A 220,158-nucleotide genomic window follows, 5' to 3' on the forward strand; every position below is an offset into this window, starting at 1 on the left:
GCCCTGGTCGAGGTGTTTCAGGCACTGGATGCCGATGCAGTCATGGTGGTCGAGGCCCCCAATTCAGGGCGCACCCAAAGCACAGTTAAGGCGCTTGAACATTTCGCCGAACGGGCTGGCGTGCGGGCGCGGACTGTGTTGATGGGCTTTGCCAATGACACCCAGCAGGAAATCGCGCTGATGTACGATCCGGACGTACTGAGCGTGCGCCATGATCCCTTGCAAACCACCGATGCGCCGCAGTTCGATGACGTGTTCAAGATCGACCTGGATATTGATGCCAAGCTGGACCATGTGAAGTTCTCCAAACCGCCACTAGAGCTGGCCATGACCACCAAGTCCGGGCGTGAACTTCGCCTGATTGGTGCACATCTTAAATCCAAGGCCCCACACGGTGCCCGCAATGACGCTGCGGTGATCCGGCTGTCGATTGCCAATCGGCGCAAGCAGTTGGCGCAGGCGATCTGGTTACGTCGACGGATAGAGCAACACCTTCAGCAGGGCCAGGATCTCATCGTGATGGGTGATCTGAACGATGGGCCGGGCCTGGATGAATACGAACGTCTGTTTGGCCGCTCTTCAGTCGAGATTGTAATGGGGACCGAATTGCTGGATCCAAATGCGCGGCAAGCATTTCAGCCTCGGACAACGGCCATGCCCAGCACGTCGCGGTTTTATAACGCGCAGACCAAACGTTATTTCCGCGCCTTGTTGGACTATGTGATGATATCACCCGGGCTGACAGGCCTGTCGCCAAATTGGCGGATCTGGCACCCGTTTGAAGACGCAGAAATTTACGAAAATATAGAACTGCGCGAGGCACTACTGGCGGCCTCGGACCATTTTCCAGTGTGTCTGGATATTGATTTGTCTTAAATTTCTAGTCCACAGGACCTATATCGATCTCATGAAACAGTTATTGCCCCTCACGTTTGTCACTTTTACCGCCATGCCCGCTATTGCTCAGGACACCGGCGAAGATCCCAGCCTGATGGAACAGGGGTTTGAGCTGTTCTTTGAAGGTCTGCGCGAGGAAATGGCGCCGGCACTGGATGATTTTCAGGCCATGGCCGAGCTGGTTGGGCCAGCCATGCAAGAGTTCCTGGCTGAAATGGGGCCTGCGCTGGCCGATATCGCCAGCCAGGTTGAGGATTGGAGTGTTTACGAGATGCCCGAGATCCTGCCCAACGGTGACATCATCATCCGCCGCAAACCCGCAGATGAAACTGAGGCGCAGCCCGAAGAGAGTGGCACCACCGACCTCTGATCAGTCTCGGAACTCAACGGTGGTTTCCGCCTTGAGCGATCGCGCCAGTGATTTGAACCGCGCCTCGGCGACCTCGCCGTAAAGCGGGGCAACGGATGCAGGCAGGCGTAGGCGCAGGTGCTTTTTGCGCGGTTGCCACTTCAGACTGCCTATGTCGCCATCTTTTGACACCATCAACATGGCCCCAAACCGCATCGCTTTGCCCAGAATCTCAGCTTCTTTTTTGCCGTTTTCGTCCAGCAATTCATACAGGTTTTCAAAGGCGGTGCCTTGGCGCTTGTTGCGGTAACGATGCAACAGCGCCAACCCCAGGAACACCCGCTCTGAATGCTTCAGCCCTCCCAGATTGGCGCGGGTGGCGTTGTCAAAACAGACCTCGGCCCGGTAGTCGGGATGCGCGCGCCAGCTGACATCATGCAGCAGGCAGGCGGCCTTGAGCAGGCGCTTGGTGGCGTCTGGGTTAGATTTGAACAGCGGCAAAACAAAATGATACAGCGTTTTGCCAAAGCCAGGCATGCGGGCATCCTTGGCCTCGGCAAAGCGGCAGGATTCCACCAGCGGATCCCGTTTGCGCAGACGTTGCGGCATTTGCTCATACAACATGCCCTCGCGGATACCATAGCTCGAGATCGCAATGTCTTTGGGTTTGAAGGTTCGTACCAGCCGGGCCAGCACATCAACAGCATAGGGCACCAGTGACATCCGAGCCGTGGACAGGCCGCAGGCGGTGCGGATCTCTTCGATGTCGTTGCTCTCGATGTATTTGATGGTGTCACGCACACTTTGCGCGGTCATCCGATATTCATGCAGCACCTTCAGTGGATAGCCACGCCGCTCCATGTCGACACGGGCAATGGCCCGCCAACTACCACCGACCAGGAACAGTCGGTCCTTTTGTGGGCCCATCTCATCCTTTAGCTGGGCGATGACTTCTTTGATATGCGCTTTGCGGCCCTTACGTCCGCCAGGGATATCCCGCAGTTTCAGCGGCCCGAGAGACGAGGTGACACGTTTGCCAACCCGGCCGTCTTGCAGCTCAGCCAGCTCCATTGAAGAGCCACCAATGTCGCAGATCAACCCATATGAGCCGGGCCATCCCAGCAACACACCCTGCGCCGAAAGGCGCGCCTCTTCACGGCCATCAATCACCCAGATTTTTAGCCCGGTTTCATTCAGAACTTCGGCACAGAAGTCCGGCCCGTCGCTGGCGTCGCGCACAGCAGCTGTGGCCACCACACTCAGCGGAGGTAGCCCCATGCCCTTGGCCAGATGTTGAAACCGCTTCAGTGCTGACAAGGCGCGCAGGCGTCCCTTGGGGTGCAGCTTGCCGGTTTCCGACAGGCCAGCGCCCAGGGCACACATGATTTTTTCGTTGTAGAAATAGGCCGGGCTGCGGGCTGCGCCGTCAAATACCACCATCCGGACCGAGTTTGACCCGACATCCACCACGCCAACCCGCGACAGCGCACGGGCTCCGGGATCTTCAAACAGCGGGCGCTCAAAGGGCCCCCACTCGGCAGCAGCAGGATCCGGTTTCACGTTCATGATCTTCCCCAGGTCGTCTTGGCGGTAGGATGTAAGATCAGCAGGCGCTGGTCAATCATCCTTTGGATCCGTTTCTAGGCTCATTTCATATTGATTTTGTGACAACAGTCGGATCGCCAGCGGCCGCGACAGGGTATGGCCCTCGGCCAACGAGATTTCATCCATCTGTTTAACAATCTGCGCTGCGGCTTCGAAGGAGCGATCCATATGGGCCACCAGATAGGGGATGACATCTGGCTTGGGCATAATTTGTCGATCATTGAACAGTTTTGCCAACACCACGGTGAGCAACGCATCGTCAGGTGCCTCAAGCGCCACATGGGTCGCTGCCTGCACCCGGCTTTGCAGGTCGAGCAGGGACAGGCCCCAGAGGTTTGGGGCTGCTCCACCGGTCAGCATCAGCGCATGACCATTGGCTAACACCATGTTGTGCAGGTGAAACAGGGCGTTCTGTTGATCAGGGCGGCGGGCAATCTCGGGGACGTCTTCGACGGCTATTGAGCCTTGCGCTAGCTCTGGCACCATGTCCTCGGTTAGGTCCTTGGCATTAATAATGCGCGCACCGGACTGGCTGGCCCAAACATGCACCAGGTGGGTTTTGCCCGCGCCGCGCGGGCCGCTTAGCACTAGCTTACCGCTAGGCCAGGTAAAGCTGCTGTCGAGCATCGCCACCGCCATAGCGTTTGAGGGGGCAACAAAGAAATCATCCCGTCCCAGCGCCGGTTTAGCGGGGAGATCAAAGCTTAGCTGTTTGGGCATGTTACTCGGCGTCCTGGTGGTCTTGGCCTTGGTATAGTCGGCTTTCCAGATACTGCTCGGTAAAGAAACGTGCAACCACACCTAGGGCTGCGGCCATGGGAACTGCTACCAACATGCCGACAAACCCGAATAGGGACCCAAAAACAGACAGCGCCAACAGCAGCCAAACCGGGTGCAAACCAACCGAATTGCCCACCAGTTTGGGCGTCAGCACGTTGCCTTCGATCACCTGACCAATGGCAAAGATGACCGCAACCGCGCCAATGGAATACCAATCCCCCCAGAACTGAAACAGCGCCAACCCGATGGCCAGTGCGCCGCCAATCAGCGCGCCCAGATAGGGGATGAATGTGACCAGGCCCGCAATGAAACCAACGGCCAGGCCAAAGTTCAGCCCCACCAGCATCAAGGAGACAGCGTAATAAGTGCCCAGGATCAAACAGACCGTGCCCATGCCGCGAATAAACGAGGCCAGCACCGCGTCGATCTCACCCGCCAACCGGCTGATGGTTTTTGCGTGATCGCGGGGCAGCAGCTCGCCAATACGTGCGGTCATCCGGTCCCAGTCTAACAGCAGGTATATCGACACCACCGGCACAATAACGATCAAGATCACCACGTTGAGAAGCGACACGGCCGAGCCAAGCACGGTTTCCAGCACCCCAACCCAATGGCTCTTGAGCGAGTCGAACAGGGTGGTAATAGTCTGGTGCATCTGGCTTTTCTCGTCAAACAGTGACGGGAACTTCTCAAAAGCAAAGGCGCGGGCATCCCGGAACAACTCAGGCAGCACCTGCACCAGTTCGATCAATTGAAAGATCAGCGTTGGCACCACCACCAACAGCAGCACCAGAAATACCACCACCGACCCCACCGTGATCACCGCCGTGGCTCCCGCGCGGCTTAGCCCCAACCGCTCAAGCCGGTCGGCAATGGGATCAATCAGATAGGCCACCGCGCCGCCCAATACAAAAGGCAGCAACACATCACCCAGCGCCCACAGCACAACTGCAAAGACAAGGGCCGCAATGCCCCAGTAACTCATCTGCTTTTTTGCCGGTAATGCCATGATGCAGCCTCATCTTGAGCGAACTATTTGTTTAAAACCAGTTTTTGTTGATGCAACAGCCGCATGCACCCTTGTCGTGTTGCCGGATTCCAGAAGAATAATCAACCAATCTTACGCAGATTAGTTGGTGGCAGCCGTGCGAAAAGGCGGAAATCTAGGAAATCGCGATTTCTATCATTTTCAGAAGTATATTAGCTTTCCTTTTAGTGTGTCCTTTACATTCAGGTTCCCTGAGTAAGGCTTGCACAACTGACCTCATCGAGAAGAAGGTCTCGGTTCCAGTTGCTCCGTTCTCCATGGCGGAAATCAGTTCTGAACCGAAGTTTTGAAGTTCGGTTCCTGCAAGTATTCGAGCAAGTTCCCGAGCTTCCTCATAATGGTTGAATTTTTCCGCCAAAAACTGATCGCTTTCACTAACAATGAGGTTGGGAATTCACTGACAGAACATGATATACAATGGCGGTCCAATCCCATCAACCAGCAGACGCAACCGATAAACGGAAAGGCGTTTCTTGGTTGCGCTAATGCTTCCGCCGTAATGATGCCGATTCAGCTTATGCCAGATGTCTTCGCCGCTAATTCACCGAGTTGTGCCATTTAAATGGGGTAAGGGTAATGCTTGATTGCCTGTGACGCAGCTATGGCTTAGAGGGTTTCGGAACCCTATCTGAGATTGAGACCGTCATGCGCCTGTCCCGCTATTTTCTGCCTGTTCTGAAAGAGACCCCATCCGAGGCCCAGATTGTCAGCCACCGGCTGATGCTGCGCGCCGGGATGATCAAGCAATCCTCGGCTGGGATTTATTCCTGGTTGCCGCTGGGCTTCAAGGTTCTGAAAAAGATCGAAACCATCGTGCATGACGAACAGATGCGCGCCGGTCACGTGCCAATGCTGATGCCAACTATTCAGTCGGCTGACCTGTGGAAAGAGTCCGGCCGGTATGATGACTATGGCAAGGAAATGCTGCGTATCAGTGACCGCCATGGCCGTGATATGCTCTATGGTCCCACCAACGAAGAGCTGATCACCGATATCTTCCGTGGCCACGTCAACAGCTACAAAGACCTGCCGCTGACGCTGTACCACATCCAGTGGAAATTCCGCGACGAGGTCCGTCCGCGTTTCGGCGTGATGCGTGGCCGTGAATTCTACATGAAAGATGGCTATAATTTCGACCTCACCAAAGAGGACGCGCTGCACGCCTATAACCGTCACCTAGTCAGCTACCTGCGGTCCTACGAACGTATGGGTTTGCAGGCGATACCGATGCGCGCTGACGGTGGCCCAATTGGCGGCGACTACACCCACGAATTCCTGGTGCTGGCCGATACCGGTGAATCCGAGGTCTTCTATGACAGCGACGTCACCGATCTGAGCTTTGGTGACCGTGACATCGACTATGACAGTGTCGAGCAGTGTCATGGGGTGCTGGAAGAGTTCACAACCAAATACGCCCGCACAGACGAAACCCATGATGAGGCGTTGTTCAACGAGGTTCCAGAAGAGCGCCGCCGCACTGCGCGGGGTATCGAGGTTGGCCAGATCTTCTATTTCGGTACCAAGTATTCCGAATCTATGGGCGCCACAGTGCAGGGGCCGGATGGCAGACCAACTCCGGTCCACATGGGCTCACACGGGATCGGCGTGTCGCGTCTGCTGGGTGCGATCATCGAGGCCAGCCACGACGACAAGGGTATTATCTGGCCCGAAGGCGTCACCCCATTCCACTGTGGTATCGTCAACCTGAAACAGGGCGACGACGAGGCCGATGCGGCCTGTAACCAGATCTATGCAGCAATGACCGCCGCGGGTCTGGAACCCCTGTATGACGACCGCAAAGAACGCGCGGGCGGCAAGTTTGCCACCATGGATCTGATCGGTCTGCCATGGCGCATCACCGTTGGCCCACGTGGCCTGAAAAATGGTGTGGTCGAACTCACCTCGCGCCGCACTGGCGAAAGCGTTGAGCTAAGCCCGGAAGAGGCCGTGAAGAAAGTCGTCGAGATCTACGCGCCGCACATGACCAGCCGCGGGTTTTAAGGCTTGGGATAATCTGAATTGAGAGAAGGGTAGATCGCAAGATCTGCCCTCTTTTATTCGCGTGGTGCAACGCCCATTGTCGACAGACACTGCGGAATTGGATCTTTCCGTTTGGATTGATTTCATCGGAGGGATGCATAGATAGGTGTTTGAAATAATAGGATTTGAATATGTTTTTGAAGAAAGCGCTTAGCGGGAATCTCCCGACAAAGTTACTTAGAATCGCATCTGTTGGTCTGACCTTGGGGTTGAGCTGTGCGGCGATCACCGCAGAGGCAAAGGATTCAAGGATCGTCATTGGGACCGGCGGTAAGGCCGGTGTCTACTACCGGGCAGGTGAAGCCCTGTGTGGCTTCGTCAACAGCGCGCCATCAGATATCAACTGCAAAGCAAAAAACACGATGGGTGCTCAAGAAAACTTCCCTAAAATCAGACAGGGGAAGTTCGATTTCATAGTCGCCAGATCAGATTGGGCTAAGGATGCATTGAACGGTGCTGCTGAGTTTGCTGCAGTGGGACCGGACAAAAACCTCAGGTCGGTGTTTGCACTTTACGGCGAGCCGGTCATTGTCGTCGCCAGACAAGATGCAGGGGTAACAAGCCCTGGGAGTTGGGCAGGCAAGCGGATTGAACCGGGGTGGGTGAGCCGCAGTTTGTTCGAAACACTTCTAAAAATGCACAACGTTCCCAAGGCTGAATTCCCCACCGGCAGATCGGTCAAATCTGGGCACTGGGGTAAGGCTCTGTGTGGGGGGCAGATTGACGCCTTGGTCCTCATCGGTGCCAGCCCGTCCGGTTTGGTTCAGAAGATCTCCAAAGGCTGTAGTGTTACGTTGGTGAGCATGAGTGGGAAACGCGTTGACAAGCTGGTAAAAGGCGCCAGAGAACTGAGCCATACAACCATTCCCGGTGGCATCTACGATGGCGTGGGAGCATCAACTGAGTCTTTTGGTTATAATGCCACGGTTTTGTCCAGCGCAGATGTGCCTGAACAGGTTGTCTATGAATTTGTCAAAGCGACATTCCAGAACGTAGATGAAATGCGCAATCAGAACCCAGTTTGGTATGATCTGCAGCCTTCGAGAATGATCCGCGATGGCCTAGTCGCACCGCTACATCCCGGCGCGATCAGGTACTACCGCGAGAGAGGCTGGCTCAACTAACCCGCCGCCGGAGCTGCGGGGAAGGGTCTTATCCCGTCCGGTGAAAACTCTTCCTGTAATCCGCCGGAGACACATCCAAAAAACTGCGAAAGTGATAGCGTAGCCTGTCGGCGCTGTCGAAACCCACGGTCTGACTGATCACGTCAACGGACTGGGTTGTGGTTTCCAGTAACTGAGAGGCCCGTGTCACGCGTTCACGTGCGAGCCATTGCATGGCGGGCAGGCCCACATGGTTCTGAAACTGGCGTTGAAAGGTGCGCGGTGACATGCCCGCCAACTGCGCCATGCTGGAAATGCGGTGCGGGTCCGCCAGAGTATTGCGGACCTGATCCATCATGTCAGACAGGCGGTGCGGAGCTCCAGATTTGGCGACAGGTTGTTCTATGAATTGCGCCTGTCCGCCGTGGCGGTGCCCGTGCATCACCAAACGTCGGGCCACTGAATTGGCAATCTCGGCCCCGTAATGGTTGCGTACAATATGCACCGAAGCGTCAATCCCGGCTGAGCTTCCAGCTGATGTGATGATGTTGCCTTCGTCTACGTATAGCTCGTTGGGGCGTAGGGTGACATCGGGGTATTTCCGCGCAAAATCATCAATATAGCGCCAGTGAGTGGTGGCGCTGTGCCCATTCAGCACGCCTGCCGCTGCCAGCACATAGATGCCTGAGCATATTGAAAACAGCGTTGCACCACGGGCATGGGCCTGTTGGATCAACTTACATGTCTCTACCGGAACAGGCGCATCCTTGCCACGCCATCCCGGCACCACAACAATGTCTGCCTGAGCCAGATCCTGCTGGCCTCCGGTGGCCTGAACGATCAATCCACCCGCCGCTGCGCTGTGTTTGCCCTCGGTTTGTACGGATGAAAACTGAAATAGCTCACCAGTCAACTCGGGACGGCTCAGACCAAACACCTCGGCGACAATGCCGTATTCAAATGTACATAACCCATCATAGATCAGCGCCACAACACGGGGGGGCGTAAGAGAGGTCCGGTCTGAGATTGGCGCTTTTTGCACGGGGTTTGGCATGATCTGATGTGGCATTATTTCACCGTATCGTCGAATTACGTCATATCATTAGAAGGATACCAAACATGGTTCAAGACCCAGATCTCTTTGCCGCCGTACAGACCTATTTTGACGGGCTGTACTACTGTGACCCGGACCGGCTGAACGCGGTGTTTCACGAAAAGTCGAGCCTGTTTGATGCAGAGAGTGGTGAGATTTTTGCCGAGCCGATTGCTCTGTTTATTCGGGACGTAGGATTGAACGAGCCAAACTCTCCGTCGAATTTGGGTCAATCGCCGGAAAGTGAGATCCTGTTGGTGGACTGGCTGTCGCCGAAATGCGCCACGGTCAAAATCCGCATCCGCGCCCGTGAGAAGATCTATCAGGACCATCTTGGCCTTGTAAAAGGTTCGGACGGCTGGAAAATTGTGTCCAAGATCTGGTTTTTGGAACGCACTATTGGGTGAGGATAATTTACGATCTAGGCCCGGATAGGCAGAACTGTCCGGGCCAGCTTTTGGGGGGAAGTTTACGCCACTGACACACGCCGGATCGGCAGCGATTGCAGCACGGCAAAGGTGAGCTCTAGCGCTAAGAAGATGCCGACCAGCGGGCTGGCACCGTTCAGCAGAGCGTTGACCATCCAGGCCGAAAACAGCCAACGGCCCACCGCGTCCCAGCGGGCCAATTGTGGATCATTCAGTTTCAATCGCAGCACCGACCACAGAATGACGATAGTGCCAAAGAAGTTGCCAAACACAATGGCATAGGGGCTGAGATCGGGCAGGGGGCTAAGACCTGAAATGGCATGGGCGCTCCCCATCATCTGCCACATCATCGCCAGCGTCAGTGGCGTAGCATAGGGCCAGGTGATCAGCAGGTCATACCAGGCTGAAATTCGATACAGGCGGTGAAATTGGGATTGGGAGAGCATTCGTCACTTCCTTGTTGATCTGCGAATGCGGATGCTTGTAAACCTTGGACTTAAGTCCAGGGTCAAGGAGAAATGTCATGCGGATTGGAGATTTGGCAAAACGCTGCAAGGTAAGCTGTGACACGCTGCGCATGTATGAAAAACAGGGGCTGATCCGGGCTGACCGCTGGCCCAATGGCTATCGAGACTTTCCCGAGGGCACCGAGGATGTGGTGAACCTGATCCGTCAGGGGCAGAGCATGGGGTTTTCACTGGCCGAGATTGGCGCGCTGATGCGGGATATGCAGGGCGCGATGAGCGGCGAACAGGTGGCCGAGATGTTGCAGGGCAAGCTGGATGAGATTGACGCTCGCATCGCTGCTATGCAGGACCTGCGCAATATGGTGGCCGACCGTTTGACCCAGGCCTGTCCATTGGGTTGGGGGTTTACCGCGCAAGACAGTTCGGCGGCCTAAACGTCCCAATCTGCAAGAGCTGAGCTGGGAAAAATCAATCGCCCACCGGAGGGACAGTCACTGTCTGCTCCTGCAAGTAACCTGGTAGCCGTTTATACGATTTAGCATCAAAGGGATCGAATTCTTCCCAGAATGTTGGCTCATGAAATTCAAGGTTCAAAAGGAAGGTATCAAGACAGGACTTGAGTGAAATGTCCTGTCCCATTGATGCTCTGTACACAATGACCTGAAAATTCCCCGTTTCACTTTCAGGATCAAACCTTGGTTGGCAGATGCTGTTTGCAACGACTTGCCGATAGTCGGCTACCAACATCGACAAGTCCTGCTCAATTTTTTGTTGCTCAGAAATGACCCTGACGAGATCTACTGACAGATCTTGGGGAAGAGGAGTGCAGCCACCAGCAAAAGCCTGATCTTCGGTCATAAAAAATACCGTCGGCCGATCCTGTTCAAATGTATGGCTATAGAGCTGGGGTCTAAATATGGTAAAAGCAGTTCCTTTGTCTGTTTCTTTTGGTGTTTGATTGATTTGGCTTATGAATGTTCTGTGATGGCGTTTTAGAATTTCGTCAAATAGCCCAGTGGCAAAGGGATCGATTTCATCTGAGCAGATAACAATCTGACTACTCGATGAAATTTTCACGTCGACAGTGAAGCGAGGTTCCGCAAAGGAAATCTTAGGGAGGACAAGCAGGCTGGCCCCTAAGATCAGGATGTGACGAAACAATTTCATTTATGGCATTCGCGCTCAAATTTGTGTTGCTGAGACCTAGCGCGGGTGATCTGGCTTGTCTACGTCACTGACAGAGGGAGGAAATCCGCCTGATTGCAACGCCTTGCCTTGACCCCACCGTTGCAACCCCTCATTTTGGCGGAAAATTTTCGGGCAGGAGCCAAAATGGCCAGCACACCACCACCCTTTGCACGTTTCGAATGGATGATTGCCTGGCGCTATTTACGCGCCCGCCGCGCCGATGGCGGTGTGTCGGTGATGACCTGGATCAGCCTGATCGGCATCACTCTGGCCGTTTTTGCGCTGGTGGCCACATTGGCGGTGCGCGAAGGGCTGCGGTCGGACATTGTGCAGACCATGCTGGGGGCCAATGCCCATGCGGAAATCCACTATCGTCGCGATTTTACGGCTGAAATTCCGGTGGATCATCTGATCCGCGACTATGACGAGTTGGTACAGCGGCTGAGCGAAATGCCCGGTGTGACGCTGGCCTCGCCGCTGATCCGCGGACAAGTGATGGGCAGTTATCGTGGCCGTAATGTGCCGGTGGATGTTTTTGGCATCGGAGCAGAGGACCTGCAGAACTACCCCAAAATTGCCGTCTCGGACGAGGCCATCGGTGATCTGGCTGACTTTGAGAAAGGTGCCGCCATCGGTGCGATGATGGCGCGTCAACTGGGGGTGACGGTGGGGGACAAGATCAAGCTGATCTCGCCCAATGGCGTCAAAACTGCCATGGGGACCTCACCCCGGGTCAAAGCCTATGAGGTGGTCTATATCTTTTCCTCCGGCCAAGGTTTTGTAGACCAAAGCCGCCTTTACCTGCCACTGGCTGAGGCACAGAGTTTCTTTAACCGCGAGGGCGCGGTGGATCAGGTGGATCTGCGGCTGGATCGCCCGCAAGAGGTGCGACAGATGGTGCTGCCCTTGCTGCGCAACAGCAATGAGCGCGCCTATGTCAGCACTTGGGAAGACCGCGCGGGCGGCATGATCCAGGCGCTGAAAATGCAGGACAATGCGATCTTTATCGTGCTGTCGATCCTGGTGTTGATTGCGGCGCTGAACATCGTGTCGGGCTTGATCATGCTGGTGAAAAACAAGGGCCGCGATATTGGCATCCTGCGTACCATGGGGCTAAGCCAGGGATCGGTGTTGCGGGTGTTTTTCCTGTGCGGGGCTTCGGTTGGCACCATGGGCACGCTGTTTGGCGTGATCCTGGGCGTGGTCTTTGCCGCCAATATCGACAGTGTCTATGGCTTTGTCGATTGGGTCACCGGCAGCGGTGTGCGCGATCTGGAGGCCAACGGCTTCTTCTTCCCCTCGGCGGTTGTGACCACCGGCGACGTCGTCGCCTCGGCCCTGATGAGCATGGGGCTGAGCTGGTTTATCACCTATTTCCCGGCGCGCCGTGCGGCCCGGATGAACCCGGTTGAGGCGCTGCGCTATGAGTAAGATGATGCTGGAACTGAACGGGATTGTGAAATCCTATAACCGGGGTAAGCCGGGGCAGGTGGATGTGCTGCGTGGCGCTGAACTGCAACTGAAAGCAGGCGAGGTGGTGGCACTAGTGGCGCCCTCGGGGGCGGGCAAATCCACCCTGCTGCATATCGCCGGGCTGCTGGATACCCCAAACGAGGGCACAGTGCAGCTGGGTGGAGCTGAGCTGACCGGCAAAAGCGACCGCCGCCGCACCGTGACCCGCCGCCGGGATGTGGGGTTTATCTACCAGTTCCACCACTTGCTGCCGGAATTTACCGCTGCCGAAAACATCATATTGCCGCAGCTGGCCAATGGGATTGGCGAGAGGGCAGCGATGGCACGGGCGATGGACCTGCTCACTCGGGTTGGTCTGGAGGCCCGTGCCGGGCATCGTCCCGCGGCGTTGTCAGGGGGCGAGCAGCAACGTGTCGCGTTCTGTCGGGCGATGGCGAACAGCCCCAAGGTGTTGTTGGCAGATGAGCCGACCGGCAACCTGGACCCGGGAACATCGGACCAGGTGTTTGGCGCGCTGATGGAGCTGGTGGCAGGCAATGGTATGTCAGCGTTGATTGCTACACATAATCTGGAGTTGGCGGCCCGGATGGACCGGATGGTGAAGCTGGAAAATGGGGTGTTGGTGACGGTTTGAGATCACCCGCCATTTGCGGATAAGTATTTTCAATGAAAGAATTTACGGATGTTTCGGATCCGAGAATACAGCCATTTGAGACCTGCCAATATCTGTTGACCGAGCAGATTGATAAAGTGGTAGGCCAGTATGTGGAAATTAGTGTTACGACTGCTGGGGTGGGCGATAAGACTTTTAACGTCGGGCCAATCGAGGATGTCAAAGCGATCGAGGCGACACCCGAAAGTGACATCGCAATCTTTGGGTTTGCAAATTATGTTGCCTATGCAGTCACGGCTGAGACCTTTGTTCAAAACAACGACGACGAAGTGTTTGTTGGCAATCGGATACGCATTTACAGTAAGTCCCACTTTTTGGATTTTGTGCGGCGGTCGACATGGGCAAGCGCCGCGTATCCCGGCCCGTTGGTTCATTATCAGATCAATACATTAGACCATTCAATAGATGTTGTTACGAGCCAGCCGCCAGAGCTGAAGATCAAGCAGGGGGCAGCCTAAGCGGGCCTTTTTGTTTAGATTACGCAATGCGTCAGGATCGAATGTTGAAGCAAGGACAATGGGGTGGAGATAAACTGACGTTCGCCACCAATGAACCAATGCAGCAGGTCACCCAGCTAGGGTGTTTCGTCCCCTCCATGCAGGCGCATGTAGAGGCCTGCGGCAAGCGGTAGGTCCCAATCGTCATGTGGTATGTTGCACCACTCGACTTGGTCCGACCATCCATCACCAGTCCAACGCGCAAACAAGAAACGTACAAATTCGGGTTGAAAGGTCTCCCCAGATAAGCGTTCTCTTAGTTCTGGGGGAATTTTGTCCAGCGCTGCGTCTATCTCGGCGTCTGGTGCAACTTCGAAGTCGGTCAGATGCCACGCACTATGCCGCACAAGCCACGGGCCCATATCATCCGTCCACTGATAGGTGTTTTTGGTTAGGGGGCTCATATAGTCGCACCGCACCATCGCGTCGCAGACCTGTTTCAAAGCTGGGGTGCTGGGGCTAATGATATCGCTATGTCGATACAGGTCTTCGACATAAGAAGCATGGCAAGCTACGGCATCCAGAAAGAGGTCCAGCCCCTTGCGGCCAAAATTAACAGGCAACTCCAGACCGTCGAAAGACCTTTTCACCACCCGCCAATAGTCGTCCTCGGGCGTGAGAATCCCCACAGTTTCAAGCGCATCACACCCCATTTCAAAATTGGTCTGGGCTTGATCACATAACAGATCAGGAGAGGGCGTATCGTGACCAAGCCGCGAGATCATTTCATGTGCGAGCCAGGGAATGATGGCTAGGGATAGCTCCCTTTCGCTTTCGGTAAGTGGCTGGCTCATCTAAATATGTTATCCCGTGGGTTGTATGATGACTTGGTTATTGCACCAATCTCAATACTCTGTCGAGGTGATCAGGTAATCGGTGGACTGGAGATGATCCCAAGTACACTTGCGGGATGACTTGTTGTGACGGATTGAATAGCCGTTACTGGTTAAAGTGAAAAAGAAAGGGACATCATGCTGTCTGGCGTTTGCATCGGCACCAATGACATCGAGGCGGCACAAGTGTTCTATGACGCGGTTCTGGCCACAATCGGCATGCGCTGCGTGTTGTCTGAGCCGCGCGAGCGGGGCTATGCGGGGGCGGATGGGCGGATCAGCCTGTTTGTTTTGCTGCCCTTTGATGGTGAACCCGCGACATGTGGCAATGGCACGCAAGTGATGTTTTATGCGCCGGATGCGGCCTCAGTCCGGGCCTTTCATGCGGCAGCGCTCGACTGTGGTGGTACGGATGAGGGCGCGCCTGGGCCACGGGCATATCACCCCGACTACTACGGTGCCTATGTGCGGGATCTGGATGGCAACAAGCTAAATGTTTCGGTGAGCTTAGAGGGCGACACCAGCGATTGAATGTGCGGATTTGGGTTCAGCTGGTTTGGGTTGTCCTCCCCCTCAATTGAACCGTGTCTATTGTCATAGCTCAATTTTCCAGGGTGCGAATTGCGCTACGATGTCGGCAAGAGAGATGTCGATAGAGGCTTTGCCATGAGTTCTGACCGTATCATTGCCGCTGATAATCAGGTGCAGGCGGCACCGACGCTGAAACGGGCGCTGACACTGCCTTTGCTGACCCTGTACGGATTGGGCGTCACCGTGGGGGCTGGCATCTATGTGCTGATCGGCGCGACGGTGGCACAGGCCGGGCCGCTGGCCTGGGTGGCCTTTTTATTGTCGGCCTTTGTGGTCAGTTTTACCGCCTTTTCCTATGCCGAGCTGGCGACACGGTTTCCGGTCAGCGCAGGCGAGGCGGCTTATGTCGAGGCGGGGTTCAAACGGCCTGAGATTGCGACGCTGGTGGGGGTGTTGGTGGCCTGTTCGGGTATGGTTTCGGCGGCTGCGATCTCGGTTGGGGCGTCGGGTTATCTGGGGGGATTGACGGGGCTGCCGTCCCCTACGCTGATTGTTGCCATTGTGACAGCCATGGGCTTGCTGGCTTGGTGGGGGATCACCCAGTCTGTGACGGCTGCGGCGGTGGTTACAGTAATTGAAATTCTGGGTCTTGTGTTTGTCATCGTCTGGGGGCTTGGCGTGGCTGAGAAACAGGGAGCTACGGCGGCGGAGCTGCTGCCGAGCCTTGAGACTGGCAACTGGGGCGGCGTCATCGGGGCCTCGCTGTTGGCCTTCTTTGCCTTCATCGGATTCGAGGACATGGTGAATGTCGCCGAGGAGGTTGAGGAACCACGCCGGGTTATTCCGCGGGCGATCCTGATCACGCTGGTGGTGGCCACAGCGCTGTATGTAGCGACCTGTATCGCAGTTCTGGTTGCAGTCCCGACTGACGTGCTGGCGGGATCATCCGCGCCGCTGACACTGGTTTTTGCCAATGCACCCAAGATGATACAGGTGGGCTTTGCAGCCGTTGCCATTGTTGCCACCGTTAATGGTGTGTTGATCCAGATGATCATGTCGTCACGGGTGCTTTATGGGATGGCGGACCGTGGGCAGTTCCCAGCTGCATTTGCCCATCTGACCGCCAAAACCCGCACCCCCAGTGTGGCAACCGGATTTGTGACCGTCTGCATCCTGAGCCTTGCGTTGTTTTTTCCAATCGAGCGGCTGGCAGAATGGACATCGCAGATTGTGCTGGGGGTATTTGTCTGCGTGAACCTGGCACTGATCATGCTGAAGCGGCGATCTGACGTCGCGGGTGATCATTTCACAGTGCCTGTTTTGGTACCGTATTGTGGAGTGATCTTTAGCCTTGTTTTACTGGCAACGCGTTAGCTGTGGCGATTGCCCTGAGGGCGGCATATTACCCGCCGGGATGCGCCGATATTCCGAGGGTAAAGGCTAGATATCGAGATCGGCACTGAAGCGTAGACAGTACAGGCACTGCGTGACAGGATTGGGGAATTCTGGATGCAGGTGCTTTCTGGCCTGACCCAAGCTCGATTTTATTTTGGTATTTCTTATGAACATTGAAATTTCGCCCATCACCAAGTCCCACATCGAAGGGTTTCATGCCTGTGTTGACGTGGTTGCGAAAGAGCGAAAATACCTCGCTACTACCGAGGCACCTTCGCTGGATTGTGTTCGTGCGTTTGTTGAAAACAACATTGTCGAGAACAAGCCGCATTTTGTGGCCATGGATGGAAGCCGTGTGGTGGGGTGGAGTGATATCATCCGCAAGGAAAGACCGATCAGTCGCCACGTTGGAGTTTTGGGGATGGGGCTGCTGCCGGACTATCGCTCAAAGGGGGTCGGGCGCAGGCTGTTGCACACTGTGATCCAAGAGGCCGTTCCGGCAAGAGATGATCAGAATAGAACTGCTGGTTCATGCCACGAACACAGTGGCGATTGGGCTGTACGAAAAAATGGGTTTCCAGCTGGAGGGCACGATGAAGGATGATATTTTCATCGACGGCCAGTTTGACAGCACCCATTGCATGGCGCTGTTTGCGGATAGGTTTGAGCAACACACAAAGGCTTAGCTCTCATGTGATTGATAGCATTTGTGTGATCTGATCTTTTGCAAAAGGCAGTACATCTGAGTGCAGTCGATCCAGACGGTTCACAGTCAGGCTGTTTTGGTAAAGGTTGCTGACGTCGTGATCGATGCCAATACCGGCGACAGAAAACCCCGGCGTGTTCTGCACATCTTGAATGACGGATTCGAGGTGGTTCCACAGGTAGCGTGGCCCGTTTTCATTGAGCGTTGAATCATCAACCGGTACCCCATCCGAAAGCATCAGAATTAGGTTCCTATCAGCATCAAGATGTTTAAGACGCTCGGATGCCCAGAATAGAGCCTCTCCGTCGATGTTCTCTTTCAAAACATCCTGTCTCAGCAGGTTATAAATGGCATGGGGCGCACCCGGGGATGTGGCCTGTGCTGCCCGGTATTCAATATGCAAGATATCATTGAGACGGCCCGGGTTTCGGGGGCGGCCCGCGTTCAACCACCGTCGCCTGGATGTCCCGCCCTGCCATTCAGCTGTGGTGAACCCCAAAATTTCATAGCGAACTCCAAGCCGCCCTAGAAAATCAGCCAGCAATTCAACCAACAGGCAGGCAAGGATTGCGCGTTGGCCTTTGAGAGACCCCGAGTGATCAACGACAATTGAAACGGCGGTTTTGGATGGGACAAAACTGTTGTTTTGGAGGGCGCTGTCTACAAGTTTCATGCCGTCGAATGATGCTTGGGTCCTGATCGCTCCCACTGCATTTTCATAGTTCCGAATTTGCTCGTCCCAGACTTTTCTATCTTCTGGCGGCAAAGACCGAGCAAGGGCATCTCCGGAAATTTCGATGTCATTTGCCGTGGTGTAAATTTTGTAGTCCGTGACTGGGTCCGGAGTGTTCCATGGCCATTTCATATAATGTACTCCGCGAAAATTGGGCTTGGGTTTAAATCTACGGTTTCTTGGGTGCCGTTGGGGCCAAATATGCCGAACTGGTTGGTGTTGAACTTTAGGCCAATTGGGTAATCCAGACCCCCACCGCCATCACTGATACCCCTGCAGCACGGGTTAGGGTCAGCGGGCTGACCTGGGCTCCGAACAGGCCAAAGTGATCAATCGCGGCGGCGCTAAACAATTGGCCAAGCAGCACAAAGAACACCGCGTTGCCGACGCCGAAATGTGGCGCAACATGGGTGATGGACAGCACGTAGAATGCAACCAGCAGCCCAGCCAGCAGCAGGTGCTTGGGCGCGCTGGTGACCTGCATCAGGGTATGCGGGCCAAGCAGGAAATAGGTCAAGAGTGCAGCAGTGAAAGCAACCGCAAAGAGCACCACGCCTGCGGCCATTGGCGAGCCGATGTATTGCCCTAGCCCCGCGTTAAGTGCGGCTAGAACCGGGATGCCGACACCTGCGGCAAGCATGATCAGGGCGTAGTGGGTCATTGTGCTCTCCGGCTTTTGGTGGTGGATTTCTGCGACAGGGGGCGGAAATGTGCAAGTGGTGTCAGCCGCTAATCACAGATCCCGCGCACTTGGAGGCCGTCCCAGGGCAGATACAGATCATCTTCGCGGCTTTGCGGCAGATCTGTCACCGGCATCACCGCACCGATCATGTCATGCAGGCGGCGGGTGCGTTGCGCTTTGGGGGCAAGTGCGCGGCAACAGACATATTCCTCGACAATTGAGCCCTGCTGTTCGTAGCCAAAACTGAGAAAATCAGCGTCCGACTGCAGGTCAAACAAATAAGGGTCAGTACGATTGCCATGTTCGGCAGCGGCGCGCAGGGGGTGGTACCCTGTGGTCTTGCGGTTTTGCCATTGCCAGACATGGGTCAGCTCGTGGGCGAGCAACATGGCCTCGACCAGATAGAGCTGCCCTGGGTAGTCCGGCGTGAAATCCTCGGCGTACCACTCTTTGGTGAAAAAGATTTTGTTGAAAACCGCCAAGGCGGCGGGGGAGGCGGTGACGATTTCGTCTTTGACTGGTGGCAGGATGCGTTCACGGCAGGCCAGGCGCGGGCGGGGTTGACGGCGAAAGGTGACCGATCCCACCGGGGCGCCGCGCACCAGGCGCACGCGGTCCATGTTCAGGGTGTCGCCGTGGATTTGGGCAGCAAAGGCCCGCTCGCTTTCGGTCAGGGGGCGCCCACAGGAGGCGACGAATATCAGGATCAGAAAAGCGCGCAGGATCATAAGGCTAGGTTAGCCGGGCTTGGCCGAGTGTGACAACCGATACTGCGCGGCAATGGTGAAAATATATCCACCAGGCGCATCAGCAGCTAAAGGCCAGCACCCGGCTGATTTCGGTCAAGCCGCGGCCAGATTGATCCATCCAGCTGTTAAACGCGCCCTGAACCGCGCGCATAGCGGTTTTAGTGGTGGCGGGTTTGTCGATCACCCCTTCGGAAATCAGCCTTGCGGTGACATCGCGTGACAGGATAAAGGCATCGCGCCCGGCAAAGCGCATGGCATATTGCCCGGTCATTGCCCCCAACCGGCTGCCGCGTTTCTTGAGCATCTCCAGTAGACCGATGTAATCGTCCGAGGGCCAGTCACCCAGCACCTGACCCACACCGCCCTCATCGCGCAGTTCCAGCAGGAATGCGGCGTTATCGCGCACTGTTGCAATCTTGGTGCCATTGCGGACGATGGATGTGTCGCCCAGCAGGGCGTCGAATTTCTCGTCATCCATAAAAGCGCAGCGGCCGACGTCGAATCCGTTGAATGCGGTTTCAAATCCGTCCCATTTGGCCTCGATCACCTTCCAGTTAAATCCAGCCTGAAAGATGCATTTGGTCATCACTGCCAGCCAGCGGTCCTCGGACAGGGCGGTGATGTTGGGGGTGGGCTTGATCAGCTTGGCCTCAAGCGCGTCGGCGCCGCCGTGGCGGTCGGCGGAAATGGCGTAGATATCGTCAAATGTGCGCATGGAGGCCCCCTGATTTTGCAACAGCTTAGCGGGCTGGCCGGTAGAGCTCTACCAGGGATTTGCCCAAACGAAAGGGTGCTGCAAAGCTGAGCAGGCAGAGGGCGAGGATCTGAAGGATCAGGATTGGCGCGTTGTCCTGCAGTACCTCCCATTCGCGTTTTAGCTGGGTGACATGGATGATCAGCTCGTCATAGGCGCGGGCTAGGATCAGGAAATCGCCAGCAATGGCGGGGACTTTGCGGCGCATATTGTCTACGGCGGTTTGGGTGGTGTCATCCAGCGCGGTGAAAACCAGAAATGCAGTGGGATCAAAGGCATCCGCCTTGGCGCTCATCTCTTTCATATCGTCCATCGAACTGCGCTGACCCAGCAGAAATCCTAGGCTGCGCAGTGGTGCGACCTCATCCGTCACGGCCAGAAACAGCGGTAGGTCGGCGTTGCTGGCGGTGGAGGCAGAGAGGAATTCGATCTTGTCGCACAGGGCGGCGATGTCGGCGTCATAGGCCGGATCACAGAACCGCAGGCGGAACCGTGCGGCGTCGCGGTCAAAGGCGGCGGTGGCGGCATAGGCGATGTCGATCTGGCGTTCCAGCCGCGAGCTGTCAGCGGCATAGATACCGGTGATCACCGCCACCAGCGCACCAAAGCCACCCAGCACCACCCAGACCAGATCTGCCAGTTTCCAGGCGCGATGGCCTGCAGGATGGCGGAACAGGAACAGGGTGCCCAGCCCGCCAAGCGCAAAGCAGAGCAGGATCAGCAGCAGTTGGTTGTCGGCAATGAACATCATAAAGGGCCCCGCGTTTGCTTGGTGTCAGCCTAGGGACAGGCGGGGCAGCGGGGCAAGCGGGCTCACGGGGTTGTCAGGTCATCGTGTTTTGGTGTTGGGCCTTAGGTAAAGAGGGCGGTACCGCCTGGGGCGGAGGATCGGGGCCGGTTGCCCCATTGCAGGGACGGCTGGCCATATGCGCCATGGGTCCCCCTGCACCTGGTTGGTGGTGGTCTGAGGGGGCCGAGGTCTCCTGGGTATTGGTCCGGATGCCAAACCGGGCCGGTGTCGCGACGGGAGGGTTATGGCATCACCGGGTTAAGATAGCCCAAGCAGGGCGTACGCTGGGTGCGCAACACCCCACTTTTGCCAATTTGGCGGCAACCTGCTTTGATGGCACTGTTTCTGTGTATGAGGTGATTTATGGGTTTGTTTGATTGGTTGACCGGAACAAAAAAGCCAGCCGACGGGGTGGCGGCGGCCTCTGCTGAGGATGTGCGGGCGGCTATATTGGCGGTGAACCGCGACACGGCGCCGTTTAGTGTGGCGGACTGCACAGATGGCAGTTGTGACATTGTAGCCGAGTGGAAGATTGTGGATACCAAATGGGTTGAGGTGTTTGCCAAGGCGGGATTGGAGCGGGCGGCGCAGATCAAGATGCGGCTGGACGTGGACAAGTGCGAGGTGCGGGCGGTGGATCAGGATTACACCATCAGCTGGCGTGCCGGGGTGCCGGAGCTGTCGTTTTCAGCCTCAGCCTTTCGCGGACAAAAGAAAGAGGTCTCATTCGGCCGCGCCTATGGGTTCACCGAGGAGCTGCGGCCCGGTGAGATCTACAACTATCACTTTGACAGCAAAGAGATGAAGGCGCCGCTGCAAGAGGCGGTGACCACATATGGTTGGGTCTGGCGCGGGGTGGCGTTTGGAAAGTTGTAGAGTTCGAACTGGTCCGCGCAGCGGCAAACAATCTGGGAGATTGTTTGAAGTGAGAACGGGCGGAGCCCCAGAAACCGGGCGGCGTAAATAAAATTCCAGATTTTCCGGGCATTCTCCTTTGGGGACGTAAGGCATAGCCTCACGGCCCGCGCCTGACCTTCCCCCCGGGAAGGCGCATTCGCACCTCCCCAAGGTCAGGCGTGGGCCTTATGTTGAGTGTGAACAAAAGGGGTTTTTTATCTGAAAAAAATGGTTCCCGTACTGGCCTTTTCCTGGCTGCCCTTTTAGTTGTTTAGGGAGGGGTACTAACAACAAAAAGCAGATCATGGACAATACAACTTTTATTATTGGGGCCGGAGCTAGTGTGGATTTTGGGATGCCTACTGGTGACCAATTGATTTCGGTCATTTCCGAACTTTGCCTTGGTGTGGACGCCGACAGTGGTATATTTGAATTTAGTGAATTTGATGAAGTAGTTCGAGAACTTCGCCATGCGTCTGAGATTTCTATCCAAAACCGGGACGCCGGCCTGTTTTATGACGACGAACCTGTAGATGATCATCTCTTTAAGATCGGGAGTTCTCTGTGGTTGTCAAAAAGCATTGATAACTTCCTAAGGGAGCAGAATGACGAAAGGTTAATCAAAATTGGAAAGAGGGCTATTGTTGCTTCAATTTTATATTATGAACGCAATCAATTAGCTGCAAAGGGGCAAGGTGATGAAGCTGGGGGAGTTCGAAATAATCCGCTGTATAGTCCTGAAAGCTCAAGGAGACGAAGCCTCAATTTTTCCGCTTTGAGAGAAACTTGGTTGGTCCCATTTTTCCGGTGCCTACGCGGTCAAATCGAGGTAGGGGAGTTGGAAGAAAGATTGTCTCGTACCAATTTGATAATCTTCAACTACGATCGTTGTGTAGAGCATTTTCTTTTTCACGCGTTTAGTGCTTTTGACGATCTTGGACACTCTGAAGCGGCAAAACTGCTGTCGAGAATGAATATTATCCATCCATATGGTAAGATCGGCGATCTTCCGTGGGAGGTTGAGACGGATCTAAACGTTGATTTTGGTGGTATAGAAAACTTAGAAAAAGCCCTTAGGAAGGCGGATCGTATTCGTACTTTCATGGAAAGCCGTGATGCAGAGGTGGAGTTCAGAATACAAGAAGCAGTGAAGCGCTCAAAATCACTAGTTTTCTTGGGCTTTGGGTTTGCTCAACAAAATATGGAACTCATAGGAGCTAACCAAAACTTGGGGGCTGATTACAATTTCAGACGGCAAGTTTTCGCAACTGGCTACGGCCTGAGTGCATATCAGTCTGAAAAAGCAAAGCGTAATTTAGCACCACTGCTTAACGGGGACTTACGACCGGAGTTGAGATCTTCCAACGCCGATCCGAATAGGGTCAAACTCCTAAAAGGAACTTGTAGTGATTTGTTCAGCGAATACGAAAGCGAATTTTTCCTCTAAACATCCAACTCCTCCACAAACCGCGCGTTCTCCTGAATATATTGGAACCGCAGCTCGGGCTTTTTGCCCATCAGCTGCTCGACCAAATCACCGGTCTCACCGGGTTCATCCTCGTCAATGGTGATGCGGATCAGTTTGCGGGTGGTGGGATCCATGGTGGTCTCTTTCAAGTCCTTGGCATCCATTTCACCAAGACCCTTGAAGCGGGAGACATCGATCTTGCCCTTGCCGCCCAGGCCTTTTTCCAGCCATTCGTCGCGTTCAGCCTCGTCCAGGCAATAAACCCGGCGCGCGCCCTGGGTCAGGCGGAACAGCGGGGGGCAGGCCAGGTACAAATGACCGCCGTCGATCAGCGGGCGCATCTGGGTAAAGAAGAAGGTCATCAACAGCGCGGCGATGTGGGCACCGTCGACATCCGCATCGGTCATAATGATGATCTTGTCATAGCGCAGATCGTCGGGGTTGAACTTGGTTCCCAGCCCGACGCCCAAGGCCTCGCACAGATCGCGAATTTCGGCGTTGGTGCCGAGTTTGGATGACGCCGCGCCCAGCACGTTGAGGATCTTACCCTTCAGTGGCAATAGCGCCTGATTTTTCCGGTTGCGGGCACCTTTGCCCGAGCCACCCGCCGAGTCCCCCTCGACGATGAACAGTTCGGTGCCAGCACGGTTTTTGGCGGTACAGTCGGTCAGCTTGCCGGGGAGGCGAAGTTTCTTGGTGGCTGACTTACGCTGGGTCTCTTTTTCTTGGCGGCGACGCAGGCGTTCCTCGGCCCGCAGCACCAGGAAATCAAGGATGGCGCCGGCGGATTTGGTATCCGAGGCCAGCCAGTTGTCGAAGTGGTCGCGGACTGAGTTTTCCACCATCTTGTTGGCGGCCTCGGTCGACAGGCGGTCCTTGGTCTGGCCCACGAATGCAGGGTCAGCGATGAAACAGGAAATCAGCGCACAGCCGCCCGCCATCAGGTCGTCGCGGTTGATCTGGCTGGCCTTCTTGTTGCCGACCAGTTCGCCGTAGGCCTTGATGCCCTTGAGGATCGCGGCCCAGAAGCCGGTGACATGGGTGCCGCCCTCGGGCGTGGGGACGGTGTTACAGTAGGACTGGGTGAAACCGTCACGCGACGGGGTCCAGTTGATCGCCCATTCGACGTATCCCGCCTCGCCAAATTTCTCGCGGAACTCGACCTTGCCTGCAAAGGGCTCGTCGGCATAGATCGAGGATTTTCCCAGCACCTCGGTCAGGTAGTCTTTGAGACCGCCGGGGAAGTGGAATGTGGCCTCGGTTGCGGTTTCACCGTCGTCGATGGCGGATTTCCAGCGGATTTCAACGCCCGAGTAGAGATAGGCCTTGGAACGGACCAGAGTGAACAGGCGCTTGGGCTTGAAGCGGTGGTGGCCAAAGATCTGCTCATCCGCGTGGAAGGTGACAAAGGTGCCGCGTTTGTTGGGGGCAGCGCCGACTTTTTCCACCGGTCCCTGTGGGATCCCGCGTGAAAACCGCTGTTCGAACAGCTCTTTGTTCTTGGCCACCTGCACCACCAGGCTATCAGACAGAGCGTTCACCACAGACGAACCCACGCCGTGCAGACCACCGGATGTCTGGTACGCCTTGCCCGAGAATTTACCACCGGCGTGAAGGGTACACAGGATCACCTCAAGCGCGGATTTGTCCGGGAACTTGGGGTGTGGGTCGATTGGGATACCACGGCCGTTGTCGGTGATGGTGACTGAGTAGTCCGCGTTTAGGATGACTTCGATGCGGTTGGCATGGCCGGCCACCGCTTCGTCCATCGAGTTGTCGAGGATTTCTGCCACCAGGTGGTGCAACGCGCGCTCATCGGTGCCGCCGATATACATGCCCGGTCTTTGGCGAACGGGTTCCAGTCCCTCCAGGACCTCGATCGAGGACGCATCATAGGTTTCCGTTTCGGAAGGGGAGAGGAGATCGTTGGCCATGTGGGGAGCTGCTCATTGGTCGTGGTGGTTGCGGGCAGTATGGCAGGTGTCGCTGTTCGGGGGAAGGGGCAGACTAGGTGTTGTGGATAAGTGGGGAGAAGGGGGCAGAGTTGGATGGATTGGGCTTTGGTCCTATCGGATGTGAAATTTGGCTGTACATGTGGCGGCGGCAGCGATGATCATCGGTAGCAGACCCAGCAGAAGGAAGAATGGTGTGACACAGAGCGATTTGAGCAAGGACACATTGGACCCTCTAAACTGGGACGATTTCAGGGCTGAGGCACGGCAGATGCTGGAGGCCTCGATAGATCAGTTGCAACAGGTGGCTGAGCGCCCCTGGCAAGAGGTGCCGGAGGATGTGAAGGCGGGCTATGCGGTGCAAGCAGAGGGCAGCGATGCCGGGGCTTTGGTTGAGCGGATCACCAAGGAGGTGCTGCCCTATCACGGAGGCAATATTCACCCGCGGTTCTGGGGCTGGGTGCAGGGCACGGGGCTGGCATCGGATCTGATTGCGGGCATGGCGGGGGCAGTGATCAACGCCAACACTGGCGGGCGTGATCATGGGGCCAATTACATGGAACGCGCGGTGATTGACTGGACGCGCCAAAAGATGGGGATGCCCGAGGGCAGCAGTGGGGTGCTGGTGGCCGGGACCTCACAGGCGACAGTGATAGCCTTTCAGGCGGCGCGGGTGCGGGTGCTGCCTGATGTGCGCAAGTCCGGGCAAGGGACGGCGCGGTTAACGGCTTATGCTGGCGAAGGTATTCACAATGCCAGCCGCAAGGCTTTGGAGCTGATGGGGGTCGGGTTTGAGAACCTGCGGCTGGTGCCTTTGGTTGACGGCCAAATGGATCTGGCGGCACTGCGGCAGCAAATCGTGCTCGACCGGGCTGCGGGAGCAAAGCCGTTTTTATTGGTGGGCATGGCTGGCTCGGTTGATCTGGGCACCTATGATGACCTGAACGGGTTGGCGGATGTGGCGGCGGATGAGGATCTGTGGCTGCATGTGGACGGGGCATTTGGCGCCTGGACGCGGATTGCCGAGGCACCTTGGCGAGGCCTGAGCGATGGCATTGGCCGGGCTGACAGTATTGCGCTGGATTTCCACAAGTGGATGTATGTGGGCTATGACTGCGGGCTGGTGCTGATCGCGGATGAAGCCGCGCACCGGGCAGCCTTTGCGGCGCGGCCCAGCTATCTGGAGGCGGCTGAAAGTGGGCTGGCCGGCGGCGATCCTTGGTTCTGTGACTATGGCATCGACTTATCGCGGGGCAATCGGGCGCTGAAAGTTTGGACCGCGTTGGAGATGTATGGCGAGGCGGCGCTGGGGGCAGCGATCTCTGATAACTGCCGCTTGGCGGCGCTGATGGCCCGGGAGGTGAAGGCACAGCCTAAGATGCGGCTGGTTGCGCCGGTGGTGTCCAATGTTTGTGTCTTTACAGCCCGAGAGGATTTATCGAGCGAGGCGCAGTCGGTGTTGAATTCGGAGATCGCGCAACGGCTGCAGGCAAGCGGCGAGGCGGTGTTGTCCACCACGCGGGTGAATGGAGTGGTGGTGCTGCGGGCTGCGATTACCAATCATCGCAGCCGCGACAGCGATGTGAAGGCGGCAATTGAGGCGGTGATGCGCTTGGCCACAGAACTTGGCGGTTGAACGCGCTACATCTGGGGGCTTTGCCCCCAGACCCCCAGGAAATTTTTAGCCAGATGAAGCAGGCGGGGCCAATTCGCCGCCTCGCACATAGGCGCGTTGGTAGGCGGGGCGGGCTTGGATGGCAGACACAAAACGGGTGAGGGCTGGATATTTTTGTGCGCCACCCAGGCCGATGGCAATTTCGGCTGGGAAGCTGAGCAGGATGTCGACGGCAGAAAGTTGATCCAGCACAAAATGTCCCGACGGGCGCAGTTGGTCGTTCATGTAAGAGAAATGGGCGTCGAGCTGTTGCTGGATGCGGGGGTGTAGTGGTGCACCAGCTTCGCCGAGACTGCCGACATAAAGGTTCAGCAGTATGGGCGCCATCGCCGATCCTTCGGCAAAATGCATCAGCTGGGTGTGGTGGATGAACTCGGGCATTGGACGCAGCGGGATCATCTGCGGCGCAAATCGGGTGCAGATCAGTTCAACAATAGCACCGGATTCAGCGATGGTATGGCCGTCCATTTCGACAACTGGGGATTTGCCCAGAGGATGGATTTTGCGTAGCTCGGGCGGTGCCAGATGGGTGCGGGGATCGCGTTCGTAGTGGATCACCTGATAATCCAGTTCCAACTCTTCGAATAGCCACAGGATCCGGTGGGAGCGGGATCGGTTGAGGTGGTGGACAGTGATCATGCGACGTGGTCCTGCGTTGCTGACCAGTCTACGATAATATGGGCGATCTCGGCGGGATATTCGTGGCAGAGCCAGTGGGAGGCTTTGGGGAGATTTGCACGGGTCAGGTTTGGCGCAAGATGTTCCAGATCATGCGTGGCCTCGGGCAACAAAGCGGTGTCCTGTTCGCCCCAGATCAGAAGATGGGGCTGCAGCACCATGAAGTTCTCAATAGGTAGGTCTGGAACATCAATGGGTTGACCGGGACGGGCCACCTGTATTTGCGAGGCGCGGTACCAGTTGAGCATGGCGGTCAGGCGACCGGGGCGAGACCATTCAGATTTGTAAGCGGCCTGTGTATCGGTGTCGAACCAGGTGGTCGCCGGTTTTTCTGAGAACATTGAGATCAATTTCCCAAAGTCATTCTCGGCCAGTTTTGCGTCGCTGCTGGGCTGGCGCAGCCAGTTGATATATTGCGAGGCGGCAGACTGAGCGCCCCCCGCTGCAAGCGCGCGTTGGAAGGGGATCGGATGAACGCCGTTGGCGATGACCAACCGCTTGACCAGGTTGGGATGTGAGATCGCCAGACCATAGGCAATAGCCGCGCCCCAGTCATGACCCAGAACTGTAACGGGGTGATCCAGCTGCTGGATCAGTGCGGCCATATCGCCAATAAGGGTGGTGGATGAATAGTGCTCAACCCCGTCCGGGCACCAGCTTTGGCCATAGCCGCGTTGGTCGGGGGCAATGCAGTGAAAATGGTGGGACAGATGCGTTGCCAGATCCTCCCATGCACCGCTGTATTCGGGGAAGCCATGTAGCATCAGCAATGGTGGCAGCGCGCGGTCGCCCCAGCGTCTGAGATAGAACGGCTGCCCTTGTAAGGAAACAAACTCATCTGTCATGGGTTGCCCGCTAAGATGTCGGACAGCAAAGCGTGCAGTGGGAGTAGCTGGGCAAAGGCGTTGTTGACGGTAGTCAGGGGCTGCGCCCACTGGGGGGCTGGCAGGTCAGTCCAAACTGACAGGGACTTGCGTCGCAGCAGCGGGGCTTGTGGGTTGTCCTTGGCATATGGGGAGGGGACGCGTTTTAGCTCGGGCTCTTCTGGGGTGAACGACTCTTGGCCCAATTTATCCAGGACAGTAGCTGCCGTTTGACCCTCACTGCCGCTGACGGCGTCGCGCCACTGTAACAGCTGGTTTTTGTCAAACCCCATAAGACCGCCGCCAACCCGGCAGTAGGTCGGAGAGATGCCAAGAAAGAACCCGGTTTTAACCTCTGCCTCGAGCTGCCAAAGCATATGCAGGTGGGTGTGATAGGGTGTTTTGTCCTTGGAGAACCGCACATCGCGGTGGGGGCGGAACAGTTTTGTAGTGACCCGTTGGCCAGAGGATTTTGTCAGATCTGCTGCGACCTGATCCAAAAACAGTTGCGCCGGAGACTTGAGCTGAGCGTCGTAGCGCGTTTTGTGGTCGGTAAACCAGTCACGCGTGTTGTTGGCAGCCAGCTCTGCAAGAAAGGCGCGGGCTTCAGGGATAAGCTCAGCAAAGGGATCGGTCATCAATGGCTCCAACGGGTAATATGTGCAGCCTAGCACAGGTTGGTCTCAGCCCAAGAGGGATAGTTTGTCTTGCCCCGGATGATAGCTCTGCTAAGGCTTGGTTATGAATAGTAAGTCCCCCTCATATTCGCCGATGACCCATTCCGGTCATGTCCGTGCCATTGCCACCCTAGGCCTGCCGTTGATTGGAGGTCACGTGGCGCAATTTGCCATTGGGTTGACCGATACAGCCATGCTGGGCTGGTACGGTGTTGATGCGCTTGCAGCGGTGACGATTGCCTCGACTTATTTCTTTGTATTGTTCCTGTTTGGCGCGGGCTTTGGTTTTGCGGTGATGCCGATGGTGGCAGCCGCTGCTGGCGCGGGCGAGGATCGCCAGATTCGACGCTGTACCCGCATGGGGCTGTGGCTGTCACTGGCCTATGGCGTGATTGCCCTGCCAGCCTTGGTCTATGCCCGCCCCATTTTGGATTTACTGGGGCAGGAGCCCAAGATTGCTGAGATGGCAGCAAGTTACCTGCAGGTGGCAGGTTGGGGTATTTTCCCTGCGCTGTTGGTGATGGTGTTGAAATCCTATTTGGCGGCATTGGAACGGACACAGATTGTGTTGTGGGTGACGTTGGGTGCAGCAGTGATGAATGCGCTGGTCAATTATGTGCTGATCTTTGGCAACTGGGGCGCGCCAGAGCTGGGTGTGCGGGGGGCGGCGATTGCCTCGTTCAGCACTCAGGTAGTGTCGTTTGTGGCGATCATCATCTATGCGCTGAAAGTTCTGCCCGAGCACGAGATCCTGAAAAACTTTTGGCGTCCTGACTGGGAGATGCTGCGCGAAGTGTTCCGGCTTGGCATTCCCATTGGATTGACCACCTTAAGCGAGGTGAGCCTGTTTGCCGCCTCGGCGACGATGATGGGTTGGCTGGGAGCTGTGGCACTGGCGGCCCATGGTATTGCCGTGTCGCTTGCGGGGTTGACGTTCATGGTACATTTGGGGTTGAGCAATGCCGCAACGATCCGGGCAGGCAACGCCTATGGACGTGGTGACCGGGATCATATGGCGCGTGGCGGTAAGGTAGTGACAGTGTTGTCGCTGGTGATGTCGGTGGTTGCCACGATATTGTTTGTGACCATGCCCGAGACTTTGATGTCACTGTTTATGGCGGGCGATGAACCGCAGAAACCCGAAATCCTGGCGGTTGGGGTTGTGCTGATGGCCATGGCGGCGCTGTTCCAACTGGTGGACGGGGTGCAGGCCATCGCGCTGGGCCTGTTGCGCGGCGTGCAGGATACCACGATGCCTATGATCATTGGCATGTTCAGCTATTGGGTAGTTGGGATCTCATCGTCATATGTTCTAGGGTTCGTGCTCGGCTATGGTGGCGTTGGAGTCTGGGCTGGGTTGGTCTTGGGATTGGGGTTCGCCGCGGTGCTGCTGACGTGGAGATTCTGGTTTGGGGTGATCAACAAGGTGGGCACTAAACCTTAACTGCATTCTAGAGCAATGGCGCCAGCAGGTTGGTGGCGTCACTCTGTCCCGCCAAAATCTGTGTTGAAACAAGTTGTGATGGCATGCCGAGTAGGTCGCCAAAATCCTGACTGTAGAGCAGGGGCTGCTTCAACGCTTTGCACTGGCCCTCGATCCGGGCGGCGGTGTTGACGGCTTGACCCATCACGGTGAAGTCAATCCGGGTTTGAGAGCCAATGTTGCCGTATAAAACCTGGCCAAAATGCAGGCCGATGCCAAAATCGACCTCGAGCGGTGGTTTGATTTGATTGGCCTGATAGAATGCATCCTGTGCGGCTGTCAGGGCACTGTGGCAGACGGATGTTGCCTGGGCACTGTCTTCAACGGCGAATACCGCCAGAACACCATCGCCGAGCAGTTTCAGAATCTCGCCGCCCTGTTCGGTGACGCTTTGGTCGATGACCTCGTAGTATCGGTTGGCCAGTCGTAGAGCCTCGGTTGCGCCATGGCGGGCGTTAATGCCGGTCCAGTCGCGGATGTCACTGACCAGAATGGCGGCCTCGATCATCTCGATGTCACCTCGTGTGATTTGCCCGTCCAACACCCGGCGGCCTGTGCGTTTGCCTAAATAGGCCTCGGTCACGGCACCGGCGATCGTGCGCAGGCTGATCACTTCGGCGATGGGGGCCAGCACGGCTGCAATTTTGGTGAAGCCGTCGATATCCTGGTTGGAAAACCCTGAAGGATGTTTGGAGACAAAGACCAGAATAAGGGCGCGGCCATCGGAAAATTCGGCAGGCAGGCCAAAGTAGTCAGTGGCACCACGTTCTTTCAATTCGTGCAGGACACCGTGGTCCTCAGAACCGAGTAGGGTGATCAGGGATTTGCGATAGGAGCGCCGGTTTTGCGAGATATAGGCCATCGGGCTGCCAACATAAGCAGCGCTGCGTTCCAGCCCATGCGGCGAAGAAATGGTTTCAGCCAGGCCGCTGTCGCGCTCCCAGATCGAAGAGATAGCTGTGGTCAAAGGATGCAGAGTGCGCATGGAGAGACGCAACCGCCAGAGGGGCGCACCGGCGTTATGAAGCTGCTCACCCAGCTGCTGAACCACGGTATCCAAATCCCGCAACATACGGCCCTTGGACAAAAGCCATTGAATGATTTGGTCGGGTTGCCAAGTTCGGAATGCAGAGGAGACAGATGTGGTCATTCTGCAAGGCTAGCTCAGGTTGTGGTTGATTTCAAAGGCTACGCGTGGGCGCTGTTATTGCTGTATGGATTGCATCCAGACGATCAGGTCTCCCACGGGACGGTTGGTTAGCATGGGTTGGCCTGTGGGCAGTTTCATTGCCACCACGTCATCCTCGAACAACCAGCCAAACACCGGCATGTCGCTTCCGTGGCTCACCAGCGGGTCGCGGCCATCAATGCGCGAGGCGACCCGTTCCAGCGGAAACTCACCGCCATGGCGCTGGGACAGTGTGGTGAGGTCAGCGGGGGGAACCAACAGAACCGGGGCCATGGGGCCGCTTCCTTTGGCGTCTTGTCCGTGGCAGCCAGCACAGAAATGTTGGAACAGATTTGCGCCTGTTTCGGCATCTTGGGCCGAGCAGACGGACGCAGAAATGGACAGCAAAGTTGCAAAAACCAGACGCATGGAAAATCTCCGAACCAACTAGAACACACGTAAAGACTAACAGGGAGGAGATAGTGCGTCCTTGATGCAAGTCAGGGTTTTAAGCCGGTTCCTTGGTTAGGTTCCGTCAGCCTGTTGATTTGCCAAGCGGTTCTGAGGAATTGATCTTGAAAGTGAGGGGGAGTAGGCGCGCAACTACCGCTAGCCGTTGCCCTTCATCAGCCGATCCGCTTTTTTGCGCACTAGCACCGTGCGTAGATCGTGCATGGCCAGCAGCAGGTCATCGGTGACCATCTCCAGCTGTTCCGGGCTGGCCTTGGACTGGACCCAGTGGGCGGTGGTGTTGAGGTAGTCCACGGCGCGGTGGATGTCGTCGATGTCGCGTGCGGCTAGCAGGGCCATGCGGTCGGCCATCCAGGTCTTGATCTCGGTTAGATCTTGATCCGATAGGGTGCGGCCGCCGTGGGGTTTGATCTCGCCGTTGCGAATGTTCACAACGGCAATCTGATCCATTTCGATGCGGCGCTGACGGTTTTCGGTGTCGACGCGGTACACAAAGGCCCCGTTGTCGCGCACGCGAAAATAGTAATCGGGTAATTCAGCGCTCATGTGTTCTGTGTGCCTTCCATGACTCGCCATAGGCTACCATCTGGATCCACAAGCGCAAACATGCGTGGTGCATCTCCACCCAGCTCAAACGGTGTGGTCATGCGCGGGACATTACCCTGTTCGCTGGGCAGGTTGAGGGCCGTCCATTCACCATGCAGGATATCAATGTCCGGAAGGCGCATGCTGGCTGAGAAATAGCTTTCCTCTGGGTTCAGATCGGGATGGGGAAAGAACTCGATTATCATGCTGTCACGTGACAGGATCATCCAGCCATCACCGCGGTAAACCGTGGCAAAGCCAAGATCGTGGTAGAACGTCTCGGTCTTGTCGAAATCTCGGCTCGGCAGGTTGGCCGTGATCTTTCCCTGTTCCGTCATACTTATGTCAACTCCGCACAGAAGCGCTGGATGCGCGTGCAGGCTTCGGTCAAAGCCTCGTCCGAGGTAGCGTAGCTGACCCGGAAGTTTGGCGAAAGACCAAAGGCTGCGCCAAAGACTACAGCCACATCTGCCTCGTCCAGCAGGGCGTTGGCAAAGGCCTCGTCATTTTCGATCACGGTGCCTTTGGGGGTGGTTTTGCCGATCAGCCCAGCGATCGAGGGGTAAACGTAAAAGGCGCCTTCGGGTGTTGGGACTGTCATGCCGTCGATTTTGGACAGCATCTTGATCACCAGATCACGGCGGCGCACGAACTTTTCGTTATTCGGGGGCAGGAACTCTTGGGTGCCGTTCAGCGCCTCGACCGCAGCCCATTGGCTGATGGTGCAGGGGTTCGAGGTCGACTGAGACTGAACTTTGCGCATGGCGGCGATCAGTTCCACCGGGCCAGCGGCGTAACCGATGCGCCAACCGGTCATGGCATAGGCTTTGGAGACGCCATTACAGGTCAGGGTGCGCTCATACAGGCCAGGCTCGATCTGGGCTGGTGTGCAGAACTCAAAGCCGTCATAGGCCAAGTGTTCATACATGTCGTCGCTCATCACCCAGACATGGGGGTGGCGCATCAGCACATCGGTCAGCGCCTTAAGCTCGTCCCGGCTGTAGCCCGCGCCAGTTGGGTTTGAGGGCGAGTTGAAGATGAACCACTTGGTGTTTGGCGTGATTGCGGCCTCTAGCTGTTCGGCGGTCAGTTTGAAGTTGTTTTCCAGCGTGGCCTCAACCGCAACCGGGGTACCACCAGCCAGTAGCACCATATCGGGATAGCTGACCCAATAGGGGGCGGGGATGATCACCTCGTCACTTTCGTTCAGGGTGGCCATCAGGGCGTTGTACAAGGTTTGCTTGCCGCCGGTGCCAACCGAGATTTGGGCTGGGGTATAGTCCAACCCGTTGTCGCGGCTCATCTTGGCGCAGATGGCTTTCTTGAGCTCGGGGATACCATCGGGGGCGGTGTATTTCGTTTTGCCCGCTGCGATGGCTGCAACTGCCGCGTCCTTGATATTCTGAGGGGTGTCAAAGTCAGGCTCGCCCGCGCTGAGACCAATCACATTGCGACCGGCGGCTTTCAGCTCAGCTGCTTTGGCGGTCATAGCAATGGTTGGTGATGGTTTGACGCGAGAAAGGGTTTTGGACAAGAACGGCATTGGGGCCTCGATTTGAATGTTGCGCCGGACTGTCATAGGGTGCGGCCAATGGTCGATCAAGCGTTTACGGTCGCCCTGGCACAGGAGATCAGACATGAGCGATATGGACTATGATTGGTACGGCCCCGATGCCGCAACCTTTGGCGATCGGGTGGCCGGGGCACGTGAGGTTGCCGGGATGACGCAGGCACATCTGGCACGCCGGTTGGGGATCAAAAAGGCCACGTTGTTGGGCTGGGAACAGGATCTGTCTGAGCCGCGCGCCAACAAACTATCGATGTTGTCCGGAGTGCTGAATGTCTCGATGACCTGGTTGATTACCGGCGAAGGTGAAGGCATGAGCCAGCCCGTGGACGACCTTATGGTTTCCGGAGACTTTACCGAGATCCTGAGCGAGTTGCGGGAAGTCCGCGCCGAGATGAAGGCCAATATGGATCGCACGGCACGATTGGAAAAGAAACTGCGGCTGGTGCTGGAACGCGGAGTAGAGGTGTGAGCGAGACCTATGAACACCGTCTGAAACGGATGCAGATGCGTTCGATGCGACGGGGAATCAAAGAGATGGATATCATCCTGTCAGCCTATGCTCAGACCAATCTTGCTAGCATGGATTCGGCCCAGTTGGACCTCTATGATCAGTTGCTGGAAGAGAATGATCAGGACCTGTATCAATGGGTCACTGGGCAGGCAATGGCGCCAGAGCCCTTAAAAATATTGGTGAACGAGATATCGCAAACTTTTCAAAAATAACACTAAAACGACTTAACTGATTCTTCGGAAATTTTCGTCAAACTCTGTCTCAGTTATTCGAGTCGGAGAAACGAATGAGTATGGAAATGCCAATTGGCCAGCAGGACCAAAAAGGGTTCATGACTGGTTATCTCGAAGCACTGGCGCTGGTCGAACGCCTGCACCGGTTGCTGTTGGATGTAATCAAGGACGAGTTCGAGCGTGTCGGCGTGTTGGAAATCAACGCTGTTCAGGCGCTGTTGCTGTTCAACATCGGTGACAACGAAGTAACTGCGGGCGAATTGAAAAGCCGCGGCTACTATCAGGGTAGCAACGTCAGCTACAATCTGAAGAAGCTTGTTGAGATGGGCTTTATGCACCATCAGCGCTGTGAGATTGACCGCCGTTCGGTGCGTGTCCGTCTGACCCAGAGCGGCCGTGAAGTGCGTGACATCGTAACCTCGCTGTTCTCGCGTCATGCGGAAGGCCTGGAAGGCAAGGGTGTGATCGGTCTGGACGGGATCGAAGATATCACCAACTCGCTGAAGCGTGTTGAGCGTTACTGGAGCGATCAGATTCGCTACATTTACTAAACACTCCGTTGGGGGCCGTAGTTCCCATTGGAGTAACCGATGCTTTAAGCAACCGGTGACTAAAACAAAGCGGGCTTTACTGGCCCGGGCCAAGCACCACAGGCTTGCCTCTCAGAACGAGACGGACACGCAGGTGGATACGGTTGCAGAAGTAACCGAGACATGGCTTAACAGTTCCCAGATATTCAGGTGGTGGTGCATCTCTTTGACTGCTCAAAGAGACGCACCACACTGACTTCTGGTGTTGGAACCTTACCAGTGACCAGAGTTTTCCATGCTTGCCCAAGGTTCTGCCGGGGCAAGGCGTTCGCCGTTTTGTAGTAGCTCTATCGAAATATTGTCGGGCGAGCGGACAAAGGCCATGTGACCGTCGCGGGGCGGGCGATTGATCTTCACGCCATTGGCCTGAAGATGCGCACAGGTCGCATAAATATCATCAACTCCGTAAGCCAAGTGGCCAAAATGACGGCCGTCGCTGGGCAGTCCTTCGTCCCCATCCCAGTTATAGGTCAGCTCGATCGGGCATTCCTCTTGTCCTGGCGCAGCCATGAAGATCAGTGAAAAACGGCCCCCCTCGCTGTCGTGGCGGCGGGTTTCTTTGAGCCCGAGCAGTTCAAAGAACGCAATGGATTTTTCCAGGTCTTTGACGCGAATCATAGTGTGCAGATAGGTGAGTGGCATTACGGTCTCCATTTGGTTTTTGCGCGAGCTTACTGCAGCGGGTGAAACACGCCAGAGGCAATGCAGGCCCTGGGCGAATTTTGACGCAATGTGAGATTGGCGAGATGTGACAGCTTGTAGCTTGGCGGCGGCGAGTGCAGACGTTATGACCAAGGCAAGGAATGCATGCTGGAGGGCCGCACCGTGAAGCAATACCATGATGCCTTGAGACAAATTTTGGACGAGGGCGAGCCGTCGGGTGATCGCACCGGCACCGGAACACTGTCTAGTTTTGGTATGCAAACACGGTATTCACTGGCGGATGGGTTTCCATTGATCACGACCAAGAAACTGCATCTGAAATCGATCATCCATGAACTGTTGTGGTTCCTGTCGGGCGATACCAATATCGGCTATCTCAAGGATAATGGGGTGCGGATCTGGGACGAATGGGCGGATGAAAACGGTGATCTGGGGCCGGTCTATGGCTACCAGTGGCGCCAATTCCCCAAGCTAGAGCTGGTTGAGGGCACCACTGGGGATGAGCCGCTGTATCGCGCTGGCAGCGTAGATCAGATTTCGGAACTGGTTGAAAATATTCGCAAGTCTCCGGATAGCCGTCGGCTGATTGTGACCGCATGGAACCCAGCGGATGTGCCGGATATGGCGCTGCCGCCGTGTCACAGCCTGTGGCAGGTGCGGGTGCTGAACGGCAAGATGCACCTGCAACTGTATCAGCGCTCGGCCGATATGTTCCTGGGCGTGCCGTTCAACATCGCGTCCTATTCACTGCTGCTGCTGATGTTGGCGCATGTCACTGGCCACGAGGCCGGGGATTTTGTGCATACTCTGGGCGACGCCCATATTTATAGCAACCATTTGGATCAGGTGCAGTTGCAATTGTCTCGCACCCCAAAACCTTTGCCAAAGGTGCAGATCAAACGGCAGGTCAGCTCGATCTTTGATTTCAAATTCGATGATTTTGAGGTTCTGGACTACGATCCAGACCCTATCATTCGCGCACCAGTGGCGGTTTAAACTATGATTACATTGATTGTTGGCCGAGACCGGAACGGAGCTATTGGCAAGGGAAACACTATTCCCTGGCATGCGCCCGAGGATTTGAAGGCGTTTCAGCGCGAAACTTTGGGTGGGGCGCTGATCATGGGGCGCAATACTTGGGACAGCCTACCGGTAAAGCCGTTGAAAAACCGTTTGAATTTGGTGGTGTCGTCGAACCCTAAAGCGGCGGATATCGTTTGCCCGTCGCTAGACGCCGCGATCAATGAAGCAAAAGCGCAGGGCTACCAGAGGATCTATGGGATTGGCGGTTTTGGCATCTACCGCGATATGTTGAAAGTGGCGGATCGTTTGCTGATCACTGAGATTGATCTGGCTGTCGAAGACGCCGATACGTTCTTCCCAGAGTTTGACGAGACGGATTGGAAAATCGTCAACAGGACAGAGCTAAGGTCTGAAGCGCCTGCATGTGTGATGGTTGAACATCTTCGCCGTGTAGACTGAAAAATCAGAGTAATACAGTCGCCCGAGCATAGGTTGTACTGCGCCCGGAGCGGATCTAGGCGCAGTAGAGTTTATTACAGGGAGGTTAGTTCGCCCGCCATTTGGCGTCCGTCTCGTCCTTCTTGGAGCTCGTAGCCGACTTTTTGATTGTCGCTCAGCCCAGTCATTCCTGATCGTTCTACAGCCGAGATGTGTACAAACACGTCTTTGCCGCCCTCATCGGGCTCAATGAACCCAAAGCCTTTAGTTGTATTAAACCACTTCACGGTACCGCTTGGCATGCCCCGTGTCTCCTTCTACCTTGCACTTCACTTTGAGTAATTTCAAAGTGGTCTCAATTCGCAAGCTGCCTGAGAATTGTTTCGCGCCTAAGCAACCAAACCCGTTTTCGGGCAACCATTGAACCGACACCAACTTTTGCATGGCTGCAAAAAAAATCAAGTAAAACAAGCGACTCAACTAAAAATTGTGCTTCTAGATGTATCTAAAAGGAAAAAGTGTTGAAATTATATGGCCTGAAAAACTGTGACACCTGCCGTAAGGCTTTGAAGTTGATTGATAAAGCTGAACTGGTGGATGTTCGGGGCGATGGCGTGCCCAAAGCCGTGTTAGAGCAAGCACTGGGGCAATTTGGCGACAGTTTGCTAAATACACGCTCTACAACTTGGCGAAATCTACCAGAGGGAGAACGATCAACGCCGCCGTTGGAGTTATTACAAGCTCATCCGGCGCTGATGAAGCGCCCATTGATCGAGTGTGACGGTGAGCTGTACCTGGGCTGGACAAAAGAGACCCAAGCTGCCCTTGGCGTTTGCTGATTGCTTCCTTATCTGGAGTAGGGACTTACACGGAGACGTCTGATGCGGAATGCAGCCTTGGTGCTGGGGATTATCGCCGGCTTGTTTGGCATGATTGTTGGCTTTTTTGGATATGGCTATTCAACTGCGGTCGAGCAGTTTGGTGAGATCGAGGGGATTGCCGAGCAGGTCCAGAACGTGAACCAGCTGCGGGTTCTAGCTGTGCTGTCACCAATGCTGGCCATCGCGGGCGGGGCAATGGCGAACGCGCGCGCCTTGTGGGGCGGTATCTTACTGCTTGGGTCCGCGGCCGGGATGTATGTGGGCTTTGGCTTTAACGTCTTTACGCTGTTTCCAATCTGCTTTGCCGGGCTGGCAGGCGTGCTGGCGATTGCGGCTGGTAAACCGGACGAGCCCAAAGCGCATTTCTAGGAATGCTGGGAACCAACCGGCGGCTTTCTGGCATACGCAAAACTTGGCAGCTGATTTGGCTGCCTTGTTTGATGAACCGAAACCCTTCGCAGTACTCAATGGCATACCCTCACTTGCGTGGTTGGCACCTGAAGACACATAAAAAAGGGCGCCAGAAGGCGCCCTGATACTTAATACAGCACAGTTTATTAGTCCACCGTCGCACCGATGCCACGTCGTATAATGGCATCTAATGAAATGGCTCCGGCGCCTTTGAAGACCAGGACCACAAGCAGGAAGCTCCACATTAGGCGCTGGTCGACAAGGCCGATGCTGGTGTCGAACAGACTGCCAAGTTTGACCCCATGGCCCATGACATCGACAATAGTTTGAACCCAGATAAAACCGATGGTGCCAAGGGCGGCCAGACGGGTGAACAGGCCCAGGATGATCAAAGCGGGGAGAACATATTCGGCTAGGGTTCCGGCAAAGATCACCAAACGTTGAAGGATGTTGAGCTGGGTAACATCATACAGAACCGCTTCGGCTGCCTTGGGAAAGATTTGTCCAAAGGCGCCTGCTGAGGGGGAAAAGATTGATCCGTCAATCTTTAGCCCGGCCGAATTCCAGTAGTAGAACAGCAAAACCGCGGCAAAGACCAATCTGGCCAGGGTGGGGACCAGCAAGCCTGACATCCTGTCGAGCCTGCCAGCGATTGAATTGTATGTGTAGATAAGCGCATGCATCGCCTTATCCTTTCGAACTTAGATTGCTAATGGCACCGCCTTGCAGCAGCAGTGAAAGGGTCGCCCCAAGGTCAAACTCGGGTGTTGTTGCCAGCGTGGTCTCATGGGCTTGGCCGATGGTTTTGCCCTGCATCTGGGCTGATATCCAGTCAGCGCCTCCGGGTGGCAGCGGATGTGGGGTGGGGTCGAACTCAGGTCGGGTGATCAATACGTCCTGTGCCACGGCTTGGGGTTTTGGAGCACCTTCTTGTGTGTTGAACCGCCAGATGTCGAAGATTGGCCAGGGGGATGGGATCAGCTGAACAGAAGGGACCAGTTTAACCTGTGTCTGCATCAGGGCTTCAGGAGCGATTTGCGCCAGCTTGTCCGGGGTAATCGGCGCGGCATCTGCCGCGTGGTAAGAACGGCGCAGGGCGAGCTCTAGCCGGGCGACATCGGGTAGGTAGCCTAGGTGGCTGAGCTGCTCCATATCGGCCAGAAACGCGGGGAAATGTTCGCCGTAGAACATCATCAGTGGCGAGGATGGCGGATGGGCGCTCAGGTAGAGGCCGGATAGTCCGTCCATGTTCTCTTTGCCCAGCAGCTTGGCAATCACCGGAAAGGCGCTGTGCATGGCCTCAGTCAGCGAGACCGAGATGTTGTTGCGGTAGACGTCGAACCGGCGACCAGCTGGGCGGCTGTGGCCATCAAACAGGCCATCGGGCACGGGTTGCGCAGCGTCCATCATGGCGCGGGTGAATGTGGTCTGGCTCATGCGGGGATCTTTTGCAGGGCTGTATCAGCGCGGGTGGCCTCAGCTGCTAGAATTGGCCATTCGGGGACATCGTTGTCCCATTCGATCAGCACAGGCTTGGGGCCTGACCGATCCAGCGTATGGTCCAGCAGCGCCCAGACCGGATCGGCTACCTCGCGCCCATGGCTATCGATCAGTAGCGGCGCGCCGTGGTCATCGTGATCATGGTCGTGGCCGCCAAGGTGGATTTCACCCACCTGATCCAGCGGGAAGGCATCGATATAGCCTTGCGGCGAAAAGTCGAGATTGGTGGCCGAGACAAAGACATTGTTGACGTCCAGCAACAACCCACAGCCGGTGCGGCGGGTGATTTCGGCTAGAAACTCAGGCTCGGACCAGGTGCTTTCTCCAAAAGCCAGATAGCTGGACGGGTTTTCCAGCAGGATGCGGCGGCGGATGGTTTCTTGCAATTGGTCGATGTGATCGCACACCCGGGTCAAGGTTGCGTCGGTATAGGGCAGGGGCAGCAGGTCATTGTAGAAATGACTGTCGTGGGTCGACCAGGCTAAATGTTCGGAGAAACTGGCTGGGTTCAGCCAATCAACCAGGTGTTTGAGCCGGGCCAGATGATCAGGGTCCAGTACAGCTTCACCACCGATACTAAGGCCGACGCCATGAACCGAAATTGGAAACTGCTCGGACAGACGGCGCAGTTGCGCCAGGGGTCGTCCACCATCCCCCATGTAATTCTCGGCATGGATTTCCAGCCAGCCGATCACACCGGGATCTTGGATGATCTGCGCAAAATGCTGCGGCTTATAACCCACACCTGCCGCAGCGGGGAGTTCGCTCTGGGAGAGGGGGCTGTCCAGCATGTCGGCTTTCGTGTGGTCTGTGGCTGAGTGGGCGTGGCAGAGGTTGCGGGGAAAAAAACTCATCCCCCGCAGAAAACAGTTTAGGCTGGCAGATCGCGATCCAGAGCTTCCAGAGAGCCTTTGCGATCGGTGCCGTCTGCCATTTTTGGCAGATCCATGCCTTCGCAGGTGCCCGCATCGACCAATGTCCACGCGTTGCCTTGGTAATCGGTGACAGAGGTGCCGGCGCAGGTGGTGCCGGGGCCTGCGGCACAGTCGTTTTGACCGGCTAGCGAGACGCCATAGCATTTCTCTTTGGACTGAGCGGCAACTGGTGTTGTGGCAGCAGCAGAAACAGCGGCGGCAACGGCGCTTGCGACGACCAGAGATTTAGCAGTATTCGACATTGGGAAGTCCTTTGTGTTGTTCATTCGGGTCGGTTTGATGTGACAAGAAAAACCTAGCCGAGGGTTTGATCAGTTTGAATACACGAGCTTGTGTGTCACGTCCGCGTCAGATTGTGTGACATAGCTGATGATCAGAAATGGTTTATTTTTAAGGGTTTGAGTGTTTTTAAATAAAACCGGCCCCACGTTGGGGGCCGGAAAAAGGTCTGGATTTCTGCAAATGTTACAGAAGATCAGGGGCTGTAGCTTCCAGCGCAAGAAGCTTTGTAACATTTTCGAGGCTGTCTACGCTGCTTTGCTTTTGACCCAGACGACGGATCGAAACGGTGCGCTCTTCGACTTCGCGTGCGCCAATGGCGAGGATAACCGGCACCTTGCCAACCGAGTGCTCGCGGACCTTATAGTTGATCTTCTCGTTACGGATGTCGGCCTCGGCACGGACGCCAACAGCTTTCAACGCCGCAACAACTTCGTGCACGTAGTCGTCAGCATCCGAGATGATCGAGGCAACCACGACCTGACGCGGTGCCAGCCAGAACGGCAATTTGCCAGCGTGGCTTTCGATCAGGATGCCAATGAAACGCTCAAACGAGCCCAGACAGGCGCGGTGCAGCATGTAGGGACGGTGCTTGGATCCGTCTTCACCGATATAGTTGGCGTCCAGACGTTCAGGCAGGTTGGGGTCGACTTGGAAGGTGCCACACTGCCAGACACGGCCAATGGCGTCGGTCAGTTTGAAGTCCAGCTTTGGTCCGTAGAACGCGCCTTCACCTTCGTCCAGCGTATAGGCGTGGCCAGTCTTCTTGATCGCGTTTTCCAGCGCGTTCTCGACGTGATCCCAGCTTTCCTCGGTGCCAACCCGTTTTTCAGGACGGGTGGCAAACATGATCTCGAACTTTTCAAAGCCGAGATCCTTATAGACCGAGGACAGGAAGTCGATGAACTTGGCACATTCTGCTTCAATCTGATCTTCTGTGCAGAAGATGTGGGCGTCATCCTGAGTGAAACCACGCACCCGCATGATGCCGTGCAGCGCGCCAGATGGTTCATAGCGGTTGCACGAGCCAAATTCGGCCATGCGCAGGGGCAGATCCCGGTATGATTTCAGGCCTTGATTATAAACCTGTACGTGGCAGGGGCAGTTCATGGGCTTCAGCGCGTTGATCGACTTTTCGCGTGCATGCTCCTCGTCCACTTCGACGATGAACATGTGCTCTTGGTATTTATCCCAGTGACCGGATGCTTCCCAAAGTTTGCGATCTACTACCTGTGGGGTATTCACCTCGACATAGCCATCGGCGCGCTGTTTGCGGCGCATGTAGTCTTGGAGCAGGGTGTAGATGGTCCAGCCGTTGGGGTGCCAGAAGATCTGACCGGGGGCCTCTTCCTGCATGTGGAACAGGTTCATCTCTTTGCCAAGCTTGCGGTGGTCGCGCTTGGCGGCTTCTTCCAGCATGTGCAGGTGAGCCTTGAGCTTTTCCTTGCCGGTGAAGGCCACGCCGTAAATCCGCTGCAACATGGCGCGGTCGCTGTCGCCGCGCCAATAGGCACCCGCGATGGACATCAGCTTGAAGCTGTCGCCTGGTACTTGACCTGTGTGCTGCAGGTGCGGGCCTCGGCACAGATCCTGCCAGTCACCATGCCAGTACATACGCAGCGGTTCATCGCCGGGGATGCTGTCGATCAGCTCAACCTTATAGGGCTCGTTGTTGTCGGTGTAATGCTGGATCGCCTTTTCACGCTCCCAGACCTCGGTGGTCACGGGCTCGCGCTTGTTGATGATTTCCTTCATCTTCTTTTCGATCACACCCAGATCTTCTGGGGTGAACGGCTCGGCGCGATCAAAGTCATAATACCAGCCGTTGTCGATGACGGGGCCGATGGTGACCTTGGTGTCAGGCCAGATTTCCTGAACGGCGCGGGCCATTATGTGTGCGAGATCGTGGCGAATCAGTTCGTTGGCCTGTTCCTCGTCCTTGAGGGTGTGCAGGGCGATGGTGCCGTCAGCTGTGATCGGCCATTGCAGATCCCAATGCTGATCATTGTAGGTCGCTGAGATGGATTTCTTTGCCAGCGATTTGGAAATGCTTGCGGCGACCTCGGCGGCGGTTACGCCTGCATCGTAAGATCGTGCATTACCATCGGGAAAGGTGAGAGAGACTTGGGCCATGTATCGGCACTCCTCGTCAGTTTGGCGCCCACTGAACGCCCGGTTGCGGGTATATGTGTTTGGCTGATTTGGCAGGCTGTGGCGCAGCTGTCAAGCGTTGAGGGGCGAGGGACTAGCCCCTTGCGCTGTTCTAGGTATTTCCAACAAGAAGAAGGGTTAAGGCTTTGGTACATTCTGACGGATAGCCGCGCTGAACCCTGTGGTCAGACCATGGGCCTGAGCGGCGGTGTTGATGTGCGAACGGTCGCGCAGGTCCTGCATGGTCAGGCGGCTGTCGAGCACACCCCGGTCATAGGCGTATTCAGGCAGATAACCGTTGGCGACCACGCGCCAGTCCAGCGGGACCTCGTCGACAATGGTGCGGATCATGGTAAGCACAACGGTGGTGCAATTGGTCATCAGCGAGTTGTACCAATGGGGATTGGCCGCCAGCCGGTTAGAGGCCTGAACATATTGCAGCAGCAGGGCACGGGCCTTTTCCGGGGTGGTGTTGATGCGGTAGAGCTGGACATCTTCGCCGCGCACATTGCTGCGGGTGCCAACTACGTCGCGCTCATCTGCCGCGACAATCACCAGAGTGTTGGATTTGAACAGGTCAGCAATGGGAGAGAAGCCCCCGCCTACTTGGCGGCGGACCTCGACCGACCAGGCGATTGGGTCGGCATCTGCAAAGTCAAAGCTGACGATCATATGGGCCATTTGTGGGCCTGCCCAATAGGACATGAACAGATCGACCCCTTGCAGGTTGGCAAGATCGTAGCTGCGGGTTTCCCAGTTCTCCGTGGCCTCGGTTTTTGTGTGCCAGTCAAAGTTGCGCACATTGGTCAGGGTTAGCTGGTCGCCGTTGAGCTCTCCGGTGACTTGGCGTGCGACGTCGGGGGCCCAGTTTGCCTCGGACGGGGGCGTGATGGTGGACCACCAGAAGATGACGCTGGCCAAGGCCAGACAATAGGTGGCCAGAGCGCGTAGGCGGCGGGGGCGGAACTGGGCGATAATCACAGCGAGGCCAAACAGGGCAAATCCCCCTGCAAAAACCGCGCGGATCGGGGTGCCAAAGGGGAGGCGATACCACATGGCGAGGGAGGCCCATGTGGTGACTAGGGCCAGCGCCAAAATTGCGATGGCGAACAGAATGATCTTAAAGAATTTTGACACGAAATACCTCGGGCTTTTTGTGACCTTATGGACCAGAACGGGCCCCATGCAAACTGTTTAGGGGGCAATCACCAATTGCAGGGCCGTGCCGGGCGTGTCACATCTTGGGCAAAAGCAGGAGAGTGGACATGGGTGCGGTTACATTTCTAGACAGCCCTGAGGGGCGCCGGATTGCCTATCATCGCAGCGAAGGCACAGGCCCCTGGATTGTATTTCTGGGTGGTTTGAAATCGGATATGGAGGGCACCAAGGCGGTGCATCTGGAAGCCTGGGCCAAAGCGCAGGGACGCGCGTTTTTGCGGTTTGACTATTCGGGACACGGCGAAAGCTCGGGCCAGTTTACCGAGGGCTGCATTGGCGATTGGCATCAGGACACGGTGGCCGCGATTTCCGAGCTGACCGAGGGTCGGATTGTTCCGGTTGGCTCGTCCATGGGGGGCTGGCAGGCGCTGTTGCTGGCCAAGGCGATGCCCGAGCGGGTGCATGGACTGGTGACCATCGCCGCAGCGCCTGATTTTACCGAGGATGGCTATTGGGCCAATTTCACCCCGATGCAGAAACTGGAGCTGGAGAAGGTGGGCCATGTGGAGCTGCCCAGCGATTACATGGAACCCTATATCATCACCAAGCGGATGATCGAGGATGGCCGGGAGCAACTGGTGCTGCGTGATCCGCTAAATCTGCCATTCCCGGTGCGCTGTTTGCAAGGAACGGCGGATACTGCTGTAAGTACTGAAACTGCGCTGCGGCTGATGGATCATGCGACCTGTGACGACATGCGGCTGAACCTGGTCAAGGATGCGGATCACCGGTTCTCGGACGGGCCCTGCCTACAAATGATTGAAGACGCTGTTGAGGACGTGCTGGGAGAGGTCTGATGCGGTGGATTGGTTGGCTGCTGGGACGCGTACTAATGGTTTTGGCGGTTTTGGCCGCTGTGTTGTGGGCGTTTGGTCCTTATGAACCTGTTGACCTAAAAGCCTCGTTTGAGCCGCGTCGGTTTGGCGAAGGCGTACAGGTTTATTTCGAAAGCGTTGAAAGCAATGTCGCGGACCTGAAACCGGGCACCGAGAAGCGGGTGATCTGGCAGGAGGGGTACAAGGAGCAGCGTACGCCCTATTCTGTGCTGTATGTGCACGGGTTTTCCGCGAGTTCCGAGGAAATTCGCCCGGTGCCTGACCGGGTGGCAGATGCACTGGGGGCCAATCTGGTGTTTGCTCGTCTGCGCGGGCACGGGCGGACAGGTGAAGCCATGGTAGAGGCCACGGTGAATGACTGGATGATGGATCTGGCCGAGGGATTGGCGGCAGCACGGCAGGTTGGCGAACAGGTGGTGGTGATTGCCTCGTCAACCGGGGCGACACTGGCGACGGCAGCGGCATTGGACCCGGAATTGTCGAGCGATATCGCTGCGATGATCTTTGTGTCGCCAAATTATGGGCTCAAAACCGCAATGGCACCTTTGCTGACCTGGCCTGCAGCGCGGTATTGGCTGCCACCACTGGCTGGGCGGCAATTGTCGCTTCCTGCGCGGAGCGAAGATCACGCCAGATTTTGGACACGGTCCTATCCCTCAGTTGCGGTTCTACCTATGGCGGCGCTGGTTGACAGGGTGGTGAAAATGGATGTAGGTCAGATAAAAGTTCCTGCTTTGTTCTATTTTGCCGACACGGACAAGATCGTACGTTCAGATCTGACTGACCAAGTTGCGCAGAACTGGGGCGGGGCGGGTGACGTATACAAGGTAACACCGGGCGAAGATGATGATCCAAATGCACATGTCTCTACCGGAGATATTCTGTCGCCGGGACAAACGGATAAAACGATCCAGGTTTTTCTGAGCTGGTTGAAAGACAAAGGAATTGAATGATGGAGCAACGGATTAGCCTGATCACGCTTGGGGTTTCCGATATGGAGGCGGCGGCCTCTTTTTATGAGACACTGGGCTGGAAGCGGGTGGAAAGTCAGGAAGGGATCATCGCCTTTGATATCATCGGCCAGACCCTGGGACTGTACCCGTTGCAAGCCCTTGCAGATGACATTGGTCTGCCGGTTTCGGAACTGGGCCAGGGCGCTGTGACCTTGGGGTATAACACGCGCAGCAAAGAAGAGGTCGATGATGTGTTGGCGCGGGCCAAGGCCGCCGGTGCCGAAATCCTGAAACCAGCGGCAGATGTGTTCTGGGGGGGATACCACGGCTATTTCCAGGCACCGGACGGATCGGTGTGGGAAGTTGCCCACAATCCGTTCTCGCCACTGGATGACAACGGCGCGTTCCGCTGGAACGGCTACTAAAATGCGCCGCCCGGGCAGCATGTGGAGCCTGGAAACCCTAGGCCGCGTGCGCCTGTCGAAACATTTCTATATGCGCGAGTTTCTGTATTCAGAGATCGCCAATTTTCACCAGCTCCAGAACATCCCCGATGATCCGGAGTTGGCGATTGAGACCGGCAGCGCCTTTTGCCGCGCGCTGCTGGACCCGCTGCAGGACACCTTTGGCCGTGTGGCAGTGCGGTCGGGCTATCGGTCGCGGGCGGTGAATGAATTTGGCAACCAAAACCAGCTGAACTGCGCGCGCAATGACAATCCGCTGGAATGTCACATCTGGGACTGGGCAACTGGTGATGCACAGGTGGCAGGGGCGTCGATTGTGATCCCGTGGTTCGCAGATCAGTATGATCAAGGGCGGGACTGGCGTGACCTGGCTTGGTGGCTGCACGATCATCTGGACTACTCCGAGATCTGGTTCTTTCCCAAGCTTTGTGCGTTCAATCTGGTGTGGCGCCCCAAGCCCATGCGCCGGATCGACAGCTATATCGCCCCACGTGGGCGGTTGTTGTTTGCCGGACAAGAACCTAGCGAGACATTGCCGCAACGGCAGGAGCGCTATGCGGACTTTCCAAAATTCCAAGGTTTGTTCGGGGCTTAAGTGACTTTCTCTGGCGTGACGCTAGAGCCAGTGTTAAGCTGCGCGCAGAAACGACCTTGGGGCGGGTAAGATGGAACAGGTTGGGCAGATTTCGCAGGATCCTTTGGTGCTGCTGCCAGGAATGATGTGTGACGCACGGATCTTCCAACCGCAAATTATGGCCTTGTCCGCACATGTGCCTGTAACCGTTGCCCCATTGATCGGAGGCGAGCGGATCGAAGACATCGCCGTCCACCTGCTACGTCAGTTGCCTCAGAGATTTGTTTTGGCGGGGCTGTCGATGGGCGGTATCGTGGCGATGGAGATCCTACGGCGTGCCCCGGAACGGGTTAGCAAACTCTGCCTGATCAGTACTAGTCCGCTAGCCGATACACCCGCCCAGGCTGCAACCCGCGAGCCACTGATCATCAACGCCCGTACGGGGCGGTTGGAAGATGTGCTGCGCAAATCAATGCTGCCTGAATACCTGGCGCCTGGGCCGCAGCGTATTGAGATCCTCAATTATGTGCAGCAGATGGGGATCGAGTTGGGGCAGGCGCTGTTTGTGAATCAGACACGGGCCTTGCAGCGGCGGCGGGACCAGCAGGGGACGCTGAGAAAATGCGCCGTGCCAACGCTGATCCTCTGTGGTGAGTATGACCAGCTGACACCAGTAAAGAGGCATGAATTTTTAGCGGAACTGATCCCCACAGCGACGTTGGAAGTGATCACGGCTGCCGGGCATTTGCCTACGTTAGAGCGGCCGGATGTGGTGAATCGGGTGCTGAAGGATTGGTTGGCGGTGTAGTCGTGCCTGAGGCCGAATTGCAAAGCGCCAGTAAGAGAAGAGCACGACAAAGGTTAGGGCGTTGGTTAGGCCGCTGACCTTTTAGGTAGGTTTCGAATCTAATGAGGCGCGGTGGTGGACTTTTGACAAGTCGAACGCCTCGTTCATACAGGTTAATTAATATTTAAAGTTGGACAGCCCTCATGTGTGCGTTTGGTGAGACAGCATGTGGGTAATCAGTCTGAACTAGGAAGCGAATGCGTTTTAACGAGTGGTGAGTTGGGTACTAGTATGAAGAGAACACGGGAAAAATCCAAAGTTGGGTCGGATCCAACCAACATCGCCAAAATACGGAAGGCTGAACCCGAGCTGGGGTTCATTCTGCTGAATGTGGCTATAATTTTCTGTCCTCCGATTGTTTCAATCCTGATGCTGATCAACGGATAACAAGATTTGGTCTAGATGAGACCTGCCAGTGGCCTAAAACTTGTTTCAGGGGCTTAAATCGGCCCCCACGGCACGATCGGTTTCTGCCAAAATTGGTTTCAACTGGACCAGTCTGAATTTGAATCGAGAAATGTCGTGTTTGCATTTGCCAAGGCCAGCGCAACTGGATGTGGTGAACCGGGCGTTGTTTGATTAGTTGGCGGGCTAGGGAAGCGGTTATGTGTCGGGTTTCCAATCCGGTTGCGTTGCAAAGGCCATGACGTTCTGCTCAAGTTGATCCCAGTGCTGCTTGTCACGCTCAAAAATCACAACCTGGATATTCAGTTCACTGGCATCGTCCATCGTGCCAAGTGAGAGTGTTAAATGATCTGGTGTTCGCGAGTTTGTGCCAAAGATTGGGCTGTTGCAATTTGTGCAGGAGGCTTTGGTAACTTCAGAGCCCTTGCTTGATTGATAGGCATAATTGCTCATTTCGCCATGCAAGATGACTTTATCCATGGGGAACATGGCGCCAATCGTATGGCCTGTGCCACTTAGTCTGCGACATTCTTCACAGTGACATTGAGCGACGATGATCGGCTCGCAATTCGCCTCGTAGGTGACTAATCCACAAAGGCATTTACCGGTATAATGATGTTTCATGGCCGGGAGGATATGGAGGTTGCGAATTGACGCAACTCACAACTCGGTGACATCGAGTATTGGCTGATAGGGTGCGAAGGCTTAGTAATATTTGGCCCGTTCTTCCTTGGAAGGGATCGTTGCCTCGGCCACCGGTTTGCCGGTTTCCACATCAAAGAACGGCGTTTCGCGCCAGCGGCCTGACATGCGGCTGGTGGCCATGCGGCTGATGATGCCAAGCGCCATGCCCGCAGCGCCCTTGGTTTTGGCGGGCTTGCCATGTTGGGGGATAAAGGCTTTGGCCTTGATCTTACCCAAAGCAGCCTTGTCTGCGAACATATTGGCGCACAGGCCTGCAAAGGGCAGGGTGGGTTTGGCCAGGGTATTGGCAAACGGCGTGCCGCAGCAGCCCGCATACCAGCGCAGGGTGCCTTTGGGGCTGAAGCGCATCAGCGCCAAGTGTTCGGTGCCCTTGGTTATAGTGATGGTATCAGGCGACAGTTGGAACAGGTCTACCGGCTCTGGGGCTGGGTCAGGTTGGCCATGATACAGCTCGTTGGCGCGGCAGTCAGGGCAATAGCAGACCACGCGGGTGCCGGATTTGACGCCATGGGCCGAGACATGGCCCTGAAACTCACCGCAGTTGCAGGCAAAACTCTGTTCACTTGCGGCCATGATCAGGCCGCCGCGTTTTTGTTGGCCGGTTTGCGCTTGGTCTTGGCTTTTGCCTTGGGCTTGGCGCTGCGGCTGTTGGCATCCATGAAGTCAATGACCAATGGGCGGATGTTGTTGCGCCAGCTGCGGCCTGCAAAAATGCCGTAGTGGCCCGCGCCGGGCTCGACATGGCTGGCCTTGCGGCTGTCATCCAGGCCGGTGCATAGGTCAAGTGCCGCGATACACTGGCCGGGGGCCGAGATGTCATCATTGGCACCTTCGACGGTTTTGACTGCAACATCGGTGATTTTGCTGAAATCAACCTTGTGGCCGTCGATGGTAAAATCGTTGCGGGCAATCTCGCGGGTCTTGAAGATACGTTCGACTGTCGACAAGTAAAACTCAGCCGTCATGTCCATCACCGCCAAGTATTCGTCATAGAAGCGGTTGTGGCTGTCGTGGTCCGAGCTTTCCCCCTGCGCGGCGCGCTGGATCTGGTCGGTAAAGGCCTTGGTGTGGCGCTCGCCATTCATGGAGATGAACGAAGAAAGCTGCAGCAGGCCGGGATATACCATGCGGCCAACGCCGGGATATTTGAAACCAACTTGCTGGATCATGGTTTCTTCGAGTTGGCCCATAGTTACACGGGCGCCAAAGTCGGTGACCTCGGTTGGGGCGGCGTCGGGATCGACTGGGCCGCCGATCAGGGTCAGGGAACTTGGTTGTGCAGCTGGGTCAAGTTCGGCCAGATAGGCGGTGGCCGCCAGGGCTAGTGGAACGGGTTGGCACACGGCGACAACATGGGTGTCAGGACCCATTTCGCGCATGAAATCGACGAGGTACAGGCTGTAGTCTTCGATGTCGAATTTACCAGCCGAGACCGGAATGTCGCGGGCATTGTGCCAGTCGGTGATATAGACTTCGCAATTGACCAGCAGGCTTTTGACGGTAGAGCGCAGCAGAGTGGCGTAGTGGCCGGACATTGGCGCCACCAGCAGAACTTTGCGGGGTTGTTCCTCGCGGCCCGAAACCTTGAAATGGATCAGATCGCCAAAGGGGCGCTCGATCACGGTGTCAATCTCAACCAAATGGTCTTTACCATCTTCGCAGGTAAAGGTGCGGATGCCCCAGTCGGGTTTCACGGCCATACGCTGGAAGGTACGCTCGGTGACTTCACCCCAGGCGGCCATCCAGTTCAGCGCGGGATTGGGTATCGCAGAGAACATCGGGTAGGATGCCATCGCTCTTGCGGTTGCGCCCAGCCACTGGTTGGTGTTGCGGGCGGTTTCCATCAAGTCGTATGTCATCATATAGCGCATGCTCGAGTCCCTCAGATTTTGTCCGATTTTTATGGTGGAGCAATATCTACCCATCGGACTTTTGGTCGCTTTGCCCTAACATGGGGACGACGTTATTCTGCATAGCAGAAAATTAAGGGGAATTCCTTAAAATGACAACTAGTGACGATTTTGGTTCCATTTGCGATCCGGAACATATTGAAAGACTTCAGAAAAATATGAATCATGTCGAGCAGCTTTCTAAGCGGTTGCTTGACGTTATGGCTAATAAAAAGTCGCATAACGAGGCATTGGATGGTCCGAATCAGGATCTCTTTGCGCGCGCAGCAACGGCATATTGGGCCGGGGTCGTGCAAAATCCGGCCAAACTGCTCGAACAACAGGTTGAATTCTGGGGCAAATCGGTGATGAATTTTGCTGAGGCGCAACAGATGCTCACAAATGAGGCATCTGACAAAGGGGCGCGGCCTGCCTCGACCGACCGGCGGTTTTCCAACCCTTTGTGGCAGAACAACCCTTATTTTAGTTTCGTCAAGCAACAGTACCAAACCAACGCCGAAGCCATCCGACAATCGGTAGCCGAGGTTGGTGATCTGGAAGGCACTGACAAACAGCGGCTCAGCTATTTCGCCGATCAGATCGTTGACATGATGGCACCGACCAACTTTTTGGCGACCAACCCGGATGCACTGGAAAAGGCGGTTGAGACCGAAGGGCAATCGCTGATTGATGGGCTGGAAAACCTGGTTGAGGATCTGGAGGCCAATAACGGCGAGTTAGTGGTTAAACTGGCGGACGAAAGGGCCTTTGAACTGGGGGAGAATATTGCCACCAGTGAGGGTGAAGTTGTCTATCGCAACCGGATGATGGAGCTGATCCAGTACAGCCCCAAGACTGACACTGTGTTTGATACGCCGATTGTGCTGTTCCCGCCCTGGATCAATAAGTTCTACATTCTGGACCTGAAGGCGCAGAACAGCCTGATCAAATGGGTGGTCGAGCAGGGGTACACCTTGTTTGTGGTGTCTTGGATCAACCCGGACGAAAGCTATGCCGAGGTCGGCATGGAGGACTACATTCAGGATGGGTTCCTGACTGTGATTGAGAAGGCCAAGGAGATCTGCAAGGTTAAGCAGGTGAACGCTGTGGGCTATTGTATCGCTGGCACCACGCTGAGCCTGACCCTATCGTTACTGAAACAACGTGGCGATAAATCGGTGAAGTCGGCCACTTTCTTTACAGCGTTGACGGATTTTGCTGAGCAGGGGGAGTTCACACCTTTCCTGCAAAACGACTTTATCGACGGGATCGAGGAAGAGGTGAACGAGGTTGGTATGTTGCGGTCCTACATCATGGCGCGCACCTTCTCGTTCCTGCGGTCCAACGACTTGATCTATGCCCCAGCTATTCGCAGCTACATGATGGGGCAGACTCCACCTGCGTTTGATCTGCTGTACTGGAACGGAGATGGGGCCAACCTGCCAGCCAAGATGGCGGTGCAATATCTGCGGGGCCTATGTCAGCGAAATGAGTTTGCCGGTGACGGGTTTGAGCTGATGGGCCACACCCTGCGTCTGAGTGAGGTGGATGTGCCCTTGATGGCCATCACCTGCGAGACGGATCATATTGCCGCCTGGAAAGACTGTTATCGCGGCGTTCAGCAGATGGGCTCGCGTAGCAAGAGTTTTATTGTGTCTGAATCCGGCCATATCGCTGGCATCGTCAATCCGCCAAGCAAAAAGAAATATGGCCACTATACCAATGATGATCTGAAGCAGGATGCAGACGGTTGGTTGCAAGGGGCCAAGTTCAACGACGGCTCGTGGTGGCCGCGTTGGCAGGCCTGGCTGAAAAAGCGGTCGGGCAAGCAGGTCGAGGCGCGACAACCGGGTGATTCTGAGCATCCACCGCTGTCACCGGCCCCTGGTACCTATGTAAAGCTAAGCGCAAGGCGCTGAAAATGCTGGAAAGTTGAAAATATTCTGCAGTGCAGCAAGAAATATCTTGAAATGCTGCGTTGCAGAAAGCATATTCTCACTATGCCAAGCAGCCGGGATGGTCCCGACGGCGGCATGATGAGGATTTGGAACTATGGCTTTGAACCAAGACTTTACCGCCGTCATGAAAGACATGATGGGTGCATTTCCTGTGGACACCACTGCTATGGAAGACGCAGTTAAGAACACTGCCGCTTTGAACGAAAAGCTGTCGAACGTTGCTCTGGACGCGGCTGAGAAATCCGCTGAAGTTTCCAGCAAGTGGACCAAAGAAACTCTGGCCAAGCTGGGCGGTATGTCCAAAGCTCAGGCTGATCCGGCTGACTACGCCAAAGCTGTCACTGATTTCGCCAGTGCCTCGGCTGAAGTTGCTGCTGAAAACATGGCTGCTTTTGCCGAAATCGCCAAGAAGGTCCAGATGGACACTGTTGAGCTGATGATGGCTGCTGGCAAAGAAATCAGCGAAGAGACAGCGACTGCAGTTAAGAAGGCCACTGATGATGTGACTTCGGCAGCCAAAAAAGCTGCAAAGAAATAAGATAGTCCACAAGCGACACCTGCTCCTCCCTCTAGGTGTTCTTGTGTTGACGGGCAGGTCGAAAGACCTGCCCTTTGTCGTTTCGGGTGCTTAGAACTGGGCGTTCTGAAATTGGGTATGGCGAGGCTGCCAACCACAGGCGCTGCGAATTTTATCGGCGCTCATCTGTTGGTCTAATGTCGGCCCCTCGGCCCAATCCCCGTGCTTGGCAACCACGTGTTTCAGGTTTCTCACCAGGTATCCTTCTTGATGGCTATGGCGCTGGGTGATTTCGGAGATGATGTCAGACACTGAAATCCCATGTTGTGCTGCGACATTGAAGCTACCGGTCAGGTCAGTGTTTTCCATCAGCAAGCGATAGGCCACGGCCAGATCATCGCGATGCACCAGTGGCCAGCGGGTAGTGATACTGCCCCAAACCTCGATCGGGTCACCGGCTTGTGCCTGTTGGATAAAGCGTGTGAACACACCGCCTTCTTGGTGGTAAACCATAGCAGGGTGGAGAATTGCGGGTGAGATTTGTGGCGCATCAAACAAGGTGTCACCATTTTCCGTCATCCAGGCAAAAGAGGAAATGGGGCGCAGAGGCCGGGTTTCGCAGGCAACCCGGTTGCCGGTTTCTCCGTAGAGCCAGCAACCGCCGGTATAGAGCAGCCGCAAAGGTGTGTGCCGTCGTGCGGCCTGTCGCAGTATCGCATCCATCGCATGGCTATCGACCTGGGCCATGTCGTCGTCAAACGTGGTTGCCAATTGGATCAAACCGTCAATTTCGGTCACCAGCTTGGCCCAGACTTCTGGGTGCCGCAGATCACCGCGGTGGGGCGTTGCCCCCAATTGTTTCAGCTTGTCGTCTGACCTTGTTGAGCGGCTAAGGCCGATTACGTCGTGCCCATGTTGGACCAATTCCTGTGTAACGGCTGTGCCTATCGAGCCAGTTCCGCCCAAGATAAGAATTTTCATGTGTTGCCCCATGTGTTGTTCTCTGGGGTAACTCTCTAAAAGCTCAAGCCCACTTTAGGTCAAGAAGAAAAAGTCGCCGGTGTCGTTAAAGGACCGGAACAATTTGTTTAGCGGGACCTACAGTGCTTTCTTTTTGTGCTGCGCTCGCATAGGCTTTGCTGCAATGCATCATATGCCGGGAGTATCGACATGGCGGAACAGGAAAAACCCTTGCTGATCAAGCGGTATGCCAGTCGTCGACTGTATAACACCGAGACCAGCGACTATGTCACACTGGAAGATATCGCTGGCTTTATTCGTGCGGGGCGCGAGGTTCAGATTATTGATCTGAAGTCGGGTGATGACCTGACCCGGCAATACCTGCTGCAAATCATTGCAGAACACGAAAGCCGGGGAGAGAATGTGCTGCCGGTGGATGTGCTGAACGATCTGGTACGTAGTTATATGGTGCCGGGTGGTGGGATGATGCCGCAGTTCCTGCAAAGCTCGTTTGAAATGTTGCGCGACAGTCAATCGCAGATGGCCGAAACGATGACGGCGATGAACCCAATGGCGCAAATACCCGGCTTTGAAGCGCTTAAAGCTCAGCAAGAGGCGTTCTTGAAGGCCATGACTGGCGGTATGGCAGGCGCAATGGGAAATGGTTGGGCTGGAGGATCTCGTGAAAGTTCCAAGCCTGAGAGCGATAGCGGCGAAGACCTGGATGATATCAAAAAGCAATTGGCAGAACTGCAGGACAAGCTTTCAAAACTGAAATAGCCCCCGCGCTGGTGGTGCGCGCAAGCACGCACTCTACACAGGCTGACAGGTGGCCTTAAACAAAACCCCGGAAAACTCCGGGGTTTTGTTGTGTTAGGCTGCGGCCCGGCCTTTTACTTCGGCGGCGGATTCGAGCAGAACATCGGCGATGACATCCAGCTCATCACGTGTCAGCCTGACTGGAAGGCGCACATCGCAGGCCTTCATCAGCATTGCGCGGGTTTGTGGCAGTTCTGGCAAGTCTTTGATGAACTGCCAATTCCAGAAGGCGCGTGCATTATCGTCGGACAGACCAAAAATCTGCACCTTGAGGCCGCGCGCTTCGGTTGCTGTGGCAAAAGACTTGATCTCTTGGGCAGACATATCAACCAGATTGAACTGGATGGAGTCCGGGGCGCGTTGTTCTGGTGGCAACGCGGTGGGGACGTGCAGAACAGGGGAACTGTTCAAGCGTTCGGCGACGTAGTCATGGTTGGCGCGCCCGTCCCGTACCCGGCGCATCAGCTCGGGAAGTTGCGGGCGGATGACCGCAGCCGACAGGTTGCTTAGCCGCAAGTTATACAGGGGCAGCTGGTTCTGCCATTTGACAAAAGCCTGCGCCAGATCGTCGGAGTTGTCGCCACGGGGGCCCTTGTGCTTTTGCCAATTGTGTTCGTAGGCGCCCGACATGACTACAGCACGGGCGACGAGTTCGGCGTCGTCGGTGATCAGGATCCCTCCTTCGCCAGCGTTGATCATCTTATACGACTGGAACGAGAAGCAGCCGATACGGCCAATGGTGCCGATGTTGCGATCATTCCAGGTTGTTCCCAGCGAATGCGCTGCGTCTTCGACCACCGGGATATCCCGGGCATCACAAAGCGCCATGATGGCATCCATGTCCGAGGTGTGACCGCGCATATGGCTGATGATCACAGCCTTGATATCCTGATCCAGCTTGGCCTCGAAGTCGGCCAGATTGATCCGGTAATTGTCGCCGACTTCACACAGAACGGGCACACATTCGGCATGTACCACCGATGAGGGCACCGCAGCAAAGGTAAAGCCGGGGATCATAACGCGGGAGTCGCGGGGCAAATCGAGGGCTTTGAGCGACAGGAACAAAGCGGCGGAACAGGAGGATACAGCCAGGGCATATTTGCATCCCAACAGCTCGGCAAACTCCTGTTCGAGCAGCGCAACTGGGGCGTCTTGTGGCGCGGTATAGCGGAACAAGTCACCGGATAACATCAATGCATCAATGGCTTCGCGCGCTGCTGCAGGGATGGATTCGGCTTGATGTACGTTGGGGAGGGTCCGCATATTTCAAATTCCTGAATTTAACCTTTGGAAAAGGTAAAACAAAGGGCGGGGCGTGCCAAGAGGAATCCGTACTTCACGCCGAAGATTTGGCAAGAAACTACTGATCTGTTGCAAGGATAACGAGTTTACAGGCCCAGGCGGTCGCGCATGGCGTACCATGTCATGGCCAAGACCAAGAGCGGTGAGCGCATGCCTGGCCCGCCGGGGAAGGAGGGGGCCGGAACGCGTGACATGGCGTCGAATCCTTCGCTTTGCCCTTGGATCGCCAAAGCCATCAGCTGGCCCGCATGGGTGGCCGTTCCAACGCCATGCCCGGAATAGCCCGAAGCCGACAACACATTTGGGCCAAGACGGGCCAGATAGGGCATTCGCTTCATGGTAATGCCAAGTGTGCCGCCCCAAGTATAATCCACCTTTACGTCACGCAGGTGTGGGAAAATCTGGCTCATGGGTTTGCGTACAACGGCGTCGATGTTGCTTGGGAACTTGTAGCCATAGCTTTCGCCGCCACCAAACAGCAGCCGTTTGTCAGCGCTGAGTCGGAAGTAATTGACGACAAACTTGCTGTCGGCCACCGCAACATCACGAGTTAGAACCTTGGCGGCGTCATCTCCCAGTGGTTCGGTTGCGGCGATGAAGTTGTTGATCGGCATGACCTTTGCGGCCACTTGACCATTCAATCCGCCAAGGTAGCCGTTGCAGGCCAGGACCAGGTGATCGGCGGTGACGCTGCCTGCGCCGGTGTTGACTTTGACCTGCGCGCCCGGCTCTAACTGAAGAACTTCGCTTTGCTCATGAAGAGCGGCGCCTGCGGCCGCCGCTGCCTTTGCCAGCCCAAGTGCATAGTTCAGCGGATGCAGATGCGCTGCGCCCATATCCAAAAAACCGCCCTGATAATCGGGCGAGGGGCACATCTCATGACAGGACTGCTTGTCCAGTATTTCAAGCTCGTCATAGCCATAACGGTCCTGCAGATGCGCGCCGTATTCATGTAGATGCGCCACGTCGCTCTTGCTGGAGCCGGTCCAGGCGACGCCGGGTTTCAGGTCGCAATCAATGTCGTGGCGCTTGATCAGATCCTTGACCAGATCCTTGGCATCTTCGCCCAGCTGCCACAGTTTTGCAGCCTCTGGATCTCCCATCAATGCCTCAAGACCATCTTGGTCCAGACGTTGACCACTGCCTAGTTGGCCTCCATTACGACCAGAAGCTCCAAAGCCAACGCGATGGGCTTCGAGCAGGACCACGCTCAATCCGGCCTCAGCCAGATGCAGCGCGGCCGAAAGGCCGGTGTAGCCACCACCAATGATACAGACATCGGCGCGCGCGTCGCCGTTTAAGGGGGCAAAAGGCTTTAGCGTATTTGCTGTCGCGGCATACCAGCTATTGGGATACTGGCCCTTGCGATCATTGCTGTGCAGCAGGTTCAAACCCATAGTGTGCCCCCGTGTGGTCGGGCCCGACCCGTTGGTCAGGCTCCAGATGTTTCTTTTTGCTTCAAATACTCAATTCGCAACCGCCGAACCTGGCCAGCGGTTGCGAATCTGCCTCAGACATTCAGCAGCAGATGTTCGCGTTCCCAAGGTGAGATGACCTGCAGGAACTCGTCATACTCGGCACGCTTCACGATGGAATAGACACGGGCAAAATCTTCACCCAGCACCTTATGAAGCGCCTCTGCACTGTCGAAAAGCTCCAGCGCCTCACCCATGACCTGAGGGATGTCTTCGTCGGCGGCATAGGCGTCGCCTTTGAACTCGGCACTTGGGCTGCGGTGTTCGGTCATGCCAAGATATCCGCAGGCCAGCGAGGCTGCAATGCCAAGGTATGGATTGCAATCCATGCCTGCCAGACGGTTTTCAACACGACGGGCCGAGGGACCAGACAGCGGCACACGAATACCTGTGGTCCGGTTGTCTTTGGCCCAACTCAGATTGATCGGCGCAGCTTGGTCTTTGACGTAGCGACGGTAGGAGTTCACATAGGGTGCCAGCACAGCGATTGCTGCGGGTAGGTGGGTTTGCAGACCTCCAATGAAGTGATGAAAGGCGTCGGTTTCCTCGCCATTCGGGCCGGAGAAAATGTTATCACCCGTAGCTGTATCGATGATCGAGTGGTGCACATGCATGGAGGAGCCAGGTTCGTTGGCGATCGGCTTAGCCATGAAGGTGGCATAGCAGTCGTGGCGCAGAGCGGCCTCGCGAATCAGGCGTTTGAAGTAGAACACTTCGTCGGCAAGTTTGATCGGATCGCCGTGGACCAGGTTGATTTCCAGCTGACCGGCGCCGCCTTCCTGGGTGATGCCATCAATTTCGAACCCCTGCGCCTCGGCAAAGTCATAGATGTCGTCGATCACCGGGCCAAACTCATCCACGGCCGTCATCGAATAGGCCTGACGGGCGGCGGCGGGGCGGCCCGAGCGGCCCATCATTGGTTTGATTTCTTGTAGCGGGTCGGTGTTGCGGGCCACCAGATAGAATTCCATTTCCGGCGCCACAACAGGCTTCCAGCCTTTGGCCGTATAGAGATCAACCACTCGTTTCAGCACATTGCGGGGTGAAAATGGGATTGGCTCGCCAGCGCTGTTAAAAGCGTCATGGATCACCTGAAGAGTCCAATCGCCGGTCCAGGGCGCAGCTGTGGCTGTGCTCATGTCCGGGCGCAGCACCATGTCCTTTTCGATGAAGCCATCTTCGCCTGCGGCCTCACCCCAACCACCAGTGATGGTCTGGTAGAACACGCTGTCGGGCAGGTGAAAATAGTCTTGCCGGGCGAACTTAGAGGCAGGAACCGCTTTGCCGCGGGCGATGCCGGGCAGGTCAGAGACGATGCATTCAACTTCGTCCAGGCGACGGCCATCCAGATAGGCCTTGGCAGCTTCGGGCAGGGTGGATTTCCAATCGGACATTAAGCCCTCTCTTTCTTCAAGAATGACGCCATGAAACTGGCGATTTCGTCGCTGTCGTTAGGCACTTCCAGTTTGGTCTGGGCCTTGTCCAGAATTGGGTCAGGCACCACACCGCGACCGCGTTTTTCGATCAAGCCGCCGACAAAGTCAGATTTGAATTCGGGGTGGGGCTGCACGGTCCAGATGGTGTCACCGTAGGCAAGGATGCCATTCGGACAGAAGTCGTTACCTGCCAGAACGCGGGCGTCCTTGGGCAGTTGCGTCACCTGATCCTGATGCCAAGCGTTCATCGACAGAGAGCGACCGTCTTGATTGTATTCAACCCGGCCAATTGCCCAGCCACCCTCGTATTTCTCGACCTTGCCGCCCAGAGCCTGTGCGATGATCTGATGGCCGAAGCAGATACCAAGCGTGGGCAGCCCCTTGGCGTGGATGTCGCGGATCAGCTCTTCGAGCGGGGGGATCCAGTCGTGATCTTCGTAGACCCCAAACCGGGATCCGGTGATCAGCCAGCCGTCGGCAGCGTCAGCACTTTCGGGAAAGACCCCGTCCAGCACCGCGTAAGTCTCAAATTCAAATCCGTGGCCATCCAGCAGGGTGCGAAACATCTGGTCGTAGTCACCCGAGGTTTCGATCAGCGCATCAGGGGCGCGGCCGGTTTGAAGTATTCCGATTCTCATGTGTCACCTAAATTTGATCAAATTCAGCCTAGCGGAGGCCGAACGGTCGGACAAGGGGGCTCAGACTGCTTCCAGCAAGGACAACCAGTGCGTCTCTTTAGGGCGCTCTGCAAAGAGGCGCATCTCTTGCCGTTTGGTCATCACCAGATTGCGGATTGTCATGTCTGGCAGGATCCGCGCGATCAGCGGATCGGTTTCAAAGGTATCAATGGCGGCGCCCCAGCTGTCTGCCAGCTGTGGCAGATCTGCGATCTCATACGCATTTCCCGTGATCGGGGCCGGGGGCATCATTTGATCTTCGATACCCACAAGGGCTGCGCCTAGAACAGTTGCGAGCATCAAATAGGGGTTGATGTCGCCACCGGCCACCCGGTGTTCGATACGTCGCGACACAGGGGGGCCACCGGGGATGCGAATAGCCGCTGTGCGGTTCTCATAGCCCCAGGCGGCGCTGGTGGGTGCATGGGCCCCTGGCACCAACCGTTCGTAGGAATTGCCATGCGGCGCAAAGATCAATGTGCTGGCAGGCATAGCTGCGAGACATCCGGCGACGGCATGTTTCAGCAGGTCAGACCCGGTGTCGCTGCCATCGTCAAAGACGTTGTTTCCATCGCTATCTACCACCGAGAAATGGACGTGCATTCCATTACCGGCTTCCTCGGCATAAGGCTTGGCCATGAACGTTGCAGCCAGCCCATGCTTGCGTGCGATGCCTTTGACCATGGCTTTGAATAACCAAGCATCATCCGCCGCACGCAGGGCATCCTGGTGGTTCAGGTTGATTTCGAACTGGCCCAAGCCACCTTCAGAAATGGCGGTTTGGGCGGGGATGCCCATAGCCTCGCACGCGTTGTAGAGGTCGGTGAAAAAGTCATCAAAGGCATCTAATTCGGCCAGAGATATTGTGGCGTGGCTGTCAAGCGCACGTCCTGTCACAGGGTTCTTAGGAGGGCAGGGCTGGTCACCGTTGGCATCAACCAGGTTGAATTCCATTTCGGTGGCTGCAATGACGGTCCAGCCGCGGTTGGAGTATTTTTCCAATACGGTTTCAAGCGCATGGCGAGGGTCACCCAAGAATGGTTTCCCATCATCATAGTGCAGGGTCATCGGCACCAGTGCTGAGGCATTGGCTAACCAGGGCATGGCAACAGGGCCGCGATCGGTTGGCAGCAAAACGCCATCTGCATCACCGGATTCAAACACCAGTGGGCTATCGTCGATATCGCTGCCCCAGAGATCTAGGTTCAGGGCGGACAGCGGCAAGCGTGCGCCACCCTTGTCGAACTTTGCGGCCATTGTGGAGGGCATGCGCTTGCCCCGCATCTGACCGTTCAGGTCGCAAGCGGCAATGCGAATGGTGCTGAGGCTAGACAGATCCATAGTGGGCTCCCTTAGTGATTAAGAGAGGTGTAGCGCAGGACTTTGCCCGCGCCAAGATAATTTGATCAAAAGTTTCAGTTGAAGGGGCTGCGTAAACAAAAATGGCTCCCGAAGGAGCCATTTGAACGAAAACCAATACGGTGATTAGCGCATGATATTTGGCTTGAACTTGATTTTTGCTCGCCGTGCCTGGGGCAAATGCCGGTTCAGGCGTTTGTTCACTATTCCAAACAGCGAGATGATCAACAGCGTCAGCATGATGAAGTAGAACGCCAGGATCGGGTAGGGGATAAACGGGTTGAACGTTTTATCCGCAAAGTAGCTGGCATAGTACAGCGCATCGCCTTTTTGACGCCAGGCCGGAAAGCCCGAGAAATAGACCAGCGTGGTGGCATGGAACAGGAAGATTGCCTCGTTTGTATAGGCAGGCCAGGCGAGGCGAAGCATGGTGGGCCAGACAATCCGTTTGAACCGGGGCCAGCCGGACAGGCCGTAGGCATCGGCAGCTTCTACGTCACCCTTGGGGATCGACTGAAGCGCGCCGTAGAAGATCTCGCCAGTATAGGCGGCGGTGTTCAGGAACAGCACGATCAAAGCACCCAGCCAGGCTGAGGTGAACGGATCAAAGATCGGTGAAACACCCTTGAGGCTAAGAAACAGGAAGTAGGCAAAGAAGAACTGGATGAACAGTGGCGAACCACGGAACAGGAAGATGAACCATTCAGCCGGTTTGCGGTATCTGGCGTGGCTAGAGTTCTTGGCCACGGCGAGTGCAGTTGCAAAAAAGAACCCGGTGACGACGGCCAGAACACCAAAGTAAACATTCCAGATCATGCCGGAACCGATCAGGGTGAACTGTTCACACAGGGTGAAATCACTGCGCGGCAGCAAACGTTCGCCGTAGCCAAGCGAACGGAATGCATAGTCTTGTACAGTCTGAAAGCAGCTCATGACGCTTTCCTTTGTGCTTCGCCACCCAGGGTGGCCTGCCCGTGAGAAAGTCGTGTCATTAGTTTCTCCAGGAAAACTTCGGAGACTTTGGTAAAGGCAAGATAGAAGACCAGAAGCGCCAGGAAGTACCACATGCGCCAGTCACCATGGGGATAGGCGGTGAATTTGGCGGTCTTAGATCCACCCATTTCGCGGGCCCAATAAACAATGTCTTCGACGCCCAACAAGAACAACAGCGGCGTGGCCTTAATCAGAACCATCCAAAGGTTCGACAAGCCGGGTAGGGCATAGACCCACATCTGCGGCACCAGAATGCGCCAAAACGTTTGGCGATGTGTCATGCCATATGCTTCGGCGGTTTCGATCTGGGCGTGGGGAACCGCGCGCATCGCCCCGTATAAAACATTGGCGGCAAAGGCGCCAAAAACGATGGCAAAGGTTATGACCGCGAGGGAAAAGCCATAGACCTCGTGCATCCACTGGGGAGAAGATCCCAATGGCATCTTGGCTATGTCGCAGACGACAAAGTCGCTGCCCTGGCGAATGGGTTCAGCCCAGTCTGGGCATTTTGCCTTGTGCAGCAGCCATTCAATGCCCTGGTCCAATGCAATGACAAAGAACATGAAGAAGGCGATGTCAGGTACACCACGGACGATGGCGATATATCCTTTGCCCAGCCAGCTAAGCGGAGCAAACCGTGCGCGAGCTGCCATGGCGCCACCAAAGCCAAAGGCCATTGCGGTGGGGGCCGTGATGGCCAAGAGCAACAAAACTGTCCCAAACGAGACATAGAAGGACATGTGCTTACCTGTGGTCAGGTAGCAGCTTAGCCACTTGATGCCCTCAAGGACGGCAGGATCAGAGCAATAGGAGAAGATGGTGAGCCTCGAATTCTAGAGCCGTTCAGGATCGCAACGGGAATAGTAAGGAGAGGGAGCAAAGCCCCCTCTCACAGGTCTTGATGTTAGATCAGGGCGATCAGAATTGGCCCTCGATCTCCCATTTTGCCAGCAGCTCGTTCAGCGAACCGTCTTCTTTCATCGAAGCGATCGCTGCGTCGAACTTACCGCGCAGTTCAGCATCGGACTTGCGGAACGCCATGCCGATGCCGCCACCCAGCAGGATGTCTTCGATCAGCATCAGATCGGTTTCTGCAACGATTGGGTTCAGGTAGTCTTTGTCAGACAGAACCGCGTCCGCTTCGCCTGATTTAACAGCAGCGATGGTTTCATCCGGTGTTGGGAATTCAACCAGAGTCGCACCTGATTCAGCAACGTGAGCCGACTGGATGGTCGAAGCCTGAGCTGCAATCACCGCTGTCTTCAGGTCAACGTCAGCAGACATTGCAGCGAAGGAAGATGGCGACGGCTGAGTGTAGCCCTGGGTGAAGTCAACAACTTCAGCGCGCTCAGCAGTGATCGACATGCCAGCGATGATGGCATCGTAGTTGCCCGAGGTCAGGTTAGGGATGATCGAATCCCAGTCGTTGGTGACCCACTCACAAGTCTGGCCAGCGCGTTTGCACAGCTCGTCGCCCAACTCGCGCTCAAAACCGTCAACTTCGCCTGAATCGTTCAGGAAGTTGTATGGAGGGTAGGCGCCTTCGGTGCCCAGGCGAACAGTGTCGGCCATTGCAAAGCTGGCGGTCAGTGCCAGAGCGGCGGTGCCCAAAAACAAGGATTTCATTGGATTACTCCCATTAAGGTTGGTTATTGATTATTGTTCTTATCAGTGACGTGTGGCGGACAAAAAGCCACGCAACCGTTCGGATCGGGTATTGCCGAACAATTCGTCCGGGCTGCCCTCTTCTTCGATCAGACCTTTGTGCAAGAACACAATATGGTCAGACACATCAGCGGCAAGCTTCATGTCGTGGGTCACGATCAGCATGGTGCGGCCTTCGGCTGCAAGGTCCTTGATCACTTTGACCACTTCCTGTTCCAGCTCTGGGTCCAAAGCCGAAGTAGGTTCGTCAAACAGCAGGGCTTCGGGTTCCATGCACAGGGCACGGGCAATGGCTGCGCGTTGCTGCTGGCCTCCAGAAAGCTGAGCGGGGTAGACGTCGCATTTGTCGCCAATACCCACTTTTTCCAAATACTTGCGCGCTGAGGCTTCGGCTTCGTCGCGGTCGCGCCCAAGAACGGTCACTGGGGCTTCCATTACGTTTTGCAGGATCGACATATGCGCCCACAGATTGAACTGTTGGAACACCATGCTGAGATTGGTGCGGATGCGAAGTATTTGTTTTGCATCTGACGGGCGGCGGTTCAGCCCATTTCCACCCCAGGAAATCGGCTCACCTTTGAACAGGATCTCGCCCTGTTGGCTGTCTTCCAAAAGATTGCAGCAACGCAATAAAGTAGATTTTCCCGAGCCCGAAGAGCCGATGAGGGAAACAACGTCGCCGCGTTTAGCAGTTATATCGACCCCTTTGATGACCTCAAGTTCACCATAAGATTTGTGTAAATCGCGGATTTGCAGAACAGGTGTTTCGTCGGTCAAGGGTCTTAGTATCCGCTTGTTGTGAAGTTAAAGACAGTATTGGACCTAAAAATGGCACTAATGCAATGTGCAAAACGGGTAATGCGTCGAGTTAGGTGGCGATTTGACCATAATATGCGTCGGAACGGAAGTGGGGGCTTCTTGGCTGCTGGTTTGGAAAACCACGATAAGTCACCGTCCGATTTATGATTTTATTCAGGATGCAGTTGCCGGTTGAAACTTGGCTGTACGAAGTCGTCGGAAAGGGCAGTTTTGTGATCAGGATTCTGGGGCACGCAAGCACTTCAAAATCCCAAGATCCAGATGCCTCGTCAGTTGAGAGCGCTTCGACCCTGCCGAACCATCAGGGTGGGTCCCAAAGGTGTTGGCACTGCCAGATATTCCGCAGGGGGAATTTCCATCATGCCTGTTAACTGCAGAGTTGCGCGATCACTGTCAGTTAGGTTTGCCACTGCCGAGGTTAGAGCCCCAAACAGCGACTGCCTATCCTTGTCAATTGACGTGATAAAGGGGAGGGCCGGAGTGGGACTGGTACGCGTGATCTCGGTGAGTTCTGATGAGAAATCATCGTAACGCTGAATCATTGCCCAGGTTACTGCGTCCAAAGAGGCAAAATCGGCGCGTCCTTCGGCAACGGCAAGAGCTGAGTTTTGGTGGCTGCCGGTTTCAACAAGTTCGCCAGGCATAAGCCGCTGCTCGCGCATGTGCATCACAGGGGCCGCCCAGCCTGACTGGGACAGCGCCTCGTTATAGGCAAAGCGCTGGCCATCAAATGCGGCCAGAGAGTCGCCTTCGCGGTTTTTGTGGGCGAGGATGACGCTGTTGTAATGCCCCGGAGGGCAGTCAGGCAGGCCGTAGTCGGGGGTTCCGACCAACTGAACATGACTGTAGAGCCGGGTTCGATAGGGCATACCGCAGGTCTGGGCGAGCAGCAGATCGGGTGATCTCCAGATGTCCCAGACATCTGCATCGCGTGACAGGTGATCGGGGCCTTGCCCCAGCTCCGTTCGGATTGCTTGCCAGAATGCATCGTTTGCCGCTGCGGTTTCAGGGCGGTCATACATTCCGAGATAAGCAATCACTGGGCTTTCTCCATCCGGCGCCGGGCCAAGGCGCTGTCCACATCACTAACGCCTAGCAGGTTGGCGGACAGACGCAAAATAGCATCTTCGCCTTCATCACGGTGGCCATCAGCCAGCACCACTTGCCACAGTGATTCGATCACGCCGATACGGTCTTCGTATGCGACCGCCTCTTTGATGGCGCGGGTAAAGCGAACCGTGTCTGGGGCCTCGGCCTCCATTGCCTCGGCCTGTTCGCGCAAAATGATCGCTTCGCCCATATCCAGACCGTAACGGGCTGAAATAATGCGATCAATGCGGTCCTGCTCGACGTCTGCATAGTTATGATCTGACCGTGCAATGCGAACCAGCAGCGCAGTCAGCGCAAGGCGCGCATCCTGAGGATCCAGCGCTGAAGGGGCCGGCTGTAGTAGTTTGTTCAGGAGGTCTTTGAACATTAGTTTTCCTCGGACTGAGTTGCGAGTTTGGCCTTGGCCTTGGTGCGGGCCGCTTGACTGTCGGCGTAAGACAGGCCCATTTCGCTGCGGATTTCTTCGATGATGCTGACTTCGCCGGGGTGTTCGCGGCCATCGGCCAGCACTACTTCCCAAAGGGCGTCCATTGCAGCCAAACGTTCGTCAATTCCTGTGGTTTCACGGATCAGGCGGCCAAAAGTATCGCTTTCGGGTGCTGCAGCCTGGAGCTTTTCGCAAGTAGCCCGCACTTTGGCGGCTTCGATTGCGTTGTGCTGGTAGAGCCGCGCAAGGGTGCGATCGATCAGGCTGATCTCTTCGAGCTGATATTCACGATCCGATTGCGCCACCCGCACCAACAGGGCTCCCAGGGCTAGTTCGGCATCTGGATCAGGTAGTTTGGTCTGGCCCTGCGGGCGAATGGCTTGAAATAGTTTTTTCAAAAGTGGCATGAAACTCTCCGGAACGAGTATCTTGTCAGTATGGGGTTACCCATCATAACCCTCAATGATCTCCATGTCGCCAGTTGAGACCGGATCGCGCAGAGATTTGGCATCTTGGTAGGAAACAGAGTCGTAACAGGCTTTGGCCGTTGCAAAATCTTTGAATTCGATGACCACAGTACGGGCGCGTGTTTGGCCTTCACGCACTTCTTTGTGTCCACCCCGGACAAGAAATTTCGCACCATATTCGGCAAAAGGCGCTGCATTTGCAGCGACGTAGTCCTTATAGCGGTCCATGTCATCCACATCGACATGGGCAACCCAATATCCCTTTGGCATCTGTCTCTCCCTAATTCTGGAGTGCAGGCTGGAGTAAAACTGTTCTTATATCAATGAGATGCTGGAACAATTTTTCCCCCTGTTACGATTGGCAAGGAGTGGTGCGTGCAAGCACACACCCTACACAGATAGGACTGGACCGGGTTTGGTGCAGCTAAAAGCAAAAACGCCCACCAAAGGGCGGGCGTTTTAATAACAAATCGGCGTGGGATCAGCCGATTTCAGACAGACGTGCCAGCGCCTCTTTGATCTTGGCTTCTTCCTCTTCGCGCAACTCCAGGTTAGCGCGGGTTTCGGCGACCACTTCGGCTGGGGCCGAATCCGCAAACTTGGGGTTTTTCAACCGGCCACGCAGGCCACCGAGCTCTTTCATCAACTTGCCAAGGTTCTTTTCCTGGCGGGCTTTTTCGGCTGCGACATCAATGATCTCGGCCAGTGGCAGCGCGAAGGACGCGCCGGGGGCACCGATGGAAATACAGCCCTTGGGCAGGGTGTCGGCCGCCTCAAGGCTTTCAATGCGAGCAAAGCGTTTGATCAGCTCGCCGTTGCGATCCCAATAAGCCTGACCAGCGGCGTCAATCTCGGTCACCAGCATCGGAACTTTGGCACCGGCGGGTACGTTTAGCTGTGCACGGGCTGAGCGGATGTTGTCGATTACTGCGATCACCCAGTTCATCTCGCGCTCGGCATCAGCGTCCACCAGATCGGCTGCCGAGTAGGTTGGCCATGTGCCATGTGCCAACATCTGCGAAGCGTCGCCAGCCTCGTAGCCACGGCCCTGGGTGACGTTCCAGATTTCCTCGGTCACAAATGGCATGATCGGGTGCATCAGGATCAGCGCCTGATCCACGGCCCAGGCATACACCGCCTGAGTTTCGTCCTTGGCGGGTTGATCGTCGGCAAAGAAGATCGGCTTGGTGAATTCTAGATAGCGCGCACAGAAGCTGTTCCAGAAGAAGGAATAAAGCGCATTGGCGGCGTCGTTAAAGCGATAGGCCTCAAACGCGCCATCCACCTCTTCACGCAGTTTGGCGATTTCACCAATGATCCAGCGGTTCAGGGGCAGGGTGGCTTTGGGTGGCTCGGCCCCACGCTCGGCACTGAAGGCATCAATCTGGCTGTCACCGTAAGAGGACGCTTGCCAGATCTTGGTGACAAAGTTGCGATAACCCTCGATCCGTTTCATGTCGAGCTTGAGCACACCGCCAAGGCTGGCCATGGCCGCATTGGTGAACCGCAGCGCGTCGGCGCCGTATTCATCAATGATTTCCAGAGGGTCAACAACGTTGCCGGTGGATTTCGACATCTTCTTGCCCTTGGCATCGCGCACAAGGCCATGCAGGTAGACTGTGTCGAACGGGATTTTTTCCGCAACTGGACGGTCCGACAGAACCGCCATTTGCATCATCATCATTCGCGCAACCCAGAAGAACAGGATGTCCTGACCGGTGACCAGGGTCGAGGTTGGGAAGTATTTTTGCAGCTCTTCGGTGTCTTCGGGCCAGCCGAGGGTGCCGATGGGCCAGAGGCCGGAGGAGAACCATGTGTCCAGCACGTCGGGGTCGCGGTCTAGCAATACCTTTTTGTTTGCCAAGAATTCGTCTGCAATTTCTTGATCGGTATATTCACCAGAATCTGTAACTGGTTCAAATCCTGTACCATTGTAGTACTTACCAGCGAGGGCAAGGGCTTCTTCAACAGAAGCAGCACAGAATGCCTTCATTTTGCCGTAAGTGATTCCTTCTTCATCGTCTGTAAGCGCTGGTCCATACCAAACCGGGATTTGGTGGCCCCACCACAGTTGGCGCGAGATGCACCAGGGCTCGATATTTTCCAGCCAGTGATAATAGACCTTTTCACCGCTTTCCGGCAGGATCTTTACATCGCCATTCTTCACCGCATCCAGCGCCGGGCCGACGATTTTGTCGGTCTCAACAAACCACTGGTCGGTTAGCATCGGCTCAATCACCACTTTGGAGCGATCGCCAAAGGGCTGCATGATCGGCTTGTTCTCGACATAAGGCACGGTTTCCGAAACCTCGGTCTCGTTGCCGTCCTCGTCCTTGACCGTCTTGGTGACGGTCTGCATCACGGCCAGACCTTCGGCGGTGATGTCGGCCACCACACGTTTGCGGGCCTCAAACCGGTCCAGGCCACGGTATTCCTCGGGCACCAGATTCATCGCGGCGATGGAGGCCTCGGTGAACTCAGCCTCACCATTGGCGATGGCCTGCGCGGTGGCGGCCTCGTCAACATAAGGCGCACCATCGGCGCGCATATTGGCCTTGGTGTCCATCAGGTTGTACATCGGAATGCCGCCGCGCTTGGCAACCTGATAGTCGTTGAAGTCATGCGCGCCGGTGATTTTCACCGCGCCCGAGCCAAAGTCTTTGTCCGGGTACTCATCGGTGATGATCGGGATCAGACGGCGCTGCGCCTTGGGGCCAACCGGAATTTCGCAGAGCATGCCTACGATGGGCGCATACCGCTCGTCCGACGGGTGTACCGCAACCGCGCCATCGCCCAGCATGGTTTCCGGGCGGGTGGTGGCGATGGAAATGTAATCGCGCTCTTCTTCGAGCACGACATTTCCGTCCTCGTCTTTTTCGACGTAGGTGTAGGTTGCGCCACCTGCCAGCGGGTATTTGAAGTGCCACATGTGGCCGGCAACTTCGATGTTTTCGACCTCAAGATCAGAAATCGCGGTTTCAAAGTGCGGGTCCCAGTTAACCAGCCGCTTGCCGCGATAGATCAGGCCCTTGTTGTACATGTCCACAAAGACCTTGATCACGGCATCATGGAAGTTGGGCGAGTTTTCGTGACCTGTGCGGGTATCACCCTGAGCGCCGGACATGGTGAATGCAGTGCGGTCAAAGTCGCACGACGCACCAAGGCGCTTCAGCTGCTCAACAATAGTGCCACCGGATTTCTCTTTCCATTCCCAGATCTTTTTCAGGAACTCTTCGCGGCCCAGTTCTGCGCGCGACGGCTGTTGGGTGCGGGCCAGTTCACGCTCGACAACCATCTGGGTGGCGATGCCTGCGTGGTCAGTGCCCGGCTGCCACAAGGTGTCAAACCCCTGCATGCGCTTCCAGCGGATCAGGATGTCCTGCAGGGTGTTGTTGAACGCATGGCCCATGTGCAGCACGCCGGTCACGTTGGGCGGTGGGATCATGATCGAATAGGAAGAGGCGCCGGGCTTGGCATTTGCCCCTGCCTTGAAACAGCCTGCTTCATCCCAGGCCTTGTACAGCCGGTCTTCGGCTTCGGCCGCGTTGAATGTCTTTTCCATCGCCATTGCGTTTGTCCTGCGTCGGTATCCTTGGTTGTGTCCCACTTACCCAATAGGCGCGCCAAGGGGAAGGGAGAAGGACATCGCTGGACCAACGGCAGTGAGAATGGACGAAACAGTTGTTCAGGTGCGGTCCAGCTTGGTGGCCAGGTGGATCAGGCTTTCAGAGGACTTCACGCCGCGCGCCTCGCCGATACTATCGATGGTTTCATCCAGCTCGGTTGTGGTTTGCGCGACCACTTGGGCGAGCAGATCAAACCGACCCGAGGTGGTATGGACCACCTGGACACCGGGCAGGATGCGCAACCGGGCGAGGACTTCGGGGCCGGAGCGAGGTTCGATTGAGATCAAGACCGTGGCCTGTAGTGGGGGGCGATCAGAAAGAGAGGCGCGCAGTGTGTAACCAGAAATGACGCCTGTGGTTTCAAGCCTGTCGATCCGGGCCTGTACAGTGGTGCGTGCCAGCCCAAGCAGGCGGGCCAGTTCGGCCACCGGTCTGCGTGCGTTCTCGCGCAGCAAATTCATCAGTTTTTGGTCGGTTTCGTCAGGTTGCATGGTCGCCTCGTCGATGTGACGTAAGTTTTGGTCAAAATAGTCGGAGTGTCGGGATATTTCGACGGGTCATTTTCCGAAACTGGGGAAAAACTACGAGGTGTATTCGAAATGCAGCAAATTTCTCCGCTTTGGCATGATCCTGAAACACATTTGGCGCGCCGTCAGCCGGATCATCCTGTGCTGTATTTCTCGCCTCGGGTTCTGCACCAGACCGCAGCGCGGTTTCAGTCCGGGTTTCCTGGCTTGGTAACCTATGCGGTTAAGGCCAATCCCCATCCTGCCGTGTTGTCTAATCTGGTGGCAGCTGGGATTGGTGCGTTTGATGTGGCGTCGCCTGCCGAGATGGCAGCGGTGCGTGCTGCTAGCCAAACCGCGGCTATGCATTACAACAATCCTGTTCGCTCGATTGAGGAAATCAAGGCCGGTATTGAGCATGGCATTGATAGCTGGTCGATCGACGAAATGAGCGAGCTGGAAAAACTGGCTGACGTTCCGCGTGACTGCGAAATTGCAGTGCGGTTTGCCATGCCGGTGGAAGGGGCGGCTTATGATTTTGGCAGCAAGTTTGGTGCCGAGCCGGAGCAAGCAATCGAGTTGCTGAAACGTGTCGCCGAAGAAGGCTGGACGCCGTCACTGTGTTTCCACCCCGGTACGCAATGCGAAGATGCAAATGCCTGGGTTGCTTACATCGCTGAGGCTGGTCGGATTTGTCAGGCCGCAGGTGTCAAGATTGACCGATTGAATGTAGGCGGTGGCTTTGCAGCAAATCGCGATGGTATTGCCCCCGACTTGGAGCATACGTTTTATGCAATTGCCGATGCTGTCGAGGCTGCGTTTGGCAAAGATCTGCCAACATTGATCTGCGAACCGGGGCGGGCAATGGTGTCCGAGGCCTTTACCCTGGCTGCACGGATCAAAGGGATCCGCGATGGAGGTGAGTTGGTGTTCCTGAATGACGGCATTTATGGCGGGCTCGTTGATATTCGTGATATGGGGCTGCCTGGGCGTGTTTTTGTTGTGGCTGGTGACGGCTCACATCGTACCGCTGCTGCGAAGCCGCGTGTGGTGTTTGGACCCACATGTGACAGCCTTGATCGCCTGCCCGATGGGTTGCCACTGGCGGCCGATGCCGAGGCTGGTGACTATGTTCTGCTACCGGGATTGGGTGCTTATTCTTCATCAATGAGCACCCAGTTTAATGGCTATGGCCTGTCTGATGTGGTGACGGTGATTGAACTGGAAGCACCAGCTTCGACTTAACACGAACTGAGGTCCGCAAAAGCGCGGGCAATGGCTATCTTGTGTAACAAAACGCGCTTGCCATCTGATTTCAGGGGGCAAGCAATTGCTATGGTCGCAAGAATGACTCCCAAAAGTTCCAAGGTGCGACCATGTGGAGCGGCACGGCGTTCTCAATCGTTACGATATAGAAAGAATTTTCGGCAATTCTGTTGCTAAGGCGCAGTAGAGTTTCTCGCGTCGACCCGGCTGTGAAACCGCGGTGAGAAACAGAACAGGGGCAAGGGGCCATAATAGCCCTACCTATATTCTTGTAGCTCAAGAAACTCGAAATAAAGAGCTGGGTGCTTTGCTACCTACATTTTTGCTTCTGGCATTCGAAGTGTCGAACCGATGCAGAAGCGTACCTTGGTTGCGCTACAACGCGCGATTAGCAGGGCTCAAGTGAAAGAAAGAAGTTGGAATGTTCCTGACGAAATTGAGTAGACGGGTTTTGGGGTGGCTTGGTCGCCCCCTTCGCTCAGAACATTCGGCAGAAACTAAACAACGCGGCCCAATGGCCCATGTGATTATTCTGGACGGGACTATGTCGACACTGGAACCTGGTCACGAAACTCATGCCGGGACAACTTATCAATTGTGCCAACAGATGAGCGGCCAGGTGTCAGTGTTCTATGAGGCCGGGGTGCAATGGCAAAACTGGCGCTCGACACTTGATGTCATGATGGGACGTGGAATCAATAGGCAGATCCGCCGCGCCTATGGCTATCTTGCGTCGCGCTACCGACCTGGTGATCGGATCTATCTGATGGGCTATTCGCGTGGCGCTTTTGCTGTCAGGTCACTTGCTGGAGTGATTGACCAAGTTGGATTACTAAAGGCTGAACATGCCACGGTGCGAAATATCCGCACCGCCTATCGGCACTACCAAGGGGAGGGGAGCGAAGCGTCGGATCAGTTTAAGCGAGCCTTTTGCCATGATGGTGCTGAGATAGAAATGATTGGCGTGTGGGAAACCGTTAAGGCGTTAGGGTTGCGTTTGCCAATTTTGTGGCGCTGGGCAGAAATGCAACATGACTTCCATGACCACCAACTGGGTCACAGCATTCGAAATGGATTTCATGCGTTGGCACTGGATGAAACCCGCCAAGTGTTTGAGCCAGTGTTATGGGAATGCCCTGCTGGATGGCGAGGACATGTGGAACAGGTTTGGTTTCGCGGTGCGCATGGTGATGTCGGCGGACAACTGGGCAATCACGAAGAGACACGTCCTTTGGCCAATATTCCGTTGGTTTGGATGCTGGAAAAAGCAGAAAACTGTGGACTGCCGCTGCCTCAGAACTGGCGGTTGCAGTTTCCGGTCGACCCCAAGGCACCCTCGGTTGGCACCTGGCGCGGCTGGGGTAAAATATTCCTGCTGCGCAGTCGCCGCCGGGTCGGCTTGGACAGTAGCGAACGACTGCATAGCAGTGTTGGTGCAGCTTCCGAAAGCAAAGCGACGGGGATGCAAGCCCTGCGTTCAAGAGCGGCGCGCTGAACTTTCACAATTGATCAGTTTGCGGCGCCTTTCAGATTCATCACGATGCACGTCGTCGAACCTGTGGCGTAAAGCTTGCCATCTTCGACACCGCGAATTTCAGCCCGCGCAACCCCGGTTGAGCGACCAACGTGTTCGGTCACTCCGATGCAGTCTATGATCATACCCAGTTTGATAGGGCGCAGGATGTTTATCTTGTATTCAAGCGTTGTATAAACGGATCCCTTGGGAACACGTGTCATCACCGCACAGGCCATCGCGCTATCCAACAAGGTTCCGTACCAGCCACCGTGCACAGTTCCCATTGGGTTGGTCACTCCAAACTCAGGCGTGCCGCGAAACACTACCTGTCCCGGCTCGACACTCAACAGATGATAACCAAGGGTTTGGGCAATGGGCGGACCAGGTAGCCGCCCTTCAAGCATGCCGGTCATAAACTCCAGTCCTGATATTTCAGAAATCTGGCTGGGCTTCAGCAAGTCGTCAAAAGACTGGGCATAGTACATGGCGCGTTCCTTTTGAGCGGACCCTAGGAACGCGCCGGAGCGCGGGCAAGTTTTACGCCACGTTCTCGAGCGAGACTTTTGGTGTCACGCCCAGAGCGTGGCACACATCACGGGTCAACTCGGGGCGGTTCAGCGTGTAAAAGTGCAGTTTCTCTACACCGCCATCCAGCAGATCCGAGCAGAGTTCGGTACACATTGCTGTGGCCAACAGATCTTCGCGATCATCGCGCTGGGCCTTTTCAAACGCCTCTTCGACCCAGGCCGGAATATGCGTGCCGCAACGGCGCGCAAAGTTGCGGGCACCTTTCCAGTTTTCAATAGGCAGGATGCCGGGGGTGATCAGGTGATCGATACCGGCCTTCACACATTTGTCGCGGAAGCGGAAAAACGTTTCGGCCTCAAAGAAAAACTGGGTCAGGGCTTCGGTTGCGCCTGCATCCATCTTGCGCTTGAGCCACTCTACATCAGCATCGCCATTGGCAGCCTCAGGGTGGGGGTCGGGATAGGCACCAACGCAGATATTGAACTTGCCGGTTTCGGCAAGGGCCTCGATCAGTTCAACTGAGTTTGCAAAGCCTTCTGGATGCGGTGTGAAACCGCCTGCGCCCTTTGGCGGATCGCCACGCAGGGCAACGATGTCCTTGACGCCAGCCATTGCAAACTGATCAGCAATGGCCAGGGTTTCTTCTTTGCTGGCGTTGACGCAGGTCAGGTGGGCCGCGACGTTTAGGCCAGATGACTTGTGCAATGTGGCAACCGCATCACGAGTTAGGTCTCGGGTTGTTCCACCGGCACCATAGGTCACCGACACAAAGCGCGGGTCCAGTGGAGAAAGCACCTGTACGGTATCCCAGAGCCGAAAGGAGGCCTCGAGGTTCTGCGGCGGAAAGAACTCGAAAGAAATCTCGGGCGTCGTCATTTGGGCATCTCCTATTCAACTCACCCCTTGTTGCATGTCACGTATTGTGAAACAAATTCATAATTCTCAAGAACAACATGAGTGAAACGACAGGATGCACATCGAATTTCGTCATCTGCGAACAATTAAGGCCATACATGAGGCCGGGGGGCTGGCGCGTGCAGCAGATCAGCTGAACATCACCCAAAGCGCACTAAGCCATCAGATCAAAGGGTTAGAGGATCAGGCCGGGGTCGAGCTGTTCATGCGTCGCACCAAACCGATGAAACTGTCGGCGGCTGGATTGCGGTTGTTGCGTTTGGCCGAGCAGGTGCTGCCGCAGGTCGAATCCATGCAGGCCGAGTTTACGGCGTTGCGCGATGGCCATACGGGCCGAATGCACATCGCCATCGAATGCCATGCCTGTTTTGAGTGGCTGTTTCCCGTGCTCGAAGGCTTTCGCAAAAGCTGGTCGGATGTGGATGTGGATATCAAGCCCGGTCTGGCTTTTGACGCGCTGACAGCGCTGCAAAAGGAGGAGGTGGACCTTGTTGTGTCATCAGACCCCGAAGATATTGCGGGTGTCGATTTCATCGAGCTGTTTGATTATGCCCCGGTATTTGTCGCCTCTGCTCAACACCCGTTGGCGGTTAAGCCTTATGTCGAGGCCGAGGATTTCTTGGGGCAGACGTTGATCACCTATCCGGTCGAGAAAACCAAACTGGATATCTTTAGCCAACTATTGATTCCAGCCGGGGTTGAGCCGACTGCTATTCGTCAGGTGGAGCTGACGGCGGTTATTTTGCTGCTCGTTGCATCTAATCGCGGCGTGTCGGTACTGCCGGATTGGGTTGTGCGCGAGGTGAAGTACTCGTCTGATTATGTCACCCGTCCGCTGACCGAAAAGGGTATAACCCGCAGTTTGTATGCAGCGATCCGCAGCGAGGATCGCGACAAGCCTTATATGCAGGAACTGATCCGCCTGGCGAAGGTCGAGGCGCGGAAACTGCAGCTGCAATAGTTGCGAATGGGACCAGCATTGGTGCGTGCTAGCACACACCCTACACAAAACGCAAAGCGTTGAGACAGGTGTAGGGGGCGTGCTTGCACGCACCACTGGCCTTCTGGCTCAGATCAGTTTTACCATTTGCTTACCCATATTGCCGCCTTTTAGCATCGACATGAAGGCCTCTGGGGCGTTCTCCAGGCCCTCAGCGATGTCTTCGATAAAGCGGATCTCACCTTTGGCGACCTTTGGTGCGACCTCCTTCAGGAACTCTGGATAGCGGTCGAAATGGTTTGAGATGATAAATCCGTTCACCGACAGAAATTTCACCAGAATGTTGCGCCAGATCCCCGGAGCCGACAGCCCGAGATCTGATGCGCCAGCACCCAGTCCGCCAGCATTGTACCAGCTGATCATGCCACAGATGGGAATGCGGCCGTTGCTGTTCATCAGCGGCATGACAGCCTCAAGCACCTTGCCGCCCACGTTTTCGAAGTAGACATCGATGCCATCGGGACATGCAGTCGCCAGATCTTTGCGTAGCGAGGCTGCGTTCGGATAGGCGCGGTGGTCCAGGCAGGCGTCAAAGCCAAAAGTTTCTGTTGCCAGTGCACATTTTTCGGCGCCACCAGCAATTCCAACTGTACGTAGGCCTGCCAGCTTGGCCAGCTGTCCAACCATGGATCCAACCGGACCAGTGGCCGCCGCGACAACCAGAGTTTCCCCCGCTTTGGGCTTGCCGTAAGCGTTCAAGCCATGCCAGCCGGTAAAACCCGGCATGCCCAGGACGCCTAGCGCGGCAGTGAGGGGGCCATGGGTTGGGTCGAGTTTTTGCAATTGATTGGCTGGCAGACAGCCATGGCTGGCCCAGCCAAACATCCCAAAGGCAAAGTCCCCGGGCTGAAACGCGGCGCTGTTAGAGGCGATCACCTCGCCAACGGCGCCGGCCTCCATTGTACCACCAAGGGGCACGGGGGCGGCATAGGATTTGGCGTCGTCCATCCGCCCACGCATATAAGGATCCAACGACATATAGTGGGTTCTGACCAAAACCTCGCCTGGGCCTGGAGCTGGTAGATCGCAGGTTTCGAGTTTGAAATTGTCGGGTGTTGGGGCGCCGGTGGGGCGACTGGCCAATACAATTCTTTGCATCTTATCTGACATGGTTTCTCCGGGGCTGACCTGTAATTTTCTGAACTGTGTAGTTTAGTTGCCGAAGGGGCAAGTGCGGCAATCGTTAACGTTGCGGAAAAGCTGAATGGGATTGCCCCTTGGCAAGGGAGGGAAGGCGGCGTATAGGCAGCTTTTGACCAACATCTCTGTGACCAGACAGGAGCCCGATATGATCGGCAGCGCGAATCTTAACATCATGCTCAAGGCCGCCCGCAAGGCTGGCAAGTCTTTGGTCAAGGATTTCCGTGAAGTGGAAAACCTGCAGGTGTCGGTGAAAGGCGCTGGGGACTTTGTGTCCAAGGCGGATATCGCGGCTGAGAAAATCCTGAAAGAAGAACTGCTGGGTGCGCGCCCAACCTATGGCTGGCTGGCTGAAGAGAGTGATGAGATTCCAGGACAGGATCCAACCCGGCGTTGGATTGTTGATCCGCTGGATGGCACCACAAACTTCCTGCACGGCCTGCCACACTGGGCAATCTCGATCGCGCTTGAGCACAAGGGCAAGATCGTTGCTGGCGTGATTTTTGATGCCGCCAAAGACGAGATGTATTTTGCCGAAAAAGGCACAGGCGCCTGGATGAACGAAAGCCGCATCCGCGCCTCCGGTCGGCACCGGATGATCGAGAGCATTTTTGCCACTGGTCTGCCTTTTGCTGGTCGCGCTGATCTGCCCGCGACATTGAAGGATCTGGCTCGACTGCTGCCTGCGACTGCAGGTGTGCGCCGTTGGGGGGCTGCGTCACTGGATATGGCTTACGTTGCGGCTGGCCGTTACGAGGGTTTCTGGGAACGCCGTTTGAAACCGTGGGATCTGGCTGCTGGTATCATTCTGGTGCAAGAGGCCGGCGGTCTGGTGCAGGGCATCGACCCCGAAGATAACATCGTTGAAGACGGCGAAATTATCTGCGCCAACGAGCCGATTTTTGAGACCTTTGCCAAAGTGATCCGCGGCTAACATCGCTAACAATTGAGTATCGAACGCGCGTCCGGGGTTCCTGACGCGCGTTTTTGTTTGCGCATTTAGATGCTATTCCCCATTTTTACCCCAAGGCGTCCGTGCTGTGCCTTTTCGCGGGATACGGGGTATACGGCTGGCGCTGTATGTTGTTTCGGGGTGGGGCGGGTGCCCCTGTGTTTTGCCCCAGAAATCCGGTCCTCCGCGTTTTAACCACAAAGGGATGGTCAACAGAAAGCCAACAGCGAAACCACCGGTGTGGGCCCAATAGGCGACACCGCCCTGACTACTGTCTGCATTGAGAGAGCCTAGGAATTGCATGCCAAGCCACACACCTAGCATCAGATAGGCAGGGATAGTGAAGATGCGGAAGAAGATGATAAGGATCAGCAAGATGTCGATACGCGCACGTGGGAACAGCAATAGGTAGCCCCCCATGACACCGGCAACTGCACCCGATGCGCCAATGGTTGGAATTTGCGACCAGGGGTTTGAAGCGACGTGGATCAACCCAGCCCCGATACCGCTGGCGAGGTAGAAAAACAGAAAGGGCAGGTGGCCCATTTCGTCTTCCATATTGTCGCCAAAGATCCACAGGAACAGCATATTGCCCACCAGATGCATAAAGCCGCCGTGTATAAACATAGAGCTAATAAGCGGCGAGAGGCGGCTGGAGCCGTCAATCTCGGTCGGGATGAGCGCATATGCGTCATAGAACCGCGCAAGTTCCACCTGAGTGTCAAAGGTGACAGAATAATAGCCAAAGGCCACAATGTTCAGTGCCATCAAAGTGTAGACGACGTAGGGGGTGCGGCCGGACGGATTGTGATCGCGTAAAGGAAACATAGGCCGACGCTGGGCCGAAAAAGACCCAGCGTCAAGAGGTTAAGCTTTACTCTTCACCACCAAGAAGAGCGGCGTTGCCGCCTGCCGCGGTGGTATCAACACAGACATGGCGCTCGCCAACCACGCGGGCGCGGTCTGGGTGACCGGGGATCATAGGGATAATCGGTCCGTCACGTTTGGCCAGGGCTTGCTCAATCGTCCGGCCTGTTTCTTCGTCACCCCACCACAGAACACCCGAGATACCCTGGATCTGTTTCAACTGCTCAGAGGACAGCATGCCGGTGGCTTGCATCACTGTGCCGCCATTTCGGACAACCTCTTTGATTTGAGCCGTCACAGTGTCTGGGCCAGGACCCATGCAAAGCAGCGGAGGACGTGCTTCTAGCGTAAGCCGGTTGCTCTCGCCAGTTGGGCCAGGCAGGCTTTGCGTGATTGGGCTGTCAGGGGAGCCGGTTGGGGTTGGCATATCGTCTTGGTTATGCCGCCAGTTGACGTCGCTGGCTTGGCGATCAGGGTCGCAGAACCGGGCCAGGTAGTTGGGGCCACCTGCTTTAGGACCGGTGCCCGACAAGCCTTCGCCGCCAAAGGGCTGGCTGCCAACCACCGCACCAATTTGGTTGCGGTTGACGTAGATGTTACCCGCCTCAATCCGGTCGGTGACATGTTGAACCCGGTCGTCAATTCGGCTGTGGAGGCCGAAGGTCAGCCCATAGCCAGTGGCGTTGATATCGTCGATCACCTGATCCAAGTGGCTGGCTTTAAAGCGGACGACGTGCAGAACTGGGCCAAAGATCTCTTTCTCTAGCGCCGCGATGCCCGAAATTTCGATCAAGGTCGGCGGAACAAAGGTGCCTTCGGTTGGGGCGGCGACCTGTTTCAGCAGGCGACCCTCGGAACGGGCTGTTTCAATATGCGCCAAGATACCTGCGCGTGCGGCCTCGTCAATGACGGGGCCACTGTCGGTGCTGAGCTGCCACGGGCTGCCAAGGCTTAGAATTTCCATAGCACCAGTCAACATGGTCAACACGTTGTCGGCAACATCATCCTGCACGTACAGACAACGCAGGGCCGAGCAACGCTGACCTGCGGATTGGAAAGCGCTTTCGACGATGGACTGCACGGCTTGTTCGGGCAGGGCAGTGCTGTCGACAATCATCGCGTTCAGACCGCCGGTTTCTGCAATCAACGGAGTGCCAGGGCGCAGGTTATCAGCCATGGAGGCGCGGATTTTCAGTGCGGTTGCAGTGGAACCGGTAAAGGCCACGCCATTCACACGGGCATCCGAGGTCAGAGCAGCCCCAACTGCACCACCACCGGGGAGCAGTTGAAGGGCCGAGCGGGGGACACCCGCCTCATGCATCAGCGAAACTGCGCGATAGGCAATAAGTGGGGTTTGTTCTGCTGGTTTGGCCAGAACGGCGTTGCCGGTTGCCAGCGCAGCAGCAATTTGTCCCGAGAAGATGGCCAGCGGAAAGTTCCACGGCGAGATGCATGTATACACGCCTGCGGGTTTACCTTCGGCCGGAATACGGGCGGCGTAATAGCGCAGAAAGTCTACGGCTTCGCGTAGTTCGGAAAGACAGTCGGGCAGGGTTTTTCCAGCTTCTCGAGCGAGTAGCGCAAACAACTCCCCAAAGTTTTCTTCATATAGATCAGCGGCTTTGTTCAATGCCGCAGCGCGAACCTCGGCAGGCGCGTCCCATGAAGTGGCAACTGTCAAAGCCGCTGCGGTGTCTGCCTCGCTAGCGGTAGTCACTTGACCTACCGATGTGAGGTCACTGGGGTTGGTGACATCTTCGGGGTCTCGTGGTGCGGCGTCCTGAGCGAGCAGCGGGGCAGCGTTCCAGCTGTGAGTGATCCACGGCGCGCGGGCCTGTTCAATGTGCTCCAGTGATGGCGCATGGGCCAGATCGAACCCTTTTGAATTGATGCGCTCAGGCGCAAACAGCTCTGGGCCAGTGGCAATAGTGCGGCTGACGTCTGCAATCATGTCAAACGGATCAGCGGCAACAACATCGGGCGAGACGTCTTCGTCGACGATCTGGTTCACGAATGAGCTGTTGGCTCCATTTTCCAGCAGGCGGCGTACCAAATAGGCTAGCAAATCATGGTGGGCGCCGACGGGTGCGTAGATGCGGCAGTTGGTTTTGTTCTGCTCCAACACCATCTGGTGCAGGGTTTCACCCATGCCGTGCAGGCGCTGGAACTCATACGGTTGACCATCTTGCGCCATGTGCAGAATGGCGCTGACGGTATGGGCGTTGTGGGTGGCGAACTGCGGATAGATACGATCTGTCATGCCCAGTAGCTTGCGGGCGTTTGCGATGTAAGACACGTCGGTCAATGGCTTAGAAGTAAATACCGGAAAACCGTCGATGCCCATTTCCTGCGCACGTTTGATCTCGGTATCCCAATAGGCGCCCTTGACCAGTCGCACCATGATCTTGCGGTCATGGCGTTCGGCAATATCGTACAGCGCATCCAGTGCCAGCCCAGCACGGGGGCCATAGGCCTGAACCACAACGCCAAAACCATCCCAGCCGGCCAGTGCGGGGGACGCCAACACGGTCTCGATCACCTCCAGCGACAGCGACAAGCGGTCGGCTTCTTCGGCGTCCACGTTCAGCCCCATGCCTGCGGCCTTAGCCAGCAGCGCCAGCGCCCGCAAGCGTGGCACCAGCTGTTCCATCACGCTGGTCTCTTGCGCCAACTCATAGCGTGGATGCAGCGCTGACAGCTTGACCGAAATACCTGGGTTTTCACGGATGTCATCGCTGGTGCAGCCATCCGCAATTGCGGATATTGCGCGGGAATAGCTCAGGTGATAGCGGGCTGCATCAGCCTCGGTGCGAGCAGCTTCGCCCAGCATGTCGTAAGAATAGGTATAACCTTTGGCTTCCATGCCGCTGGCGCGCTTCATGGCACCTTCGATGCTTTCCCCCAGCACAAATTGTCGGCCCATTTCCTTCATGGCACGACTAACGGCGGTGCGGATAACAGGCTCACCCATGCGCTTGATCGCACCGCGCAAGGCACCAACCGGGCTGCGCTCTTCGTCCAGCACCTTACCGGTCAGCATCAGTGCCCAGGTTGAGGCGTTGACCAGAGACGAGGATGACTTACCCAGGTGCTTGCCCCAATTTGATGGCGCGATTTTGTCTTCGATCAGCGCGTCGATGGTCTCGGCATCAGGCACCCGCAACAACGCCTCGGCCAGACACATCAAGGCGACGCCTTCGTCGGTGGACAGGCCGTACTCGGCCAGGAACACTTCCATCAATCCAGGGGCCGAATGCCCGCGGATGTCGCGCACCAGAGCGGCTGCATTAGAACAGATGCGAGCGCGGTCATCGTCGGACAGGGCGGCCGTTACCACCAACTGATCACGAACATCGGCCTGATCGGTATAGGTCATCGCGTCGATGGTGTGGCGAAGGGAAGTGGTGTGTGCCATCAGCGGGTCTCCAGTAACTCGGGTGTTTCAGTAAGGTTACTGACAATTCTGCGGGACATTCGCCTGAATATTTGAAATTATAGGGTGATCGTGTCGAAAATAGAGGGAATGGCAGTGCAAATGAACTCTTCAAAGCTGGATCAGTTTGATCAGGCGATTCTGAACGTTTTAGGTGGCGAGGGGCGGATATCGATTGCAGATTTGGCGCGCCGGATTGGCCTGTCGAAATCGCCCACACAAACGCGCCTGAAACGGTTAGAGGCGGAGGGGATCATTACCGGATATCGCGCCCTTGTAGACCCGATCCAGTTGGGGCTGGACCACGTTGCATTTGTCGAGGTGCGATTGAATGATACCAGAGAAACTGCGTTGAAGGCTTTCAATGCCGCTGTTGCCAAGGTGCCCGAGATTGAAGAGGCACACATGATTGCGTCAAACTTTGACTATCTCTTGAAAATTCGCACGCGGTCGATGGTGGCCTATCGTATGGTGTTGGCTGAAAAAATCTCGACCCTTCCGCATGTGTCATCAACATCAACCTATGTTGCAATGCAGGCCGTCAAAGAAGAAGGGGCGATTGCCTCCCTGTGATTGGCGCAACACCACCGCACGCTCAGTTGACTTGATAGTGACAATTCGCGGTGCAGATTATTATCTATGTTTGCAATGACGTCATGGCCAGCCGCCCCCCGCTTAGCGCTGTTGTGCTCTGTCTTGATGCTGCCTGCGAAGCACACGTGGGCCCAAGACTGTCCGCAGCCCCCGGATCACTCTGCCTTGCTGGAACAACTGATCGAACAGGTTCAGCAGGCACCAGATGAAGTTTCCGCTCTGAACTCGTTTCATCAGATGTGGGAGTATTGGGCGGATGCGCCGAATGAGCAAGCGCAGCAAGTTCTAGATAGGGGGATGTCGAGGCGGTCAACCTATGACTTTGCTGGCGCAATAGAGGACTTTGATACTCTAACGGCGTATTGTCCGACCTATGCCGAAGGCTACAATCAACGGGCTTTTGTCCACTTTATAAAAGAAGACTACGAATCGGCACTGACGGATCTGAACCGAGCACTTGAGCTGTCACCCAGACACGTCGCTGCATTAAGCGGGCGTGCGTTGGCATTATTCGGCCTGTCACGCACTGACGAAGCACGCGAGGCACTCAAAGCGGCCTTGGCGCTGAACCCTTGGTTGCCCGAACGGTCCCTGCTGGCTCCGGGCGGTCCTCTAGCACCGGTTCCGGTCGAAGAGATTGAGTTGTGAGAAAAATTTACAAGTCGCCATAAAACCGATTGTCCCCAGCGCAGAGCAAGGCTAGACCTGAACGGGTGATTTGCCTTGGCAGATCGCGCGCGGGCGTGATGGAATGGTAGACATACCAGACTTAAAATCTGAGGGGCGTATGCCCGTGTGGGTTCGAGTCCCACCGCCCGCACCACTTCCGCTCTTTAGTGAATTGTTTTTTAGCGGTTTTTTTGAAAAAGTATTCTACCCGCCACCTAGCCCGCCATCTGGACTTTGCTAGGCTGCCAGTCTTCAATGAGGCTTTTGAGCTTACATATTTTGGTCAATATGCAACCGCCCTCGTCTTGGACTGAAAGTGCGGAACTAGCTGCAGGATGGCTTCGTCACAGACTGCTGGGTAAATTTCTGCACCGAGGCTTACTGTTATGTCGTTAGTGTTTGGAACTTCTGTTAGGGCGAAAAGTGAGGTGTTCGGTCCGGCGGCAGTCTTCCCAACTTGGAATATGATGAAATACTGCGCAATAAATCGCCAGTTGTAGTGTACAGCTTGGTTGGTTCTTGAAACTGGCAGTGTAGCTAGCACTGAAGGTTGGCACTCTGACATGCATCTGCTTATCTCGGTCGAAACAACTCAGACAAGACATTAGACGAAGTCTTCGGGCAAGTGGTTGGAACCAATCAGAGATGGAACATTTTGAATTCGGGCCAAGGCAATCCCCATTGAGTAAGGTCAGCTTCGGTGGTTTCATGAATAGTGACTTTGTTTTGTGTTGCTCCTTGGTGTGAAATTTATTTCATCGATTGCGATTTTTTTACAGAGCCGTTGACCCGTCCCAACTTGGCTTTTACCCATCAGTGGTGAAGTTTCTTGCGGTATGTGAAATAAATACCGAAGTCCGGCGCATCCGTGCCATCGTGAAAAGAACCTTCAATTCAGATGCTCTAGGGAGGAGTAAGATGATGAAGCATAAAGTTACTGGAATTCTGGCGTCTCTCGCCATGACGGCCTCGGTTATTTCCGTTACCTCGGCACAGGCCGAAGGTGGATTGCGCTGTGAACCGGGAGAGACATATATCATGAACGTCATGGTCTCGGGACACCCCTATTGGGTTCCGGTCTACCAGGGGTTCAAGCAGGCCGCCGAGGCCTTTGGCTGTGAGACTGTGTTCTCGGGCACTCCGGATTACGACATCACCAAGCAGATCGCGTCGTTTGAACAGGATATGGTCAAACAACCGGCCGGCATTCTGGTGCATCCGATGCAGTCGGATCCGTTCATCGAACCGATCGACCGCGCAATCGACAGTGGTACTGAGGTTGCAACCTTTGCCGCGGATTCACCCAAGTCAAAGCGGACAGCCTATATCACGTCGGACAACCTGGCCGAGGCCAAGTTCGCCGCAGAAGAGATCGTGAGCCAGATTGGCGACAGTGCTGAATTTGCGGTGTTGGAAAACCCGGGTCAGTCAAACCACGATCTGCGGGTTACTGCGCTTCTATCCTATATGGAAAAGCACTATCCAAACATGAAGCTGGTCGGTCGTCAGGCCACCAATCAGGACAGCACCGCTGCCTACCGCGCCACCGCATCTATCTTGCAAGCCAACCCAAATCTGGGCGCTTTGTGGATCCCTGAAGCGGGCTCTGCAGAGGGTGCAGTCGCAGCCATTCTGGAAGCTAAGGCCGAAGTTCTGGTGATGCATGCCGATATTACTCCAACCACTCTGGAGCATATCAAAGCGGGCAACATCCACATGGCGTTGAACCCGAACCAGGCTATGCAGGGGTTCATGGGTTTCATGTCCACCTTCCTGGCAGCGCATTCAGAAGTCTTTGATCCGTTCAACGACTACAAGACCTCGGGCTACAACCCGATGCAGATCCCCTTTGTTGACAACGGGTTCTCCGTCATCACCAAGGCGAATGCAGATAGCTTTGATCTGAATGTTTACATGGACGGTCGCGATCCTAGCTGATTGCTAACCTGACCATTCTTGGCGGGCCGCTTGCCCAAATATGCAGCGGCCTGCCAATTTCTGAAACCCAACCAGACTGAACCCTGACCATGCCAGACGACGTGATCCTCAGAATTTCAAATGTCAGCAAATCCTTTGGCGCCATTCGCGCGCTTCGGGGTGTTGATTTTGAACTGCGTCGCGGTGAAATCCATGCATTGGCGGGCGAAAACGGGGCAGGGAAGTCCACCCTGATGAATGTCATCGACGGCATTCTAAAACCGGACAGCGGAGAGATTGTCTGGGATGGGAAACCTGTCCGGATCAGTTCTCCGACCAAGGCGCAGAAGCTGGGCATCGGATTTGTGCATCAAGAGATTGCGCTATGCCCGGATGTGTCTGTGGCTGAAAACATATACATGTCGACCACCAATATTAGTCGGTCGTTCCTGATGGATTACAAAGGTCTGGAAGCCAAGGCACGCAATGTGTTCCGGCAGTTGAGCGACATTGATCCATCTGTTCTGGTGCGAGACCTATCGATTTCGAACCAGCAGTTGGTTGAGATCGCCAAGGCGCTGACGCTGGATTGTAAGGTTTTGATCCTTGATGAGCCCACTGCGGCGCTGACCGAGAAAGAGGCGCAGGTGCTGTTTGGTATCATGCGGCGGCTGGCCGACAGTGGCATAGCTATCATCTACATCTCGCACCGTATGGTCGAGATTTTTGACAACTGTGATCGGGTAACGGTGTTCCGCGATGGTCAGTACATCACCACGTGCAATGTCGATGAAATTGAACCCGCCGATGTGGTGAACGCCATGGTTGGCCGGGTGATCGAGAACCTGTATCCGGACAAGCAGGCGCTGGCAGATAAATCAGAAGACATAATCCTCGATGTGCAGGGGCTGACGGATAACAAACGATTCAGCGATGTCTCGTTCCAGCTGAAAAAGGGTGAGATCCTCGGCATTGCCGGGTTGATCGGCTCTGGGCGCAGCGAGATCGTCAAAGGCATTTGCCGGTTGGACGGGGATGTTTCCGGAGACGTTAGCCTGAATGGCGAGCCGCTTGATCTGAAACATTATCAAGACAGTATTGCCGCTGGGATGGTCTATCTGTCCGAAGATCGAAAAGGCGATGGTATCTTTCTGGATATGCCGATCTCTAACAATGTGTCCGCCCTGAAACTGGAACAGGTGGCCAGTCCGTTGGGGCTGATCAATCGCGAGTTAGAGGACGGGCAAGCCGAAAGACTGGGCAACAAGCTGAACCTGAAATGCGGTCAGCTGTCAGACTCAGTTTCGTCGCTGTCGGGTGGCAATCAGCAAAAGGTCGCAATTGCCAAGATGCTGTCGGTGAACCCCAAACTCATCTTCTTGGATGAACCCACGCGCGGCGTTGACGTCGGCGCCAAGGCTGAAATCCACCGCATCCTGCGCGATCTGGCCCGCAGTGGCGTGGGCATCGTGGTGATCTCGTCTGAACTGCCCGAGCTGATCGGGGTTAGCGACCGGGTACTGGTGGTCCGCGAGGGACGCATCGGCGGGGTGGTCGAGGGCGACATGATTACCGAAGAAAACATTATGCATCTGGCTTCGGGCCTGGATGCCCAAGAACTGATGGCCTGAGGGAGAGCAAGGTGGACAACTCGATGGAAATAGCAGCTCCGGCACCCGCAGAGCCAACGACCAGTACGTTGCACAAACTGCTGCGGATGCGCGAAACCGGGTTGATTGCGATCATTCTGGTGATGTTTGTGATTATGTCCTTTGCCTCGCCCTATTTCCTGACCTGGGTGAATATGCGGGCCATGGTGATGGCCTTTGCGGTCGAGGGCATTGTGGTGGTTGGAATGACCATCTTGCTGATTTCGGGCGGGATCGACCTGTCGGTTGGCTCGGTCACCGCACTGTCGATGGTGATTGCTGGTTGGCTATTCCTGCAGGGTATTGACCCCTGGGTGGCCTCGGCCATTGCGATTGCGGCCTGTACCGCCATTGGGGCCTTTATGGGGTTCTTTGTCACCAGAGTTGGGCTGCATCACTTCATTGTATCACTGGCGATTATGGTGATCGCACGGGGGGCCTGTTTGCTGGGCACTGGCGGGCGACCGCTGGGGCTGTACACGCTGCCGCCTGAATTCAAATTCATTGGTCAGGGCACAATCGGGCCAATCCCGCTGGTGATTATCATCTTCCTGGTTGTGGTACTGGTGTTCGATTTCATGCTGCGCCGTACCACCGTGTTTCGCAAAGTTTTCTATACGGGCAGCAATGAAAAGGCCGCAGCCTATTCCGGTATCCGCACCAAGAAAGTGATCTTTCTGACCACCACACTGTGCTCGGCGCTAGCTGGGTTTGCAGGCATTATCTACATGGCACGGTTTGGTTCGGCGCAGCCCACCTTTGGGTTGGGGATGGAACTGAACGTGATCGCTGCAGCGGTAATTGGTGGCGCCAGCCTGACCGGTGGGTCCGGGACCATCTTTGGCGCCATCCTTGGTGTGGTGCTGCTGTCTGTAGTCTCCAGCTCGCTGGCTCTGTTGGATGTGTCGGTCTACTGGCAGGACATCATTCGCGGCTCGATCTTGTTGGCGGCGGTGTCGGTTGACCACTACCTGCACAAGAAACGCGGATAGGGGAGGGCAGAGAAATGTCAGAACGTATCCCAGATTTCGAACTCTCGCGGCAGATCCACACCGTGTTGGTGCTTCATTTCGTCGAAGGCCTAAAGCAGTCAGAGATTGCTAAACGGTTGAACCTGTCAACGTCCAAGGTGAACCGGTTGATTGCGCAGGGGCGCAAGCAGGGCATGGTCAAGATTGATGTCACAAGCCCGTTCCAGCGACTGGCAGATTTGGAAAACCGCTTGGTCGGGGCAACTGCGCTTAATGGCGCGATGGTTACACCAACAGTGTCGGGCAATCCGAACACCACGCTGCAACAGGTTGGTCGGGCCGCTGCAAATATGCTGCTGGAAACTGTCCGCGATGGTGATGTCATTGCGATCACCGGCGGTAAGGCGGTGAGTGCCGTGGTCGAGAACCTGTCACCTGAGCGTAACATAGACGTGACTGTTGTGCCGCTGACCGGCGGGGTTCAGGGCAAGTTCTATACGGATGTGAACCATCTTGCGACGCAAATGGCCGAACGGCTGGGTGGTACACCGATGCTGATCCACGCGCCGCTGTTTGCCGAAAGCCGTAACCAGAGGGATATGCTCAAAGGCATGGCTTCGACCAAAGAAGTGTTCGATCTGGCGCGCAGTGCCAATGTGGCGCTGGTCGGTGTGGGTTCCGTCGAGCCGAGCGGGTCCAGCTATTACGATCTGAACCCAGTGCCCGAAGCAGACCGCAAGATGCTGGTCGGCATGGGTGTTGCCGCTGAATTCATGGCGCATTTGATCGGCGAAAACGGGCGTCTTGCTGAATATGAACTGAACTCGCGTCTGGTGGCACTGGACCCGAGCGAGCTGGAAGCCTGCCGCACCGTGATCGGTATTGCCGCCGGGGAACAGAAAACACGGCCCATACGGGCAGTCCTTAATGGAAATTTCCTGGATTCACTGGTCCTGGACGAAGAGACCGTCAACGCGGTGCTAGAGACTATGGAAAGGTCAAAACATGTCGCATGAAATGCTAACACGCCCAATTGGGGCATCCGGGATCGAAGCCTCGGTGATTGGTCTGGGCACATGGGCCATTGGCGGCTGGATGTGGGGCGGCACTGACGAAGCGCAGTCGATCGAGGCTATTCATACGGCCGTAGACGAAGGTGTCACCCTGATCGACACTGCGCCTGCTTATGGTCAGGGACTGGCAGAAGAGATTGTCGGCAAAGCCTTGGTTGGGCGCCGTGATAAGGTTGTTTTGGCAACCAAATGTGGGCTGGTCTGGCATAGCCAGCAGGGCAATCACTTCTTTGATTATGACGGTCAGCCAGTGCACCGCTATCTAGGTAAAGATGCGATCATCTACGAGGTTGAGCAAAGCCTGACACGGCTGAAAACCGACTATATTGACCACTACATCACCCATTGGCAGGATCCGACTACCCCCATCGCCGAAACGATGGAGGCGCTGGAAGCCCTGAAGCAACAGGGCAAGATCCGCTCGATTGGGGCCAGCAACACCAGCGCAGATGATGTGGCTGCCTATGTTGCAGCGGGGCAGCTGGATGCAATCCAAGAAGAATACAGCATGGTCAAACGTGACATCGAGACCTCGCTACTGCCGCTCTGTGCGGAACACGGTGTTTCGGCGCTAAGTTATTCGTCGCTGGCACTGGGTCTGCTAAGTGGCAAGGTTGGACCGGACCGGGAATTCTCGGGCGATGATCAGCGCAAGGACAACCCGCGGTTTTCAATGGCAAACCGGCAAAAGATTGCGGCGCTGATGGTAGAGATCGCACCTGTTGCCGATGCCCATAACGCAACCTTGGCGCAGACGGTGATTGCCTGGACTGTGCAGCAACCCGGCATCACCTTTTCACTCTGCGGTGCCCGCAACGCAGACCAGGCCCGCGAGAATGCCGCTGCAGGACGCATCAGACTTTCACAACAGGACATCGAGCTTATTACCGCCGCCGCCGGGACTCATTTGACCAACCTCGACGGCTAACCAGAACTGAAAACCGACAACAAGAAAACGTCAGAGGCTACTCTGGCGAACGGAGAAGTTATGTCTGTGCAACGACGCAACAGCTTTCAGCGCATCCGCGATAACGGTGCCTTTGACGTCATCGTCATTGGCGGCGGTATCAATGGGCTGGGCGTCTACCGCGAACTGGCCCTGCAAGGGCTGCGGGTATTGCTGGTCGAGCGGAATGATTTCTGTTCGGGCTGTAGCGCGGCTCCGTCACGGATGATCCACGGAGGGCTGCGGTATCTGGAAAATGGCGAGTTTGATCTGGTACGCGAGTCACTGGCGGAACGGGATGCGCTGTTGCGCAACGCACCGCATATGGTGCGACCACTGCCAACCACGATCCCGATCACCTCTCTGTTCTCTGGCTTGTTTAATGCGGCGACCAGTTTCTTTGGCGGCTCGGGCAAGCCGTCGAACCGCGGTGCTTTGCCGATCAAGGCCGGTTTGACCCTATATGATTTGGTGACCCGCAAACGCCGGATCTTGCCGAAGCATAAGTTTCGCAGCGCCAAATCGACCTGGAGGCAGTGGCCAAACCTGACACGCAAGCTGCTGTTCTCGGCGACCTATTACGACGCCTGGATTTCACACCCAGAACGGTTAGGGCTGGAGCTGATTATAGACACCGAAAAGCTGGCACCGGATTCAATTGCAGTAAATTATGCTGAATTGAACCCAAAGGACGGGACGTTTTTGGTAACTGACCGAGAAGCGGGTGACCAATTCCCGGTGACGGCGCGGGCAGTGGTGAATGCGTCGGGGGCCTGGTTGGACGAGGTGATTGCGCAGCTATCCCCAACAGAGACCAAACCAACACCACTGGTGTCTGGCACCAAGGGGTCGCATCTGATCCTGGACAACCCGGCGCTGCTGAAGGCGTTGGATGGTCACATGATGTACTTTGAAAATACTGATGGCCGGGTTTGTATTGTATTTCCTTATCTGGGCAAGGTGCTGGCTGGCTCGACCGATATCCGGGTGACCGCAGCCTCGCGGACCCGCTGCGAGCCAGAGGAAATGGACTATATCCTGACGTCACTGCGTTTGATCTTTCCGCAGGTCCCGGTGAGCGAGGACGAGGTTATGTTTAGCTACAGTGGTATCCGGCCACTGCCGTCGAGCGATCATGATTTCACCGGTCGCATTTCACGCGGACATTTCACCCAAAAGATCGACGGCACGGTGCCGCAGTTCTGCATGGTCGGGGGCAAGTGGACGACGTTTCGCGCCTTTGCGCAACAGACAACGGACGAAGTGCTGGCCGAGTTGAGTAAGCCTCGCAAGCAGGATACAATTGACCTGCCCATCGGTGGTGGAGCTGATTTCCCGGCGGGCGATGGTGCGATGGCGCGGGCGCTGATGGTGGAGTTCTCACTGGCGGCAAACAGGGCCGAGCATCTGGTGCAGGTTTATGGCACCCGATCACGTGAGCTTATGCGATATAGCGTTGCCAGTGGCGATGATCAGACGCTGACGCAGGACTGTCACTATACGGCTGCAGAAATCAGGTTTCTGGTGCAACGGGAACATGTTGTGCACCTGTCCGACATCGTGCTTCGGCGCACAGATCTGGCCATTACGGGCCGGTTAAGCCTGCCCCTGATTGATGCCATCGCTGACCTGATGGCGCAGGACCTGGATTGGAGCCAAGATCAGTTGGTGGCCGAGCGGGCAACGTTGTTGAATGAGTTGGAAAAATTCCACGGTGTCTTGCTGTCAGAGCAAGAGCCGAATGCAAAATCAAGGAGAATGGAATGCGTGTAAGTACCAAAGCCCGCATGAACCGGATGTTCACCAATGGTGGCTGTCTGGATGTCGCGATTGATCACGGGGTCTGCAATGAACCCAGTTTTATGGTCGGGCTAGAGGACATGGGCGGTGTGGTGAACACTTTGATTGATGCCCGCCCGGATGCAATTCAGATGGCCTATGGTCAGGCTGATTTGCTGCAAGCCCGGCCCGAGAAAGACAAACCAGCGCTGGTGATGCGGATCGACATGGGCAACCCCTATAACGATCAGCGCCATCGGGTGATGTGGTCGCTGCTGCAAAATGCGGAAGAGCCGATTATCGGCGCGCTGGAAATGGATGCCGCTGCGGTGGTGGTCAACCTGTTCATGTTACCGGACGAGCCTGACCTGTTCCGCCAATGTGTCGAGAACATCTCAAAAGTGCGGGCTGCCTGTGAAAAATACGGCATGCCATTGATGATCGAGCCGCTGGTGATGCTGCCCAATGACATTCGCGGGGGCTATCAGGTGGATGGCAATGCCGACAAGATTGTCACTCTGACCCGGCTGGCCAGCGAAATGGGCGCGGACATCATTAAGGCCGATCCGACCGAGCACGCAGAGGATTTCCACCGCGTGGTTGAGGCTGCTCGGGTGCCTGTGTTGGTGCGGGGCGGCGGCAAGGAAAACCTGAAAACCGTGCTGATGAAATCAGCGGCGCTGATGGGGCAGGGCGCCAAAGGCATGGTCTATGGTCGCAATATCTATCAGCATGACAATCCTAAAGCGGTGGTCGCCTCACTGATGGCGATGATCCACGATGGCGCCAGTGGCGACGAAGCATGGGATATTTATAATCGTGAGTGATCAACAGACATATCTGCTGGGGCTGGATGCAGGCAACACTGTGATCAAGGCAGTGTTGTTTGATCTGCAGGGACGTCAGGTCGCGATGCATGCGCTGGATGGGCAATCCTCGACGCCGCAGCCGGGATATGTTGAGCGTGACCTGAACGAGTTGTGGGCCAATGCCAAAACGGCAATCCGTAGCTGTATTGATGCCGCCGGTATCGAGCCAAGCCAGATTGCAGCTGTTGGCTGTGCTGGTCATGGCAACGGGCTGTATCTGGTGGATCGCGATGGCGAACCACTGATTGGCATTCAGTCGCTAGACACCCGTGCGGCGGATTTAGCGACGGAACTGGCCGAGGCACACGGTGATGCTCTGCATGAGATTTGCCTGCAAAAACCTTGGCCCTCGCAAACGCCTGTGTTGCTGGCATGGATCAAACGGCACCGCCCTGAAATCTATGCGCAGGTTGGATCTGTGATGCTGTGCAAGGATTTCATCAACTTCAAACTGACAGGTCTTCGCACAAGCGACATTTCGGACATGTCAGGCTGTGGGCTGCTGCGAATGCCAGACTGCGTTTATGATGACGATCTGCTGGCGCTATATGGGCTGGAAGATGCACGCCCTATGTTGCCCTGGTTGTTTGATCCCGCGGATGTTGCGGGCACGGTCAGCGCCCAATCTGCCGAGGCCACAGGATTGGCGGAAGGTACACGCGTGGTGGGCGGGTATTTTGACGTGGTCTCTAGCGCGATGGGATCTGGCGTGGTTGAGGCAGAACAAGCCTCGATCATCTGTGGCACCTGGAGCATCAATCAGGTGTTTTCATCAGCGCCTGTGGTCGATCCGGGAGTGTTCATGGTTGCCGGTTTTGGTCGCGCTCGATTTGTGAATATTGAGGCCAGCGCCACCTCGGCAGCCAATCTGGAATGGTATGTTCGTGAGTTCATAGAACGCGGCGAACACCATGACGACCCGTTTGGATACTGCAACGTAAAGGTGGCAGAGGTCACGCCTGCGGCAGACGATCCGTACTTTCACCCCTTCCTATATGGGTCGGGGCGGGGGGCTGAATATCGCGCTGGGTTCTATGGCATTGCTGGCTGGCATGGCGAAGGCCACATGCTGCGCGCCCTGTTTGAGGGCGTGATGTTCGAACATCGCCGCCATATCGAAGTGCTGCGCAGTGCAGGGGTTGAGTTCAACTCAGCCGTGCTGTCCGGCGGTGGGTCCCGCAGTCCGGTCTGGCCACAGATGTTTGCTGACGGGCTAGGCGTACCTGTGACGGTCGCCGAAGCTCAGGAAACCGGTGCCTTAGGGGCTGCCATCGGCGCAGGCCTGGGGGCTGGGCTGTTTGCAAATTACGAGGCTGGCATCGCGGCAATGACCCGCAGTCGTGCCGCGTTCATGCCGGATGCCGGGATGCAGTCCCATTATGACAAACGCTACAGCCGCTATCTGCAGTTAAGCGAAGCCATGAAACCACTGTGGGCCCAGTCCTGACACGAACCAGTCCTGATACCAAGTTTTACAAGTAAGGAGTACAGCCATGCGCGCTGTTGGATTTTTGAACTCACTACCAATCGATGCCGCCGAGAGCCTGTTCGATGTGGATCTGCCGGATCCAAAACCCGAAGTGAATGATCTGTTGGTCGAGATCGAGGCCGTCTCGGTCAATCCGGCAGATGCAAAGCGGCGCATACGCACCGCGGTAGACGCACCACATGAGACACCGTTTATCCTTGGCTATGATGCGGTGGGCATCGTGGTCGAATGCGGAGCCAACGTGACCGGTTTCAAACCGGGCGACCGGGTGTGGTACGCAGGTGATGCAAATCGCCCCGGTTCTTACGCGTCGTTGCAATGTGTTGATCACCGCATCGCTGCCCATGCACCCAAAAATGTTTCACCCGAGGCGGCAGCGTCTTTGCCGCTGGTTTCTCTCACCGCTTGGGAAATCCTGTTTGAGCGGCTGCAAATACCACAGGGCGAAACACCGTTTTCGCTGCTGATCATTGGTGGCGCTGGCGGTGTTGGGTCAATCACCGCGCAGATTGCTCGAAAATTGACCAATGCAACAGTGATCGCCACAGCCTCGCGGCCTGAAACGGCCAAGTGGTGCCGTCAAATGGGGGCTCATCATGTGGTGAACCACCGCGATCTGGTCAAGGATATGAAGCAGGCCGGGCTTCATCAAGCAGGCTATATCGTGCAATACGCTGACACCGCCCAGCACTGGGATGCCATGTGTGAACTCATCGCTCCTCAGGGCCGGATCGGTACTATTGTTGAAACCTCAGAAAAGCTGGATGTCTCGGCGCTGCAAGGAAAATCTGCTGCGTTGATGTGGGAGCTGATGTTCACACGCTCATTGTTTGGGACGTCGGATATGTACAAGCAGGGACAGATATTGGCGCGGATGGCGCGGATGGTTGATGACGGGACTATTGCCACAACGGAAACTAAGGTCCTGCATGGATTGTCTTCGGACACCTTGAAAGAGGCCCACCAGATCATCGAAGGCGCTGCCATGATCGGCAAACTCGTGATCAAATACTAACCTCAAGACCCGGATCAATGACTATGGCGCAGGCGCAGCCCCTTGATGGGCAATATGACTATATTATCGTAGGGGCTGGCACCGCCGGCTGCGTGTTGGCCAATCGGCTAAGCGAAGATCCCACCACGCGGGTTCTGTTGTTAGAGGCCGGGGGTAAGGATAATTACCACTGGGTGCATATCCCAGTGGGGTATCTGTATTGCATCGGTAACCCACGCACCGACTGGATGATGAAAACCGCGCCTGAACCGGGGTTGAACGGACGCAGTTTGGTTTATCCGCGTGGTAAGGTATTGGGAGGCTGCTCGTCAGTTAATGGCATGATCTATATGCGTGGCCAGTCCACGGATTATGACCATTGGCGTCAGCTGGGTAATGTTGGCTGGGCCTGGGACGATGTACTGCCATATTTCCTTAAGTCCGAGGACCACCACGGCGGCAGCACTGATCTGCATAGGTCAGGTGGAGAATGGAAGGTCTCAAAGCAGCGATTAGAATGGGACATTCTGCGGGCGGTGCAAGAGGGGGCTAAGGAGTTCAACGTCCTGCCGCGCAAAGACTTTAACGATGGCAGTAACGAGGGCAGCGGCTTTTTTGAGGTCAACCAGAACAATGGCGTGCGCTGGAACACTGCTAAGGGTTTTCTACGTCCGGCAATGAAACGGCCCAACCTGCGTGTGATCACTAAGGCAGAGACTGAACGGCTTGTGATTGAAAATCACCGCGTCACCGGCGTTCTGTTCCGCCACAAGGGCAAGTTGCTGCAAGCCAATGCCAGTGCTGAGGTGCTGTTGGCCGCTGGTGCAATCAACTCACCCAAGGTGCTGGAACTGTCAGGCATCGGCAATCCAGACTTGCTGAGGGGGCTGGGGCTGGATGTGGAGCATAATTTGCCCGCAGTGGGAGAGAACCTGCAAGACCATCTGCAAATCCGCACTGTGTTCAAGGTAGAGAACGCCAAGACGCTGAACACGATGGCCAACAGTCTGTTTGGTAAGGCGAAGATTGCGATGCAATACGCGCTAAACCAAAGCGGTCCCATGTCGATGGCGCCCAGTCAGTTTGGTATGTTTACCAAATCGGATCCGTCGCTTGAGATGCCCGATCTGGAATACCACGTACAACCGCTGTCCACTGATAAACTGGGTGATCCGTTGCATCCGTTTCCAGCTATCACTGTGTCAGTGTGTAATCTGCGTCCTGAAAGCGTCGGTGATTGTCATATATCCAGCGCCCAAACGGGCACCCAGCCTAATATCCGCCTGAACTACCTGTCGGCGGAAAAAGACAGGCGCATTGCAGTGCAATCCATAAAACAGGCCCGTCAAATTATGACGGCAAAGGCGCTGCAACCCCACCTGCCACAAGAGATCCTGCCCGGCCCAGAGATCCAAACCGACGAGGAAATTCTGCAGCAAGCCGGTAATATTGCCACCACCATTTTCCACCCTGTCGGAACCTGTAGAATGGGCAGTGATGATCAGTCGGTGGTGGATCCGCAGTTGCGCCTACGCGGGCTTGACGGGTTGCGCATCGTTGATGCCTCGGTGATGCCAAAAATCGTTTCAGGCAATACGGCGTCTCCCGTGGTGATGATCGCCGAAAAAGCCGCCGACATGGTCCGTCATGAAGCTGGATAGTGGAGCTAAAACGCTGCCATAACACTGGAGTTTCTATAGCTAGATATCCGTAAAGGAGAACTTGGTGCGCAGGTCAGTGCGGATAAATATCCCTGCCGATCCAGTGGTGTCTGTCGGCACCCAAATGTGCAAACGGCCCTCACTCCCGGATCAGTTTTTGGCGGAACAGGGCAAATATGCGCGAGCCTTCTAAACAGCTGAAATCACTCGGCTGCCCGTTGTTTTTCTCAATGCGCTTGTTACGCCCACCCGAGCTGTTTCAGAGAGTGGCCATCATTCCAGATCTTGGTCATGTGTTTAATCTTGTCACCATCAAAATCCATCACATAAACATAATCGGCAGAGACTGACTTGCCCGTTGGCGCACCCGACCCAGCATCAACGGTATGGGTTCCGTGGAACACTGCCGCAGCTGTCACATTGCCTCGCTCATCGTCCACGGCAAAGGACTTTAGTTCGTAGTGACCATCGGGAATGGGAGTAAGCAAGCCTTTCATCCAATCTGCGTAATCCGCAAGCGTCGATACATCAGCTAGAGCATCTGCCTGTGCAGAGAAAGTTGCGCCATCATGGCACCACTGTTTGCAACTGTCCCAGCCTTTTCCAGTTTCACAGGCGTCAAAAAAGTCCCAGGCGGTTTGTTTGATTGTCATGATGTCCTCCGGTCTGAATAAACCGTCATTATGCGGTTTGATCGCGTTAAGGTAGCGCGCTTCAATCGGTTCGCCAGACAACATGGCGGAGATGCAATTTTGGGCCCTAAACCCTGCCGGTCTGACAAGAGCGAGAGGAACATGAACATCTGCTTAGGTGAGCTCATGCCCTTCCATCTACTTCACTTTGCTAAGCATGACCTCCATTTCATCAAAGCAAATTGGCCAGAACTCAGATAGAAAACCCACCGCCTCCTGTTCTGAAACCTCGGACCTGTTGCCATCGGCATCATATGCCTGACCAATGGTGTAGCGAAAATCGGTTCCAGTTTCGGTGGGTCTCAGACTGTAAGTCTCAGGCATGCTGATGCCCTCGCGTCCTGGATCGTGGATGCGGGTGGAGAAATACTCAAAGGGCTCCCAATCAGTGACCCAATACCGGAAATCAGCGGCCTGATGAGCACAATGATACCTTGAACCGGCGCCAATACGCCCCTTGGGACGATCAACCGTTACTGAAATCATTCCATCCATCCAGCGTTGTTTGAGTTCCGGGGCGGTCAGGGCGTCCCAGACTGCGACAATCGGCAGATCAAAATGGCGTCGGTAGGTCCAGACACCATCCTTTTCGTCCAAGAAAAAATGTTCGCAGCCGGCCCGGAAACTCTTCCAGGCTTTGGCCAAGTCATAAACCTGCATACTCACCTCACCGAAATGCTCGAAGGGTTGGGAGTAAGGGACCAGTGCGGCTTTGATCTCCATAGCGTTCACCGCCGCGTCACTGAACAGGGCGTAACTGCGGATGCCTGTGACAGTGCTCACATCGGTCTTTGTCATTCGATGAACCAATATCACATCCGCGCCCGAGATGTCTTTCATGGGGCCAACTTGCATCTCGTCGAATTCCCCGTGGTGGGCAATGATCTTCAGGTCCAACCCATTTACGTTGGCGCAGGCCTGGCAGGTGCAGATGGTGTTGGCGATGATGTTTTGCCGACGGGTTGCAAAAGCATTGTAGAGATTCTCACAGGTAGCCAAAAAGGTCTCGCCGGTGGGAAACCCCTGCTGGGTCGAATAGGCCAGTATTGCGTCACCTTCCATTTTCCAGAACTGCAGCGGTTCACCGACTTGTTCAACCATGGCACTCAGCAGTGATTGCAGGATTGGATTGGCATGCTCAAGTTCCGACGAAGTCAGAAACTGGGTGTAGCCTGAAATATCTGCGATCAATAAATATCCGGTGTGAGTGGTCATCAAATTGCATCCTCAAGCGATTGGCGCACTGCAGGTCTTACCTGAGGAAATGAACTGAATTGAAAGGAAGGAAAGGCCAGTATTTGCTGACAGAGCGAACCATTGCTTCGCGCTGGACTTTCCAAGATGTTTAGGAAACCCTGTTGGCAGTTCGTTTAATCAGTAGGGCCTGCTATGTATTGTCTTCGAAACATATCTGTTTTTTCCGTCGTGGTCCTAACTGCAGCCTGTGACAATTCAGGGGCGAACTACACTCCGGTCATAGATAATACGAGCAACCCAAACTACACCAATGACTTGGCCGAATGCCAAAGACTTGCGGCGTCAGGGGCCACGGTTGATGGACGATTGGTTGGTACTGCCGCAACTGGCGCGGTGGTCGCTGGCGCCTCATCGGTGATCTGGGAGGGGAACAGTAGCAATGCTGGTGAAGCGGCGGCAATAGGGGCGTTGGCGGGGTTAACGTCTGGTGCAATCCGTAAGAACGCTGAGCGCGAAAATATAGTGAAAAACTGTATGCGCGGACGAGGCTATAACGTCTTGGGCTAGACCCTTTTCGCAGCTTATCTCGGTGACAGGGCGTTGAGAGAAACACTGTTTGTCCCAACTGATGGTCAAAGCCTTCGTTAGGTGATCGTAATACGCTACATTCCGTGGTTGTTTCAGCAATGGGCGAGCATATCGATGAAGTGTGTTGCTGCTGCCTAAACAACTTTGTTCTGTGAATGGAGCGCAGGGTGGCATCTTTCGCGCCCGATTGACCTGATTTGCAAGGTGAATGATCTGAATGGGCGTACTGATTGGCATATGCTGCCAGTATTTTGGGATATTGTGGCATAATTGGCAATAATTTTTCGAACCGCGGGCCTATGCTTTCCAAAAGAATTCAGGAGAGACACATGCGCAACCAGTCCAGCAGCTTTGCAACCCGAGCCATTCATCACGGTTATGATCCGATGGAGAACGAGGGGTCTTTGGTCCCACCGTTACACCTGACATCGACCTTTGTTTTTGAAACGGCCGAAGCTGGCGGGGAAATGTTTGCTGGTGATCGTGAAGGACACATCTACTCGCGTATTTCTAACCCGACTTGCGCTTTGCTCGAGGCTCGCATTGCCGAGCTGGAAGGCGCAGAAGCCGGGTTGGCGCTGGCATCCGGCATGGGTGCAATCACCTCGGCAATCTGGACACTGGTTGCCCCCGGTGACGAGGTTATTCTGGATAAGACCCTGTATGGCTGCACCTTCTCGTTCATGCAGCATGGTTTGGCGAAGTTCGGGGTTACTGTAACCCATGTCGATCTGACCAACCCGGAAAATCTGCGCGCTGCGATGAGTGACAAGACTAAGGTTGTCTATTTCGAGACACCCGCCAACCCGAACATGCGTTTGGTAGATATCCGTGCAATTTCCGAGATTGCTCACCAAGGCGACGCCAAGGTGATTGTCGATAACACCTATGCAACACCTTATCTGACCCGCCCGATTGAGCTGGGCGCGGATTTGGCCCTGCACTCGGCCACCAAATACCTGGGCGGCCATGGCGACGTTGTTGCAGGCCTGCTGGTCGGCAGTGCCGAGCTGGTCTCGGAAATTCGCTTGTACGGTATGAAGGACATGACTGGCGCAGTGATGGCGCCGTTCAACGCGATGTTGATCCTGCGTGGTTTGAAAACCCTTGAGCTGCGGATGGATCGTCATTGCTCCAGTGCCCGGACCATTGCGGAAATGCTGGAAATGGCCCCAGGGGTTCAAAAAGTATGGTACCCAGGGCTTGAGAGTTTTGAACAGCATGATTTGGCTAAACGTCAGATGGCGCAGTTTGGTGGCATGATCGCTTTTGAACTAGAAGGCGGGCTGGATGCTGGCCGTGCCATGATGAACAAGCTGGAACTGATCACCCGCGCAGTGTCGCTGGGCGATGCGGAAACACTGATCCAGCACCCGGCCAGCATGACCCATTCCACCTATACCCCTGAAGAGCGAGCCGAGCATGGCATCAGCGAAGGCTTGGTGCGTTTGTCTGTTGGTTTGGAAGGTGTCGATGACATCCTTGCTGATTTGCGTCAGGCCTTGCCACAAACACCAATGTCCAAAGCGGCCTAAGCAGAACTAAAGGGGGGAGAGGCATGTCCGATCAAAACGCACATCTGAAAACCATCGAACAGCGGCTGCTGTGGCTGTCGCATTGGATGGTCCATAACGCCAACCATATCCGTCCTAAAGAGGACGGGATCAAGATTGGTGGGCATCAGGCGTCATCGGCGTCGATCGTGTCGATCATGACCGCACTGTATTTCTCGGCGCTGCGGCCCGAGGATCGGGTTGCGGTTAAACCGCATGCCTCTCCGATCTTTCACGCGATCCAGTACTTGATGGGCAACCAGACCCGCGAAAAAATGGAGAATTTTCGCAGTTTTGGTGGTGTTCAAAGTTACCCATCGCGGACCAAGGATATCGACGATGTGGATTTTTCCACCGGGTCGGTTGGGCTTGGTGTTGCAATCACCTCATTTGCGTCGATTGTGCAGGACTACATTCAGGCCAAGTCCTGGGGAAAAGAACAGGCTCTAGGCCGGATGGTTGCCTTGGTGGGTGACGCTGAACTGGACGAAGGCAACATATATGAAGCTCTGCAAGAGGGCTGGAAAAACGATCTGCGCAATTGCTGGTGGATTATCGACTATAACCGCCAGTCGCTGGACGGTGTGGTGCGAGAAGGCTTGTTCAAGCGGATTGAACAGATCTTTGACGCCTTTGGCTGGGACGTTGTGCGGGTGAAATACGGTGCGTTGCAACGCGCGGCCTTTGCCGAACCCGGTGGCGAGGCGTTGCGGGACTGGATCGACAATTGCCCGAACCAGGAATACTCGGCGCTGACCTTTATGGGCGGCGCAGTCTGGCGCAAACGCCTGCTGGATGATCTGGGCGATCAGGGTGACGTCACAGCGCTGATCGAGCGTCGTTCAGACGAACAGCTGGCTGCGCTGATGGAAAACCTCGGCGGCAACTGCGTCGACACCATGGCCGAGACCTTTGCCGCCATCGACCACGACCGCCCAACCTGTTTCCTGGCCTATACGGTCAAGGGCTGGGGCACGCCGATTGCAGGTCACAAGGACAACCACGGTGGTCTGATGAACAAAACCCAGATGGCTGCTTGGCAGTCCCATATGGGTGTGTCCGAAGGGCAAGAGTGGGAGCCCTTTGCCACCGTTGATGACCCGGCCGCGCTGCAAGGCTTCCTTGATCAGGCACCTTTCTTTGCCAAGGGCCGCCGCCGATATAATGATGATGTTTTACCGGTTCCGCCCGTATCGATTAGTGCCGAGCGAGACATCTCGACCCAGGCTGCATTTGGTAAGGTTCTGGATGACCTGTCCAAAGGCGATTCCGAACTGGCACAGCGTATTGTGACAACGTCACCCGATGTGACGGGCACCACGAACCTTGGCGCATGGGTCAATCGGCGCAAGCTGTTTGCGCGCAAAGCACAGGCCGACGCCTTTATCGATAACCGGATACCGTCAACAGCCAAATGGGAGTTTACCCCCAGCGGCCAACATATCGAACTAGGCATCGCCGAGATGAACCTGTTCTTGCTGTTGGGCGCAGCTGGACTGTCGCACAGCCTGTTCGGCAAGCGGTTGATCCCAATTGGCACGGTCTATGACCCCTTTGTCTGCCGTGGCTTGGATGCGTTGAACTATGCCTGTTATCAGGATGCGCGCTTCATGATCGTTGGCACCCCGTCTGGCGTGACACTTGCCCCCGAGGGCGGTGCGCACCAGTCGATTGGCACGCCACTGATCGGTATGAGCCAGGATGGGCTGGCAGCTTTTGAACCCGCCTTTGCGGATGAGCTGGCGGTGATCATGGAATGGGCGTTCGACTATCTTCAGCGAGACGGTGAGGGCGACCCTTGCGAGCGCACATGGCTGCGGGATGAAACCGGTGGGTCTGTGTACCTGCGCCTGTCTACCAACCCGGTCGAGCAGCCCGGCCAACGTGTTGATGATGACTTCCGACAGGGGGCCATTGACGGCGCATATTGGTTGCGTAAGCCTGGGCCAAACTGCGAGGCAGTGATCGCCTATCAGGGGGCAGTTGCGCCTGAGGCAATCAAGGCTGCGGGAATTGTTGGTGAGGGCCGCCGTGACATTGGTGTTCTGGCCGTGACATCGGCGGATCGCTTGAACGCTGGCTGGACCGCAGCGCAACGTGCGCGGTCAAACGGAAACCCGGCGGCAGAGTCCCATGTGGAAACCCTGCTCAAGGACCTGCCGCGTCATTGCAAGATCGTCACCGTGATCGACGGCCATCCGGCTACCCTGTCTTGGTTGGGCGGCGTTCATGGGCATCAAACGGTGTCTCATGGCGTTGAACACTTTGGTCAGACCGGGACGATTGGCGATCTCTACCGTCATTTCCGTATTGATGCGCAATCGCTGGTTCGCTCGGTTAGCGAGCTGATAGATGGTCGGAAAATACCCTATATTGCAGCGGCGTCTTGATCGCGATCAAAGTAGCTTAAGCGGCGCGGGGCTATCTGTTGGTCAGGATATGATCAACAGATAGGAGAGGCCAATGTTGCGCCTTGCGATGATACTTTATTCCCTGATTGCCACCAGCCTGGCCGGCATGGGCGTAATCGCGGTTTTGGTGGTTGGGCTTGTTTCAGTACCGGCCATATTTGGGGCTGCAGCAGTGGGCGCAATGCTGGCCCTTCCAGTGTCTTGGCTGGTTGCGCGTCAGATCGTAAACGCCTGAGCATAGTCAGGTCATGGCAAATGAAAAAGGGCGGGGATAATACTCCGCCCCATTGTCGTTCAGGAATGCCCAAGTTTAGGCGTTCAGGAAAATTCGCGCGGTGTCTTCAAAGGCGCGGGGCTTTTCGGCGTGAAGCCAGTGACCGGCATCCGGGATCTTGGCAAAACGAGCCTGCGGGAAACGGGCGCGGATGACGTCGCGATGCTCGGGCAAGACGTAGTCAGAATTTGCCCCAGACAGGAACAGCACCGAGCCAGGCCATGAGGCCTCAGTCTGCGGGAAAGACATGATGTTGGGCATCTGGTCTGCCAGTGTGTCCAGGTTCAGCCGCCAGCGTTTGTTGGGGATGTCGAGCGACTGGGTAAAGAAGCTCTGCAAAGCAGGTTCCACACCAGCTGCAGCCAGTTGCTGTTCCGCCTCGGGGCGGCGTTGCAAGTTGGCCAGATCGACGCTGCGCATAGCTTTGATAAACTGGATCTGACTGTGCGAATAAGCAACTGGTGCGATGTCAGCAACCAGCAGACGGTTTACGCGGTCGGGGTGGTTTAACGCCAGCATCATCGCTGCCTTGCCGCCCATCGAATGACCGATCACGTCCACTGGTCCGCCCTGCGCATCAATCACATCGGCCAGATCCTGTGCCAGCTCAGGGTAGGTATGGCTCGCCTCCCAAGCGCTGTGGCCGTGGTTGCGCATGTCGACGGCGATAACCTGTCGCTCGTTTGAAAGACGCTTGGCAATGACGCCCCAGTTGCGTGCAGAACCATAAAGGCCGTGCGCAATCAATAGGGCGGGTTTGTCGGTGGCTGTGCCATGAGTGATCGTGTTTAACATGCCCCTTTGATAACGACGCTGATGCCGCGCTGCCAGCCCCAATAGGGTGTATTGAGCCCTGCCACAGCAAGGGGTAGTGTGGCGCAGGTTTCACACAGGAGAGTGCCAGAATGGCCCAGACGATCGCCGAAGACATTGCCGAAGTTCGTGAACTGCTGAAAGCGCGTGAACATGCCGGTGGCGATCTGGTTGTGGCGTTAAAAAAAGCCCGTCGCAGGCTGCCGCGACGGGTGTTCAATCAAGGCATGCTGTTGGCCAAGGCTGTTCCTTTGATGGACCACCCCAAGCTAAGATTGACCCTGGATGAAACTGCTCTCCACAAAGCCGCGCGTGAAGTCCGGGACTATCTGAAATCGATCGACCTGGCGGATCGTCGCAAAGGGCGGGTTCTGGACATCCTGGGCAGCATAGCGTTTTCGATCCTTGCGGTCATTGTGCTGTTGCTGGTTGTTCTGCGCTGGCGCGGATTGATCTGATCCTATCTTTTCTTCTGCGACTGGCAAAGTTAACTTGAACCAAGTTCAAGACATGGGGAAGACATGACCACCAAAGCCCAGCAGCGCCGAGCAGATCTGCGTGAAAAACTGGTAGAAGCCGCCGAACAAAGAATAGATCGCGATGGCGCGGCTGCATTGCGGGCCCGTGATCTTGCCAAAGATGCTGGCTGCGCAGTGGGCGCAATTTACACCGCCTATGACGATCTCAATGCGTTGATCATGGCGGTGAACGGGCGGACGTTCAAAAAACTGGGGCAGGTGGTTGCCAGTTCGGTTGATGGGGCAGGGAAGGCGCCTGCGAACCACCGTCTGATATTGATGAGCAACGCCTACCTGGGCTTTGCTTCGGAGAACACCAACCTGTGGCGGGCGTTGTTTGATTTGCAGATGCGCGCAGATGATCAGGTGCCAGACTGGTATTTACAGGCGTTGAAAGCTCTGTTTTCCCACATTGCACGTCCGGTTTCTGAACTGTTCCCAGATCACAGCCACAAGGAATTGGACTTGATGGTGCGGGCGCTGTTCTCTTCGGTGCATGGGATCGTGCTGTTGGGGCTTGAGCAACGGATCTCGGCTGTACCGCTTGCGCAGGTTGAAGTGATGATTGCTCAGCTGCTGAATCAGATAGGCCAGAATAAAATTTGAACGCCGTTCATTTTTGCACTTGAACGCCGTTCAAGGATTCGCTATAGCTATTTTCATGAACGATGTTCACTGAATTGGAGGGCGAAATGTTTGGTACTTTGAGAACTTTATTTGTTGGTGCAAATGCCCGCGCCGAAGAGCAGTTGCGTGATACATTCTCGATTGAATTGATTGATCAGAAAATCCGAGAGTCAGAGGGGAGCCTGAAAGCTGCCAAGCTGACATTGGCCAGCTTGATCCAGCGCCAGCGTGCTGAAATTCGCCAGATCGAAACACTAGAGGCGCGCGTCGCGGATCTACTGTCGCGGGCCAAAGAGGCGCTGGACGGTGACCGCGAAGACCTGGCCCAAACCGCCGCCCAGGCCGTTGCCGAGATGGAAAACGAACTGACCGTACGCCGCCAGACATTGAAGCGATTGGAACGCCGGATCATGCAGCTGCGCCAATCGGTAGAAACTGCAAACCGTCGTATCGTGGATCTGAAGCAGGGCGCAATGTCGGCCCGTGCGACCAAGCGAGAGCAGAATATACAACGTAAGCTGAACAAACATCTGGGAGGAGACAGCCCAATGGAAGAAGCCGAAGCCTTGATTGCTCGGGTGATGGATCAGGATGATCCGTTCGAGCAGGGCGAAATTCTGCGAGAGATAGATGGTGATCTTGGTCACGCCACAATCGCCGAAGATCTGGCAGATGCTGGATTTGGCAAGCGTAGCGGCAGTTCGGCTGCCAGTGTGTTGGATCGCCTTAAGGCCGAAAAGTAACCCTAGCACAACCATAAATCAGTCACAGTTTCGGGCTATCAGAGGCCCATATTTTAGGAAGTGGAACAGAAAATGTATAATGAAAATAGCGATAATAAACTGATCATCATGCTGAACGGCGCCGGCGTTGCCCTGGCCTATGGATTGCTTGCAATCTCTCTGTGGTTGTCGACCGAGGTGCCATTGGCGACAAAAGGGTATTGGGCCATGGGTGTGCTGTTGCTGACCATCAGCCTGATCAATGTGGTGAAGTACCGTTTTGACCACCGCTCCAGCTCGGACCGTATCAGCCGTATCGAGGAGGCACGCAATGAAAAGCTTCTGGAAGAGGCACTGAGCGATCCCAAGTCCCAGATCTGATTGAATTGAACTCTACCAAAACGCCCGAGACATGTCTCGGGCGTTTTGTGTTGAAAATCGACAACCTGTCGTAAGGTGAAACTAAACGCGGGCTTTGGTCAGCTTGGTATCGTGTAAAGGCTTGACCGATAGGGCATCTCGCAACACCACGGTCACAGTGACAAAACTCACAAATAGCAGCAGATACCACGATCCCATTTTGACAAAGCTGACCATTTGGTGACTGTCTTGACCAGCATAAATCCAGGTCTTGGTTCTGGTGCCCACATTCTCGGCGACCCACAGAAAAAAGCTGGAAAAGAACGCCGCCAGTGGCAGAGGCATCCAGTAGCTGCTGTTGCCAATGTGAAACCAGATTCGGGTTCGGGCAAACAGAATGACCGTGGCCGCAAACAGTGCCAGCCGGATGTCGGGCAGATAGTGGTGGGCAAAGAAATTTCCGTAGATCGCTACTGCAAGAACCACCGTGATCCAGAATGGCGGGTAGGGGGCAAATCGCATGTCAAACAATCGGATCACCCGTGCCATGTAAGACCCAACTGCCGCATACATGAACCCCGAGAAAAGCGGAACACCCCAAAGCTTTAGCAGGCCATCGCCGGGATAGCCCCAGCTGCCCATATTGACCTTGAAAACCTCCATCACCGTACCCGTGATATGGAACAGCAGGATCACCCGTGCCTCACGCCAGCTTTCCATGCCTGTGGTCAGAAACAAGACCTGCAATGCCAGGGCGTAGGCGAGTAGGGCGTCATAGCGGGCAAGGGGCCAATCCGTCTGCCAGATCTGACTGCTGAAGATCATGCCGATCAACAACAGCATACCAAATAGCGCAGCCCACCCCTGTTTTAGGGTGAACATGACAAATTCACTGAGGGCGCGTGGCAATCTGGCCCGCATCCAGTCGCCAAGGCGGCGCTCAAGCTGGCGGGTGGAATTGGCTTGAGAGGTCATTGACGCAAAAACGCAGGCGGCACGTGATCGCAAAGCCAGACACCATTTTCAGACAACAGGAAGCTGTGACCCTGGGCATGCATCTTCGCCGCCTCGACAAGAAGTACGACTGGTTTGCCGTGTCGCATACCAACCTGGCGGGCTGTATCGGGATCGGGTGAAAGATGCACGTGGTGTCGGGATTGCCGGGTCAGGCCTTCGGTGCGGATGGCTGTTAGATTGGTCTCAGCGGTGCCATGAAACAAAACGTCCGGCGGTCGGCAGGCTGGCAAGCCCAGATCAATCGGAATGGAGTGCCCTTGATTGGCGCGGATCTTTTGACCATCGGTGGAAATGGCGAACCGTTGCTTGGCATTGGTTTGCACGACTTCCTCTATCTGTTCGCGCGACACGGGCTGTTCAGAATTGGCAATGATCTCATCGATGGAAACCCACCCCTGTTGGTCCATTGTTAATTGCAGGGTTTCTGGCTTGTGGCGAAGCAGATAACTTAGAAATTTGCTGCGGGCTTTTAATTCATTCTTATCCATGAGGGGCACTTAACCAGCGGATCGCATTGCGGTCCAGTACCGAGTGGGGCCGCTCCCGCCAGTTTTACCAGTCTACGACAGGCAGAACTGTTGGGCCGGGCGCCGCGCTGGGGCGCGGCGCGGCGCGGCTGCGAAACTCGGAGAACACAGCCCGCAGGGTTGCTGGGCCCAAGGCCTTTGGTCTGGCATCTTTGATGCCGGACCAGGGCGCGGGAGCATTTGGGCGCGAAAAAACCGCCGCAGCCAAGGGCCATGGCGGTTTCGATGTTTTTAATTCCGACGTTTACAGGTTCGGATACAGCGGGAACTTGGCGCAGAGATCAGCGACTTTGGCGCGCACTCCTGCTTCAACCTCGGCATTGCCTTCTTCGCCGTTGGCGGCCAGACCGTCGACAACTTCGACAATCAGATCGGCGATCTGGCGGAACTCATCCTCACCAAAGCCACGGGTGGTACCCGCCGGGGTGCCCAGACGCAGGCCTGAAGTGACCATTGGCTTTTCCGGGTCAAACGGGATGCCGTTTTTGTTGGTGGTGATGTACGCGCGGCCCAGGGCCTTGTCAGCAATGTTGCCGGTTACGCCTTTGGGGCGCAGGTCAACCAGCATGACGTGGGTGTCGGTGCCACCGGTGACGATGTCCAGACCACCTTTGATCAGCTGATCAGCAAGGGCCACGGCATTTGCGCGCACTTGCTTTTGGTACGTTTTGAATTCTGGTTGCAACGCCTCACCAAAGGCCACGGCCTTGGCCGCGATGACGTGCATCAGTGGGCCGCCCTGGATGCCGGGGAAGATTGCCGAGTTCAGTTTCTTGGCAATTTCAGCATCGTTGGTCAGGATCATGCCGCCACGTGGACCACGCAGGGTTTTGTGGGTTGTGGTAGTTGCGACATGGGCGTGTGGGAAAGGCGAGGGGTGCTCACCCGCAGCAACCAGACCTGCGATATGTGCCATGTCGACCAGCAGATAGGCGCCAACCATGTCTGCAATCTCGCGGAAACGAGCAAAGTCGATCTGGCGCGGAATAGCGGAACCACCAGCGATGATCATCTTGGGCTGGTGCTCCTTGGCCTGTGCTTCGACCTGGTCATAATCGATCAGGTTGTCATCACGACGCACGCCATAGGATACTGCGTTGAACCATTTGCCCGATTGGTTGGGGCGTGCACCGTGGGTCAGGTGACCACCCGAGGCCAGATCCATGCCAAGGATGGTGTCGCCGGGCTTGATCAGAGCCTGGAAAGTGCCCTGGTTGGCTTGGCTGCCAGAGTTCGGCTGAACGTTGACAAATTCACAGCCAAACAGCTGTTTGGCGCGATCAATGGCCAAATCTTCAACCACATCAACATGTTGGCAGCCGCCATAATAGCGGCGACCTGGGTAACCTTCGGCGTATTTGTTGGTCAGAACAGTGCCCTGTGCCTGCATCACCGCTGCGGAAACGATGTTCTCGCTGGCGATCAGTTCAATCTCGTCGCGCTGGCGGGTCAGCTCGTCTGTGATCGATGCAAAAATGTCAGGGTCGCGTTCGGCGAGCGACTGGGTGAAAAAACCGGGGTCACGGGAGGATTGGGACATGAGGGCACCGTTTTTGTTAGACTGGATTTGGCGATTTCCTATAGGAAACTTTGCAGGTCGGAAAGCCTGTAAAGCGACGAATCCCTGCGTCAGAGCGGCAAGTCTGGCTATCTGGGGAAAGGTGTGATTGTTTCGGAACCAATTGCGCAACACCGGAAACTGTTTTTGTGGATATGAGAATCACCTTTTTAGCCAGTCAGGTACCTGTCGCTCAGAATGCGCTTGATGTTCTGACGGCCCGTTACGGCAACGTTGATCCTGATCAAGCTGATGTGATCGTAGCCTTGGGCGGCGATGGGTTCATGCTTCATACCCTGCATGCCACCGTCGACTTACCGGCCCCGGTATATGGTATGAACCGCGGAACAATTGGCTTTCTGATGAACGTCTACGATGAAAACGGGTTGATCGAGCGGTTGCATGCGGCTGAAGAGGAAATCATCAACCCACTTTCCATGCGTGCGATGGACCGTAAGGGCGTTTTGCATCAGGCGCTGGCCATCAACGAAGTGTCTTTGCTGCGCGCCGGTCCTCAGGCGGCCAAGCTGAAAATTTCAGTAGATGGGCGCGAGCGATTGGACGAGTTGGTTTGTGATGGGGCGCTGGTTGCAACACCAGCCGGGTCAACTGCGTATAACTACTCTGCACATGGTCCGATTGTCCCTATTGGCTCGGATGTGCTTGCTCTGACACCGGTTGCTGCCTTTCGACCACGGCGTTGGCGTGGCGCATTGTTGCCCAGCAATGCCAGTGTACGATTCGATGTTTTGGATGCCGAAAAACGCCCTGTAAATGCAGATGCGGACTCTATTTCTAAGTCTATTGCTAATATAGACTGGGTGGAGATCAGCACCGAAACCAATGTGCAGCATAAAATTCTGTTCGACCCCGGCCACGGGTTGGAAGAGCGGCTAATCTCCGAGCAGTTTTCCTAAGAAGTGAGGTTCACGGAAACGTGAATATAGCATCGGCGACATGGTTCACTTTAGCCCTACCTCAAACTGGCTGGAAGCAGCACCGACCTCTTTGTCTAGGTTGGTTTGTTGTGAACGAGTATGTTTGGTAGAAAAGCGTTGGGCGTGAGGCTTTGAACTCACGCCCGCGCATTTTGCTGTGCCCGCAAAACTTGCTGCTTTTGTCTCAAGAGGTTGCGTGTTCCATCCGCTTCCACAACAGATCACACATGCGCCCCACCCGTGCTTCGATTGCGGCGCAGGCGTCCACAGCCAGGTCTTCGCGCCAGCGCTGCGCGACAATCTGAACATTGATTGGTTGCGGTCCTTGCGGCAAGTTGGCCAGTCTTGACGGAACGCAGGCAGCCGGAAGGCCGATATAGTTCATTGCATAGGAATAAACCGCACAGCCCAGCACCTCGTGCACGCCTTCGGCGCCTTCGGTGTCGCGGTTTGGTCTGAAAAACGGCTGTGGTAAAAACGGAGTCAGCACCAGCGGGTACTGTTCTAGGAACAAAGACCATTCGCGCGCATAAAATGTCCGCTTGGCCATCATCTGCAAAAGTTCATTTTCCAGAAATGGCGGGAATTCCTGAAAATAGACCGAAAAAATATCTCGCACGGTCTGAGACCCTGCGGCGTCAACGTCTTTCTTCATCAGCGACCAGACCTCACCCATCAGGGCGCGATAGCCGGCGCGGCCTGCATCAAACACATTGGGCGGCTCCACCTCTTCTACGACGTATCCCGCATCAATCAATGCATCGCGGGCCGTGTCCAGTGCGGCCTCGACTTCAGGGTGTAGATCATACCCAAAGGTGTTCTTGGTAAAGGCAACCTTGATCGGCCCCTCCATCGGAGCGCCGCGCCAGGGCAGGGGGACATGAAACGGATCGCGTGGGTCACGCGCGATCATGGTTGGCATCGACAGATGGAGATCTGCAGCGCAACGGGTCAGCAAACCCTGCACCGACATGGATTGCGCCAGCATGCCCCGTTCAGCAGATTGACTGGGGTTATAAGCGGGCACGCGTCCTAACCCCGGCTTTACAGTCACCGCGCCGTTGGCCGCCGCGGGGAAACGTAAACTTCCGCCAATATCGTTCCCATGCGCCAGAGCACCAATACCGGCCATGACCGAGGCCCCAGCTCCTCCGGAGGAGCCACCGGGGGAGATATGTCGCCCCCAGGGGTTATGGGTGCGGCCATGCAGTGGATTGTCGGTATCCGCGCGAAACGAGAACTCAGGCGTATTGGTGCGCCCGATTACAACGGCCCCGGCTTTTTGCAGGTTTTCGACGATGGGTGCGTCAGCGGAGGCGATCAGATCCTTGAGCGCCGCCACCCCGTTTGATGTCGCATGTCCTGCTTGGTCGACGTTGATCTTAATGGTCACAGGTACGCCGTGCAGTGGTCCAGAAGGCGTGCCAGATGAGCGCGCCTTATCCAAGTTCCTTGCCCGTTCTAAGGCCTCGTCGCTTAGGTCTTCGACCACGGCGTTTAGGGCAGGGTTAACCGCATTCATACGATCGATCGAGGCGGCGATGCTGTCCTCTGCGCTCAGATCACCAGCGCGGGTGCGGGTGGCAATTTCGCTGGCGCTAAGACGCCAAATGTCGTTGCTTGTCATATCACTAATCTCCTGAGCTGCAGGTTAGGCTGGTGTCGGAGAGTTGCAAGCGAATCCGGGCTGTTGAGTAAAGTGACGGAGTGTTCCCTTGCCAATAGAGCGATTTCAGGTCTCTATTCGAAATATTCACATTTGAGATATGACATATGACCAGAACTGCATTCTTCAGCCTTTTCCTTATTGCTCTTTCCAGTGCCACCTTTGCGCAGGGAGAGTTCGTACCGATTGAACAGGTTTTAGGGGAAACCACCTCTAAGCCCTACGAGTGTGGTCAGTACGACCGAAAGAGCAAAACCTGTACATCAATCGCGAAAATGGAGATTTCAAACGGATTTCTAGTCAACGATTCACAGTTCAATCTGGGGACTGCGCCGGTCATCCGTTTTAATGCAAACGCGCGTTATGAGATAAGAAATGGCTGGATCTGCGGCGATCAAGAGAAGGCACAACTGACCGCGACAGGAACGCGTGCACAGCATGAATTGGATGCGGCAACACAATTTGTGCGCAAGGAATACTTGAATATGGGTCAGGTTTGCGTCGGTTACTTCAAACTAGGTAGATCGCGGTTTGAAGTTCGATTTCATGACGCGGCTGGGAAAGTGCTGCCCAACCGAACGACAGAGGTCCGGTTCTTTGCTCAGCCACCAAAGTTACGTCCTTAACGGCTTGGGCGGCGCCTGAGACGCCGCCCGCTTTTTCACGTTGCGTAGCCAATTGTTTGGAGCGCTGTCTTGATTTCATCCAGGATTGCCGGATCATCAATGGTTGCGGGCATCTTGTATTCGGTACCATCAGCAATGCTCACCATGGTGCCACGCAGGATTTTGCCTGACCGCGTCTTTGGCAGGCGATCTACAACAACGGCCAGTTTGAATGCAGCGACCGGGCCGATCTTTTCACGCACCAGCTTGACCACTTCGGCAACCACCTCGTCGTTGTCCCGGGTTGTATTGGCGTTCAGGCACAGGAAGCCCACCGGCATTTGACCTTTGAGCTGGTCGGTTACGCCGATCACGGCACATTCGGCAACGTCCGGGTGTCCGGCCAGTACCTCTTCCATGCCACCGGTAGACAGCCGGTGGCCAGCGACGTTGATGACGTCATCGGTGCGCGCCATGATATAAAGATAGCCGTCGTCGTCCTTCATCCCGGCATCGCCAGTCTCATAGTAGCCGGGAAAGGCGTTAAGATAGCTGGATTGGAAGCGCTCGGGCGCGTTCCAAAGGGTCGGGAGGGTCCCCGGAGGCAGCGGCAATTTGATTGCAATAGCCCCCAACTCTCCATTGGCGACAGGGTGGCCGCCTTCATCCAGGATCTCGACCTCGTAACCGGGCATTGGAACCGCGGGCGAGCCAAGTTTGGTGGGCAGTTCCTCGACCCCCAGCGGGTTGGCGGCAATCGACCAGCCGGTTTCTGTTTGCCACCAATGATCCACCACCGGCACACCAAGGTGTTCTTGGGCCCAAAGGATTGTATCCGGATCGGCACGTTCACCGGCTAAATAGACCTGGCCCAGGTTCGATAGGTCGTATTTCTTTACAAACTCTCCGGTTGGATCCTCACGTTTGACAGCCCGGAACGCGGTTGGCGCGGTGAAGAAACTCTTAACCTTATGTTCGGAGATCACCCGCCAGAAAGTGCCCGCATCTGGGGTGCCGATGGGTTTGCCCTCGAACACAATTGTGGTGTTGCCCGCAATCAATGGCGCATAGCAGATGTAGCTGTGGCCCACGACCCAGCCCACATCTGACGCAGCCCAGAACACATCGCCGGGATCAACGTTATAGATGCTCTTCATGGTCCAGTTCAGCGCGACCAGTTGGCCAGCTGTATGACGGATCACGCCCTTGGGCTGCCCGGTGGTGCCGGATGTATAGAGGATATAGGCCGGGTGGTTGCCCTCAACTGGGACACAGTCGGCAGGTTCAACGCCGTACTGGAACCCATGCCAGTTGACGTCGCGGCCTTCGACCAGCAGCGCAACATCTTGCTCGCGCTGAAAAATTACACAAAAGTCCGGCTTATGCTCGGCCAGATCAATGGCTCCATCCAACAAGGGCTTGTAATGCACCACGCGGTTTGGTTCTAACCCGCAAGACGCGGCAATGATCGCCTTGGGTTTGGCGTCGTCAATGCGAATGGCCAGCTCGTTGGCAGCAAAGCCGCCAAACACCACCGAGTGGATGGCGCCAATTCGGGCGCAGGCTAGCATGGCCTCTAGGGCTTCGGGGATCATCGGCATGTAAATGATGACACGATCCCCTTTTTCCACGCCTTTGGCCCGCAACGCCCCAGCCAGGCTGGCAACCCGGTTGCGCAGCTCAACATAGGAAATCTCGCGTTTGGTCTGGGTAATCGGGCTATCGTAGATAATCGCCGTCTGCTCGCCACGGCCGTTCTCGACGTGGCGGTCAACGGCATTGTAACAGGTGTTCACCTTGGCATCGGCAAACCATTCGTAGTGGGGAGCGTCATCGCCAAACAGGGCTTTGCTTGGAGGCTGGTCCCAGCTTATGGATTCGGCAGCCTGCATCCAGAACCCCTCGGGGTCGGTTTTCCAGCCTTCATAGAGCTCTTTGTATGACATGGGGTGCTCCTCCTAACACGTTGCAATGAGTTAGAAGTAAGTTGCACATCCGAGCAAGGGATCAGCGCCAAACAGCGTCAGATTATCGCGATTTATTTGCAGTTTGCCTGGGGGAGTGGCTGCAAATTTTTGCAAACACCTAAGGTTCGCAGAGTTTTACAGTTCAGAGTGGAGGTTTTGCAAATCTGCTAACCTGCCGATGCAAAGGGGTAACGAATCTTTGCACCCCGCCAAGAGTCGGCGGAGCACAGTTTTTAGACCGGCCTGTTAGCCGTAATGCGTCACCGGGGTACCAGCGATGGCAGCCATATTCAGCAAGCCGCGGGCGGTGATCGATGGGGAGACAATATGGGCGCGGTTGCCCATGCCCATCAGGATTGGACCAACCTCAAGACCATCTGCACGCATTTTCAGGATGTTGCGCACGCCGCTTGCCGCGTCAGCATGGGCAAAAATCAGCACATTGGCTGCGCCTTCCATACGTGAGTTGGGGAAAATCCGCGTGCGCAGGTCGGCATCCAGCGCGGTGTCAATGTTCATCTCACCTTCGTAGACAAAATCGCGCTGTTTCCCATCCAGTATTTCTATTGCCGCGCGCAAGCGGGCACCGGTATCGCAGCTTGTGTTGCCAAACTGTGATTGTGAGCAAAGCGCGATCTTAGGCTCGATGCCAAAACGGCGCACGTGACGTGCCGCACCAATTACAGATTGGGCAATTTGCTCTGGTGTCGGCTCAATCCGGACATGGGTGTCGGCAATGAACAGTGGGCCGTCTTCGAGGATCATCATCGACAGGGCGCCGTGGGGTTCATAGCTGTTGCCGCTCAGCATCTGGTTCACATAGTTCAGGTGCCAACGGTACTCGCCAAATGTCCCACAGATCAGGCTGTCGGCCTCGCCACGATGCACCATGATGCCGCCAATGGCGGTGGTGTTGGTGCGCATGACTGCCTTGGCAATATCAGGGGTCACGCCCTGACGCTGCAGCAGGCGGTGATAGCTGTTCCAGTAGTCGTAATACCGTGGATCGTTCTCGGGGTTGACGATTTGAAAATCGTTGCCGGGGCGGATATCCAGGCCCAGCTTTTCACAACGTGCGTCGATAACCTCGGGGCGGCCAATCAGGATTGGGGTTTCTGTGGTTTCCTCCAAAATCGCCTGGGCAGCGCGCAATACCCGCTCGTCCTCACCCTCGGCAAAGACAATCCGGCGTGACGCCACGCGGGCCGCGTCAAATACCGGCCGCATGAGGAGGGCAGATTTGAACACCGACTGGTTCAGCTTTTGCTGATAGGCATCCATGTCATCAATTTGTCGGGTGGCAGTGCCGGTTTCCATTGCAGCCTTGGCCACGGCTGAAGACACCACAGCGACCAAACGCGGGTCAAACGGCTTGGGGATCAGGTAGTCGGCGCCAAACGTCAGCTGTTCACCTTTATAGGCTGCGGCTGCCTCGGCCGATGTAGTGGCGCGGGCCAGTTCGGCAATACCTTCGACACAGGCAATCTGCATGGCGTCGTTGATTTCGGTGGCGCCAACATCCAGAGCACCGCGGAAAATGAACGGAAAGCACAGGACGTTGTTGACCTGGTTCGGGAAGTCGCTGCGGCCGGTGGCGATGATCGCGTCCGGTTTCACTTTGCGCGCTTCGTCCGGCATGATTTCTGGCGTGGGGTTGGCCAGGGCAAAAATGATTGGGCGTTCACCCATCTTGGCAACCATCTCTGGCTTCAAGACATTGGGACCAGACAGGCCGAGGAACAGGTCGGCATCGTCAATGACATCGTCCAGAGTGCGTTTGTCTGATGCTTGGGCAAACGCAGCTTTTTGCGGGTTCATATCCTCGGTCCGGCCCTCATAGACCAACCCGTGAATGTCACACAGCCAGATGTTCTCGCGTTTAACGCCTAGTTTCAGCAGCATGTTCAGGCAGGCAATGCCCGCAGCGCCACCACCTGTGGAAACGATCTTGATGTCCTCAAAGGATTTTCCGGCCACATGCAATGCGTTCCTGGCAGCCGCCCCAACCACAATGGCAGTGCCGTGCTGGTCGTCGTGGAACACCGGGATGTTCATCCGCTCGCGACACAGTTTTTCAACGATGAAACAATCTGGGGCTTTGATGTCTTCTAGATTGATGGCGCCAAAGGTTGGTTCTAGCGCGCAGACGATATCCGCCAGTTTTTCCGGGTCGCTTTCATTCACTTCGATATCAAAGCAGTCGATGCCGGCAAAGTTCTTGAACAGTACAGCCTTGCCTTCCATCACCGGTTTTGAGGCCAGCGCGCCAATATTACCCAGCCCAAGAACAGCGGATCCGTTGGTGACAACAGCTACAAGATTGCCACGCGTTGTATAGCGGGCAGCGTTTGCAGCGTCCGCTTTGATCTCAAGGCAAGCCTCGGCAACACCGGGAGAGTAGGCGCGCGCCAGGTCACGACCATTGGCCATTGGCTTGGTGGCACGGATCTCAAGCTTACCGGGCTGTGGATGCTCGTGATAATGAAGCGCCGCTTGACGCAGGTTCTGAGTGTCGGACATAGGGCGCTCCAAAAGATGTAGTTTAGTGTTAAACTAATTTGTACGTCTGGGAAACAGCGGATTTTAGCACCACAATATGGGATGGCTTCTTGAAATGTGAACACAAACTTTGCAGTATCAAACTTGATTGTTTTATGTTTGAAATATTTAGGGGTGAAGGATGACTGATACGATTGCCGAAATGCGTTTGCCAACGGATGAGCTGCGCAAGGATATTCCCTTTTATACCAAGGTTCTGGGGATGCGGATGGATATGATATATCCGGCTGACGATCCAAGTGTTGCCGTTTTCTCGGGTCACGGGTTACGGCTGCGTATTGAACGAGGGGCCCCAGAAGCGCCGGGTACATTGAGGGTTTTGACCGAAGATCCTGACGGTTTTGCCAATGGGCAGCGGACACTGACCGCGCCAAATGGGACAAAAATCGAAATCGTAGAGCGCCATCCGCCGATGGTGATGCCTGAAACGGTGCATTCATTTGTGGTGCGTCGACTCAAGGATCAGGCGCCCTGGATCATCGGGCGTGCCGGGATGCACTATCGCGACTTGGTTCCAGATCGGCTGGGAGGTTCAATCATTGCCAGCCACATCCGCATTCCAGATGGCGGACCGGTGCCGGATATGGTGCATTTCCACCGTGTTGGTTTTCAGTTGATCTTCTGCATCCACGGTTGGGTTGACGTGGTGTACGAGGATCAGGGCGAGAAGATGCGCCTGACCGCTGGCGATTGCTTTATCCAGCCTCCTGAAATTCGTCATCGGGTGCTCGAGGCCAGCGATAATGTGCAGGTGATCGAGATCGGCGTGCCGGCCGAACATATCACTGAGATTGATCACGATATGACGCTGCCAACTCCACATCTGCGCCCTGACCGGGAGTGGCAGGGGCAGCGGTTTGTTTACAACAAGGCCGAAGGTGCCGACTGGGTTCCCTTCCGGTTGCCGGGTTATATCTGCCGCGATACCTCGATTGCCGAAAACACAAAGGGCGTGGCTGGGGTGCAAGTGGTTCACCGTGGCGAAGGCGAGCCGCAATGGGCAACGCATGATACCGATATCCACTTTACCTTTGTGATGGGCGGAACGGTCACTCTTGAAGGAGAAGGGAGAGAGTCATACCCGCTAGAGCAGGGCGATGCCTTTGTCATCCCACCGGGAATGAAGACCCGTCTTAGCGATCCTTCGGATGATGTTGAACTGCTTGAAGTGACTTTGCCAGGGACATTCAACACAGCAGTTGGCTAATGACTGTTGATCCGCAACGAAGAAACAGCCTGCTTATGCGGGCTGTTTTTCCATGAGAACAGGCGTTTTTTGGCTGAGGGCTTTAAATCCCCATTGATGTTACCGTAAGCTGCGGCATTCTGACCAGATGATCAAAAATCGGGGAATCGCCATGAGCCTGAAAACCGCCGCCACCGCAGTACGTGAAAACGCCCATGCGCCTTACTCTAATTTTAAAGTGGGCGCGGCGATCCGGTCTGCTTCGGGGGAGACCTATGTTGGCTGCAATGTCGAAAACGTCGCTTATCCAGAAGGCACCTGTGCCGAGGCCGGGGCTATCGCGGCTATGGTTGCTGCAGGTGAAACCAAATTGGCCGAGGTCTTTGTCATTGCCGATTGCCCATCACCAATCCCACCATGTGGAGGGTGCCGCCAAAAGCTGGCCGAATTTGGGGCAGGGGACGTGACCGTAACGCTGGCGACAACAGATGGCGCAGAGCAGGTCACGACAATTGGTGATCTGTTGCCCGGCAAGTTCGATGCTGGCCACATGGAGCGGAGCTAAGCCAATGGACGCGCGCGCCATTATTGCGACATTGCGTCGAGGCGAAACGCCAACCGAAGAACAATTGCGTTGGTTCGCCCAAGGTTTGGCAGATGAGAGCGTCAGTGATGCTCAGGCCGGTGCTTTTGCCATGGCTGTGTGTTTGCGTGGGCTTGGGGCCGAAGGCCGACGGGCTCTGACCCTGGCCATGCGAGACAGTGGCGATGTGCTGGCTTGGGATCTGGACGGCCCGGTGCTGGACAAACACTCGACCGGGGGCGTCGGCGACTGCGTATCGCTTTTGCTGGCACCCGCCTTGGCTGAATGTGGTGCCTATGTGCCGATGATTTCGGGGCGTGGGCTGGGCCATACCGGTGGAACTCTGGACAAAATGGAGGCGATCCCGGGGGTGACGACACAGGTCCCGCAGGAGCGTCTGGAGCAGATCATGCGGGACGCTGGCTGTGCCATTGTCAGTGCAACAGCTCAAATTGCTCCTGCTGACAAACGGCTCTATGCCATCCGAGATGTGACATCGACTGTTGAAAGCCTCGATCTGATCACCGCGTCGATCCTGTCGAAAAAGCTTGCGGCCAGCCCGGACGGATTGGTGCTAGACGTCAAAGTGGGCTCAGGCGCTTTTATGAAAACCGTTGAGGAGGCCCGGACACTGGCCCAAGCGCTCAGCGAGACCGCCAATGCCGCTGGCTGTCGAACCACGGCAGTGATCACAGATATGAACCAACCGCTGGCCCCTGCATTGGGCAACGCGCTGGAAGTGGCCGAGGTCATGAAGGTGCTGACAGGCAAAGCGCATGGCCCTCTGGCTGAGATTACGGCAGCTCTGGGTGGGGTTTTACTGGCAGATGCCGGTCTTGCCAAAGATGAACAGGATGGGGCGACCCGCATTTCCGATATGTTGTCTGGCGGGCAGGTGGCTGAACGCTTTGGGCGCATGATCGCCGCTGTTGGTGGGCCATTGGGTTTTGTCGACAACTGGCAGCGTTTCCTGCCCGAGGCCACAGTGATCCGAGAGGTTCAGGCCAAAGAAACAGGTTACATCACCGCGATAGATGGCGAGGCTTTGGGGCTGGCAGTTGTTCGGCTTGGTGGGGGGCGGATGGTTGAAAGCGATCAAGTCAACCCGTCTGTTGGACTGGCGGGGTTGGTCCAACTTGGGCAAAAAGTTGAAAAAGGTCAGCAGATTGCGGTTGTCCATGCCGCGCGCGAGGACGCGGCCAATTTGGCTGAAACCACGGTTCACTCGGCGATTTCAATTTCGTCCAAGGCTCAGCCCGTGCCTGACTTGATTCACGAAAGGATCTCCTGATGCCGCGCGCGTTTTTGGTGGTGATGGATTCCGTCGGCATTGGCGGTGCTCCAGACGCCGACAGTTTCTACAATGGTGACCTGCCAGACCTTGGGGCCAACACATTGGGGCACATCGCCCAAGCCTGCGCCGAGGGGCGGGCCGAGGAGGGGCGTAGTGGTCCGCTGGCCTTGCCTAATCTAGAGCGTCTGGGGCTGGGTGCCGCGATGCGCTTGGCCTCTTCGGTGCCTGTGCCGGGGCTGGATGCTGAGCCCGAGGGGCGCTGGGGATGTGCTGCGGAAATAAGCCGGGGCAAGGATACGCCATCAGGCCATTGGGAGCTGGCAGGCCTGCCGGTGCCCTGGGATTGGTGCTTTTTCCCGGACACGGTGCCGTCCTTTCCATCTGACCTAAGCCAATATGTGGCCGAGGCGGCAGGTGTGGACGGTGTTCTGGGTGACTGCCACGCACCGGGCACTGCCATTATTGAACGACTTGGCGAAGAGCACATGAACACGGGTAAGCCGATTGTCTATACTTCGGCCGACAGCGTGATGCAGATTGCCGCCCACGAAGAGAGCTTTGGGTTGGATCGTCTGATTGATTTGTGTGAGGCGGTTGCGCCACGTCTCCACGAGATGAAGGTTGGCAGGGTGATTGCGCGCCCCTTTATCGGCAATGCTCAGGATGGGTTTACCCGCACCACCAACCGTCGGGATTTTGCCATTAAGCCTCCGGCTCCGATCCTGACCAACTGGGTGCAAAACGCCGGTGGTGCTGTTCACGCAATCGGTAAAATCGGTGACATCTTTTCCATGCAGGGTATTGATACCCTTGAAAAAGGTGCGGATGCCAAGTTGATGAGTGATCTGGCTGAGCGGATGCAGGATGCCAAAGATGGCAGCCTGACCTTTGCCAACTTTGTCGAGTTCGACAGCGTTTGCGGTCACCGCCGCGATATTTCTGGATATGCGCGCGCGCTCGAATGGTTTGACGGTGAAATTGGAAAAATACTTAGCATGCTGAAAGAAGGCGACATGTTGTTGCTGACAGCTGATCACGGCAATGACCCAAGCTGGCCGGGAACCGACCATACCCGTGAACAGGTGCCGGTGTTGATTGCTGGCCTTGGTACTGGATCGATTGGTCCTATCGCCTTTGCCGACGTCGCGGCCAGCGTTGCAGAGCATCTGGGTGTTGTGTCAGAAGGCCCGGGAAGGAGTTTCTTATGACTGTAGCTGATCTGCCGAAAATCGAATTGCACCTGCATCACGAGGGCGCTGCCCCTCCGAAATTCATTCGTCAGCTGGCGCATGAGAAAAAAATGGATCTGAGCGGAATTTTCCGCCCGGACGGAAGTTATGACTTCCGCGATTTCGCTCACTTCCTATCGGTATATGAAGCCGCAAGTGAGGTTCTGACCGGCCCAGAAGAATTTCGCCGTTTGACCCTCGCTATTCTTGAGGAAAGTGCTGCAAACGGAGTGGTTTACACCGAAAGCTTCATTAGCCCGGATTTCTGCGGTGGCGGTGATATGGTGGCGTGGAAGGATTATCTGGCTGCAATCCAAGATGCGGCTGAAGAAGCTGAAACCAAGTTTGGCATCACATTGCGAGGGGTCGTGACTTGTGTGCGCCATTTTGGCGCTGAGACTGCCAAAAAAGCCGCACGTTGCGCATCGCATACTGCGGGCGACTGGGTTGTTGGCTTCGGCATGGGGGGCAACGAGGGCATGTATACGCAGGGCGATTTTGCCTGGAGTTTTGATTGCGCGCGCGAGGCAGGCTTGCGTTTGACCACGCACGCCGGTGAATTTGGTGGCCCCGAAAGTGTTCGTGACGCGGTGCGTGTTCTGGGCGTTGAACGAATTGGCCACGGTGTGCGTTGCATTGAAGATGCCGACCTGGTGCACGAGCTAGTAGATCGCGGCACAGTGCTCGAGGTTTGCCCAGGCTCTAACGTGGTATTGGGACTGTTCCCCAATTTTGCCTCGCATCCAATTGCCAAGCTGCGCAATGTAGGCGTTCCTGTCACCGTTTCAACTGACGATCCGCCGTTTTTCCACACAACCATGCGCCGCGAGTATGAGATGCTGAACCAGGCCTTTGGCTGGGGCGCTGATGACTTTGCAGCAATAAATGAAACTGCGCTGTCGGCGGCATTTTGTGACGACACCACCCGAGACCGGGTGAAGAAAAGACTGGAGAGCTAAATGAGTGAACATCTGACCGTTGTTGACCACCCACTGGTGCAACACAAATTGACCCTGATGCGGGACAAAGGCACCTCGACCGCTGGTTTTCGGCGCTTGCTGCACGAGATCACGCAGCTACTGGCCTACGAGATCACCCGTGAGATGCCGCTGACCACCACCACCATCGAGACCCCGATGGAGGATATGGAGGCACCGATCCTTGCCGGTAAGAAGCTGGCGTTGGTATCGATCCTGCGTGCAGGTAACGGGATGCTGGACGGTGTGCTTGAGCTGATCCCCTCCGCCCGTGTTGGTTTTGTCGGTCTTTATCGTGACGAGGAAACGCTGCAGCCGGTTCAATATTATTTTAAGGTGCCCAAAGGGCTGGAAGATCGTTTGGTTATCGCAGTGGATCCGATGTTGGCGACTGGAAACAGTTCAGCCGCGGCCATTGATCTGCTGAAAGAAGCAGGGGCGACCAACATCCGCTTCCTGTGTTTGCTGGCTGCTCCCGAAGGCGTTGCCCGGATGAAAGAAGCTCATCCGGATGTCCCAATTGTGACCGCTTCTCTGGACCGTGAGTTGAACGAAAAAGGCTATATTATGCCAGGTTTGGGGGACGCTGGCGACCGTATGTTCGGAACCCAATAGAAACCTGGTCTTCTGGTTGAAAAATTATGGGGCGATTGCGCAACTATTTGCGTGATTGCCACATTATTGTCCACAAACCGTGCTTGCCACTGATTCGATTTTCAGGCATCTTCAATCCATATTTTGTGGGGCGCAGATATGAAAATCACTAGAGTTATTGCCATGAGCATAGTCGTAGGGGCGATTGGCGTACCTGGGGCGCAGGCCCAGTCAAAGCCACCGGCGGAATATCCGCCTGCCTCTTATACGGGTAAACAATACGTCGACAGCAAGGGCTGTGTTTATATCCGCGCTGGGGTAGACGGCAATGTAAACTGGGTTCCACGTGTGAGCCGGTCTCGCAAACAGCTATGTGGCTATAAGCCAACTGCTGTCGCAGGTGCGACCAGTGCCCCAAGCCAAAGTGCTGCACCCGAGCTGATCACCATCCCCACCGCGCAACAGCCTGCTGCAACAACACCAACTCCGGCAAAACCGGCCGCTTCGGTGGCCAGCTCTACGCCACCTGCAACGCCAGCACCAACCAAACCTCAGCGACCTTCGACAACTTCAACCCAAACCAGCGCCGCTCCGGCTGCGGTTCCTATTAAGGTCACACCAACGCCTCCAAAACCGGCCCAGCATCCTGTCGCAACGGCTCCGGTCCCCCGAGCTCCCGCGCCAGCAGTTTCGGACGACTGTGCCGGTGTGTCCGAGATTAGTCGACAGTATATGAACGACGGCGCGCGCTGTGGTCCACAAGCCGTGTCGCCAGTGACCTACGGCAATGGGTCTGGAATTAGCCCACAATCCTCGTTGCGCCTGACACCCAATACGCGGGTTGTGCCCACTCATGTTTATCAGGATCGACGCCATAGTCAGGGGCTATCAGCACCTGCGGGGTATCGCACGGTCTGGACCGATGACCGCCTGAACCTTCAACGTGCCGAGCGAACTTTGAAACCTGCGGTGATTACAGGTCGCGTAGAGGTGCCAGCGGGCTATGTACTGGCTACACGGGACGATAATCGTCTGAATACCCAGCGTGCGTTGCGAACAGCCCAAGGTGATGCGCAGACAGATTTGATCTGGACGCGTACTGTGCCTCGTGAATTGGTGCCACTGCCTGTTGATCGGCCCGTTGTCACTTTGCCTTCGGAAGTGGCACAAGGCCCGGCAGAAGCAGACGAGGGGCTGGTCCTGCGCCTTTCAACACGATCTGCACCGGATGCCCCACAGCCCAGTGCTGCGGTTTCCACGCGCCGCTATGTCCGCGCGGGCACCTATGCTGATCCCACCGTTGCGCAGGCCGCAGCACAGGGGCTCGCTGCCCAAGGGCTTCCGGTAAGGCTTGGCAGTGTCACACGTAGGGGCCAAGTTTATAAGGTTGTCCTAGCCGGACCGTATAATGCAGATTCTGCAGCGCAGACTGCGCTGGTCCAGGTGCGGGATGCAGGTTTTTCAGGTGCGCGACTTAGCAAGTAGTTCATGCACAATTCTCTGCGCACAAATAGTGCAGGGGGGGATGTGTTGGCTGAGCCATTGGTCCCAAAGCCCAGCTGATTTGCAAAGAGTGCCGCGCTAAGTGCCGCAAATATTTTGCAGTTGAACCCAATCGCGATCGTTTAAAACAGGTTCCAGACTGCGCCCCGCCATGGGGTCGGCTTCGATCAAGCCCAACACCTTTTCTCCGGAGACGTCTTGCGAATAGGCGTACGGGGTAGTGGGGATTGCTGCTTGGGCAAATATAGCCAGGATTTTGTCTTCAGGAACGTCCGGGCGTGGGGTGTTCACCACTGATTCTGCGTATTGATCAAGATTGTTGCGGTCCAGCTTCCCAGTTGTAAGGAGCCGGAACGTCGACAGCATTCCACCAGCATTTAGAACTTCTTCCAAAGAGTCACTGGCCTCGGCTCTGGCACGTTCCACCAAAACGGCACCGGCCGCGACCGCGGGATCTTCGTGATCTTCGATCAGCGAACTGCTCAGCAAAATGATGCCGCCGGGTAAGTGAAGACTTGGAGCCACACCTTCGCGCAAGATGACGATCTGCCGTGCGCCGGTCCGCTCGGCTAAGCGGGCAAGGATTGGGGCTGATTCCTGGGTTGAGCACGCCTGTCCGGACACTCTTTCGATGCGTCCCAGTAAGGCTTGGCCAATGGCCTTGCGTTTGATTTCGGGAACAACGCTAACCGTATGACGCATCATTGCGCCTGGTAGCCAGACAACCAGCAATGCGGCGACCAATCCCAGACCGCCAAGGACACTGACGGTGCGCAATCGTCCCGGATGGGCACGTGCACCTTCAATTGCGTTGCGAAGCTTGTCGATGGCGTCGAGCATCGCGGTTTCATCCTGGTCCAGCTCTAGTGTTTCACCCGGATCCCCATCCGGGTGGAAAATTGCGGGGAATTGTCCAGGGTTTAGGCGTTCCAATGCGGCCAGCGACCAATGTGCTAATGGCTGATCTTGCATGTTAGAAATGGTCAACGTGGCATCGCCAATGGAGACAACCACATCACGGCGTTGATCTTCGGGCTTCGCACGCCACAATCCCGCAGCCTCAAGCCGTTGGTATTCTTTCAGTGCCGTCATATGCCCGTTCGTGCCATTTCCTCAATCTTGGTTGACGCTAACACGGCAAAGCAAGGCCGGCAAATGCCTTTGCGCCCACGCCTAGATATCCTTGGCAAGCTTGCGCAGCTCGAACTTTTGGATTTTCCCGGTCGAGGTTTTGGGGAGTTCTTGGAAAACGATGTGTTTTGGAGCCTTGAACCCGGCCAGTGTTTGACGGCTAAAGGCAATCAGCCCACGTTCGTTTATGTCTGCTCCAGGCTTTAGTTCAACAAAAGCACAGGGGACTTCGCCCCATTTGTCGTCCGGTTTTGCTACCACCGCAGCCAGGTTAACGTCTGGGTGCTCCATCAAAACGCCTTCAACTTCGACAGAAGATATGTTCTCTCCGCCCGAGATAATGATGTCTTTGGCCCGGTCAGCGATCTGCACATAGCTGTCGGGGTGCTGCACCGCAATGTCGCCGGAATTGAAATACCCTCCAGCAAAGGCTTCTGCCGTTGCCTCTGGGTTCTTCAGGTATCCTTTCATGACCGAATTGCCACGAATGGCAATCTCGCCCTGGCTAACACCATCCATTGGCACCGGAGTGTGATTACTATCGCGCACCACCACGTGTTCCATCATTGGCATGGCAACGCCTTGCCGTGCTTTGATGGCGGCTACGCCAGATTTTTCCAGTTCATCCCAGTCACCACCTTTCCAGTAGCATTCGGTGATGTGACCATAGGTTTCAGTCAGCCCATAAACTTGCGTGACGTTGAACCCCAGATCCTCGATCTTGGCCAATGTGGCTGGGGCAGGGGGCGCACCTGCGGTAAAGACTTCCACCTTGTGGTCAAAGTCCCGCCGGTCCTCGTCAGCTGCGTTGACGATCATGTTCAACACAATGGGGGCCCCGCCGAAATGAGTGACGCCTTCGTCATGGATGGCGTTGTAAACGGCCTGCGCGGTGACATCTCGGCAGCATACCAATGTTCCACCAATCAGCGGCATCATCCAGGTGTGGTTCCAGCCATTACAGTGAAACAGTGGAACAATGGTCAGATAAACCGGATGCAGCACCATGCGCCACGACACCACTGTCCCCATGGTCATGAGATAAGCACCACGGTGATGATAGACGACCCCCTTGGGACGGCCTGTAGTGCCCGAGGTGTAGTTGAGTGCCAAGCTCTCCCATTCGTCGTCGGGCGTGATCCAGTCAAAATCCGGTTCGCCTCCGCTGAGGAGGTCCTCATAACTCTTGTACCGGCCGCTGGCAGGCCAACCGGCATGCTCATCGGCAACCTCGATTAGGGTCGGGGCCGGGCCTTGCATCTCTGCTATTGCGGATTCGGCGAGCGCGATGAACTGGGGATCGACCAACACCACCTTGGCGCCGCCATGGTCAAAAATATAAGCCACTGTTGAGACATCAAGCCGCGTGTTGATAGTATTCAGCACCGCACCACAGGCGGGCACACCAAAATGGGCTTCGGCTTGGGCAGGCAGGTTTGGGATGAGTGTCGCAACAACATCGCCGGATTTCACGCCCATCTGCACAAGCCCCGAGGCCAGCTGGCTGCACCGTTGGTAGTATTCCCCATAGGTTTTGCGATGGGGGCCATAGCTGACAGCAAGATGATCCTTGAATACAGTTGCCGCGCGCCGAAGATGTGACAGCGGCGTAAGCGCCACATGGTTTGCCGCAGTCTTCTCCAGCCCTGCCTCGTCAGCCATCCAACCCATAGCAATCCTCCGCTTAGTCCATTGTGTTTGAGTAACCAGAAGATACTGCGCAATCTTATTTCACTTGGGAAGGGGTAGAGTGATTTCATTACGCTTTGAAACACTTGTGTGAGACCATGGGTTCCAAGACCGCACCTGAAAAGTCTACTTTCTGGGGTACCCACGCAGAAATTGACAATCAGTTTGGGCTGCATACTACTCCTTTAAAACGCTTGAACGCTCTTTATTAATTAGACTTGGGGAGAAGAAGAATATGTCAGATCACGGTTATGCATCCGGCCGCCTGAACCTGCCTTTTGTCGGCATCTCAACCTTTGCCAAAAAAGAGTATGTCTCGGATTGGGACAGGATTGACGCTGACGTGGCAATCCTTGGGGCACCTTATGATTTTGGCTGTCAGTTTCGCCCTGGGGCGCGTTTTGGTCCGCGTGCGGTGCGCGAGGCCTCGACCCTGTTCAGCTTTGGTCATGCCGGGGCCTATGATCACGAGGACGACGCAACCTATCTGGGCAGCGATGTACGGATTGTTGACATCGGTGATGCAGATATCATTCACACCAAAACCCAAGAAAGCCACGCCAACATTGAGTATGGGGTCAAAAAGATCTTGGATGCAGGCGCGCTGCCTGTGACCATTGGTGGTGATCATTCCATCAACATTCCCTGCATCAACGCCTTTGCCGAGAACTGCGCTGAACAGGGCCCGATCCACGTGGTCCAGATCGATGCGCATCTGGATTTTGTAGATGAACGTCACGGCGTAACAGTGGGGCACGGAAACCCGATGCGCCGGGCGATTGAAAAAGACTATGTCTCGGGGATGACACAGCTTGGCATTCGCAATGTGTCGTCGACTGCCAAAGAGGGCTATGACGACGCCCGCGCCCGAGGCTCTGACATCCTGTCAGTTCGGCAAGTACGTGAGCTGGGAACCGAAGGGGTTCTGGACAGGATCCCACAAGGGGCCCGGTACTATGTGACCATCGATATCGATGCTTTTTGCCCATCCATCGCTGCAGGTACAGGAACCCCCAGCCATGGTGGCTTCATGTATTACGATGTGTTGGAAATCTTACAGGGACTGAGCGCGCGTGGCGATGTGGTGGGTATAGATCTAGTCGAAGTCGCACCGGCCTATGATCCAACCGAAAGCACACAGGTCCTGGCAGCCCAATTGCTGTTGAACTTCTTAGGGTTCATTTTTCATAACAAAGTGCCAGCCGAGTGATCCCGGCTGTGTCAGGTGGTTGTAAAGCCGTGGTTTCCTTTTTTGAACCAATGGCATAGCCTTCGAATATGATCCTCTCTCTTGGCCGTTCTTATGTTTTTATTCACATCCCGAAAACGGGAGGGACGGCCTTGGCTTTGGCGCTTGAAGACCGGGCCATGGCCGATGACATCATGCTGGGCGACACACCCAAATCATCGCGCAGACGACATCGGGTCAAAGATATCACCACCCGCGGACGCAAGTGGAAGCATTCCACAATGGCTGACATCGAAGGGTTGATTCCCGGTGACCAACTGCGAGGCCTGTTTGCCTTTACCTTGGTGCGTAATCCATGGGATCGGGCTGTAAGTTATTATCACTGGCTAATAGACCAGAGCTTTGAACATCCGTCGGTCGATTTGGCCAAGCATCTGAATTTTACCGACTTTGTCTGTCATCCCCAAACGATGGCATCCTTTAGGACCTCAACAGCCTCTTCATATATGCGTCATGCCGATGGGAGTGAACAATGCCAGCTATTTATCCGGCTCGAACACTTCGAAGTTGATGCCCAACCGTTGTTTGATCACTTGGGGTTCGAGCTGAAATTACCGCTTAGCAATACCTCTGTTCGGTCACGCGACTGGCGGAAATACTATGATGATCAAAGCGCCGAGGCCGTGGCCCAAAGCTGCGCAGAAGATATCAAACGATTTGAATACTATTTTAACGATTCACCGTTACCCCTCTGATTAGAAGTTGAGCTGTTGTCATCCAAACGGGGCCCAATTCGTTGCTTTTGAATGCATTGAGCTTTGGATGCCGACAATGACTCCGAGATGCCTTTATTCGGCCCATTTACGGCCCGAAGTTCGGGCTTTTTGGATAGATGAAATTGCGCGCGCTTTTGCCATCGGGCAGGGCCGTCTTTTTAGAAGGAAAAGACGATGTTTGATTGGATCACCAAGCGTAGGGCACCAAGAGTGGCGTCTCGGTTGAGCAGTACTTATCAGATGATGCCAACTGGCCTGGGTGGATTTTTTGCAGGTACCCACGTCGCCTCAAACCTAGGCTGGCGCCCAGTTGAAGCGTTGAGTGTTGGCGACAGAGTTTTGACCTTTGATCATGGTATGCAGCTGATTACCGAGATGCACCGTGAAACGTTTTTGGTAACTGAAGGGGCAATGGATGCAGCTCATAGCCCTATGATGGTGCCAAAGGATGCATTGAACAATCGTGCACCTATGTGGGTCATGCCGGATCAAGGCATACTGTTGGAAAGCGACCTTGCCATTGATGCACAGGGTGATCCATTTGTGGTGGTGCCTGCCTGTACTTTGGAAGGGTATCGCGGCATCGAACGTGCACCAGTGGGTCAGCGGTTGGAAATCATTGTGCCGCGTTTTGCACGGGATGAGGTGATATATCTGGAAGCAGGACTGTTAGGTTTTAGCCCGACACGAAGCAATATTCTGGAAATGGCTGGTATCGAAGAGAGCCTGTATCGTGTGTTGCCGCCCAATGAAGCACGGGAATTGGTCAGCAACATCGTTGCTGAAGAAGAGTTTTGGTCAGGGGACATGACGCTGGGGGCAGCTACGCCTGATACGCAACAGTTCTCTTCGGCGCGCCATTAAACGGTCATCGTAAGATAAACTTGAGTAAACAAAAAGCCACTGCAGAATACCTGCAGTGGCTTCTTTCTTTTGTAAACTTACGCGGCCTGTTTGCTTGGATCAAACCGCCCGTAAAAGCTCTGACCCTTGGCTGCCATTTCACGCAACAATGGCGGGCAAGCAAAGCGTTCGCCAAACTTCGCTTCCAACGCATCGCAGCGTTCAGCGGCATAAGGCGTGCCCAGAATATCCAACCAACTCAGCGGCCCGCCAGACCAGGGCGCAAAGCCCCAGGCCAGAACGGCACCAACGTCACCTTCGCGGATGTCTTCCAACACACCTTCTTCCAGTGCTTTCACGGCTTCCAGAACTTGAGAGAACATCAACCGTTCTTGAACTTCGATCAGGTCGGGCTGATCTTCGGCCAGCGGGTACTTGTCGTGCACGCCCTTCCAATACTCAACACGCTTTCCTTTTTCGTCGTAGTCAAAGAAACCAGCGTTTGCTTTGCGGCCCAAACGGCCCTGTTCTTCGAGCCAGAAGATAAGATCATCCGCCGCACTTTCCGGGTAGGCATCGCCCATGGCTGCCTTGGTGGCGCGGGCAATTTTGGCCCCCAGATCAATCGAAGTTTCATCGGTCAATTGGACTGGGCCCACAGGAAAACCAAGCTGGCGTGCTGCGTTGTCGATCAATACAGGTGATACACCCTCGGTGATCATCCGCGCACCTTCGTTTACATAAGGGATGATGCAGCGGTTGCAGTAGAAGAACCGCGCGTCATTGACCACGATTGGTGTCTTGCGGATCTGACGCACATAGTCGAGCGCCTTGGCCACAGCACGATCACCGGTTTTCTCACCCTTGATGATTTCCACCAGGAACATCTTTTCAACAGGTGAGAAGAAGTGGATGCCAATGAACTGTTCAGGACGAACCGATGCCTCGGCCAAACCGGTGATCGGCAGGGTCGAGGTGTTAGAGGCAAAGATGCAATCCCCGGGAATGATCGCCTCAACCTTCTTGGTCATCTCGGCCTTGACTCCTGGGTCTTCGAACACCGCTTCGATGATCAAGTCACAGCCTTTCAGCTGCTCCAAGTCTGGCGTTGCGGTGATCCGCTCCAGCAGCGCCTCTTTCTTCTCGGGTGTGGCCTTGCCGCGCTTGATGCCCTTGTCCATGTAGGTCGCGGAATAGGCCTTGCCCTTGTCGGCGGCCTCTTGATCGCGGTCAACCAGTACCACTTCCATGCCTGCCTGCGCTGAAACCAGCGCAATTCCTGCGCCCATCATGCCTGCGCCCAAAACGCCAATCTTCTTGACCGACTGGTCCTCGACGCCCTCGGGACGGACCGCGCCTTTCTCCAAAGCCTGCTTGTTGATGAACAGGCTGCGGATCATTGCGGATGACGATGGGTTCATCAGAACATGGGTGAACCAGCGCGCCTCGATCTTCAGCGCATTGTCAAAATCAACCAGCGCGCCCTCATAGATAGCGCTCAGCAGAGCTTTAGCCGCAGGAAAGGCACCCTGTGTCTTACCATTGATCATGGCGCTGGCACCAACAAAGGTCATGAAGCCAGCAGGGTGATACGGGGCACCACCGGGCATTTTATAGCCCTTGGCGTCCCAGGGTTTAACGATGTCCACAGGCTTAGCATTCAGCACCCACTGACGAGCAGCCTCAAGCGGGTTGACATCAACCGCGTCGATCAACTTTGCACCCTTGGCCTTTTTCGGATCCAGCATCTTACCTTCCAGCAAGACCGGAGCCGCCGCCATCGCACCAACCATGCGCGAATAGCGGATGGTGCCGCCGCCGCCGGGGAAGATTCCTAGCATGATTTCCGGTAGGCCAATTTTGGATTTTGGATTGTCGGTCATCACCCGGTGATGACAGGCCAGCGCAATCTCGGTGCCAATGCCAGCGCAGGTGCCGTTGATAGCACAGGCCACCGGCTTGCCGCCCTTGTTGGTCTTGGGTTCCATCCCGGCGCGCTCTAGCTTGCGCAGAATACGGTGGCCGTTCATGGTGAAATCAAACAGGCCCTGGGCTGGCTCGTCGCCAGACTCTTCGCGGATGCTGGCAAGCACGTTCAGGTCCATGCCTCCGGCAAAGTCTTTCTTGCCGCTGGTGATCACCACGCCTTTGACAGCATCATCTGCCAGTGCGCGGTCGATGTAGTCCTCGACCAGACCAAAGGCCTTGCGGGTCAGCACATTCATGGACTTGCCAACGGCATCCCAGGTGATGATGGCCACGCCATCTGCGTCGACGTCATATGTAAAATCGGTCATGTCTCATCTCCGATCTGGTCAGCCGTCAATGGGCTGCCGTCCTTGCGGGTAAAGGCGTAACCGTCCGGGTCAACCTTCACCATCATGTCAATATCGCTGTAAAAAGCAGTTTCAGTTTCGGTGCGCGTACCCACCACCAAAAAAGCGGCGGGCGCATCTGTTTTATTCACCAAGTGGTGGCCATTGGCGTCGCCAGCGGGGAAGCTGGCACAATCACCGGGCAGCATCTCGTGTTCGCCGTCGTCATCGATCAGCGCCAGCTTGCCTTCGGTCATCATCAGGAACTCGTCCTGCTGCATATGGTAGTGGCGCAGCGACGACAGGCCGCCGGGTTCCAGCCGCACAATATTCACGCCGTATTGGGTGATGCCACTGGCATCGCCCAACCGTTGGCTACTGCGGCCTTTGACCTCGGCATCCAGCTTGCCGGGATAAACCGAGCCACTGCGAAACGGGATTTGGGAAAGATCTAGCTTTGGCATCAGATATTTCTCCAGCTCTTTGAAAGCGAGGGTGCCGTTTTTGTTAGGTTATTCATTAACTTCCTCCGTATTCGTTGGAGCACATGCGTGCGCCTCTTCCGGATAGGTCTTTGCGAGTTCGTCTCGAACCTGCATGAGGATTTGACCAAGCAGGTTTTGCCCTGGCCAAAGGTCAGGTGGTGTTTCCTCGGCGGCAGCCCTGTCCAAGCCAATACCCCAAATGGTGTCGACAGGGCTTGCCTCGACCAATTGTAGTGGGATTGTCTGAAACAACTTCCGCCGAAGCCCCTTGTTTTGCCCGTATTTCGACCTGTTGATTTCAGTAACGATCCGGGCCTTAGCTTCGTCCCATTGAGCTTCTTCAAATCCACGCACCCGTCGGCCAAGCGCTTTTTGACGCCCAGGTTCAGGCTCTGCAAGGATCTGCGCGGCAACGTCTTGATCACCAAACAGAATTGCTTTCTCATACATCATTGCTTGTTCAGCAGTTTCAAACTGCTGCCCGGCATGTTCAAATCCGCTACGTTGCCATTGGCTAAACGGGCCCGACCAAAAGAAATGATATTTTTTCGCGTGGTTGCTCATGGCTCTTTAGACGCGTTCAATGATTGTGGCGGCACCCATGCCGGATGCAATACACAGTGTGGCCAGACCCATTTCCTTGTCCTGACGTTCCAGCTCATCCAACAATGTGCCGATGATGATCGCTCCTGTTGCGCCCAGCGGGTGGCCCATGGCGATGGAACCGCCATTGACGTTTACAACTCCGGGATCAACGTCAAACGCCTGCTGGAAGCGCATCACGACAGAGGCAAAGGCCTCGTTGACCTCGAACAGGTCGATGTCACCGATCACCATGCCATTGTCGGCCAGGATCTTCTGGGTGACAGGAACCGGGCCAGTCAACATGATGGTCGGGTCGGTGCCGATCTTGCCGGTAGCCTTGATCTTGGCACGAGGGGTCAGGCCATATTCTTCGCCGAACTCTTTGTTGCCAATCAAAACAGCGGCTGCGCCATCGACGATTCCGGACGAGTTGCCCGCGTGGTGGATGTGATTGATCCGCTCCAGATGCGGGTATTTCATCATCGCGACCTTATCAAATCCGGGCATCTGCTCACCCATCATCTGGAACGCAGGGTTTAACGCGCCCAGTGACTGCATATCAGTCTGAGGCCGCATGTATTCATCGCGGTCCAGCATCGGTAACCCGTTCTGGTCGCGAACAGTAATGACAGACTTGTCAAAGCGGCCTTCTGCCCAGGCCTGCGATGCGCGCCGTTGGGATTCCACTGCCAATGCGTCGGCTTGTTCACGGGTGAAACCATACTCAGTCGCAATAATATCGGCCGAGATGCCCTGCGGCACAAAGTACTGATCCATCGCCAGTGTTGGATCCACGGCAATGGCCGCACCGTCCGAGCCCATCGCCACGCGGCCCATCATTTCAACGCCACCGGCGATATAGGCATTGCCTGCGCCGCCTTTGACCTGGTTTGCGGCCAGATTGACGGCCTCCATACCCGAGGCACAGAACCGGTTGATCGCTAAGCCGGGGATGCGTTCATCCAGATCGGATGCCAACACGGCCGAGCGCGCCAGACAGCCGCCCTGTTCCTTGACCTGGGTGACATTGCCCCAGATCACGTCCTCAACCGCGTGGCCGTCCAGATTGTTGCGTTCTTTGACCGCATTCAGGGTCAGCGCCGACAGGCGCAGCGAGGTCACTTCGTGCAGGCTGCCATCTTTGCGGCCTTTGCCACGCGGTGTGCGCAGCGCGTCATAGATATAAGCTTCGGTCATGATGCTCTCCTCAAACTCGGTCCGACGGGTTGCCGGGCATCAATTCATAAGGGTGTTTCCAGCCGGGCAGGGCGCTGATGCGGTTCAGCCAGGCGTCGATATTGGGGTAGTCCTTGCGGTCAAAGCCAAAGGGCTCTTCGTAGAACAGATAGCCGCAGCAGGTCAGATCCGCGTTGGTCAGGCTGTCGCCAACCATCCACTCGCGGCCCTCTAGGTGCATGTTTAACGTGGTGAACGCTGCCCGCAGGCGTCCCTTCATAAAGGCGATCACATCAGCCGGGCGTTTCTCTTCCGGTAGGAAGTTGATCAAAAAACGGGTCATTCCGATTTGGCTGGACAGTTTGTGGTTGTCCCACAGCACCCAGCGCAGAACTTCGTATTTGTCCTCTGGCGCGCCACCGAACTTGCCAGTCTTGTCGGTGATATACTGCTGGATGACACCAGACTGCGACAGGCGGACATCGCCGTCGATCATCACCGGGGCTTCAGCCATCACATTCAGGTCGCGGTATTCGCTGCTGCGATGAACGCCGCTGAAAAAGTCTACGAACACCGGTTCCCAATCCAAACCCGCCAGTTCCAGCGCCAATGCCGCCTTATAAGAATGGCCACTTTCGCCAAAGCAGTGCAGTTTAATGGTCATGGTCTTCTCCCAATTTATTCTTGTCACAGGTCCAGGACCTGCGTTGATGTCAGAGACTGCGTGAAATCAGCTCTTTCATGATCTCATTTGTGCCGCCATAGATCCGCTGCACCCGTGCATCAGTCCACATTTCAGCAACGGCGTATTCCTGCATAAAGCCATAACCGCCGTGCATTTGCAGGCATTCATCCAGCACTTCGCCCTGGGTGTCGGTGATCCAGTATTTCGCCATCGCGGCTTTCTCGACCGTCAGTTCACCGCGCAGATGGTCCGCCATGCATTCGTCAAAAAACGCTCGCGCAACCTTGGTTTTGGTCAGGCATTCCACCAGCTTGAACCGGGTGTTCTGGAACTGTGTCAGCGGCCCGCCAAAGGCCTCGCGCTCTTTGCAATAGGCGATGGTGCGTTCAACCGCGCCTTCCATTGCGCCGATGGCACCTGCTGCAATGATCAGCCGTTCCTGTGGCAACTGCTTCATCATCTGGTAGAACCCCTGGCCCTCGGTCTGGCCAAGGATGTTTTCAGGTGGGATTTCCACATTGTCAAAGAACAGCTCGGACGTATCGGCCGCATGCAGCCCAATTTTGTCGAGGTTGCGACCACGTTGAAACCCACTGGCCCCATCGGTTTCAACCACCACCAGCGACACACCTTTAGATCCAAGCGACGGATCGGTCTTGGCGGCCACAATGATCAGGTTAGCGTGCTGGCCATTGGTGATGAATGTTTTCTGCCCTGACAAGCGATAGGCGTTGCCTTCGCGGATGGCCTTGGTCTTGATGTTTTGAACATCCGATCCGGTTGATGGCTCAGTCATCGCCAGCGCACCAACGAACTCCCCAGATACCATCTTGGGCAACCAGCGCTGTTTTTGCTCTTCGCTGCCATAGGCAAGGATGTAGTGGGCGACGATGCCTGAATGGATGCCGTTGCCCCAGCTGGCCAAATTGGCGCGGCTGGCCTCAAGAAGGATGGCGGCCTCGTGACCAAAGTCCCCCCCCGCACCGCCGAACTCCTCGGGGATTGAGGGGCACAGCAGACCCAATTCACCGGCTTGGCCCCAAGTGTCGCGGTCCATCATGCCTTGGTCGCGCCACTTGTCATATAGTGGCATCCATTCGTTGGTGATGAACTGAGCGGTCATATCCGCCAGCATTTGGTGTTCGTCCGTCATCCAGGCAGATTGGGTGGTGCTAAATGTCATATCTCTCCCCTAGGCACGCTCGTTCCGGCGCTTATCTATCGTTTCCTGACGTCCAGATCGGCATTGAACAAGCGCAACCGATGAGGCAGATTTTCGGCGTCGGTGACACTGTCAAAATTTTCAAACAAAAACGACAGCGCCTCGCCTTCGTCCAGCCCAGCCTCAGTTGCAAAGCGTTTCAGGCGGCGATAGCCGTCTTCGGTCATGGCAACTGGAAAGCGTCGGGTCAGGCGAAATCGTTTAGGCATATCAGATCCTTGAAACAGGGTGGAAAGGCGGGAATTCCCGCCATCCCTATCTTAGAATTGGTCAGCCTGCAGCGCCATCACAGTATCTGCGCCGCTTTGAATACGGGTCAGATGCATCGAAGTGGCAGGCAGGCGACGTGCCATATAATACCGGCCAGTTGTCAGCTTTGTCTCATAGAACGCAGCGTCAGAGGCCCCAGCTTCAAGCGCGCCTTGGGCTGCCTTACCCATCTGCGCCCACATCAGGCCCAGGCAGACATGGCCAAACATGTGCATGAAGTCATAAGACCCGGCCAGCGCGTTGTTCGGGTTCTTCATCCCGTTCTGCATGAAGTACATGCCAGCGGCTTGCAGGTCCTTGCTCGCAGCTTTCAGCGGCTCAACGAAATCGGCAGTGAAGGCTTCGGAAATGTCGCCATTGTCCTTGCAGAAGGTTTTGACCATCTCAAAGAAGGCCATCACGTGCTTGCCGCCATCGGCACCCAGTTTGCGACCCACCAGATCCAGCGCCTGCACACCGTTGGCCCCCTCATAGATCTGCGCAATACGGGCGTCGCGGGTGAACTGGCTCATGCCGTGTTCTTCGATGTAGCCGTGACCGCCATAAACCTGCTGGGCACGCACGGTCATGTCATAGCCTTCATCCGTCAGGAAGCCCTTGATCACAGGGGTCAGCAATGAAACCAGCCCGTCGGCATCCTTGTCTTCATTGCGATGCGCAGCGTCGATCATCGACGCGCCCCAAAGCAGAAACGCGCGACCGCCTTCGGTGAAACTTTTCTGATCCATCAAAGAACGGCGTATATCCGGGTGCACGATCAGCGGATCAGCTGGCCCATCCGGGTTCTTCGGTCCAGTTACATCGCGGCCCTGTAGGCGATCCTTGGCGTATTCCACCGCATTCTGATAGGCGGCTTCGGCCTGAGATACGCCCTGCATGCCAACACCCAAACGGGCTTCGTTCATCATGGTGAACATGGCGCGCATACCCTTGTGCATGTCACCAAGCAGATAGCCCGTGGCTTCGTCATAGTTCATCACGCAGGTTGAATTGCCGTGGATGCCCATTTTCTTTTCGATGTTGCCAACGGACACGCCGTTACGGTTGCCCAGGCTGCCGTCTTCGTTGACGTGGAACTTGGGCACGATGAACAGGGACACACCCTTGATGCCATCGGGGCCGCCAGGGATCTTGGCCAATACAAGGTGAATGATGTTATCGGCCATGTCGTGTTCGCCAGCCGAGATAAAGATCTTTTGTCCCGAAATCTTGTAGCTGCCATCGTCTTGTGGCTCGGCTTTGGTGCGCATCAGGCCCAAATCGGTGCCACAATGGGGCTCGGTCAGGTTCATGGTACCGGTCCACTCACAAGACACCATGTTGGGCAGATAGGTATCTTTCTGCTGGTCGGTGCCATGTGCCAAAATGGCGGATGCCGCGCCATGGGTCAGGCCCTGATACATCACAAACGCTTGGTTTGCGCCCGAGAACATTTCACCCACAGCAGTGCCCATGACATAGGGCATGTTCTGGCCGCCATATTGCTCGGGCATATCCAACCCGGTCCAGCCGCCTACTTTCATCTGGTCAAAGGCTGCCTTGAAACCAGTAGGGGTGCGAACCACGCCATTTTCCAGCGAACAACCTTCGGTGTCACCGACAACATTCAAGGGTTGAAGAACTTCACCCGCAATTTTACCGGCTTCTTCCAGGATCGCGCTGGTGAACTCAGGGTCCAGCTCGTCATAGCCGGGGACATCTGATGCGGTAACCTTGAGAACATCGTGCAACAGAAACTGCATGTCTTTGGTCGGGGCGGAATAAACTGGCATCGGGGGCTCTCTGATATCTTGGAACTACGGGTGTGCAACAACAGCAACGCAAGGGCGCTATTGGAGCTATTCAGCGGCTTTCTGACCGGACTTGACCGAGGCGATAACTTTCTCGCCCCACTTTAGCTGTTGCTTCAGGTCGTCAATGGCCTCGTTCAGCTCATCTCGTTGACGCTCCATGTCGGCCAGCCGATCACAAGCAATGTCATATGTGCGCGACAGCTGCGTGTGCTGCTGGTCACCCATATGGTAGAGATCCAGAAGCTGACGAATTTCTTCCAGGCTAAAGCCAAACCGTTTGCCGCGCAGAATCAGCTTCAGGCGTGCCCGGTCTCGCTTGGTAAACAGCCGTTTCTGACCCTCTCGGATTGGAAACAACAGTTCTTTGGCTTCGTAAAATCGCAAGGTGCGCGGCGTAACCTCATAGGTGTCGCACATTTCGCGGATCGTTAGGGTTTCTTCATCAGTCATCTCGGATACTCTTGCTACGGGTTGCAGTCATAAGCTGAGCTGTACAGATCTAGCTTACAACATTTTCTTGACGTTTACGTAAGTTGTACGCTGCGTCAATTCTGGATGTGACGTAGGGTCTAAATGAATACGTGCTCGGAAATTGAAAAAATTATGCTGCCCGTTACAGAGTAAGTAACGTGTCAAAAAAGAAAAAACCCTGCACAAGGCAGGGTTTATGGTGCGATATCTCGTAACTTTCTTGCTCAGGCCAAATCTTTTTCGGCCACTTTGCGGAGGCTGCTCAATTCGGCCATGGCCTCATCAATTTGCTCACGCTGAGACTGTAGCTCGATCATTTGCCGGTCAGCCATCTCCAGAAAGGCCTGCGCCTGCGCCTGATCGCCTTCGTTTTCATAGATCAATAGCCACTGGCGGATTTCCTCCAACTGAAACCCAAACCTGCGTCCACGCATGATCAATTTCATTCGGGCACGTTCACGAGCCGTATAAAACCTTGAGCGACCTTCACGATCCGGCTTCAACAACTCTATGTACTCATAGTACCGCAATGTCCGTGGCGTCACATCAAACGCCGCGCACATCTCTTTGAATGACAATCTCGTTTCGGTCATCCATGATCCTCCCTTGAGGGCAAACTAGGCACTTGCTTTGCGTTGTGCAACAGGTTGGGGTTGCTCATTGGTAAGTCGGCTGCGCATAAAGTCGCTCAAATCATAGGGACATCACAATGGTTGAAAAGTCGCAATTGGCCCGCCAGTTCATTCAGGCAATTCCCCATGCCCAAGAACTGGGGATGGTGCTCACCCAAATTGGTGACGGTATGGCAGAGATCACCATGCCCTATGATGTCAAACTTATCGGTGACCCAAGTACCGGTGTCGTTCACGGTGGGGCGGTTTCTGCCCTGATGGACACCTGTTGCGGTGCCGCTGTGATGAGCCATCCCGAAGCCCCCGGCGGCACAGCCACAATTGACTTGCGGATCGAATACATGCGCTCGGCCACCCCTGGGCAGACCATTACAACCAAGGCCACTTGCCATCACATAAGCCGTAACGTGGCCTTTGTGCGTGCGGTTGCACTGGATGATGACAAGGACCGCCCGGTTGCCACCGCAACAGCTGCCTTTTCTGTGGAGGCCACGTTTTGAGCCGTCCTCGTCCCGAGCCCATGCAGGTTGTCAAACAACGTCGCGATGCTGCCTTGTCCGCGCTGGTGTCCTCGGTGCCCTATATCCGGTTTCTGAACATCAGTTTTGACCGGCGTGGGGACGAGTTGACCGGCCAGATGAATTTTGATGAGAAACTGATCGGCAATCCGTTTCTGCCCGCGCTTCATGGCGGCGCAACAGCGGCCTTTCTGGAAATGACCGCGATGATGGCGCTGAACTGGCAGCATCTCTGGCCCAAGATCGAAGCGGGCGAGATCGACCCAGACGATCTGGCGGCAGGTAAACTGCCCCGACAGCCCAAGACTATCGATTTTACTGTTGATTACCTGCGGTCTGGATTGCCGCGTGATGCCTATGCTCGCGCAGTTGTCGCCCGCTCGGGTCGCCGCTTTGCCAGCGTGAGGGTCGAGGCCTGGCAGGACAACAAGGACCGCCCTTTTGCCCAGGCTGTCGGCCACTTCCTGATGCCGCAAGGCGTGGATAAACGCGATGCAGCAAAAAACTGATACGTTTCTGGGGCACCGGAGGGTGCTCAAGATTGCACTGCCGATTGTGCTGTCCAATGCCACCGTGCCGATTCTGGGGGCGGTGGATACCGGCGTGGTTGGGCAAATGGGAGCGGCTGCTCCGATTGGGGCCGTCGGCATCGGGGCGATAATTCTCTCTGCTCTATACTGGGTGTTTGGTTTCCTGCGGATGGGGACTGTTGGTCTGACCAGTCAGGCATTGGGAGCGGGCGAACGCGGTGAAGTGGCAGCGTTGTTAACACGCGCATTGCTGATCGGGTTTGGTGCTGGTCTGGCTTTGATCTTGCTGCAAGCGCCGTTGTTCTATCTGTCTTTCCAGCTGGCACCGGCCACACCCGAGGTCGAAGGACTGGCCAAAGACTATCTGCGCATTCGGGTTTGGTCTGCACCGGCAGCTATTGGGTTGTATGGCATTACTGGCTGGTTGATTGCACAGGAACGCACCCGCGCTGTTCTGGTGCTGCAGTTGTGGATGAATGGCATCAATATCCTGCTGGACTTGTGGTTCGTCTTGCAGTTGGGCTGGGGCGTGAACGGGGTTGCCTATGCGACTTTCATTGCCGAATGGTCGGCGCTGGCGTTGGGCATATGGTTTTGTCGCGGCGTCCTTCGGATGCCGGACTGGCACAACTGGGTACAGGTCTTTGATCGTGACCGCCTACGCAATATGGCCATGGTCAATGGCGATATCCTGATCCGTTCGTTGTTGTTGCAGGCAATGTTTGTAGCTTTTTTATTTTTTGGCGCAGGGTTTGGGGATGTGGTCCTGGCAGCCAATCAGGTGTTGTTACAGTTCCTGCTTATCACTGCCTATGCGATGGACGGGTTTGCCTTTGCGGCAGAATCGCTGGTGGGGCAGGCGGTTGGGTCCCGTCAAAGCCAACTTTTGCGGCGAAGCGCCTGGCTGACCAGTTTTTGGGGGCTGGTTGTAGTGGTTGTCCTGGCAATTATTTTTGCGCTGGCCGGGGGGACGATCATCAACATCATGGCGACATCAGAAGAGGTTCGCGAGACGGCGCGAATTTATCTGCCCTACATGGTTCTAGCGCCACCTCTGGGTTGGGCTGCTTGGATGCTTGATGGGATTTTCATTGGTGCAACAGCAACACGTGACATGCGAAACATGATGATAGTCAGCTTTGCAGTCTATGCCGCTGCCGTTGCTGCGCTTGTCCCATTGCTGGGCAACCATGGTCTGTGGATGGCTCTTTTGATCTCATTTGTGGCGCGCGGGATCAGTTTGGGGCTCCGCTATCCAGCTCTTGAAGCCCGCGCAACGTAACCCGGAGTTTTGAAAAAATCCGGGACGTTTTCTGCGCAGAAAACGGCTTGCTGATCAGAGTAGGGCCTCAAGCGCCTCGGTTGGGCGACCTATTGCGGCCGTGTCACCTGAAATGGCAATCGGGCGCTCAATCAGAGCCGGATTACTAACCATGGCAGCCAACAGCTCCGCCTCCGAGCTGTCTTTGCCAAGACCCAGTTCTTTGAACAGGGCATCCTTGCAGCGCATCATTTCAATAGCCGAAACGCCAAGTGCGGCTTGAACCTGTTTGATCTCTTCCAGTGATGGCGCATCTGTCAGGTAAAGCCGGGTCTGAACCTCAACGCCTTTCCCCTCAAACAGCGCCAGACCGGCGCGCGATTTGGAACAGCGTGGGTTGTGCCAATAACTTATCATAGCCAGTCCTCTCGTTTACTGCCGACAGCCTCGGCCACGGTGTTGAACCCGTCACGGGCCAGCAAGTCGTCCAAGCCGCGGGCAACGTCACCAGCGAGGGACAGACCCTGATAGATCATCGCTGTGTACAGCTGTACTGCACTGGCCCCGGCGCAGATCTTGGCATAGGCTTGCTCAGGTGAACTGATGCCACCAACGCCGACCAGTGGAACCTGTCCGTCCAGCAATTTCGACAGCTGCGCCAGAACGCGGGTGGATTTCTCATAGACCGGCGCACCAGATAACCCACCCATCTCGCCTTTATGGGGGCTGTTCAGCCCTTCACGCGACAGGGTGGTATTGGTAGCAATCACCGCGTCAATTCCGGTTTCCACAGCGACCTCGGCAATGTCCTGTAGCTCTTCAACGGTCAGATCCGGTGCAATTTTCAAAAACACCGGCACCCTGCGCGACAACCCATCACGGGTTTCGATCACGCCAGACAACAGCGCCGACAGCGCAGCCTTGCCCTGCAGATCCCGCAATTTTTCAGTATTGGGAGAGGACACATTCACCGTCGCAAAGTCCAGATGTGCGCCACAGTGCTCCAACACACGGGCAAAATCACCGGCGCGGTCGTCACTGTCCTTGTTGGCCCCCAGGTTCAGACCAATCACAGCATCCTTGGGGCGCTGTGCAAGCCGCTGGCCGATTAGCTCCATGCCCTCGTTGTTGAACCCAAAGCGATTGATTGCCGCCTTGTCTTCGGTCAGGCGGAACAGGCGGGGTTTGGGATTGCCGGGCTGTGGGCGAGGGGTGGCGGCACCGACCTCGATAAAGCCAAAGCCAGATTGGCTCAGCGGCGTCAGCGCCTCGGCGTTCTTATCAAATCCCGCAGCAAGGCCCACGGGATTGGGCAGATCAATCCCAGCCAGTGTTGTTTTTAGCCGAGAAGAGGTGACCGCACCCGGTGTTGGGGTCATCCTCATCTTCAAGGCTTTAATGGCTAGACCATGGGCTGCTTCTGGGTCCATTCGGTGCAGGGCTGTGAGGCCGATTTTCTCGATCAGTTTCATGCCATCTCCGCCGGGAATTGATGTGCGCCGTCAACCAGCGGCAGGGGTTTTACCCACAGCAACTCGGACAGTTTGAGCGTGCGAAACAGATGCGGGAATAATGCATCACCGCGGGACACTTCCCATTTCAGGGCGTCTCCCATGTCGTCGGCTTCAAAGGCCAGCAGCATCAGGCCCTCGGCCCCGGCAAAATGCTTGGCGGCCGTTTCTGCGGCCTGTTTGGCGGTTGAGAAATGAATGAAACCATCGCTTAGGTCGATCGGAGCGCCCAAAGTTTCACCCTGTGAGTCGAACGCGGCCCATTCGTCGGCGCGGAATATCTTGTAAATCAGCATGAAGGCGTGATGCCCTGCGGCTGCGCCGGGGTCAAGCATTTGGCTTTGTAACGCTGCCTAAATAGGCAGCGAAACCGTCATTTCAGCGTCATGTAAGTGGCCTATTCAAAGGGGCAGTTGGGGAAGTTGCGACAATAGTCTTGCGATTCCGACAGCTGGACGCAAGAATGTCATATTCCCCAACGTGGATGCATCATTCGTGTCCATCGGGGCGATAACAAGAAGAACTGGGAGATTCTCTATTATGATGACGCGAATTCTTACTTCGGTGGCGGCCCTTGGGCTGACAGCTGGTATGGCTGCGGCCGACTATAAACTGACAATTCTGCACACCAACGATTTCCACTCCAGATTTGAGCCGGTCAGCAAGTATGACAGCGGCTGCCGTGAAGGCGACAACGCCGAAGGTAAGTGCTTTGGTGGCTCTGCTCGTTTGGTGACGGCAATCGCCGATGCGCGTGCTCGCTCGAACAACTCGATCCTGGTGGATGGTGGCGACCAGTTCCAGGGCTCGCTGTTCTATACCTATTACAAGGGTAAAGTTGCAGCCGAAATGATGAACAAAATGGGCTACGACGGCATGACCGTTGGTAACCACGAGTTCGATGACGGCCCCGAAGTTCTGCGTGGCTTCATGGATTCGGTTGATTTCCCAATCCTAATGTCTAACGCCGACGTCAGCGCCGAGCCTGCTCTGGCTGGTGTTCTGAACAAATCCACCGTGATCGAGCGCGGCGGTGAAAAAATCGGCCTGATCGGCCTGACACCAGAAGACACCCACGATCTGGCCAGCCCTGGCAAAAACATCACCTTTGGTGACCCGGTTGCTGCGGTTCAGGCTGAAGTAGACCGCCTGACAGCCGAAGGCGTGAACAAGATTATCGTGCTCAGCCACTCGGGTTATGTTCTCGACCAAAAAGTTGCCGCCGAAACGACCGGTGTTGACGTGATTGTTGGTGGCCACTCGAACAGCTACCTGTCGAACGTGTCCGACCGTGCAGTTGGTCCTTACCCGACAATGGTCAACGACACAGCGATTGTTCAGGCCTATGCCTATGGCAAGTTCCTGGGTGAACTGAACGTGACCTTTGACGACGCCGGCAACGTGGTTGAGGCCGCAGGTGAGCCGCTGAGCATGGATGCAGCCGTGGCCGAAGACGAAGCCACAGTTGCCCGTATCGCCGAGCTGGGCACACCACTGGAAGAAATCCGCACCAAGGTTGTGGCCGAGTCAGCTGAATCCATCAACGGTGACCGCGCAACCTGCCGTATTCAGGAATGCCAGATGGGCAATCTTGTAGCGGATGCGATGTTGGCACGGGTAAAGGACCAGGGCGTCACCATTGCCATTGCAAACTCGGGCGGCATTCGTGCCAGCATGGAACCGGGTGAAGTCACAATGGGCGAAGTACTGTCGGTTCTGCCGTTCCAGAATACCCTGTCGACCTTTGAACTGGATGGCGCGACCCTGGTTGCGGCACTTGAAAACGGTGTAAGCCAGGTGGAAGAGGTCAAAGGCCGCTTCCCACAGGTTGCCGGTCTGAAGTTTAGCTGGGATGCAAGCGTTGCAGCCGGCGAAGGCCGAATCCAGGACGTTATGGTTGCCGATGGCGACGGTTTCGTTGCGGTTGATCCGGCCAAAACCTACATGGTTGTGACCAACAACTATGTGCGTGGCGGCGGTGACGGCTACAAAATGTTCGCAGGCGACGACAAGAACGCCTATGACTTTGGCCCAGACCTGGCTGATGTTCTGGCTGAATACATGGCAACAAACTCGCCATATACACCTTACGTTGATGGACGTATTTCTCAGAAGTAAGCACTCACGAGAAAGCTAAGAAGTGGCCCCGCTGATCGATGTCAGCGGGGCTTTTTTTACGTGCAATGTCCGTGGTTCCGGGCATAGGCCTTTTGCTTAAATACGGCAATTTCAACCAAAGTCGTATTCCTCAGACACCCGCTTGAGTGATTGGATTGGGTATATCCAGCTTGAGGAAAAGCAAATGTTGAACAAGACAATATTGATGAGTGTCGCTGCCACGCTGATGGCAACAACCGCTATGGCACAGGTCACCAAGGCGGAGATTGTTCAGGAGCTGACCGACGAGGGCTATACTGAGATCGAGATCAGGCAAACACTGTTCGGAAATACCAAGTTCGAAGCCACAGGGCCGGGCGTCGAGCGTGAAATTGTTCTGGGGAAAGACGGGACTGTTTTGCGTGACAGAACCGAGATCGACGACGAAGAAGATGACGATGAAGAGGATCTGGAAGAGGACGATCTGGAAGACGTTGAAGACGAGATCGAAGATGACCTCGAAGAGGAGGACGATGAAGAGGGTGATGATAGCGAAGACGACGACGGTGAAGACGATCCCGAGGATGAGGGAGACGACGACGGCGAAGAAGACGACGATGGCGAGGACGACGATGGTGAGGAAGAGGGAGACGACGATGGGGAAGATGACGACGACGGGGAAGGCGAAGAAGATGAGGGCGAGGACGACGACTAAGCCCTGATCAGCTTGATTAGTTTGGAGCACGTTTAGTTGAAACTACCACTGACATCATCCGCGATGTTCAAGGTTGGGGGGCTAATTTACTTAGCCTCCGCCTTGGCGTTTCTGTCGCAGCTGGTTGGCGAGATTACGGGATACTACCTGATTTCTAACAGCTGGCTGGCACATGAACTGGTGTCTCTTGCCACATTAGTGGGGTTCGTCTCTGGCGCCGTGTTGATCTGGCGCAGCCATCGCCAGCTTCAACGCCGCAACCGCGAAGTTGAGCGCCACCTGCGTGCCGCCCAGGGGCAGTTCTTTGCCATGTTGAATGGTCAGTTTGACCGTTGGGCCCTTAGCAAGGCTGAAAAGGACATTGCCTTGCTCACTGTCAAAGGACTGTCCGTTGCGGAAATCGCCGACCTACGAAAGACCAGCCAAGGCACGGTGAAATCGCAAAACAGTTCGATTTACCGGAAAGCCGGAGTGAAGACACGCACCCAACTGTTGGGGGTACTGATTGACGAACTGTTGCCCGACGATTGAGCGCATTCGTTAGAAAGCCTAGAGGTGGTCTTGTCTTTCAAGATCTGAACCGGTCACAAATCGTACTCGGGCCACAGTGTCGCATCCAGTTTGGCAAGAAAAGGTTGAAGCTCTTCAGCGGCCTGCTTCCACTTGCCAACAGATCTAGATGAGATTTTGCTCCGCACCTGATCAATGCTGGCGGTCTTAACGGTCGAAGTGTTTCGTTCAGGCGCGATCATCGCTGGATCCCAGTCAATCCCACAGTGTGCGGCAACTTGCCTGATAACGGTTTCGGGCTCAGCTATGAGCTGCTCGTATTGAATTGTAAGGATCTGGCCTGCAAACTTTGCCTGCCACATATTTATGTAACGTCGATACAGGTTGGCACTATGGGCCATGGCAGCCCAGTCATTCGCGTGAGTTATGCCGCTGGCTGGAAACCGTTGGATCCATGTGGATAGCGCGGTATCACGGGGATCTCTGAGGATATTGACGACCTTGGCGTTTGGGATGGCCGACAAAATATGACCTACATTCTGGTAGTTATGTGGCATCTTGTCGACAAACGCTTTGCTGCTAGGCAAAAGCGGAGGCAGGCTCTCGGCATAATAAGCGGCAAGTTCGTTCGCCTCTGACACGGAAAATCCATGCGCGCTTTTCAGGTGTTCTCTGCAAAACTGGCCCACAGCTGGTAGCTCGCCACAGGCCTCTGTTGTTTTCGATGATGACAACATCATCTCAAGCAAAGTTGTTCCAGATCTGGGCTGACCAACAACGAAGATGGGAACAACCGAGGCCAAATCAGGATGCCCATCGGCGACAACGGGATCTTCGAACCCCTGTCTTGCAACTTCAAAGAGCTGGTCTTGTTTCACTTCATCATATGGGTTCTTGGCAAATCGAGCGGCGTTTGCTTTGGCAAAAAGAGGCAAGGCGTTCGTCAGGCCTTCGCATGTCTTTACAAGTTGGGCATGCGCATAATGAAGCAGGTCTTCTTGCTGGATGGCATCCGTTGAAATCTGGTCTATGTTTTTGAGCAGCCTTTGGGCCTCGTCTGGCGTTGCCAGCAGAGAAAGCTCGTAGATTGCATTTAGATCGCTCGGGTCTCTATCGACTATCGAAGCAAAGATCTGCTTGGCCTCTTGCTTGTCGCCCCGCTGATGCAGGCTTTGCGCGTATAGTCTGGCAGCCATGGGGTGGGTCGGCGAAAGCTCATAAGCCTGGAACCGATCCTCAAAACTAAGATCATAGCGGTTCATGTGGTTGTAGGCTGTGCCACGCAAGCAGAGCAATTCCACCTTGCCTGGAAACCGGTCCAGCCGATGCGTGGTGAATTTAACCAGTTCAGCCCATTGCTCACTTCTGGCCATCAGGTTTCCAAGCAACGAGACAAAGTGTAGGCGATCGGGGTATTTTTCGATCGTCTTGAACAGATATTCTTCCGCGACGGTTACCTGGTTCGACATCTCAAGAGCTGAAACGAGGTTCTCAACGTCCTTTTCGTCACCTGGGCGTAATTTGGCTGCACCAAGAAAATACTGAGCGGCCTTTTTGTACTGTCCATCGGATTGCAAAACAAAACCAGTCATCGACCAAAAGTCAGGATCTTTTGGGAATTTTTTCACTCCCAGTTTGGCCTTCTTCAGGGCTTGGGAGTTCTTCGCGTTCTCCATGTCTGCTAGGATCTTTGACTTGAGTAGAGAAGCTGGGGGCGCGGACATGAACTTTGGAAATCCTTGAGTTTTGTCTGGACTTGGCAGTGCAGTTTGGGGATTTTTGGACCATGTGTGGACGACTTGCAACTACTCTTCCCAACGATGCCATGGCGCAGCTGTTTGCAGCTGTGCCCGCCAATAATCTGCCCAATGTCCCGAACTTCAATGTCTGCCCTACAAACCCAGTACATGTGGTGCGCAGTGGCGAGTTGGGGCGCCAGCTGCTGTCAATGCGTTGGGGATTTCTGCCGCATTGGTATCAAGCTCCAAACGCTGGTCCGCTGCTGATCAACGCCCGTGCCGAGACAATCGCCAACAAACCCGCCTTTGCCTCGGCCTGTCGCGAACGCCGCTGCCTGATCCCGGCGACTGGTTTTTATGAATGGACCAAGGACGCGCTGGATCGCAGGTTACCGTGGTATTTCCAGCGCCGTGATGAGGCCCCTGTGGCCTTTGCCGGGATCTGGCAAAGTTGGGGCAACGACGATTCCGTTAACAGCTGCGCGATTGTCACCACAGCTGCCAATCAACAGATTTCATCGGTCCACCACCGGATGCCCTTGATCCTGGAACATCAGGATTGGCCACTCTGGCTAGGGGAGCAAGGGCAGGGGGCCGCCACATTGATGCAGCCCGGCGATAACGATGTGCTAGAGTTTCACCGGGTTGACCCGGCGGTGAACTCCAACCGGGCGTCAGGCCCCGAATTGATCGAGCCCTTTGACGAAAATGATATCCCGCGCGGGCAGCTGATCTAGGCGTTGCCCTGGTCTGATGTAGTATCCAGGCTGCGGTGCGGCGCGCGGCTCAAGTCATTTCCAGCCAGAACAACCTTCTGCATCAAATTGACCAGCAGTTCTTGTTCCTCAGAATCCAAGCCCGCCAAAATGTCCGGCTGTGCGTTTTCCACCAGCGGATGCGCTTGCTTTAGCAAAGCCTCACCATCTGATGACAAAAACAGCTCGCGCGCACGCCGGTCGGTGGCTGAGACTTTTCTTTGCACCATGCCCTTGGCCTCCAGGCGATCAATAACCTTGCCCAGGGTGGCACGGTCATAGGCAATCAACCCCGCAACCGAGGCCTGATCGATGCCAGGATGATCCCGGATTGCACAGAGTGCCGCATATTGGACCGGTGTAATGGAAAGCCCGCCAGAGGCCACATGCTCCATGAACTGGGCCACGGAAATTTGGTTCAACCTGCGGATCAGGTGACCCGGCATATTATGAATATCCAAAGGGTGTAATTCCATTGTGTTCCCGCAAATTAGCCCAGTTTTTGTAGGGTGGAAGGACACCCATCTCGCCAAGTATCGTTCAAAATACTCAAATTAAGATTACTTATGCTGGGAACCACTGTGCAAGTAGCTTTTTGTTGCGTGCCGGGTCGAAACGACACTTCCCTCAGGTCAATGCTGCGGGTACAGAGAGCCTATGGCTTTGACTTTTTGCTCGTTACTAGAATTGCTTGATCACTCGTTTGATAGTGTGATCGATGTGCGCAGCCCCGCCGAGTTTGCCGAAGATCATGTTCCGGGTGCTATCAACCTGCCGGTGCTGGACAACGATGAACGCGCCCAGGTTGGGACGATGTATGTGCAAAAAAGCCGGTTCCTGGCCCGCAAGCTGGGCGCGGCCATGGTGTTCAAAAACGCTGCACAGCACATAGAAACAACAATGACCGACAAAGACGGTGGCTGGCAGCCGCTGGTCTATTGCTGGCGCGGTGGCCAGCGCTCTGGGTCATTTACTTGGATGTTGCAGCAAATTGGTTGGCGCGCTGATGTAGTGGAGGGCGGTTACCAGACCTATCGCCGTTTGGTGAAGGCCTATCTCTATGACACACCCTTAGCACATCGCTTGATTGCCTTGGATGGCTATACCGGCACAGCCAAAACCGACCTGTTGAAACTGGTACAGGAACGTGGTGCGCAGGTTCTGGATCTGGAAGGTCTGGCCAATCATCGCGGATCATTGCTGGGTGGGATGGACGGCCCCCAGCCAAGCCAAAAGGCGTTTGAAACAAACGCCGCTGCCCAATTGGCACGGTTTGACCATACCAAACCCGTTTTGGTCGAGGCGGAGTCCAACAAGATCGGCGAGCGCATCATTCCGCCATCGTTGTGGACTGCAATGAAGGCAGCCCCACGTATTCAGGTCAACGCACCAGTTGCCGCGCGTTGCCGATATTTGGTTCGAGCATATGATGACATCTTGTCCGATGCATCAAAACTGCGCCGAAAACTGAACCCACTGCGGGCGCATCGTTCAAATGTGGTAGTAGACAAATGGCTGGATCTGATCGCCACGGGGGACAAGTCAGGATTGACCGAGGCCCTGATGGTTCAGCACTATGATCCGGCATACCTCAAATCACGGCAAACGGCTAACGCCGAGGTCAGGAGCGAAGTGACCGTAGACGAGCTGGATACAGATGGGCTGAATAAAGCAGCTGATCAGATATCTGTATTGGTCCAGTCGTATGGTGCGGCCGAAATTAGTTAATCTTGATACCAGCGTGAGCGTCCGTGACCGAGCCGATTACGGCTGCTTGTTCACCAACTTCGTGTAATCGCGCCATGAGGGTTTGCGCCTCGTCGGCGGCAACCGCGGCCAGCAAGCCACCTGCGGTCTGCGGGTCAAACAACAGCTCCTGGGAGCCGCTGATTTGATGCTCAGGAGCCAAAGCCCGGTTTTCAACAAACAACGAGGATTTCACTCCTTGTCGGCTCAACTCCTTGGCCCCGGACATTAGCGGCACTGCCGCCATGTTCAGAACGGCGCCAACACCGGATGCTTCACAGATCCCAGACAGGTGGCCATACAGGCCAAAGCCAGTGACATCAGTTATGGCATGGGCGGGTTGCAATATCTTCGCGGTCTCCGCCTGTGGGCGAGACATCATCGCCAGGGCCTCGCTCACCCAAGCGCCATCAGCTTGGCCCGCCATTTCAGCTGCCATAATCACGCCCGAGCCAATTGGCTTGGTCAGGAGCAACACATCTCCGGGTTTGGCCCCGGCAAGTGTACTTGCCGGGCGAGGGCACAGCCCCGTCACGGTGAAGCCAATGGTCAACTCGTCCCCCAGCGAGGTGTGCCCGCCGACAATCTCGGCTCCAGCACTCCGCATGACGTCGGTAGAGGCAGCCATGATCTCACTCAGGGTACGTTGCTGCAGTTCAGACGACATGCGCGGCAAGATCAGATTGGCCGTGGCCGCTTGCGGCTCTGCCCCCATGGCCCAGATATCGCCCAGTGCATGAACCGCTGTGATTCGGGCCATTAACACCGGATCATTAGTTAGTGCGCGTAAATGATCCGAGCTGATAACCAGTTTAACCCCGCCAGTGATCAGCAAGGCAGCATCGTCGCCGGGCAGTGGGGTGATGTCATCGCGAACGCTACCGGGAAGCGGTTCCAGCGCAGCCCGCAGCGCAGTGCGCCCCACCTTGGCCCCACAGCCACCGCACATCGGCTTGTCTCCCAATGCTTCGGCCATTCCAAGCGTATGATGCGGGGGTAGTTCTGGCTGCTCCATTTCGGGCAACTCGCGAAACTTGATCATGAAGGTCTGGTCGATGTGATTTTTCCAGCGCCACATCAGCGACCCCGATAGGGTGAGTCCATGCCGTTCGGCCAGGGCAGATTTCTCACCAAGTGAGACCAGCTTCAGGTAATCATTTTGAGGCTTATACGGACGCAGATCTTCGCCGCTCAGAACCGCACATAGATTGTCAAACAGCACCGGTGCCTGCCGCACCGCATAGACCCCAGCTTTGGGGCGCGGCGTGTGGCTTAGATGGGCGCAATCGCCCGCAGCAAAGACCAAAGGGTCCGAGCTTTGCAAATTCTGATCCACCGAGATGAAACCATTGTGCAGCTCAAGTCCGGTCCCTGCGATCCAGTCATAGGGCCGCGCTCCCGCAGCGCCAGTGGTGAAATCCGACAGCACCTCGCGCCCATCCGCCAGGCGTATGTGGTCTGGTTCGATACTTGCGATCTCGACACCTTCCAGCAATGTGACCGCGTGTTCGGTCAAGGCAGTGCGCAACTTGGCGCGGGCCTTGCTGCCAATGGCCCGTAACGCATGGGCGTTGTCGATCAGAGTGGCCTGCGCCAGCCGTCCACGCGCGCGCAGCGAATGGGCCATTGCCAGAACCAGCTCAACCCCGGCAACGCCGCCGCCAATGACCGCAATATGGGCTGGGCCATCGCCATTTCGAAACGCCCCCCATGTCTTAGCAAAGGAACCCAATGGTTTGGCGGGTACGGCATAGTCAGCAAATCCTGGTAGATCTGGCATGTCCGAAGTGATGCCAATATCAACCGAAGCCACGTCATAAGCGATCGGAGGCCGCCCCGGCACATGTATCTGCCGCTCCTCGGTGTCGATGCCCGTAGCAGCCCCGAGCACAACCCGAGCTCCCGCAAAACGGGCCAGCTTGACCAGATCGATGTCCAGTTCTTCACGTTGATAGTGCCCGGCTACAAATCCCGGCAGCATGCCCGAATAGGGCGCGGTGGGGCCAGGGTTGATAACGGTCAGTCGCGCACCGGGCAGGGGAGACATCCCCCATTTGCGCAACACCAGTGCATGAGCATGCCCGCCGCCAATCAGTACAAGGTCTCTGGTCAGCGGCAGGCGTGTATCATGCATATCAAGTGGGGCCTAAAATATAGGAAGTGGTGCTGAACAGAGGGGTTCCGTTCAGCTCTCTTTACTTTCGGGCAGGTCTGTTGTTGCCCAGTCGCCATCTTCACCCGCCGATGGCAGGCTCTCGCGGCTTTCTCGACGGTGGATATGCACCTTGGCAATGAAGTTCGCCGTGATCGGAGCTGTCAGCAGCAAGAACAGGGTGATCATCAGCTCGTGCACGGACATATAAGGACCATTTGCAAAGGCATTGGCCATCGAGGCCAGCAACACGCCGCCCACACCCAAAGTGGTCGCTTTGGTTGGGGCGTGCAGGCGTGACATGGCATCGCTCAGTTTTAACAACCCGTACGAGCCGACAAAACCAAAGATGCCCGCCGTAACCAGGAACACAGTGATCAGGATTTCGAAAAATTGCGCCATGTCAGCCTCACTCGATGATGTTGCCGCGCAGGATAAAGCGGGCATAGGCTACGGTTGATACAAAGCCAAGCATGGCAACAATCATGGCAGCCTCAAAATAGATGCCGGTGCCAAGCGCGATGCCATACAGCACCATAAGGGCGATGGCATTGATGAACATGGTGTCCAGCGCCAGAATGCGGTCGGCGATTTCATCGGCAAACAGCACTTTCCAAAGGTTCATCAGAATGCCCAGGGCAAAACAGCCAAAGGCAAAGATTGCAGCATAGGTGATCATTCGAAAATCTCCATCAGGCGGCGCTCGTAGCGCTGTTTGATCTCGTCGCGGACTTCATCCGGGTTTGGCGCGTCCAGGCAATGTACCAACAGGGCGTGGCCCTCGGCGGATACATCCGCCGATACGGTACCCGGCGTCATGGTGATGGTGCCAGCCAGCGTTGTAATCGCCTCGGGGGTGCGCAGGTCTAGCGGGATGGTGACCCAGTTGGGCTGGCGATCGGCGTTGGATTTGAACACCACGATCTTGGCGACCACCACATTGGCGACAACGATGTCATACAGAACCACCAGAATGTACTCGATGACCTTTAGCGGCTTGGCCAGACGTGGGCGATCGGGCCAATAGGGCTGGGTGAAAAACGGGATCACCAGGCCCAGACCTAAACCAAACACCAGCGAGTTCAGCGACCAGCCATTGACCAGCAGCAGCCAGGTCACAGTCAGCAACAGGGTCAGGATCGGGTGCGGCACCAGCCGTCGTAGCAGCTTCATTGTTCAGCCCTCCGTAGAACGGCATCGATGTAAACGCTTGGCTCAAAAAGCTGAGCCGCAGTGGCTTCGGAATAGTCCATCATTGGCCCCGCAAACACTGTCAGCAAAGCCAATCCGGCGATTAAGCTGAAACAAGCAACAAAGGGCAGAGCAGTAGCCTTGGGGGCCTCTTCCTCGGGCACGGCTTGAGTGTCATCCACGGGCAACTCAGGTTCGGCCTCGCGGATATGCTCGGCGTCGTGGCTTTTCCAGAAAACCTCGGATCCGGCGCGGGCCAGACCGATGATAGTGATCAGTGATCCCGCCAGAATGACCAGCCAGATCCAGCTCACCAACTCGTGGTCACGGGCGGCATCCATAACTAGCAGCTTGCCAATGAAACCGGATAGCGGAGGCATGCCAGCCATTGCAATCGCGCCAATAAAGAACAGAGTCGCAATCAGCCCGGTTTGTGCCATGGGGCGTTGCGCGATGATGGCACCGCCGCGACGTTCCATCACCAGATCAGCCACCAGGAACAGCAACGCCGCGGCCAATGTGGAATGCACGGTGTAATACAGTGCAGCAGCCGTGGATTCGGGAGTGAACAGCGCAATCGCGATCAGCAGGGTTCCCATCGAGGTGATGGCGCCAAAGGCAACCAACCGACCAATCTCACGCGATCCCAATACACCAAAGGCGCCAACAGCCAGGGTGAGCATCGCGGCGGGCAACAGCCAGTCGCCAACCAGTCCGGCAGTGATGGCCACATCGGGGCTAAACACCAATGTGTACATCCGCAAGATGGCATAGGCGCCCACCTTGGTCATGATGGCAAACAAAGCGGCTACGGGCAGGGGGGCGTTGGCGTATGAGGCAGGCAGCCAGAAATGCAGGGGCAGAACCGCGGCCTTGATCGCAAAGACCAGCAGCAACATGATCGCACCCACCCGCAACAACGCGGTGTCATCGGACGAAAGCTCGGCCACGCGCACCGCCAGATCGGCCATGTTTAGCGTGCCAGTGACCGAATACAGGGTCCCCAGCGCTAGCAGGAACAGGCTGGAGCCCAGCAGGTTATAGACCACGTATTGAACACCAGCCTGCAATCGCTTGGCACCGCCGCCGTGGATCATCAGACCATAGGATGCAATCAGCAGCACCTCGAAAAACACAAACAAGTTGAACGCGTCACCGGTCAGAAACGCGCCCAGAATACCCATCAGCTGGAACTGCAACAGCGCATGGAAATGACGCCCACGGTTATCCCAGCCAGATCCGATGGCATAAAGCACGACAGCCAGAGCCAACCCCGAGGTTAGCAACAGCATCAGCGCTGACAGGCGATCCAACACCAGAACAATGCCAAACGGCGCGCGCCAGTTGCCCAGCTCATAAACCTGAACCGTTCCATCGGCAGCTTGTGATGCCAGAACCAGTGTGACCACCAGCAAGGCAACCGTACTGGCAACCGAGAAAATCCGCTGCAAGCTTAGATGGTGACGCAGCACCATGATAATAAAGGGTGCGATGATGGCAGGCAGCACCACCGGCGCAATCAGCAAGTGGTTCATGCGTCGTCTCCTGCGCCGTCGACATCTTCGATCATGTCTATATTGTCATCCTTGGCTGACAAATAGGCCCCCAGCGCTATCATCACCACCACAGCAGTCATACCAAAAGAAATCACGATTGCGGTCAAAACCAGCGCCTGTGGCAGCGGATCGGTATAGGGCACGTCGACGTATTTGTTCAGCACCGCAGGGGCGTTAACCGTCAGGCGTCCGGTGGCAAACAGGAACACGTTGACACCGTAAGTCAGCAACGACAGCCCCAGAATGACGGGGAAGGTGCGTTTGCGTAGGATCAGATAAATCCCGGCAGCAGTCAGAGCGCCCACAGCTGTGGCAAATAGGATTTCCATGCTCAGACCTCCTCTTTAGTAGTTTCGGGCGCGTCATCGCGGGCCGGGTTAATGTCCATGGCGTGTTCGGATGTCATGCCGGGCTGCCAGGCCAGACGGGCCAGGCTTTCCAGTGTCAGCATCACCGCACCGACAACGGCCAGGAAAACACCAAGGTCGAACAGCGCTGCTGTGGCCCATTCAAATTCCTCAAGTGGTGGCCAATGCAGATAGCCAAACGAGCTGGTCAGGAAGGGGCGACCGGCCAGCCACGAGCCAACACCGGTGGCGGCCGCAATCAGCACACCGGATCCGATGATGCCATGGTAATAGAACTTCTGCCGTTCAGCCGCCCAGCCAAAGCCAGACGCCATGTACTGCATGAGCATCGCAATCGCGGCGATCAGGCCAGCGATAAAGCCGCCGCCGGGCAGGTTGTGACCGCGGAAGAAGATATAAGCAGCAACCATTAGGGCCAGCGGCATCATCACACGGGTGGCAACAACCATCATAAGCGGGTGCGGGTCACCGTCCTGCGGCAGGTCGGGTTTGCGGTTCAGCAAATAGGCGCGGACTTTTGAACCCAGAATGGCCTCGGTCAGTGCATAGATCACCAGTGCGGCAATCCCCAGCACGATGATTTCGCCAAATGTATCGTAACCACGGAAGTCGACCAGGATCACGTTCACCACATTGGTGCCGCCGCCGCCTTTGTAAGAGTTGGCAAGGTGGAACTCGGAAATTGATGGCATGGCAAAATTGCGGGTCATCAAGGCATAGATCAGCCCGCCGACACCCGCACCCGCAGTGATCGAAATCGCCGCATCGCGCAGGCGCGTACTGACTGGGGTTTCAACCGGTGTTTCCTTGGGTAGGAAGTTCAGCGCCAGCAGCATCAGGATGATGGTCACCACCTCAACCGAGATCTGGGTCAGTGCCAGATCCGGGGCCGACAGATAGTTGAACGACAGCGAAACAATCAGACCGACAACACCGATCAGCACCAGCGCCAACAGACGGTTGCGGTGATGCACTACGATGAAACCCGTGGCGACGATCAGGCAGAACCAGCCAATGATTGGCAAAGGCCCGGCCTCTTGCACTGCACGTGTCGCGTCGGACATCACACCGGTGCGATAGGCATAGAGCGAGATCGCCGTGGTAAAGACCACCATGATCGCCGAGTAGCGGGTGATAGAGCCATTGTGTAGCGTATCAGTCAGGCCGCGGGCGAACCGGGTCAGCGCGCCAATCAGCCCTTCAAAGATTTCCTTGGCCTCGGGGCGGGGCGCTGCCTCCCACACGGCAGCAAGCTTCTTGTGTGACATCAGCAAGATGATACCGCCCGTGATCGCCGCAATCGACATCATCAGTGCGGTGTTGAACCCGTGCCAAAGCTTGGGCTTGAAGTAGGGCACCTGTCCGTCGCCAATCACCGCAGCCGAAGCAGAGGAGACAACGGGGCCGGAAATGATGCCAGGGGTCAGGCCGATGGCAATCACCAGCGAAGCCAAGAAAGCCGGGGCCAGCCATAGGCCAGGATTTGGATCATGCGGCTGCGTTGGATAGTCGTGCCGCTGCGGGCCCAGGAACACATGAACAATATAGCGGAACGAATAAGCCGCCGAGAACATCGCTGCAAAGACGGCTAGTGCAGGAACCAGATAATGGTTGCCACGCCACAGCGTATTTATAGTTTCCTCCAGCATCATTTCTTTGCTGAGGAAGCCGTTCAACGGTGGCAAACCGGCCATCGACAGCGAAGCAATCACCGCAATGGTAAAGGTGATCGGCATCAGATGTCGCAGACCACCCAGACGTTTGATGTCGCGAGTATGGGCGCCATGGTCGATGATGCCAGCGGTCATAAACAAGGCGGCCTTGAAGGTCGCGTGGTTGACGATGTGGAACACCGCCGCAACGGCCGCTGCCTTGGTGCCAAAGCCCAAGAGCATGGTGATCAGACCCAAATGGCTGACGGTTGAAAAGGCCAGCAAACCCTTCAGGTCATCCTTGAACAATGCGATCACCGCGCCGATCACCATGGTGATCAAACCAGTTGTGGCCACAATGTAGAACCAGGCCTCGGTGCCCGCCAGAACCGGCCACATCCGCGCCATCAGGAACAAGCCCGCTTTCACCATAGTGGCCGAGTGCAGATAGGCTGAAACCGGCGTTGGTGCAGCCATGGCATGGGGCAGCCAGAAGTGGAACGGGAACTGTGCCGATTTAGTAAACGCACCAATCAGGATCAGGATCAGCGCAGGCATGTATAGTGATGAGGACTGGATCAGTTCTTTGTTCTGCAGGATCACAGTCAGGTCATAAGACCCTACGATATTGCCCAGGATCAGCATCCCCGCGATCATCGCCAGACCACCGGACCCGGTAACGGCCAGCGCCATTCGCGCTCCTTGGCGTCCCTCGGGTAGATGCTTCCAATAGCCGATCAGCAGGAACGAACTAAGCGAGGTAAGTTCCCAGAAAATCAGCAAAAGCAAGATGTTGTCGGACAGAACAATACCAACCATCGCGCCTTGGAATAACAGAAGGTAAGAGTAGAACTGCCCCATCGGATCTTCGCGCGACAAATAGAACCGCGCGTACAGAATGATCAGCAGGCCAATACCCAGAATCAGACCGGCAAACAGAAAGCCCAGCCCATCCAGATAGAAGTTGGCGTTCAACCCCAATCCAGGCAGCCAGTCCAATCTCGCTTGAACCACCTCACCGCTTAACACGGCAGGGGCGTTTAGCAACAGACCAACAAAGGCCAGCAGGGTGGTAAAACCAGCAGAAGCCGACGCGGCGTTTCGTCCGGCTCGGATCAGTAATGCAGGCAAGAGCGCGCCAAGAAATGGCAGGGCCGCAATCAGAAACAGGGACACGTGTGGATCTCCGGGCTTGGGCAAGGCAAAATTTCTTGTTGCCTAAGCAATTTTTGACTTTTGTGCCAGCCCCCACCGCCCAATCAAAGGGCGATTTCCAGAAGCTGTGCTGTGTTTGCTGAATTTCTAAGCAATAGATGGGCAGGGGGGCGGCGCTGACAAGAACTTGAACGCTGCGTCATCGGCTTTTTCTGACGGCGGCTCTGGAACATGGTATTTCGCCGGTACAGATTTTAGATAATTGGGAAACCTATGACCCAAATGAACATTTCCAGACGCCAACTGATGCTTGGTGGTACAGCGATGGTCGCTGTTGCAGGTGTAGCTGTTTGGTGGCGCCGTCAACCGCCGGGCCATGAACAGCCAAGGTTAAGCGTGACCGAGGCCTATCAGCATGCGCAATCCGGTGATGTCACCCTGATCGACATCCGAACTCCTGTTGAATGGCAGGCAACAGGTGTGCCGGTTGGTGGCCATCAGATCGATATGCGGCGTAAGGATTTCACCGACGCGGTTGCCAAGGCTGTGGGCGATGACCGCAGCGCGCCGATTGCGCTGATCTGCGCGCGCGGCGTGCGCTCAGCGCGCATGACCCTGGCGCTGACCAAGGCCGGGTTCAGTAATATCATTGACGTCCCCGAAGGTATTCTTGGCTCGCGCCAGGGTCCGGGATGGATTGCCAGCAACCTGCCGGTGGCGCGGTGGCAATCATGAGCCGTGCGGCCTTGGCACTGGCCCTGATGTTTGCCGCCTCAACCGCCACAGCCGATTGCGATGGTTCCGCTGACCCCTGTGAAATCAGCACGGGGGAATACCATATTTCCTTGCCGCACGGGGTTGAACAGCCCACCCCAGCTGTTGTCTTCCTGCACGGTTATGGCGGGTCAGGGGCGGGGACGATGAAAAACACCAAAATGATCGAGGCGCTGAACGCGCGCGGATATGCAGTGATCGCCCCCAACGCCACCCGCCGCCGCAATGGCAACCGATCCTGGGTTTTCTTCCCGGGTTGGGAGGGGCGGGATGAGGCTGCCTTTTTGCAAGAGGTGAAGGCGGATGCGCGCGATAGGTTTGGCATTTCCCAGCAAAACACGGTGCTTGCCGGGTTCTCGGCCGGTGCTTTCATGGTCAACTACCTTGCCTGCGCCCATCCCGATGACTTTGCCGCATACGCGCCAGTGGCAGGAGGGTTTTGGCGTCCCCAACCCGACAGCTGCGCTGGCCCGGTCCGCTTGTTTCACAGCCACGGCTGGGCGGACAGAACGGTTCCGTTGGAAGGTCGGTATTTAGGCGGTAAACAGTTCCAGCAGGGCGATATCTACGCGGGGCTGGAATTGTGGCGGCAAACCAACAGTTGTGAAAGCCATGCCCCTGACCAAGTCCGACAGGAAGGCAAAGTCCTGCGCCGTCGCTGGAACTGCGGCGAGGGGCGCGACATTGAATTCCTGTTGTTTCCGGGTGGCCATACTGTTCCCCAAAGCTGGGCAGGTCAAATGCTGGACTGGTTCGAAGCAAAGGTGAACTAAGGAACGGCTCCCGCCCGTCGTCGGCCTCTTGTCAGAGGCGCTCCTCCCGTTGGGCGTGGCACCGCGCCTGGCGCGGTGCCACGCCCAAGGCCGCCAAGGGATTTCGGCGCAGCCGAATGCCCTGTGGGCGCGGGAGGGTTTGGAGAGGGGCTACTCTGCTGCACTGCGGCTGGGGCTACCGCCGTCCAGAATATCCTTTAAACTAGACCGGTGCGCCCGGGCGGTGCGGGTGATTTGCAGTTCAGCAAAGACCTCGCGCGTGCCCATCCAGGTCTTCAGCCGTCTGACGACGGGCAGACCTGACAGGGCTGACAGCGGCACCGCCAGAACCAGGGAAAGGGCAATTGGTAACAGCCAGACAGAGACCATGCCGGATAGGATCCCAGCCCAAAGCGCCAGCCCGCTTGTGGTTTCCAAAGCATGTGAGATCAGCAACGTACGCCACCCATAGCTGCCGCCATCGCGGGCCTGCGGGGCCCAGCCGCGCTGTAGTCCCAGTGCTGTGCGGATCACCGCGATCATCTGCTGTACCATTAGGATCGGGGCGTAGAGAATGGCAAGGATGATTTCGGACACAAAGGACAGGGCAAAACGGCTAGCCCCACCGTAGTCTGCAAACCGGCTGCCACTCAGGGGCAGGGCAGCGATGGCCAAAAGCTTCGGTGCCAAAAGCATCGCATAGATCAGCAGGATCACCAGTACATGGCGTGGCTCAGACATATCCGGCCAAGAGGGCATCAACGGGTTTGTTGCATTAAAATAGGTCAGCACCGAGGCCTCCTCGCCGCGACCAATCAGTGCCCAGATCACCAAGAGGGCAAACCAGATCGGCGCCATCAGGTAGCCAATCGCGCCGTGTAGCAGGTGAAAGCGCGAAATTGAACGAAACCCTTTGGCCCTCAGCAGGTTCAGGTGTTGCAGGTTGCCCTGGCACCAGCGGCGGTCTCGCTGGATGTGGTCAATCAGAGTAGGCGGGGTTTCCTCATAGGATCCGCGAATGCGTGGCAAGAACCGAACCGACCATCCGGCCCGGCGCAGCAATCCAGCTTCGACAAAATCATGGCTCATGATCAGCTTTTCACCCCGGCCCAGGGCGCTGGGAATGCGAGGCAGGCCAGCACAGGCGGCAAAGGCGCGGGTGCGCAAGATGGCGTTATGGCCCCAATAGTTGCCCTCGTGGCCAATCCAACGGGCCAACCCCTCGGCCAGAGCCGCTCCATGCACGCCGTTGGCAAATTGCTGCATGCGGCCAAACACCGACTGCGCGCCAATCAGCTGCGGAAAACTCTGGATCAGCCCGGCACCGGGATCACGGGACAGCGCATCCGACAGGCGGGCAATAGCGCGGCCGGTCATCAGGCTATCAGCATCCAACACCAGCATCGCCTCGTACCCGCTGCCCCAGCGCCGGACCCAATCGGTGATATTACCCACCTTTCGATCCGTATTCTGGTCTCGCCGCCGGTAATAGAGCTTCAATCCGGGTGGCATGATCGCGTGGAGCGCACGCACTGAGATCAGTTCTTGTGCGGCCAGTTCATCGTTACGGGTGTCGGACAGGATGAACATGGAATAGTCATGCACGCCGCCACGCCTGCGCAGGTCTTCCAGCATGGTCCGGGCATTGCCCAGCACATACCAGGGCACTTCGTTGTGCACCGGGATCAGCAGCGCCACCTTCATCGGTTGTGCGCGGGACAGGCGGCGTGTCTTAGGGCGTTGGGACAGGGAATAAAGCCCTAGTAAAACTGTGGCGACGGTGAAGCAGATCCAGAAAAAATTGAAGGCAATCAGGGCCAACAACGCGACCTCAAGCCCGGAAAAACCACCAACGGCAAACCAGTCTTGCATCACCCAGGTTAGCAACCCAGTGCCTGCTATGGCTGGGGAAAAGGCCAGTACCCGCCACATGGCCACATTTTTAGGGGCGTGCTGATTGGGTGCTGCATCGTCTTGAAAAGAACACCCAAAATCCTGTTCTGGCATGTCCAGCGGTTGTTCCGGGGGCATCAGGTGTGGTTGGCTCATGCGGTCCACCGATACAGCCAGACCTCAGACACCGGTTGTCCATCCCTGCGCAGCTGCGCCCGCAGCTCCACCATGTCGCGCTCCCCTGGATCAAAGGAAAATGCCAGTCTCAGCCCGCCGCTTTCCGGGTTGCGCTGCAATACGCCCGCGCTGGTTTCTACATGCGGTGACGAGACGTGGATGTCGTAGCTTTCTGGATTGTCCGCTAATAGAGGATGCGCGGCCAGATCAAGGGTCATGATCCGCCCCGGATCACCAAACACCCGTGCTCCGCCAGAGGTATTGGTCACACGCGGTAGGTCTAGATCAGGCTCGCTCCCCCAGCCCAGCCGATAAGACAAGTCTACCTGCGACCCAGCCACATAAGGCTGGTGCGGACGCCAGTAGGCGACGATATTGTCATAAATCTCTTGATCCGCAGGAATCTCGACCAAGGTCACTGCGCCTTGCCCCCAATCGCCCTTGGGTTCGACCCACAGGCAAGGGCGCTTGTGGTAATTGGCCTCAAGGTCGGCAAAGTCCGAATACTTGCGCGCTCGTTGCATCAGGCCAAAGCCACGTGGGTTGTCATCCACGAATGAGGAAATCTGCAGGGTCTTGGGGTTGGCTAGAGGGCGCCACAGAACTTCGCCATTGCCATTGTGGACCAGCAGCCCGTCACTGTCATGCACGGCGGGGCGGAAATCATCAAACCGGCTGCGGTTGGTCTGATCATAGAGGAACATCGAGGTGAGCGGCCCAAGCCCCACATGGCTCAACTCTTCGCGAGCAAACAGCGTTGCTTCAACCTCCATCACGCAGTTTTCACCCGGTAGGATATCAAACCGATAAGCGCCGCTCACCGAGGGGCTGTCCATCAGGGCATGAACCACGATATTGCGCTGGCCGGGGGCTGGGGTTTCCAGCCAGAATTCGATGAACTCGGGGAATTCTTCTCCCATCGGGTCACCGGTTTTCAAGGCTAGCCCTCGGGCGGACAGTCCATAGGTGTTGGCCAGACCAATGGCGCGGAAATAGCTGGCACCTTGGAATACGCAGAACTCGTTCTTTAGCCCTGGCTGGTTCAGCTCGGTGCGCAGACGTAGGCCAGAGTATCCAAGTGGACCATCCAGGCTCAGCTCTGGCGCCTTATCGGTCTTGTCAAACAGCGACAGATCAAAGGGCACCAGCTGGGCCACATGATCCTGCACCGTGTTGACCTGAACTGGGCGCGGGAAATACAGCCCCGGCAAAAAGAAATCGACGTTATAGCTGCTGGCGGTATCCGACCACAGCGCGTCTTTGCTGCGGAACCAGCGGGTCTGGTACTCCAGATAGGACATGTCCAGCCAGTCCTGCGGGACTGAGGGGCGCGGGGCATAGTCTCGCCTGGACAGTTCCCGCGCCAGTTGGATCACTGTATCACGAGTGAAACGCAGCGTTCCGGTGGCATGTACCGGCAGGGCAAGGGCTGAGGTGCTGGCGAGCGCAGAAGCGAGGAAGGAACGGCGGGTCAGGGCGGTCATCGCTTGGTCCTCCAGGGTTGGGATTTGAACCAGGCCGCCGCAAAGGCCACCAGAATGATAATTGCATAGCCGGTCAAGTTGGCGGCGGCGGTGGTGATGATGGCCCTGTCGGTCTGGTCCAGCGCAAAGCCGATCAAACGTGCCAGCGCCATCGAGAAGACAAAGACTGCCAGCGACTGTTGGCCAACCTTGGTGATCAATTTGAGTAACACTGCCCAAATTCGTGCCGCCACGGATTGGCCGGTGGCGATCAACCGTTTGCCACCTTCACCGGCAATCACCCAGCCCAAGTAAGCCAGCGACAGGAAGTGGACATAGCGCAGCAAGCCAAAGTCGCTCTTATTGCGCCACTCAGCTGTCAGCGCCCAAACGGGACGTATCGTATCTGCCAAGTCTTGGTTCCAGCCTTGCACCCACAAGAACACCTTCCACGAGCCAAAGGGAGCCGAGAAAATAACAAACCCAGCCGCTGCAACGATCAGAAGATTCGACACCGGAGGCTTGGGCAACCAGCCTTTCATGAAGGCAAAGCCGGTAAAGAACAGCAACTGCCAGCCAAAGGGATTGAAGAACCACTTGCGGTCTGACCAGGGCTCTGCCGAGAGGGCAAGACCATCCGGTCCCAGCCCAATCATATAAGGGTTGGCAGTCAGCCAGATCAGTACCGAGGCTGCGGCAACGGCCCATAACCCAACCTTCTCAAGCCCCATCATCACTGGCATCAGCGCCAGGACCACAAGGTACATTGGCAGGATATCAAAATAGTTCGGCACATAGGTTAGGGTGAAAAGCCCAACCAACTGCTGTGTTGTGTTGTTGAAGAAGGGCCTCAGGTTCAACGAGGCAATATAGCTTTTGTCAAAGCCACCGTAGAGGTCGATCACGGCCATCATAGTGGCGATGAAAAAGAACAATCCGATGTGGGCCCAGTACACCTGCCAGACGCGGTAAATCACCCGCGCCGTTCCCAAGGCCCAGCCGCGTCGCGCATATGAGCCACCAAAGGCAATGGCGGAGGCCATGCCGGAACAGAACACAAAAATCTCGGTAGCATCGGAAAAGCCAAACCGCGCCGGGATCCAGCCGGTCCAGCGGTTGCCGGGGATATGGGCGGTCAGGATGATAAACATCGCAATGCCGCGGTAGAAGTCGAGCCTCGGATCACGAGGACGTGCCGCCCCATGGGCCGGCGCTGCTGTCTGATTGGCAGCAGATCCAGGCAGGGCAGAAGCCTGGGTGTCAGGATGGGGGAGAATAGTCGCCATCTAAATTATTTGCCTTTCAAGGTCACTCAGCGGGGACGCTTTGCGCGGGTGAATTGCTGCGGCCGGCAGTAATCAATTCGCGCCGGGCAATGGCGTAGTTGTCCTCAAACCCACCGCGCTTGCTGCGCCGGTCATCCAAGATGGTCTCGACAGCGTCAAGTTGCCCAGCCCGCAGGCCAGCATCAATGGTGATACGTTCAAACACGTCGCGCTGGGCATGACTGCCCCCGGCCAGTTGCAAAGATCCACGCCCCTGCGACAGATGCCTGAACGCGCCCGTATAGTCTCCATCGCCAAAGGCTTCGAGACCCGAGGCCATGGCACTGCCCGGTTCACCCATGCGCTGACCGGTTTCATCCGGGCGGTTCTGCGCATCCGCGTGGATGCGTTGCACCAGCCGTGTGGTGGCCTCTTGGCGGTCATGTCCAGCCAGCGCCAGAAGGTAGTGAAGGTCAGCAAAGATCAAACAGCCATCTTCGGTTCGATTGGCCGAGAGCTCTGACAGTTCTTCCCAGCGACTGCCAACATCGACGCCCTCCAGCTCTAGCCGCATCAACAACGACGTGCCGTTGGAAATATCGCGATAATCGTCGGTCTGATCCTTGCGCACTTCACGATCATAAAGATCCAGCACTTGATCCACCTGACCCAAATCTAGATGCATCAGCGCCTTGTGCCACCACACGTGATAACGGAAGTTGTTGCAATGGGCCCAGGCCTCCTCACGCCCCTCCAGCCACTCCAAACCGGCCTTGGCGTTGCCGGTCATGTCGTGCACATGCGCCACGGCGTGCAACCCCCAGGCATCATTTGGCGCCGTCCAAAGCGCCTGACGACCTGCAATGCCAGCCTTTTCGTACTCGCCGGTCTCTTCCAGTGTAAAGGCGTGACAGCCTAGCAGATAGCCATGCCCGGCATGATCGGTACCATAGGCAGGCAATACACACTCAACCGAGCGCCGCATCCCGGTACTGTCGCCCAAGATAAAACGGATCGAATGGCTCAGCTTCATGGCCAAGGTGTCTGTGGGATGATCCCGCAAGACCTGCTCCATCTTGGCAATTGCCATCGAAGGTTTACCAGCTAACCAGGCCGCTAAGGCCTCGATATACAACCTCTCGCGGGGCAGGGCGGTTGCTGCATTCTGCTTGGCCGACGCCAAAGCCTCACGCGCGGTGGGGATCAGCTCTGACCGGCCAAGCATCAGATAGAACATCCCTTTGCAGGCCTGACCCAAGGCAAAACCCGGCACGGCGGACAAAAGGGACACAAGATGCGTAGGCGTTGAGGCCGCATGGGCAAGAACACCCATTTGTACGGCGTTCCAATCTTGCATTGCTGCCGCATCCGTCAGGCTGGTGTCTTGGCCAAAAGTATCTTGCATTACAAAGCGTCCGATCTGAGCTGAATAAAGGTCTAGGGTCGTTTCAAACAACTTTAGTTCATGCACTTCCACCCGGCGACGCCGGCTAACGCATTGGTGATGTGGTGTGTGTGCAACGGTGAGTTTTGTTGCGAAGTGGCAGAGAAATAGGGGAAATTGTCACAATAGCGGCATCTCTACCCGCACTAAGGCGCGGGTAGAGCAACTGGCTTGGTGCTTTCTGTAACACTTGGCCGATTTGATTTCGGCTAGCGCCCGCCCGGTTCCAGATCAAACGGCGAGTCCGCCGACAAAACAGCATCACTGTCTTCACCGCACCAACGTGGCGCATGCCGATAGGTCACGGGCGTGCGTGAAAGCTTCAGCGGATTGCCGATCAGATGCACCTGACCAGCGCTGCTCTCCATGTCGATCTGCATCTCACGCGCCGCCACCTGATCCGAGGCAAAGACATCCTTCAAATCTTGCACTGGGCCCACTGGAACTTTGCGCGCCTCGAGTCCGGCAATGATGTCATCCGTACTGAACCGTCGCATGGCTGGGATCAGGATCTCATCCAGCGCGGCTCGATATTCTAGCCGGCTTGGGTTGGTTGCAAATCTAGGGTCTTCGATCAGACCAGACAGGCCCAGAAATTCCATATAACGCGCAAACTGGCTGTCGTTGCCAACCGCCAGTATGACATGACCATCGCTACTTTTGTACACGCCATAGGGCATGATGTTCGGGTGCCCATTGCCGCGCCGTTCAGGGATATTGCCGCTTGTGAGGTAATTGACACCTTCGTTGATCAGCCAGGCAATCTGACTGTCGACCAATGAAATGTCGATCTGCTGGCCTTCGCCGGTCTGGCCCTGATGACGCAGGGCTGCAAGAATACCCACAGTCGCATACATGCCGCACATCACATCGGCGATGCCCACGCCAACCTTCATGGGCTCGCCCTCTGGTGCACCGGTCAGTGACATGACCCCGCCATAGCCCTGTGCCATCAAGTCGTAACCGGGTTTTTGTGCATTAGGGCCGTTTTGCCCATAGCCCGAGATCGAGCAATAAATCAGCCGCGGAAAATCGGATTTCAGGCTGTTATAGTCTAACCCGTACTTTTTAAGCCCTCCGGGTTTGAAATTCTCGATCAGAATATCCGCCTGCGCCGCCAAGTCGCGGATAATGCGCTGGCCTTCGGGGCTGGCAATATCAATGGCGACGGATCGCTTGTTGCGATTGGCGGCCATAAAATAGGCCGACATGTCGGTGGGATTGCCATCTTGATCAGTGGCATAGGGCGGCCCCCACTGGCGGGTGTCATCGCCGCCGGATTTTGGGTTCTCCACCTTGATGACTGTGGCGCCCAGATCGCCCAACAGTTGGGTGCAGGTAGGCCCGGCCAAAATGCGCGACAGGTCCAGCACCTTGACGCCGATCAGCGGCCCGTGGGGCAATTGTTCAGATCCGGCCATCATAGCCTCCAGGTTCGATTTCAGCAGCAATCACGGTGAAGACTTCGGCATGTTGCGCCTCAACCAGTGCCGCACGCAGCTCGTCCCGATTGCGCACGGTCATACCATTACCACCAAAGGCCCGGCCCATCGCAGCAAAGTCATGACGACCAAAGTCTACGGCGGCATTAGTCAGCTGCCGTTGTCGTTGTTTCAACTCGATCAGGGCGAGGCTGGCATCGACAAAGACCAAAAAGATCGGTGCCAGTTTCATCTCGGCAGCTGTTGCTAGCTCTCCGGCCACCATTAGAAACCCAGCATCGCCGGAAAAGCTGATCACCGGGCGGTCCGGCTGGGCAAGCTTGCGCCCAATCGCCATCGGCAGGGCACAGCCCATGGTACACAGTCCCGAAGACTGGATCAGCGCACGCGGTTCAGAACAGGTCCACATCTGTGACAGCAGAATGCGATGCGCGCCGCTGTCAGCCGTGGCAAGGGTATTGACGGGCAGCGTGGCGCGCGCTTCGGCAATCACCGCGGCTGGCCCCCAGGTGTCATCCGTTGGAAAGGCTTGTGAAAGAGCCAGCTTGGTGACCTCGGGTTGTCCTTCGACCCAAGTTGATCTGGTTTTTAAGCCTTCCGACATGGCCGCAAGGGTTGGAGCGATCGAAGTAACAAAACTCAGCCCCGATTGGTGCATGTAATGCAAGTTGGGTTCTGGTGCTATGTCGATGACATTCTGTGAGGATACATCCCAGACATCCCGCCAACCGGGGCGCATCTCAATCGGGTCATAGCCAATGCTGAGCACCAGATCCGCAGAGCGGAACAATGGCAGCAAATGCTTGTCTGCCAGCGGAGACAGTCCGGCCCCACCCAGACAGAGTGGGTGATCCTCGGGGATGATGCCTTTGGCTTTGTAACTGGTGACAAATGGGATGTTGTGATGCTCAACAAAAGCCTTGATTGCGTCTCCGGTCTCCTCCTGCAGGGCATCCAGGCCAATTATGGCAATGGGACGTTGGGCCTGTGCCAACCACTCCCGCGCCTGCGCCAGGTCAGCGCCTGCTGGCGCCGTTTCACTTGCAGGCGCGCGGCGATGTCCGCGATCTCTGGCAGGCATATCCGCAACCGAGATCGGCACGTCGATATGCACCGGTCCATTGCGGGGCTCGGTGGCGATTGCGACAGCCTTATCCGCAATCAGATCCACCGTTTCGGCGTCCAAGAAAAAGGTGGCCTTGGTGATCGGGGCAAACACCGCGCGATGATCCAGAACCTGATGCGTGTAGCTTTGTTCTTCGGCGGCATCGACACAGCCGGTCAGCACCAACATGGGCACCCGGTCCTGATGGGCGTTGGCCACCACATTGACACCGTTCAGCGCACCGGGACCCAGGGTTGCAATCAGAATGGCCGGGGCGCCGTCGCTGTGATGCACCGCCTCAGCCATGAAGCCGGCGCAGTTTTCGTGTTTGGCCAGATGCACTGTGATCCCAGCCGCCTGCAGCGCATCCACCAGGGTCAGCACCTCGCCACCGGGCATGCCAAAGGCGTGGCGGCATCCGGCCTCGTATAGCCGTCGGGCCAAAACATCCGCTGCGCGGGAAGGGGTGGTCATCATTGCTACTCCGTACTCAGTTGTCTGCGAGATTGCGGAGTATGGCCTGGGGCGCAAGCCCGCTCACGCCAGTGTGACCAGATGTTGAAGTCTTATTGAGTTGCCTGCTGAGCCAGGGCCTCAAACCGCATATCAAGCTGCCTGGCCAGATCCAGCAAGGCCGCGCCGCCCTCATCCGCGTAAGGAGCAAAGACATAGCTTGGGGTTTTGTAGGAGAGGGTGGCGGTGTCGTCTTGGTTTTCTGTGACATAGACCCGGACTGGGGCCTCGATCATCGCAGCGGTTGAGGTGGCCAGTATCTTGACTGCAAAGTCGTTATTGAACAGGCCAATCACCCGGTTGCCGGGAATGGTAATACCGCGTTTGGCTGCCGCACCAGTCGGGCCTGCCTGTGTCACAACACCAAGTCCCTGCGCTTTGGCGGCGGTTTTCACATCTGAGATCAGCTGCTTATAACTTTTGGAGGTTTCCACAATCACCCAGCCCTCGCGCGGGGCAATTGGGCCCGCAAATGTGGTGGTGGCAAACAGACATAACAGAGCGGCAGAGAAAAATGATGTGAACGGCATAGATAGGCTCCAAATGAAATTCGGTTCACACTAGATGGGTTTTGCGCAATGCTCGGTCACAATGGCGTGCCTGTTGTGATGGTATGCTGAGACCAAGCCAAACAGGCTGATTTTTTCTGTCTCAGGCGCTTTTCTATGAATGAGTTTTTGGAGTGCTGATTTTATGGATGACCGGATTTCTGTTGCCGCCGAACAAGTCAAAGGCCTGATCGCTGACCAGTTCCCTGAGTTGCAAAACCTCGCCATTTCCCCGATCACACCCGGGGGCTGGAACAACCGAAGTTTTCGATTGGGCAATGACCTTGTAGTGCGACTTCCAGCGGCAGAACGATACCAAGCTCAGGTGGGGCGAGAGAGTCTGGGATTGCAAAAGCTACCCTCCAACCTGCCGGTCGACACGCCAAGGTTTTTTGCCAAGGGCAAGCCGGGTCGGGGCTATCCCTATGAGTGGTCTATTTTGCATTGGGTCGTGGGCAGCGCGCTGGATGCTGAGGTTCTGATCGTAGATCCAGAGCTGGCGGTTGAGATTGGTCAGTTCCTTTGGGGGCTGCACCAAGCCAAAACGCCGGAAAACCTGGCCCCCGGCGTGGACAATTTCTATCGGGGTGGGGCACTTCGTTATTATGACGGTGAGACACGAAGGGCACTGCTGCACTTTTCCAAAGATAATCAGGCTGTGCTCACGCAGCTGTGGGAGCAGGCCCTATCCAGTGAGTGGCAGGCTGCACCTGTTTGGGTGCATGGAGACATAGCACCGGGAAACCTGCTGGTACAGAAAGGGCGCCTGTGTGGGGTGATTGATTTTGGTCTGGTGGCCGTCGGTGATCCGGCCTGTGATCTGGTAATTGCCTGGACCCACATGGATGCAACCTGCCGAGAGCAGTTTGTATCAACCCTGTCGCTGGACCAGGCCTGCTGGCAGCGGGCCAGGGGCTGGGCTTTGTGGAAGGCTTCGATTGTTCTGGCTGGGGAAGACGCCCCACACGAGCAGGTAGCTGTTTCACAACGGGTGCTCGACCTTTTGGCTTCAGATCCCGTACTATCCGACTAAAACGTCGTCGCTGTCGCATGAAAGCCAGCTTGCTCAGCTTATTGGGCAAACTGGGAGTGGGTTAAACGTTAGGCGGCAGCTCAGCAGCCGTCGGAAGTTTAAACGCGCTGGCCTCGGCACGGCTTAGCTGCTCGCCTTGATTACGTTTTAACAACACATCGCGGGCCACTGCATATTCATCACCCTGCCAGAAGATCAGACAGCCGTTGCAACCTTTGCCACAGCACCCGGCGGTGCCCACACGATTGGTCTTGAACCGGCGGGTGCTGGTGTCAGCCTCAATCGCGTCAACCAGCGCATCGCGGCGGCGCTTATAGGCGGTCTCGCCGGTGCTGTCGCGGATCTCCATCGCTTGCGCAGTCTTGTCGAGTTGCAGCCGTTTCCACTGCTCATCCGTCAGGGCGCGTTCCTTGCGGATGACGGTTAACGCCGGGAAGTTGGCTTTCAGATCGTTTTGATCCTCTTGCTCGAACAGAGAGAAGGGCAGGCGGATCATCGATTTGTTTGACCCGTGCACCACCTCCTTGCGCGCACCGCTGGCAGCGATTTCATAGTCATAGGCACGCAGCAGAATGGTGTTGCGGGCAATGGGAGAGACCAGTTCCAGCACATCGCCAGCCTCAAGCTTGTTCTTGACCTCAACCAAGAACGCATCCTCGGTCACTTCGCTCACCACACCGGCATATTCCCAAGTCGAGAGCGGCGCGGTGTGTTCATAGCCATGTGACAGGTTGGTCAATCGCCCCTTGTGGAAGGCCAGCGTGTAGCCCCGGTTGCCGACGGTTTCCAACTCAGCCATGTAGTCAGACGCATCCCAGTTGTCGGGGTCGGCATAGTAGTCATCAATAGCCATGCGATAGGCGCGCGCGACCACGGCGGCATAGTATTCCGACTTGCCGCGTCCTTCGACCTTGAGACTGTCCACGCCAATACGCAGATAGTCATCCAGCTTGGGCATCAGGCACAGGTCTTTGGAGTTCAGGATATAGCTGCCGCGCTCATCTTCCTGAATGGGCAGGAACTCACCGGGGCGCACACCTTCTTCCAGCAGGAATTCAAACATGTCGAAGTTGCTTTCATCGACAATCAGCTCTTGTACGGTGCCATCCTTAAGGCGCATGTGGAACTTGTAGTTCCAGCGGCAGGAGTTGGCGCAGTTGCCCTGATTGGCACCGCGTTCAGCCATAAAGTTCGATAGTAGGCAGCGCCCGGAATAGGTCATGCACATGGCGCCGTGAATGAACGCCTCTAGCATGATATCCGGGCACTTCTCGCGGATCTCTTCCAACTCGGGGAAGGACACTTCGCGCGCCAGTACCGCCAGATCTGCGCCCTGATCTTGCCAGAACTTCACAGACAGCCAGGAACAGATATTGGCCTGAGTGGATACATGTAGGGGGATCTCGGGGGCCCGTTCACGAACATACTGGAACACGCCGGGGTCGGCGATGATCAAACCATCGGGGTTCACCTGCCGAACGGTGTCGATGTATTCATCCAGCTTAGGGATGTCTTTGTTGTGGGAATACAGGTTCAGAGTCAGGTATGCACGGCGTCCGTGTTGATGGCAGAACTTGACGCCTTCAATCACGTCTTCCAGCGAAAACTCGGACTTGGTGCGCAACGACATATCCGGCGTGCCGAGATAGACCGCGTCCGCGCCATACAGGATGGCCATCTTCAGTTTGCGCAGGTTGCCCGCAGGCATCAGCAGTTCGGAACGGTGTTGGGACATTGGACCAGCCGGAATAGGGACGAAAGCCGCCTTCTAGGTCAGAAGGCAGAGCGAGTGAACCCATTTCTAAAAAACAGCTTTAGACCGTTGCATAGAGACCTAGAAGTCTGGCGTGCCGTCGACAGGAAACATGTTGTGTCAAACTAACCGCTACTTGGTATCAAGCCGATACTTGAGGAACTTAGCACCATCATAGGTGACATCACCGACATGCTCCGCCCCAAGCCGCGACAAAGCCCCTAATTTTGTACGAGATGGCGGCAGTAGAAACGTCACATACGGAATCCGACCGTCTGCGGCGGCAAACTCAAGGGCTTTCTTTGAAATACGTATCCCAAGTCCAAAGCAATCCGGTTTTAGCACCAAACCAAAATCCCATTCAGCGCCTTCTTTTTGAAAACCTCCCCAGCCGACATAGGTGTTGTCACACAGGATGGCCCAATGCCCAAGACCGTCACATGCCCAGCATTGTTCCTTGGTAGATACGAACTTGGCTACAGTCTCGTGATCCCACTCAAAATTCAAAAGCGGCATATGCTCTGCGACCCGGGGATCAGACATATGCTGAATAATCTCATCGGGCGCGATTTTTGGTAGCCGAACAAATGTTATTGCTTTGCTTTGCTTAAATGGCATGTCGGGAATATCTGCTCTACGTGGTTTGAAATTACACAAGAGCACAAACCAGCCAGCTCACAACTGAATTTGACCGGGCGTAACGCAGGTTTGAACGGGTGTCAGAATCCAGTTTGTCGCTAACAAAAACTGGCTTGTTATTTTTGTTTAGAAACAGGGCTGACTTTTTGCCTTATTTCTTGTCGCGTGCAGCTTTCTCATCTTTGGTTAGCTTGTTGTTCCAAGCGTTGTTGCTGAGACTAAGCTCGCTTGGCAATGGTTTGGTTTTGCCAATGCTGACTTTACCACCCTTGTTCAGGTATTCTTGGATAAGGGCATCATCGGTGGTTTCTTTTGGGATATGTTTCATAAGTAAGAGCCTAGCCGGTATCCGATGGACAGGCAACGAAACGTTCAAGTATCAGTGTGAACTGCGTTCATAAAATGATTGACCTATATATCTTCGCTGGTTATGTATTGTGAACACCGTTCACATTGGAGCATGGTTATGAACTTTTTCACCTCCCCAGCAGTACTACTTGCCAGTTGTCTTGCCACCTCAGCCAGCGCTGGGCCAAGCAGTCAACATTCAACGCAGGCCTCTAACCACAGTGGCCAGGCCTCTGAACATGGCTCGGCGTCTGTCGCTGAAGCGGCCGCGACCATCGTGGCCGTACCAGTTATGGCAGTGGGTTCCGTGGTCCTGATTACCGGGGCGGCGCTTGAGAAATCAGGGGCGGGGTCACAGGCAGCTGGCCGTGCCTCGGCTGGCTCGGACGATACCACAACCATAACCGTCATCGGCATTACCCCCGACGGCAAACCCATTTTGAAATAAACACTACAATAGGAGGCTCCCATGCCCCGTTTTATTGCATTGACGTATTTATGTCTGGCCTATGCGCTGCCATCCCTGTCACAGGCCGGCAGCAGCGAAGCGGGTAAGTCTTATCTGCCCGAGGCCGAAGTTGCGGCCTTCTCAAACCGTGTTCAGCAAGACCTTGCATCGCGTGGGGCTCATGTTGCGATTGTTGCGCGTATGGGTCGGGACCCCAAGGTGCTGCCACGTGGGGTCAAATACACCCATGTCAGCTTTTGGGTCTATTCCAACATTACCCGCGCCGATGGCAGTACGGGGCGGGGCTATCAGGCCTTCAATCTCTATCAGAACGCAGACAACAAAAGGCGCAGCAGTCTGGTACAGGATAGCCCGGCTGATTTCTTTGCAGGCGCGCACCAGCTGGATGCGGGTATCATCATTCCCGACAAGCGGCTGCAAAAGAAACTGTTGAGGGTGATCACCAGCTCCACCTATTCAGAACTTCATAATGCCAACTACTCGGTTCTGGCAAACCCAAACACCAGCCAGTTCCAAAACTGTACCGAACACACGCTCGATGTGATGATGGCCAGCCTCTATGACACGACCAGTGTGCCGCAGATCAAAGCCAACATTACCGCCCATTTCGATCCCCAACCCATCAAGGTGGGCGGTATCAAGCGTCTCCTAGCGCCGGTCGCCTCACAAGCACTAACCACCTCGGACCATGGCAACAGGATCGAGACCGCTACCTTTGGGTCCATCGCCCGTTTCATGCAAGAAAACGACTTGTCCGATCAAACCTATCGGATCACCCCAGAGCAGGTCATCGCCTTCTAGATTTGACTTGTGTTTCAAGTTGTCTCAAACACTTGGCCTATGACATCACAACCAACCCTCACCAGGCGGGAACGCAACCTGGCTGACATCCGCGAACGGGCTATCCCAATTGCCGAGCGCATCATTCTTGACGAGGGGATTGATGCGCTCACCGCCCGTCGGTTGGCCAAAGATCTGGGTATCTCGGTGGGTTCGCTCTACAATGCCTTTGGTGATCTGGATGGTGTTATCCGCATGGTCATTCACAAATCGACAACTTTGCTGTCCCAAATCCTGCATACGGCTTTGGAAGCAGCCGAGCAGGACGCACGGGCACGTGTGGTTGCACTGGGACAGGCCTACTTTGAATTTGCCTTGTCCGAGCCACGTCGTTGGTGGTTGTTGTTTGAATACAAAACCAATGCGCCGACAGATCAAAAGGCGCAGGACTTTCAAAAGGGTCTGCTCAATATGCTGATCCAGGCAGGTGAGGGGGATCCCAACTCCGAACAGCATCAGCAGTTCTTTTTGTTGCTCTGGGCCTCGGTACACGGGTTGGTTTCGCTTGCGTGTCGCCCGTCCATTGTTGCGATTAATCCGGATATGGCGCGCACCTATATCGGTGATCTGGTCCAGTCGGGCTTCAACTCGTTTCCCGAAGCCTGAAGCCCTGAACGGTAGTTGATTAGTAAAGGAATGGCACAAACTTGGCCGTCTTGGCTGCATAGGCATTGAATTCATCCCCATAGCGCTGGGCCAAATAGGCATCCAGGGGCGGGATGTGAAAGAACACAAAGCTAGCCGTGATAAAGATCGGGATCGGCCAGGCAAAAATAGATGCGGCTAGTATGGCCCACCCGGTAAACAGTACGGCGTCGCCAAAATAGTTGATGTGCATCGCATAGGCAAAAAGCCCTTGGGTATAACACCGCCCTTAGGACGAGGGCTGTTTCTTCCACTGCCAGCGCTGTAATTCCGACCCGGTGTTCAGGAATGACCCAAGCAGCACCAAACCAACTCCGACCCAGTCCCACACACCAAACGGCGTAGGCGAGCCAGTAATGACGCCAGCCCCCAGCACCAGAAACCCGATTTCAAACAGCGCAATAAACACGCTGAGTCCCAACACCTCTGACATCTCTACCCGACGTTTGAGCAGTACAAACAACGTCACAAGATGGCGCATCCCGTATAAAACCGCGCAGGCAGCCAAAACCTTGGCGCGCTGGGCATCGGGCCAGTCAAACCCTCCAAATGCCAGCCACAGGCAAACCGCGACGATGCCAGCATGTAACAGGGCAAAGATCAGCTTGGGGCCAAGTGACTGATCATGGTCACGGTTGATGCCGCCAGATTTGGACATTCGTGATTTCCTTAAATGGGGCCAACCACCGGGGCAGGCGCTGAAAATTTGTTTTAGACCAATTGGACTATTTAAGTCTCCCTAGACCTTTGCCCAAAACAATGTCAATAGTTTTCGACCAATCGGACGAAAACGCATGCCCAAGATAATTGACCACGACGCCCATAGAACCGAACTGGCCCACCGCGCCGCCGCCTACTTCTCGGCCCATGGATATGCAGGGGGGAGTATGCGCAAGATCGCCGAATACCTCGGCATTTCCAAAAGCGCGCTGTATCACTACTTCCCAACCAAAGAGGCGCTGTTTCTGGCCAGCACCGAGCAGGTCATGTCTCGCGTCAGCACCGACCTGGTCCTGGACGAGGGCGACGAGCAGGCGCAGATCCAGCAGCTGATAGATACCTTGCGCGCTGATTTTGGGTCAGAAATGGCGCTGGTGTTTGACTATATACGCGGCAAAAGCCGTGACGAGATCGCGTCGGACGAGGTGATGAAAATCTCACTTGCCGCCTATCAAGGGCTTGTCGAAAAGATCGTAGGAACAGAACGCTCAGATGAAACTCTCGCCCGTATCATGGGCACATTGCTGTTGGATCATCTGTCGGGGAGAACGTGGGAATCCTGATCGGCCTAGAAATTGGGGACTGTTCTTTCGATGCAGGCGGTCAAACCCAGCCTTTGCGAAAGAAATGTGGGCTGGCGCCGAACTTGCGTTTGAATTGGCGCGAGAAGTGCGTGGCGCTGTTAAAGCCCGAGGCAAGAGCGATTTCGGTTACTGACATCGCGGTTTCATTCATCAGCGCATAGGCATGGCTTAGGCGCATGTCGAAATAAACCTGCATCGGGCTTTGATCCAGATAACGCGAAAATAGCCGTTCTAGTTGGCGACGTGAAATATCCAGCCGGTCACAGAGCACGCCAATCGACAGCGGTTCCTCGATCGATTCCTGCATCAATTGCAGCGCCGTCAGCAAGCGCTGGTTGCGGCTACCAATGGCGACGGCATAGTTGGATTTCTGCGGTGCCATTTGCCCACCAGATCGAACATGCAGGCACATATCGGCGACAATGATCGCCAGTTTCTTGCCATGGCGTTCTTCTATCAGGTTCAGCATCATATCGGTGGCCGCATTGCCTCCACCACAGGTCATAAAGGTTTTGGTGATCTCATAGATATTCGGCGAAGGCTGAAGGTTTGGGAACTTCTCGACGAACCCCGGCTGGTTTTCCCAGTGCAGGGTGAACTCATGTCCTTTCAGTAGTCCTGCCTGGGCCAGGGCAAAGGCCCCGGTGCAGATGCCACCCATCCGGCGGCCAAACCGGTGTTCGCGGCGCAGCCAGTTGATTGTTGCCTCACCCGCCGAGTGTTGCGGTTCCACTCCGGCGCAGACAAACACGACTGCATCGGATGGCAATTGCCCTAGTGGCAGATCCGGAGTTACGTTCATGCCGTTGGAGCAGGTAACCGGTTCACCGTCCTCGGTCATGATGAACCAGCGATACAGCGCGGTGTTGGTCACCTGATTGGCGATGCGTAGCGGTTCGATGGCGGCAGCTATCGGGAGCATGGTCGCCTTGGGTAGCATCAGGAAGTAAAAATCCTGCGGTTCACCACTAAATGGGATCGCCAATTTGGCGGCAGCGCCTTTTTGAATGAAGCTATCTGACTGCATGACGGGATCCTGTGGCAAGGATGGCACAATGGTCATCGTGGCCAAAAAGTTTCTGAAGCGGTGTTAACTCGACTTTGACGACTGTAGTTATCATATTGCGACAACGAACCATAGGATTGCGACGGGAGGAAAAATGCATCGGCTAGAAACCGCAATTTTTTTACGCCCTCTTGCAGCCCTTATGCGCCGATACTAAGAATCAAGTAACACTCTGTCGGGTATGGTCCCGATTAAATTCAAAGCAGGCAGGCCCAAATGTTCGATCCAAAAGAAACTTACATGAACACACTCGTCCCAATGGTGGTTGAACAGACCAGCCGTGGAGAACGGGCGTATGATATCTTTTCACGCTTGCTGAAAGAGCGGATCATTTTCCTGAATGGTCCTGTTCATGATGGCATGAGCTCGTTGATCGTAGCGCAATTGCTGCACCTTGAGGCGGAAAACCCGTCAAAAGAAATCTCGATGTACATCAACTCGCCCGGTGGCGTTGTGACCTCGGGTCTGTCGATCTATGACACCATGCAGTACATCAAACCCAAGGTTTCGACCCTGGTGATCGGCCAGGCGGCTTCGATGGGCTCGCTGCTGCTGACCGCCGGTGAAAAGGGCATGCGGTTCTCGCTGCCCAACAGCCGCGTCATGGTTCACCAGCCGTCAGGCGGGTTCCAGGGCCAGGCCACAGACATCATGATTCACGCCGAAGAAACCTTGAAGCTGAAGCGCCGTCTGAACGAAATCTATGTACACCACACTGGCCAAGAGTTGGAAAAGGTTGAAGCCGCGCTGGAACGGGATAATTTTATGGCTCCGGAAGATGCCAAAGAGTTTGGTCTGATCGATGAGATCGTGACGAATCGTTCCAAGGGCGACGACGAAGAGAGCTGAAGCTCAATTCGTAACTAACTTGTACGTCCTGGAATAGGCTGGGGCGTACTTTGCGATTGTAGCGGCTGAGGCACTGGCCTAAGCTGTTTTAGAAGTGGGAGACGCCTAGAATGGGCCCCTCCTAGCGCGGACTGAAAGGTAGACCATGGCAACGAACTCAAGCGGCGACAGCAAGAATACGCTTTACTGTAGCTTCTGCGGCAAGAGCCAGCACGAGGTACGCAAGTTGATTGCGGGCCCAACCGTGTTCATTTGCGACGAATGCGTCGAACTCTGTATGGATATCATCCGTGAAGAGACCAAGGCCTCGGGGCTGAAGGCTACCGATGGTGTGCCGTCTCCTAAGGACATCTGCGAAGTATTGGATGACTATGTCATTGGCCAGGCAATGGCCAAAAAGGTGCTGTCGGTTGCAGTACACAACCACTACAAGCGCCTGAACCACGCACAAAAAGCCGGGTCCGAACTAGAACTGGCTAAATCCAACATCTTGCTGATCGGCCCGACTGGCTGTGGTAAGACACTGCTGGCACAGACATTGGCGCGCATTCTGGATGTGCCGTTCACCATGGCAGACGCCACTACATTGACCGAAGCTGGTTATGTGGGTGAAGACGTCGAGAACATCATCCTGAAACTGCTGCAGGCCAGCGAATATAATGTCGAACGCGCACAGCGTGGTATTGTCTACATCGATGAAGTCGACAAGATCACCCGCAAGTCTGAAAACCCATCGATCACTCGTGACGTATCGGGCGAGGGTGTACAGCAGGCGCTGCTGAAACTGATGGAAGGCACCGTTGCGTCGGTTCCACCTCAGGGCGGTCGCAAGCATCCACAGCAGGAATTCCTGCAGGTCGACACTACCAACATCCTGTTCATCTGTGGTGGCGCCTTTGCCGGTCTGGACAAGATCATCGCAGCACGCGGTAAGGGCTCGGCGATGGGCTTTGGTGCGGATGTGCGTGACAACGACGAGCGTGGTGTGGGCGAAGTGTTCCAGGATCTGGAACCCGAAGATCTGCTGAAATTTGGTCTGATCCCTGAATTTGTTGGCCGTTTGCCTGTATTGGCAACGCTGGAAGATCTGGACGAAGACGCTCTGGTTACGATCCTGTCGAAACCGAAGAACGCACTGGTCAAGCAATACCAGCGTCTGTTCGAGCTGGAAGAGACTGAGCTGGACTTTACCGATGATGCACTGAGCGCCATTGCCAAGCGTGCCATCGAACGGAAAACCGGTGCACGTGGCCTGCGTTCCATCCTCGAAGATATCCTGCTGAACACCATGTTTGAACTCCCCGGTATGGAGAGCGTGACCAAGGTGGTGGTGAATGAAGAGGCTGTGAACTCTAACGTCGAGCCGCTGATGATCCACGCCGATGCAGAAAAAGAACCTGCATCTGCAGGGTAACCCATGGGTTACCTGACTTGATTAAACGGCGCGGTTCATCCCGCGCCGTTTTGCTGTGAAGCGCCTGGTTTTCAGGTTTTTGATAATGATGATTTGATTGGACAGAGTGATGAGCATTAAGCGGATCTCCTCGGGTGGTGAGTTTGAAGCCAAGGTTGGCTATTGTCGCGCCGTTGTGGCGGGCGGATTTGTACATGTTGCGGGCACCGTTGGGCAGGGCGACGATGTTGTTGCCCAATGCCGCTCGGCGCTGGATATCATTGGCAAGGCCTTGGCAGACGCGGGCAGTAGTTTTGAACAGGTAGTACGAATAAATTACTACCTGCCCGAACGGTCCGAGTTTGACGCTTGTTGGCCGATGCTGGCAACGACCTTTGGTGAGAATCCCCCAGCGGCAACCATGATCGAATGTGGTCTGATTGATCCCAAATACCGGATTGAAATCGAAGTTACCGCGCTGGCGTCTTGAATTGCAGGGGGTGAACCCCGCATGACGTGGGAAATAGCGCACAACTTAGGGGCTGTGCGCTATTGGATGGGGCGCAGTGTCTGGACCTCTGCTGCAAACTGCGTCATATCAGGGGGGAATTTACGGAGGCATACATGTCAATCCTGAGCACTCTTTTGCGCGCCGTCACCTGGTGGAACGGTCAAACGCTGAACACTCAGCTCTTCACCGCCCGTAAGGGTATCAAAGTTGGCGACGACGATCAGGGCAATGTGTACTATCGCAATGCCGATGACAGCAAACGCTGGGTGATCTTCAACGGCGAGGTCGAGGCGTCGCGCGTCAATGCGGACTGGCACGGCTGGCTGCACCACACCTTTGACGAGGTGCCATCCGAGAAGCCGCTGGCGCACAAGGACTGGGAAAAGCCGCATCAGGAAAACCTGACCGGCTCAGCCTTGGCCTATGCCCCTGCGGGTTCGATTCGCCGCGCTGCTGAACCAGCTGAGCGTAGCGATTACGAGGCATGGGTGCCGGAGTAATCCGGCGCTTGGCAGAGGCACAGCGAAATGTCCCATAACACTACCGAAGTATTGGTCGGCGGCGCTGTCTTGGCTGCTGCAATTGGCTTTGCCGTTTATGCGGGGCAGGCGACAGGTCTGTCCAAGGGCGGCGACCACTACCACCTGAACGCGTCGTTCCGTTCTATCGAAGGCGTCAGCGTCGGCACCGATGTGCGTTTGGCTGGCGTCAAGATTGGCACAGTGACCGATGTTGATCTGAACCCACAGACGTTTCGGGCCGACACCCGGTTTTCCGTGAAAGAAGGGGTCGAGATCCCTGATGACAGCGCGGTCATCGTGTCATCCGAAGGCCTGTTGGGCGGCAATTTTGTTGAGATCATGCCTGGTGGTTCTCCCTTTGGCTTTGCGCCTGAGGATGAGATGGAAGATACGCAGGGTGCGGTTAGTCTGATTACCCTGCTGCTGAAATTTGTGTCCGGAAGCGGAGAAGAATCGTGAAGCGATTCTTTGGTTGGGCCGTCGCATTGTCCTTTGGACTGTCTTCGTTTGCCCAGGCGCAGGACAACACCACCGAGCCAGAAGCCGCTGCAACCGGGAGTGCCGTGACAGGTAGCGCGGCTGTGTTGCGGGGCTTGGACAAGGTCAATGGTCGCACCGCAGACGCTGAAGTGGCTATTGGCGGCAGTGCTGAGTTGCTGGGATTGTTGGTGACCGTGGTGGATTGCCGATATCCCGCGGACAACCCGACTGGTGATGCCTATGCCTTTTTGACTATTCGCGATCCGGACAATGGCGCCGTAGAGTTTGAAGGCTGGATGATTGCCTCAAGCCCGGCCCTGAGCGCGCTGGATCACAGCCGCTATGACATCTGGGTGTTGCGCTGTAACAGTGTCTGAGCCGTTGGGATCGCGGGTTTGATAAAGTCCGCTTCACCCTCTACCGCCTCAAGAAGCATAGATCTATAGGCTGCACGGCTGATTTCCCGCCCTCCAAGCGATGCCAGGTGTGGGGTGATGAACTGCGTATCACAAAGTTGAAACCCAGCCTGATTAAGACGATCCACCAAATAGGCCAGTGCAATTTTTGAGGCGTCAGTGCGACGCGAGAACATGCTCTCCCCAAAGAAGGCCGCGCCAACGGTGACGCCATAGACACCGCCTGTCAGCTCGCCGTCGTGCCAAATCTCCAGTGAATGGGCCTTACCCATCTGGTGCAGCTCGACATAGCGTTGGTGGATTTCTTCATTGATCCAGGTCTCAATCCGATCTGCGCAGGCGGTCACAACGCCTGCAAAATCACGGTTGATGGTCACTTCAAAACCACCGCGGCGCATACGCCGGGCCAGGGATCGGGAAATGTGAAACCCGTCCAGAGGCAGGATGCCGCGGCGTTTGGGGTCCACCCAGAAAATTTCAGGATCATCTTGGTGCTCAGCCATGGGGAAAACCCCGGCTGCATAGGCCATCAGCAACAAATCAGCTGTCAGCGTCATCGTACAGGCCTACGATGGGGTGTAGGGTGCGTGCTGGCACGCACCGCTACAGTTGTTTTAACTGGCCAGATTGGTTTCAAGCCAGTGCTCCAGCCAGTGGATGTTATAGTCACCTGACAGGATGTCAGCTTCGGCCAGCAGTGCATCAAACAGCGGCACCGTGGTGTCGACACCATCAACGATCAACTCACCCAGGGCGCGGCTTAGACGGGCCAGAGCCTCGTTGCGGTCACGACCGTGGACGATCAGCTTGCCGATCAGGCTGTCATAGTAAGGCGGGATCGAATAGCCATCGTACAGCGCTGAATCCATCCGCACACCCAGGCCACCAGGGGCGTGGTATTGCGAAATCTTACCGGGGCACGGTGCAAAGTTTGGCAGCTTTTCAGCGTTGATCCGCACCTCAATGGCGTGGCCATTGATCGTCAGATCGTCCTGTCCGAACGACATTGGCAGGCCTTCGGCAACGCGGATTTGTTCGCGCACTAGGTCGACACCAAAGATCGCTTCGGTCACCGGGTGTTCCACCTGCAAACGGGTGTTCATTTCGATGAAATAGAACTCGCCTTTTTCGTACAGGAACTCGATGGTGCCTGCGCCGATATAGTTGATCTTGGCCACAGCGTCAGCACAGACTTTACCAATTTTGGCGCGCTCGGCGGCACTGATGCTGGGGCCGGGGGCCTCCTCAAATACCTTTTGGTGGCGGCGCTGCAGCGAACAGTCGCGCTCGCCCAAGTGTACCGCCTTGCCTTTACCATCGCCAAACACCTGAATTTCGATGTGACGTGGGGTGGTTAGGTATTTTTCGATGTAGACTTCATCGTTGCCAAAGTTGGACTTGCCTTCGGCCCGCGCTGTGCGGAATGCCATTTCCATGTCAGCAGCGGTTTTGGCCACTTTCATGCCCTTACCACCGCCGCCAGCAGTGGCTTTGATGATGACCGGATAGCCGATCTCTTCACCGATTTTCTGAGCGGTTTCCAGATCTGGAACGCCACCGTCAGAACCAGGAACACAGGGAACACCCAGTTCCTTCATAGTGTCCTTGGCGGTGATCTTGTCACCCATGGTGCGGATGTGCTGGGCTGTTGGGCCGATAAAGGTCAGGCCATGATCTTCGATGATCTGCACAAAGTTGGCGTTTTCGGACAGAAAGCCATACCCGGGGTGGATCGCCTGCGCACCGGTGATTTCACAGGCCGAAATGATGGCCGGAATCGACAGGTAGCTGCTGGCGCTTTGAGCCGGGCCAATGCAGACCGACTCATCTGCCATCCGCACGTGCATGGCATCGGCGTCGGCGGTGGAATGCACCGCAACACTGGCAATGCCCATTTCTCGCGCCGCGCGGATCACGCGCAGGGCGATCTCGCCGCGGTTGGCAATCAGGATCTTGTCAAACATGTCAGATCCTTACTCGATGATGACCAGAGGCGTTCCGAATTCCACGGCAGCGCCGTCTTCAACCAAAATCCGCTTCACGGTGCCGCCTTTAGGGGCCGGGATGTGGTTCATGGTCTTCATGGCTTCGACGATTAGCAGGGTGTCGCCTTCGCTGACTTTGGCACCAACCGAGATAAAGGCCGGGGCGCCGGGCTCAGCCTGGGTGTAGACAGTTCCCACCATTGGCGAGGTCACTGCGCCAGGGTGGCTGGCAGGATCTTCGGCAGGAGCGGCGGCAGCTGGTGCTGCAGTTGCTGCAACTGGGGCTGCAGCCGCAGCCGCGGCAGGCACTGCAACTTGAACCGGGGCTGCCATTGCTGCCATCTGACGAGAGACGCGCACATTCAGGCTGTCGTCATCGCCGTATTCCCGTTTGACCTGCAGTTCAGTCAGATCGTTGTCGCGCAGCATTTCGGCCAGTGCCTTAATAAAGGCGACGTCTGCTTCGTGAGTTTTGTTTTTCATATTGTCCTCAGCCGGTTCTCAGTGACCTGCGAAAATGGCAGGTCGAAATTTAAGGCGCTTATAAGGCAAGGTTGACTGCAAGGAAAGCACCCTAACAGAGAGTCAACATGGGCTGTTGGCACCAGATTTACAATTCTGTTGCCATCAAAGGGGCATTCCGGTCAGTTTCGCTACCAATTCCGGGAGTTTGCGGGCCCCGAACTTCTTGAGCAAATGAGCCCTATGGGTCTCGATCGTGCGATAAGACAGCTTGAGCTCGGCACCGATTTCCTTGGCTGATAACCCACGGCAGGTCAGAATCGCCACATCCCGTTCACGCGGGGTAAGTGAGACCACGGGGCGATCTTCGGAAATATCAGCAAAGGACCAAATCCCCCCGCGAAAAGGCTGCTCGGGGGTCAGGGAGCGACCGCGCACCCTGCACCAGAACAGATCTCCGTTGGTTCGGCGCATAATCCGCTCGTCATCGTATCGCCCGGATTTTGCATTTTCTTGCTGAAGCAGGGTGCCAATACGATCAAAGTCTTCACGACTGGGATAGAGTGCAGAAATCTCAAGATCGATAAAGGCCTCGGGGCTGTCCCCAAAGGTTTCGGCAAATTGCAGGTTGCAGCGGCGGATGAAGCGATTTTCCAGCTGCGCAAGCCCGATGGGGGCATGATCAAAGGCGATATCAGTCATGGGCGTATTTTTGGACTGATTTGGCGAATATGGAAAGGGGATAAGGGGAACTAGGAACCCAAGTTATGGAATACTTGACTATCTGTACAACTGGTAAACCTGTTAAGTATGGCTTTTGGTTGCATTTGAGTAAGGTATTTCGAAATGTCTGATAAGTTCGAGCAGCTGACCCATATGGTATATGAGGCGTCTTTAGACAATTCGCTCTGGCCGGAGTTGATACTTGAACTGACCGAAGAGGTTCAGCGCGCCCGTGATAGTCGTTTCTTAGAGCACGAGAATAGCAAAGGTCTGGAAAATCTGTCGCGTCACTTTAAACGCGCTTTTGGCATCTCCAAAAGGATGGTGGATCTACAAGAACGAGAAACCTATCTGTCTTCGGTTTTGAACAGCTTTGCCTTTGGCGTTGCCTTGCTAGGTGAAAATGGGCAGCTTTTGATGGCCAACCGAACAATGCAGGAAACCTTGCAGACTGGAACAGTAATAGCCAACGGCAACCAGCCTAGCATCTTGAACGAAAAAGGGGCTCGATCACTATCGAAGTTGGTTGAGACCTGCATTCAAAGCGGAAAAACACAGCAGTTCCAGTTACCAGGTGGCAGCTTGGAGCCATTGATGATTTTGCCTCGGCAAGAGGCCGAGCGCATTGGGTTCCCCTCAATCGCCGCTGCGGTTTTGATCTCTGGAGGGAGTGGTCAAAGCGATGCGCTGCGCAGTTTTTCCAAAACACACAACCTGTCGCGACGCGAGGCCGAGCTGCTCGGGGAGTTGAACAAAGCGGGAGATGTTCGTGGTGCTGCGACGGCAACAGGGTTGTCATACGAAAGTGCGCGAACTTATCTAAAACGGATCTTTGACAAAACAGGATGTCATAGCCAGGCGGGACTAATCTCGGCACTTGCCTCAACTCCTATGTCAGCATTACGCCGCAGTGAGTTGCTAAGAGATGAACGCCAAAATGTCCGTCGAATGCTAACGCTGAGTGATGGCCGAGGTTTAGAGTATTTTAGCCTTGGTCCCGAAGCTGGATACCCGGTTTTGGTTTTTGACGCGCTGTCTGGGGTAGCAATAGACATGTTGGGCTATCCGGATCTTTGCCTGAAGTATCTGGAGCGGTACAATATCCGGCTGGTTACCCCCTGTCGTCCCGGAGGTTTTCGATCCGAAGCCAAAGTCATGCACGGGCTGAGGGATTTTTCGTCGGATATTGAGCAGTTGTTGGACCATCTGGGATTAGACCGGGTAGGTGTCTTGTCGCTGTCATTTGGGTCTGGCAGTGCATTGGCGGTGGCGCATGATTTGGGTCAGCGTGTTGAAAAGATAGTTCTATCCTCGGCCGCTTACCCAACGTACAGGCATCCAAACTGGCGGGAGTTGGATCAGTTTTATCACATGTCTAGCATTCTGGGACGTCACTGGCCGTCCATGCTGCGTCAGGTAATCCCGTTTCTGGTGCGATCCATTTTGCAAAATCGGGACAGCTACTTTGACCGGTACTGCAAGCGGACCCGGAGCAGCGACGATGTGGAAATTCTGTCGCATCCAGTTGTGCGGCGCAGGACCGCCGAAATGCTGGCGCAGCGCACGGCGATGGGGATGGACGGTATGGTCGAGGAGAACTTGCTAAACGCTCAAGGGTGGGACTTTTCTGTACAAGATATCACTGCTCCGGCTGAGGTATTTCAGGGAACGCTGGATAACGTAGCCCCGGTTCAAGGGGCCGAGTTATTGGCAGAGCATTTACTAAACGCAAAGTTCACAGCAATGGAAGATAAGGGGCACTACCACCATATCACCAACTGGCCCTGGTTGATGGCACGTGCGGCTGGGCATGATGTGGCGCCAGGTAGCGACAGGTATTGTATTCCAGACCTTTGAGCGTTTTGTCCCCAAATGGGAATAGGTCGACATAGTAAGGCTTTCTAGGTTGCCGACGTGGTTAACGAGTAACCTCTTTCTAAGGCCTGTCCAAAATGATTGTTGAAAATTTCTATGACGTTTTTGCGTCTCTGCCAGCACAGGTTTCTACCGGCTGTGGTGTCGTTGGTTTTATTTTTTACCTGTCCAATTACACCTTGGTGACCTTTCGTGTCATCGACAGCCAAGGGATAGCATTTTTCCTGATCAATATCTGCGGCGCATGCCTCATTTTGATCAGCTTGGTGCAAAACTTTAATCTGGGTTCAATGTTGATCCAGGTCTTCTGGATTTGTCTGGGAATAATAGCAATTGCTATTCGTTTGCGGGCACGGGCTGCTTGGCGCACCAGCAATGCGCAAATGCAGGATCGAACAAATTCAAGCAATACATTGATAGAAACACACAATCACATCTGACCCCACTCTCTCCAGTTTGGGTTGGGTGAATGCGAGAGACGAGTTTTAGTCCGATCGCAAAGGTTTCTAGAGGTTCAGGATAAGCAAAGGACAAGGCCAACTCTAGCAGAGTTGGCCTTGTTCGCCCGTATTCCCTAAATTTGAGGTCGTTGCGGGTAGGATAGCCAGATTATTCGGCGGGGATGCTCTTGGTGCCGGTAACCATAGCGCGTGGCAGATTCACCTTGGTGCGGTTGCTTTCGAAAATGACGGCAGCAATGTGTGCCAGAACTGAAATCTCGGTCCAGATGACGCAGAATTCATGCAGGTCTTCGATCCAGTCGAGGCTGCCAAACAGAGGTGTGGTTAGGGCGATGCCGGGCAGGCCGATCAGTAAGAGCGCAGCCAGCATGTTATAGATCATCAATGCGCCCAATGGGGTGTGGCCGCGGTGGATGGTCTTGCGGTTTTTGACAATGTCGGCCACTTGCTCGGTTGCGCCGGATAGGCTGGGGGCGAAGCTGGAGAACCGAGCATAGCGGGTGCCGACAAATCCCCAGATCAGTCTGGCCAGTACCAGGCCAACGATGCCATAGCCGATCCACTGGTGCATGGGAGAGTCATCGCTGACCAGAAAGGCGTTGGCCAAAAATGCGACGGCCAGGGACCAATGGAAGACCCGTACAATAGGATCCCAGACTTTTACGTGTTGCATCATGCTTGTCCTTCGAAATTGAAATATGCCGCAGCTGGAGGTTCAGCGTCTTGGTTGCGGTTGAATTCGCGGTTTCTGGGGCGGTCTTAAATAGCAATAAGGTCCTGTTTGGCTGGGGCTAGACCTGGGTTTATGCCTGCGGGATGCAAAAAAGGCCGGTCCCAAAGGAACCGGCCTAGAGTGTGTCTACATTGGCGGTGGCCAATGCGACAGGGATAGTTCGTCAGATCGCCAGGTATTCGGCGCGCAGTTCTTCGTTTTCAAGCACCTCCGAGGCACCGCCGTCAAAGACGATGCCTCCGGTATCCAGAATGACTGCTCTGTCAGCCAGTTCCAGCGCTCTCACCGCGTTCTGCTCGACGATGACCGTAGTGATGCCTTGTTCCTTGATGTGGATAAGTGTTTTTTCAATCTCGTCTACGATGACCGGCGCCAGACCTTCGTATGGCTCGTCCAGCAGCAGCACCTTGATGTCGCGGGCAAGGGCGCGGGCGATGGCCAGCATTTGCTGCTCTCCTCCTGACAGGGTGACGCCTTCTTGCTTGCGGCGCTCACCCAGCCGCGGGAACAGCTCGTACAGGCGCTCTAGAGACCAGCCGATGGGCGGAGCGATTTGCGCCAGTTGCAGGTTTTCCTCGACCGTTAGGCCGGCGATGATACGGCGGTCTTCGGGCACCAGTGCCAAACCGGCCGCCGAGGCCTCATGTGCCGCCATGTTGTGCAATGGCTTGTGGTCCAGCCAGACTTCACCTTTGTTAAGCTGAGGATCGTCAAGTCGGGCAATGGCACGAAGGGTTGAGGTTTTTCCAGCACCGTTTCGGCCCAGCAGGGCGAGGATTTCGCCCTCGTGCACGTTAAAGGAAATGCCCTGCACGATATAGCTTTCGCCATAATAGGCATGCATGTCCCAGACCGACAGAAAGGCCGGGGCGGTGGCCGCCTGATTGGCGCCTTTGGAGAAATCGGGTTTGACGTTCATGGTGGTTTCTCCTTACGCCGACTCGCCCAGATACGCTTCGCGCACCTTGGGGTTGCCTTTGATATTTTGCGGATCATCTTCGACCAGCGGAGTGCCCTGAGCCAGCACTGTGATCCGGTCGGCCAGCGAGAACACTACGTGCATGTCGTGTTCGATGATGGCGATAGTGATGTCACGCTCTTCGTTGATCTGCTTTAGCAGGTCGATGGTGTTGTTGGTGTCAGCCCGCGCCATGCCGGCGGTGGGTTCGTCCAACAGCAACAGACGCGGCTCTTGTGACAGGCACATGCCGATTTCCAGGCGACGTTTGTCACCTCGCGACAGCGAGGCGGCGTTCATGTGCCGCTTGTCGGCCATGTTCATGTCGACCAGCATGTGCTCGGCTTTTTCGATCACATCCTTCTGGCTAAGAACCGAGGAAATGGCATTCATTTCAAATGCGCCATCCCGTTTGGCAAAGCAGGGGATCATCATGTTTTCCATCACCGACAGATCACCAAAGATCTCGGGTGTCTGGAAAACGCGGCTGATGCCCATTTGATTGATCTCATACGGGGCGCGGCCCAGCACTGATTTGCCATCGAACATCACCGACCCGGTGTCCGGGATCAGCTTGCCCACCAACACATTCAGCAAGGTTGATTTGCCCGCACCGTTTGGGCCGATGATGGCGTGGACCGAGTTTTCTTTGACGCTGAGGTTCACATCCCCTAAGGCCTGCAATCCACCGAACCGTTTGTTGACGCCTTTGACTTCAAGAATTCCCATCTTGTGTCTCCTTATTCCGCAGGTTCGGTTGTGCTGGAGGGCGTATTCTTGCCCGCCTTTTTGTTACGCAGCCAGCTGGATACTCGTTGGCCACCTTCAACCAGACCACCGGGGAGGAATACCACCACCAGGACAAACAGGATGCCAAGTGTCATATGCCAGCCTTTGCCGACAAAGGGGTAGACCAACGTCACTAGAATATCCTCTAACGCATCGGGCATGGCGCTGAACCAGCTGTGCAAAACCGTTTCGTTGATCTTGGAGAAGATGTTTTCGAAGTATTTGATGAATCCCGCGCCCAGTACCGGACCAATCAAAGTGCCTGCACCGCCGAGGATGGTCATAAGAACAACTTCGCCCGATGCGGTCCACTGCATACGCTCGGCACCAGCCAGGGGATCCATCGAGGCCAGCAGACCACCAGCCAAACCAGCGTACATGCCAGAGATGACAAAGGCAGCCAGAGTGTAGGGGCGGGTGTTCAAGCCAGTGTAGTTCATCCGCTGTTGGTTTGATTTGACAGCTTTCAACATCAACCCAAAAGGGGAGCGGAAGATGCGGATCGACAGGTAGAACACTGCCAGCATGATCAGCGCGCACAGGTAGTAGCCGACATTGAACTGGAAGGCCCAGGGGCCAACTGCCATCTCGAATGTCGAGCGCATTTCCAATCCAAACAGGTTGGTGACCGGGATCGAGCCGTCAGCTGTTTGCGATACACCCAAAACACGTGGGTCGTTCAGGGTCAGCTGCAGACCTGTTTCACCGTTGGTGATTGGGGTCAGCACTGAATAGGCTAGGTTGAATGACATCTGCGCAAAGGCCAGCGTCAGGATCGAAAAGTAGATACCCGAGCGTCTGAGCGAGACATAGCCGATTAGCAAGGCGAACACGCCAGCCATAGCCACCGAAAGCAAAATTGCCGGGATCACGTTCATCGCAAGCAGCTTGAACATCCAAACCGCCGAGTAGGACCCCACACCCAGAAAGGCCGCGTGACCAAAGCTGAGGTAGCCGGTGAGGCCGAATAGAATGTTGAAACCGATTGCAAAGATGCCAAAGATCACAAACCGCTGCATCAGGTCCGGATAGCCGGCGTTGAATTGAGCCAAGCCGCTATCAGTCGGGAAAGGGTTCAGGATAAAGGGTGCAAGCATGGTCAATGCAGCGACCAGTAGCAGCATGGTTGTGTCGTTTTTGTTCATTCCGAACATGTTCTTAATCCTCCATCACGCCTTTGCGGCCCATAAGGCCCCGGGGGCGCGTGAGCAGAATGATAATTGCCACCACATAGATGATGATTTGGTCGATGCCTGGGATGAGAGATTTGATCTCGTTCATCGAAGCAAAGCTTTCCAGGATACCCAACAGGAACCCAGCCAGCACCGCGCCCGGTAGGCTGCCCATGCCACCAACAACCACCACAACAAAGCTGAGAACCAGAAAGTCCATGCCCATGTGATAGTTGGGTGAGTTGATCGGGGTATACATAACGCCAGCCAGACCCGCGACAGCGGCGGCAATGCCAAACATGATGGTAAAGCGTTTGTCGATGTTGATACCCAGCAGGCCAACGGTTTCACGATCTGCCATGCCAGCGCGCACAACCATACCAAAGGTGGTGAATTGCAGGAACGAGAAGATGCCGCCGATGATGAGCAATGAGAAGCAGAAGTAGACAACGCGCCAGACCGGATAGACGATATCCATGCCTATGATGGCCCCGACATTCATAATACCGCTCAGCGCCTCGGGGGCGGGGGTTTGAATGGGGTTGGCGCCGTAGAAATATTTGATCACTTCCTGCAGCACGATGGCCAGACCAAAAGTGACCAGAATCTGATCCGCGTGGGGGCGTTTGTAGAAGTGCTTGATCAGCCCGCGTTCCATTGCGTAGCCGACAAAAATCATGATCGGGATGGCGAACAGGATTGCCAGTGGCACCGCCCAGTCGATGATTGCACCGCCCATCTGGGGGCCAAACCAGGCTTCAACATAAGGGGTTTTGACTTTCAGTGCATTGCCGAGAAAGTCGGTCTGTGTTTCGTCAATCGTTTCAAAGCTGAGATTGAGGAGACGTTGTAGGGTGACGGCGCAAAAAGCACCGATCATGAACAGGGCCCCATGGGCAAAGTTCACCACGCCAAGCGTGCCAAAAATGAGTGTCAGTCCCAGCGCGATCAGCGCATAGGCCGAGCCTTTGTCGAGCCCGTTTAAGATTTGCAATAGGATTGCGTCCATAGCCCCCACCTTTGGGTTGGTTAGTCTATTTTATGTGCGATTGGCGGCCATTTGGTTGTCAGATCTGAACTGTCTGATCAAAGCGGCGGCCAATTGGGGAGGTCGGGCGCAGCAGTTGCGCGCCCGACAAGGCCAAAGCCTTAGCCCGCGTTACAAGTGCCCAGGGCACCGCCAGCGAACATGGGGTGGTCAACAGGGTAAGTAACCTGTGCCGCCGGAGTAACTTCGACAACTTCGAGAAGGTCGAACTCGGATGTTGGGTTTTCTTTACCACGCACAACCAACACGTCCTTGAAGCACTGGTGATCGCCGGCACGGTACAGTGTTTTACCGTTGCCCAGACCATCAAACTCAAAGTCTTCCAAAGCTTCGGCAATGCCACATGGGTTGAAAGTGCCCGCGCGTGTTGCAGCGTCAGCATACAGCAGGGTCTGGCAGTATACGGTGTGGGCCGCCTGTGAAGGTGGGAAGCCGTATTTGGTGCCGAAGGATTTAACGAATGCTTTGGACGCATCGTCCTGCAGCGACCAGTGCCAGTTGGTGGAACCGTGGATGCCCTTAACGTTGGCACCGGCACCCTTGGCCATCAGGCGCGAATACAGCGGAACAACGATTTCGAAGTTCTTGCCGTTGACGACTTTCTCGCGCAGGCCGAACTGAACCGCGTTGGTCAGCGAGTTCACCATGTTGCCGCCGTAGTGGTTCAGAACCAGAACGTCAGCACCCGAGTTCAGAACTGGGGCGATATAGGACGAGAAGTCAGTCGAGGCGAGCGGTGTGCGCACCTTATTGACTGTGTTCCAGCCCAGAGCTTCGGTTGCGGCTGCAATCGACTCTTCCTGGGTCCAACCCCAAGTGTAGTCAGCAGTCAGGTGGTAGGCATTCCGGTCGGTGCCATACAGGTTCTTCAGCACTGGAGCCAGAGCCGCGCCCGACATGTAACCGTTAAAGAAATGACGGAAGCCGTTGGCTTTCTTGTCTTTACCGGTTGTGTCGTTCGAGTGGGTCAGACCAGCCATAAAGATAACGCCAGCTTCCTGACACAGGCCCTGAACAGCAATCGCAACACCTGAAGATGAGCCACCAGTGATCATCACGGCACCGTCTTTTTCGATCATCGACTTGGCCGATGCGCGGGCAGCGTCAGATTTGGTTTGGGTATCGCCTGTGACGAACTCAACCTTTTTGCCCAAGATGCCGTTGCCCTGCAGCTCTTTGGAGCTGAAGGTGTTCATCATGCCGCCGTCGCCTTCACCGTTCAGGTGCTCGACTGCAAGCTGATAAGCGCGCAGCTCATCCGCACCCTCGTCAGCATAGGGGCCGGTCTGTGGGACGTTGAAGCCCAGAGTGACAGATCCGCCCGTGGGTTCATTGGTGTAAGCCGCAACAGATGACGCGGTAAAGATTGTCGGCATTGCAACGCCTGCACCTGCAATGGCGCTGGTTTTCAGCATACCACGACGCGTGAAATTCGAATTGGACATATAATCCTCCCTTATATGATTGACGCGTCGCAGCTCCTCTACTTCTGCGATGCGCAAGCACAATTGTGCAAAATCAGTATGCGGGCGGGTTGTAAAATTGCGCAATAATTGCCTTGTTTTTCTAGATAATTCTGTAAATAAATGCACAAAGTGGCGCGGTGTTTGTAAATTTTTTTATATTGCGGTGCAGAAAATGTATGAATTGTTAAGGAAATGAAAGGTCTGGGCGATGGGGCGTGACACACTGACAGGGACCCGGATCCGTGAGCGCAGGCAGTTTCTGGAAGTGCGTCAGGCCGCATTGGCGCGCCAGGTTGAGATTTCGGCGTCTTACTTGAACTTGATCGAGCACAATCGCCGCAGAATCGGCGGCAAACTCTTGGTAGATATTGCCAGGGCTTTGGGCGTAGAGCCATCTATGCTGACCGAGGGGGCTGAAGTTGCCTTGATTGCCACCCTGCGGGAGGCTGCGGCCGATGCAGGTAAACCAGTGGCTGAGTTGGATCACGCAGACGAATTTGCCGGACGTTTTCCGGGTTGGGCCGAGGTGTTGGCTGGAGAGCATCGTCGGGTGGCCACATTGGAACGGACGGTTCAAGTGTTGTCGGATCGTTTGACCCATGACCCACATTTGGCGGATTCTCTGCATGAGGTTTTGTCGACGGCTGCGGCAATCAGATCAACCGCCTCCATTCTGGCCGAAACAGGAGAGTTGGAGCCCGAGTGGCGTGATCGCTTCCACCAGAACCTGAACGAGGATTCTCGTCGGCTGGCTGAAAGCAGCAAATCACTGGTGAGCTTTCTGGATGACAGCAACACGCCCGAAACCCGTCGCGGTGTGCCGCAAGAAGAGGTAGAGGCGTTTTTTACCGCGCATGACTACCATTTTGCCGAGATCGAACAGGGCGCGGCGCTGCCAACTGAACTGGTGTCGAATGCCCCGGAATTGATGAGTGACGCGGCGCGTTCCATCGCCAAGGGAGCTCTGGAGCAATACCGGCAGGATGCCATGAAATTGCCGCTGGATGAGATTGCACAGGAAGTTAGTGGCGGAATTGATCCTGCACAATTGGCAAAGACGTTTGGCTGTGGCGTGCCACAGGTTTTGCGGCGGTTGGCGGCTTTGCCGGAAAAAATCTTGGGGCGTCCGTCCGGATTGGTTTTGTGTGATGCCTCGGGCTCTATTCTGTTTCGCAAGCCAATTGCAGGATTTGCATTGCCCCGGTTCGGCGCATCTTGTCCGTTGTGGCCACTGTATACGGCCCTAAGCCGACCGCAGGTGCCATTGCGTCGGCAGGTGGTTCAGCATGGTCGAAATACAGCTGGGTTTGAGTGTCTGGCTGTGGCCTGGCCCAAATCACTGCCCGATTTTGATCACGATCCGATGTATAATGCGGTTATGTTGATATTGCCGAAATCTGATAACAGCGACGATGCTTTGAAGGTGGGGGCAAGCTGTCGGGTCTGTTCAAGTAAAGACTGTATAGCGCGTCGTGAACCGTCGATTTTGGACGAAGAGTTTTGACAGTTCCCCAAACGCAGGTCTAATCTGCCTGAAATTTGGGGATGTGCGTTGGGTTCACTTGGACCGGGAGACAACGTTGGGGGAGGTATGTCAGCGAATGGGCAGGCATGTAGTATTAGTTGAGGATGAGCCGAATATCACCGAGGCCATCCGGTTTCTGCTGACGCGTGATGGTTGGACAGTTGATTCTCACTCTGACGGCAGTGATGCCTTAGAAGTCATCAAGGCGGCGAATCCGGATCTGGTTATTCTCGACCTGATGTTGCCGGGCAAAAGCGGCATGGAGATTATCAAGGATCTGCGTGACCAAGAGGGGATGCGTAACCTGCCGGTGTTGATGCTGACCGCGCGGGGGCAGGCCAAGGATCGCGAGATGGCGGAAAAAGCTGGTGTGAGCCGGTTCATGACCAAGCCGTTTTCCAACACCGAAGTTCTGGCGGCAGTGCGGGACTTGCACGCACAGGCCAATCAGGAATGAGCAGCGACGACGGCGGCAGGCAAACATCAGCGCTTTTTGTCGAGCGCGAAACCTATCGTCGCCGTCGGCTGAGAGATCTTGCACGTTTGCTGCCGCTACTGGGCGGCTTGCTGTTTCTTGTGCCGCTGTTGTGGCCAAATCCCGACCCATATCCAGCCCCTGACACGACTGCAGGTATGCCCATGTCCGAGGCGATCACCTATATGTTTGTTGTCTGGATGTTGTTGATTCTAGCCAGCTTTGGTTTTTCATTTGCGGTGCAACGCTGGGCCGAGGACTGGACCGATGGCAGCGATGGGCCGGACGAGGAGAGCAATTAATGGCCTCGTTGAATGTGCTGGTTCTGGTGTGCCTGGCCTATGTCGTCTTGCTGTTCATCGTGGCCTTTGTGGCGGATCGCAAGGCCACGCGAGGCCATCGAGCGGGATGGCTGCAATCGCCGATGATCTACACGCTTTCGCTGTCGATCTACTGCACGGCCTGGACGTTTTATGGCGCGGTTGGCTACGCCGCGCGGTCCGGGTTGGAGTTCATTACCATTTATCTCGGGCCAACGCTGGTGATGATTGGCTGGTGGTGGGGCTTGCGCAAACTGGTGCGTGTTGGGCGCAGCCAGCGCGTGACGTCAATCGCCGACCTGATTTCTGCACGCTATGGCAAATCCAATACGCTGGCCATTTGCGTTACCATCTTGGCTGTGATCGGCGTGACACCGTATATTGCCCTGCAGTTACAATCAATTACACTGTCTTTTTCAACCTTTGCTGAGGCAGATCCATCACGTCAGTTGAATGAAGATACCACTGTTTTCTGGATCGCTGCTGGCTTGGCTGTGTTTGCGATTTTGTTCGGCACGCGCAACCTGAATGCCAACGAACGTCATCATGGGGTGGTGACAGCGGTTGCACTTGAGGCGGTGGTGAAACTGTTGGCGCTGCTTGCGGTTGGCATATTTGTGGTCTGGGGGCTGTCCGATGGTGTGTCGGAAACCATGGCGCGCATTGATGCCTCCAAGATTGGCCACTGGGAGGTGAACGGGGGCCGTTGGGCAACTATCACCTTTTTGGCAGCTGCAGCTTTTGTCTGTCTTCCCAGGATGTTCCAGGTGATGGTGGTTGAAAACGAAGATGAACGCCATCTGCGCACTGCTGCCTGGGCCTTTCCTTTGTACTTGATGCTGATGAGCCTTTTTGTGGTGCCGATTGCGGCCATTGGGTTAGAGCTGCTGCCGACGGGATCCAACCCCGATTTGTTCGTTTTGACGTTACCGCTAAGCCAAGGGCGAGACGGGCTGGCGATGTTTTCCTTTCTTGGCGGTTTTTCTTCGGCGACATCGATGGTTATCGTGGCCGCGATGGCGCTGTCGACCATGGTTTCGAACCATATTGTGATGCCCATTTGGTTGCGTTCTCAGGGCGCGGGAGCCTCTGTTTCCGGGGATGTGCGCAATGTGGTTCTGTTGTCACGTCGTGTTTCCATCGCGGTGATCATGGCACTTGGCTATTTCTATTATCGGTTGTCGGGGCAAGGGGCGGCACTGGCCTCGATCGGATTGATTTCTTTTGCCGGGATCGCGCAGATCTTACCCGCTCTGGTTGGTGGCTTGTTCTGGCGGGGGGCGACACGGTCAGGCGCGTTGGCAGGGCTGACGGTGGGGTTTGTGCTGTGGCTGTACACCATGTTGTTGCCTGCCTTGGGTGGGGGGCTGTTGCCGGATACTGTGCTTATGAACGGGCTGTTCGGGCTGTCTTGGCTGCGTCCTCAGGCACTATTCGGGATCGAAGGCATCGATCCAATCGTGCATGCGGTCATGTGGTCTATGATGTTGAATACAGTGGCTTTTTGTTTGGTTTCTTTGGCAACGTTCCCAAGCCCGCTGGAACGGCTTCAGGGTGCTCAGTTTGTCAATGTCTTTGACCATTCTGCGGGTCCACGTGGCTGGACCGGGCTGGTGGCGCAGAGTGAAGATCTGATGGTCATGTCGCAGCGTATTCTGGGGGCCGACGAGGCGCAGGTGTTTTTTCAATCCGAGGCGTCTAGGCAGGGCAGCCGGGGGAACCTGCCAGAGCCAACCCCTGCCTTTCTGGAGCGACTGGAACGTGAATTGAGCGGGTCTGTGGGGGCTGCTGCGGCACATGCGATGGTGGGGCAGATCGCGGGGGGATCGTCGGTTTCAGTTGAAGATCTGTTGGCCGTGGCCGATGAGACTGCGCAAATGCTGGAATATTCGAGCCAGCTGGAAATGCAATCGGCGGAATTATCCAGAACAGCGCGGAAGCTGCGAGAAACCAACGAAAAACTGACCCTGATTTCGCAGCAAAAGGATGCGTTCTTGAGCCAGGTCAGCCACGAGCTACGCACCCCAATGACATCTATTCGGGCTTTCTCGGAAATTCTGCGTGATACCAAAGGGCAAAGCGCTGCGGAGCACAGCCGGTATGCCGGCATTATCCATGACGAAGCTCTGAGGCTGACCCGGCTGCTGGACGATTTGCTAGATTTGAGTGTTTTGGAAAGCGGCCAGGTGAGCCTGAACATGACAGTTGGAAGCCTGGGGGAAGTTCTGGATCATGCGGTGTCGACGGCGTTGGCGGGATCGGGGCAATCGCTGCGAGTCCATCGTCAGCTGCAGGGAGAGGATATAAGAATTTCGTCAGATCTGGATCGGTTGGCGCAGGTTTTTATCAACTTGATCGCCAATGCGCAAAAGTATTGTGATGCGGAAGACCCCGAGATCAGCATCGAAGTATCCAAAGAGCATGGGCGTTTGCACATTGATTTTATCGATAATGGCAGCGGTATACCGGCCGCAGCACAACAGCTTATTTTTGAGAAATTTTCGCGGGTTAGTCCGGAAAAGGCTGGTGGAGCCGGGCTGGGTTTGGCGATTTGTCGCGAGATCATGCTGCGCCTGAGCGGCGATGTGCGGTGCATGGCTGGACGGTCTGGCGGTGCTTTCCGGGTTTCTTTGCCATTAACGACTAAAATCGCGGCCTGAATGTAGCTTTATAAAGACTATGGTAACCAACAACGGTCTAAAAGATACCTAATGGGGCGCAGAAGGTGCAAATTGGGAATCTATGGCTGAGACGACTACATCAGATGCGGTGGATAGCGGTACGGGTGTTCTTGCCCGTAAACTCGCTGTTGCGCGTGAGGGTACCAGTGGGCTGACCAGCTCGGTGACCCTAAAGGCGTTGCGTCGATCGCTTGCGCGGGCGGCCGCTGATCTGTGTGAACTTCCCGTTGCAGTTATTGCTGCGCGACAACTAAATTGCGTTCCCGAAGATCTGACGCGGTATCTATCTGACGAGAAACTGCTTGTTGTGCTGGACGGGCCAAACGGTCGCATCGGTGCTGCTACGCTTGACGCGCCGACGGTGACAGCGCTGATCCAGCAGCAAACAATGGGCCAGGTCGTAGGTAAGGCCCCGACCGAGCGGAACTACACATCGACCGATGCTGCGATGACTGCTGAGTTCATTGACCGTGCCTTTGCCAAGGTTGTTTTGATGCTTGAGGGGCAGGGCGATCTGATCCTGTTCGATGGTTTCCGGTTTGGCGCACGAATCGAAGATGTACGCAGCCTTATGTTAGGGTTGGAAGCCGATGACTATCGGGTCATCGAAATGTCTTTGGATCTGTCCTGTGGCGCGATGATGGGGAATATGACCCTGATTTTGCCTGAGCCGACAGCTGCAGAGCTAGGGGAAGATAGCCAGGCTGGATCGCTGGACTTTGGGCCATCGCTTGGTAGCAACATGGGATCAATGCGGGTCGAGCTGGATGCCGTGCTGTGTAAGATGAAGGTGCCAGTACACGAATTTTCCAATTTGCAGATTGGGGATGTGCTGGCCCTGGATCAGGCCTTCCTCTATGAAACTGACATGATCGCGGTGAACGGCCAGCATGTTACCAGCGGCAAGCTGGGGCAAATTAATGGTGCGCGCGCCATTCGATTGAGTGAAAGCCACTCAAATGATGCTGGCGGAGAGGTCGACGGTTTGGCCTTCAATTCTGTCGGCAGCCCTGAAGAACCCATGGGTTTGCTGGAGCAAGCACCGGCGATGGATCTTGGGATCGCTGCTGAGGGGCTGCAAGACCCAGTTGGCGGTCTGGATGCAGCACCTATGGGAGATTTGCCAATGGGAGATCTGCCAATGGGCGACTTGCCAATGGGTGACCTGCCTATGCCTGGTATGGGCGATATGGCGGCAGACGGCGCAATGATGGGCGATGCCGGTGGCGAATTGCCAGAGTTGCTAGGGGCCAGCCCGATGGGCGAGCTGGGCGAGTTTAACCCTGATGATGCGATGGCGGAAATTTCAGAGCTGGCAGGGCTAGGGGATGGTCTGCCGAACGCTGGTTGAGCCGCAAGTCTGCAGTCTTAAGACCATCTAAGCTCCGGTTATTACTCGGAGCTTTTTTGTTTAGCACCTGCTGTTGGTGACTATGCGCTGGCCAGATGTTCTAGCGTCGGTCGCAAATTGTCCAACTGATACCCTGCTGTTGCAGCTTTTTGCAAAATTTCGTCTGCCGACAGTTCTCCGGCCTGGCCAATGGCCCAAACGACACAACAACGAGTGCCTGATGCGCAATACGCCAATACAGGCCCGACACAGTCTTCCGCCAGTTCGCGCTGTTTGGCTGCGACGTCAACGGTCATGGTCTGATGGGTCAACGGCAGTTCTTCAAAGCGTACCCCTGCGGCCTCGCATGCGGCGCGAATTGCGTCTGATTGCAGGTTCGGGGGCACCTCGGCGTTGGGGCGGTTGCAAATGACAGCCTTGAAGCCGGCCTCTACCAAAGCTGGCAGATCCTCGGCTGAGATTTGTGGCGAGACGAAATAGCGGGGGGTGATGCAACGTGGGTCCATTGGGGTTCCTTACGCTTTTAAGGCCAGTCGGTCCAGTTGTGTCCCGAATTTTGGAGCTATAAACATACCTGCCAACATGGCTCCCATGAACAAAACACCTGCCCAGCCATTATATGTGATGGAGGCAATTGCAGGGCCAGGGCACAGGCCAACAAGCCCCCAACCCATGCCAAACATCATAGCGCCAATAATCAGTCGATGATCCAGATTTGAACCGGGTTGGCTTGGGAAGCTGCCGCCGACCATGGGGGCACGGCCTTCGGTAAAGCGCCAGGCGATGAACATGGGGATGATGGCACCGCCCATGACAAAAGCCAGAGTTGGATCCCAACTGCCAAACACATCGAGCCAGCCCTGCACCTTGGCGGTGTCGGTCATGCCCGAGATGTACAGGCCGCCGCCGAACAAGCCACCGGCCAGCAGTGAAAATACGTTGCGCATCAGATCAGCCCCCAGACATGGCGAAACAGCGACAAGGTCACCGCCCCGGCCAGGATGTAGAATATCGTTGCTACGATGCCGCGTATCGACAGACGAGAGATGCCGCAGACCCCGTGCCCCGAGGTGCATCCGCTGCCAATGCGCGTGCCGATGCCGACCAGCAGACCAGCGATGATGATTACCGCGACATTGCTTGTCATGTGGGTGTCAGGAGCAGCAGGCGCCATGAGCGACAGGAGTAGAGGAACCAATACTACCCCAGCCAGAAAAAGCAGGCGTTCACTGGCGGTTGAGCGTTGCGAGCCATCTACCAATCCACCCAAGATGCCACTTGCGCCCATGATACGGCCGTTGCCCAGCAGATAGACTGCGCCGCCCAATCCGATCAGGCCGCCGCCGGCTAGCCCCCATAACCAATCCGTTTCCATGATTACACTCCTTGTCAGTTTAGCCCCGGCAAGGGCGGCCCCCTATGAAAGGAGGAGGCTAGATCTTGTTGATTGGCAGTTTCAGGAACACGTCGCCCTGTTCATCGGGTTCGGGCATCTGCCCAGCCCGCATATTGACCTGCAGCGAGGGCAGGATCAGCTTGGGCATGCCCAGCGTTGCATCGCGGGCGTCGCGGATGCCGGTGAACTCTTCTATGCTGCGACCCTGGCCGATATGCACGTTCAGCGCCTTTTGCTCGCCCACGGTGGTTTCCCAGGCAAACTCATCCCGGCCCGGTGCCTTGTAATCGTGACCAACAAAAATGCGGGTGTCATCCGGCAAGGACAGGATTTTCTGGATGGAATTAAAAAGGTCGGTGGAGGAACCGCCCGGGAAGTCACAGCGCGCTGTGCCAAAATCTGGCATGAACAGCGTGTCGCCCACAAAGGCCGCATCGCCAACCACATAGGTCAGGCAGGCTGGGGTGTGTCCGGGGGTTTGCATCACTTCGGCGCGCATTTGGCCGATGTGGAAACTGTCGCCTTCGGTAAACAGGGCGTCAAACTGGCTGCCGTCACGCTGAAACTCGGTACCTTCGTTGAATACCTTACCAAAGGTATCCTGGATAACTGTGATATTTGCACCGATGCCGATTTTGCCGCCAAGCTGTTCCTGCAAGTAAGGGGCTGCTGACAGGTGATCGGCGTGTACATGGCTTTCCAGGATCCAGTCCACCGATAGACCCTGATCCTTGATCCAGCTGATAACAGTGTCGGCGGAGGCTGTATTGGTACGCCCCGAGGCGTGATCAAAATCCAGCACCGAGTCGACAATGGCGCAGGCTGTGCCCTGTGGGTCCTGCACAACGTATGAAATGGTATTTGTTGCGTTGTCAAAAAAGGCTTTGATGATCGGTGTCATGATCGGCTCTCCATGCGTTGCTTATATCGTATATCATTTATGGAATGTGTTTCAAGGATGATGATGAGGCAGATGATGAAAAGCATTGCAAGTCTGGTTGGCCACCGGTTCAATGACTTTGGTGGTTCTGATCTGAACAAAGAACATTGTTTTGAAATCGGATTGGTCCAAGTGCAGCAAAAGAGGCACGTTGGATGTTACCCTAAAATGACACCAACGATCACCAGCATGAGCCCAAGCATGGAAAACAGAAGTGCGCCAAGGTTATAGGGGAGCACGGATTGCACTACAGCGCGCAGAGCCTCGTCATCGAGTTGTTGTTTGCGCGCGCGCATGACGTGCAAGATGCACCATACTAGGCCACATAGTCCTGCAACGGACATTGCGGCTCCGATCCAGACAAGAATTTCAAACATGGCTGGGCTCCTGTGAGATTGTCCGCATAGGCGCCTAATGGATTGGCGCCGCCCACGCAAGGGAAAGCGGTGTAATCACAACTTGCGAAGTTTTTGGATGGGCTGTATCCCAGCCTCTAAAATCCTACAGCGACGGAGCCAAAGATGGACGTGACTGAACAAGAACAAAGCGACAGCTACCGTGTGACTGCAGGCGAATTGCGCCAGTTTGTCGAGCGGCTGGAACGGCTGGACGCTGAGAAGAAAGACCTTGCGGAGCAAATGAAAGAAGTCATGGGCGAAGCCAAGGGGCGCGGTTACGACACCAAGGTGATCCGCAAACTGGTGGCACTGCGCAAGCGTGATAAAGACGACATTGCCGAAGAAGAAGCGGTGCTGGAAATGTACAAGGAAGCCTTGGGTATGTAAGGCATCTGCTGGAGCGGGGCAGTGTCCCTAATCTCGGCGTTTTAACAAAGAAACGGGGTGGGCCGCAGGGCGCGCCCTTTTTGTTGTCTGGATTGGATATGTTTTAAGCTTGAAACATGTTGGTGAATGCGAGACTATTGCACCGACGCATCAACAGAGAGGCCACGCAATGCCGACGATTTCAGTACATCCTGAAGGGTGGAAGCCTGCCAAGGGTTATGCAAACGGTATGATCGGCGAAGGTCGCATTCTGTTTGTGGGCGGGCAAATCGGCTGGACGGCTGCGCAGGTGTTTGAAACGCAGGACTTCATCGGCCAGATGAGTCAAGCACTGCGCAACATTCTGGACGTTGTGGAAACAGCAGGTGGGGCGGTCACGGATATCACCCGTCTGACTTGGTATGTCACCGACAAGGCCGAATACCTAGCGCACCAAAGCAAGGTGGGTGAGGCCTATCGCGACGTGATGGGGTACCATTTTCCAGCCATGACCATGGTGGTGGTTGCGGGGCTGGTCGAGGACGAAGCCAAAATTGAGATCGAAGCGACGGCAATGCTGCCGCTCTGACCACTTTATTGTGATCCTGCTTTTGTTGGCTGGTATCCGCGCCTAGGTCTTTTGGAGATCAAAAGGAGAGTGTGATGCGGATCAATGCGGATTTTGAAAAGCGCGTGGTGGTGCGGTTTGCAGATACACCTTGGGTGCCAAGCCCGGCACCTGGGGTCGAGCGCAAGATGCTTGACCGTATCGGTGAAGAAGTTGCGCGGGCTACCACAATTGTGCGTTTTGCCCCTGGATCCGCTTTTGATGCTCACACCCATGATGGTGGTGAGGAGTATCTAGTTCTGGATGGGGTCTTTCAGGATGAGCTTGGCGATTTCCCTGTAGGGACCTATGTACGCAACCCGCCAACATCGCGGCATACTCCGGCCGCTGCTGATGGCGCGACTATTCTGGTGAAGCTGCACCAGTTCGATCCAGCAGACCGGGTTCAGGTTGGAATAGACACCACCAAAAATAGCACCTCGACGCTGCAGTTGTTTGACGCCGAGAAAGAGACTGTGTGCATCGAGGTGTGGACACCCGGAACCCATGTCAGCCGACAGAATCCCGACGGCTTAGAGGTTTTTGTACTAGAGGGGGAGTACAGTGAAAGCGGGGATGAGTTTGGCAAGTGGGACTGGTTGAGACTGCCGCCGGGGAGTAATTTTTCTGCAAAAGTTGGACCTAATGGAGCCAGAGTGTGGATCAAGTCTAAACATCTTGCCCAAATGCTCAGCGGCTAAGCAGCGAGCTATGTCGCAAAAACAACAGGTTGCCGCGTACTGCTGAGGTCGATAAAGATTTTTTCGCCCAGTTAAAATTTTACCAGTTGATAAAAAATTGAAATGTGGCACTCTGGATGTAACAAGAACGCATCCAGGGAGACACCCAATGGCACTTGGCCATCAGGCATCCGGTATTCAGGCAGGGCGTTTGCCCGATCAGGATATTGCTGACAATTTCCAAGACCTGCACCCAGCCTATGACACGCATGAAGCGGCTGTTGCAGCAGATCGATGTTACTTTTGCTACGACGCGCCTTGCATGACGGCATGTCCGACTAGCATCGATATCCCGCAATTCATTCGCGAGATTCAGACGGGCACTCCCGAGGCGGCAGCGCGTACCATTCTGACCCAGAACATTCTGGGTGGTATGTGCGCACGGGTCTGCCCGACCGAGACCCTGTGCGAAGAGGTCTGTGTGCGGGAAACAGCTGAAGGTAAGCCGGTTGAGATTGGCCGTCTTCAGCGCTATGCGACTGATACCTTGATGGCGAAAGAGGGGCATCCCTTTAGTCGTGCGGCCAGCACTGGCAAACGTGTGGCCGTGGTTGGCGCAGGTCCGGCTGGACTGTCAGCTGCACATCGGTTGGCCATGCTGGGCCATGATGTGGTGATCCACGAGCGCAAGGGTAAGTCGGGCGGTCTCAACGAATTTGGCATTGCTGCCTATAAGAGCACCGAGAATTTTGCTGCCCGCGAGGTCGACTGGCTGATGCAGATCGGTGGTATTAGCGTTTCACACGGTCAGGGACTGGGCGAAGGACTGACACTGGACAGCCTGAAAGGCGACTATGACGCGGTGTTCCTTTCGATTGGTCTGGCTGGGGTGAACGCTTTGCGTGCTCCGGGTGAGGACAAAGACGGCACATCGGACGCAGTAGATTTCATTGCCGAGCTGCGCCAGTCTGGTGACTTGTCGACCCTGTCGGTTGGCCGCAATGTGGTGGTGATCGGAGGTGGTATGACCGCCGTGGATGCCGCGGTGCAGTCGAAACTGCTGGGTGCCGAGAACGTCACCATTGCCTATCGTCGTGGTCAGGATGCCATGGGCGCCAGCCGGTTTGAACAGGATCTGGCCACCTCGAAAGGGGTCAAGCTGATGTTTAACGTGATGCCGGTTGCAGTGCATGGTGATGATGCCACCAATGAGATCGAACTGGAGTATACTGCGGTAGAGAACGGCAAAGTCTCCGGCACCGGCGAGACCGTTCGTCTAGCGGCCGATCAGGTGTTCAAGGCGATTGGTCAAACGCTGGAAGGTCAGCCCGAGGGATTGGAGCTGGAAGGGCGTAAGATCAAGGTCAATGACGCTGGCCAAACGTCAGTTGCCGGTGTTTGGGCCGGGGGCGACTGTGCTTCGGGCGGTGAAGACCTGACCGTGACAGCCGTGGCCGAAGGCCGCGATGCCGCAATCGACATTCACGCAAGCCTGATGGGCTAAGCCAGTGGTGGGGCCGCTGCAGTTGCCCCAAGCTAGCAATTCAAGGAGCAGACAAATGGCTGATCTGACAACAGAATTTTTGGGTATTAAATCCCCGAACCCGTTTTGGCTGGCCTCGGCGCCACCAACGGACAAGGAATACAACGTCCGCCGTGCATTTGAGGCGGGGTGGGGCGGCGTGGTCTGGAAGACGCTCGGTTCCGAAGGCCCGCCAGTGGTCAACGTCAATGGCCCACGCTATGGCGCGATCTGGGGGGCTGACCGGCGTTTGCTGGGTTTGAACAACATCGAGTTGATCACCGATCGCCCGCTTGAGGTGAATCTGGAAGAGATCACGCGGGTCAAGAAGGATTATCCAGACCGAGCGATCATTGTCTCGCTGATGGTGCCCTGTGAAGAGCAGGCCTGGAAAGACATCCTGCCCAAGGTTGAAGCCACTGGTGCTGATGGCATTGAGCTGAACTTTGGTTGCCCACATGGGATGGCTGAACGCGGTATGGGGTCCGCCGTTGGCCAGGTTCCTGAATATATTCAGATGGTTACCGAGTGGTGCAAGAAGTACTACTCCAAACCAGTGATCGTGAAGTTGACGCCGAACATTACCGATATCCGTCATCCGGCCCGGGCAGCCAAGAAGGGTGGTGCCGATGCGGTGAGCCTGATCAATACCATCAACTCGATTGTCTCGGTTGATCTGGATGTGATGGCGCCAAATCCAACCATTGGTGACAAGGGCACGCACGGCGGCTATTGCGGTCCGGCGGTGAAACCGATTGCCTTGAACATGACAGCTGAGATTGCCCGGGATCCTGAAACCCACGGGCTGCCAATTTCTGCCATTGGTGGCGTCACCACTTGGCGTGATGCGGCTGAGTTCATCTCATTGGGGGCTGGCAACGTACAGGTTTGTACCGCAGCTATGACCTATGGCTTCAAAGTTGTCGAAGAGATGATCTCGGGCCTGTCCCAGTGGATGGATGAAAAGGGCCATAAATCGATTGCCGATTTCATGGGGCAGGCGGTGCCGAATGTCACCGATTGGCAGTACCTGAACCTGAACTATGTCTCCAAAGCGGTGATCAATCAGGACGACTGCATTAGCTGTGGTCGTTGTTATGCCGCCTGCGAAGATACCTCGCACCAGGCAATTGCCATGTCCGAAGATCGCGTGTTTACGGTCAAGGATGACGAGTGTGTGGCCTGTAACCTTTGCGTGAATGTCTGCCCTGTTGAGGGCTGTATCACTATGGAACAGGTGATGCCCGGCCAGGTGGATGAGCGTACTGGGGAAGTGGTGCCTGAGGAATATGGCAACTGGACCACGCACCCGAACAATCCATCAGCAACTGCGGCGGAATAAAACGGCGCCCATGGGCACCTGCCTACGGCGTGAATATTTTCAGAAAAAAGAAACAAAGGCGGCGCGAATGTGCCGCCTTTGTTGTGTTTGCTGTCAGCTGTGTGGTGTCAACATCCGACGGTACAGAGTTTCCAGATAGTCGGCTGCGGCATCATATGGGTCTTCATCCCCCATCAAGGTGCGAACCTGAAATTCGAAATCGGCATAGTGCTGGGTCAGCGACCAAATGGAAAACAGCAGATGTTTGGGGTGGGCGCGGTTGATGCGGCCTGCCTCCATCCAGCTTTCCAGCAAAGCGGCCTTTTCCTCGACCAGCGCGTTCAGATCCGTGGCGATTGTCTCACCTAAGCGCGGTGCGCCCTGGACAATTTCATTGGCATAAAGGCGGCTTTCACGCGGAAAATCGCGGCTCATCTGCAGCTTGCGCTGCACGTAGGCCAGGATTTCCTGCAACGGTTCACCATTTGGATCAAGGGCGCGCAATGGGTCCAGCCAAGTATCCAGCAGAGCCTCCATCAGCTCAGTGAAGATCGCCTCTTTTGATGAAAAATAGTAGAGCAGGTTCGGTTTGCTGAGCCCCGCTTGGGTGGCAATCTGATCCACGGTGGTGCCGCGAAACCCGTGGGCGGAAAACATCTCGAGCGCAGCTTCGAGAATGGCCGCGCGATTCTTTTTCTGTATACGTGTCGGGGCGCGATCGTTGGCCATGGCTTGGTCTCTGTATTTTGGCTGGGCTGACGTTTCTGAAAGCCTGAATTTTGATCATTTCCCCAATGTTTATCTTGGGTTTTTTGCTTTGAAGTGCGGCTATTTCTTGACTGGTGTTTAACCCGTGATAGCGTGAGTTTGACCAGTTGGTCAAATCAAAGCCACCTGACGGCACAACTAATAATACAAAACGCCAAAAGGGCGGGTAAGACCAGGGAAGGAAGCTAGGATGTCTGCGCTTGGACAAAACCTGACAATCAACAGCGAGCGGCTGTGGGACAGCCTGATGGAGATGGCGAAGATTGGTCCGGGGGTCGCCGGAGGCAACAACCGCCAGACGTTGACGGATGAAGATGGCGAAGGGCGCGCCCTGTTCCAAAGCTGGTGCGAGGCTGCGGGCTGTACCATGGGGCTGGATCAGATGGGCAATATGTTTGCTCGCCGCGAAGGCTCTGACCCGGAGGCGCTGCCGGTCTATGTGGGCTCGCATCTGGATACCCAGCCAACCGGTGGTAAGTATGATGGCGTATTGGGTGTGCTTGGCGGTTTAGAGATCCTTCGTTCTCTTAACGATATGAATATCAAGACAAAACATCCCATCGTGGTAACAAATTTCACCAACGAGGAAGGCACGCGGTACGCACCGGCGATGCTGTCGTCTGGGGTCTTTGCCGGCATCCACACGCAGGATTGGGCCTATGACCGTGAGGACGCCGAGGGCAAGAAATTTGGCGATGAGCTGAGCCGCATCGGTTGGCGAGGTGACGAGGAAGTTGGCGCGCGCAAGATGCATGCCTTCTTTGAACTGCATATCGAACAGGGGCCAATTCTGGAGGCTGATGAAAAAGACATTGGTGTGGTCACCCATGGTCAGGGCCTTAGCTGGACCCAAGTGACGGTGACCGGCAAGGATGCACACACCGGGTCCACCCCGATGCCGATGCGCCGCAATGCGGGGCTTGCCATGGCGCGTATGCTGGAAGCGGTGGATGAAATTGCTTGGCGGAATGCCCCCCATGCGGTGGGCGCAGCTGGTCACATCGACGTATATCCCAACTCGCGTAATGTGATCCCCGGCAAGGTGGTCTTTACCGTCGATTTCCGCAGCCCCGAGCTGGAGGTGATTGAGGACATGGAGTTGAACTTCCGCGAACAGGCTCAGGACATTGCTGACGCCATGGGCGTAACTGTAGAGTTTGAAAAGGTTGGCGGATTTGACCCGGTTCAGTTCGACGAGGGATGTGTAACAGCAGTGCGCAATGCGGCGGATCGGCTGGGTTATTCGCATATCGATCTGATTTCTGGAGCAGGGCATGATGCCTGCTGGATCAACCGCGTGGCCCCAACCGCAATGGTGATGTGCCCTTGTGTGGATGGACTGAGCCACAATGAGGCGGAAGAGATCAGCCCGGATTGGGCAGCCGCTGGAACCAATGTGCTGTTCCACGCGGTTGTCGAAACGGCGGAGATTGTGGAGTGACGGCTTCGCCGCCAGATATCAATCCAAACAAAACTGTGAGTATCGATCTTACGGTTTCTGACGCTTTGGTCCTGAGCGCGGTTCTCGATGAACTAGCGGATCAAATGGAGGATGGGGGGCGAAACGCGGAGAAGCAGGCGCTGTGGAATTTGTCCTGTGCGATAGAAAAGTCAGACGAAATGACCTTTCGCGATGACTGGATTGAGTGCGTGCATGCGGCGAAAATGCTGGGGCCGAGAAATGTACTCTCAATCAACACGCTGATGGGATGGGAAGATGATCCTGGCCCCTATCAAACTGGTTTGATTGAATGCTGCGCTCGTGCTTGCATCAAGCCCCTCTCTCTGGTCACCGCTTCCGAAGCTGTAGCTTTGATAGTAAATGATGAGGCGTTGGAACATGTGGTCCCACATGCTCTTAAGTTGCTGAAAAGGAACCCAACAATCTTTGGTCGAAACCTCGATGGAGACCTATTTAAGGCGGTTCTAGAGGTGCCTAAAAGCTATTGGGAGAACCATGAAGAAGACTGGGGGTTGGCTTATGCGCTTCTTGGAGAAATGGAAGGCGCAGTCGAGGAAATCTGGCCTGTAAAGGATGCCTTTCTTGCAGATTTTCATGAATGATCGGGCACCAACAATGCCCAGAAGGCAGACGAATGAAGGGATGTAGAAGATGACGTTTAGATCCTGCAACTTGATTGGTCCGGTTTTCGCTTCGGTGGCCTTATCGCTTGGTGCCTGCACGCCAAACTTGAATGACCAAACTGTCATCTCGGAAGCGGCGCGAGCGGCGCTACCCAAAGGGGTCAGTACCAGCGATGCCTTGCGCGATCCGGACGGATGCTATTCCTACTTTGACCGCCGCGACCAATGGGTACGCACGCTGGTCGATAGCGAGGGAAAACAGATTTGCGACTAGCGCCGAGGAGGGCGCTAATTGCCGAAAAAACAGGGAGTTATTACAATGAGTAAAGTCATCAAGAACGGTACAATCGTCACGGCTGACCTCACCTACAAAGCGGATGTTCTGGTTGAAAATGGGGTGATTACCCAGATCGGTCCGAACCTGAAAGGTGATGAGGAGCTTGACGCAACCGGTTGTTACGTGATGCCCGGTGGGATTGACCCGCACACCCATCTTGAGATGCCATTTATGGGCACCTACAGCTCGGATGATTTTGAAAGCGGCACGCGGGCCGGATTGGCGGGTGGCACCACTATGGTGGTCGATTTTGCGCTGCCAAATCCTGGTGAAAGCCTGCTGGATGCGCTGAAACGCTGGGACAACAAATCGACCCGCGCAAACTGTGATTATTCCTTTCACATGGCGGTGACCTGGTGGGGCGAGCAGGTGTTTGACGACATCAAAACCGTCATCCAGGAACGCGGCATCAACACCTTCAAACACTTCATGGCCTACAAGGGCGCGTTGATGGTGAACGATGACGAGTTGTATTCGTCATTCCAACGTCTTGCCGAGCTGGGCGGCATTGCCATGGTGCATGCCGAGAACGGCGATGTGGTGGCAGAACTGTCCGCTAAGCTGTTGGCAGCAGGCAATAATGGCCCCGAGGCGCATGCCTATTCCCGCCCGCCCCAGGTCGAAGGTGAAGCCACCAACCGCGCGATCATGATTGCCGATATGGCTGGCGTGCCGCTCTATGTGGTGCATACTTCATGCGAGGATAGCCACGAGGCCATTCGCCGTGCCCGGATGCAGGGCAAGCGGGTTTGGGGTGAGCCGCTGATCCAGCACCTGACGCTGGATGAGAGCGAGTATTTCAACCCTGATTGGGACCACGCGGCGCGCCGGGTGATGTCACCTCCATTCCGCAACAAGCAACATCAGGACAGCCTGTGGAATGGCTTGCAGTCCGGGTCATTGTCGGTGGTGGCAACTGACCACTGTGCCTTTACCACCGATCAAAAACGCAGCGGTGTGGGCGACTTTACCAAGATTCCCAATGGCACTGGTGGGCTAGAGGACCGGATGCCGATGCTGTGGACCCATGGTGTGGGCACCGGACGTTTGACGCCCAATGAGTTTGTCGCCGTGACCTCGACCAATATCGCCAAGATCCTGAACTGCTATCCCAAGAAGGGCGCGGTTCTGGTTGGGGCGGATGCCGATCTGGTGGTCTGGGATCCTGAGAAAAGTAAGACTATTCAGGCCTCTACCCAGCAAAGCTCCATCGACTACAATGTCTTCGAGGGGCATGAGGTCAAAGGCCTGCCGCGCTTTACATTAACCCGGGGCCATGTGGCAGTGCACGACGGCGAGATCCGTTGCCAAGAGGGGCACGGCAAGTTTGTGTCGCGCGAGGCAAATACGACGGTCAACAAGGCGCTGAGTTCCTGGAAAGAGCTGACAGCACCACGACCAGTGGAGCGTTCGGGTATACCGGACACCGGCGTTTAATCAGCAGAGGGTCGCTGGCAATGGCGGCCCAATACCCTGTGTTATCAAGGCAATAGAATGAATATTGAAACGACTACCCAGGCTGATGTGACCAAGGCCGTCGTCGAAGCTCGGAACCTGGATCTGGTGTTTCCCACCAATGACGGGCCGGTTCAGGCGCTGAAAGATGTGAACCTGACCATCAATAAGGGCGACTTTGTCAGCTTTATCGGGCCTTCGGGCTGCGGCAAGACCACATTCCTGCGGGTGATGGCGGCACTGGAGCAGCCAACCGGTGGCGAGATTACCGTGAATGGCATGACCCCGGACGAGGCGCGGCGTCAGCGCGCCTATGGCTATGTGTTCCAGGCGTCGGGACTGTACCCTTGGCGTAACATTGCGCGCAACATCAAGCTGCCGCTTGAGATCATGGGGTATTCCAAGGCGGAGCAGGAAAAGCGCGTTAACGAAGTGTTAGAACTTGTTGAATTGTCAGGCTTTGGTGGCAAATACCCGTGGCAGTTGTCCGGTGGCATGCAGCAGCGGGCCAGCATCGCTCGAGCGCTGGCTTTTGACGCGGACATCCTGCTGATGGACGAACCGTTCGGCGCGCTCGATGAAATCGTGAGGGACCACCTGAACGAGCAGTTGCTGAAGCTCTGGGCGCGCACCAACAAGACCATTGGCTTTGTCACCCACTCGATCCCCGAGGCGGTGTATCTGTCGACCAAGATCGTGGTGATGAGCCCGCGACCGGGGCGGATCACTGATGTCATCGAAAGCCCGCTGCCAAAAGAGCGGCCGCTGGATATTCGTGACAGTCCCGAGTTCATCGAGGTCGCACACCGGGTGCGCGAAGGCCTGCGTGCGGGGCATGCAGATGACTGAGGTACGACAGGCCGAACAACGCGATGTGCCAGACATGGCGCGTATCGTGAACAGTTGGATAGATGATACCCAGTGGATGCAGCGCGATCTTCCGGCGGAAGATATTGAGAGCATGCTGAGTGTGGGGCTGTCCCATCGTGAAATCTGGGTGGCTGGTGATCCGGTCCAGGGGTATCTGTCGCTGGAGCGTGAGATCGCCCATATTTGGGGTTTTTACTGCGCGCAGCCTGGCAGCGGCATTGGCAAGGCCCTGTTGGACCGCGCCAAAGAGGGGCGCGATTTTCTATCGCTCAACACCCATGTACCAAACACACGCGCACAGCAGTTTTACATGCGTGAAGGGTTCACTCCTGTAGCTGAATTGGAGGAAGGGCAACCAAGTACCCTTGTACCGCTAGAAGAGCGCGAGAAAACCGGCATTCGTGAGCTGAGAATGGAGTGGCGGGCATGAAGACCATGATCGCCGTTTTGACCGTTCTTACCACCATCATTGCCTTATGGTACGCGGCCTGTTTGCCTATGAATATCAAAGGGGTACTGACAGAAGCTGAACGCGCAGGGGCCGAGGTGACACCCGCTGGTGCTAAAGATCGGCGTGACATGGGAGAGATAGGTCTGGTGCTGGATAACAGCTTTGCCATACCGGCTACTTGGGCACAGGATCGACCACGTCTGCCAGCGCCACATCAGGTGGCGCAAGAGTTGTGGAAGACCACAGGGGCCATGGTGCTGAAAGGCAAGATAATGTCCAAGCGCAGCCTGTTCTTTCATGGCTGGGTGACGCTGAGCGCGACTTTGTTGGGTTTCGCCATTGGCACTGGATTGGGTATTTTGCTTGCTGTTGGCATTGTGCATTCCAAGGTGATGGAAATGTCGGTGATGCCCTGGGCCATTGTTAGCCAGACCATTCCAATTATCGCACTGGCACCGATGATCATTGTGGTGCTCTATTCGATTGGCGTTCAAGGCATCCTGCCCAAGGCGGTAATCTCGGCCTATCTGAGCTTCTTCCCGGTTGTGGTGGGCATGGTCAAAGGCTTGCGTAGCCCGGATGGGATGCAGCTGGATCTGCTGCGCACCTATAACGCCAGCACCAATCAGGGCTTCTGGAAGCTGCGGCTGCCAGCGTCGATGCCCTATCTGTTTGCCTCGCTGAAAATTGGTATAGCTGCTTCGCTGGTTGGGGCCATCGTGGGTGAGCTGCCAACGGGTGCCGTGGCCGGACTGGGCGCACGCTTGTTGGGCGGTAGCTACTACGGCCAGACCGTGCAGATCTGGTCGGCGCTGTTTGCTGCGGCCATTCTGGCGGCCTGTTTGGTGGCACTGTTGGGATTGATTGAGCGATCCGTTTTGAAACGGATGGGGATGGGCGCATGATTATGGTTATCCTGGCTGTTCTCGTCTGGTGCGGCGGCTGGTGGCTGAATAGCCGCTTGGCTAATGGGCCACGCTCGGCAACACGCGAAGTTCAATTACTGGTGCCGCTAATTTTTGGGGTGACGCTGTTGCTGGTCTGGCAATTTCTGGTGCGGGGACTTGAAGTTCCGCTCGTGATCCTGCCGGCGCCGACAGATATCGGTGCTGCCTTTGGTGCCAATCTGTCCAAACTGTGGGAAGACTTCCTGCAGACTTTTGTGAAGGGAGCCTTGAGTGGCTATGTGATTGGTTGCTCGGCGGCATTCCTGATGGCGATTGTGATGGACCGTAGTGATTTTCTGCGCCGTGGTTTGCTTCCGGTTGGAAACTTTGTCGCCGCGCTGCCGATTGTGGGTACGGCACCCATTCTGGTGATGTGGTTTGGTTTTGACTGGCACTCCAAGGCCGCTGTTGTTGTGGTCATGGTGTTCTTTCCGGTTCTGGTGAACACGGTGGCAGGCTTGCGGGAAACCAGCGCTATGCAGCGGGATCTGATGCAGACCTATGCGGCCAGCTATTGGCAGAGCTTTTTCAAGCTGCGCCTGCCAGCGGCGCTGCCGTTTATCTTTAACGGCCTGAAGATCTCAACCACGCTTGCCTTGGTTGGCGCCATTGTGGCGGAATTCTTTGGCTCCCCAACCGTAGGTATGGGGTTCAGGATATCCACTAGCGTGGGGCAACTGGCGCTGGACATGGTCTGGGCTGAGATCGTTGTGGCGGCGCTGGCAGGGTCGATGTTCTACGGTGCGGTTGCGCTGGTCGAGAAGTCGCTAACATTCTGGCACCCGTCGCAGCGGCGTTGAGATTTGAGATACTGCAGCGCCTCGGAGGAGGGGCGCTGTAGAACCGGTTGGGCACTCCGGAGCCGTTTTACGGCTATTGGTGCTCAAAATTCGGGCAAGGCATTAAGCGCTTTGTCAAAGGGATAAGATAAACTTTGAACGGATGGTCAAATTCTTGCAAGCTTTGACCACAACCACAGGGAGTACATACCAATGAAACACATTTTGACAGCTGCTGCTGTAGCACTGGGTGCTGCGGGAACTGCGCAGGCCGCCGACGAGGTACGCCTGCAGCTGCAATGGGTGACACAGGCACAATTCGCTGGCTACTACGTGGCGCTCGACAAGGGGTTCTATAGCGAAGAGGATTTGGACGTGACCATCCTGCCTGGTGGTCCGGACATTGCTCCACCGCAGGTTCTGGCCGGTGGCGGCGCTGACGTAATGCTGAACTGGATGCCGTCGGCCTTGGCGGCACGTGAAAAAGGCCTGCCGGTGGTCAATATCGCCCAGCCTTTCAAAACTTCGGGTCTGATGCTGACCTGCTGGAAAGACACCGGCATAACCAGCCCTGCAGATTTCAAAGGCAAGACCATTGGCGTTTGGTTCTATGGTAATGAATACCCATTCCTGAGCTGGATGAGCAAAGAGGGCATCAGCACCGATGGTGGTGACGATGGTGTGACCGTGCTGAAGCAGGGCTTTAACGTTGACCCACTGCTGCAGCGTCAGGCGGACTGTATTTCGACCATGACCTATAATGAATATGGTCAGGTTCTAGATGCGGGTGTGTCCGAGGACGAGTTGGTGACGTTTAAGTACGAAGACCAGGGCGTTGCGACACTGGAAGATGGCATTTATGCGCTAGAGGCTAATCTTGAAGATCCAGCGTTCCAGGACAAGATGGTTCGCTTTGTGCGTGCATCAATGAAAGGCTGGAAATACGCCGAGGCCAACCCAAGCGAAGCTGCTGACATCGTATTGGATAATGATGCGTCTGGCGCACAGACCGAGGCTCATCAGCAGCGCATGATGGCTGAAATCGCCAAATTGACCGCTGGCAGCAACGGCAGCCTGGATCCAGCAGATTTTGAACGTACCGTATCGACATTGTTGGGTGGCGGATCAGACCCAGTGATTACCAAGATGCCAGAAGGGGCCTGGACACATGCAATTACCGATGCTGCGTTGAAGTAAGCTTTGGCGACTAGAAAATCTAAGCCCGACTAAAGTTAGCCCGCCGTGTCCTGCACGGCGGGCTGATTTATTAAAGTACAAGAAAAGCGCAGCTTGACGTTGAATTCTATCTTGAGTTGCGCGCATGGCGAACTATTAATCAACAAGTAGAATGTATGTTTTGTGTTCTGAGTTCGTTAGCTCTGGCAGCCCAGAAGGGGTGACAATGCCTGATTGGAAACAAACTGATATGTGTTTGTGCCATTTTCCAAATGTGGCAAGCGCAGGACATTGTTTTCGCCACAATAAACTACAGTGGACCAAGAGCGTAACGCTTCAGAGCCCGATGGGTAGGCAGTCAGATTTGCCACTACTGGATATCTGCAACGCTGCATTTTCACGCCATAGGAAAAAACGGCAAACTCAGGTTTTGTTGCTGTACGATGCCGCTGCACGCGGTGATGTTTGTGATGTCCAGAATCTCGGCGTTTCAGCCTGGGTGCATGCGGTTGAAGTGTGCAGTTTAGATCATATCGGCCATGCTGATATCCTGCAGGCATTGGCGTTTGGGTTTGACAGGGTTGTGTTGCAGCAGTTGTCTCTACCAACGTCGAGAGCAGTGCAGCAGCAAGAGGTCGATTTGACAGTTGCCTTGGGTGGCAAAGGCCGTGTTGAGCTTTTTGGGCCGCAGCAAAGTCTTGTTGATGTGATGGTTGCGTTGCCAAAGGTTTCAGGTCGCTGGCGCGCGGATCGGCCTGCTAGCACCACGCGGCGCCGGGCCAGTGTGCAGGCCTGTGCCACTGCTTTGTTGCCTGCAAGCAGATCTCCCGTACCGCTGCCACCAGATGCGCCTTATGGAACGATCTCTCTTGATTTCACGGCCTGTACCGGGTGTCAAAGTTGTGTTTGGGTGTGTCCTACCGATGCCTTGTCCATCGATGAAAGTACTGGCGATCTGACTATGGTAGAACGCCAGTGTATCCAGTGCGGCATGTGTTGTTCTATCTGTCCCTCTGATGCCCTGAGACTGGATCCACGGATGAACCCGCTTGCCGAGGCTGAGGGTGGGCGGCCGCTAAAGCAGGCTGAACCTGCTTCGGACGTTTTGGAAGAGCAACCAATAGAAATCAAATCGGCGATGGATCGGTTGGCCAAGCTGATATGGGGAAAGCAGACCTCGGCCGAGGTGTAGCATCTGATGCTGCACCGTTGTGTTTAAGCCTATAAGGGCTCTGTCAGCCCTGTTCCAAGAAGCCACCATACAGGCCCTGCTTGAATAGCAAGCCTTTACCGGGGCGGGTGGTGACTGTCTGAACTTCGCCAATCAGGATCGAATGATCACCGCCAGGGTGGCAGGCAAAATGGCGACAGTCAAAATGGGCAATGCAGCCGGGGAGAGTGGGAGTGCCTGCTGCGTTTGGTTCCCACTGTGTTGCGTCAAAATCTTCACCGTTGAGGGCAAAGTGCTTGGCCAGATCCAACTGATCTTCGGCCATGATGTGAATGGTGAAATGCTCGGCCTTAACAAAGGCATCATGACGCAGTGATTTCTTGGCAGGACACCAA

227 protein-coding genes, 1 tRNA gene and 1 pseudogene (2 of these 229 running past the window's edge) are annotated in these 220,158 nt (G+C 55.7%); 113 read left to right on the plus strand and 116 right to left on the minus strand.

Annotated features, from left to right (window positions below):
• A protein-coding gene (locus AC2T28_RS14145) for an endonuclease/exonuclease/phosphatase family protein (protein WP_486748832.1) crosses the window boundary here: on the plus strand, positions 1-876 show its 3' portion. The gene continues 120 nt to the left of window position 1, outside the view; 876 of the gene's 996 nt are visible here — the last part of the coding sequence; the start codon falls outside the window, past its left edge; it ends in the stop codon at positions 874-876.
• Positions 877-907: 31 nt separating this feature from the next.
• The gene (locus AC2T28_RS14150; RefSeq protein WP_486748831.1) at positions 908-1,267 is read left to right on the plus strand and encodes a hypothetical protein; all 360 of its coding nucleotides are present in this window, start codon (positions 908-910) and stop codon (positions 1,265-1,267) included.
• On the opposite strand, the gene AC2T28_RS14155 is transcribed toward AC2T28_RS14150, so the two are convergent.
• The 3 genes from AC2T28_RS14155 to AC2T28_RS14165 are packed head-to-tail and all read right to left on the minus strand — an operon-like array spanning position 1,268 to position 4,640.
• Complete coding sequence (locus AC2T28_RS14155) at positions 1,268-2,812, minus strand: Ppx/GppA family phosphatase (RefSeq protein ID WP_486748830.1); 1,545 nt, start codon at positions 2,810-2,812, stop codon at positions 1,268-1,270. It abuts the gene before it with no gap.
• A 51-nt stretch (positions 2,813-2,863) separates the two neighbouring features.
• Positions 2,864-3,571: a P-loop NTPase family protein gene (locus AC2T28_RS14160; RefSeq protein ID WP_486748829.1), complete on the minus strand. Its 708-nt coding sequence runs from the start codon at positions 3,569-3,571 to the stop codon at positions 2,864-2,866.
• 1 nt (position 3,572) lies between these two features.
• On the minus strand, positions 3,573-4,640 hold the full coding sequence (locus AC2T28_RS14165) for an AI-2E family transporter (protein ID WP_486748828.1): 1,068 nt from the start codon (positions 4,638-4,640) through the stop codon (positions 3,573-3,575).
• 684 nt (positions 4,641-5,324) lie between these two features.
• On the opposite strand from AC2T28_RS14165, the gene proS reads away from it, so the two are divergent.
• Together proS and AC2T28_RS14175 are read left to right on the plus strand one after the other, a co-directional pair.
• On the plus strand, positions 5,325-6,680 hold the full coding sequence (proS, locus tag AC2T28_RS14170; protein WP_486748827.1) for a proline--tRNA ligase: 1,356 nt from the start codon (positions 5,325-5,327) through the stop codon (positions 6,678-6,680).
• Between the two features lie 170 nt (positions 6,681-6,850).
• On the plus strand, positions 6,851-7,843 hold the full coding sequence (locus tag AC2T28_RS14175) for a TAXI family TRAP transporter solute-binding subunit (RefSeq protein WP_486748826.1): 993 nt from the start codon (positions 6,851-6,853) through the stop codon (positions 7,841-7,843).
• Positions 7,844-7,871: 28 nt separating this feature from the next.
• Here the strand turns inward: AC2T28_RS14175 and ftrA are convergent, their stop codons facing one another.
• Positions 7,872-8,891: a transcriptional regulator FtrA gene (ftrA, locus tag AC2T28_RS14180; RefSeq protein ID WP_486748825.1), complete on the minus strand. Its 1,020-nt coding sequence runs from the start codon at positions 8,889-8,891 to the stop codon at positions 7,872-7,874.
• Between the two features lie 50 nt (positions 8,892-8,941).
• Here ftrA and AC2T28_RS14185 point away from each other — a divergent pair, with 50 nt between their 5' ends.
• A complete protein-coding gene (locus tag AC2T28_RS14185; RefSeq protein ID WP_486748824.1) occupies positions 8,942-9,322 on the plus strand; it encodes a nuclear transport factor 2 family protein in 381 nt (126 codons plus the stop codon).
• A gap of 62 nt (positions 9,323-9,384) precedes the next feature.
• Here AC2T28_RS14185 and AC2T28_RS14190 read toward each other — a convergent pair whose 3' ends face one another.
• Positions 9,385-9,789, minus strand: coding sequence for a hypothetical protein (locus AC2T28_RS14190; protein WP_486748823.1), 405 nt, complete (start codon positions 9,787-9,789; stop codon positions 9,385-9,387).
• A 77-nt stretch (positions 9,790-9,866) separates the two neighbouring features.
• Between AC2T28_RS14190 and AC2T28_RS14195 the strand changes: the two genes are divergently transcribed.
• A complete protein-coding gene (locus AC2T28_RS14195) occupies positions 9,867-10,244 on the plus strand; it encodes a MerR family DNA-binding protein (RefSeq protein WP_486748822.1) in 378 nt (125 codons plus the stop codon).
• Positions 10,245-10,278: 34 nt separating this feature from the next.
• On the opposite strand, the gene AC2T28_RS14200 is transcribed toward AC2T28_RS14195, so the two are convergent.
• Positions 10,279-10,977: a hypothetical protein gene (locus AC2T28_RS14200; RefSeq protein WP_486748821.1), complete on the minus strand. Its 699-nt coding sequence runs from the start codon at positions 10,975-10,977 to the stop codon at positions 10,279-10,281.
• Between the two features lie 165 nt (positions 10,978-11,142).
• Between AC2T28_RS14200 and AC2T28_RS14205 the strand changes: the two genes are divergently transcribed.
• The 3 genes from AC2T28_RS14205 to AC2T28_RS14215 are packed head-to-tail and all read left to right on the plus strand — an operon-like array spanning position 11,143 to position 13,602.
• Positions 11,143-12,429, plus strand: a complete 1,287-nt coding sequence (locus tag AC2T28_RS14205) for an ABC transporter permease (protein ID WP_486748820.1) — start codon at positions 11,143-11,145, stop codon at positions 12,427-12,429.
• Entirely contained in the window at positions 12,422-13,105 is a 684-nt protein-coding gene (locus AC2T28_RS14210; RefSeq protein ID WP_486748819.1) for an ABC transporter ATP-binding protein, read from the plus strand. The genes AC2T28_RS14205 and AC2T28_RS14210 overlap by 8 nt, the downstream gene beginning before the upstream one ends.
• A 32-nt stretch (positions 13,106-13,137) precedes the next feature.
• On the plus strand, positions 13,138-13,602 hold the full coding sequence (locus AC2T28_RS14215) for a hypothetical protein (RefSeq protein WP_486748818.1): 465 nt from the start codon (positions 13,138-13,140) through the stop codon (positions 13,600-13,602).
• A 116-nt stretch (positions 13,603-13,718) separates the two neighbouring features.
• Here the strand turns inward: AC2T28_RS14215 and AC2T28_RS14220 are convergent, their stop codons facing one another.
• Entirely contained in the window at positions 13,719-14,435 is a 717-nt protein-coding gene (locus tag AC2T28_RS14220) for a hypothetical protein (RefSeq protein WP_486748817.1), read from the minus strand.
• 177 nt (positions 14,436-14,612) lie between these two features.
• Here AC2T28_RS14220 and AC2T28_RS14225 point away from each other — a divergent pair, with 177 nt between their 5' ends.
• From AC2T28_RS14225 to AC2T28_RS14235, 3 genes are all read left to right on the plus strand, one after another.
• A complete protein-coding gene (locus tag AC2T28_RS14225; protein WP_486748816.1) occupies positions 14,613-15,005 on the plus strand; it encodes a VOC family protein in 393 nt (130 codons plus the stop codon).
• Between the two features lie 135 nt (positions 15,006-15,140).
• The gene (locus tag AC2T28_RS14230; protein ID WP_486748815.1) at positions 15,141-16,379 is read left to right on the plus strand and encodes an APC family permease; all 1,239 of its coding nucleotides are present in this window, start codon (positions 15,141-15,143) and stop codon (positions 16,377-16,379) included.
• 187 nt (positions 16,380-16,566) lie between these two features.
• Positions 16,567-17,004, plus strand: coding sequence for a GNAT family N-acetyltransferase (locus AC2T28_RS14235; RefSeq protein ID WP_486748814.1), 438 nt, complete (start codon positions 16,567-16,569; stop codon positions 17,002-17,004).
• An 85-nt stretch (positions 17,005-17,089) separates the two neighbouring features.
• Here the strand turns inward: AC2T28_RS14235 and AC2T28_RS14240 are convergent, their stop codons facing one another.
• The 5 genes from AC2T28_RS14240 to AC2T28_RS14260 form a co-directional block, all read right to left on the minus strand.
• The gene (locus AC2T28_RS14240) at positions 17,090-17,971 is read right to left on the minus strand and encodes a cobaltochelatase CobT-related protein (protein ID WP_486748813.1); all 882 of its coding nucleotides are present in this window, start codon (positions 17,969-17,971) and stop codon (positions 17,090-17,092) included.
• A gap of 94 nt (positions 17,972-18,065) precedes the next feature.
• On the minus strand, positions 18,066-18,500 hold the full coding sequence (locus tag AC2T28_RS14245) for a DMT family transporter (RefSeq protein WP_486748812.1): 435 nt from the start codon (positions 18,498-18,500) through the stop codon (positions 18,066-18,068).
• A 68-nt stretch (positions 18,501-18,568) separates the two neighbouring features.
• A complete protein-coding gene (locus AC2T28_RS14250; protein ID WP_486748811.1) occupies positions 18,569-19,249 on the minus strand; it encodes a hypothetical protein in 681 nt (226 codons plus the stop codon).
• A 79-nt stretch (positions 19,250-19,328) separates the two neighbouring features.
• Positions 19,329-19,985 carry a DNA-3-methyladenine glycosylase I gene (locus AC2T28_RS14255; RefSeq protein ID WP_486748810.1) on the minus strand — a complete coding sequence of 219 codons (657 nt, stop codon included), beginning with the start codon at positions 19,983-19,985 and terminating at the stop codon, positions 19,329-19,331.
• Between the two features lie 25 nt (positions 19,986-20,010).
• On the minus strand, positions 20,011-20,775 hold the full coding sequence (locus tag AC2T28_RS14260) for a hypothetical protein (RefSeq protein ID WP_486748809.1): 765 nt from the start codon (positions 20,773-20,775) through the stop codon (positions 20,011-20,013).
• 182 nt (positions 20,776-20,957) lie between these two features.
• Between AC2T28_RS14260 and AC2T28_RS14265 the strand changes: the two genes are divergently transcribed.
• From AC2T28_RS14265 to AC2T28_RS14275, 3 genes are all read left to right on the plus strand, one after another.
• Positions 20,958-21,191 carry a hypothetical protein gene (locus AC2T28_RS14265; protein ID WP_486748808.1) on the plus strand — a complete coding sequence of 78 codons (234 nt, stop codon included), beginning with the start codon at positions 20,958-20,960 and terminating at the stop codon, positions 21,189-21,191.
• Positions 21,178-21,690, plus strand: coding sequence for a hypothetical protein (locus AC2T28_RS14270; RefSeq protein WP_486748807.1), 513 nt, complete (start codon positions 21,178-21,180; stop codon positions 21,688-21,690). Before AC2T28_RS14265 ends, AC2T28_RS14270 begins: the two co-directional genes overlap by 14 nt.
• Positions 21,691-22,015: 325 nt before the next feature.
• Complete coding sequence (locus AC2T28_RS14275) at positions 22,016-23,158, plus strand: hypothetical protein (RefSeq protein ID WP_486748806.1); 1,143 nt, start codon at positions 22,016-22,018, stop codon at positions 23,156-23,158.
• Here AC2T28_RS14275 and parE read toward each other — a convergent pair.
• Entirely contained in the window at positions 23,155-25,113 is a 1,959-nt protein-coding gene (parE, locus tag AC2T28_RS14280) for a DNA topoisomerase IV subunit B (protein WP_486748805.1), read from the minus strand. The genes AC2T28_RS14275 and parE overlap by 4 nt on opposite strands.
• A 214-nt stretch (positions 25,114-25,327) precedes the next feature.
• Between parE and AC2T28_RS14285 the strand changes: the two genes are divergently transcribed.
• A complete protein-coding gene (locus AC2T28_RS14285) occupies positions 25,328-26,767 on the plus strand; it encodes a pyridoxal phosphate-dependent decarboxylase family protein (protein ID WP_486748804.1) in 1,440 nt (479 codons plus the stop codon).
• Positions 26,768-26,812: 45 nt separating this feature from the next.
• Here AC2T28_RS14285 and AC2T28_RS14290 read toward each other — a convergent pair whose 3' ends face one another.
• The 3 genes from AC2T28_RS14290 to AC2T28_RS14300 are packed head-to-tail and all read right to left on the minus strand — an operon-like array spanning position 26,813 to position 28,985.
• On the minus strand, positions 26,813-27,445 hold the full coding sequence (locus AC2T28_RS14290; protein ID WP_486748803.1) for a glutathione S-transferase family protein: 633 nt from the start codon (positions 27,443-27,445) through the stop codon (positions 26,813-26,815).
• Positions 27,442-28,329, minus strand: coding sequence for an alpha/beta fold hydrolase (locus AC2T28_RS14295; RefSeq protein WP_486748802.1), 888 nt, complete (start codon positions 28,327-28,329; stop codon positions 27,442-27,444). The genes AC2T28_RS14290 and AC2T28_RS14295 overlap by 4 nt, the downstream gene beginning before the upstream one ends.
• Complete coding sequence (locus AC2T28_RS14300) at positions 28,326-28,985, minus strand: TIGR02453 family protein (RefSeq protein ID WP_486748801.1); 660 nt, start codon at positions 28,983-28,985, stop codon at positions 28,326-28,328. Before AC2T28_RS14300 ends, AC2T28_RS14295 begins: the two co-directional genes overlap by 4 nt.
• Before the next feature lie 103 nt (positions 28,986-29,088).
• Here AC2T28_RS14300 and AC2T28_RS14305 point away from each other — a divergent pair, with 103 nt between their 5' ends.
• On the plus strand, positions 29,089-30,468 hold the full coding sequence (locus AC2T28_RS14305; RefSeq protein WP_486748800.1) for an MATE family efflux transporter: 1,380 nt from the start codon (positions 29,089-29,091) through the stop codon (positions 30,466-30,468).
• A gap of 7 nt (positions 30,469-30,475) precedes the next feature.
• On the opposite strand, the gene AC2T28_RS14310 is transcribed toward AC2T28_RS14305, so the two are convergent.
• From AC2T28_RS14310 to AC2T28_RS14330, 5 genes are all read right to left on the minus strand, one after another.
• The gene (locus tag AC2T28_RS14310; protein ID WP_486748799.1) at positions 30,476-31,657 is read right to left on the minus strand and encodes an adenylate/guanylate cyclase domain-containing protein; all 1,182 of its coding nucleotides are present in this window, start codon (positions 31,655-31,657) and stop codon (positions 30,476-30,478) included.
• Positions 31,658-31,711: 54 nt separating this feature from the next.
• Positions 31,712-32,104, minus strand: coding sequence for a c-type cytochrome (locus tag AC2T28_RS14315; protein WP_486748798.1), 393 nt, complete (start codon positions 32,102-32,104; stop codon positions 31,712-31,714).
• Between the two features lie 180 nt (positions 32,105-32,284).
• Entirely contained in the window at positions 32,285-32,692 is a 408-nt protein-coding gene (locus tag AC2T28_RS14320) for a hypothetical protein (RefSeq protein ID WP_486748797.1), read from the minus strand.
• Positions 32,689-33,069 (minus strand): VOC family protein, encoded by a 381-nt coding sequence (locus AC2T28_RS14325; protein ID WP_486748796.1) that lies wholly within the window; start codon positions 33,067-33,069, stop codon positions 32,689-32,691. Before AC2T28_RS14325 ends, AC2T28_RS14320 begins: the two co-directional genes overlap by 4 nt.
• A gap of 2 nt (positions 33,070-33,071) precedes the next feature.
• Positions 33,072-34,274 (minus strand): pyridoxal phosphate-dependent aminotransferase, encoded by a 1,203-nt coding sequence (locus AC2T28_RS14330; protein ID WP_486748968.1) that lies wholly within the window; start codon positions 34,272-34,274, stop codon positions 33,072-33,074.
• Between the two features lie 94 nt (positions 34,275-34,368).
• On the opposite strand from AC2T28_RS14330, the gene AC2T28_RS14335 reads away from it, so the two are divergent.
• The 3 genes from AC2T28_RS14335 to AC2T28_RS14345 all read left to right on the plus strand — a co-directional run bounded on the left by AC2T28_RS14335 (position 34,369) and on the right by AC2T28_RS14345 (position 35,596).
• Complete coding sequence (locus AC2T28_RS14335) at positions 34,369-34,770, plus strand: helix-turn-helix domain-containing protein (RefSeq protein ID WP_486748795.1); 402 nt, start codon at positions 34,369-34,371, stop codon at positions 34,768-34,770.
• Entirely contained in the window at positions 34,767-35,024 is a 258-nt protein-coding gene (locus tag AC2T28_RS14340; RefSeq protein WP_486748794.1) for a succinate dehydrogenase assembly factor 2, read from the plus strand. The genes AC2T28_RS14335 and AC2T28_RS14340 overlap by 4 nt, the downstream gene beginning before the upstream one ends.
• Positions 35,025-35,098: 74 nt before the next feature.
• Positions 35,099-35,596, plus strand: coding sequence for a MarR family winged helix-turn-helix transcriptional regulator (locus AC2T28_RS14345; protein WP_486748793.1), 498 nt, complete (start codon positions 35,099-35,101; stop codon positions 35,594-35,596).
• Positions 35,597-35,848: 252 nt separating this feature from the next.
• Here the strand turns inward: AC2T28_RS14345 and AC2T28_RS14350 are convergent, their stop codons facing one another.
• Complete coding sequence (locus AC2T28_RS14350) at positions 35,849-36,277, minus strand: VOC family protein (protein ID WP_486748792.1); 429 nt, start codon at positions 36,275-36,277, stop codon at positions 35,849-35,851.
• A gap of 183 nt (positions 36,278-36,460) precedes the next feature.
• Between AC2T28_RS14350 and AC2T28_RS14355 the strand changes: the two genes are divergently transcribed.
• Positions 36,461-37,294 carry a thymidylate synthase gene (locus tag AC2T28_RS14355; RefSeq protein ID WP_486748967.1) on the plus strand — a complete coding sequence of 278 codons (834 nt, stop codon included), beginning with the start codon at positions 36,461-36,463 and terminating at the stop codon, positions 37,292-37,294.
• 3 nt (positions 37,295-37,297) lie between these two features.
• Positions 37,298-37,780, plus strand: coding sequence for a dihydrofolate reductase (locus AC2T28_RS14360; RefSeq protein WP_486748791.1), 483 nt, complete (start codon positions 37,298-37,300; stop codon positions 37,778-37,780).
• Positions 37,781-37,854: 74 nt separating this feature from the next.
• On the opposite strand, the gene AC2T28_RS14365 is transcribed toward AC2T28_RS14360, so the two are convergent.
• Complete coding sequence (locus AC2T28_RS14365; RefSeq protein ID WP_486748790.1) at positions 37,855-38,061, minus strand: cold-shock protein; 207 nt, start codon at positions 38,059-38,061, stop codon at positions 37,855-37,857.
• 219 nt (positions 38,062-38,280) lie between these two features.
• Between AC2T28_RS14365 and AC2T28_RS14370 the strand changes: the two genes are divergently transcribed.
• Positions 38,281-38,598, plus strand: a complete 318-nt coding sequence (locus AC2T28_RS14370; RefSeq protein ID WP_486748789.1) for an ArsC/Spx/MgsR family protein — start codon at positions 38,281-38,283, stop codon at positions 38,596-38,598.
• Between the two features lie 42 nt (positions 38,599-38,640).
• Positions 38,641-39,009 carry a hypothetical protein gene (locus AC2T28_RS14375; RefSeq protein WP_486748788.1) on the plus strand — a complete coding sequence of 123 codons (369 nt, stop codon included), beginning with the start codon at positions 38,641-38,643 and terminating at the stop codon, positions 39,007-39,009.
• Positions 39,010-39,197: 188 nt separating this feature from the next.
• On the opposite strand, the gene AC2T28_RS14380 is transcribed toward AC2T28_RS14375, so the two are convergent.
• From AC2T28_RS14380 to AC2T28_RS14405, 6 genes are all read right to left on the minus strand, one after another.
• Positions 39,198-39,734 (minus strand): DoxX family protein, encoded by a 537-nt coding sequence (locus tag AC2T28_RS14380; protein WP_486748787.1) that lies wholly within the window; start codon positions 39,732-39,734, stop codon positions 39,198-39,200.
• A 4-nt stretch (positions 39,735-39,738) separates the two neighbouring features.
• Positions 39,739-40,488 carry an HvfC/BufC family peptide modification chaperone gene (locus AC2T28_RS14385; RefSeq protein WP_486748786.1) on the minus strand — a complete coding sequence of 250 codons (750 nt, stop codon included), beginning with the start codon at positions 40,486-40,488 and terminating at the stop codon, positions 39,739-39,741.
• A complete protein-coding gene (bufB, locus tag AC2T28_RS14390; protein ID WP_486748966.1) occupies positions 40,485-41,342 on the minus strand; it encodes an MNIO family bufferin maturase in 858 nt (285 codons plus the stop codon). The genes AC2T28_RS14385 and bufB overlap by 4 nt, the downstream gene beginning before the upstream one ends.
• 80 nt (positions 41,343-41,422) lie before the next feature.
• Positions 41,423-41,728, minus strand: coding sequence for a BufA1 family periplasmic bufferin-type metallophore (locus tag AC2T28_RS14395; protein ID WP_486748785.1), 306 nt, complete (start codon positions 41,726-41,728; stop codon positions 41,423-41,425).
• Positions 41,729-41,951: 223 nt separating this feature from the next.
• A complete protein-coding gene (thrS, locus tag AC2T28_RS14400) occupies positions 41,952-43,898 on the minus strand; it encodes a threonine--tRNA ligase (RefSeq protein ID WP_486748784.1) in 1,947 nt (648 codons plus the stop codon).
• Between the two features lie 156 nt (positions 43,899-44,054).
• Positions 44,055-45,053 carry a lipoprotein N-acyltransferase Lnb domain-containing protein gene (locus tag AC2T28_RS14405; RefSeq protein ID WP_486748783.1) on the minus strand — a complete coding sequence of 333 codons (999 nt, stop codon included), beginning with the start codon at positions 45,051-45,053 and terminating at the stop codon, positions 44,055-44,057.
• 128 nt (positions 45,054-45,181) lie between these two features.
• Here AC2T28_RS14405 and AC2T28_RS14410 point away from each other — a divergent pair, with 128 nt between their 5' ends.
• The 6 genes from AC2T28_RS14410 to AC2T28_RS14435 all read left to right on the plus strand — a co-directional run bounded on the left by AC2T28_RS14410 (position 45,182) and on the right by AC2T28_RS14435 (position 49,195).
• On the plus strand, positions 45,182-45,931 hold the full coding sequence (locus AC2T28_RS14410; RefSeq protein WP_486748782.1) for an alpha/beta hydrolase: 750 nt from the start codon (positions 45,182-45,184) through the stop codon (positions 45,929-45,931).
• On the plus strand, positions 45,931-46,923 hold the full coding sequence (locus tag AC2T28_RS14415; protein WP_486748781.1) for an alpha/beta hydrolase: 993 nt from the start codon (positions 45,931-45,933) through the stop codon (positions 46,921-46,923). Before AC2T28_RS14410 ends, AC2T28_RS14415 begins: the two co-directional genes overlap by 1 nt.
• On the plus strand, positions 46,923-47,348 hold the full coding sequence (locus tag AC2T28_RS14420; protein WP_486748780.1) for a VOC family protein: 426 nt from the start codon (positions 46,923-46,925) through the stop codon (positions 47,346-47,348). The genes AC2T28_RS14415 and AC2T28_RS14420 overlap by 1 nt, the downstream gene beginning before the upstream one ends.
• Before the next feature lie 19 nt (positions 47,349-47,367).
• Positions 47,368-47,982 carry a hypothetical protein gene (locus AC2T28_RS14425; protein WP_486748965.1) on the plus strand — a complete coding sequence of 205 codons (615 nt, stop codon included), beginning with the start codon at positions 47,368-47,370 and terminating at the stop codon, positions 47,980-47,982.
• A gap of 70 nt (positions 47,983-48,052) precedes the next feature.
• Positions 48,053-48,769, plus strand: coding sequence for an alpha/beta fold hydrolase (locus AC2T28_RS14430; protein ID WP_486748779.1), 717 nt, complete (start codon positions 48,053-48,055; stop codon positions 48,767-48,769).
• Between the two features lie 270 nt (positions 48,770-49,039).
• Positions 49,040-49,195: a hypothetical protein gene (locus AC2T28_RS14435; RefSeq protein ID WP_486748778.1), complete on the plus strand. Its 156-nt coding sequence runs from the start codon at positions 49,040-49,042 to the stop codon at positions 49,193-49,195.
• Positions 49,196-49,411: 216 nt separating this feature from the next.
• Here AC2T28_RS14435 and AC2T28_RS14440 read toward each other — a convergent pair whose 3' ends face one another.
• The 3 genes from AC2T28_RS14440 to phaZ form a co-directional block, all read right to left on the minus strand.
• Positions 49,412-49,837: a GFA family protein gene (locus AC2T28_RS14440; protein WP_486748777.1), complete on the minus strand. Its 426-nt coding sequence runs from the start codon at positions 49,835-49,837 to the stop codon at positions 49,412-49,414.
• An 81-nt stretch (positions 49,838-49,918) separates the two neighbouring features.
• Entirely contained in the window at positions 49,919-50,491 is a 573-nt protein-coding gene (locus AC2T28_RS14445) for a DUF6151 family protein (RefSeq protein ID WP_486748776.1), read from the minus strand.
• A gap of 2 nt (positions 50,492-50,493) precedes the next feature.
• Complete coding sequence (gene phaZ / locus AC2T28_RS14450; RefSeq protein ID WP_486748775.1) at positions 50,494-51,789, minus strand: polyhydroxyalkanoate depolymerase; 1,296 nt, start codon at positions 51,787-51,789, stop codon at positions 50,494-50,496.
• Positions 51,790-51,920: 131 nt separating this feature from the next.
• Between phaZ and AC2T28_RS14455 the strand changes: the two genes are divergently transcribed.
• Complete coding sequence (locus AC2T28_RS14455; protein ID WP_486748774.1) at positions 51,921-53,726, plus strand: PHA/PHB synthase family protein; 1,806 nt, start codon at positions 51,921-51,923, stop codon at positions 53,724-53,726.
• Positions 53,727-53,859: 133 nt separating this feature from the next.
• A complete protein-coding gene (locus AC2T28_RS14460) occupies positions 53,860-54,303 on the plus strand; it encodes a phasin, PhaP (protein ID WP_486748773.1) in 444 nt (147 codons plus the stop codon).
• 90 nt (positions 54,304-54,393) lie between these two features.
• On the opposite strand, the gene AC2T28_RS14465 is transcribed toward AC2T28_RS14460, so the two are convergent.
• A complete protein-coding gene (locus tag AC2T28_RS14465) occupies positions 54,394-55,263 on the minus strand; it encodes an NAD-dependent epimerase/dehydratase family protein (RefSeq protein WP_486748772.1) in 870 nt (289 codons plus the stop codon).
• A gap of 189 nt (positions 55,264-55,452) precedes the next feature.
• On the opposite strand from AC2T28_RS14465, the gene phaR reads away from it, so the two are divergent.
• Positions 55,453-56,022, plus strand: coding sequence for a polyhydroxyalkanoate synthesis repressor PhaR (gene phaR, locus AC2T28_RS14470; protein WP_486748771.1), 570 nt, complete (start codon positions 55,453-55,455; stop codon positions 56,020-56,022).
• 93 nt (positions 56,023-56,115) lie between these two features.
• Here the strand turns inward: phaR and AC2T28_RS14475 are convergent, their stop codons facing one another.
• The 15 genes from AC2T28_RS14475 to AC2T28_RS14545 all read right to left on the minus strand — a co-directional run bounded on the left by AC2T28_RS14475 (position 56,116) and on the right by AC2T28_RS14545 (position 71,908).
• Complete coding sequence (locus AC2T28_RS14475; protein WP_486748770.1) at positions 56,116-57,324, minus strand: DegT/DnrJ/EryC1/StrS family aminotransferase; 1,209 nt, start codon at positions 57,322-57,324, stop codon at positions 56,116-56,118.
• Positions 57,325-57,449: 125 nt separating this feature from the next.
• Positions 57,450-58,760 carry an NAD(P)/FAD-dependent oxidoreductase gene (locus AC2T28_RS14480; protein ID WP_486748769.1) on the minus strand — a complete coding sequence of 437 codons (1,311 nt, stop codon included), beginning with the start codon at positions 58,758-58,760 and terminating at the stop codon, positions 57,450-57,452.
• A gap of 113 nt (positions 58,761-58,873) precedes the next feature.
• Entirely contained in the window at positions 58,874-60,232 is a 1,359-nt protein-coding gene (locus AC2T28_RS14485; protein ID WP_486748768.1) for a glutamine synthetase family protein, read from the minus strand.
• Positions 60,232-60,912 carry a type 1 glutamine amidotransferase gene (locus AC2T28_RS14490; protein ID WP_486748767.1) on the minus strand — a complete coding sequence of 227 codons (681 nt, stop codon included), beginning with the start codon at positions 60,910-60,912 and terminating at the stop codon, positions 60,232-60,234. The genes AC2T28_RS14485 and AC2T28_RS14490 overlap by 1 nt, the downstream gene beginning before the upstream one ends.
• A 60-nt stretch (positions 60,913-60,972) precedes the next feature.
• A complete protein-coding gene (locus tag AC2T28_RS14495; RefSeq protein WP_486748766.1) occupies positions 60,973-62,292 on the minus strand; it encodes a glutamine synthetase family protein in 1,320 nt (439 codons plus the stop codon).
• Positions 62,293-62,436: 144 nt separating this feature from the next.
• Complete coding sequence (locus AC2T28_RS14500; protein ID WP_486748765.1) at positions 62,437-63,243, minus strand: ABC transporter permease; 807 nt, start codon at positions 63,241-63,243, stop codon at positions 62,437-62,439.
• Complete coding sequence (locus AC2T28_RS14505) at positions 63,240-64,121, minus strand: ABC transporter permease (RefSeq protein WP_486748964.1); 882 nt, start codon at positions 64,119-64,121, stop codon at positions 63,240-63,242. Before AC2T28_RS14505 ends, AC2T28_RS14500 begins: the two co-directional genes overlap by 4 nt.
• Positions 64,122-64,221: 100 nt before the next feature.
• On the minus strand, positions 64,222-64,929 hold the full coding sequence (locus AC2T28_RS14510) for a transporter substrate-binding domain-containing protein (RefSeq protein ID WP_486748764.1): 708 nt from the start codon (positions 64,927-64,929) through the stop codon (positions 64,222-64,224).
• Between the two features lie 42 nt (positions 64,930-64,971).
• On the minus strand, positions 64,972-65,745 hold the full coding sequence (locus AC2T28_RS14515) for an ABC transporter ATP-binding protein (protein ID WP_486748763.1): 774 nt from the start codon (positions 65,743-65,745) through the stop codon (positions 64,972-64,974).
• A gap of 311 nt (positions 65,746-66,056) precedes the next feature.
• A complete protein-coding gene (locus AC2T28_RS14520) occupies positions 66,057-66,827 on the minus strand; it encodes a phosphate/phosphite/phosphonate ABC transporter substrate-binding protein (RefSeq protein WP_486748762.1) in 771 nt (256 codons plus the stop codon).
• Positions 66,824-67,264, minus strand: coding sequence for a tellurite resistance TerB family protein (locus AC2T28_RS14525; RefSeq protein ID WP_486748761.1), 441 nt, complete (start codon positions 67,262-67,264; stop codon positions 66,824-66,826). The genes AC2T28_RS14520 and AC2T28_RS14525 overlap by 4 nt, the downstream gene beginning before the upstream one ends.
• Positions 67,264-67,731, minus strand: a complete 468-nt coding sequence (locus tag AC2T28_RS14530; RefSeq protein WP_486748760.1) for a tellurite resistance TerB family protein — start codon at positions 67,729-67,731, stop codon at positions 67,264-67,266. The genes AC2T28_RS14525 and AC2T28_RS14530 overlap by 1 nt, the downstream gene beginning before the upstream one ends.
• 36 nt (positions 67,732-67,767) lie before the next feature.
• Positions 67,768-68,061 carry a DUF1330 domain-containing protein gene (locus AC2T28_RS14535; RefSeq protein WP_486748759.1) on the minus strand — a complete coding sequence of 98 codons (294 nt, stop codon included), beginning with the start codon at positions 68,059-68,061 and terminating at the stop codon, positions 67,768-67,770.
• Positions 68,062-68,272: 211 nt separating this feature from the next.
• Positions 68,273-71,359: a valine--tRNA ligase gene (locus AC2T28_RS14540; protein ID WP_486748758.1), complete on the minus strand. Its 3,087-nt coding sequence runs from the start codon at positions 71,357-71,359 to the stop codon at positions 68,273-68,275.
• A gap of 117 nt (positions 71,360-71,476) precedes the next feature.
• Positions 71,477-71,908, minus strand: a complete 432-nt coding sequence (locus AC2T28_RS14545) for an Lrp/AsnC family transcriptional regulator (RefSeq protein ID WP_486748757.1) — start codon at positions 71,906-71,908, stop codon at positions 71,477-71,479.
• Positions 71,909-72,016: 108 nt separating this feature from the next.
• On the opposite strand from AC2T28_RS14545, the gene AC2T28_RS14550 reads away from it, so the two are divergent.
• Entirely contained in the window at positions 72,017-73,168 is a 1,152-nt protein-coding gene (locus AC2T28_RS14550; protein WP_486748756.1) for a type III PLP-dependent enzyme, read from the plus strand.
• A 442-nt stretch (positions 73,169-73,610) separates the two neighbouring features.
• Positions 73,611-74,684, plus strand: coding sequence for a DUF2235 domain-containing protein (locus tag AC2T28_RS14555; RefSeq protein ID WP_486748755.1), 1,074 nt, complete (start codon positions 73,611-73,613; stop codon positions 74,682-74,684).
• Between the two features lie 14 nt (positions 74,685-74,698).
• On the opposite strand, the gene AC2T28_RS14560 is transcribed toward AC2T28_RS14555, so the two are convergent.
• Positions 74,699-75,190, minus strand: coding sequence for a PaaI family thioesterase (locus tag AC2T28_RS14560; protein ID WP_486748754.1), 492 nt, complete (start codon positions 75,188-75,190; stop codon positions 74,699-74,701).
• Positions 75,191-75,242: 52 nt separating this feature from the next.
• Entirely contained in the window at positions 75,243-76,109 is an 867-nt protein-coding gene (gene metF, locus AC2T28_RS14565; RefSeq protein WP_486748753.1) for a methylenetetrahydrofolate reductase [NAD(P)H], read from the minus strand.
• Between the two features lie 94 nt (positions 76,110-76,203).
• Between metF and AC2T28_RS14570 the strand changes: the two genes are divergently transcribed.
• Positions 76,204-77,109 carry a LysR family transcriptional regulator gene (locus tag AC2T28_RS14570; protein ID WP_486748752.1) on the plus strand — a complete coding sequence of 302 codons (906 nt, stop codon included), beginning with the start codon at positions 76,204-76,206 and terminating at the stop codon, positions 77,107-77,109.
• A 108-nt stretch (positions 77,110-77,217) separates the two neighbouring features.
• On the opposite strand, the gene AC2T28_RS14575 is transcribed toward AC2T28_RS14570, so the two are convergent.
• A complete protein-coding gene (locus tag AC2T28_RS14575) occupies positions 77,218-78,258 on the minus strand; it encodes an NADP-dependent oxidoreductase (protein WP_486748751.1) in 1,041 nt (346 codons plus the stop codon).
• A gap of 178 nt (positions 78,259-78,436) precedes the next feature.
• Here AC2T28_RS14575 and AC2T28_RS14580 point away from each other — a divergent pair, with 178 nt between their 5' ends.
• On the plus strand, positions 78,437-79,222 hold the full coding sequence (locus AC2T28_RS14580; RefSeq protein WP_486748750.1) for an inositol monophosphatase family protein: 786 nt from the start codon (positions 78,437-78,439) through the stop codon (positions 79,220-79,222).
• A 72-nt stretch (positions 79,223-79,294) separates the two neighbouring features.
• Here the strand turns inward: AC2T28_RS14580 and AC2T28_RS14585 are convergent, their stop codons facing one another.
• Both AC2T28_RS14585 and putA read right to left on the minus strand, forming a co-directional pair.
• The gene (locus AC2T28_RS14585; protein WP_486748749.1) at positions 79,295-80,068 is read right to left on the minus strand and encodes a rhomboid family intramembrane serine protease; all 774 of its coding nucleotides are present in this window, start codon (positions 80,066-80,068) and stop codon (positions 79,295-79,297) included.
• A 46-nt stretch (positions 80,069-80,114) separates the two neighbouring features.
• A complete protein-coding gene (putA, locus tag AC2T28_RS14590; protein WP_486748748.1) occupies positions 80,115-83,522 on the minus strand; it encodes a bifunctional proline dehydrogenase/L-glutamate gamma-semialdehyde dehydrogenase PutA in 3,408 nt (1,135 codons plus the stop codon).
• A 120-nt stretch (positions 83,523-83,642) separates the two neighbouring features.
• On the opposite strand from putA, the gene AC2T28_RS14595 reads away from it, so the two are divergent.
• From AC2T28_RS14595 to AC2T28_RS14655, 13 genes are all read left to right on the plus strand, one after another.
• Complete coding sequence (locus tag AC2T28_RS14595; protein WP_486748747.1) at positions 83,643-84,113, plus strand: Lrp/AsnC family transcriptional regulator; 471 nt, start codon at positions 83,643-83,645, stop codon at positions 84,111-84,113.
• 126 nt (positions 84,114-84,239) lie between these two features.
• The gene (locus AC2T28_RS14600) at positions 84,240-84,782 is read left to right on the plus strand and encodes a tetratricopeptide repeat protein (protein ID WP_486748746.1); all 543 of its coding nucleotides are present in this window, start codon (positions 84,240-84,242) and stop codon (positions 84,780-84,782) included.
• Between the two features lie 89 nt (positions 84,783-84,871).
• Positions 84,872-84,957: transfer RNA gene (locus AC2T28_RS14605), tRNA-Leu, on the plus strand.
• A 767-nt stretch (positions 84,958-85,724) separates the two neighbouring features.
• Complete coding sequence (locus AC2T28_RS14610) at positions 85,725-86,741, plus strand: substrate-binding domain-containing protein (protein WP_486748745.1); 1,017 nt, start codon at positions 85,725-85,727, stop codon at positions 86,739-86,741.
• A gap of 89 nt (positions 86,742-86,830) precedes the next feature.
• Positions 86,831-88,351, plus strand: coding sequence for a sugar ABC transporter ATP-binding protein (locus AC2T28_RS14615; protein WP_167681816.1), 1,521 nt, complete (start codon positions 86,831-86,833; stop codon positions 88,349-88,351).
• A gap of 11 nt (positions 88,352-88,362) precedes the next feature.
• The gene (locus AC2T28_RS14620; RefSeq protein WP_369410526.1) at positions 88,363-89,361 is read left to right on the plus strand and encodes an ABC transporter permease; all 999 of its coding nucleotides are present in this window, start codon (positions 88,363-88,365) and stop codon (positions 89,359-89,361) included.
• Positions 89,362-89,375: 14 nt separating this feature from the next.
• Positions 89,376-90,356: a sugar-binding transcriptional regulator gene (locus AC2T28_RS14625; protein ID WP_486748744.1), complete on the plus strand. Its 981-nt coding sequence runs from the start codon at positions 89,376-89,378 to the stop codon at positions 90,354-90,356.
• Positions 90,346-91,341 carry an aldo/keto reductase gene (locus AC2T28_RS14630; RefSeq protein ID WP_486748743.1) on the plus strand — a complete coding sequence of 332 codons (996 nt, stop codon included), beginning with the start codon at positions 90,346-90,348 and terminating at the stop codon, positions 91,339-91,341. Before AC2T28_RS14625 ends, AC2T28_RS14630 begins: the two co-directional genes overlap by 11 nt.
• Positions 91,342-91,401: 60 nt before the next feature.
• Positions 91,402-93,132 carry a glycerol-3-phosphate dehydrogenase/oxidase gene (locus tag AC2T28_RS14635; RefSeq protein ID WP_486748742.1) on the plus strand — a complete coding sequence of 577 codons (1,731 nt, stop codon included), beginning with the start codon at positions 91,402-91,404 and terminating at the stop codon, positions 93,130-93,132.
• Positions 93,123-93,965, plus strand: coding sequence for a class I fructose-bisphosphate aldolase (locus AC2T28_RS14640; RefSeq protein WP_486748741.1), 843 nt, complete (start codon positions 93,123-93,125; stop codon positions 93,963-93,965). Before AC2T28_RS14635 ends, AC2T28_RS14640 begins: the two co-directional genes overlap by 10 nt.
• Entirely contained in the window at positions 93,958-95,454 is a 1,497-nt protein-coding gene (locus AC2T28_RS14645) for an FGGY-family carbohydrate kinase (RefSeq protein WP_486748740.1), read from the plus strand. The genes AC2T28_RS14640 and AC2T28_RS14645 overlap by 8 nt, the downstream gene beginning before the upstream one ends.
• Positions 95,455-95,500: 46 nt before the next feature.
• A complete protein-coding gene (locus AC2T28_RS14650; RefSeq protein WP_486748739.1) occupies positions 95,501-96,511 on the plus strand; it encodes a zinc-binding alcohol dehydrogenase family protein in 1,011 nt (336 codons plus the stop codon).
• A gap of 23 nt (positions 96,512-96,534) precedes the next feature.
• Positions 96,535-98,151 carry a GMC family oxidoreductase gene (locus tag AC2T28_RS14655; protein ID WP_486748963.1) on the plus strand — a complete coding sequence of 539 codons (1,617 nt, stop codon included), beginning with the start codon at positions 96,535-96,537 and terminating at the stop codon, positions 98,149-98,151.
• A gap of 239 nt (positions 98,152-98,390) precedes the next feature.
• Here the strand turns inward: AC2T28_RS14655 and AC2T28_RS14660 are convergent, their stop codons facing one another.
• Together AC2T28_RS14660 and AC2T28_RS14665 are read right to left on the minus strand one after the other, a co-directional pair.
• On the minus strand, positions 98,391-98,804 hold the full coding sequence (locus AC2T28_RS14660) for an ester cyclase (protein WP_486748738.1): 414 nt from the start codon (positions 98,802-98,804) through the stop codon (positions 98,391-98,393).
• A gap of 177 nt (positions 98,805-98,981) precedes the next feature.
• The gene (locus tag AC2T28_RS14665) at positions 98,982-100,058 is read right to left on the minus strand and encodes a DUF2652 domain-containing protein (RefSeq protein WP_486748737.1); all 1,077 of its coding nucleotides are present in this window, start codon (positions 100,056-100,058) and stop codon (positions 98,982-98,984) included.
• 210 nt (positions 100,059-100,268) lie between these two features.
• On the opposite strand from AC2T28_RS14665, the gene AC2T28_RS14670 reads away from it, so the two are divergent.
• The 4 genes from AC2T28_RS14670 to AC2T28_RS14685 all read left to right on the plus strand — a co-directional run bounded on the left by AC2T28_RS14670 (position 100,269) and on the right by AC2T28_RS14685 (position 104,827).
• Entirely contained in the window at positions 100,269-100,607 is a 339-nt protein-coding gene (locus AC2T28_RS14670) for a glycine zipper family protein (RefSeq protein WP_486748736.1), read from the plus strand.
• 350 nt (positions 100,608-100,957) lie between these two features.
• Positions 100,958-102,163 (plus strand): methionine gamma-lyase, encoded by a 1,206-nt coding sequence (locus AC2T28_RS14675; RefSeq protein ID WP_486748735.1) that lies wholly within the window; start codon positions 100,958-100,960, stop codon positions 102,161-102,163.
• Positions 102,164-102,186: 23 nt separating this feature from the next.
• Positions 102,187-104,571: a 1-deoxy-D-xylulose-5-phosphate synthase N-terminal domain-containing protein gene (locus AC2T28_RS14680; protein ID WP_486748734.1), complete on the plus strand. Its 2,385-nt coding sequence runs from the start codon at positions 102,187-102,189 to the stop codon at positions 104,569-104,571.
• A gap of 73 nt (positions 104,572-104,644) precedes the next feature.
• Complete coding sequence (locus AC2T28_RS14685) at positions 104,645-104,827, plus strand: hypothetical protein (RefSeq protein ID WP_486748733.1); 183 nt, start codon at positions 104,645-104,647, stop codon at positions 104,825-104,827.
• Between the two features lie 75 nt (positions 104,828-104,902).
• Here AC2T28_RS14685 and AC2T28_RS14690 read toward each other — a convergent pair whose 3' ends face one another.
• Positions 104,903-105,661, minus strand: a complete 759-nt coding sequence (locus tag AC2T28_RS14690) for an alpha/beta fold hydrolase (RefSeq protein WP_486748732.1) — start codon at positions 105,659-105,661, stop codon at positions 104,903-104,905.
• Between the two features lie 110 nt (positions 105,662-105,771).
• On the opposite strand from AC2T28_RS14690, the gene AC2T28_RS14695 reads away from it, so the two are divergent.
• The 4 genes from AC2T28_RS14695 (at position 105,772) to AC2T28_RS14710 (ending at position 107,927) form a co-directional block, all read left to right on the plus strand.
• Positions 105,772-106,137 carry a hypothetical protein gene (locus AC2T28_RS14695; RefSeq protein ID WP_486748731.1) on the plus strand — a complete coding sequence of 122 codons (366 nt, stop codon included), beginning with the start codon at positions 105,772-105,774 and terminating at the stop codon, positions 106,135-106,137.
• A gap of 63 nt (positions 106,138-106,200) precedes the next feature.
• On the plus strand, positions 106,201-106,803 hold the full coding sequence (locus AC2T28_RS14700) for a TetR/AcrR family transcriptional regulator (protein WP_486748730.1): 603 nt from the start codon (positions 106,201-106,203) through the stop codon (positions 106,801-106,803).
• Between the two features lie 86 nt (positions 106,804-106,889).
• Complete coding sequence (locus AC2T28_RS14705) at positions 106,890-107,567, plus strand: PspA/IM30 family protein (RefSeq protein ID WP_486748729.1); 678 nt, start codon at positions 106,890-106,892, stop codon at positions 107,565-107,567.
• A 72-nt stretch (positions 107,568-107,639) separates the two neighbouring features.
• Positions 107,640-107,927, plus strand: coding sequence for a YiaA/YiaB family inner membrane protein (locus AC2T28_RS14710; protein WP_486748728.1), 288 nt, complete (start codon positions 107,640-107,642; stop codon positions 107,925-107,927).
• An 81-nt stretch (positions 107,928-108,008) separates the two neighbouring features.
• Here AC2T28_RS14710 and AC2T28_RS14715 read toward each other — a convergent pair whose 3' ends face one another.
• From AC2T28_RS14715 to glyA, 3 genes are all read right to left on the minus strand, one after another.
• The gene (locus tag AC2T28_RS14715; RefSeq protein WP_486748727.1) at positions 108,009-108,881 is read right to left on the minus strand and encodes a DUF817 domain-containing protein; all 873 of its coding nucleotides are present in this window, start codon (positions 108,879-108,881) and stop codon (positions 108,009-108,011) included.
• Positions 108,878-109,411 carry an RNA 2'-phosphotransferase gene (locus AC2T28_RS14720; protein ID WP_486748726.1) on the minus strand — a complete coding sequence of 178 codons (534 nt, stop codon included), beginning with the start codon at positions 109,409-109,411 and terminating at the stop codon, positions 108,878-108,880. The genes AC2T28_RS14715 and AC2T28_RS14720 overlap by 4 nt, the downstream gene beginning before the upstream one ends.
• Positions 109,412-109,694: 283 nt before the next feature.
• Positions 109,695-110,990 carry a serine hydroxymethyltransferase gene (gene glyA, locus AC2T28_RS14725; protein ID WP_486748725.1) on the minus strand — a complete coding sequence of 432 codons (1,296 nt, stop codon included), beginning with the start codon at positions 110,988-110,990 and terminating at the stop codon, positions 109,695-109,697.
• A gap of 173 nt (positions 110,991-111,163) precedes the next feature.
• On the opposite strand from glyA, the gene AC2T28_RS14730 reads away from it, so the two are divergent.
• Positions 111,164-111,925 (plus strand): NAD kinase, encoded by a 762-nt coding sequence (locus AC2T28_RS14730; RefSeq protein ID WP_486748724.1) that lies wholly within the window; start codon positions 111,164-111,166, stop codon positions 111,923-111,925.
• A 205-nt stretch (positions 111,926-112,130) separates the two neighbouring features.
• Here the strand turns inward: AC2T28_RS14730 and AC2T28_RS14735 are convergent, their stop codons facing one another.
• Positions 112,131-113,573 carry an amidase family protein gene (locus AC2T28_RS14735; protein WP_486748723.1) on the minus strand — a complete coding sequence of 481 codons (1,443 nt, stop codon included), beginning with the start codon at positions 113,571-113,573 and terminating at the stop codon, positions 112,131-112,133.
• 146 nt (positions 113,574-113,719) lie between these two features.
• Here AC2T28_RS14735 and AC2T28_RS14740 point away from each other — a divergent pair, with 146 nt between their 5' ends.
• On the plus strand, positions 113,720-114,238 hold the full coding sequence (locus AC2T28_RS14740) for a hypothetical protein (protein WP_486748722.1): 519 nt from the start codon (positions 113,720-113,722) through the stop codon (positions 114,236-114,238).
• Between the two features lie 35 nt (positions 114,239-114,273).
• Here AC2T28_RS14740 and prpE read toward each other — a convergent pair whose 3' ends face one another.
• Both prpE and AC2T28_RS14750 read right to left on the minus strand, forming a co-directional pair.
• Complete coding sequence (gene prpE / locus AC2T28_RS14745) at positions 114,274-116,163, minus strand: propionate-CoA ligase PrpE (RefSeq protein WP_486748721.1); 1,890 nt, start codon at positions 116,161-116,163, stop codon at positions 114,274-114,276.
• A 267-nt stretch (positions 116,164-116,430) separates the two neighbouring features.
• Complete coding sequence (locus tag AC2T28_RS14750) at positions 116,431-118,704, minus strand: NADP-dependent malic enzyme (protein WP_486748720.1); 2,274 nt, start codon at positions 118,702-118,704, stop codon at positions 116,431-116,433.
• Between the two features lie 160 nt (positions 118,705-118,864).
• Between AC2T28_RS14750 and AC2T28_RS14755 the strand changes: the two genes are divergently transcribed.
• The 7 genes from AC2T28_RS14755 to AC2T28_RS14785 all read left to right on the plus strand — a co-directional run bounded on the left by AC2T28_RS14755 (position 118,865) and on the right by AC2T28_RS14785 (position 126,091).
• Positions 118,865-119,950 (plus strand): cupin domain-containing protein, encoded by a 1,086-nt coding sequence (locus AC2T28_RS14755; protein ID WP_486748719.1) that lies wholly within the window; start codon positions 118,865-118,867, stop codon positions 119,948-119,950.
• Positions 119,951-120,077: 127 nt separating this feature from the next.
• Positions 120,078-120,494, plus strand: a complete 417-nt coding sequence (locus AC2T28_RS14760) for a cytidine deaminase (RefSeq protein WP_486748718.1) — start codon at positions 120,078-120,080, stop codon at positions 120,492-120,494.
• A 4-nt stretch (positions 120,495-120,498) separates the two neighbouring features.
• Complete coding sequence (locus AC2T28_RS14765; RefSeq protein ID WP_486748717.1) at positions 120,499-121,803, plus strand: thymidine phosphorylase; 1,305 nt, start codon at positions 120,499-120,501, stop codon at positions 121,801-121,803.
• Positions 121,803-123,014, plus strand: coding sequence for a phosphopentomutase (locus tag AC2T28_RS14770; RefSeq protein WP_486748716.1), 1,212 nt, complete (start codon positions 121,803-121,805; stop codon positions 123,012-123,014). The genes AC2T28_RS14765 and AC2T28_RS14770 overlap by 1 nt, the downstream gene beginning before the upstream one ends.
• The gene (locus tag AC2T28_RS14775; RefSeq protein WP_486748715.1) at positions 123,011-123,994 is read left to right on the plus strand and encodes an adenosine deaminase; all 984 of its coding nucleotides are present in this window, start codon (positions 123,011-123,013) and stop codon (positions 123,992-123,994) included. The genes AC2T28_RS14770 and AC2T28_RS14775 overlap by 4 nt, the downstream gene beginning before the upstream one ends.
• Entirely contained in the window at positions 123,995-124,627 is a 633-nt protein-coding gene (upp, locus tag AC2T28_RS14780; protein WP_486748714.1) for a uracil phosphoribosyltransferase, read from the plus strand.
• 138 nt (positions 124,628-124,765) lie between these two features.
• Positions 124,766-126,091: an SPOR domain-containing protein gene (locus AC2T28_RS14785; protein ID WP_486748713.1), complete on the plus strand. Its 1,326-nt coding sequence runs from the start codon at positions 124,766-124,768 to the stop codon at positions 126,089-126,091.
• 96 nt (positions 126,092-126,187) lie between these two features.
• Here the strand turns inward: AC2T28_RS14785 and AC2T28_RS14790 are convergent, their stop codons facing one another.
• Together AC2T28_RS14790 and AC2T28_RS14795 are read right to left on the minus strand one after the other, a co-directional pair.
• Positions 126,188-127,201 (minus strand): hypothetical protein, encoded by a 1,014-nt coding sequence (locus AC2T28_RS14790; protein ID WP_486748712.1) that lies wholly within the window; start codon positions 127,199-127,201, stop codon positions 126,188-126,190.
• 81 nt (positions 127,202-127,282) lie between these two features.
• Positions 127,283-128,911, minus strand: coding sequence for an AMP-binding protein (locus AC2T28_RS14795; protein WP_486748711.1), 1,629 nt, complete (start codon positions 128,909-128,911; stop codon positions 127,283-127,285).
• A gap of 253 nt (positions 128,912-129,164) precedes the next feature.
• Here AC2T28_RS14795 and speB point away from each other — a divergent pair, with 253 nt between their 5' ends.
• The 3 genes from speB (at position 129,165) to AC2T28_RS14810 (ending at position 131,758) form a co-directional block, all read left to right on the plus strand.
• Complete coding sequence (gene speB / locus AC2T28_RS14800; RefSeq protein WP_486748710.1) at positions 129,165-130,139, plus strand: agmatinase; 975 nt, start codon at positions 129,165-129,167, stop codon at positions 130,137-130,139.
• 68 nt (positions 130,140-130,207) lie between these two features.
• On the plus strand, positions 130,208-130,873 hold the full coding sequence (locus AC2T28_RS14805) for a sulfotransferase family 2 domain-containing protein (RefSeq protein ID WP_486748709.1): 666 nt from the start codon (positions 130,208-130,210) through the stop codon (positions 130,871-130,873).
• A gap of 195 nt (positions 130,874-131,068) precedes the next feature.
• Complete coding sequence (locus AC2T28_RS14810; protein ID WP_486748708.1) at positions 131,069-131,758, plus strand: Hint domain-containing protein; 690 nt, start codon at positions 131,069-131,071, stop codon at positions 131,756-131,758.
• A 77-nt stretch (positions 131,759-131,835) separates the two neighbouring features.
• On the opposite strand, the gene AC2T28_RS14815 is transcribed toward AC2T28_RS14810, so the two are convergent.
• The 10 genes from AC2T28_RS14815 to AC2T28_RS14860 all read right to left on the minus strand — a co-directional run bounded on the left by AC2T28_RS14815 (position 131,836) and on the right by AC2T28_RS14860 (position 141,332).
• Positions 131,836-134,034, minus strand: a complete 2,199-nt coding sequence (locus AC2T28_RS14815; protein WP_486748707.1) for a 3-hydroxyacyl-CoA dehydrogenase NAD-binding domain-containing protein — start codon at positions 134,032-134,034, stop codon at positions 131,836-131,838.
• Positions 134,031-134,516 (minus strand): cupin domain-containing protein, encoded by a 486-nt coding sequence (locus AC2T28_RS14820; protein ID WP_486748706.1) that lies wholly within the window; start codon positions 134,514-134,516, stop codon positions 134,031-134,033. Before AC2T28_RS14820 ends, AC2T28_RS14815 begins: the two co-directional genes overlap by 4 nt.
• Positions 134,517-134,564: 48 nt before the next feature.
• A complete protein-coding gene (gene ybiA, locus AC2T28_RS14825; RefSeq protein ID WP_486748705.1) occupies positions 134,565-135,101 on the minus strand; it encodes a riboflavin biosynthesis intermediates N-glycosidase in 537 nt (178 codons plus the stop codon).
• 6 nt (positions 135,102-135,107) lie between these two features.
• Positions 135,108-136,319 carry an acetyl-CoA C-acetyltransferase gene (locus AC2T28_RS14830; protein WP_486748704.1) on the minus strand — a complete coding sequence of 404 codons (1,212 nt, stop codon included), beginning with the start codon at positions 136,317-136,319 and terminating at the stop codon, positions 135,108-135,110.
• A gap of 10 nt (positions 136,320-136,329) precedes the next feature.
• A complete protein-coding gene (locus AC2T28_RS14835) occupies positions 136,330-136,962 on the minus strand; it encodes a glutathione S-transferase family protein (RefSeq protein WP_486748703.1) in 633 nt (210 codons plus the stop codon).
• 49 nt (positions 136,963-137,011) lie between these two features.
• Entirely contained in the window at positions 137,012-138,166 is a 1,155-nt protein-coding gene (locus AC2T28_RS14840) for an acyl-CoA dehydrogenase family protein (RefSeq protein ID WP_486748702.1), read from the minus strand.
• Between the two features lie 35 nt (positions 138,167-138,201).
• Positions 138,202-138,414: a hypothetical protein gene (locus AC2T28_RS14845; protein ID WP_486748701.1), complete on the minus strand. Its 213-nt coding sequence runs from the start codon at positions 138,412-138,414 to the stop codon at positions 138,202-138,204.
• Positions 138,415-138,465: 51 nt separating this feature from the next.
• Complete coding sequence (locus tag AC2T28_RS14850; protein WP_486748700.1) at positions 138,466-140,247, minus strand: acyl-CoA dehydrogenase C-terminal domain-containing protein; 1,782 nt, start codon at positions 140,245-140,247, stop codon at positions 138,466-138,468.
• Between the two features lie 66 nt (positions 140,248-140,313).
• Positions 140,314-140,718, minus strand: coding sequence for a MerR family transcriptional regulator (locus tag AC2T28_RS14855; protein WP_486748699.1), 405 nt, complete (start codon positions 140,716-140,718; stop codon positions 140,314-140,316).
• 245 nt (positions 140,719-140,963) lie between these two features.
• Positions 140,964-141,332 (minus strand): MerR family transcriptional regulator, encoded by a 369-nt coding sequence (locus AC2T28_RS14860; RefSeq protein WP_486748698.1) that lies wholly within the window; start codon positions 141,330-141,332, stop codon positions 140,964-140,966.
• Positions 141,333-141,448: 116 nt separating this feature from the next.
• On the opposite strand from AC2T28_RS14860, the gene AC2T28_RS14865 reads away from it, so the two are divergent.
• The 3 genes from AC2T28_RS14865 to AC2T28_RS14875 are packed head-to-tail and all read left to right on the plus strand — an operon-like array spanning position 141,449 to position 143,701.
• Positions 141,449-141,871, plus strand: coding sequence for a PaaI family thioesterase (locus AC2T28_RS14865; protein WP_486748697.1), 423 nt, complete (start codon positions 141,449-141,451; stop codon positions 141,869-141,871).
• The gene (locus AC2T28_RS14870) at positions 141,868-142,398 is read left to right on the plus strand and encodes a PaaI family thioesterase (RefSeq protein ID WP_486748696.1); all 531 of its coding nucleotides are present in this window, start codon (positions 141,868-141,870) and stop codon (positions 142,396-142,398) included. Before AC2T28_RS14865 ends, AC2T28_RS14870 begins: the two co-directional genes overlap by 4 nt.
• A complete protein-coding gene (locus tag AC2T28_RS14875) occupies positions 142,382-143,701 on the plus strand; it encodes an MATE family efflux transporter (protein ID WP_486748695.1) in 1,320 nt (439 codons plus the stop codon). Before AC2T28_RS14870 ends, AC2T28_RS14875 begins: the two co-directional genes overlap by 17 nt.
• Before the next feature lie 54 nt (positions 143,702-143,755).
• Here the strand turns inward: AC2T28_RS14875 and arsC are convergent, their stop codons facing one another.
• Genes arsC through AC2T28_RS14890 form a run of 3 tightly spaced genes read right to left on the minus strand, consistent with a single transcriptional unit; the run spans position 143,756 to position 145,487 of the window.
• Positions 143,756-144,097: an arsenate reductase (glutaredoxin) gene (arsC, locus tag AC2T28_RS14880; protein ID WP_486748694.1), complete on the minus strand. Its 342-nt coding sequence runs from the start codon at positions 144,095-144,097 to the stop codon at positions 143,756-143,758.
• Positions 144,094-145,152, minus strand: a complete 1,059-nt coding sequence (locus AC2T28_RS14885; protein ID WP_486748693.1) for a quinone-dependent dihydroorotate dehydrogenase — start codon at positions 145,150-145,152, stop codon at positions 144,094-144,096. The genes arsC and AC2T28_RS14885 overlap by 4 nt, the downstream gene beginning before the upstream one ends.
• Complete coding sequence (locus tag AC2T28_RS14890) at positions 145,149-145,487, minus strand: DUF952 domain-containing protein (protein ID WP_486748962.1); 339 nt, start codon at positions 145,485-145,487, stop codon at positions 145,149-145,151. Before AC2T28_RS14890 ends, AC2T28_RS14885 begins: the two co-directional genes overlap by 4 nt.
• 244 nt (positions 145,488-145,731) lie before the next feature.
• Between AC2T28_RS14890 and AC2T28_RS14895 the strand changes: the two genes are divergently transcribed.
• From AC2T28_RS14895 to AC2T28_RS14905, 3 genes are all read left to right on the plus strand, one after another.
• Positions 145,732-147,309 (plus strand): bifunctional metallophosphatase/5'-nucleotidase, encoded by a 1,578-nt coding sequence (locus AC2T28_RS14895; RefSeq protein ID WP_486748692.1) that lies wholly within the window; start codon positions 145,732-145,734, stop codon positions 147,307-147,309.
• A gap of 205 nt (positions 147,310-147,514) precedes the next feature.
• Entirely contained in the window at positions 147,515-148,003 is a 489-nt protein-coding gene (locus tag AC2T28_RS14900; protein WP_486748691.1) for a hypothetical protein, read from the plus strand.
• Positions 148,004-148,039: 36 nt separating this feature from the next.
• Positions 148,040-148,534: a helix-turn-helix transcriptional regulator gene (locus AC2T28_RS14905; RefSeq protein WP_486748690.1), complete on the plus strand. Its 495-nt coding sequence runs from the start codon at positions 148,040-148,042 to the stop codon at positions 148,532-148,534.
• Positions 148,535-148,587: 53 nt separating this feature from the next.
• On the opposite strand, the gene AC2T28_RS14910 is transcribed toward AC2T28_RS14905, so the two are convergent.
• On the minus strand, positions 148,588-150,237 hold the full coding sequence (locus tag AC2T28_RS14910; RefSeq protein ID WP_486748689.1) for a tetratricopeptide repeat-containing sulfotransferase family protein: 1,650 nt from the start codon (positions 150,235-150,237) through the stop codon (positions 148,588-148,590).
• Positions 150,238-150,299: 62 nt separating this feature from the next.
• On the opposite strand from AC2T28_RS14910, the gene AC2T28_RS14915 reads away from it, so the two are divergent.
• On the plus strand, positions 150,300-150,989 hold the full coding sequence (locus AC2T28_RS14915) for an SOS response-associated peptidase (protein WP_486748688.1): 690 nt from the start codon (positions 150,300-150,302) through the stop codon (positions 150,987-150,989).
• Here the strand turns inward: AC2T28_RS14915 and AC2T28_RS14920 are convergent.
• Positions 150,986-151,483: a MarR family winged helix-turn-helix transcriptional regulator gene (locus tag AC2T28_RS14920; protein WP_486748687.1), complete on the minus strand. Its 498-nt coding sequence runs from the start codon at positions 151,481-151,483 to the stop codon at positions 150,986-150,988. The two genes, AC2T28_RS14915 and AC2T28_RS14920, sit on opposite strands and share 4 nt — an antisense overlap.
• 181 nt (positions 151,484-151,664) lie before the next feature.
• Between AC2T28_RS14920 and mnmH the strand changes: the two genes are divergently transcribed.
• Positions 151,665-152,735, plus strand: coding sequence for a tRNA 2-selenouridine(34) synthase MnmH (gene mnmH / locus AC2T28_RS14925; protein ID WP_486748686.1), 1,071 nt, complete (start codon positions 151,665-151,667; stop codon positions 152,733-152,735).
• Here mnmH and selD read toward each other — a convergent pair.
• From selD to AC2T28_RS14960, 7 genes are read right to left on the minus strand one after another with little or no spacing between them, the layout of a single operon-like run.
• A complete protein-coding gene (gene selD / locus AC2T28_RS14930) occupies positions 152,728-154,887 on the minus strand; it encodes a selenide, water dikinase SelD (RefSeq protein ID WP_486748685.1) in 2,160 nt (719 codons plus the stop codon). The two genes, mnmH and selD, sit on opposite strands and share 8 nt — an antisense overlap.
• A gap of 51 nt (positions 154,888-154,938) precedes the next feature.
• Positions 154,939-155,307 carry a Na+/H+ antiporter subunit G gene (locus AC2T28_RS14935; RefSeq protein WP_486748684.1) on the minus strand — a complete coding sequence of 123 codons (369 nt, stop codon included), beginning with the start codon at positions 155,305-155,307 and terminating at the stop codon, positions 154,939-154,941.
• 7 nt (positions 155,308-155,314) lie between these two features.
• On the minus strand, positions 155,315-155,584 hold the full coding sequence (locus tag AC2T28_RS14940; RefSeq protein WP_486748683.1) for a K+/H+ antiporter subunit F: 270 nt from the start codon (positions 155,582-155,584) through the stop codon (positions 155,315-155,317).
• The gene (locus tag AC2T28_RS14945) at positions 155,581-156,078 is read right to left on the minus strand and encodes a Na+/H+ antiporter subunit E (protein WP_486748682.1); all 498 of its coding nucleotides are present in this window, start codon (positions 156,076-156,078) and stop codon (positions 155,581-155,583) included. Before AC2T28_RS14945 ends, AC2T28_RS14940 begins: the two co-directional genes overlap by 4 nt.
• Complete coding sequence (locus AC2T28_RS14950; protein ID WP_486748681.1) at positions 156,075-157,631, minus strand: monovalent cation/H+ antiporter subunit D; 1,557 nt, start codon at positions 157,629-157,631, stop codon at positions 156,075-156,077. Before AC2T28_RS14950 ends, AC2T28_RS14945 begins: the two co-directional genes overlap by 4 nt.
• Positions 157,628-157,981, minus strand: coding sequence for a Na+/H+ antiporter subunit C (locus AC2T28_RS14955; protein WP_486748680.1), 354 nt, complete (start codon positions 157,979-157,981; stop codon positions 157,628-157,630). The genes AC2T28_RS14950 and AC2T28_RS14955 overlap by 4 nt, the downstream gene beginning before the upstream one ends.
• A 2-nt stretch (positions 157,982-157,983) precedes the next feature.
• The gene (locus AC2T28_RS14960) at positions 157,984-160,848 is read right to left on the minus strand and encodes a monovalent cation/H+ antiporter subunit A (protein ID WP_486748679.1); all 2,865 of its coding nucleotides are present in this window, start codon (positions 160,846-160,848) and stop codon (positions 157,984-157,986) included.
• Between the two features lie 261 nt (positions 160,849-161,109).
• On the opposite strand from AC2T28_RS14960, the gene AC2T28_RS14965 reads away from it, so the two are divergent.
• Positions 161,110-161,562 carry a rhodanese-like domain-containing protein gene (locus tag AC2T28_RS14965; protein ID WP_486748678.1) on the plus strand — a complete coding sequence of 151 codons (453 nt, stop codon included), beginning with the start codon at positions 161,110-161,112 and terminating at the stop codon, positions 161,560-161,562.
• Positions 161,559-162,374: a CE1 family esterase gene (locus AC2T28_RS14970; RefSeq protein ID WP_486748677.1), complete on the plus strand. Its 816-nt coding sequence runs from the start codon at positions 161,559-161,561 to the stop codon at positions 162,372-162,374. The genes AC2T28_RS14965 and AC2T28_RS14970 overlap by 4 nt, the downstream gene beginning before the upstream one ends.
• A 150-nt stretch (positions 162,375-162,524) precedes the next feature.
• On the opposite strand, the gene mdoH is transcribed toward AC2T28_RS14970, so the two are convergent.
• From mdoH to AC2T28_RS15005, 7 genes are all read right to left on the minus strand, one after another.
• A complete protein-coding gene (mdoH, locus tag AC2T28_RS14975) occupies positions 162,525-164,402 on the minus strand; it encodes a glucans biosynthesis glucosyltransferase MdoH (protein ID WP_486748676.1) in 1,878 nt (625 codons plus the stop codon).
• Positions 164,399-165,907, minus strand: coding sequence for an OpgD/OpgG family glucan biosynthesis protein (locus tag AC2T28_RS14980; protein ID WP_486748675.1), 1,509 nt, complete (start codon positions 165,905-165,907; stop codon positions 164,399-164,401). Before AC2T28_RS14980 ends, mdoH begins: the two co-directional genes overlap by 4 nt.
• Entirely contained in the window at positions 165,904-167,172 is a 1,269-nt protein-coding gene (locus AC2T28_RS14985) for an OpgC family protein (RefSeq protein ID WP_486748674.1), read from the minus strand. The genes AC2T28_RS14980 and AC2T28_RS14985 overlap by 4 nt, the downstream gene beginning before the upstream one ends.
• A gap of 22 nt (positions 167,173-167,194) precedes the next feature.
• On the minus strand, positions 167,195-168,556 hold the full coding sequence (locus AC2T28_RS14990; RefSeq protein ID WP_486748673.1) for a tetratricopeptide repeat protein: 1,362 nt from the start codon (positions 168,554-168,556) through the stop codon (positions 167,195-167,197).
• A 248-nt stretch (positions 168,557-168,804) separates the two neighbouring features.
• Positions 168,805-170,016 (minus strand): CaiB/BaiF CoA transferase family protein, encoded by a 1,212-nt coding sequence (locus AC2T28_RS14995; protein WP_486748672.1) that lies wholly within the window; start codon positions 170,014-170,016, stop codon positions 168,805-168,807.
• Complete coding sequence (locus AC2T28_RS15000) at positions 170,003-171,616, minus strand: thiamine pyrophosphate-binding protein (RefSeq protein ID WP_486748671.1); 1,614 nt, start codon at positions 171,614-171,616, stop codon at positions 170,003-170,005. The genes AC2T28_RS14995 and AC2T28_RS15000 overlap by 14 nt, the downstream gene beginning before the upstream one ends.
• A 92-nt stretch (positions 171,617-171,708) precedes the next feature.
• The gene (locus AC2T28_RS15005) at positions 171,709-172,185 is read right to left on the minus strand and encodes a DUF302 domain-containing protein (RefSeq protein ID WP_486748670.1); all 477 of its coding nucleotides are present in this window, start codon (positions 172,183-172,185) and stop codon (positions 171,709-171,711) included.
• Between the two features lie 139 nt (positions 172,186-172,324).
• On the opposite strand from AC2T28_RS15005, the gene AC2T28_RS15010 reads away from it, so the two are divergent.
• Positions 172,325-173,236, plus strand: a complete 912-nt coding sequence (locus AC2T28_RS15010) for an aminoglycoside phosphotransferase family protein (protein WP_486748669.1) — start codon at positions 172,325-172,327, stop codon at positions 173,234-173,236.
• Between the two features lie 61 nt (positions 173,237-173,297).
• Here the strand turns inward: AC2T28_RS15010 and AC2T28_RS15015 are convergent, their stop codons facing one another.
• The 3 genes from AC2T28_RS15015 to AC2T28_RS15025 form a co-directional block, all read right to left on the minus strand.
• Positions 173,298-174,971 (minus strand): U32 family peptidase, encoded by a 1,674-nt coding sequence (locus AC2T28_RS15015; protein WP_486748668.1) that lies wholly within the window; start codon positions 174,969-174,971, stop codon positions 173,298-173,300.
• Between the two features lie 150 nt (positions 174,972-175,121).
• Positions 175,122-175,607, minus strand: a complete 486-nt coding sequence (locus AC2T28_RS15020; protein WP_486748961.1) for a GNAT family N-acetyltransferase — start codon at positions 175,605-175,607, stop codon at positions 175,122-175,124.
• Positions 175,608-175,779: 172 nt separating this feature from the next.
• A complete protein-coding gene (locus tag AC2T28_RS15025; RefSeq protein ID WP_486748667.1) occupies positions 175,780-175,956 on the minus strand; it encodes a hypothetical protein in 177 nt (58 codons plus the stop codon).
• Positions 175,957-176,094: 138 nt separating this feature from the next.
• Here AC2T28_RS15025 and AC2T28_RS15030 point away from each other — a divergent pair, with 138 nt between their 5' ends.
• Genes AC2T28_RS15030 through AC2T28_RS15040 form a run of 3 tightly spaced genes read left to right on the plus strand, consistent with a single transcriptional unit; the run spans position 176,095 to position 177,891 of the window.
• Positions 176,095-176,424, plus strand: coding sequence for a hypothetical protein (locus AC2T28_RS15030; RefSeq protein WP_486748666.1), 330 nt, complete (start codon positions 176,095-176,097; stop codon positions 176,422-176,424).
• A 21-nt stretch (positions 176,425-176,445) separates the two neighbouring features.
• Positions 176,446-177,246: a DUF2145 domain-containing protein gene (locus tag AC2T28_RS15035; protein ID WP_486748665.1), complete on the plus strand. Its 801-nt coding sequence runs from the start codon at positions 176,446-176,448 to the stop codon at positions 177,244-177,246.
• Positions 177,247-177,285: 39 nt separating this feature from the next.
• The gene (locus AC2T28_RS15040; RefSeq protein WP_486748664.1) at positions 177,286-177,891 is read left to right on the plus strand and encodes a TetR/AcrR family transcriptional regulator; all 606 of its coding nucleotides are present in this window, start codon (positions 177,286-177,288) and stop codon (positions 177,889-177,891) included.
• A 19-nt stretch (positions 177,892-177,910) separates the two neighbouring features.
• Here AC2T28_RS15040 and AC2T28_RS15045 read toward each other — a convergent pair.
• Positions 177,911-178,147 (minus strand): annotated as a pseudogene (locus AC2T28_RS15045) (methyltransferase family protein); the annotation flags it as partial.
• Positions 178,148-178,159: 12 nt separating this feature from the next.
• Positions 178,160-178,588, minus strand: coding sequence for a hypothetical protein (locus AC2T28_RS15050; protein WP_486748663.1), 429 nt, complete (start codon positions 178,586-178,588; stop codon positions 178,160-178,162).
• A gap of 136 nt (positions 178,589-178,724) precedes the next feature.
• On the opposite strand from AC2T28_RS15050, the gene AC2T28_RS15055 reads away from it, so the two are divergent.
• A complete protein-coding gene (locus AC2T28_RS15055; RefSeq protein WP_486748662.1) occupies positions 178,725-179,213 on the plus strand; it encodes a TetR/AcrR family transcriptional regulator in 489 nt (162 codons plus the stop codon).
• Between the two features lie 40 nt (positions 179,214-179,253).
• On the opposite strand, the gene AC2T28_RS15060 is transcribed toward AC2T28_RS15055, so the two are convergent.
• The gene (locus AC2T28_RS15060) at positions 179,254-180,261 is read right to left on the minus strand and encodes a GlxA family transcriptional regulator (RefSeq protein ID WP_486748661.1); all 1,008 of its coding nucleotides are present in this window, start codon (positions 180,259-180,261) and stop codon (positions 179,254-179,256) included.
• Positions 180,262-180,516: 255 nt separating this feature from the next.
• Here AC2T28_RS15060 and AC2T28_RS15065 point away from each other — a divergent pair, with 255 nt between their 5' ends.
• From AC2T28_RS15065 to AC2T28_RS15090, 6 genes are all read left to right on the plus strand, one after another.
• Entirely contained in the window at positions 180,517-181,149 is a 633-nt protein-coding gene (locus tag AC2T28_RS15065) for an ATP-dependent Clp protease proteolytic subunit (protein WP_486748660.1), read from the plus strand.
• Between the two features lie 145 nt (positions 181,150-181,294).
• Positions 181,295-182,563 (plus strand): ATP-dependent Clp protease ATP-binding subunit ClpX, encoded by a 1,269-nt coding sequence (clpX, locus tag AC2T28_RS15070; protein ID WP_486748659.1) that lies wholly within the window; start codon positions 181,295-181,297, stop codon positions 182,561-182,563.
• A gap of 109 nt (positions 182,564-182,672) precedes the next feature.
• Positions 182,673-183,032 (plus strand): RidA family protein, encoded by a 360-nt coding sequence (locus AC2T28_RS15075; RefSeq protein ID WP_486748658.1) that lies wholly within the window; start codon positions 182,673-182,675, stop codon positions 183,030-183,032.
• A gap of 134 nt (positions 183,033-183,166) precedes the next feature.
• Positions 183,167-183,553, plus strand: coding sequence for an NADH:ubiquinone oxidoreductase subunit NDUFA12 (locus tag AC2T28_RS15080; protein ID WP_486748657.1), 387 nt, complete (start codon positions 183,167-183,169; stop codon positions 183,551-183,553).
• 27 nt (positions 183,554-183,580) lie between these two features.
• Positions 183,581-184,033 carry an outer membrane lipid asymmetry maintenance protein MlaD gene (gene mlaD / locus AC2T28_RS15085; RefSeq protein WP_486748656.1) on the plus strand — a complete coding sequence of 151 codons (453 nt, stop codon included), beginning with the start codon at positions 183,581-183,583 and terminating at the stop codon, positions 184,031-184,033.
• Positions 184,034-184,137: 104 nt separating this feature from the next.
• Positions 184,138-184,431 (plus strand): DUF2155 domain-containing protein, encoded by a 294-nt coding sequence (locus AC2T28_RS15090; RefSeq protein ID WP_486748960.1) that lies wholly within the window; start codon positions 184,138-184,140, stop codon positions 184,429-184,431.
• Here AC2T28_RS15090 and aat read toward each other — a convergent pair.
• The 4 genes from aat to AC2T28_RS15110 all read right to left on the minus strand — a co-directional run bounded on the left by aat (position 184,395) and on the right by AC2T28_RS15110 (position 187,619).
• Positions 184,395-185,027, minus strand: a complete 633-nt coding sequence (gene aat / locus AC2T28_RS15095) for a leucyl/phenylalanyl-tRNA--protein transferase (RefSeq protein WP_486748655.1) — start codon at positions 185,025-185,027, stop codon at positions 184,395-184,397. The two genes, AC2T28_RS15090 and aat, sit on opposite strands and share 37 nt — an antisense overlap.
• 57 nt (positions 185,028-185,084) lie before the next feature.
• Complete coding sequence (accC, locus tag AC2T28_RS15100) at positions 185,085-186,434, minus strand: acetyl-CoA carboxylase biotin carboxylase subunit (RefSeq protein ID WP_486748654.1); 1,350 nt, start codon at positions 186,432-186,434, stop codon at positions 185,085-185,087.
• A gap of 9 nt (positions 186,435-186,443) precedes the next feature.
• Positions 186,444-186,938, minus strand: coding sequence for an acetyl-CoA carboxylase biotin carboxyl carrier protein (accB, locus tag AC2T28_RS15105; RefSeq protein ID WP_486748653.1), 495 nt, complete (start codon positions 186,936-186,938; stop codon positions 186,444-186,446).
• Between the two features lie 144 nt (positions 186,939-187,082).
• Complete coding sequence (locus tag AC2T28_RS15110) at positions 187,083-187,619, minus strand: LuxR C-terminal-related transcriptional regulator (RefSeq protein WP_486748652.1); 537 nt, start codon at positions 187,617-187,619, stop codon at positions 187,083-187,085.
• Positions 187,620-187,763: 144 nt separating this feature from the next.
• Here AC2T28_RS15110 and AC2T28_RS15115 point away from each other — a divergent pair, with 144 nt between their 5' ends.
• A complete protein-coding gene (locus tag AC2T28_RS15115; RefSeq protein WP_486748651.1) occupies positions 187,764-189,497 on the plus strand; it encodes a bifunctional helix-turn-helix transcriptional regulator/alpha/beta hydrolase in 1,734 nt (577 codons plus the stop codon).
• A gap of 95 nt (positions 189,498-189,592) precedes the next feature.
• Entirely contained in the window at positions 189,593-189,955 is a 363-nt protein-coding gene (locus tag AC2T28_RS15120) for a CBU_0592 family membrane protein (protein ID WP_486748650.1), read from the plus strand.
• A 169-nt stretch (positions 189,956-190,124) separates the two neighbouring features.
• On the opposite strand, the gene AC2T28_RS15125 is transcribed toward AC2T28_RS15120, so the two are convergent.
• The 6 genes from AC2T28_RS15125 to AC2T28_RS15150 all read right to left on the minus strand — a co-directional run bounded on the left by AC2T28_RS15125 (position 190,125) and on the right by AC2T28_RS15150 (position 196,121).
• Positions 190,125-190,649, minus strand: coding sequence for a cytochrome b/b6 domain-containing protein (locus AC2T28_RS15125; protein WP_486748649.1), 525 nt, complete (start codon positions 190,647-190,649; stop codon positions 190,125-190,127).
• Positions 190,650-190,872: 223 nt separating this feature from the next.
• The gene (locus tag AC2T28_RS15130; RefSeq protein ID WP_486748648.1) at positions 190,873-191,628 is read right to left on the minus strand and encodes an ABC transporter ATP-binding protein; all 756 of its coding nucleotides are present in this window, start codon (positions 191,626-191,628) and stop codon (positions 190,873-190,875) included.
• A gap of 12 nt (positions 191,629-191,640) precedes the next feature.
• Positions 191,641-192,396, minus strand: coding sequence for an ABC transporter ATP-binding protein (locus AC2T28_RS15135; protein ID WP_486748647.1), 756 nt, complete (start codon positions 192,394-192,396; stop codon positions 191,641-191,643).
• An 11-nt stretch (positions 192,397-192,407) separates the two neighbouring features.
• Entirely contained in the window at positions 192,408-193,610 is a 1,203-nt protein-coding gene (locus tag AC2T28_RS15140; RefSeq protein WP_486748646.1) for a branched-chain amino acid ABC transporter permease, read from the minus strand.
• A 4-nt stretch (positions 193,611-193,614) separates the two neighbouring features.
• A complete protein-coding gene (locus AC2T28_RS15145; protein WP_486748645.1) occupies positions 193,615-194,637 on the minus strand; it encodes a branched-chain amino acid ABC transporter permease in 1,023 nt (340 codons plus the stop codon).
• Positions 194,638-194,777: 140 nt separating this feature from the next.
• On the minus strand, positions 194,778-196,121 hold the full coding sequence (locus tag AC2T28_RS15150) for a substrate-binding protein (protein ID WP_486748644.1): 1,344 nt from the start codon (positions 196,119-196,121) through the stop codon (positions 194,778-194,780).
• 229 nt (positions 196,122-196,350) lie between these two features.
• Here AC2T28_RS15150 and AC2T28_RS15155 point away from each other — a divergent pair, with 229 nt between their 5' ends.
• The 5 genes from AC2T28_RS15155 (at position 196,351) to AC2T28_RS15175 (ending at position 202,494) form a co-directional block, all read left to right on the plus strand.
• Positions 196,351-197,646, plus strand: a complete 1,296-nt coding sequence (locus AC2T28_RS15155) for a short-chain fatty acyl-CoA regulator family protein (RefSeq protein ID WP_486748643.1) — start codon at positions 196,351-196,353, stop codon at positions 197,644-197,646.
• 97 nt (positions 197,647-197,743) lie between these two features.
• Positions 197,744-198,124: a response regulator transcription factor gene (locus tag AC2T28_RS15160; RefSeq protein ID WP_486748642.1), complete on the plus strand. Its 381-nt coding sequence runs from the start codon at positions 197,744-197,746 to the stop codon at positions 198,122-198,124.
• Positions 198,121-198,444, plus strand: a complete 324-nt coding sequence (locus tag AC2T28_RS15165; RefSeq protein WP_486748641.1) for a hypothetical protein — start codon at positions 198,121-198,123, stop codon at positions 198,442-198,444. The genes AC2T28_RS15160 and AC2T28_RS15165 overlap by 4 nt, the downstream gene beginning before the upstream one ends.
• Complete coding sequence (locus AC2T28_RS15170; RefSeq protein ID WP_486748640.1) at positions 198,444-201,122, plus strand: ATP-binding protein; 2,679 nt, start codon at positions 198,444-198,446, stop codon at positions 201,120-201,122. Before AC2T28_RS15165 ends, AC2T28_RS15170 begins: the two co-directional genes overlap by 1 nt.
• 82 nt (positions 201,123-201,204) lie before the next feature.
• A complete protein-coding gene (locus AC2T28_RS15175) occupies positions 201,205-202,494 on the plus strand; it encodes a FliM/FliN family flagellar motor switch protein (protein ID WP_486748639.1) in 1,290 nt (429 codons plus the stop codon).
• Between the two features lie 80 nt (positions 202,495-202,574).
• Here the strand turns inward: AC2T28_RS15175 and AC2T28_RS15180 are convergent, their stop codons facing one another.
• The 5 genes from AC2T28_RS15180 to AC2T28_RS15200 form a co-directional block, all read right to left on the minus strand.
• Positions 202,575-203,000, minus strand: a complete 426-nt coding sequence (locus tag AC2T28_RS15180) for a protein tyrosine phosphatase family protein (RefSeq protein WP_486748638.1) — start codon at positions 202,998-203,000, stop codon at positions 202,575-202,577.
• A 9-nt stretch (positions 203,001-203,009) separates the two neighbouring features.
• Complete coding sequence (locus AC2T28_RS15185; protein WP_486748637.1) at positions 203,010-203,441, minus strand: DUF6691 family protein; 432 nt, start codon at positions 203,439-203,441, stop codon at positions 203,010-203,012.
• Positions 203,441-203,869, minus strand: a complete 429-nt coding sequence (locus AC2T28_RS15190) for a YeeE/YedE family protein (protein WP_486748636.1) — start codon at positions 203,867-203,869, stop codon at positions 203,441-203,443. The genes AC2T28_RS15185 and AC2T28_RS15190 overlap by 1 nt, the downstream gene beginning before the upstream one ends.
• Positions 203,870-203,927: 58 nt before the next feature.
• The gene (locus tag AC2T28_RS15195) at positions 203,928-204,791 is read right to left on the minus strand and encodes an MBL fold metallo-hydrolase (RefSeq protein WP_486748635.1); all 864 of its coding nucleotides are present in this window, start codon (positions 204,789-204,791) and stop codon (positions 203,928-203,930) included.
• A 197-nt stretch (positions 204,792-204,988) separates the two neighbouring features.
• On the minus strand, positions 204,989-205,207 hold the full coding sequence (locus AC2T28_RS15200; RefSeq protein WP_486748634.1) for a hypothetical protein: 219 nt from the start codon (positions 205,205-205,207) through the stop codon (positions 204,989-204,991).
• 144 nt (positions 205,208-205,351) lie between these two features.
• Here AC2T28_RS15200 and AC2T28_RS15205 point away from each other — a divergent pair, with 144 nt between their 5' ends.
• The 5 genes from AC2T28_RS15205 (at position 205,352) to preA (ending at position 209,745) form a co-directional block, all read left to right on the plus strand.
• Complete coding sequence (locus tag AC2T28_RS15205; protein ID WP_486748633.1) at positions 205,352-205,615, plus strand: DUF2312 domain-containing protein; 264 nt, start codon at positions 205,352-205,354, stop codon at positions 205,613-205,615.
• 169 nt (positions 205,616-205,784) lie between these two features.
• The gene (locus AC2T28_RS15210) at positions 205,785-206,183 is read left to right on the plus strand and encodes a RidA family protein (protein WP_486748632.1); all 399 of its coding nucleotides are present in this window, start codon (positions 205,785-205,787) and stop codon (positions 206,181-206,183) included.
• Positions 206,184-206,257: 74 nt separating this feature from the next.
• Positions 206,258-206,902: a cupin domain-containing protein gene (locus AC2T28_RS15215; RefSeq protein WP_486748631.1), complete on the plus strand. Its 645-nt coding sequence runs from the start codon at positions 206,258-206,260 to the stop codon at positions 206,900-206,902.
• A 148-nt stretch (positions 206,903-207,050) separates the two neighbouring features.
• The gene (locus tag AC2T28_RS15220; RefSeq protein WP_486748630.1) at positions 207,051-208,385 is read left to right on the plus strand and encodes an NAD(P)-dependent oxidoreductase; all 1,335 of its coding nucleotides are present in this window, start codon (positions 207,051-207,053) and stop codon (positions 208,383-208,385) included.
• 55 nt (positions 208,386-208,440) lie between these two features.
• Complete coding sequence (preA, locus tag AC2T28_RS15225; RefSeq protein WP_486748629.1) at positions 208,441-209,745, plus strand: NAD-dependent dihydropyrimidine dehydrogenase subunit PreA; 1,305 nt, start codon at positions 208,441-208,443, stop codon at positions 209,743-209,745.
• A 93-nt stretch (positions 209,746-209,838) separates the two neighbouring features.
• Here preA and AC2T28_RS15230 read toward each other — a convergent pair whose 3' ends face one another.
• A complete protein-coding gene (locus tag AC2T28_RS15230) occupies positions 209,839-210,453 on the minus strand; it encodes a TetR family transcriptional regulator C-terminal domain-containing protein (RefSeq protein ID WP_486748628.1) in 615 nt (204 codons plus the stop codon).
• Positions 210,454-210,682: 229 nt separating this feature from the next.
• Between AC2T28_RS15230 and AC2T28_RS15235 the strand changes: the two genes are divergently transcribed.
• The 10 genes from AC2T28_RS15235 to AC2T28_RS15280 all read left to right on the plus strand — a co-directional run bounded on the left by AC2T28_RS15235 (position 210,683) and on the right by AC2T28_RS15280 (position 219,784).
• Positions 210,683-211,933, plus strand: a complete 1,251-nt coding sequence (locus AC2T28_RS15235; RefSeq protein ID WP_486748627.1) for a Zn-dependent hydrolase — start codon at positions 210,683-210,685, stop codon at positions 211,931-211,933.
• Positions 211,930-212,556: a contact-dependent growth inhibition system immunity protein gene (locus AC2T28_RS15240; protein WP_486748626.1), complete on the plus strand. Its 627-nt coding sequence runs from the start codon at positions 211,930-211,932 to the stop codon at positions 212,554-212,556. The genes AC2T28_RS15235 and AC2T28_RS15240 overlap by 4 nt, the downstream gene beginning before the upstream one ends.
• A 49-nt stretch (positions 212,557-212,605) precedes the next feature.
• Positions 212,606-212,851 carry a hypothetical protein gene (locus AC2T28_RS15245; protein WP_486748625.1) on the plus strand — a complete coding sequence of 82 codons (246 nt, stop codon included), beginning with the start codon at positions 212,606-212,608 and terminating at the stop codon, positions 212,849-212,851.
• Between the two features lie 45 nt (positions 212,852-212,896).
• Positions 212,897-214,351 (plus strand): dihydropyrimidinase, encoded by a 1,455-nt coding sequence (gene hydA, locus AC2T28_RS15250; RefSeq protein ID WP_486748624.1) that lies wholly within the window; start codon positions 212,897-212,899, stop codon positions 214,349-214,351.
• A gap of 57 nt (positions 214,352-214,408) precedes the next feature.
• Positions 214,409-215,218 (plus strand): ABC transporter ATP-binding protein, encoded by an 810-nt coding sequence (locus AC2T28_RS15255; RefSeq protein WP_486748623.1) that lies wholly within the window; start codon positions 214,409-214,411, stop codon positions 215,216-215,218.
• The gene (locus AC2T28_RS15260; RefSeq protein WP_486748622.1) at positions 215,211-215,669 is read left to right on the plus strand and encodes a GNAT family N-acetyltransferase; all 459 of its coding nucleotides are present in this window, start codon (positions 215,211-215,213) and stop codon (positions 215,667-215,669) included. Before AC2T28_RS15255 ends, AC2T28_RS15260 begins: the two co-directional genes overlap by 8 nt.
• Positions 215,666-216,595 carry an ABC transporter permease gene (locus AC2T28_RS15265; RefSeq protein WP_486748621.1) on the plus strand — a complete coding sequence of 310 codons (930 nt, stop codon included), beginning with the start codon at positions 215,666-215,668 and terminating at the stop codon, positions 216,593-216,595. Before AC2T28_RS15260 ends, AC2T28_RS15265 begins: the two co-directional genes overlap by 4 nt.
• Positions 216,592-217,437 (plus strand): ABC transporter permease, encoded by an 846-nt coding sequence (locus AC2T28_RS15270; protein WP_486748620.1) that lies wholly within the window; start codon positions 216,592-216,594, stop codon positions 217,435-217,437. Before AC2T28_RS15265 ends, AC2T28_RS15270 begins: the two co-directional genes overlap by 4 nt.
• 192 nt (positions 217,438-217,629) lie before the next feature.
• Positions 217,630-218,613 (plus strand): ABC transporter substrate-binding protein, encoded by a 984-nt coding sequence (locus tag AC2T28_RS15275; protein ID WP_486748619.1) that lies wholly within the window; start codon positions 217,630-217,632, stop codon positions 218,611-218,613.
• Between the two features lie 325 nt (positions 218,614-218,938).
• On the plus strand, positions 218,939-219,784 hold the full coding sequence (locus tag AC2T28_RS15280; RefSeq protein ID WP_486748618.1) for a 4Fe-4S dicluster domain-containing protein: 846 nt from the start codon (positions 218,939-218,941) through the stop codon (positions 219,782-219,784).
• Between the two features lie 43 nt (positions 219,785-219,827).
• On the opposite strand, the gene AC2T28_RS15285 is transcribed toward AC2T28_RS15280, so the two are convergent.
• Positions 219,828-220,158: the 3' portion of a flavin reductase family protein gene (locus tag AC2T28_RS15285; protein ID WP_486748617.1), read on the minus strand. The gene runs 170 nt beyond the window's last position; the window shows 331 of its 501 coding nt (coding positions 171-501); its start codon lies beyond the right edge, outside the window; the stop codon is at positions 219,828-219,830.

The sequence above is a fragment of the Parasedimentitalea nitratireducens genome (assembly GCF_057444295.1).

What these genes read in the sequence shown, in the direction of transcription:
- phaZ (WP_486748775.1), bottom strand. Translation starts at nt 51,789, where the DNA reads ATGCGCTATATGATGACATACGACTTGATGGAAACCGCCCGCAACACC.
- AC2T28_RS14695 (WP_486748731.1), top strand. Translation starts at nt 105,772, where the DNA reads ATGGCCCAGACGATCGCCGAAGACATTGCCGAAGTTCGTGAACTGCTG.
- ftrA (WP_486748825.1), bottom strand. Translation starts at nt 8,891, where the DNA reads ATGCCACATCAGATCATGCCAAACCCCGTGCAAAAAGCGCCAATCTCA.
- AC2T28_RS14185 (WP_486748824.1), top strand. Translation starts at nt 8,942, where the DNA reads ATGGTTCAAGACCCAGATCTCTTTGCCGCCGTACAGACCTATTTTGAC.
- AC2T28_RS14985 (WP_486748674.1), bottom strand. Translation starts at nt 167,172, where the DNA reads ATGGCGACTATTCTCCCCCATCCTGACACCCAGGCTTCTGCCCTGCCT.
- AC2T28_RS14270 (WP_486748807.1), top strand. Translation starts at nt 21,178, where the DNA reads ATGGGTTTGTTTGATTGGTTGACCGGAACAAAAAAGCCAGCCGACGGG.
- AC2T28_RS15170 (WP_486748640.1), top strand. Translation starts at nt 198,444, where the DNA reads ATGGCCTCGTTGAATGTGCTGGTTCTGGTGTGCCTGGCCTATGTCGTC.
- hydA (WP_486748624.1), top strand. Translation starts at nt 212,897, where the DNA reads ATGAGTAAAGTCATCAAGAACGGTACAATCGTCACGGCTGACCTCACC.
- AC2T28_RS14735 (WP_486748723.1), bottom strand. Translation starts at nt 113,573, where the DNA reads ATGACAAGCAACGACATTTGGCGTCTTAGCGCCAGCGAAATTGCCACC.
- AC2T28_RS14195 (WP_486748822.1), top strand. Translation starts at nt 9,867, where the DNA reads ATGCGGATTGGAGATTTGGCAAAACGCTGCAAGGTAAGCTGTGACACG.
- AC2T28_RS14600 (WP_486748746.1), top strand. Translation starts at nt 84,240, where the DNA reads ATGCTGCCTGCGAAGCACACGTGGGCCCAAGACTGTCCGCAGCCCCCG.
- AC2T28_RS15025 (WP_486748667.1), bottom strand. Translation starts at nt 175,956, where the DNA reads ATGAAACATATCCCAAAAGAAACCACCGATGATGCCCTTATCCAAGAA.
- AC2T28_RS14680 (WP_486748734.1), top strand. Translation starts at nt 102,187, where the DNA reads ATGTCCGATCAAAACGCACATCTGAAAACCATCGAACAGCGGCTGCTG.
- AC2T28_RS15165 (WP_486748641.1), top strand. Translation starts at nt 198,121, where the DNA reads ATGAGCAGCGACGACGGCGGCAGGCAAACATCAGCGCTTTTTGTCGAG.
- AC2T28_RS14465 (WP_486748772.1), bottom strand. Translation starts at nt 55,263, where the DNA reads ATGAAAATTCTTATCTTGGGCGGAACTGGCTCGATAGGCACAGCCGTT.
- AC2T28_RS14885 (WP_486748693.1), bottom strand. Translation starts at nt 145,152, where the DNA reads ATGAAACTGATCGAGAAAATCGGCCTCACAGCCCTGCACCGAATGGAC.
- AC2T28_RS14610 (WP_486748745.1), top strand. Translation starts at nt 85,725, where the DNA reads ATGAAGCATAAAGTTACTGGAATTCTGGCGTCTCTCGCCATGACGGCC.
- AC2T28_RS14525 (WP_486748761.1), bottom strand. Translation starts at nt 67,264, where the DNA reads ATGTTCAAAGACCTCCTGAACAAACTACTACAGCCGGCCCCTTCAGCG.
- AC2T28_RS15130 (WP_486748648.1), bottom strand. Translation starts at nt 191,628, where the DNA reads ATGAACGTCAAACCCGATTTCTCCAAAGGCGCCAATCAGGCGGCCACC.
- AC2T28_RS14765 (WP_486748717.1), top strand. Translation starts at nt 120,499, where the DNA reads ATGGACGCGCGCGCCATTATTGCGACATTGCGTCGAGGCGAAACGCCA.
- AC2T28_RS15270 (WP_486748620.1), top strand. Translation starts at nt 216,592, where the DNA reads ATGATTATGGTTATCCTGGCTGTTCTCGTCTGGTGCGGCGGCTGGTGG.
- AC2T28_RS14215 (WP_486748818.1), top strand. Translation starts at nt 13,138, where the DNA reads ATGAAAGAATTTACGGATGTTTCGGATCCGAGAATACAGCCATTTGAG.
- AC2T28_RS14630 (WP_486748743.1), top strand. Translation starts at nt 90,346, where the DNA reads ATGTCGCATGAAATGCTAACACGCCCAATTGGGGCATCCGGGATCGAA.
- AC2T28_RS14485 (WP_486748768.1), bottom strand. Translation starts at nt 60,232, where the DNA reads ATGTCCGATTGGAAATCCACCCTGCCCGAAGCTGCCAAGGCCTATCTG.
- AC2T28_RS15080 (WP_486748657.1), top strand. Translation starts at nt 183,167, where the DNA reads ATGTCAATCCTGAGCACTCTTTTGCGCGCCGTCACCTGGTGGAACGGT.
- AC2T28_RS14445 (WP_486748776.1), bottom strand. Translation starts at nt 50,491, where the DNA reads ATGGCCGCAAGTGAACAGAGTTTTGCCTGCAACTGCGGTGAGTTTCAG.
- AC2T28_RS14570 (WP_486748752.1), top strand. Translation starts at nt 76,204, where the DNA reads ATGCACATCGAATTTCGTCATCTGCGAACAATTAAGGCCATACATGAG.
- AC2T28_RS14160 (WP_486748829.1), bottom strand. Translation starts at nt 3,571, where the DNA reads ATGCCCAAACAGCTAAGCTTTGATCTCCCCGCTAAACCGGCGCTGGGA.
- AC2T28_RS14335 (WP_486748795.1), top strand. Translation starts at nt 34,369, where the DNA reads ATGAGCGATATGGACTATGATTGGTACGGCCCCGATGCCGCAACCTTT.
- AC2T28_RS14575 (WP_486748751.1), bottom strand. Translation starts at nt 78,258, where the DNA reads ATGTCAGATAAGATGCAAAGAATTGTATTGGCCAGTCGCCCCACCGGC.
- clpX (WP_486748659.1), top strand. Translation starts at nt 181,295, where the DNA reads ATGGCAACGAACTCAAGCGGCGACAGCAAGAATACGCTTTACTGTAGC.
- AC2T28_RS14320 (WP_486748797.1), bottom strand. Translation starts at nt 32,692, where the DNA reads ATGAGCGCTGAATTACCCGATTACTATTTTCGCGTGCGCGACAACGGG.
- AC2T28_RS14920 (WP_486748687.1), bottom strand. Translation starts at nt 151,483, where the DNA reads ATGGAATTACACCCTTTGGATATTCATAATATGCCGGGTCACCTGATC.
- selD (WP_486748685.1), bottom strand. Translation starts at nt 154,887, where the DNA reads ATGCATGATACACGCCTGCCGCTGACCAGAGACCTTGTACTGATTGGC.
- AC2T28_RS14245 (WP_486748812.1), bottom strand. Translation starts at nt 18,500, where the DNA reads ATGACCCACTACGCCCTGATCATGCTTGCCGCAGGTGTCGGCATCCCG.
- AC2T28_RS14665 (WP_486748737.1), bottom strand. Translation starts at nt 100,058, where the DNA reads ATGACCACTCACACCGGATATTTATTGATCGCAGATATTTCAGGCTAC.
- putA (WP_486748748.1), bottom strand. Translation starts at nt 83,522, where the DNA reads ATGGCACACACCACTTCCCTTCGCCACACCATCGACGCGATGACCTAT.
- mdoH (WP_486748676.1), bottom strand. Translation starts at nt 164,402, where the DNA reads ATGAGCCAACCACACCTGATGCCCCCGGAACAACCGCTGGACATGCCA.
- AC2T28_RS14700 (WP_486748730.1), top strand. Translation starts at nt 106,201, where the DNA reads ATGACCACCAAAGCCCAGCAGCGCCGAGCAGATCTGCGTGAAAAACTG.
- metF (WP_486748753.1), bottom strand. Translation starts at nt 76,109, where the DNA reads ATGACGACGCCCGAGATTTCTTTCGAGTTCTTTCCGCCGCAGAACCTC.
- AC2T28_RS15060 (WP_486748661.1), bottom strand. Translation starts at nt 180,261, where the DNA reads ATGCAGTCAGATAGCTTCATTCAAAAAGGCGCTGCCGCCAAATTGGCG.
- AC2T28_RS15150 (WP_486748644.1), bottom strand. Translation starts at nt 196,121, where the DNA reads ATGTCCAATTCGAATTTCACGCGTCGTGGTATGCTGAAAACCAGCGCC.
- arsC (WP_486748694.1), bottom strand. Translation starts at nt 144,097, where the DNA reads ATGATAAGTTATTGGCACAACCCACGCTGTTCCAAATCGCGCGCCGGT.
- AC2T28_RS14550 (WP_486748756.1), top strand. Translation starts at nt 72,017, where the DNA reads ATGCAGCAAATTTCTCCGCTTTGGCATGATCCTGAAACACATTTGGCG.
- AC2T28_RS14535 (WP_486748759.1), bottom strand. Translation starts at nt 68,061, where the DNA reads ATGCCAAAGGGATATTGGGTTGCCCATGTCGATGTGGATGACATGGAC.
- AC2T28_RS14615 (WP_167681816.1), top strand. Translation starts at nt 86,831, where the DNA reads ATGCCAGACGACGTGATCCTCAGAATTTCAAATGTCAGCAAATCCTTT.
- AC2T28_RS15005 (WP_486748670.1), bottom strand. Translation starts at nt 172,185, where the DNA reads ATGCCGTTCACATCATTTTTCTCTGCCGCTCTGTTATGTCTGTTTGCC.
- AC2T28_RS15160 (WP_486748642.1), top strand. Translation starts at nt 197,744, where the DNA reads ATGGGCAGGCATGTAGTATTAGTTGAGGATGAGCCGAATATCACCGAG.
- AC2T28_RS15205 (WP_486748633.1), top strand. Translation starts at nt 205,352, where the DNA reads ATGGACGTGACTGAACAAGAACAAAGCGACAGCTACCGTGTGACTGCA.
- AC2T28_RS14440 (WP_486748777.1), bottom strand. Translation starts at nt 49,837, where the DNA reads ATGAAACATCATTATACCGGTAAATGCCTTTGTGGATTAGTCACCTAC.
- AC2T28_RS15020 (WP_486748961.1), bottom strand. Translation starts at nt 175,607, where the DNA reads ATGCCATTTAAGCAAAGCAAAGCAATAACATTTGTTCGGCTACCAAAA.
- AC2T28_RS15145 (WP_486748645.1), bottom strand. Translation starts at nt 194,637, where the DNA reads ATGGACGCAATCCTATTGCAAATCTTAAACGGGCTCGACAAAGGCTCG.
- AC2T28_RS15015 (WP_486748668.1), bottom strand. Translation starts at nt 174,971, where the DNA reads ATGTCCCAACACCGTTCCGAACTGCTGATGCCTGCGGGCAACCTGCGC.
- mlaD (WP_486748656.1), top strand. Translation starts at nt 183,581, where the DNA reads ATGTCCCATAACACTACCGAAGTATTGGTCGGCGGCGCTGTCTTGGCT.
- AC2T28_RS14475 (WP_486748770.1), bottom strand. Translation starts at nt 57,324, where the DNA reads ATGCGGACCCTCCCCAACGTACATCAAGCCGAATCCATCCCTGCAGCA.
- AC2T28_RS14655 (WP_486748963.1), top strand. Translation starts at nt 96,535, where the DNA reads ATGGCGCAGGCGCAGCCCCTTGATGGGCAATATGACTATATTATCGTA.
- AC2T28_RS15055 (WP_486748662.1), top strand. Translation starts at nt 178,725, where the DNA reads ATGCCCAAGATAATTGACCACGACGCCCATAGAACCGAACTGGCCCAC.
- AC2T28_RS15255 (WP_486748623.1), top strand. Translation starts at nt 214,409, where the DNA reads ATGAATATTGAAACGACTACCCAGGCTGATGTGACCAAGGCCGTCGTC.
- AC2T28_RS15275 (WP_486748619.1), top strand. Translation starts at nt 217,630, where the DNA reads ATGAAACACATTTTGACAGCTGCTGCTGTAGCACTGGGTGCTGCGGGA.
- proS (WP_486748827.1), top strand. Translation starts at nt 5,325, where the DNA reads ATGCGCCTGTCCCGCTATTTTCTGCCTGTTCTGAAAGAGACCCCATCC.
- AC2T28_RS14460 (WP_486748773.1), top strand. Translation starts at nt 53,860, where the DNA reads ATGGCTTTGAACCAAGACTTTACCGCCGTCATGAAAGACATGATGGGT.
- AC2T28_RS14580 (WP_486748750.1), top strand. Translation starts at nt 78,437, where the DNA reads ATGATCGGCAGCGCGAATCTTAACATCATGCTCAAGGCCGCCCGCAAG.
- speB (WP_486748710.1), top strand. Translation starts at nt 129,165, where the DNA reads ATGTCAGATCACGGTTATGCATCCGGCCGCCTGAACCTGCCTTTTGTC.
- AC2T28_RS14940 (WP_486748683.1), bottom strand. Translation starts at nt 155,584, where the DNA reads ATGATCACCTATGCTGCAATCTTTGCCTTTGGCTGTTTTGCCCTGGGC.
- AC2T28_RS14855 (WP_486748699.1), bottom strand. Translation starts at nt 140,718, where the DNA reads ATGACTGATGAAGAAACCCTAACGATCCGCGAAATGTGCGACACCTAT.
- aat (WP_486748655.1), bottom strand. Translation starts at nt 185,027, where the DNA reads ATGACGCTGACAGCTGATTTGTTGCTGATGGCCTATGCAGCCGGGGTT.
- AC2T28_RS14220 (WP_486748817.1), bottom strand. Translation starts at nt 14,435, where the DNA reads ATGAGCCAGCCACTTACCGAAAGCGAAAGGGAGCTATCCCTAGCCATC.
- AC2T28_RS14300 (WP_486748801.1), bottom strand. Translation starts at nt 28,985, where the DNA reads ATGACCGATCCCTTTGCTGAGCTTATCCCTGAAGCCCGCGCCTTTCTT.
- AC2T28_RS14715 (WP_486748727.1), bottom strand. Translation starts at nt 108,881, where the DNA reads ATGACCTCTCAAGCCAATTCCACCCGCCAGCTTGAGCGCCGCCTTGGC.
- mnmH (WP_486748686.1), top strand. Translation starts at nt 151,665, where the DNA reads ATGGCTTTGACTTTTTGCTCGTTACTAGAATTGCTTGATCACTCGTTT.
- AC2T28_RS14660 (WP_486748738.1), bottom strand. Translation starts at nt 98,804, where the DNA reads ATGACAATCAAACAAACCGCCTGGGACTTTTTTGACGCCTGTGAAACT.
- glyA (WP_486748725.1), bottom strand. Translation starts at nt 110,990, where the DNA reads ATGTCCCAATCCTCCCGTGACCCCGGTTTTTTCACCCAGTCGCTCGCC.
- AC2T28_RS15125 (WP_486748649.1), bottom strand. Translation starts at nt 190,649, where the DNA reads ATGCAACACGTAAAAGTCTGGGATCCTATTGTACGGGTCTTCCATTGG.
- AC2T28_RS15030 (WP_486748666.1), top strand. Translation starts at nt 176,095, where the DNA reads ATGAACTTTTTCACCTCCCCAGCAGTACTACTTGCCAGTTGTCTTGCC.
- AC2T28_RS14740 (WP_486748722.1), top strand. Translation starts at nt 113,720, where the DNA reads ATGACCAGAACTGCATTCTTCAGCCTTTTCCTTATTGCTCTTTCCAGT.
- AC2T28_RS14410 (WP_486748782.1), top strand. Translation starts at nt 45,182, where the DNA reads ATGGGTGCGGTTACATTTCTAGACAGCCCTGAGGGGCGCCGGATTGCC.
- AC2T28_RS14325 (WP_486748796.1), bottom strand. Translation starts at nt 33,069, where the DNA reads ATGACGGAACAGGGAAAGATCACGGCCAACCTGCCGAGCCGAGATTTC.
- AC2T28_RS15040 (WP_486748664.1), top strand. Translation starts at nt 177,286, where the DNA reads ATGACATCACAACCAACCCTCACCAGGCGGGAACGCAACCTGGCTGAC.
- AC2T28_RS15215 (WP_486748631.1), top strand. Translation starts at nt 206,258, where the DNA reads ATGCGGATCAATGCGGATTTTGAAAAGCGCGTGGTGGTGCGGTTTGCA.
- AC2T28_RS14260 (WP_486748809.1), bottom strand. Translation starts at nt 20,775, where the DNA reads ATGATGTTCATTGCCGACAACCAACTGCTGCTGATCCTGCTCTGCTTT.
- AC2T28_RS15140 (WP_486748646.1), bottom strand. Translation starts at nt 193,610, where the DNA reads ATGTTCGGAATGAACAAAAACGACACAACCATGCTGCTACTGGTCGCT.
- phaR (WP_486748771.1), top strand. Translation starts at nt 55,453, where the DNA reads ATGGCGGAACAGGAAAAACCCTTGCTGATCAAGCGGTATGCCAGTCGT.
- AC2T28_RS15235 (WP_486748627.1), top strand. Translation starts at nt 210,683, where the DNA reads ATGTCTGCGCTTGGACAAAACCTGACAATCAACAGCGAGCGGCTGTGG.
- AC2T28_RS14430 (WP_486748779.1), top strand. Translation starts at nt 48,053, where the DNA reads ATGGAACAGGTTGGGCAGATTTCGCAGGATCCTTTGGTGCTGCTGCCA.
- AC2T28_RS14275 (WP_486748806.1), top strand. Translation starts at nt 22,016, where the DNA reads ATGGACAATACAACTTTTATTATTGGGGCCGGAGCTAGTGTGGATTTT.
- AC2T28_RS14330 (WP_486748968.1), bottom strand. Translation starts at nt 34,274, where the DNA reads ATGCCGTTCTTGTCCAAAACCCTTTCTCGCGTCAAACCATCACCAACC.
- AC2T28_RS14305 (WP_486748800.1), top strand. Translation starts at nt 29,089, where the DNA reads ATGAATAGTAAGTCCCCCTCATATTCGCCGATGACCCATTCCGGTCAT.
- AC2T28_RS14585 (WP_486748749.1), bottom strand. Translation starts at nt 80,068, where the DNA reads ATGTTTCCTTTACGCGATCACAATCCGTCCGGCCGCACCCCCTACGTC.
- AC2T28_RS15195 (WP_486748635.1), bottom strand. Translation starts at nt 204,791, where the DNA reads ATGACACCGATCATCAAAGCCTTTTTTGACAACGCAACAAATACCATT.
- AC2T28_RS14595 (WP_486748747.1), top strand. Translation starts at nt 83,643, where the DNA reads ATGAACTCTTCAAAGCTGGATCAGTTTGATCAGGCGATTCTGAACGTT.
- AC2T28_RS14210 (WP_486748819.1), top strand. Translation starts at nt 12,422, where the DNA reads ATGAGTAAGATGATGCTGGAACTGAACGGGATTGTGAAATCCTATAAC.
- AC2T28_RS14820 (WP_486748706.1), bottom strand. Translation starts at nt 134,516, where the DNA reads ATGCCAAAGCTAGATCTTTCCCAAATCCCGTTTCGCAGTGGCTCGGTT.
- AC2T28_RS14775 (WP_486748715.1), top strand. Translation starts at nt 123,011, where the DNA reads ATGACTGTAGCTGATCTGCCGAAAATCGAATTGCACCTGCATCACGAG.
- AC2T28_RS14730 (WP_486748724.1), top strand. Translation starts at nt 111,164, where the DNA reads ATGAGAATCACCTTTTTAGCCAGTCAGGTACCTGTCGCTCAGAATGCG.
- AC2T28_RS14830 (WP_486748704.1), bottom strand. Translation starts at nt 136,319, where the DNA reads ATGACCGAAGCTTATATCTATGACGCGCTGCGCACACCGCGTGGCAAA.
- AC2T28_RS15120 (WP_486748650.1), top strand. Translation starts at nt 189,593, where the DNA reads ATGATTGTTGAAAATTTCTATGACGTTTTTGCGTCTCTGCCAGCACAG.
- AC2T28_RS14315 (WP_486748798.1), bottom strand. Translation starts at nt 32,104, where the DNA reads ATGCGTCTGGTTTTTGCAACTTTGCTGTCCATTTCTGCGTCCGTCTGC.
- AC2T28_RS14650 (WP_486748739.1), top strand. Translation starts at nt 95,501, where the DNA reads ATGCGCGCTGTTGGATTTTTGAACTCACTACCAATCGATGCCGCCGAG.
- AC2T28_RS15190 (WP_486748636.1), bottom strand. Translation starts at nt 203,869, where the DNA reads ATGGAAACGGATTGGTTATGGGGGCTAGCCGGCGGCGGCCTGATCGGA.
- AC2T28_RS14365 (WP_486748790.1), bottom strand. Translation starts at nt 38,061, where the DNA reads ATGCCAAGCGGTACCGTGAAGTGGTTTAATACAACTAAAGGCTTTGGG.
- AC2T28_RS14310 (WP_486748799.1), bottom strand. Translation starts at nt 31,657, where the DNA reads ATGACCACATCTGTCTCCTCTGCATTCCGAACTTGGCAACCCGACCAA.
- AC2T28_RS14165 (WP_486748828.1), bottom strand. Translation starts at nt 4,640, where the DNA reads ATGGCATTACCGGCAAAAAAGCAGATGAGTTACTGGGGCATTGCGGCC.
- AC2T28_RS14980 (WP_486748675.1), bottom strand. Translation starts at nt 165,907, where the DNA reads ATGACCGCCCTGACCCGCCGTTCCTTCCTCGCTTCTGCGCTCGCCAGC.
- AC2T28_RS14225 (WP_486748816.1), top strand. Translation starts at nt 14,613, where the DNA reads ATGCTGTCTGGCGTTTGCATCGGCACCAATGACATCGAGGCGGCACAA.
- AC2T28_RS14385 (WP_486748786.1), bottom strand. Translation starts at nt 40,488, where the DNA reads ATGAGCCAGACCACATTCACCCGCGCCATGATGGACGCTGCGCAACCC.
- AC2T28_RS14995 (WP_486748672.1), bottom strand. Translation starts at nt 170,016, where the DNA reads ATGGCCGGATCTGAACAATTGCCCCACGGGCCGCTGATCGGCGTCAAG.
- AC2T28_RS14175 (WP_486748826.1), top strand. Translation starts at nt 6,851, where the DNA reads ATGTTTTTGAAGAAAGCGCTTAGCGGGAATCTCCCGACAAAGTTACTT.
- AC2T28_RS14710 (WP_486748728.1), top strand. Translation starts at nt 107,640, where the DNA reads ATGTATAATGAAAATAGCGATAATAAACTGATCATCATGCTGAACGGC.
- AC2T28_RS14350 (WP_486748792.1), bottom strand. Translation starts at nt 36,277, where the DNA reads ATGCCACTCACCTATCTGCACACTATGATTCGCGTCAAAGACCTGGAA.
- thrS (WP_486748784.1), bottom strand. Translation starts at nt 43,898, where the DNA reads ATGGCCCAAGTCTCTCTCACCTTTCCCGATGGTAATGCACGATCTTAC.
- AC2T28_RS14690 (WP_486748732.1), bottom strand. Translation starts at nt 105,661, where the DNA reads ATGTTAAACACGATCACTCATGGCACAGCCACCGACAAACCCGCCCTA.
- AC2T28_RS15185 (WP_486748637.1), bottom strand. Translation starts at nt 203,441, where the DNA reads ATGCGCAACGTATTTTCACTGCTGGCCGGTGGCTTGTTCGGCGGCGGC.
- AC2T28_RS14500 (WP_486748765.1), bottom strand. Translation starts at nt 63,243, where the DNA reads ATGAGCTGCTTTCAGACTGTACAAGACTATGCATTCCGTTCGCTTGGC.
- AC2T28_RS15200 (WP_486748634.1), bottom strand. Translation starts at nt 205,207, where the DNA reads ATGTTTGAAATTCTTGTCTGGATCGGAGCCGCAATGTCCGTTGCAGGA.
- AC2T28_RS14150 (WP_486748831.1), top strand. Translation starts at nt 908, where the DNA reads ATGAAACAGTTATTGCCCCTCACGTTTGTCACTTTTACCGCCATGCCC.
- AC2T28_RS14900 (WP_486748691.1), top strand. Translation starts at nt 147,515, where the DNA reads ATGAGTGTCGCTGCCACGCTGATGGCAACAACCGCTATGGCACAGGTC.
- AC2T28_RS14810 (WP_486748708.1), top strand. Translation starts at nt 131,069, where the DNA reads ATGTTTGATTGGATCACCAAGCGTAGGGCACCAAGAGTGGCGTCTCGG.
- AC2T28_RS15050 (WP_486748663.1), bottom strand. Translation starts at nt 178,588, where the DNA reads ATGTCCAAATCTGGCGGCATCAACCGTGACCATGATCAGTCACTTGGC.
- AC2T28_RS15175 (WP_486748639.1), top strand. Translation starts at nt 201,205, where the DNA reads ATGGCTGAGACGACTACATCAGATGCGGTGGATAGCGGTACGGGTGTT.
- AC2T28_RS14865 (WP_486748697.1), top strand. Translation starts at nt 141,449, where the DNA reads ATGGTTGAAAAGTCGCAATTGGCCCGCCAGTTCATTCAGGCAATTCCC.
- AC2T28_RS14255 (WP_486748810.1), bottom strand. Translation starts at nt 19,985, where the DNA reads ATGCGCACATTTGACGATATCTACGCCATTTCCGCCGACCGCCACGGC.
- AC2T28_RS14835 (WP_486748703.1), bottom strand. Translation starts at nt 136,962, where the DNA reads ATGACCATTAAACTGCACTGCTTTGGCGAAAGTGGCCATTCTTATAAG.
- AC2T28_RS15010 (WP_486748669.1), top strand. Translation starts at nt 172,325, where the DNA reads ATGAGTTTTTGGAGTGCTGATTTTATGGATGACCGGATTTCTGTTGCC.
- AC2T28_RS15210 (WP_486748632.1), top strand. Translation starts at nt 205,785, where the DNA reads ATGCCGACGATTTCAGTACATCCTGAAGGGTGGAAGCCTGCCAAGGGT.
- AC2T28_RS14435 (WP_486748778.1), top strand. Translation starts at nt 49,040, where the DNA reads ATGAAGAGAACACGGGAAAAATCCAAAGTTGGGTCGGATCCAACCAAC.
- AC2T28_RS14345 (WP_486748793.1), top strand. Translation starts at nt 35,099, where the DNA reads ATGAGTATGGAAATGCCAATTGGCCAGCAGGACCAAAAAGGGTTCATG.
- AC2T28_RS14545 (WP_486748757.1), bottom strand. Translation starts at nt 71,908, where the DNA reads ATGCAACCTGACGAAACCGACCAAAAACTGATGAATTTGCTGCGCGAG.
- AC2T28_RS15230 (WP_486748628.1), bottom strand. Translation starts at nt 210,453, where the DNA reads ATGGCCAACGATCGCGCCCCGACACGTATACAGAAAAAGAATCGCGCG.
- AC2T28_RS14720 (WP_486748726.1), bottom strand. Translation starts at nt 109,411, where the DNA reads ATGGATAAGAATGAATTAAAAGCCCGCAGCAAATTTCTAAGTTATCTG.
- AC2T28_RS15065 (WP_486748660.1), top strand. Translation starts at nt 180,517, where the DNA reads ATGTTCGATCCAAAAGAAACTTACATGAACACACTCGTCCCAATGGTG.
- AC2T28_RS14205 (WP_486748820.1), top strand. Translation starts at nt 11,143, where the DNA reads ATGGCCAGCACACCACCACCCTTTGCACGTTTCGAATGGATGATTGCC.
- AC2T28_RS14190 (WP_486748823.1), bottom strand. Translation starts at nt 9,789, where the DNA reads ATGCTCTCCCAATCCCAATTTCACCGCCTGTATCGAATTTCAGCCTGG.
- prpE (WP_486748721.1), bottom strand. Translation starts at nt 116,163, where the DNA reads ATGTCATACAAAGAGCTCTATGAAGGCTGGAAAACCGACCCCGAGGGG.
- AC2T28_RS14560 (WP_486748754.1), bottom strand. Translation starts at nt 75,190, where the DNA reads ATGTACTATGCCCAGTCTTTTGACGACTTGCTGAAGCCCAGCCAGATT.
- AC2T28_RS14840 (WP_486748702.1), bottom strand. Translation starts at nt 138,166, where the DNA reads ATGACATTTAGCACCACCCAATCTGCCTGGATGACGGACGAACACCAA.
- bufB (WP_486748966.1), bottom strand. Translation starts at nt 41,342, where the DNA reads ATGCTGGACAGCCCCCTCTCCCAGAGCGAACTCCCCGCTGCGGCAGGT.
- AC2T28_RS14240 (WP_486748813.1), bottom strand. Translation starts at nt 17,971, where the DNA reads ATGAAATGGCCATGGAACACTCCGGACCCAGTCACGGACTACAAAATT.
- AC2T28_RS14970 (WP_486748677.1), top strand. Translation starts at nt 161,559, where the DNA reads ATGAGCCGTGCGGCCTTGGCACTGGCCCTGATGTTTGCCGCCTCAACC.
- AC2T28_RS14230 (WP_486748815.1), top strand. Translation starts at nt 15,141, where the DNA reads ATGAGTTCTGACCGTATCATTGCCGCTGATAATCAGGTGCAGGCGGCA.
- AC2T28_RS14510 (WP_486748764.1), bottom strand. Translation starts at nt 64,929, where the DNA reads ATGAAATCCTTGTTTTTGGGCACCGCCGCTCTGGCACTGACCGCCAGC.
- AC2T28_RS14915 (WP_486748688.1), top strand. Translation starts at nt 150,300, where the DNA reads ATGTGTGGACGACTTGCAACTACTCTTCCCAACGATGCCATGGCGCAG.
- AC2T28_RS14480 (WP_486748769.1), bottom strand. Translation starts at nt 58,760, where the DNA reads ATGGGTTTGAACCTGCTGCACAGCAATGATCGCAAGGGCCAGTATCCC.
- AC2T28_RS14265 (WP_486748808.1), top strand. Translation starts at nt 20,958, where the DNA reads ATGGGTCCCCCTGCACCTGGTTGGTGGTGGTCTGAGGGGGCCGAGGTC.
- AC2T28_RS14295 (WP_486748802.1), bottom strand. Translation starts at nt 28,329, where the DNA reads ATGACAGATGAGTTTGTTTCCTTACAAGGGCAGCCGTTCTATCTCAGA.
- AC2T28_RS14760 (WP_486748718.1), top strand. Translation starts at nt 120,078, where the DNA reads ATGATCAAAAATCGGGGAATCGCCATGAGCCTGAAAACCGCCGCCACC.
- AC2T28_RS15220 (WP_486748630.1), top strand. Translation starts at nt 207,051, where the DNA reads ATGGCACTTGGCCATCAGGCATCCGGTATTCAGGCAGGGCGTTTGCCC.
- AC2T28_RS15135 (WP_486748647.1), bottom strand. Translation starts at nt 192,396, where the DNA reads ATGGGAATTCTTGAAGTCAAAGGCGTCAACAAACGGTTCGGTGGATTG.
- AC2T28_RS14945 (WP_486748682.1), bottom strand. Translation starts at nt 156,078, where the DNA reads ATGAAGCTGCTACGACGGCTGGTGCCGCACCCGATCCTGACCCTGTTG.
- AC2T28_RS14530 (WP_486748760.1), bottom strand. Translation starts at nt 67,731, where the DNA reads ATGCCACTTTTGAAAAAACTATTTCAAGCCATTCGCCCGCAGGGCCAG.
- AC2T28_RS14875 (WP_486748695.1), top strand. Translation starts at nt 142,382, where the DNA reads ATGCAGCAAAAAACTGATACGTTTCTGGGGCACCGGAGGGTGCTCAAG.
- AC2T28_RS15035 (WP_486748665.1), top strand. Translation starts at nt 176,446, where the DNA reads ATGCCCCGTTTTATTGCATTGACGTATTTATGTCTGGCCTATGCGCTG.
- AC2T28_RS14750 (WP_486748720.1), bottom strand. Translation starts at nt 118,704, where the DNA reads ATGTCCGACACTCAGAACCTGCGTCAAGCGGCGCTTCATTATCACGAG.
- AC2T28_RS14705 (WP_486748729.1), top strand. Translation starts at nt 106,890, where the DNA reads ATGTTTGGTACTTTGAGAACTTTATTTGTTGGTGCAAATGCCCGCGCC.
- AC2T28_RS15180 (WP_486748638.1), bottom strand. Translation starts at nt 203,000, where the DNA reads ATGGACCCACGTTGCATCACCCCCCGCTATTTCGTCTCGCCACAAATC.
- AC2T28_RS14635 (WP_486748742.1), top strand. Translation starts at nt 91,402, where the DNA reads ATGTCTGTGCAACGACGCAACAGCTTTCAGCGCATCCGCGATAACGGT.
- AC2T28_RS14625 (WP_486748744.1), top strand. Translation starts at nt 89,376, where the DNA reads ATGTCAGAACGTATCCCAGATTTCGAACTCTCGCGGCAGATCCACACC.
- AC2T28_RS14850 (WP_486748700.1), bottom strand. Translation starts at nt 140,247, where the DNA reads ATGCCAGTTTATTCCGCCCCGACCAAAGACATGCAGTTTCTGTTGCAC.
- AC2T28_RS14890 (WP_486748962.1), bottom strand. Translation starts at nt 145,487, where the DNA reads ATGCTGATTTACAAGATATTCCGCGCCGACGAATGGGCCGCGTTCGAC.
- AC2T28_RS14990 (WP_486748673.1), bottom strand. Translation starts at nt 168,556, where the DNA reads ATGCAAGATACTTTTGGCCAAGACACCAGCCTGACGGATGCGGCAGCA.
- AC2T28_RS14360 (WP_486748791.1), top strand. Translation starts at nt 37,298, where the DNA reads ATGATTACATTGATTGTTGGCCGAGACCGGAACGGAGCTATTGGCAAG.
- AC2T28_RS14910 (WP_486748689.1), bottom strand. Translation starts at nt 150,237, where the DNA reads ATGTCCGCGCCCCCAGCTTCTCTACTCAAGTCAAAGATCCTAGCAGAC.
- AC2T28_RS14540 (WP_486748758.1), bottom strand. Translation starts at nt 71,359, where the DNA reads ATGGCGATGGAAAAGACATTCAACGCGGCCGAAGCCGAAGACCGGCTG.
- AC2T28_RS14755 (WP_486748719.1), top strand. Translation starts at nt 118,865, where the DNA reads ATGACTGATACGATTGCCGAAATGCGTTTGCCAACGGATGAGCTGCGC.
- AC2T28_RS14375 (WP_486748788.1), top strand. Translation starts at nt 38,641, where the DNA reads ATGCGGAATGCAGCCTTGGTGCTGGGGATTATCGCCGGCTTGTTTGGC.
- AC2T28_RS14290 (WP_486748803.1), bottom strand. Translation starts at nt 27,445, where the DNA reads ATGATCACTGTCCACCACCTCAACCGATCCCGCTCCCACCGGATCCTG.
- AC2T28_RS14895 (WP_486748692.1), top strand. Translation starts at nt 145,732, where the DNA reads ATGATGACGCGAATTCTTACTTCGGTGGCGGCCCTTGGGCTGACAGCT.
- AC2T28_RS14785 (WP_486748713.1), top strand. Translation starts at nt 124,766, where the DNA reads ATGAAAATCACTAGAGTTATTGCCATGAGCATAGTCGTAGGGGCGATT.
- AC2T28_RS14815 (WP_486748707.1), bottom strand. Translation starts at nt 134,034, where the DNA reads ATGACCGATTTTACATATGACGTCGACGCAGATGGCGTGGCCATCATC.
- AC2T28_RS15110 (WP_486748652.1), bottom strand. Translation starts at nt 187,619, where the DNA reads ATGACTGATATCGCCTTTGATCATGCCCCCATCGGGCTTGCGCAGCTG.
- AC2T28_RS14965 (WP_486748678.1), top strand. Translation starts at nt 161,110, where the DNA reads ATGAACATTTCCAGACGCCAACTGATGCTTGGTGGTACAGCGATGGTC.
- AC2T28_RS14420 (WP_486748780.1), top strand. Translation starts at nt 46,923, where the DNA reads ATGGAGCAACGGATTAGCCTGATCACGCTTGGGGTTTCCGATATGGAG.
- AC2T28_RS14685 (WP_486748733.1), top strand. Translation starts at nt 104,645, where the DNA reads ATGTTGCGCCTTGCGATGATACTTTATTCCCTGATTGCCACCAGCCTG.
- AC2T28_RS14675 (WP_486748735.1), top strand. Translation starts at nt 100,958, where the DNA reads ATGCGCAACCAGTCCAGCAGCTTTGCAACCCGAGCCATTCATCACGGT.
- AC2T28_RS14805 (WP_486748709.1), top strand. Translation starts at nt 130,208, where the DNA reads ATGATCCTCTCTCTTGGCCGTTCTTATGTTTTTATTCACATCCCGAAA.
- AC2T28_RS15280 (WP_486748618.1), top strand. Translation starts at nt 218,939, where the DNA reads ATGGGTAGGCAGTCAGATTTGCCACTACTGGATATCTGCAACGCTGCA.
- AC2T28_RS14455 (WP_486748774.1), top strand. Translation starts at nt 51,921, where the DNA reads ATGACAACTAGTGACGATTTTGGTTCCATTTGCGATCCGGAACATATT.
- AC2T28_RS14795 (WP_486748711.1), bottom strand. Translation starts at nt 128,911, where the DNA reads ATGGGTTGGATGGCTGACGAGGCAGGGCTGGAGAAGACTGCGGCAAAC.
- AC2T28_RS14200 (WP_486748821.1), bottom strand. Translation starts at nt 10,977, where the DNA reads ATGAAATTGTTTCGTCACATCCTGATCTTAGGGGCCAGCCTGCTTGTC.
- AC2T28_RS15000 (WP_486748671.1), bottom strand. Translation starts at nt 171,616, where the DNA reads ATGACCACCCCTTCCCGCGCAGCGGATGTTTTGGCCCGACGGCTATAC.
- AC2T28_RS15075 (WP_486748658.1), top strand. Translation starts at nt 182,673, where the DNA reads ATGAGCATTAAGCGGATCTCCTCGGGTGGTGAGTTTGAAGCCAAGGTT.
- AC2T28_RS14845 (WP_486748701.1), bottom strand. Translation starts at nt 138,414, where the DNA reads ATGCCTAAACGATTTCGCCTGACCCGACGCTTTCCAGTTGCCATGACC.
- AC2T28_RS15260 (WP_486748622.1), top strand. Translation starts at nt 215,211, where the DNA reads ATGACTGAGGTACGACAGGCCGAACAACGCGATGTGCCAGACATGGCG.
- AC2T28_RS15115 (WP_486748651.1), top strand. Translation starts at nt 187,764, where the DNA reads ATGTCTGATAAGTTCGAGCAGCTGACCCATATGGTATATGAGGCGTCT.
- AC2T28_RS14415 (WP_486748781.1), top strand. Translation starts at nt 45,931, where the DNA reads ATGCGGTGGATTGGTTGGCTGCTGGGACGCGTACTAATGGTTTTGGCG.
- AC2T28_RS15155 (WP_486748643.1), top strand. Translation starts at nt 196,351, where the DNA reads ATGGGGCGTGACACACTGACAGGGACCCGGATCCGTGAGCGCAGGCAG.
- preA (WP_486748629.1), top strand. Translation starts at nt 208,441, where the DNA reads ATGGCTGATCTGACAACAGAATTTTTGGGTATTAAATCCCCGAACCCG.
- accB (WP_486748653.1), bottom strand. Translation starts at nt 186,938, where the DNA reads ATGAAAAACAAAACTCACGAAGCAGACGTCGCCTTTATTAAGGCACTG.
- AC2T28_RS15245 (WP_486748625.1), top strand. Translation starts at nt 212,606, where the DNA reads ATGACGTTTAGATCCTGCAACTTGATTGGTCCGGTTTTCGCTTCGGTG.
- AC2T28_RS14955 (WP_486748680.1), bottom strand. Translation starts at nt 157,981, where the DNA reads ATGGAAATCCTATTTGCCACAGCTGTGGGCGCTCTGACTGCTGCCGGG.
- ybiA (WP_486748705.1), bottom strand. Translation starts at nt 135,101, where the DNA reads ATGAGCAACCACGCGAAAAAATATCATTTCTTTTGGTCGGGCCCGTTT.
- AC2T28_RS14640 (WP_486748741.1), top strand. Translation starts at nt 93,123, where the DNA reads ATGCGTGTAAGTACCAAAGCCCGCATGAACCGGATGTTCACCAATGGT.
- accC (WP_486748654.1), bottom strand. Translation starts at nt 186,434, where the DNA reads ATGTTTGACAAGATCCTGATTGCCAACCGCGGCGAGATCGCCCTGCGC.
- AC2T28_RS14155 (WP_486748830.1), bottom strand. Translation starts at nt 2,812, where the DNA reads ATGAACGTGAAACCGGATCCTGCTGCTGCCGAGTGGGGGCCCTTTGAG.
- AC2T28_RS14425 (WP_486748965.1), top strand. Translation starts at nt 47,368, where the DNA reads ATGTGGAGCCTGGAAACCCTAGGCCGCGTGCGCCTGTCGAAACATTTC.
- AC2T28_RS14790 (WP_486748712.1), bottom strand. Translation starts at nt 127,201, where the DNA reads ATGACGGCACTGAAAGAATACCAACGGCTTGAGGCTGCGGGATTGTGG.
- AC2T28_RS14490 (WP_486748767.1), bottom strand. Translation starts at nt 60,912, where the DNA reads ATGAGAATCGGAATACTTCAAACCGGCCGCGCCCCTGATGCGCTGATC.
- upp (WP_486748714.1), top strand. Translation starts at nt 123,995, where the DNA reads ATGAGTGAACATCTGACCGTTGTTGACCACCCACTGGTGCAACACAAA.
- parE (WP_486748805.1), bottom strand. Translation starts at nt 25,113, where the DNA reads ATGGCCAACGATCTCCTCTCCCCTTCCGAAACGGAAACCTATGATGCG.
- AC2T28_RS14950 (WP_486748681.1), bottom strand. Translation starts at nt 157,631, where the DNA reads ATGAACCACTTGCTGATTGCGCCGGTGGTGCTGCCTGCCATCATCGCA.
- AC2T28_RS14555 (WP_486748755.1), top strand. Translation starts at nt 73,611, where the DNA reads ATGTTCCTGACGAAATTGAGTAGACGGGTTTTGGGGTGGCTTGGTCGC.
- AC2T28_RS14770 (WP_486748716.1), top strand. Translation starts at nt 121,803, where the DNA reads ATGCCGCGCGCGTTTTTGGTGGTGATGGATTCCGTCGGCATTGGCGGT.
- AC2T28_RS14935 (WP_486748684.1), bottom strand. Translation starts at nt 155,307, where the DNA reads ATGGCGCAATTTTTCGAAATCCTGATCACTGTGTTCCTGGTTACGGCG.
- AC2T28_RS14395 (WP_486748785.1), bottom strand. Translation starts at nt 41,728, where the DNA reads ATGTCGAATACTGCTAAATCTCTGGTCGTCGCAAGCGCCGTTGCCGCC.
- AC2T28_RS14380 (WP_486748787.1), bottom strand. Translation starts at nt 39,734, where the DNA reads ATGCATGCGCTTATCTACACATACAATTCAATCGCTGGCAGGCTCGAC.
- AC2T28_RS14860 (WP_486748698.1), bottom strand. Translation starts at nt 141,332, where the DNA reads ATGACCGAAACGAGATTGTCATTCAAAGAGATGTGCGCGGCGTTTGAT.
- AC2T28_RS14495 (WP_486748766.1), bottom strand. Translation starts at nt 62,292, where the DNA reads ATGGATCTGTCTAGCCTCAGCACCATTCGCATTGCCGCTTGCGACCTG.
- AC2T28_RS15265 (WP_486748621.1), top strand. Translation starts at nt 215,666, where the DNA reads ATGAAGACCATGATCGCCGTTTTGACCGTTCTTACCACCATCATTGCC.
- AC2T28_RS14250 (WP_486748811.1), bottom strand. Translation starts at nt 19,249, where the DNA reads ATGATCCTGCGCGCTTTTCTGATCCTGATATTCGTCGCCTCCTGTGGG.
- AC2T28_RS14235 (WP_486748814.1), top strand. Translation starts at nt 16,567, where the DNA reads ATGAACATTGAAATTTCGCCCATCACCAAGTCCCACATCGAAGGGTTT.